Source organism: Planktothrix rubescens CCAP 1459/22 (assembly GCA_904830895.1).
Lineage (GTDB): Bacteria > Cyanobacteriota > Cyanobacteriia > Cyanobacteriales > Microcoleaceae > Planktothrix > Planktothrix agardhii.
Genome location: LR882958.1, coordinates 2,183,772 through 2,414,457 on the forward strand (window position 1 = coordinate 2,183,772; position 230,686 = coordinate 2,414,457).

At 39.7% G+C, this 230,686-nt stretch carries 215 protein-coding genes and 11 pseudogenes (2 of these 226 only partly in view); 122 read left to right on the forward strand and 104 right to left on the reverse strand.

What is annotated here, in order from left to right; all coding sequences use genetic code 11:
• The 3 genes from argZ to NMG86_RS10260 all read right to left on the reverse strand — a co-directional run.
• Positions 1-79: the beginning of a bifunctional arginine dihydrolase/ornithine cyclodeaminase gene (gene argZ / locus NMG86_RS10250; protein WP_026797576.1), read on the reverse strand. 2,039 nt of this gene lie to the left of the window's left edge; the window shows 79 of its 2,118 coding nt (coding positions 1-79); its start codon is at positions 77-79; its stop codon lies off the left edge, out of view.
• A 345-nt stretch (positions 80-424) separates the two neighbouring features.
• A complete protein-coding gene (locus NMG86_RS10255; protein ID WP_141294293.1) occupies positions 425-679 on the reverse strand; it encodes a hypothetical protein in 255 nt (84 codons plus the stop codon).
• Positions 680-869: 190 nt separating this feature from the next.
• Positions 870-1,802 (reverse strand): EamA family transporter, encoded by a 933-nt coding sequence (locus tag NMG86_RS10260; RefSeq protein ID WP_026787041.1) that lies wholly within the window; start codon positions 1,800-1,802, stop codon positions 870-872.
• Between the two features lie 169 nt (positions 1,803-1,971).
• Between NMG86_RS10260 and NMG86_RS10265 the strand changes: the two genes are divergently transcribed.
• Positions 1,972-4,584: a tetratricopeptide repeat protein gene (locus NMG86_RS10265; protein WP_071783079.1), complete on the forward strand. Its 2,613-nt coding sequence runs from the start codon at positions 1,972-1,974 to the stop codon at positions 4,582-4,584.
• 92 nt (positions 4,585-4,676) lie between these two features.
• Here the strand turns inward: NMG86_RS10265 and NMG86_RS10270 are convergent, their stop codons facing one another.
• Positions 4,677-4,868 carry a type II toxin-antitoxin system HicB family antitoxin gene (locus NMG86_RS10270; protein ID WP_043938721.1) on the reverse strand — a complete coding sequence of 64 codons (192 nt, stop codon included), beginning with the start codon at positions 4,866-4,868 and terminating at the stop codon, positions 4,677-4,679.
• 239 nt (positions 4,869-5,107) lie between these two features.
• Between NMG86_RS10270 and gltB the strand changes: the two genes are divergently transcribed.
• The 5 genes and pseudogenes from gltB to NMG86_RS10295 form a co-directional block, all read left to right on the forward strand.
• Complete coding sequence (gene gltB / locus NMG86_RS10275; protein ID WP_026797578.1) at positions 5,108-9,703, forward strand: glutamate synthase large subunit; 4,596 nt, start codon at positions 5,108-5,110, stop codon at positions 9,701-9,703.
• Positions 9,704-9,797: 94 nt separating this feature from the next.
• The gene (locus NMG86_RS10280) at positions 9,798-11,003 is read left to right on the forward strand and encodes a Swt1 family HEPN domain-containing protein (RefSeq protein ID WP_052338688.1); all 1,206 of its coding nucleotides are present in this window, start codon (positions 9,798-9,800) and stop codon (positions 11,001-11,003) included.
• A gap of 272 nt (positions 11,004-11,275) precedes the next feature.
• The gene (locus NMG86_RS10285; protein WP_026787038.1) at positions 11,276-11,521 is read left to right on the forward strand and encodes a hypothetical protein; all 246 of its coding nucleotides are present in this window, start codon (positions 11,276-11,278) and stop codon (positions 11,519-11,521) included.
• A complete protein-coding gene (locus tag NMG86_RS10290) occupies positions 11,518-11,778 on the forward strand; it encodes a type II toxin-antitoxin system RelE family toxin (RefSeq protein ID WP_026787037.1) in 261 nt (86 codons plus the stop codon). The genes NMG86_RS10285 and NMG86_RS10290 overlap by 4 nt, the downstream gene beginning before the upstream one ends.
• 251 nt (positions 11,779-12,029) lie before the next feature.
• Positions 12,030-12,353: pseudogene (locus NMG86_RS10295) on the forward strand (helix-turn-helix domain-containing protein); the annotation flags it as partial.
• A gap of 182 nt (positions 12,354-12,535) precedes the next feature.
• Here the strand turns inward: NMG86_RS10295 and NMG86_RS10300 are convergent.
• On the reverse strand, positions 12,536-13,186 hold the full coding sequence (locus NMG86_RS10300) for a Uma2 family endonuclease (RefSeq protein WP_043937527.1): 651 nt from the start codon (positions 13,184-13,186) through the stop codon (positions 12,536-12,538).
• A 272-nt stretch (positions 13,187-13,458) separates the two neighbouring features.
• Here NMG86_RS10300 and NMG86_RS10305 point away from each other — a divergent pair, with 272 nt between their 5' ends.
• The 4 genes from NMG86_RS10305 to NMG86_RS10320 all read left to right on the forward strand — a co-directional run bounded on the left by NMG86_RS10305 (position 13,459) and on the right by NMG86_RS10320 (position 14,792).
• Positions 13,459-13,710, forward strand: a complete 252-nt coding sequence (locus NMG86_RS10305; protein ID WP_026787035.1) for a hypothetical protein — start codon at positions 13,459-13,461, stop codon at positions 13,708-13,710.
• Positions 13,710-14,102, forward strand: coding sequence for a type II toxin-antitoxin system VapC family toxin (locus tag NMG86_RS10310; protein ID WP_026787034.1), 393 nt, complete (start codon positions 13,710-13,712; stop codon positions 14,100-14,102). Before NMG86_RS10305 ends, NMG86_RS10310 begins: the two co-directional genes overlap by 1 nt.
• 170 nt (positions 14,103-14,272) lie before the next feature.
• Positions 14,273-14,551 (forward strand): BrnT family toxin, encoded by a 279-nt coding sequence (locus NMG86_RS10315; RefSeq protein WP_026797579.1) that lies wholly within the window; start codon positions 14,273-14,275, stop codon positions 14,549-14,551.
• Positions 14,514-14,792 carry a BrnA antitoxin family protein gene (locus NMG86_RS10320; protein WP_026797580.1) on the forward strand — a complete coding sequence of 93 codons (279 nt, stop codon included), beginning with the start codon at positions 14,514-14,516 and terminating at the stop codon, positions 14,790-14,792. The genes NMG86_RS10315 and NMG86_RS10320 overlap by 38 nt, the downstream gene beginning before the upstream one ends.
• Before the next feature lie 32 nt (positions 14,793-14,824).
• On the opposite strand, the gene NMG86_RS10325 is transcribed toward NMG86_RS10320, so the two are convergent.
• The 3 genes from NMG86_RS10325 to NMG86_RS10335 form a co-directional block, all read right to left on the reverse strand.
• On the reverse strand, positions 14,825-15,073 hold the full coding sequence (locus tag NMG86_RS10325) for an AbrB/MazE/SpoVT family DNA-binding domain-containing protein (protein WP_043938720.1): 249 nt from the start codon (positions 15,071-15,073) through the stop codon (positions 14,825-14,827).
• A gap of 213 nt (positions 15,074-15,286) precedes the next feature.
• The gene (locus tag NMG86_RS10330; protein ID WP_026797582.1) at positions 15,287-17,989 is read right to left on the reverse strand and encodes a WD40 repeat domain-containing protein; all 2,703 of its coding nucleotides are present in this window, start codon (positions 17,987-17,989) and stop codon (positions 15,287-15,289) included.
• 53 nt (positions 17,990-18,042) lie between these two features.
• A complete protein-coding gene (locus tag NMG86_RS10335) occupies positions 18,043-18,201 on the reverse strand; it encodes a type II toxin-antitoxin system Phd/YefM family antitoxin (protein ID WP_193372470.1) in 159 nt (52 codons plus the stop codon).
• A gap of 181 nt (positions 18,202-18,382) precedes the next feature.
• On the opposite strand from NMG86_RS10335, the gene NMG86_RS10340 reads away from it, so the two are divergent.
• From NMG86_RS10340 to NMG86_RS10350, 3 genes are read left to right on the forward strand one after another with little or no spacing between them, the layout of a single operon-like run.
• Positions 18,383-18,595 (forward strand): hypothetical protein, encoded by a 213-nt coding sequence (locus NMG86_RS10340; protein WP_026797583.1) that lies wholly within the window; start codon positions 18,383-18,385, stop codon positions 18,593-18,595.
• Positions 18,592-18,780: a type II toxin-antitoxin system HicA family toxin gene (locus NMG86_RS10345; RefSeq protein ID WP_026787027.1), complete on the forward strand. Its 189-nt coding sequence runs from the start codon at positions 18,592-18,594 to the stop codon at positions 18,778-18,780. Before NMG86_RS10340 ends, NMG86_RS10345 begins: the two co-directional genes overlap by 4 nt.
• On the forward strand, positions 18,781-19,458 hold the full coding sequence (locus tag NMG86_RS10350) for a peptidase M15 (protein WP_237747604.1): 678 nt from the start codon (positions 18,781-18,783) through the stop codon (positions 19,456-19,458).
• Here the strand turns inward: NMG86_RS10350 and NMG86_RS10355 are convergent.
• Positions 19,448-20,812, reverse strand: coding sequence for a cytochrome P450 (locus NMG86_RS10355; RefSeq protein ID WP_026787025.1), 1,365 nt, complete (start codon positions 20,810-20,812; stop codon positions 19,448-19,450). The genes NMG86_RS10350 and NMG86_RS10355 overlap by 11 nt on opposite strands.
• 245 nt (positions 20,813-21,057) lie before the next feature.
• On the opposite strand from NMG86_RS10355, the gene NMG86_RS10360 reads away from it, so the two are divergent.
• Positions 21,058-23,250: a phosphoketolase family protein gene (locus tag NMG86_RS10360; RefSeq protein ID WP_237747605.1), complete on the forward strand. Its 2,193-nt coding sequence runs from the start codon at positions 21,058-21,060 to the stop codon at positions 23,248-23,250.
• 489 nt (positions 23,251-23,739) lie between these two features.
• Complete coding sequence (locus NMG86_RS10365) at positions 23,740-24,498, forward strand: LmeA family phospholipid-binding protein (RefSeq protein WP_026797586.1); 759 nt, start codon at positions 23,740-23,742, stop codon at positions 24,496-24,498.
• A 188-nt stretch (positions 24,499-24,686) separates the two neighbouring features.
• On the opposite strand, the gene psb35 is transcribed toward NMG86_RS10365, so the two are convergent.
• Positions 24,687-24,860: a photosystem II assembly protein Psb35 gene (gene psb35, locus NMG86_RS10370; protein WP_162832327.1), complete on the reverse strand. Its 174-nt coding sequence runs from the start codon at positions 24,858-24,860 to the stop codon at positions 24,687-24,689.
• A gap of 151 nt (positions 24,861-25,011) precedes the next feature.
• Between psb35 and NMG86_RS10375 the strand changes: the two genes are divergently transcribed.
• From NMG86_RS10375 to NMG86_RS10385, 3 genes and pseudogenes are all read left to right on the forward strand, one after another.
• Positions 25,012-27,864, forward strand: a complete 2,853-nt coding sequence (locus NMG86_RS10375; protein ID WP_026797587.1) for a glycerol-3-phosphate acyltransferase — start codon at positions 25,012-25,014, stop codon at positions 27,862-27,864.
• A 219-nt stretch (positions 27,865-28,083) separates the two neighbouring features.
• Positions 28,084-28,374, forward strand: a pseudogene (locus tag NMG86_RS10380) (ApaLI family restriction endonuclease); the annotation flags it as partial.
• 24 nt (positions 28,375-28,398) lie between these two features.
• Positions 28,399-29,592, forward strand: coding sequence for a DNA-methyltransferase (locus NMG86_RS10385; protein WP_026787021.1), 1,194 nt, complete (start codon positions 28,399-28,401; stop codon positions 29,590-29,592).
• Here the strand turns inward: NMG86_RS10385 and NMG86_RS10390 are convergent.
• The gene (locus NMG86_RS10390; RefSeq protein WP_026787020.1) at positions 29,589-30,497 is read right to left on the reverse strand and encodes a hypothetical protein; all 909 of its coding nucleotides are present in this window, start codon (positions 30,495-30,497) and stop codon (positions 29,589-29,591) included. The genes NMG86_RS10385 and NMG86_RS10390 overlap by 4 nt on opposite strands.
• A gap of 368 nt (positions 30,498-30,865) precedes the next feature.
• Here NMG86_RS10390 and NMG86_RS10395 point away from each other — a divergent pair, with 368 nt between their 5' ends.
• Complete coding sequence (locus NMG86_RS10395) at positions 30,866-33,115, forward strand: protein-arginine deiminase family protein (RefSeq protein WP_026793781.1); 2,250 nt, start codon at positions 30,866-30,868, stop codon at positions 33,113-33,115.
• On the forward strand, positions 33,115-34,479 hold the full coding sequence (locus NMG86_RS10400) for a 2-succinylbenzoate--CoA ligase (RefSeq protein WP_043938718.1): 1,365 nt from the start codon (positions 33,115-33,117) through the stop codon (positions 34,477-34,479). The genes NMG86_RS10395 and NMG86_RS10400 overlap by 1 nt, the downstream gene beginning before the upstream one ends.
• On the opposite strand, the gene NMG86_RS10405 is transcribed toward NMG86_RS10400, so the two are convergent.
• On the reverse strand, positions 34,460-34,876 hold the full coding sequence (locus tag NMG86_RS10405) for a DoxX family protein (RefSeq protein ID WP_193372471.1): 417 nt from the start codon (positions 34,874-34,876) through the stop codon (positions 34,460-34,462). The genes NMG86_RS10400 and NMG86_RS10405 overlap by 20 nt on opposite strands.
• A 65-nt stretch (positions 34,877-34,941) precedes the next feature.
• A complete protein-coding gene (gene menA, locus NMG86_RS10410; RefSeq protein ID WP_026797590.1) occupies positions 34,942-35,841 on the reverse strand; it encodes a 2-carboxy-1,4-naphthoquinone phytyltransferase in 900 nt (299 codons plus the stop codon).
• 345 nt (positions 35,842-36,186) lie between these two features.
• On the opposite strand from menA, the gene NMG86_RS10415 reads away from it, so the two are divergent.
• Positions 36,187-37,668: an isochorismate synthase gene (locus tag NMG86_RS10415; protein ID WP_026797591.1), complete on the forward strand. Its 1,482-nt coding sequence runs from the start codon at positions 36,187-36,189 to the stop codon at positions 37,666-37,668.
• 105 nt (positions 37,669-37,773) lie between these two features.
• Positions 37,774-38,787: a thiamine-phosphate kinase gene (gene thiL, locus NMG86_RS10420; RefSeq protein ID WP_026787015.1), complete on the forward strand. Its 1,014-nt coding sequence runs from the start codon at positions 37,774-37,776 to the stop codon at positions 38,785-38,787.
• A 26-nt stretch (positions 38,788-38,813) separates the two neighbouring features.
• Here the strand turns inward: thiL and NMG86_RS10425 are convergent, their stop codons facing one another.
• Positions 38,814-39,833: a type I glyceraldehyde-3-phosphate dehydrogenase gene (locus tag NMG86_RS10425; protein ID WP_026787014.1), complete on the reverse strand. Its 1,020-nt coding sequence runs from the start codon at positions 39,831-39,833 to the stop codon at positions 38,814-38,816.
• Between the two features lie 185 nt (positions 39,834-40,018).
• Here NMG86_RS10425 and NMG86_RS10430 point away from each other — a divergent pair, with 185 nt between their 5' ends.
• The 4 genes from NMG86_RS10430 to NMG86_RS10445 all read left to right on the forward strand — a co-directional run bounded on the left by NMG86_RS10430 (position 40,019) and on the right by NMG86_RS10445 (position 43,735).
• Positions 40,019-41,209: a site-2 protease family protein gene (locus tag NMG86_RS10430; RefSeq protein ID WP_026793785.1), complete on the forward strand. Its 1,191-nt coding sequence runs from the start codon at positions 40,019-40,021 to the stop codon at positions 41,207-41,209.
• A gap of 25 nt (positions 41,210-41,234) precedes the next feature.
• On the forward strand, positions 41,235-42,257 hold the full coding sequence (locus tag NMG86_RS10435; protein WP_026787012.1) for an ABC transporter ATP-binding protein: 1,023 nt from the start codon (positions 41,235-41,237) through the stop codon (positions 42,255-42,257).
• A 78-nt stretch (positions 42,258-42,335) separates the two neighbouring features.
• Positions 42,336-43,211, forward strand: a complete 876-nt coding sequence (locus NMG86_RS10440; protein WP_026787011.1) for an ABC transporter permease — start codon at positions 42,336-42,338, stop codon at positions 43,209-43,211.
• 158 nt (positions 43,212-43,369) lie between these two features.
• Positions 43,370-43,735, forward strand: a complete 366-nt coding sequence (locus NMG86_RS10445) for a hypothetical protein (protein ID WP_051340064.1) — start codon at positions 43,370-43,372, stop codon at positions 43,733-43,735.
• Positions 43,736-43,852: 117 nt separating this feature from the next.
• Here NMG86_RS10445 and NMG86_RS10450 read toward each other — a convergent pair whose 3' ends face one another.
• Positions 43,853-44,440, reverse strand: a complete 588-nt coding sequence (locus NMG86_RS10450; RefSeq protein WP_026787010.1) for a phycobiliprotein lyase — start codon at positions 44,438-44,440, stop codon at positions 43,853-43,855.
• A gap of 223 nt (positions 44,441-44,663) precedes the next feature.
• On the opposite strand from NMG86_RS10450, the gene NMG86_RS10455 reads away from it, so the two are divergent.
• On the forward strand, positions 44,664-44,831 hold the full coding sequence (locus tag NMG86_RS10455) for an NblA/ycf18 family protein (protein ID WP_026787009.1): 168 nt from the start codon (positions 44,664-44,666) through the stop codon (positions 44,829-44,831).
• 44 nt (positions 44,832-44,875) lie between these two features.
• Here the strand turns inward: NMG86_RS10455 and pstB are convergent, their stop codons facing one another.
• The 4 genes from pstB to pstS form a co-directional block, all read right to left on the reverse strand.
• Positions 44,876-45,694: a phosphate ABC transporter ATP-binding protein PstB gene (gene pstB / locus NMG86_RS10460; protein WP_026787008.1), complete on the reverse strand. Its 819-nt coding sequence runs from the start codon at positions 45,692-45,694 to the stop codon at positions 44,876-44,878.
• 160 nt (positions 45,695-45,854) lie between these two features.
• On the reverse strand, positions 45,855-46,754 hold the full coding sequence (gene pstA, locus NMG86_RS10465; protein ID WP_026797592.1) for a phosphate ABC transporter permease PstA: 900 nt from the start codon (positions 46,752-46,754) through the stop codon (positions 45,855-45,857).
• A gap of 69 nt (positions 46,755-46,823) precedes the next feature.
• A complete protein-coding gene (gene pstC, locus NMG86_RS10470) occupies positions 46,824-47,780 on the reverse strand; it encodes a phosphate ABC transporter permease subunit PstC (RefSeq protein ID WP_026797593.1) in 957 nt (318 codons plus the stop codon).
• Between the two features lie 219 nt (positions 47,781-47,999).
• Positions 48,000-49,166 carry a phosphate ABC transporter substrate-binding protein PstS gene (gene pstS / locus NMG86_RS10475; RefSeq protein WP_026793789.1) on the reverse strand — a complete coding sequence of 389 codons (1,167 nt, stop codon included), beginning with the start codon at positions 49,164-49,166 and terminating at the stop codon, positions 48,000-48,002.
• A gap of 262 nt (positions 49,167-49,428) precedes the next feature.
• Between pstS and bioB the strand changes: the two genes are divergently transcribed.
• The 5 genes from bioB (at position 49,429) to NMG86_RS10500 (ending at position 56,614) form a co-directional block, all read left to right on the forward strand.
• Positions 49,429-50,547, forward strand: a complete 1,119-nt coding sequence (bioB, locus tag NMG86_RS10480; RefSeq protein WP_026793790.1) for a biotin synthase BioB — start codon at positions 49,429-49,431, stop codon at positions 50,545-50,547.
• 19 nt (positions 50,548-50,566) lie between these two features.
• Positions 50,567-51,151: a biotin transporter BioY gene (locus NMG86_RS10485; RefSeq protein ID WP_087882178.1), complete on the forward strand. Its 585-nt coding sequence runs from the start codon at positions 50,567-50,569 to the stop codon at positions 51,149-51,151.
• A gap of 80 nt (positions 51,152-51,231) precedes the next feature.
• Positions 51,232-51,702 carry a signal peptidase II gene (gene lspA / locus NMG86_RS10490; RefSeq protein ID WP_026787002.1) on the forward strand — a complete coding sequence of 157 codons (471 nt, stop codon included), beginning with the start codon at positions 51,232-51,234 and terminating at the stop codon, positions 51,700-51,702.
• A gap of 49 nt (positions 51,703-51,751) precedes the next feature.
• A complete protein-coding gene (locus NMG86_RS10495; protein ID WP_026797594.1) occupies positions 51,752-54,022 on the forward strand; it encodes a transglycosylase domain-containing protein in 2,271 nt (756 codons plus the stop codon).
• Between the two features lie 567 nt (positions 54,023-54,589).
• Positions 54,590-56,614: a serine/threonine-protein kinase gene (locus NMG86_RS10500; RefSeq protein WP_026797595.1), complete on the forward strand. Its 2,025-nt coding sequence runs from the start codon at positions 54,590-54,592 to the stop codon at positions 56,612-56,614.
• 48 nt (positions 56,615-56,662) lie between these two features.
• Here NMG86_RS10500 and NMG86_RS10505 read toward each other — a convergent pair whose 3' ends face one another.
• From NMG86_RS10505 to NMG86_RS10555, 11 genes and pseudogenes are all read right to left on the reverse strand, one after another.
• On the reverse strand, positions 56,663-56,953 hold the full coding sequence (locus NMG86_RS10505) for a nucleotidyltransferase family protein (RefSeq protein WP_026786999.1): 291 nt from the start codon (positions 56,951-56,953) through the stop codon (positions 56,663-56,665).
• A gap of 111 nt (positions 56,954-57,064) precedes the next feature.
• Positions 57,065-57,436: a DUF5615 family PIN-like protein gene (locus NMG86_RS10510; protein ID WP_026786998.1), complete on the reverse strand. Its 372-nt coding sequence runs from the start codon at positions 57,434-57,436 to the stop codon at positions 57,065-57,067.
• On the reverse strand, positions 57,411-57,764 hold the full coding sequence (locus NMG86_RS10515; protein ID WP_026786997.1) for a DUF433 domain-containing protein: 354 nt from the start codon (positions 57,762-57,764) through the stop codon (positions 57,411-57,413). Before NMG86_RS10515 ends, NMG86_RS10510 begins: the two co-directional genes overlap by 26 nt.
• Before the next feature lie 123 nt (positions 57,765-57,887).
• The gene (locus tag NMG86_RS10520; protein ID WP_026797596.1) at positions 57,888-58,205 is read right to left on the reverse strand and encodes a DUF433 domain-containing protein; all 318 of its coding nucleotides are present in this window, start codon (positions 58,203-58,205) and stop codon (positions 57,888-57,890) included.
• Positions 58,206-58,367: 162 nt separating this feature from the next.
• Complete coding sequence (locus NMG86_RS10525; RefSeq protein WP_420884304.1) at positions 58,368-58,943, reverse strand: DNA-directed RNA polymerase subunit alpha C-terminal domain-containing protein; 576 nt, start codon at positions 58,941-58,943, stop codon at positions 58,368-58,370.
• Positions 58,917-59,852, reverse strand: a pseudogene (locus tag NMG86_RS10530) (DNA-directed RNA polymerase subunit alpha); the annotation flags it as partial. The gene NMG86_RS10525 and the pseudogene NMG86_RS10530, both read right to left, overlap by 27 nt.
• A 2,358-nt stretch (positions 59,853-62,210) precedes the next feature.
• Positions 62,211-63,485, reverse strand: a pseudogene (locus tag NMG86_RS10535) (WD40 repeat domain-containing protein); the annotation flags it as partial.
• 165 nt (positions 63,486-63,650) lie between these two features.
• Positions 63,651-63,959: a TMEM165/GDT1 family protein gene (locus NMG86_RS10540; protein ID WP_026786994.1), complete on the reverse strand. Its 309-nt coding sequence runs from the start codon at positions 63,957-63,959 to the stop codon at positions 63,651-63,653.
• A 19-nt stretch (positions 63,960-63,978) separates the two neighbouring features.
• Positions 63,979-64,347: a TMEM165/GDT1 family protein gene (locus NMG86_RS10545; RefSeq protein WP_173400992.1), complete on the reverse strand. Its 369-nt coding sequence runs from the start codon at positions 64,345-64,347 to the stop codon at positions 63,979-63,981.
• A 248-nt stretch (positions 64,348-64,595) separates the two neighbouring features.
• Complete coding sequence (locus tag NMG86_RS10550) at positions 64,596-64,952, reverse strand: YkgJ family cysteine cluster protein (RefSeq protein ID WP_026786992.1); 357 nt, start codon at positions 64,950-64,952, stop codon at positions 64,596-64,598.
• 21 nt (positions 64,953-64,973) lie between these two features.
• Positions 64,974-66,140 (reverse strand): Ycf66 family protein, encoded by a 1,167-nt coding sequence (locus NMG86_RS10555; protein ID WP_052338690.1) that lies wholly within the window; start codon positions 66,138-66,140, stop codon positions 64,974-64,976.
• A 244-nt stretch (positions 66,141-66,384) separates the two neighbouring features.
• Between NMG86_RS10555 and NMG86_RS10560 the strand changes: the two genes are divergently transcribed.
• A complete protein-coding gene (locus tag NMG86_RS10560; protein ID WP_155806209.1) occupies positions 66,385-66,540 on the forward strand; it encodes a QAALIT motif small membrane protein in 156 nt (51 codons plus the stop codon).
• Between the two features lie 266 nt (positions 66,541-66,806).
• A complete protein-coding gene (locus tag NMG86_RS10565) occupies positions 66,807-67,970 on the forward strand; it encodes an RNA-guided endonuclease InsQ/TnpB family protein (RefSeq protein WP_423808556.1) in 1,164 nt (387 codons plus the stop codon).
• A 242-nt stretch (positions 67,971-68,212) separates the two neighbouring features.
• Here the strand turns inward: NMG86_RS10565 and NMG86_RS10570 are convergent, their stop codons facing one another.
• The 3 genes from NMG86_RS10570 to rfaE2 form a co-directional block, all read right to left on the reverse strand.
• Positions 68,213-69,256, reverse strand: a complete 1,044-nt coding sequence (locus NMG86_RS10570; RefSeq protein WP_043937094.1) for an AI-2E family transporter — start codon at positions 69,254-69,256, stop codon at positions 68,213-68,215.
• Between the two features lie 46 nt (positions 69,257-69,302).
• Positions 69,303-70,055 carry a GUN4 domain-containing protein gene (locus NMG86_RS10575; RefSeq protein ID WP_026786991.1) on the reverse strand — a complete coding sequence of 251 codons (753 nt, stop codon included), beginning with the start codon at positions 70,053-70,055 and terminating at the stop codon, positions 69,303-69,305.
• A gap of 75 nt (positions 70,056-70,130) precedes the next feature.
• Positions 70,131-70,619 carry a D-glycero-beta-D-manno-heptose 1-phosphate adenylyltransferase gene (gene rfaE2, locus NMG86_RS10580; RefSeq protein ID WP_026793800.1) on the reverse strand — a complete coding sequence of 163 codons (489 nt, stop codon included), beginning with the start codon at positions 70,617-70,619 and terminating at the stop codon, positions 70,131-70,133.
• A 184-nt stretch (positions 70,620-70,803) separates the two neighbouring features.
• On the opposite strand from rfaE2, the gene hpsJ-B reads away from it, so the two are divergent.
• The 4 genes from hpsJ-B (at position 70,804) to NMG86_RS10600 (ending at position 77,039) form a co-directional block, all read left to right on the forward strand.
• Positions 70,804-71,637, forward strand: a complete 834-nt coding sequence (gene hpsJ-B / locus NMG86_RS10585; protein ID WP_026793801.1) for a hormogonium polysaccharide biosynthesis protein HpsJ — start codon at positions 70,804-70,806, stop codon at positions 71,635-71,637.
• A 240-nt stretch (positions 71,638-71,877) separates the two neighbouring features.
• Positions 71,878-72,774 (forward strand): glycosyltransferase family 2 protein, encoded by an 897-nt coding sequence (locus NMG86_RS10590; RefSeq protein ID WP_026797598.1) that lies wholly within the window; start codon positions 71,878-71,880, stop codon positions 72,772-72,774.
• Positions 72,775-72,984: 210 nt separating this feature from the next.
• Entirely contained in the window at positions 72,985-76,152 is a 3,168-nt protein-coding gene (locus tag NMG86_RS10595) for a DEAD/DEAH box helicase (RefSeq protein ID WP_026797599.1), read from the forward strand.
• A gap of 47 nt (positions 76,153-76,199) precedes the next feature.
• Positions 76,200-77,039 (forward strand): SWIM zinc finger family protein, encoded by an 840-nt coding sequence (locus NMG86_RS10600; RefSeq protein WP_026786986.1) that lies wholly within the window; start codon positions 76,200-76,202, stop codon positions 77,037-77,039.
• Positions 77,040-77,081: 42 nt separating this feature from the next.
• Here the strand turns inward: NMG86_RS10600 and NMG86_RS10605 are convergent, their stop codons facing one another.
• The 4 genes and pseudogenes from NMG86_RS10605 to NMG86_RS10620 all read right to left on the reverse strand — a co-directional run bounded on the left by NMG86_RS10605 (position 77,082) and on the right by NMG86_RS10620 (position 80,200).
• Positions 77,082-77,438, reverse strand: coding sequence for a Bpu10I family restriction endonuclease (locus tag NMG86_RS10605; protein WP_337587931.1), 357 nt, complete (start codon positions 77,436-77,438; stop codon positions 77,082-77,084).
• A 65-nt stretch (positions 77,439-77,503) separates the two neighbouring features.
• A pseudogene (locus NMG86_RS10610) lies at positions 77,504-79,429 on the reverse strand (Tn3 family transposase); the annotation flags it as partial.
• Positions 79,395-79,658: a DUF4158 domain-containing protein gene (locus tag NMG86_RS10615; protein ID WP_026786745.1), complete on the reverse strand. Its 264-nt coding sequence runs from the start codon at positions 79,656-79,658 to the stop codon at positions 79,395-79,397. The gene NMG86_RS10615 and the pseudogene NMG86_RS10610, both read right to left, overlap by 35 nt.
• 59 nt (positions 79,659-79,717) lie before the next feature.
• Complete coding sequence (locus NMG86_RS10620; RefSeq protein WP_026786746.1) at positions 79,718-80,200, reverse strand: helix-turn-helix domain-containing protein; 483 nt, start codon at positions 80,198-80,200, stop codon at positions 79,718-79,720.
• Positions 80,201-80,283: 83 nt separating this feature from the next.
• Between NMG86_RS10620 and NMG86_RS10625 the strand changes: the two genes are divergently transcribed.
• The gene (locus NMG86_RS10625) at positions 80,284-81,189 is read left to right on the forward strand and encodes a tyrosine-type recombinase/integrase (protein ID WP_026786747.1); all 906 of its coding nucleotides are present in this window, start codon (positions 80,284-80,286) and stop codon (positions 81,187-81,189) included.
• Positions 81,190-81,347: 158 nt separating this feature from the next.
• Here NMG86_RS10625 and NMG86_RS10630 read toward each other — a convergent pair whose 3' ends face one another.
• The 4 genes from NMG86_RS10630 to psbD all read right to left on the reverse strand — a co-directional run bounded on the left by NMG86_RS10630 (position 81,348) and on the right by psbD (position 85,033).
• Positions 81,348-81,845 carry a Bpu10I family restriction endonuclease gene (locus NMG86_RS10630; protein WP_081694472.1) on the reverse strand — a complete coding sequence of 166 codons (498 nt, stop codon included), beginning with the start codon at positions 81,843-81,845 and terminating at the stop codon, positions 81,348-81,350.
• Positions 81,803-82,474, reverse strand: a complete 672-nt coding sequence (locus NMG86_RS10635) for a DNA cytosine methyltransferase (protein ID WP_081692317.1) — start codon at positions 82,472-82,474, stop codon at positions 81,803-81,805. The genes NMG86_RS10630 and NMG86_RS10635 overlap by 43 nt, the downstream gene beginning before the upstream one ends.
• 134 nt (positions 82,475-82,608) lie before the next feature.
• Positions 82,609-83,991 (reverse strand): photosystem II reaction center protein CP43, encoded by a 1,383-nt coding sequence (gene psbC, locus NMG86_RS10640; RefSeq protein ID WP_026786983.1) that lies wholly within the window; start codon positions 83,989-83,991, stop codon positions 82,609-82,611.
• Positions 83,975-85,033, reverse strand: coding sequence for a photosystem II D2 protein (photosystem q(a) protein) (gene psbD / locus NMG86_RS10645; protein ID WP_026786982.1), 1,059 nt, complete (start codon positions 85,031-85,033; stop codon positions 83,975-83,977). The genes psbC and psbD overlap by 17 nt, the downstream gene beginning before the upstream one ends.
• A 344-nt stretch (positions 85,034-85,377) precedes the next feature.
• Between psbD and NMG86_RS10650 the strand changes: the two genes are divergently transcribed.
• The 4 genes from NMG86_RS10650 to NMG86_RS10665 all read left to right on the forward strand — a co-directional run bounded on the left by NMG86_RS10650 (position 85,378) and on the right by NMG86_RS10665 (position 89,395).
• A complete protein-coding gene (locus NMG86_RS10650) occupies positions 85,378-85,944 on the forward strand; it encodes a photosystem I assembly protein Ycf4 (protein ID WP_026786981.1) in 567 nt (188 codons plus the stop codon).
• A 32-nt stretch (positions 85,945-85,976) separates the two neighbouring features.
• Positions 85,977-86,735 carry a peptidylprolyl isomerase gene (locus tag NMG86_RS10655; RefSeq protein WP_026793805.1) on the forward strand — a complete coding sequence of 253 codons (759 nt, stop codon included), beginning with the start codon at positions 85,977-85,979 and terminating at the stop codon, positions 86,733-86,735.
• Positions 86,736-86,885: 150 nt separating this feature from the next.
• Positions 86,886-88,175 (forward strand): beta-ketoacyl-ACP synthase, encoded by a 1,290-nt coding sequence (locus NMG86_RS10660; protein ID WP_026797600.1) that lies wholly within the window; start codon positions 86,886-86,888, stop codon positions 88,173-88,175.
• 86 nt (positions 88,176-88,261) lie between these two features.
• Positions 88,262-89,395: a DNA cytosine methyltransferase gene (locus NMG86_RS10665; RefSeq protein ID WP_026798678.1), complete on the forward strand. Its 1,134-nt coding sequence runs from the start codon at positions 88,262-88,264 to the stop codon at positions 89,393-89,395.
• Here the strand turns inward: NMG86_RS10665 and NMG86_RS10670 are convergent.
• Positions 89,384-89,851 (reverse strand): DUF29 domain-containing protein, encoded by a 468-nt coding sequence (locus tag NMG86_RS10670; RefSeq protein WP_026797602.1) that lies wholly within the window; start codon positions 89,849-89,851, stop codon positions 89,384-89,386. The two genes, NMG86_RS10665 and NMG86_RS10670, sit on opposite strands and share 12 nt — an antisense overlap.
• A 154-nt stretch (positions 89,852-90,005) precedes the next feature.
• Positions 90,006-90,527, reverse strand: coding sequence for a DUF4149 domain-containing protein (locus NMG86_RS10675; protein WP_026786976.1), 522 nt, complete (start codon positions 90,525-90,527; stop codon positions 90,006-90,008).
• A gap of 435 nt (positions 90,528-90,962) precedes the next feature.
• Here NMG86_RS10675 and queC point away from each other — a divergent pair, with 435 nt between their 5' ends.
• Positions 90,963-91,649, forward strand: coding sequence for a 7-cyano-7-deazaguanine synthase QueC (gene queC, locus NMG86_RS10680; protein ID WP_026786975.1), 687 nt, complete (start codon positions 90,963-90,965; stop codon positions 91,647-91,649).
• Positions 91,650-91,828: 179 nt separating this feature from the next.
• On the opposite strand, the gene NMG86_RS10685 is transcribed toward queC, so the two are convergent.
• Both NMG86_RS10685 and NMG86_RS10690 read right to left on the reverse strand, forming a co-directional pair.
• Positions 91,829-92,761 carry an isoaspartyl peptidase/L-asparaginase gene (locus NMG86_RS10685; RefSeq protein ID WP_026786974.1) on the reverse strand — a complete coding sequence of 311 codons (933 nt, stop codon included), beginning with the start codon at positions 92,759-92,761 and terminating at the stop codon, positions 91,829-91,831.
• 26 nt (positions 92,762-92,787) lie between these two features.
• The gene (locus tag NMG86_RS10690; protein WP_071782553.1) at positions 92,788-92,934 is read right to left on the reverse strand and encodes a DUF2256 domain-containing protein; all 147 of its coding nucleotides are present in this window, start codon (positions 92,932-92,934) and stop codon (positions 92,788-92,790) included.
• 47 nt (positions 92,935-92,981) lie between these two features.
• Here NMG86_RS10690 and NMG86_RS10695 point away from each other — a divergent pair, with 47 nt between their 5' ends.
• The gene (locus tag NMG86_RS10695) at positions 92,982-93,746 is read left to right on the forward strand and encodes an RNA methyltransferase (protein WP_026786973.1); all 765 of its coding nucleotides are present in this window, start codon (positions 92,982-92,984) and stop codon (positions 93,744-93,746) included.
• 56 nt (positions 93,747-93,802) lie between these two features.
• A complete protein-coding gene (locus NMG86_RS10700) occupies positions 93,803-95,290 on the forward strand; it encodes a serine hydrolase (protein ID WP_081694473.1) in 1,488 nt (495 codons plus the stop codon).
• A gap of 236 nt (positions 95,291-95,526) precedes the next feature.
• On the opposite strand, the gene NMG86_RS10705 is transcribed toward NMG86_RS10700, so the two are convergent.
• Genes NMG86_RS10705 through NMG86_RS10715 form a run of 3 tightly spaced genes read right to left on the reverse strand, consistent with a single transcriptional unit; the run spans position 95,527 to position 98,041 of the window.
• On the reverse strand, positions 95,527-96,102 hold the full coding sequence (locus NMG86_RS10705; RefSeq protein ID WP_026797603.1) for a Uma2 family endonuclease: 576 nt from the start codon (positions 96,100-96,102) through the stop codon (positions 95,527-95,529).
• A gap of 51 nt (positions 96,103-96,153) precedes the next feature.
• Positions 96,154-96,702, reverse strand: a complete 549-nt coding sequence (locus NMG86_RS10710; RefSeq protein ID WP_026797604.1) for a hypothetical protein — start codon at positions 96,700-96,702, stop codon at positions 96,154-96,156.
• Positions 96,662-98,041 carry a helix-turn-helix domain-containing protein gene (locus NMG86_RS10715; RefSeq protein WP_026797605.1) on the reverse strand — a complete coding sequence of 460 codons (1,380 nt, stop codon included), beginning with the start codon at positions 98,039-98,041 and terminating at the stop codon, positions 96,662-96,664. The genes NMG86_RS10710 and NMG86_RS10715 overlap by 41 nt, the downstream gene beginning before the upstream one ends.
• A gap of 309 nt (positions 98,042-98,350) precedes the next feature.
• On the opposite strand from NMG86_RS10715, the gene NMG86_RS10720 reads away from it, so the two are divergent.
• The 4 genes from NMG86_RS10720 to NMG86_RS10735 all read left to right on the forward strand — a co-directional run bounded on the left by NMG86_RS10720 (position 98,351) and on the right by NMG86_RS10735 (position 103,470).
• Positions 98,351-98,797 (forward strand): hypothetical protein, encoded by a 447-nt coding sequence (locus tag NMG86_RS10720; RefSeq protein ID WP_026797606.1) that lies wholly within the window; start codon positions 98,351-98,353, stop codon positions 98,795-98,797.
• A 154-nt stretch (positions 98,798-98,951) separates the two neighbouring features.
• Complete coding sequence (locus NMG86_RS10725) at positions 98,952-101,168, forward strand: hypothetical protein (RefSeq protein ID WP_026797607.1); 2,217 nt, start codon at positions 98,952-98,954, stop codon at positions 101,166-101,168.
• A 21-nt stretch (positions 101,169-101,189) separates the two neighbouring features.
• Positions 101,190-103,160 carry a hypothetical protein gene (locus tag NMG86_RS10730; protein ID WP_026797608.1) on the forward strand — a complete coding sequence of 657 codons (1,971 nt, stop codon included), beginning with the start codon at positions 101,190-101,192 and terminating at the stop codon, positions 103,158-103,160.
• Positions 103,161-103,236: 76 nt separating this feature from the next.
• Positions 103,237-103,470, forward strand: a complete 234-nt coding sequence (locus tag NMG86_RS10735) for a hypothetical protein (protein WP_026797609.1) — start codon at positions 103,237-103,239, stop codon at positions 103,468-103,470.
• 542 nt (positions 103,471-104,012) lie between these two features.
• Here NMG86_RS10735 and NMG86_RS10740 read toward each other — a convergent pair.
• Positions 104,013-104,105: pseudogene (locus NMG86_RS10740) on the reverse strand (type II toxin-antitoxin system YoeB family toxin); the annotation flags it as partial.
• A 241-nt stretch (positions 104,106-104,346) separates the two neighbouring features.
• Positions 104,347-104,496, reverse strand: a complete 150-nt coding sequence (locus NMG86_RS10745) for a hypothetical protein (protein ID WP_227366371.1) — start codon at positions 104,494-104,496, stop codon at positions 104,347-104,349.
• Positions 104,497-104,508: 12 nt separating this feature from the next.
• Here NMG86_RS10745 and NMG86_RS10750 point away from each other — a divergent pair, with 12 nt between their 5' ends.
• Positions 104,509-104,670, forward strand: a complete 162-nt coding sequence (locus tag NMG86_RS10750; RefSeq protein ID WP_158442149.1) for a hypothetical protein — start codon at positions 104,509-104,511, stop codon at positions 104,668-104,670.
• Here NMG86_RS10750 and NMG86_RS10755 read toward each other — a convergent pair whose 3' ends face one another.
• Entirely contained in the window at positions 104,671-105,003 is a 333-nt protein-coding gene (locus tag NMG86_RS10755; RefSeq protein ID WP_026786965.1) for a 2Fe-2S iron-sulfur cluster-binding protein, read from the reverse strand.
• Positions 105,004-105,202: 199 nt separating this feature from the next.
• Between NMG86_RS10755 and cimA the strand changes: the two genes are divergently transcribed.
• The 3 genes from cimA (at position 105,203) to NMG86_RS10770 (ending at position 109,502) form a co-directional block, all read left to right on the forward strand.
• Positions 105,203-106,822 (forward strand): citramalate synthase, encoded by a 1,620-nt coding sequence (gene cimA, locus NMG86_RS10760; protein WP_036831067.1) that lies wholly within the window; start codon positions 105,203-105,205, stop codon positions 106,820-106,822.
• A 148-nt stretch (positions 106,823-106,970) separates the two neighbouring features.
• Complete coding sequence (locus NMG86_RS10765) at positions 106,971-108,500, forward strand: YifB family Mg chelatase-like AAA ATPase (RefSeq protein WP_026786963.1); 1,530 nt, start codon at positions 106,971-106,973, stop codon at positions 108,498-108,500.
• Between the two features lie 174 nt (positions 108,501-108,674).
• Positions 108,675-109,502, forward strand: coding sequence for a PEP-CTERM sorting domain-containing protein (locus NMG86_RS10770; RefSeq protein ID WP_026786962.1), 828 nt, complete (start codon positions 108,675-108,677; stop codon positions 109,500-109,502).
• 63 nt (positions 109,503-109,565) lie between these two features.
• Here NMG86_RS10770 and NMG86_RS10775 read toward each other — a convergent pair whose 3' ends face one another.
• Both NMG86_RS10775 and NMG86_RS10780 read right to left on the reverse strand, forming a co-directional pair.
• Positions 109,566-110,300, reverse strand: a complete 735-nt coding sequence (locus NMG86_RS10775) for a peptidylprolyl isomerase (RefSeq protein ID WP_026797610.1) — start codon at positions 110,298-110,300, stop codon at positions 109,566-109,568.
• Between the two features lie 27 nt (positions 110,301-110,327).
• Complete coding sequence (locus NMG86_RS10780; protein WP_144018158.1) at positions 110,328-111,053, reverse strand: hypothetical protein; 726 nt, start codon at positions 111,051-111,053, stop codon at positions 110,328-110,330.
• A 473-nt stretch (positions 111,054-111,526) separates the two neighbouring features.
• Here NMG86_RS10780 and NMG86_RS10785 point away from each other — a divergent pair, with 473 nt between their 5' ends.
• The 3 genes from NMG86_RS10785 (at position 111,527) to NMG86_RS10795 (ending at position 112,606) form a co-directional block, all read left to right on the forward strand.
• Positions 111,527-111,808 carry a hypothetical protein gene (locus NMG86_RS10785; RefSeq protein ID WP_148291969.1) on the forward strand — a complete coding sequence of 94 codons (282 nt, stop codon included), beginning with the start codon at positions 111,527-111,529 and terminating at the stop codon, positions 111,806-111,808.
• A gap of 212 nt (positions 111,809-112,020) precedes the next feature.
• Positions 112,021-112,242: a hypothetical protein gene (locus NMG86_RS10790; RefSeq protein ID WP_071782551.1), complete on the forward strand. Its 222-nt coding sequence runs from the start codon at positions 112,021-112,023 to the stop codon at positions 112,240-112,242.
• A gap of 10 nt (positions 112,243-112,252) precedes the next feature.
• On the forward strand, positions 112,253-112,606 hold the full coding sequence (locus tag NMG86_RS10795; protein WP_237746664.1) for a TonB-dependent receptor: 354 nt from the start codon (positions 112,253-112,255) through the stop codon (positions 112,604-112,606).
• Positions 112,607-113,084: 478 nt separating this feature from the next.
• Here NMG86_RS10795 and NMG86_RS10800 read toward each other — a convergent pair whose 3' ends face one another.
• The 4 genes from NMG86_RS10800 to NMG86_RS10815 all read right to left on the reverse strand — a co-directional run bounded on the left by NMG86_RS10800 (position 113,085) and on the right by NMG86_RS10815 (position 120,053).
• The gene (locus NMG86_RS10800) at positions 113,085-113,474 is read right to left on the reverse strand and encodes a HetP family heterocyst commitment protein (RefSeq protein WP_026797613.1); all 390 of its coding nucleotides are present in this window, start codon (positions 113,472-113,474) and stop codon (positions 113,085-113,087) included.
• Between the two features lie 30 nt (positions 113,475-113,504).
• Entirely contained in the window at positions 113,505-115,121 is a 1,617-nt protein-coding gene (locus tag NMG86_RS10805; protein ID WP_052338692.1) for a beta-barrel domain-containing protein, read from the reverse strand.
• 587 nt (positions 115,122-115,708) lie between these two features.
• Positions 115,709-118,816 carry an ABC transporter transmembrane domain-containing protein gene (locus tag NMG86_RS10810; protein ID WP_026797615.1) on the reverse strand — a complete coding sequence of 1,036 codons (3,108 nt, stop codon included), beginning with the start codon at positions 118,814-118,816 and terminating at the stop codon, positions 115,709-115,711.
• Positions 118,817-119,348: 532 nt separating this feature from the next.
• Positions 119,349-120,053 (reverse strand): YdcF family protein, encoded by a 705-nt coding sequence (locus NMG86_RS10815; protein ID WP_026797616.1) that lies wholly within the window; start codon positions 120,051-120,053, stop codon positions 119,349-119,351.
• 16 nt (positions 120,054-120,069) lie between these two features.
• Between NMG86_RS10815 and NMG86_RS10820 the strand changes: the two genes are divergently transcribed.
• The 6 genes from NMG86_RS10820 to NMG86_RS10845 all read left to right on the forward strand — a co-directional run bounded on the left by NMG86_RS10820 (position 120,070) and on the right by NMG86_RS10845 (position 127,290).
• Positions 120,070-120,429: a hypothetical protein gene (locus NMG86_RS10820; protein ID WP_052338693.1), complete on the forward strand. Its 360-nt coding sequence runs from the start codon at positions 120,070-120,072 to the stop codon at positions 120,427-120,429.
• 85 nt (positions 120,430-120,514) lie between these two features.
• On the forward strand, positions 120,515-123,283 hold the full coding sequence (locus NMG86_RS10825; protein ID WP_026797618.1) for an efflux RND transporter permease subunit: 2,769 nt from the start codon (positions 120,515-120,517) through the stop codon (positions 123,281-123,283).
• Positions 123,284-123,311: 28 nt separating this feature from the next.
• The gene (gene hpnA, locus NMG86_RS10830) at positions 123,312-124,301 is read left to right on the forward strand and encodes a hopanoid-associated sugar epimerase (RefSeq protein ID WP_043938707.1); all 990 of its coding nucleotides are present in this window, start codon (positions 123,312-123,314) and stop codon (positions 124,299-124,301) included.
• A gap of 44 nt (positions 124,302-124,345) precedes the next feature.
• Positions 124,346-125,356 (forward strand): adenosyl-hopene transferase HpnH, encoded by a 1,011-nt coding sequence (gene hpnH, locus NMG86_RS10835; protein ID WP_026797620.1) that lies wholly within the window; start codon positions 124,346-124,348, stop codon positions 125,354-125,356.
• 122 nt (positions 125,357-125,478) lie between these two features.
• Positions 125,479-126,300: a metal ABC transporter permease gene (locus NMG86_RS10840; protein WP_026786950.1), complete on the forward strand. Its 822-nt coding sequence runs from the start codon at positions 125,479-125,481 to the stop codon at positions 126,298-126,300.
• Positions 126,301-126,369: 69 nt separating this feature from the next.
• The gene (locus NMG86_RS10845) at positions 126,370-127,290 is read left to right on the forward strand and encodes a hypothetical protein (RefSeq protein ID WP_026797621.1); all 921 of its coding nucleotides are present in this window, start codon (positions 126,370-126,372) and stop codon (positions 127,288-127,290) included.
• Between the two features lie 91 nt (positions 127,291-127,381).
• On the opposite strand, the gene NMG86_RS10850 is transcribed toward NMG86_RS10845, so the two are convergent.
• The gene (locus tag NMG86_RS10850; protein ID WP_026797622.1) at positions 127,382-130,072 is read right to left on the reverse strand and encodes a DEAD/DEAH box helicase; all 2,691 of its coding nucleotides are present in this window, start codon (positions 130,070-130,072) and stop codon (positions 127,382-127,384) included.
• A gap of 239 nt (positions 130,073-130,311) precedes the next feature.
• Here NMG86_RS10850 and NMG86_RS10855 point away from each other — a divergent pair, with 239 nt between their 5' ends.
• Together NMG86_RS10855 and NMG86_RS10860 are read left to right on the forward strand one after the other, a co-directional pair.
• On the forward strand, positions 130,312-131,445 hold the full coding sequence (locus NMG86_RS10855; RefSeq protein WP_026797623.1) for a M14 family zinc carboxypeptidase: 1,134 nt from the start codon (positions 130,312-130,314) through the stop codon (positions 131,443-131,445).
• Between the two features lie 56 nt (positions 131,446-131,501).
• On the forward strand, positions 131,502-131,981 hold the full coding sequence (locus NMG86_RS10860; RefSeq protein WP_026786946.1) for a flavin reductase family protein: 480 nt from the start codon (positions 131,502-131,504) through the stop codon (positions 131,979-131,981).
• A gap of 292 nt (positions 131,982-132,273) precedes the next feature.
• Here the strand turns inward: NMG86_RS10860 and NMG86_RS10865 are convergent, their stop codons facing one another.
• The 9 genes from NMG86_RS10865 to NMG86_RS10905 form a co-directional block, all read right to left on the reverse strand.
• Positions 132,274-134,253: a sensor histidine kinase gene (locus tag NMG86_RS10865; protein ID WP_043938705.1), complete on the reverse strand. Its 1,980-nt coding sequence runs from the start codon at positions 134,251-134,253 to the stop codon at positions 132,274-132,276.
• Positions 134,254-134,343: 90 nt separating this feature from the next.
• Positions 134,344-135,024: a response regulator transcription factor gene (locus tag NMG86_RS10870; RefSeq protein WP_026786945.1), complete on the reverse strand. Its 681-nt coding sequence runs from the start codon at positions 135,022-135,024 to the stop codon at positions 134,344-134,346.
• A 79-nt stretch (positions 135,025-135,103) separates the two neighbouring features.
• Entirely contained in the window at positions 135,104-135,796 is a 693-nt protein-coding gene (locus NMG86_RS10875; RefSeq protein WP_026797624.1) for a response regulator transcription factor, read from the reverse strand.
• Positions 135,797-136,003: 207 nt separating this feature from the next.
• Positions 136,004-137,953: a tetratricopeptide repeat protein gene (locus NMG86_RS10880; protein ID WP_026797625.1), complete on the reverse strand. Its 1,950-nt coding sequence runs from the start codon at positions 137,951-137,953 to the stop codon at positions 136,004-136,006.
• A gap of 210 nt (positions 137,954-138,163) precedes the next feature.
• Positions 138,164-138,334 (reverse strand): photosystem II assembly protein Psb34, encoded by a 171-nt coding sequence (gene psb34 / locus NMG86_RS10885; protein WP_144018157.1) that lies wholly within the window; start codon positions 138,332-138,334, stop codon positions 138,164-138,166.
• Positions 138,335-138,848: 514 nt separating this feature from the next.
• Positions 138,849-139,010 carry a ribbon-helix-helix protein, CopG family gene (locus tag NMG86_RS10890; RefSeq protein ID WP_141292963.1) on the reverse strand — a complete coding sequence of 54 codons (162 nt, stop codon included), beginning with the start codon at positions 139,008-139,010 and terminating at the stop codon, positions 138,849-138,851.
• Positions 139,011-139,393: 383 nt separating this feature from the next.
• Positions 139,394-140,221 carry a thiazole synthase gene (locus NMG86_RS10895; protein ID WP_026797626.1) on the reverse strand — a complete coding sequence of 276 codons (828 nt, stop codon included), beginning with the start codon at positions 140,219-140,221 and terminating at the stop codon, positions 139,394-139,396.
• A gap of 134 nt (positions 140,222-140,355) precedes the next feature.
• Complete coding sequence (locus NMG86_RS10900) at positions 140,356-141,231, reverse strand: sulfurtransferase (RefSeq protein WP_043938699.1); 876 nt, start codon at positions 141,229-141,231, stop codon at positions 140,356-140,358.
• 228 nt (positions 141,232-141,459) lie between these two features.
• Complete coding sequence (locus NMG86_RS10905; protein ID WP_026797627.1) at positions 141,460-142,710, reverse strand: NupC/NupG family nucleoside CNT transporter; 1,251 nt, start codon at positions 142,708-142,710, stop codon at positions 141,460-141,462.
• 162 nt (positions 142,711-142,872) lie between these two features.
• Here NMG86_RS10905 and der point away from each other — a divergent pair, with 162 nt between their 5' ends.
• Together der and NMG86_RS10915 are read left to right on the forward strand one after the other, a co-directional pair.
• Complete coding sequence (gene der, locus NMG86_RS10910; protein WP_026786940.1) at positions 142,873-144,237, forward strand: ribosome biogenesis GTPase Der; 1,365 nt, start codon at positions 142,873-142,875, stop codon at positions 144,235-144,237.
• Positions 144,238-144,478: 241 nt separating this feature from the next.
• Positions 144,479-144,979 (forward strand): KGK domain-containing protein, encoded by a 501-nt coding sequence (locus NMG86_RS10915; protein WP_026797628.1) that lies wholly within the window; start codon positions 144,479-144,481, stop codon positions 144,977-144,979.
• A gap of 98 nt (positions 144,980-145,077) precedes the next feature.
• On the opposite strand, the gene NMG86_RS10920 is transcribed toward NMG86_RS10915, so the two are convergent.
• From NMG86_RS10920 to NMG86_RS10930, 3 genes are all read right to left on the reverse strand, one after another.
• A complete protein-coding gene (locus NMG86_RS10920; RefSeq protein ID WP_026797629.1) occupies positions 145,078-145,386 on the reverse strand; it encodes a small RNA NsiR4-regulated ssr1528 family protein in 309 nt (102 codons plus the stop codon).
• A gap of 51 nt (positions 145,387-145,437) precedes the next feature.
• Positions 145,438-147,147 (reverse strand): hypothetical protein, encoded by a 1,710-nt coding sequence (locus NMG86_RS10925; RefSeq protein ID WP_026797630.1) that lies wholly within the window; start codon positions 147,145-147,147, stop codon positions 145,438-145,440.
• A 283-nt stretch (positions 147,148-147,430) separates the two neighbouring features.
• Positions 147,431-148,198, reverse strand: coding sequence for a pentapeptide repeat-containing protein (locus NMG86_RS10930; RefSeq protein WP_026786936.1), 768 nt, complete (start codon positions 148,196-148,198; stop codon positions 147,431-147,433).
• Positions 148,199-148,427: 229 nt separating this feature from the next.
• Here NMG86_RS10930 and NMG86_RS10935 point away from each other — a divergent pair, with 229 nt between their 5' ends.
• Positions 148,428-148,625 (forward strand): hypothetical protein, encoded by a 198-nt coding sequence (locus tag NMG86_RS10935; RefSeq protein WP_026786935.1) that lies wholly within the window; start codon positions 148,428-148,430, stop codon positions 148,623-148,625.
• 67 nt (positions 148,626-148,692) lie between these two features.
• On the opposite strand, the gene NMG86_RS10940 is transcribed toward NMG86_RS10935, so the two are convergent.
• Complete coding sequence (locus tag NMG86_RS10940) at positions 148,693-149,556, reverse strand: amino acid ABC transporter substrate-binding protein (RefSeq protein ID WP_026797631.1); 864 nt, start codon at positions 149,554-149,556, stop codon at positions 148,693-148,695.
• 485 nt (positions 149,557-150,041) lie between these two features.
• Between NMG86_RS10940 and yidD the strand changes: the two genes are divergently transcribed.
• The gene (gene yidD / locus NMG86_RS10945; protein WP_052338694.1) at positions 150,042-150,449 is read left to right on the forward strand and encodes a membrane protein insertion efficiency factor YidD; all 408 of its coding nucleotides are present in this window, start codon (positions 150,042-150,044) and stop codon (positions 150,447-150,449) included.
• Between the two features lie 42 nt (positions 150,450-150,491).
• On the opposite strand, the gene NMG86_RS10950 is transcribed toward yidD, so the two are convergent.
• Entirely contained in the window at positions 150,492-152,954 is a 2,463-nt protein-coding gene (locus tag NMG86_RS10950; protein ID WP_026797632.1) for a tetratricopeptide repeat protein, read from the reverse strand.
• A gap of 212 nt (positions 152,955-153,166) precedes the next feature.
• Here NMG86_RS10950 and NMG86_RS10955 point away from each other — a divergent pair, with 212 nt between their 5' ends.
• Positions 153,167-154,177: a CHAP domain-containing protein gene (locus NMG86_RS10955; protein WP_051319519.1), complete on the forward strand. Its 1,011-nt coding sequence runs from the start codon at positions 153,167-153,169 to the stop codon at positions 154,175-154,177.
• An 83-nt stretch (positions 154,178-154,260) separates the two neighbouring features.
• Here the strand turns inward: NMG86_RS10955 and NMG86_RS10960 are convergent, their stop codons facing one another.
• From NMG86_RS10960 to NMG86_RS10970, 3 genes are read right to left on the reverse strand one after another with little or no spacing between them, the layout of a single operon-like run.
• Positions 154,261-154,596, reverse strand: coding sequence for a XisI protein (locus NMG86_RS10960; protein ID WP_026786931.1), 336 nt, complete (start codon positions 154,594-154,596; stop codon positions 154,261-154,263).
• Positions 154,584-154,724, reverse strand: coding sequence for an element excision factor XisH family protein (locus tag NMG86_RS10965; protein ID WP_081696189.1), 141 nt, complete (start codon positions 154,722-154,724; stop codon positions 154,584-154,586). The genes NMG86_RS10960 and NMG86_RS10965 overlap by 13 nt, the downstream gene beginning before the upstream one ends.
• Before the next feature lie 27 nt (positions 154,725-154,751).
• Entirely contained in the window at positions 154,752-154,841 is a 90-nt protein-coding gene (locus NMG86_RS10970; protein WP_071782549.1) for an element excision factor XisH family protein, read from the reverse strand.
• A gap of 414 nt (positions 154,842-155,255) precedes the next feature.
• Here NMG86_RS10970 and NMG86_RS10975 point away from each other — a divergent pair, with 414 nt between their 5' ends.
• The 6 genes and pseudogenes from NMG86_RS10975 to NMG86_RS11000 form a co-directional block, all read left to right on the forward strand.
• Positions 155,256-156,677, forward strand: a complete 1,422-nt coding sequence (locus tag NMG86_RS10975) for a dihydrolipoyl dehydrogenase family protein (RefSeq protein ID WP_026797633.1) — start codon at positions 155,256-155,258, stop codon at positions 156,675-156,677.
• Positions 156,678-156,686: 9 nt separating this feature from the next.
• A complete protein-coding gene (locus tag NMG86_RS10980; RefSeq protein WP_026797634.1) occupies positions 156,687-157,472 on the forward strand; it encodes an endonuclease/exonuclease/phosphatase family protein in 786 nt (261 codons plus the stop codon).
• A 170-nt stretch (positions 157,473-157,642) separates the two neighbouring features.
• Positions 157,643-158,746 carry a serpin family protein gene (locus tag NMG86_RS10985; protein WP_144018156.1) on the forward strand — a complete coding sequence of 368 codons (1,104 nt, stop codon included), beginning with the start codon at positions 157,643-157,645 and terminating at the stop codon, positions 158,744-158,746.
• 316 nt (positions 158,747-159,062) lie between these two features.
• Positions 159,063-159,560, forward strand: a pseudogene (locus NMG86_RS10990) (protein kinase); the annotation flags it as partial.
• Positions 159,561-159,803: 243 nt separating this feature from the next.
• Positions 159,804-160,004, forward strand: a pseudogene (locus NMG86_RS10995) (transposase family protein); the annotation flags it as partial.
• 51 nt (positions 160,005-160,055) lie between these two features.
• Positions 160,056-160,730, forward strand: a pseudogene (locus NMG86_RS11000) (GAF domain-containing protein); the annotation flags it as partial.
• 65 nt (positions 160,731-160,795) lie between these two features.
• Here NMG86_RS11000 and glgX read toward each other — a convergent pair.
• Entirely contained in the window at positions 160,796-162,880 is a 2,085-nt protein-coding gene (gene glgX / locus NMG86_RS11005; RefSeq protein ID WP_026797637.1) for a glycogen debranching protein GlgX, read from the reverse strand.
• A gap of 169 nt (positions 162,881-163,049) precedes the next feature.
• Here glgX and NMG86_RS11010 point away from each other — a divergent pair, with 169 nt between their 5' ends.
• From NMG86_RS11010 to NMG86_RS11020, 3 genes are all read left to right on the forward strand, one after another.
• Positions 163,050-164,702 (forward strand): CHAT domain-containing protein, encoded by a 1,653-nt coding sequence (locus tag NMG86_RS11010; protein ID WP_026797638.1) that lies wholly within the window; start codon positions 163,050-163,052, stop codon positions 164,700-164,702.
• A gap of 113 nt (positions 164,703-164,815) precedes the next feature.
• Positions 164,816-166,210: a DUF1800 domain-containing protein gene (locus NMG86_RS11015; protein ID WP_026797639.1), complete on the forward strand. Its 1,395-nt coding sequence runs from the start codon at positions 164,816-164,818 to the stop codon at positions 166,208-166,210.
• 55 nt (positions 166,211-166,265) lie between these two features.
• The gene (locus NMG86_RS11020; protein WP_026786926.1) at positions 166,266-166,832 is read left to right on the forward strand and encodes a Uma2 family endonuclease; all 567 of its coding nucleotides are present in this window, start codon (positions 166,266-166,268) and stop codon (positions 166,830-166,832) included.
• A gap of 114 nt (positions 166,833-166,946) precedes the next feature.
• Here NMG86_RS11020 and NMG86_RS11025 read toward each other — a convergent pair whose 3' ends face one another.
• From NMG86_RS11025 to NMG86_RS11050, 6 genes are all read right to left on the reverse strand, one after another.
• The gene (locus NMG86_RS11025) at positions 166,947-167,954 is read right to left on the reverse strand and encodes a DNA cytosine methyltransferase (protein WP_499103704.1); all 1,008 of its coding nucleotides are present in this window, start codon (positions 167,952-167,954) and stop codon (positions 166,947-166,949) included.
• A gap of 79 nt (positions 167,955-168,033) precedes the next feature.
• Positions 168,034-168,378 carry a DUF5615 family PIN-like protein gene (locus NMG86_RS11030; RefSeq protein WP_026786924.1) on the reverse strand — a complete coding sequence of 115 codons (345 nt, stop codon included), beginning with the start codon at positions 168,376-168,378 and terminating at the stop codon, positions 168,034-168,036.
• The gene (locus NMG86_RS11035) at positions 168,375-168,668 is read right to left on the reverse strand and encodes a DUF433 domain-containing protein (protein WP_026786923.1); all 294 of its coding nucleotides are present in this window, start codon (positions 168,666-168,668) and stop codon (positions 168,375-168,377) included. Before NMG86_RS11035 ends, NMG86_RS11030 begins: the two co-directional genes overlap by 4 nt.
• A 74-nt stretch (positions 168,669-168,742) precedes the next feature.
• Entirely contained in the window at positions 168,743-169,612 is an 870-nt protein-coding gene (locus NMG86_RS11040) for a hypothetical protein (protein ID WP_052338697.1), read from the reverse strand.
• A gap of 23 nt (positions 169,613-169,635) precedes the next feature.
• Complete coding sequence (locus tag NMG86_RS11045; RefSeq protein WP_026797640.1) at positions 169,636-170,730, reverse strand: ATP-binding protein; 1,095 nt, start codon at positions 170,728-170,730, stop codon at positions 169,636-169,638.
• 115 nt (positions 170,731-170,845) lie between these two features.
• Positions 170,846-171,367 carry an FxLYD domain-containing protein gene (locus NMG86_RS11050; RefSeq protein ID WP_036831746.1) on the reverse strand — a complete coding sequence of 174 codons (522 nt, stop codon included), beginning with the start codon at positions 171,365-171,367 and terminating at the stop codon, positions 170,846-170,848.
• Between the two features lie 180 nt (positions 171,368-171,547).
• Between NMG86_RS11050 and polA the strand changes: the two genes are divergently transcribed.
• The 4 genes from polA (at position 171,548) to NMG86_RS11070 (ending at position 179,236) form a co-directional block, all read left to right on the forward strand.
• Positions 171,548-174,433 (forward strand): DNA polymerase I, encoded by a 2,886-nt coding sequence (gene polA, locus NMG86_RS11055; RefSeq protein ID WP_199918672.1) that lies wholly within the window; start codon positions 171,548-171,550, stop codon positions 174,431-174,433.
• Positions 174,434-174,562: 129 nt separating this feature from the next.
• Entirely contained in the window at positions 174,563-176,974 is a 2,412-nt protein-coding gene (locus NMG86_RS11060; RefSeq protein ID WP_026797642.1) for a GH116 family glycosyl hydrolase, read from the forward strand.
• A 32-nt stretch (positions 176,975-177,006) separates the two neighbouring features.
• Positions 177,007-178,767: an ABC transporter ATP-binding protein gene (locus NMG86_RS11065; RefSeq protein ID WP_026797643.1), complete on the forward strand. Its 1,761-nt coding sequence runs from the start codon at positions 177,007-177,009 to the stop codon at positions 178,765-178,767.
• Positions 178,768-178,837: 70 nt separating this feature from the next.
• Positions 178,838-179,236, forward strand: a complete 399-nt coding sequence (locus NMG86_RS11070; RefSeq protein ID WP_026786917.1) for a hypothetical protein — start codon at positions 178,838-178,840, stop codon at positions 179,234-179,236.
• A gap of 40 nt (positions 179,237-179,276) precedes the next feature.
• Here NMG86_RS11070 and NMG86_RS11075 read toward each other — a convergent pair whose 3' ends face one another.
• The gene (locus NMG86_RS11075) at positions 179,277-179,816 is read right to left on the reverse strand and encodes a cyclic nucleotide-binding domain-containing protein (protein WP_026786916.1); all 540 of its coding nucleotides are present in this window, start codon (positions 179,814-179,816) and stop codon (positions 179,277-179,279) included.
• Positions 179,817-179,970: 154 nt separating this feature from the next.
• Between NMG86_RS11075 and NMG86_RS11080 the strand changes: the two genes are divergently transcribed.
• Complete coding sequence (locus tag NMG86_RS11080) at positions 179,971-181,455, forward strand: BCD family MFS transporter (protein ID WP_026797644.1); 1,485 nt, start codon at positions 179,971-179,973, stop codon at positions 181,453-181,455.
• Between the two features lie 36 nt (positions 181,456-181,491).
• Here the strand turns inward: NMG86_RS11080 and NMG86_RS11085 are convergent, their stop codons facing one another.
• The 10 genes from NMG86_RS11085 to NMG86_RS11130 form a co-directional block, all read right to left on the reverse strand.
• Complete coding sequence (locus NMG86_RS11085) at positions 181,492-182,241, reverse strand: hypothetical protein (protein ID WP_043938697.1); 750 nt, start codon at positions 182,239-182,241, stop codon at positions 181,492-181,494.
• 33 nt (positions 182,242-182,274) lie between these two features.
• Positions 182,275-183,396, reverse strand: a complete 1,122-nt coding sequence (cheB, locus tag NMG86_RS11090; protein ID WP_026797645.1) for a chemotaxis-specific protein-glutamate methyltransferase CheB — start codon at positions 183,394-183,396, stop codon at positions 182,275-182,277.
• 36 nt (positions 183,397-183,432) lie between these two features.
• Positions 183,433-185,904, reverse strand: coding sequence for a hybrid sensor histidine kinase/response regulator (locus NMG86_RS11095; RefSeq protein WP_026786913.1), 2,472 nt, complete (start codon positions 185,902-185,904; stop codon positions 183,433-183,435).
• Between the two features lie 42 nt (positions 185,905-185,946).
• Positions 185,947-187,353 carry a methyl-accepting chemotaxis protein gene (locus tag NMG86_RS11100; RefSeq protein WP_026797646.1) on the reverse strand — a complete coding sequence of 469 codons (1,407 nt, stop codon included), beginning with the start codon at positions 187,351-187,353 and terminating at the stop codon, positions 185,947-185,949.
• 20 nt (positions 187,354-187,373) lie between these two features.
• Positions 187,374-188,819 carry a methyl-accepting chemotaxis protein gene (locus NMG86_RS11105; RefSeq protein ID WP_026797647.1) on the reverse strand — a complete coding sequence of 482 codons (1,446 nt, stop codon included), beginning with the start codon at positions 188,817-188,819 and terminating at the stop codon, positions 187,374-187,376.
• Between the two features lie 51 nt (positions 188,820-188,870).
• Positions 188,871-189,953 carry a chemotaxis protein CheW gene (locus NMG86_RS11110; RefSeq protein WP_026797648.1) on the reverse strand — a complete coding sequence of 361 codons (1,083 nt, stop codon included), beginning with the start codon at positions 189,951-189,953 and terminating at the stop codon, positions 188,871-188,873.
• Positions 189,954-189,988: 35 nt separating this feature from the next.
• Positions 189,989-191,554 carry a CheR family methyltransferase gene (locus tag NMG86_RS11115; RefSeq protein ID WP_026797649.1) on the reverse strand — a complete coding sequence of 522 codons (1,566 nt, stop codon included), beginning with the start codon at positions 191,552-191,554 and terminating at the stop codon, positions 189,989-189,991.
• 187 nt (positions 191,555-191,741) lie between these two features.
• Complete coding sequence (locus NMG86_RS11120) at positions 191,742-193,481, reverse strand: R3H domain-containing nucleic acid-binding protein (protein ID WP_026786908.1); 1,740 nt, start codon at positions 193,479-193,481, stop codon at positions 191,742-191,744.
• A gap of 119 nt (positions 193,482-193,600) precedes the next feature.
• The gene (gene ldpA / locus NMG86_RS11125) at positions 193,601-194,866 is read right to left on the reverse strand and encodes a circadian clock protein LdpA (RefSeq protein ID WP_026797650.1); all 1,266 of its coding nucleotides are present in this window, start codon (positions 194,864-194,866) and stop codon (positions 193,601-193,603) included.
• A gap of 140 nt (positions 194,867-195,006) precedes the next feature.
• Entirely contained in the window at positions 195,007-195,483 is a 477-nt protein-coding gene (locus NMG86_RS11130; RefSeq protein WP_026786906.1) for an NAD(P)H-quinone oxidoreductase subunit N, read from the reverse strand.
• A 616-nt stretch (positions 195,484-196,099) separates the two neighbouring features.
• Between NMG86_RS11130 and rplC the strand changes: the two genes are divergently transcribed.
• The 34 genes from rplC to NMG86_RS11300 all read left to right on the forward strand — a co-directional run bounded on the left by rplC (position 196,100) and on the right by NMG86_RS11300 (position 217,821).
• Positions 196,100-196,789, forward strand: a complete 690-nt coding sequence (gene rplC, locus NMG86_RS11135) for a 50S ribosomal protein L3 (RefSeq protein WP_026797651.1) — start codon at positions 196,100-196,102, stop codon at positions 196,787-196,789.
• A gap of 14 nt (positions 196,790-196,803) precedes the next feature.
• Entirely contained in the window at positions 196,804-197,442 is a 639-nt protein-coding gene (rplD, locus tag NMG86_RS11140; protein ID WP_026786904.1) for a 50S ribosomal protein L4, read from the forward strand.
• Positions 197,432-197,737 (forward strand): 50S ribosomal protein L23, encoded by a 306-nt coding sequence (locus NMG86_RS11145; RefSeq protein WP_026786903.1) that lies wholly within the window; start codon positions 197,432-197,434, stop codon positions 197,735-197,737. Before rplD ends, NMG86_RS11145 begins: the two co-directional genes overlap by 11 nt.
• 121 nt (positions 197,738-197,858) lie before the next feature.
• Complete coding sequence (rplB, locus tag NMG86_RS11150; protein WP_026786902.1) at positions 197,859-198,722, forward strand: 50S ribosomal protein L2; 864 nt, start codon at positions 197,859-197,861, stop codon at positions 198,720-198,722.
• An 87-nt stretch (positions 198,723-198,809) separates the two neighbouring features.
• Positions 198,810-199,088, forward strand: coding sequence for a 30S ribosomal protein S19 (rpsS, locus tag NMG86_RS11155; RefSeq protein WP_026786901.1), 279 nt, complete (start codon positions 198,810-198,812; stop codon positions 199,086-199,088).
• A 68-nt stretch (positions 199,089-199,156) separates the two neighbouring features.
• Positions 199,157-199,513 (forward strand): 50S ribosomal protein L22, encoded by a 357-nt coding sequence (gene rplV / locus NMG86_RS11160; RefSeq protein ID WP_026786900.1) that lies wholly within the window; start codon positions 199,157-199,159, stop codon positions 199,511-199,513.
• A 65-nt stretch (positions 199,514-199,578) separates the two neighbouring features.
• A complete protein-coding gene (rpsC, locus tag NMG86_RS11165; protein ID WP_026793858.1) occupies positions 199,579-200,307 on the forward strand; it encodes a 30S ribosomal protein S3 in 729 nt (242 codons plus the stop codon).
• A gap of 75 nt (positions 200,308-200,382) precedes the next feature.
• Positions 200,383-200,808, forward strand: a complete 426-nt coding sequence (rplP, locus tag NMG86_RS11170) for a 50S ribosomal protein L16 (RefSeq protein ID WP_026786898.1) — start codon at positions 200,383-200,385, stop codon at positions 200,806-200,808.
• Between the two features lie 50 nt (positions 200,809-200,858).
• Positions 200,859-201,095 carry a 50S ribosomal protein L29 gene (rpmC, locus tag NMG86_RS11175; RefSeq protein WP_026793859.1) on the forward strand — a complete coding sequence of 79 codons (237 nt, stop codon included), beginning with the start codon at positions 200,859-200,861 and terminating at the stop codon, positions 201,093-201,095.
• 158 nt (positions 201,096-201,253) lie between these two features.
• Positions 201,254-201,511 carry a 30S ribosomal protein S17 gene (gene rpsQ, locus NMG86_RS11180; RefSeq protein WP_026786896.1) on the forward strand — a complete coding sequence of 86 codons (258 nt, stop codon included), beginning with the start codon at positions 201,254-201,256 and terminating at the stop codon, positions 201,509-201,511.
• 37 nt (positions 201,512-201,548) lie between these two features.
• A complete protein-coding gene (gene rplN / locus NMG86_RS11185; protein WP_026797652.1) occupies positions 201,549-201,917 on the forward strand; it encodes a 50S ribosomal protein L14 in 369 nt (122 codons plus the stop codon).
• Complete coding sequence (gene rplX, locus NMG86_RS11190) at positions 201,917-202,270, forward strand: 50S ribosomal protein L24 (protein WP_026786894.1); 354 nt, start codon at positions 201,917-201,919, stop codon at positions 202,268-202,270. The genes rplN and rplX overlap by 1 nt, the downstream gene beginning before the upstream one ends.
• A 125-nt stretch (positions 202,271-202,395) precedes the next feature.
• Complete coding sequence (rplE, locus tag NMG86_RS11195; protein ID WP_026786893.1) at positions 202,396-202,947, forward strand: 50S ribosomal protein L5; 552 nt, start codon at positions 202,396-202,398, stop codon at positions 202,945-202,947.
• A gap of 18 nt (positions 202,948-202,965) precedes the next feature.
• On the forward strand, positions 202,966-203,367 hold the full coding sequence (gene rpsH, locus NMG86_RS11200; RefSeq protein WP_026793861.1) for a 30S ribosomal protein S8: 402 nt from the start codon (positions 202,966-202,968) through the stop codon (positions 203,365-203,367).
• A 142-nt stretch (positions 203,368-203,509) separates the two neighbouring features.
• A complete protein-coding gene (gene rplF / locus NMG86_RS11205; protein WP_026797653.1) occupies positions 203,510-204,058 on the forward strand; it encodes a 50S ribosomal protein L6 in 549 nt (182 codons plus the stop codon).
• A 3-nt stretch (positions 204,059-204,061) separates the two neighbouring features.
• Positions 204,062-204,424, forward strand: a complete 363-nt coding sequence (rplR, locus tag NMG86_RS11210; protein ID WP_026786890.1) for a 50S ribosomal protein L18 — start codon at positions 204,062-204,064, stop codon at positions 204,422-204,424.
• Between the two features lie 142 nt (positions 204,425-204,566).
• The gene (gene rpsE, locus NMG86_RS11215) at positions 204,567-205,109 is read left to right on the forward strand and encodes a 30S ribosomal protein S5 (RefSeq protein ID WP_026793862.1); all 543 of its coding nucleotides are present in this window, start codon (positions 204,567-204,569) and stop codon (positions 205,107-205,109) included.
• A 39-nt stretch (positions 205,110-205,148) separates the two neighbouring features.
• The gene (rplO, locus tag NMG86_RS11220; protein ID WP_026786888.1) at positions 205,149-205,616 is read left to right on the forward strand and encodes a 50S ribosomal protein L15; all 468 of its coding nucleotides are present in this window, start codon (positions 205,149-205,151) and stop codon (positions 205,614-205,616) included.
• A gap of 92 nt (positions 205,617-205,708) precedes the next feature.
• On the forward strand, positions 205,709-207,016 hold the full coding sequence (gene secY, locus NMG86_RS11225) for a preprotein translocase subunit SecY (RefSeq protein WP_026797654.1): 1,308 nt from the start codon (positions 205,709-205,711) through the stop codon (positions 207,014-207,016).
• Positions 207,013-207,585 (forward strand): adenylate kinase, encoded by a 573-nt coding sequence (locus NMG86_RS11230; RefSeq protein ID WP_026797655.1) that lies wholly within the window; start codon positions 207,013-207,015, stop codon positions 207,583-207,585. Before secY ends, NMG86_RS11230 begins: the two co-directional genes overlap by 4 nt.
• A gap of 225 nt (positions 207,586-207,810) precedes the next feature.
• A complete protein-coding gene (infA, locus tag NMG86_RS11235) occupies positions 207,811-208,035 on the forward strand; it encodes a translation initiation factor IF-1 (protein WP_008191178.1) in 225 nt (74 codons plus the stop codon).
• Between the two features lie 103 nt (positions 208,036-208,138).
• A complete protein-coding gene (rpmJ, locus tag NMG86_RS11240) occupies positions 208,139-208,252 on the forward strand; it encodes a 50S ribosomal protein L36 (protein WP_071782548.1) in 114 nt (37 codons plus the stop codon).
• A 315-nt stretch (positions 208,253-208,567) separates the two neighbouring features.
• Positions 208,568-208,948, forward strand: a complete 381-nt coding sequence (rpsM, locus tag NMG86_RS11245; RefSeq protein ID WP_026797656.1) for a 30S ribosomal protein S13 — start codon at positions 208,568-208,570, stop codon at positions 208,946-208,948.
• A gap of 92 nt (positions 208,949-209,040) precedes the next feature.
• Positions 209,041-209,433, forward strand: coding sequence for a 30S ribosomal protein S11 (rpsK, locus tag NMG86_RS11250; protein ID WP_026786884.1), 393 nt, complete (start codon positions 209,041-209,043; stop codon positions 209,431-209,433).
• A gap of 137 nt (positions 209,434-209,570) precedes the next feature.
• The gene (locus NMG86_RS11255) at positions 209,571-210,527 is read left to right on the forward strand and encodes a DNA-directed RNA polymerase subunit alpha (protein ID WP_026786883.1); all 957 of its coding nucleotides are present in this window, start codon (positions 209,571-209,573) and stop codon (positions 210,525-210,527) included.
• 198 nt (positions 210,528-210,725) lie between these two features.
• Entirely contained in the window at positions 210,726-211,076 is a 351-nt protein-coding gene (gene rplQ, locus NMG86_RS11260; RefSeq protein ID WP_026786882.1) for a 50S ribosomal protein L17, read from the forward strand.
• A gap of 131 nt (positions 211,077-211,207) precedes the next feature.
• Positions 211,208-212,014, forward strand: coding sequence for a tRNA pseudouridine(38-40) synthase TruA (truA, locus tag NMG86_RS11265; RefSeq protein ID WP_026786881.1), 807 nt, complete (start codon positions 211,208-211,210; stop codon positions 212,012-212,014).
• Positions 212,015-212,087: 73 nt separating this feature from the next.
• On the forward strand, positions 212,088-212,546 hold the full coding sequence (gene rplM / locus NMG86_RS11270) for a 50S ribosomal protein L13 (RefSeq protein ID WP_026786880.1): 459 nt from the start codon (positions 212,088-212,090) through the stop codon (positions 212,544-212,546).
• Positions 212,546-212,956 carry a 30S ribosomal protein S9 gene (gene rpsI, locus NMG86_RS11275; protein ID WP_026797657.1) on the forward strand — a complete coding sequence of 137 codons (411 nt, stop codon included), beginning with the start codon at positions 212,546-212,548 and terminating at the stop codon, positions 212,954-212,956. The genes rplM and rpsI overlap by 1 nt, the downstream gene beginning before the upstream one ends.
• Before the next feature lie 100 nt (positions 212,957-213,056).
• A complete protein-coding gene (gene rpmE / locus NMG86_RS11280; RefSeq protein WP_026786878.1) occupies positions 213,057-213,284 on the forward strand; it encodes a 50S ribosomal protein L31 in 228 nt (75 codons plus the stop codon).
• A 327-nt stretch (positions 213,285-213,611) separates the two neighbouring features.
• A complete protein-coding gene (gene prfA / locus NMG86_RS11285; RefSeq protein ID WP_026797658.1) occupies positions 213,612-214,721 on the forward strand; it encodes a peptide chain release factor 1 in 1,110 nt (369 codons plus the stop codon).
• Positions 214,722-214,847: 126 nt separating this feature from the next.
• Positions 214,848-215,255: a response regulator gene (locus NMG86_RS11290; RefSeq protein ID WP_026797659.1), complete on the forward strand. Its 408-nt coding sequence runs from the start codon at positions 214,848-214,850 to the stop codon at positions 215,253-215,255.
• Between the two features lie 142 nt (positions 215,256-215,397).
• The gene (locus NMG86_RS11295) at positions 215,398-217,098 is read left to right on the forward strand and encodes an ABC-F family ATP-binding cassette domain-containing protein (protein ID WP_026793868.1); all 1,701 of its coding nucleotides are present in this window, start codon (positions 215,398-215,400) and stop codon (positions 217,096-217,098) included.
• A 75-nt stretch (positions 217,099-217,173) separates the two neighbouring features.
• Positions 217,174-217,821 (forward strand): Uma2 family endonuclease, encoded by a 648-nt coding sequence (locus NMG86_RS11300; RefSeq protein ID WP_026786874.1) that lies wholly within the window; start codon positions 217,174-217,176, stop codon positions 217,819-217,821.
• A gap of 89 nt (positions 217,822-217,910) precedes the next feature.
• Here NMG86_RS11300 and dprA read toward each other — a convergent pair whose 3' ends face one another.
• A complete protein-coding gene (gene dprA / locus NMG86_RS11305) occupies positions 217,911-219,044 on the reverse strand; it encodes a DNA-processing protein DprA (protein ID WP_026786873.1) in 1,134 nt (377 codons plus the stop codon).
• 230 nt (positions 219,045-219,274) lie between these two features.
• Here dprA and NMG86_RS11310 point away from each other — a divergent pair, with 230 nt between their 5' ends.
• On the forward strand, positions 219,275-220,279 hold the full coding sequence (locus NMG86_RS11310) for a 2-hydroxyacid dehydrogenase (RefSeq protein ID WP_026793869.1): 1,005 nt from the start codon (positions 219,275-219,277) through the stop codon (positions 220,277-220,279).
• Between the two features lie 68 nt (positions 220,280-220,347).
• Here the strand turns inward: NMG86_RS11310 and NMG86_RS11315 are convergent, their stop codons facing one another.
• The 3 genes from NMG86_RS11315 to NMG86_RS11325 all read right to left on the reverse strand — a co-directional run bounded on the left by NMG86_RS11315 (position 220,348) and on the right by NMG86_RS11325 (position 222,751).
• Positions 220,348-221,238 (reverse strand): type IV pilin-like G/H family protein, encoded by an 891-nt coding sequence (locus tag NMG86_RS11315; RefSeq protein ID WP_026798676.1) that lies wholly within the window; start codon positions 221,236-221,238, stop codon positions 220,348-220,350.
• A gap of 60 nt (positions 221,239-221,298) precedes the next feature.
• Positions 221,299-221,817: a cyclic nucleotide-binding domain-containing protein gene (locus tag NMG86_RS11320; protein WP_026793870.1), complete on the reverse strand. Its 519-nt coding sequence runs from the start codon at positions 221,815-221,817 to the stop codon at positions 221,299-221,301.
• Between the two features lie 115 nt (positions 221,818-221,932).
• Positions 221,933-222,751: a tetratricopeptide repeat protein gene (locus NMG86_RS11325; protein ID WP_026786869.1), complete on the reverse strand. Its 819-nt coding sequence runs from the start codon at positions 222,749-222,751 to the stop codon at positions 221,933-221,935.
• 157 nt (positions 222,752-222,908) lie between these two features.
• On the opposite strand from NMG86_RS11325, the gene NMG86_RS11330 reads away from it, so the two are divergent.
• The 3 genes from NMG86_RS11330 (at position 222,909) to NMG86_RS11340 (ending at position 224,032) form a co-directional block, all read left to right on the forward strand.
• Positions 222,909-223,040, forward strand: coding sequence for a hypothetical protein (locus tag NMG86_RS11330; protein ID WP_267879829.1), 132 nt, complete (start codon positions 222,909-222,911; stop codon positions 223,038-223,040).
• A 304-nt stretch (positions 223,041-223,344) separates the two neighbouring features.
• Complete coding sequence (locus NMG86_RS11335) at positions 223,345-223,701, forward strand: DUF7980 family protein (protein ID WP_026786868.1); 357 nt, start codon at positions 223,345-223,347, stop codon at positions 223,699-223,701.
• Positions 223,702-223,732: 31 nt separating this feature from the next.
• Positions 223,733-224,032, forward strand: a complete 300-nt coding sequence (locus NMG86_RS11340) for a hypothetical protein (protein WP_026786867.1) — start codon at positions 223,733-223,735, stop codon at positions 224,030-224,032.
• Between the two features lie 90 nt (positions 224,033-224,122).
• On the opposite strand, the pseudogene NMG86_RS11345 reads toward NMG86_RS11340, so the two are convergent.
• The 7 genes and pseudogenes from NMG86_RS11345 to dacB form a co-directional block, all read right to left on the reverse strand.
• A pseudogene (locus NMG86_RS11345) lies at positions 224,123-224,850 on the reverse strand (transposase family protein).
• A gap of 456 nt (positions 224,851-225,306) precedes the next feature.
• Positions 225,307-226,431, reverse strand: a complete 1,125-nt coding sequence (gene wecB / locus NMG86_RS11350) for a non-hydrolyzing UDP-N-acetylglucosamine 2-epimerase (RefSeq protein WP_026786866.1) — start codon at positions 226,429-226,431, stop codon at positions 225,307-225,309.
• A 92-nt stretch (positions 226,432-226,523) separates the two neighbouring features.
• On the reverse strand, positions 226,524-228,260 hold the full coding sequence (locus NMG86_RS11355) for an ABC-ATPase domain-containing protein (protein ID WP_026797661.1): 1,737 nt from the start codon (positions 228,258-228,260) through the stop codon (positions 226,524-226,526).
• A 21-nt stretch (positions 228,261-228,281) separates the two neighbouring features.
• A complete protein-coding gene (locus tag NMG86_RS11360; RefSeq protein WP_043938693.1) occupies positions 228,282-229,358 on the reverse strand; it encodes a M28 family peptidase in 1,077 nt (358 codons plus the stop codon).
• Positions 229,355-229,900, reverse strand: a complete 546-nt coding sequence (locus NMG86_RS11365) for a hypothetical protein (RefSeq protein WP_026793883.1) — start codon at positions 229,898-229,900, stop codon at positions 229,355-229,357. The genes NMG86_RS11360 and NMG86_RS11365 overlap by 4 nt, the downstream gene beginning before the upstream one ends.
• Positions 229,901-229,921: 21 nt before the next feature.
• Positions 229,922-230,293: pseudogene (locus NMG86_RS11370) on the reverse strand (formyltetrahydrofolate deformylase); the annotation flags it as partial.
• Positions 230,294-230,441: 148 nt separating this feature from the next.
• A protein-coding gene (gene dacB, locus NMG86_RS11375) for a D-alanyl-D-alanine carboxypeptidase/D-alanyl-D-alanine endopeptidase (RefSeq protein WP_026797663.1) crosses the window boundary here: on the reverse strand, positions 230,442-230,686 show its 3' portion. 1,186 nt of this gene lie beyond the right edge of the window; the window shows 245 of its 1,431 coding nt (coding positions 1,187-1,431); its start codon lies beyond the right edge, outside the window; it ends in the stop codon at positions 230,442-230,444.

Here is a 230,686-nt window from a genome sequence, read left to right on the forward strand (position 1 = left end):
CCTCCATCCAAGGATTGATCACATAGTCCACATCATAGTGGTCTGGAGAACACATCAGAAAGCGAATTGATTCTGTCATTTTAGGTACAATAGGGTAGACGCTACGGTTTTCTACCGATAGGAGATTTGAGTCACTACAAAACCCCACTTAAGCGGTTGCTGAAGGGGGAGTTAGTTCTATAAAAAGCCAACTTTTTATTATATCACTCGAATGTGGACAAGCCTTGCGATTTAATGTCATATTTTCATAACATTGAGTCGAAGGGTGATCAAGGTATTGTTTGGTCTTCTCACTTAAAAAAGTAGCGATCGCATCAACAACTTGCTATAGTTGCAAGGCTAATTGCCAAAGTAACTGGTGTAAACAATTTTGTAGTGAGTCCTTTAGGACTCTCTAAGAAAGCCCTGAAGGGCTTACTACGGTTTAAAGTTCAAGAAATTTGGGATTAGACTCAATAGATTCTGGATTATTTTTTGGGTCTTGTTGATTATTTTTGGGGGATGAATTAGAACCTAAAGTGAATGTGATGATTAGAGCGATCGCAAGAATAATAATCAACATCCAGAGGGGATCAGAATGTTCAATATGTCGCTCTTTTCCGCAGGGTAAACAGGCCCAGTGATTGCTATTATTGCTGTTTTGAACCCATTTACAACGTAAACCATTACATTTTTTCATAATCTTTGAACCTCCTGATAAATTGCGTTTTTGTAGCGGTAGGATTTTGTGCGTTTTGGTTGATTTACCCCCCCTTCCCCCCCTTACCAATGGGGGGTGAGGAAAATTTCTGTTGAAAAAAACTGGTTGATTACGCACACTTTCCTTACTTTTTCTTGCCCCCATTACCAAGGGGGGTTTGGGGGGTCATCTATTTTTGATTTGGGGATAAGTTGTAACGAATTAGGGCGAAAATCAATAAGAAAATGGCGAACCATTGCCCGAATGTTGCGGTTTGTTGGAACATTAAAGTGGCAATTAAAAATTGACCACTGGGGGAAAGTAGGTTAAAAATACCGATGGTTGTAGTCGGAATATTCCAACGGGGGTTAACGGCCTCGGCTTGTAATAAAATCGGGATTAAAGAAACTAAACTCACCAACAATAATAAAAGCCATTGTCCGGGGTTTAGTTCAAATAGAGTTGGACTAAAGGAGGGCATAATATTTAAGCTGAACACGGCTAACGGTGCAGGTAATAACAGGGTTTCTAAGGTGACTAAGGTGGTACTATTGTTGATATGTTGAGCGGCGGATTTACGCGCAATAATTACCAGGGCAAAGCTCAAGCCAATACTGAATAGGAAAAACAGTGATAACATATCAGTAATGACTTGACTGGAGAAAAGTGCGATCGCAAACATTCCTAACGCTAACGCTTGTTTTTTGCTGCGGTTTAAGGGTTCTTTGAGGATAAAATAGGAGAGCAAAGCCGTGGCGATGGTGCAGAAAAACATTCCCGCCGATGCGACTTTTTGATAGTCCAAAATAATCGCTGGATAGAATACGGCTAAATGCAGTAAATATGCACCGCCAGAAGCCATTAAACTGTTGCGAATTTCGGGGTTACGACCCAAGTTAATCAGTTCTCCAAATTTTCCTCGTAGGCCAAAAATGATTAATAATAGGGCTAACACCGAGAGGATACGGACGCAAATCGTTAAATAGCAGGGGGAAAAGGCAACCTGTTTAATTAAAATCGGATAAAACCCCCAAAGCATAGGGGAAGCAATGGCAGAAACTAAGCCAAAGTTAATGGGAATAGTAGCCGCAGTAGGGGGGCTTTTTTGAAAGTTTGTAGCCATTTGTCGTACTTCTTTTATCAGGACGACACCAACCTATAAAGGGGTTTAATCCCCCGAAAGTTTCCCCCGTGATCGCTGAAATGCTGCTATAATCGGGGTTATAAATCGGGGAAAGCCAGAAACCCCGGGGAAAGGGCAAAATTTTTTTAGGGAAACGGGGAAAGCACCAATGAACAAAACACCAAATGGCAAAAAAAATCGTTCCTATGGAGTTGGTGTTAAATACTGGGTGAAGGGATTATTTAAAGTCTTGCTGGAGTTGGCAGAGGAATCTGAAAAGTGGCCATCAGCAAATACAGTTATTATTGAAAATTTGAAGATTGATATTTTTTGCGAGAACAAAGTTAAAGGTCGAGTCAAACGTCAAGATAAACAATCAATTACCCCAGAACAGGTCAAGGAAGCGCTGAATCATTATTTTTCAGAATTTTTAGAAATATTAGAAGATAAACGTAAGGTAAAAAAAGGTCGGGGTGCGGATGTTTGGGAATTTAAGTTAACGTTATGGTGTGAAGATTTAAACGGAAATTTAGAGTGTTTTGATCAAAGATGGGAAGCTAAATATCGAGAATGGTTTCCAGAAGATGAGGATGAGGAAAATCCCCCACCACCGCCTAATAAAATTCCTCATAATCTTGATAAATTCCCAGAATTGCGTTTATTTGGACGGGACTTTACCGAATTAGATCAATATTTACAAAACCATTCCCAAGTTGCAATAACGGCGATGGTTGTAGGAATGGGAGGAGTGGGTAAAACCCAACTGGCGATTCAATATGCTAAACAATATTTATCGAATTATCCTGGGGGAATTTGTTGGTTATCCGCCCAGGGAGAACCCAGTTTAGAGTTAGTGAATTTTGCCATAACAGAATTTAAGTTAACCATTCCCGATGATTGGGATTTACCAACTCAGTTAAAATTCTGTTATCAACGGTGGAAATCGGGGACGGCTTTATTGATTTTTGATGATGTCAACCTAGACAATTATGAGAAAAAAGTTAAACTTTGTTTACCGCCGATTATGCCACAATTTAAAGTCTTATTCATCACTCGCCAAGTTTTAAGTCAGAGTTGGCAAAAGTTAACCCTGGATGTGCTTTCACCCACAGCAGCGCAGGAATTTTTAGAAGCATTAATCACATCGGAAAAGGTGGCGAAAGAACCGGAAACCGCCGCCCGTTTGTGTGAATTTTTAGGGTATTTGCCCTTAGCCTTGGAACTGGTGGGACGCTATTTACAACGGTATTCTCAGTTAACTTTAGCCAATATCCTCAAACTATTAGAGGATAAAAAATTACAACATCGCGCTTTAGTTAAACCCAGTGACCCCGCAATGGAGTATCAACATGGAGTCGCCGCCGCCTTTGAGTTGAGTTGGGAACAATTAGAAGCAGATTTTCAACAAAAAGGCTGTTATTTAAGTTTATATGGATTAGCACCAATTGTGTTTGACGTGGAGACTATTGAAAATATTGAAGCGCAGGAAAACTGGATTATCGCCCTGAATACGTTAGTCGATTGGCATTTATTAGAACTATTGGAAAATACGGATAATCAATATCTTTTTCATCCCCTAGTTCGAGAATTTTTCCGTGATAAATTTGCCCAGTTCCCTCCAGAAGAACAACAGAAATATAAAGATAGTTTTTTAGGGGAAATGATAATAATAGCAAAAATAATAAAAGAACAACCAACCCGTAATCAAATTGAAATTGTTTCCCCCTGGATTCCCCATTTAGAAGAAGTGGCTCATCATTGGATTAGGGATTTATCCGATGATTATTTAATTACGCCTTCTACTAGATTAGGTTACTTTTATGAAGGTCAAGGGTTGTATCAGCAAGCAGAATCTTGGTATCAACAATCTCAGGAAGTGGCTCAACAGCGTTTCGGAGAAGAACACCCCGATTATGCTACCGCCCTCAACAACTTAGCTGAACTCTACAAATCCCAAGGACGGTACTCAGAAGCCGAACCCTTGTGCCAAAGAGCACTGGCTATTATAGAAACATCCCTCCCCCCCGACCATCCCCAATCGGCGACCCACCTCAACAACTTAGCTGAACTCTACTATTCCCAAGGACATTACTCAGAAGCCGAACCTTTGTATAAAAAAGCTCTGGCTATTGCACAAGCACCCCTCCACCGTGACCATCTCTATTTAGCGACTTTCCTCAACAACTTAGCTGAACTCTACAAATCCCAAGGACGGTACTCAGAAGCCGAACCCTTGTACCAAAGAGCAATGGCTATTGATGAAGCATCCCTCCCCCCCGACCATCCCGATTTAGCGAGAGACCTCAACAACTTAGCTGGACTTTACTATTCTCAAGAACGTTACTCAGAAGCCGAACCCTTGTACCAAAGAGCACTGGCTATTATAGAAACATCCCTCCCCCCCGACCATCCCGATTTAGCGACCCACCTCAACAACTTAGCTGGACTCTACGATTCCCAAGGACGTTACTCAGAAGCCGAGCCCTTGTACCAAAGAGCGCTGGCTATTATAGAAACATCCCTCCATCCCAGTTTAGCGATTCCCCTCAACAACTTAGCTGGACTCTACGAATCCCAAGGAAGGTACTCAGAAGCTGAACCTTTGTATATCCAAGGGTTGAGAATTTTGATTCAGAAATTAGGGGAAAATCATCCGAATACGCAGAGAGGTTGGAAAAATTATCGAACATTTTTAAGCCAGGTTTTAGAAGAACAGCGTACTGAGGAATTATCGGAGGAATGGAGTTTAGAAATTATTCAGAAAATGTCAAAAGACCTTTAAAATTGTCATCCTGAATGTAGCGAAGCGGAATGAAGGATCTCTGATGATTTAGTTAGAGTACAGTGAGATTCTTCGCAAGCTCAGAATGACAATCATAAGGAAACAGCCCTTAAACTTTCAATATATAATTCAATCGCTTCTGTAATATTATCAATCGCTTCTTCAAAGGAATCTCCTTGAGAATGACAACCTTTGAGAATAGGGCAAAAAGCATGATAACCTCCATCGGGTTCTTTTTGCAGAATCACTGTATAATTGTAAACCTGTTTATTATTGTTATCCATAAGTTTTTAACTTGTTAGTAATCTACCTAATTTTACCTCGGCATCATTCTATTTAGTCCAAATGTATCCCAACAAACAGAACAATTTTTTGTTTTCCCCAACCCCCCCAACTCCCCCACAACTCCCCTGAACCAATGTAAGCTGACATAATAGGTTTTTCCCTCCCTTAATGGGCCTTCGTTGCCCTCGGAGACTGTAAAGCCCTAGGTATCTACATTCATAACTCTAAATTGACTGTCATGAATACTCACAAATTCCCCGAAAAACAGGGTTTATACGATCCGCAATTTGAACACGACGCCTGCGGGGTCGGGTTTATTGTGCAGATGAAAGGCAAACAGTCCCACGATATTGTGGAACAGGGGTTAACTATTCTGCTCAACCTCGACCATCGCGGCGCCTGTGGTGCGGAAACCAATACGGGTGACGGGGCGGGGATTTTAATGCAACTCCCCCACAAGTTCCTGAAAAAAGTGGCCGCGGCGGAGAATATTACCCTCCCCGCACCTGGTCAGTATGGCGTCGGGATGATGTACGCTTCCCCCGATACCAACGCCAGGGAAAGCGGTCGCCGGATATTTGAGAAAATTGCGGCGGATGAAGGTCAACAGGTCTTAGGTTGGCGGGACGTACCGACGGATAATTCTTCCCTGGGAAATACTGCTAAAATGAGTGAACCCTTCATGCAGCAGGTGTTTATTCAACGGGGTTCGGGCTTAGTTGATGACTTAGCTTTTGAACGGAAATTGTATGTAATTCGTAAACGCGCCCATACTGAGATCCGGGTGACTCAGGTTGACACCTATCTGTATTCGTCGAGTCTCTCCTGTCGGACAATGGTATATAAAGGGATGCTGATGCCTGTACAGGTGGGTGATTATTACCCAGAACTCCATGATCCTGATATGGAAAGCGCCTTAGCGTTGGTTCACTCGCGCTTCAGTACCAATACTTTCCCCAGTTGGGAACGTTCCCACCCCTATCGTTATATTGCCCATAACGGCGAAATTAATACCCTGCGAGGCAATATTAACTGGATGACCGCCCGCCAGTCGATGTTGGAGTCGGAATTGTTTGGGGAGGATCTGAAAAAAATTCAACCCGTAATTAATATTAAAGGTAGCGATTCTACTATTTTTGATAATGCCCTAGAATTGTTAGTCTTGGCAGGGCGATCGCTTCCCCATGCGGTGATGATGATGATCCCCGAACCTTGGACGGCCCACGAGTCCATGAGTGATGAGAAAAAGGCGTTTTATGAATACCATTCCTGTTTAATGGAACCTTGGGATGGCCCCGCTTCCATTGCCTTTACCGATGGCACAATGATGGGGGCTGTCCTAGACCGTAACGGTTTACGACCCTCCCGCTATTATGTGACTAAGGATGATCTGGTAATTATGGCGTCGGAGGCCGGAGTTCTCCCTATTGAACCAGAACGAGTCGCCTATAAAGGCCGTTTGCAACCCGGGCGGATGTTCCTGGTAGATATGGAACAGGGGCGGATCATTACGGATGAGGAAATTAAGACTAAAATCGCTACGGAACAGCCTTATCGGGAATGGATCAACCAGAATATGGTAGAATTGGCTAACCTGAAAGAACCCGTAGAAACCAGCGATGGTGCGTCTACGGATGGGTTAGTTCAGCTACAAACGGCTTTCGGTTATACCTTCGAGGATCTGCGCCTATTATTAACGCCAATGGCGCGGGATGGCGTTGAGGCGGTGGGTTCGATGGGAACTGATACCCCGTTGGCGGTGTTATCCGATCGCCCGAAACTGCTTTATGATTATTTTCAACAACTATTTGCTCAGGTAACAAACCCCCCTATTGACTCCATTCGGGAAGAAATTATCACCTCAGCCGAAACTACTATCGGGTCTGAACGCAACTTATTAAAACCCGAACCGGAAAGCTGTCACCTGATCGAACTGAAAAGCCCAATTCTCAGTAATGCCGAATTGGCTAAACTTAAATTTGTGAATGAGGATGGTTTTCAAGCTGTTACCCTGCCGATTCTGTTTAACCCCAAAGATGGGGTAAAAGGGTTAGAAGCGGTCATGGAAGGGATTTTTGCCCAGGCTGACGAAGCAATTGCAGCCGGGGTGAACCTGTTAGTTTTGAGCGATCGCGGTGTTGATTCCAACAATGCCCCCATCCCGGCTTTATTAGCGGTATCCGGTTTACATCACCATCTAATTCGTCAGGGGACTCGCACCCGGGTAGGAATTATTTTAGAATCCGGTGAACCGCGAGAAGTCCATCATTATGCCCTTTTAGTCGGTTATGGCTGTGGTGCGATTAATCCCTATATGGCGTTTGAAAGTATCCACGACATGATCGAGCAAGGATTATTAGTCGGTGTGGACTATAAAACCGCTTGCAAAAATTATGTCAAAGCCGCCACAAAAGGGGTGGTTAAAGTTGCTTCAAAAATCGGTATTTCCACTTTACAAAGTTATCGTGGTGCCCAAATTTTTGAAGCCATTGGTTTAAATCAATCAGTGATTGATCGATACTTTAGTTGGACAGCTACCCGGATTGAAGGCGCTGATTTAGATATTATTGCTCAAGAAGCAATTATCCGCCATACCCACGCTTTCCCCAACCAACCCGGAGATAAAACCCATACCCTAGATGTGGGTGGTGAATATCAATGGCGTAAGGAAGGAGAAGCCCATTTATTAAGCCCGGAAGCGATTCATTCTTTACAGAAAGCAGTGCGCCTGGGAGATTATGAATTGTTCAAAAAATACGCCCAGTTAGTGAATGAGCAAAACCAAAAATATTTTACCCTGCGCGGCTTATTGGAATTTAAAGATCGTCAACCGATTCTATTAGAAGAAGTCGAACCCATTGAAGCAATTATGAAGCGCTTTAAAACCGGGGCGATGAGTTATGGCTCGATTTCTAAGGAAGCCCATGAAACCTTAGCGATCGCCATGAATCGGATTGGTGGTAAGTCTAACACAGGAGAAGGCGGCGAAGACCCAGAACGTTATACCTGGACAAACGAACAAGGGGACTCGAAAAATAGCGCTATTAAGCAAGTCGCCTCCGGTCGGTTTGGGGTCACGAGTTTATACCTTTCCCAAGCCAAGGAAATTCAAATCAAAATGGCACAAGGCGCAAAACCCGGAGAAGGGGGACAACTCCCCGGACGTAAGGTTTATCCGCCTATTGCCAAAGTTCGCCATTCTACCCCCGGCGTAGGTTTGATTTCGCCTCCTCCTCACCACGATATTTATTCTATTGAGGACTTAGCCGAATTAATCCACGATTTGAAAAATGCGAATCGGGCGGCGCGGGTTAGTGTGAAATTAGTCTCGGAAGTCGGAGTTGGAACCATTGCCGCCGGGGTTGCTAAAGCCCATGCCGATGTGGTATTAATCTCCGGTTTTGATGGGGGCACAGGGGCATCTCCCCAAACTTCAATTAAACACGCCGGACTCCCTTGGGAGTTGGGCTTGGCAGAAACCCATCAAACCCTGGTGTTGAATAATTTGCGATCGCGCATTGCTGTTGAAACCGATGGTCAGATGAAAACTGGCCGGGATGTGGTGGTGGCTGCGTTGTTAGGGGCGGAGGAATTCGGCTTTTCAACTGCCCCGTTAGTGACCTTGGGTTGTATTATGATGCGGGTGTGCCACCTGAATACCTGCCCGGTGGGTATCGCCACCCAAAACCCCCAACTGCGGGAAAGCTTTTCGGGTGATCCTGAGTATACCGTTAATTTCATGAAGTTCATCGCCCAGGAAGTCCGAGAAATCATGGCACAGTTGGGTTTCCGCACCTTAACTGAAATGGTGGGACGGACGGATATTTTGGAAGGCAAGAAAGCCGTTGACCATTGGAAAGCCAAGGGTATTGACCTCTCGAAAATCCTCTATCAACCGGAAGTTGGGGAGGATATCGGCCGTTATTGTCAAATTCCCCAGGATCACGGTTTAGATAAATCTATGGATATCACCGTGTTACTGGATCTGTGTAAACCCGCTATTGAGAATGGTGAGAAGGTTGAGGCTACCTTACCGATTAAAAATATTAACCGGGCGGTGGGAACGATTTTAGGCAATGAAATCACCAAAAACCATTGGCACGGTTTACCGGAAGATACGGTGCATCTGCATTTCCAAGGTAGTGCGGGTCAAAGTTTTGGGGCTTTTGTACCCAAGGGTGTGACCTTAGAATTGGAAGGGGATGCTAACGACTATGTAGGCAAGGGATTAAGCGGAGGCAAAATTATTATTTATCCTCCGGCGGTTTCCACTTTTATCCCTGAAGACAATATCATTATCGGCAATGTGGCATTATATGGCGCAACCCTTGGGGAAGTCTATATCCGAGGGTTAGCGGGGGAACGTTTCGGGGTGCGTAACTCCGGCGTGAATGCCGTTGTCGAGGGTGTGGGAGATCATGGTTGTGAATATATGACCGGAGGTAAGGTGGTTGTCCTGGGTGCGACCGGACGGAACTTTGCGGCGGGGATGAGTGGCGGTATTGCTTATATCTTTGATGAAACTGGCGATTTTGCCACCCGTTGCAATACGTCCATGGCGGATTTAGAAAAGTTGGAAGACCCGGAAGAAATTAATCAGGTTTACCAATTAATTGCTAAACACGCGGAGTATACCAAGAGTCAAAAAGCGTTGAAAATTTTGGCAAATTGGACGGAAATGATTCCGACTTTTGTTAAGGTGATTCCACGGGATTATAAGCGGGTTTTGGAAGCATTAAAAGAGGCTGAAAAATCCGGTTTAACGGGGGATGAAGCGTTAACGGCGGCGTTTGAAGCAAATTCCCGTGATGTGGCGCGGGTTGGCGGAAGTTAGAATGTTAGAATAATAGGGGGCGAAAGCCCCTTGTTTTTTATGGCTATTACATATATGATTTGTATCAATACCTAACTATAAGTTAATCACCCTTATGGACACCCCGTTAAAATTTGAGATTTTAGCAATAGATACAACTGAAAAATCTGAAATTCAGACAGTATCGGCCTTTCTACATGGCTTGGCATCCATTTCTTTGTTATCGAAAGGAAAACCAGAACTTGATGATCAAAATGGGCAAATAAATTTGGGAAATCTTAATGTTAAAGTCAACCAACTAAAACCTACTACAGAAGGTGATGAAGAAATCAGCTATGTAGAACTGGGTAACGCATTTTCGATAACAGTAACAGGAAGTTATGACTCGTTAGAGCCAATGCGAATAATAATTATAGAATTTCTAAAAAAACGAGAATTTGACGTCCTTTATGTTTTAGTAGATAAAGTTTCGGAGGAAATTGCATATCAGATTTATCCCCTTATTTATCAAGTCGAGAACCTTCTTCGAGCTTATCTTGTTAAATATATGACGAGACGAGAAGGTACTAAATGGTTGGATAAAATATCCAAGAACGTGAAGCACATGGATCAGAAAGTCGAAAAAAGGAAAAATAACGAGATAGTCTTTGGGAAACATATTGATAATAAGATTTACCTTTTTGACTTTGGAGATTTAGGAGAAATAATATATACACATTCATCTGGTTTCATAACTAAAGAAGATATAATTAGTAAAGTTTCCGAACTTGCTGAAACTCCTGAAGCTATCAAAAAGCTCAAGGAAGAGGTACAAAGCAACTATCAAAAATTTTTCAAAGCATCTTTTAAAGATAAGCAGTTCCAACAAAAATGGGAAGACCTTGAAAAAATTAGGCATAAAGTTGCACATAATAACTTGTTCACTCACGACGATCTTACTAAAGGTAAATCTTTATCTGAAGAATTGATTACAATTATTAATACCGCAATGGAGACTGTACCTACAGAACGAGTAGGTTTGGAGGAATTAGAAGCAAAAGAAAAAGAAAGTAATTTGGACTTAACAGATATTACAGAAGATGAATTTCTTAAAGAGCTAAGGGATCAAGAAGAATATTACTCAGGGCAGGGTGGCTTTGTGAGCATTACCAGATTTATACAAGCACATCTTGAAAGTCAAAATTATAGTGTATCATCAGCTTATAAACTGGTTAAAGAGCTAAAATCACAGGGTAAAATAGAGTTATATAAAGTGGATAATCCTTACAATCAGGATAAACAAACCACAGCAATTAGGATTGTAAGAGAACAAACTGATTGAGTATGTAGTTTATTATGGCAGGTTAACAAATATTTTAATAAACCTGCCTCTATGGATGGTTAAAAATTGATTCAATTAAGTTGAATCTCAAGAGACATCAGCTATATCCTCCTAATCGTTCTTAATATATTATAGCGCGATCGCATATCTAACAACCCAGACATCATACTTTTTCTAAAAATAGCGATCGCTCTCTACCCAACTCAGAACCGGATCGGTTATACTGTGATTATGTTTTAATCTGTACCCTAGAAATAGATAGGATAAAAATTATGATAACAACGATTCAAGTTGATATTTCCTTTGATTCCTTGATTACAGCAATTAAATCCTTAGATTTATCCCAAAAACATCAGCTTTTAGAAATTTTAGAAGATCAGATTTTTGAAGGTGAAGCCGAACTCGAAGAAGACCCCAGAATTATTGCAGAAATTGAAGATGCACGTCAAGCTTATCAAAGAGGTGATTATCAAACAATTCAAGATTATATGGCAACTCAGCTTGACAAAACAACATGAGTTATACGGTTATCATTCCTAAACCTGTTCAGAAACAGTTAGATAATTTACCCGAAGATATCCGTCAACGAATTATTGAAAAAATTTTGTCTCTTACAATAGAGCCTCGTCCAGTAGGGGTTAAAAAACTAAAAGGGTTTGATCATGAATATCGTGTCAGAGTAGGTGACTATCGAGTTCGTTATGAGGTTAATGATAAAATACTAACTGTGTTAGTTCTTCACTGTAAACATCGGAGGAATATTTATCGAGAGTAGAGTTTATTTTTTATGTAATTAATAGAACTCTTGCAAAATAATTTTATGGTATTATGGTAAGTTTTGCTCAATTTCATAAAATCCCAGAGACTAACCATTCTTCACAAACTTTTGCTAAAAACTCCATAAAATGGTAAAAATTGAAAGTGAATTAAGACAATAACTCTGCGATGAACACTCAATTTTATCTAAATTTGAAACCTCCTGAATTTAAACGGAGATTTGGTGTCAAGATTCAAACCTTTCAAGCAATGGTTAATGCCATAGAGCAGTTCAGGTTAGAACATCCTAAAGATAGGAGAGGACGTCACACCCGCCTGACTCTCCAAGAGCAAGTTTTAGTAGCCTTGGAGTATTGGCGAGAATACAGAACATATTTTCATATTGGGACAAATTGGGGAGTATCAGAATCAACTATTTGCCGAATTGTTGCTAATATTGAATCAACTTTAATCAAAACAGGAAAGTTTCGGATTCCGGGAAAGAAAGCATTAATTCAAGATTCTGGCTACCCCCAAATCGTAGTGATGGATGTCACGGAAACGGCTATTGAAAGACCGAAAAAAAAACAGAAAAACTGAATCATCTGCTTTCAGATTGAAAAATTTTACAATATAGTCCGGTATTGGCAAAGCTAAGGAATTACCCAAGTTGCTGATGTTTATTTTTGCTGTCATACATTGGCGATTTTAATGCTCAGGTCTATCTATTATAACAACTAGATATAGTCACGTGGGGAATTCATAAACCCTGTTTCTTATTGTTGGATTTCATCGGTTAGCTCGTTTACTTCTTCTGCGTTAGCCTCAAAATTAATTCGTTGGTAAATATCTCTTATCGGTATTTGAAATTCTACGGATTCTAGGGTTAATACAGAGTCTTCTGAATCATATTCTGTTAATTCCCATTTGCTCTTAGAGTTTTTAGCAAATTGCTCAATATGATAGCTATATTGGTCAATCAAAATGTATTCTCTAAAGGTAGGGATTGAGCGATAAAAGAAGAATTTATTACCGCGATCGTAGTTTTTAGTTGAATTAGATAAAACTTCAATAATTACCAGAGGATTTGTTACAACTGTTTGGTTATTTTCTTGATAGATTGGTTCTTCTTGAATTACCATGATATCGGGATAGAAGTAACGGCGATTTTGGGATATCCACAGACGCACATCATTGATAAATATCTCGTAATCTTGCTCCTTTATAGTCAAAGGAAATTTTTTGTAAAAGTTTCCTGCGAGTTTGTTGTGGTTGGTGGTTCCGCCTGTCATTGGTATGATCTCCCCATCATGGTATTCACTCTTGTCGATCGCAGTTTCTTCTAATGCCAGATATTCCTCTGGCGTGTAATAGCGTTTTTCGGTTTTGGGTTGCTTTTCGATAGCTGATTTTTCTTGGGTTTGCATGGTCATTTCCTTCTGCTCTCAAGTGATTTTATGATAACATGAAATAAGTTAGATTAAATAGAACTCTTGCAAAATAATTTTATGGTATTATGGTAGATTTTGATCAATTTCATAAAATCCTAGCCGTTATGGTCTTCGTTGTAATTTGTTGTCAGCCATTTATAATTATGAGTTGACACTCTTAGTCTGAAAGTAAAAATTTGGTATTATAGCATAGATTTTTTTTGCAAGAGGTCTAATAGCAATAAACATACTCGATCACCAACCAGATTATGACTATCATTGAACAAATCTACGCGATCGTTAAAAGCCTTCCCCAAGAGCAAGCCCGCGAAATTCTCACTTTTGCTGAATTTATTCGTGTCCAGCACCTAAATGCCAACCCATCGATCGCAATATTAGATACTTCGACTCCTTGGGCGGAACTGGTTTATTCCCTAGCTGGAACGTGGGAAAAAGACTTTCCTACTCTGGAAGATATTCGTGCTGAGTTGGGAGAAGACATCTTGCGGGAGAGTTTCTAGTGTACATATTGGATACAAATACATTAATTTACTACTTTAAAGGACAAGGAAAAGTCGCTCAAAACCTTGCTAATGTATCTCCTCAAGAAATTGGTATTTCCGCGATCGTCCTGTTTGAATTGCAAGTGGGTATTGCTAAATCTACCTCCCCTGCAAAACGTACCCAACAACTTCAGCAACTTTTGAACCGAATTAACCTTATTCCTTTTGATCGCAATTCTGCTGTTGCTGCTGCGACAATTCGCGCTCAATTGGAGCAACAAGGTACTCCCATGGGCCCGATCGATGTTTTGATTGCAGGGACAGCCGCTTCACTTCAAGCAACTCTTGTTACCCACAATGTCAAGGAGTTTTCGAGAGTTTCAGGACTTGCGATCGCGGACTGGTATTGAGGACTCAGAAACCCGGTTTCTTGGACTAGGGGGATCGCGTGGGACTCAGAAACGAGGTTTCTTACCCAAATCTTCGATAGGATGCCAAAATTATCGCAGAAACCAGATTTCTGTGAGTGCAAAATAACATATCATAAATTTAGATCCTACTTAAAGTTGATTGATTTTTCATGCAGTTTGAATGGGACGAAGCAAAGAGATCGGAAAATATTGCCAAACATCGGATTGATTTTGCAGATGTTTCTGAGATGTTCGATCGCCCTATGCTAACTGAGCTCGATCCGCGTACTGACTATGGGGAGGATCGTTGGATTGGGATCGGGTTTTTGCGAAACGGTGTCGCGGTTGTTGTCTGGACAGAAAGGCAGGATGATATAATTAGAATCATATCAGCACGAAAGGCAAACCGATATGAGCGTCAACGATTCGAGCAATATCTCTCGTACTAATTGGGCGGCGTTAGAGGCGATGAATGATGAGGATATTGATTACTCTGATATTTCACCTTTGACGGATGAATTTTTTGAGAATGCTACGCTAAGAATACCAGCCGCCCAAGCTCGTAATTTGATTCAGTTAGATGCTGAGGTAATAGCCTGGTTTCGAGAGCAAAGTGCAGAGTATAAAACTACAATTAATTCGGTGTTGCGACGCTATATTGAGAGTAGTGGTGGGAAACAAGTAGTTTAATATTTTTCTGGTAGATGGTTCGGGAATATATTTTACCAAAATTCTTCTCCTTCTGGTTTTCCCCAATAGATTTCTTGGCTGGGTTCTATTTCGCCTGCTAATAATTCATCTAGGGTATATTTGGAAATTTTCTGATATACAGGTTCTATGACTATTTTTCCATTTTCTATACGGCAAATTACTGAATCATCTGCTTTCAGATTGAAAAATTTTACAATATAGTCCGGTATTGGCAAAGCTAAGGAATTACCCAAGTTGCTGATGTTTATTTTTGCTGTCATACATTTGCGATTTTAATGCTCAGGTTTTTCTATTATAACAACTAGATATAGTCGCGCGTGGGAATCAGAAACAGGGTTTCTCAACAAATCTCTGTTTGGATGCAAAGGTGATCGCAGAAACCCGGTTTCTAGGGTCAGAAACCGGGTTTCTCAATTAATCTCTCTGTTGGGAAACAAAGGTTATTGCAGAAACCCGGTTTCTCGGAGTCTGGGTCACACCACCCGCCAAATCATAATCGTGCCGTCATCACCACCACTCACAAGGGTCTGCCCATCCGGGCTAATGGCGACGGACTTAACCTCATCAGAATGCTCAGTCAGGGTGCCAAGTTCCTGCCCCGTACTCAAATCCCAAATGGTAATCGTGTCATCACCACCACTCACGAGGGTCTGCCCATCTGGGCTGATGGCGACGGAATGAACCCACCAGTTCAAATCCACAGTGAGGGTACGAAGTTCTACGCCCGTACTCAACTGCCAAATCTTAATCGTGTTGTCATTACCGCCACCCATAAAATGCACAACAGTATCACTACTCACAAGAATCTGCCCATCGGGGCTGATGGCGAGGGAATTAATCGAGCCAGCCCCAGTCAGGGTGCGAAGTTCCTGCCCCGTACTTAACTGCCAAACCGTAATCGTGTTGTCATCACTGCCACTCACAACAGTCTGCCCATCTGGGCTGATGGCGAGGGAATTAATTAAGCAATCCCCTTTCAGGGTGCGGAGTTCCTGCCCCGTACTCAACTGCCAAATCTTAATTTTATTGATTGTATTGTAATCATTGCCCCTTACAACAGTATAAGACTTCCAATCGAAATAATCGCTCCTGACAACAGTATGACTGCTACTGACAAGAATTTGCCCATCCGGGCTGATGGCAAGGGAATTAATCAAGCCATCCCCTTCCAGGGTGCGGAGTTCCTGCCCCGTACTCAACTGCCAAATCTTAATCGTCTTGTCACTACTGCCACTCACAACAGTCTGCCCATCTGGGCTGATGACGACGGAATTAACCGAGTCAGAATGCCCAGTCAGGGTGCGAAGTTCCTGCCCCGTACTCAAATCCCAAATAGTAATCGTGTTGTCATCACTACCACTGACAAGAATTTGCCCATCCGGGCTAATGGCGACGGAATTAACCGACCCAGAATGTCCAAGGGTGTAAGCAACTGAGGCATTTTCTAGCTTGCGTTTGCGCTCAATTTCTCGTTGTCGCTGACGTTTGGCTTCTTGTTGACGTTTGTATTCCGCTTCTTGGCGCTGCATCGCCACCCGAATCATTTCCTGGTGTTGACTTTCCCCAATAGCAGCCAAACACCCATTCAGCTTTTCCAAATATTCTTTATCCCCCACCGTCAAAGCTGATGTAACAGCCTCTAATAACTCCAACAAACCCGGTTTTTGTTCTTCAATAGAAGAAACCCGATTTCTCAACATCAGCCAAACTTTTATCGAATACTTAATCTGTTTTCTAGCCCAAGATTGATCGGGTAAATGACTCAAACTCAGAGCTAAATCTAAATATAAATCGGGAATCAGATGAGGGCGATCGCATCCTGCTAATTGATAGAGATTTTGATAGCTATAAACAATCTCACCCACCAGCATTTGCTTCAAACTTTCACTCGGCACTTTTTCCAATAATCCCGGCAACAGTTCCGGCAATTTCGGATGCACATCTGCATGGGAGAAATGATAGCGATCAGCCATCAAACCGACTAAAATACAATGACAAATCCCTAAAAATTGCGCCAGTTCTCGAATATATTTATCTTCCCGCACATTGTATTTATAATCGTGCTGACCGCTTCTGCCAAACTCCCGGTCTTCTTCCTCTTCTTCTAAAATTAAAAGATTCAGTTCATCATCCCCACCCCGTCGCTTCAGATCCTCTAAACTTCTGCCTTTTTCTAACAACTTCATTCGGTACTCTCGCCACTCTTGGGCATATTTGCGGGCGATGGGATACAAAACTTCTTTCCAGGGAACCGTCAGGACTTTTTCATAATGAGGGACTTTTTCTAGCATATCCCAACCTGCTAAATAAATCCGTAGCAAATCCCCATCAACTTTAGACTCTAAAACCACAGTAGGAATTGATTTAAGGACATGATGCAAAATATCCACCGCAATCTTACCATGAGAAGATTTGCTTTCCCAATCTGCACCTTGATATCTGACAGGTCTTTCCTGACTGGTGAGGGGATAATATTTGCAAAATTCCTGCACTTGATCCGTTAAGGAAACTTCTATTTTACTAAAACCTTGGGCAGCATTGGGGAACTTTTCAAACTCTAATGCTGGAGGTGAAATAATCACTAAAAGCGGAATATTCCGATAATTTTCTTGATAGATTTTGTAAGCATCTAAAATCACTCTAGCTGGAGTTTTAAGGGGAAAAGTGTCTCGAATTTCTTTATCATCGGTGAGTTCTATCGCAGTTGACAATTGAATGCGAGATAATATTAGTTGAGTTTCCCGACGGTATTCTTCTAATCGTTGTTCATGTTGTAAGCTTCTTGCTAACTGTTCTGCTTCAAAATCTTGTCGTTTTTGCAGTCGTGAATTTTCGCAAAACTGTCGATAGTCTTCAAGTTCTCGATTAAATTTTTGTCTTACTCCTTCCAAATCGGCTTGAAATTCTTGCCCTCTGGTTTGCATAGCAAATTGAGTATCAATTTTTAACGCTTCTAAAGACGCTTGAAATGTTTGTTGACGTTCTTGTAAGGTAAATTGAGAAGCTATTCTATAACCTTCTAATTCTGCCTGAAATTCTTGGCGATTTGCTTCTAAATAAAACTGAGTTTCAATTTGATCAATTGTATTTTGTCGTTGCGCCATGGCTACCACTGTTTGCGGTGCAAAAAATCCTTGAATTGCTGTTATCATTCCTTCAGCAAAATTCCAAACCATTTTAATTCCTCCTGGGGTTTTCAGAAACCCGGTTTCTCGGTTTCCGATTTAAACTAAGATAAATTCAATATTTGCTTAACTTCATCTAAAGAAAAAGTAGGACTTTCTTGTTCTTCTTGCTGTGCTGTTCTTAACTCTTGTAAATCCTGTAAATTTTCTAATATTTTTTGAATTTTAACAAATTCTTCACTCAATTTAATCTCAAAAGACATGGGCTATATCCTCCTAATCGTTGTTAATCTAGTATAGCGCGATCACATCACATCCCTACAGACCAAGGTATTATACATCTTTTAAAAATAGCGATCGCCCCATACCAACTCAAAACCAAATCAGTTATACTGGGATTATGTTTTAATTTGTACCCTAAGAGCAATGTAAAATAGGCTAAATATGAGCAATACCTATACGGCAATTATTAAACAAGATGGGAATTGGTGGATTGGCTGGATTGAAGAAATTCCAGGAGTGAATTGTCAAGAATCTTCCCGTGATCAATTATTGGCAAGTCTTAAAACTACGTTGGAAGAGGCATTAGAATTTAATCGCCAAGATGCTATTAATGCTGCTAATGGTAATTACCAAGAAGAAAAAATAGCGGTATGAAGCGTAAAGAATTTATCCGCTATCTTCATTCTCAGGGTTGTGAGTTAATTCGAGAAGGAAGTCGTCACTCTTGGTGGTATAATCCTGTTTTAAATAAAAGAACAGCCGTTCCCAGACATACTGAAATTAGTGATATCCTGGCTCATAAAATCTGTAAAGATCTGGGTATAAAATCCTTCAAATAAATGATGGATGAAATGAATAATGCTATGAGAAAACCAGAAACTGTTAAAGCGTTAGAAGAACTCGGACGGGTACAACTTTCTAAAAGTTTTTTTATGCGGGAATTTATATACTCGGAAATTTCTCAAATAGAGGGTATTCCTAATATACCAGATGATCCAGAATTAGCGATCGCAGCCGGAAAAAACCTCTGTAAAAATGTACTAGAACCCCTGCAAGATGCTCTCGGAAAAATTAGTATTCGTTCTGCTTATCGGTCTTGTGAAGTGAATGCTAAAGGCGCAGAAAATAAGAATCAATATAATTGTGCCTCCAATGAAAGCAATTATGCCGCCCATATTTGGGATAGACGAGATAAAAATGGTTATATGGGAGCAACGGCTTGTATTATTGTCACTTCTTTTATTCCCTATTATGAACGGACTAAAGATTGGACAGCCTTGGCTTGGTGGATACATGATCAGATTAAAAGTTATGCTGAGATGGAGTTTTTCCTGAAATATGCAGCATTTAATATTAGATGGCATGAAGATCCAAATTATCCAAAATCCATCTATAGTTATGTTGAAAATCCCCATACTAAAAAAACCAGAGGATATTTAACCAATAAAAACATGGATAATTTTACAGGTTCCCATGCAGAATTTTATCAAGATTTTATTCGGGATCTTAAAAAATAATATGAAGTGGAAGTTTCTTTAGTAGTTGCATTTTAATCCCGCCTTTGGGGGCTAAAGTTACCCCTCGACGTACCGCTTTTACCGGTTGTTTTTCCAACAAATTTAACTCATAATTCAACAAAATTGTAGCTAAAACTAACTTCATTTCATATTGAGCTAAAGCCATTCCTATACATAAACGACTTCCTCCTCCGAAGGGAAGAAATTCATAGGGGGAAAACTTACGTTCTAAAAAGCGTTCCGGTTTAAATTGATCCGCTTGCGGATATAAGTCTTCCCGTCGATGGGTTAAATAAATACAGCCGACTACTGGAGTTTTTGGCGGTAATTGATAACCCATTAAATCGACAGATTCTTTATTGGTTCGAGCAAATGTTAACATTGCCACGGGATAAATTCGCAAGGTTTCCTGACAAACTGCTGTTAAATAGGGTAAGCGAAAAATATCCATTCCCTCAGCATTTTCAGGTAAACTTTTTAACTCTTGAATTAATTTTTTATGGACTTCTGGCTGGCTATGAATCCAATATAAAGCCCAGGACATTGCCGTAGCTGTGGTTTCATGCCCAGCAAATAATAAGGTTAATAATTCATCTCGTAATTCTTGATCCGTCATCGGGTTGCCTTCTTCATCCCTGGCAGCCATCATTAAATGCAGCATATCCTTACGAGATTCATCGAGGTTTTCACGACGTTCTCGAATTTCTGTATATAATAATTCATCAATTTCTTGACGTTGTTTTAAGAAATATCCCCAAGGACTCCAAGAGCCTAAATTTTGTTGTAAAATAGGAAAGAATAAAAAACTAGAACTGAAAGGAGATTTAAAAACGTCTAATATTCCTGATAACAAACGTTTTAACTGACTATATCGTTCTCCTGCATAGACCCCAAAAACCACTTTTAAAATCACATCTAAAGAAATTGCTTGCAGGGTTTCTCGGGCGGTAAAAGACTGTCCTTCGGAGCATTGACCGATGACTTTTTGGGTAATATCTGTGATTAATTCCCCATAATCTCGCATTCTTTCCCCATGAAAGGATGGCATTAATAATTTCCGTTCTCGTTTATGGCGATCGCCCTCTAACATAAAGATAGAATTATCTCCGGTTAAAGGCTGTAAAATTTTATTAAAAGCACCTGGAGCTTCAAAGATATCATCGGTTAAAATTTTCTGAATGGCTTGGGGATGACTCACGAAAACCCAAGGAGTTTTTGCCCCCAGAATATAATTACTAAAAATATCCCCATATTTTTGGGTATGGGTATCCATATAATTAAGCGGATCAGAAATCCAATATACTTTTTCTTGAAAAGCTGGACGTGGGGATGCGGGAGGAAGTTGTGTATTCATAATCAAAGTTTCAGAGTGATCAAATTAGGTTATCGTTTCTTCTATATTAACTATATACAAAAATTTTGCAACCAGGTTTAAATACTCCCCGGAGACCCCAATAGTAAACTAATTTTCTCTATATTCATTGACATCAATGATTTTAATTTATTTATCGGTTTCAAAAATAAAATCATTTTTAGGGACAAGCAATTGTAAAATAAATCTTAACTCAAAAAATTAGAATGACCGAGAAGGGATTAAATATGACAACAACAATACCAGAATTTTGTCAAGGAATTCAGTATTTTAAAGACAGTTTCCCCGAATTCGACCGCTATGGGAATACCCCAATTATTGCTGAAAATACTGTATCAATTTCCGATGCCCATGATACTAAGGCTGCCTATCAAACCTTACTCTATGCCGATGCCCTGCGTTATTTGACCTTACAAGTCACCGCCAGTAAAGCCTCTGGACACCCAGGGGGATTTGCTTCTAGTGTGGAAGCTTATGCGGCCTTGGTGATGCTGGGTCATAAAAATATTATGACAGAAGTGGGACACCATGCCCCAGGATTTTATAGTGCGGTCTTCTTGGATCGCTCCCTGGAGGATATGGGAATTGTCACCGTCCAACAATTGCGCGATCGCTTTCGCGAAAAACATGGACTACTTGGCCACCTTTCTGGCTTTATTCCCGGCCTGCTGAACCCCGCCGGGCCATTGGGACAGGGACAACATTTTGCCATGGCCGCAGCCCTGTTACACCGGAACGTCCTATTTCCCTTCACTCTCGGCGATGGGGGCATGGGGGAACCGTACCCCATGAGTAGCATGATGCACTTCCATACCGCCTATCCTGAAGTGACTAATTTCTTGCCTGTGTTGGTTTGGAATGGTTACAGTCAAGAGCATCATAGCATGGTTTCTACGAAAACTAATGCAGAAATGATTGCTTACTGGAAAGGAAATGGATTTTCAGAAGTGATTTTAGTCGATGCGAAAGATTTTGATGATCAAAATCAAGCGGGTAATTATGTTGATAGTACCGCCTTTTCTATTAATAAACGAATTGAATTTACCCAAGCAATTTTAGTGGCAATGGATAAAGCTGCAAAATCGGCTTTAGAGGGTAAACTAACGGTGTTTATTATTAAACAATTGAAAGGAGCGGGAGTTCACGCCCTGGGTGCAAAATCCCATAATCTTTATCCAGGGGATACCTTAGATAGTCCCCATATTATTAACGCTTTAAAAGAACGGGCCTTACCTGTGGCAGCTTGGGAATTAGTGCGGACAAATTTAGAGCGTTCTAGTGGTGGCCCAGCAGCCAAAACCGTTGTCACAGAGTTTGATTACCATTTAGCGGATCTGGGTGAATTACCCTTAGAAGAATATGCTGTTGGTGGTGATCCCAAGGTTTCTACAACCGCAATGGGGGCGTTAGTAGTTCATGTCGGGCAAAAAGATCCCCATTTTATTGTTACCAATGCTGATGGAAATGCGGCTTCGGGAATTAACAATATTAACCAGGGATTAAAGATTATTCACCCAACAACGGATAATATTTATTTTCAACAACCCCAAGGGCAAGTTTATGAACCCTTAAGCGAAGATGCTTGTGCCGGGTTAGCGGTGGGATTATCCTTATTAGGAGCCCGAACATTATGGTGTTCTTATGAGTCTTTTGCGATTAACGGTGTGCCAGTTTTGCAAACCGTAGCTCAAGCTATGGCTGAGTTACGACGTCCTACCCCCTCAACGGTGTGTTTATTCACCGCCGGAGCCTTAGAACAGGGTCGCAATGGTTGGACACACCAACGGCCTGAAATTGAGGCCTATTTCGCAGCTATGATGCGAAGTGGGAACGTTTTTCCGGTGTTTCCTCCCGACGCCAATAGCATTCAAGTGTGCTATAATTGGGCTTTAAATACCAAAAATAAGAGCATTATTATCACCGCCAGTAAGTCCCCCTTACCCATCCGCACCACCTTTGAGCAAACTGATCAAGGGTTAAAAGATGGGGCGGTGGTCTTACAGGAAGTTCCAGGGGATAAAACCGTGGTGTTTGCGGTGATTGGGGATATGACCTTAATTCCGGTGTTTGAAGCGGCAGCATTTTTGGAAACTGAAGGTATTGGGGTGCGAATTGTTTCTGTTATTAACCCTCGGCGTTTATATCGTTCTCACGATGTTTTATCCGAGACTTGTTCCGAACCAGATAACGATTTTGCCAGTGATGAAACCTTTGATAAATTGTTTGCTGGAGATGCGTTAATTGGGGTAACAGGTGGTTCCAGTTTGATGTTAGAACCGATTATGTTACGCAGCAATTCTAAACGGGATACTTTTGCTTGGAAACGGGGGGAAACCACTGCCAGTGCAGGGGAATTAATGGCATTTAATGGTATTACTTCCGAGGCGTTGACGAAACGAGCTATTGAGTTAATTCATTAATATTTTCCGAGCTCAATAAACCTATATTATCCTCATTCCCTGGTTCTGCTAGGGAATTTTTTATTGAAGGATAAACTGTTAAGGATTTTAACCTCATAAGTAGGTAATCATATTTCGTTGTTGCAAGGATCTCCCCGATTTCAGAAAGATTGCCACTCTGTTGAAGTTATAGCACTACGCATTACAGTTAAGACACTTATAGCAGGGAACAGGCTGCGTCGTGAGCCGTGAGCCAGTCGAACGGTCGAACGAGAACAGGGAACGCCGGATCTGGGAGGAAAAGATTTCACCGTCTAGCTTTGCTGCATCACTCTTTGTCCTAATAGGTCTGGCGACTGCTATACTTATAAGTCCAGCAAACGAGTTCACTGTTCCCTGTTCTGATCCCACCGCACCCCCACCCATCCTTATTCTGTTGATAAGCATTACTAATTGTTATAAAACTTTATAAAAAGTTATAATAGGGAAGTCAGCTAACGAGCAATAGGAATGGTACAGGCTTTGTTTGGAAGCACTTCTTTTCAGAATCAAAGTGGCGATCGCCTTGTCAGTAAGGTGGTTGGGGCTGCGATCGCAGCTTTATTCAAACGTTCTGAAAAAATTGAAGCCAACGTTCGGGCGGAACCTGTAGCCAAGCTTTTGCAGGGAAGCGTCGATGGTTTCGATTTTATCGGTAACGGGATGCTGATGTACAATGGCCTCCGCATTGCTGTCATGGAACTCTATGTGCAGGCGGTGTCCATTGATTTCAGCGCGATTTTTACAGGTCAAGTCAAGTTACGACAACCCACTCAAGCTAGTTTGCGGGTGGTATTAACCGAAGAGGACTTGACAGACTCTTTTAACACACCCTTTGTGGTAGAAAAACTCCAGCGCTTGCAATATCAGGGAGAATCCTTAACCTTTACAAAAACCCTGATGACAGTTACTCCTGAGAAAAATCTTAGAATTCAATCGGGAATTTTACTCGGAAATGCAGAAGAACCCGTCCAAGTTGATTTCACCACTCAAGTCGAGGTGGAAGATCGTCGGAAAATCCAATTTATTGACGTTCAATATAGCGGAAACCAGGAGGAAATTAACCTCAGTCAAGCCATAGTCAACCATGTTAATGATTTATTAGATCTGGACAAATTTGCCTTAGATGGAACCCAATTAAAAGTAGATAGATTGCGAATTCAAAACAATTCCCTCATCTTTTATGGGTCAGCCCAAATCAACCAATTTCCCAAGGGTAAGAAAAACTAAACCCTTGTTGATTTGCCCTTAAATTTGATTGCTGGAGGAGAATTGTTCAAGACCATTGCTTTTAGTTGAAAGTCGGGAAAAGCGAGTATTCTTCCCGACTTTCCTCTTAAAAGCAGATCAATAAGTTCCGAGGATATTGAAAAGCTCTATGTATTTTTTTGTCTTTATGGTTAAATTAATCTTAACCCTTATTTATTCTCATCTTCTTGATTCACTTCAGGAACATAATCCGGTCTTTGTTTATCTTCCCAACCTGGGGGACGCTTGGAGTTATACCAAGCAATTGATCCAATACCCACCGCCGCTACAAATCCGACAATCAGCACTGCAATCGGAATCCATAGAGTATTACTACTTGCCATAATGTTGATTTTTCCTTAATTATAATGATACCTTGACTATTATCTCATTTTTGGTTAATTAAATGTTAAAGATTCTATTGATGACATCCTACCCCAATTAACCCTAGGATCTGATGCTGAAGGTCTTACTGATTACCGGAGAATATTTCTGATGTCTTTTTGGGTGATTGTATTACTATTAGCAGGTAGCTTTAGTTTGGGGACATTACCCCTAACGGGTTGGGTTGTCCGACTCCTATCTGGCAAAAAATTATCAGAATTAGGCACAGGAAATATTAGCGTTTCCGCCGCTTTTTATCAAGGAGGAAAACAAGCGGGAATTATTGCTGTTATCCTAGAAATAGCACGAGGAATTATTCCAGTTATTACTGCTAAGATTTTATTCCCAAATGCTCCAGTTTGGCAACTGGTGAGTTTAATTTTATTAGTCGCAGGACGATATTTTGTTGCTAAAGGAGGCGGAGTTACCAATGCAACCTGGGGAATATTAGTTTATTCTCCAATTATTGCGATTAGTAGCGGAATCACCGGATTATTCATCTGGAGATTCAGTTATTTATTATTGCCAATTTCTAAATATTCCTCCCGACTTTGGGCTTCCCGTTTAGGGTGTTTAAGTGGGCCATTTTGGGTCTGGTTTTGGCATCAAACCCCTGAATCTCCTCCTTTGTCTCCTGGGGAATTGGTGGCAGTTATGGGGTTATCTATTGAATTAGTGATGATTAATTTAGCTCAAAAAGATGATTTAGGATTGTATATGAAACAACAGTTTTTTGCTTTAGAAAATAAACTAAATATTAAACAATGTGGCGAAAAAGCCACCCGATTAAGTGAATTAAAACGGGCAGGATTTAAAGTTACTTTAGGATGGATTTTGCCAGCAATTAACCGTTTAGAAGATGTAAATATTTCTTGTAAAAAAGAAATTGATCCGATTAATTTTCCCTTAATTGTCCGTTCATCTGCGGTGGGAGAAGATAGTAACTATGCTTCAGCCGCGGGACAATATCAAACCATTGGCCCTGTTTATTCCGCTTCAGAATTACACGAGGCAATTATTCAATGTCGTCAATCCTATTGGACTCCAGAAGCCATTTCCTATCGTCAAAATCAACAACTTCCTGATATGGGAATAGCCGTATTAATTCAACCCTATTTAGTCAGTGAAGTCGCCGGGGTAATATTTACTCGTAACCCCTTAGATGGCGGTTCACAAATTATTATTGAAGCCTTACCAGGAGGGGCAGAATCCGTTGTTGGCGGGCAATTTACTCCGATTCATTTAGAAATAGAAATTAATACCTCTATTGATGATTTAGAACTACCTGATATTTTACCAAAAACAGTTATTTTGGAATTAGTCAAACTCGCCCAAGAAATAGAAACCTTTTATCATGGTTTACCCCAAGATATTGAGTGGTGTTGGGATGGGGTAAAAGTCTGGATTTTGCAAACTCGTCCCATTACCAATTTACACCCCATTTGGACGCGAACCATTGCCGCAGAAGTGATTCCTGGGGTAATTCCCCCCCTAACTTGGTCAATTAATCGCCCCTTAACCTGTGGAGTTTGGGGAGAAATCTTTACCTTAGTTTTAGGGAAAAAAGTAGCAAAATTAGACTTTAATCAAACCGCTACATTATTCGGTTCTCACGCCTATTTTAACGCCACCTTATTAGGGGAAATCTTTACCTTAATGGGACTACCAGAACAGGGGTTAGAGTTTTTAGTCCGAGGACAAAAAATGGGAAAACCTCCAATTGGTAAACTCTTACCTTCCTTAGCAGGTTTATGGCGATTAATTCAACGAGAACGACATTTAGATCAGGATTTTCAAGAGGATTTAGAACAGCTATTTTTACCAATATTGCAACAATTAGAGGCGGAATTGTCCCTAGAATCCCTAACTTTAACCCAACTTTTAGAACGGTGTGAAACCATTCAAACTATATTAAAATCAGCCACTTTTTATAATATAATAGCCCCGATTGGGTTAGCAATTCGACGAACATTATTTAAAGTATCTGATAGCTGGATACCAACCCAAACCGCCCCAGAAATTGCCTCAATAGAAGCCTTACAAACGATTGCCAATAACATCAGAGAAACCTTCAAAGAACCCGAACAAATAACCCATGAATCCTTTAATCAAATTTTAGCTAAAAATCAACAATTTGAAACTTGGTTACAAACCTACGGCTATTTAAGTGAAGTCGGAACCGATATTTCTGTTCCTAATTGGTTAGAACAACCAGAGATATTAAAAGAAATGCTCTTTAAAATCGTTAAAAATCCTAACTACCGCATAGAAAATTTAACGGTTTCCAACTTAACCCGATGGGAAAGATGGCGGCAAAAACAATGTTATCAACGCACCCTAACAAAAAGCCAAATCGCTGAAATTTACGGTAAACTTTTAGCTCATTTACGATGGACAATATTAGCCATAGAATCCCAAGCAATAACCCAGGGAGTATTAGAAAATGCTGGAGATATTTTCTATTTAGAATGGGATGAAATTAAAGATTGGATAAAATCAGATATTGCCACGGATTTTGTCTCTAAAATTAGTCAACGGAGGCAAATTTTCATAGAAGATAGCGATCGCACTGTTCCGGCTATTATCTATGGTAATATATTGCCGAAACCTCGATCAAAAACCATACAAAATCCGGCTTTTTTACAAGGTATTCCTGCTAGTATTGGCTGTGTAGAAGGAACCGTTAAAATCTGCCGGAGTTTAACCAATATTATTGATCAAACTGAGAATATGATTCTCGTAGTTCCCTACACCGATGCCGGATGGTCGCCAATTCTCTTAACCGCAAAAGCGATTATTTCTGAAGTCGGCGGACAACTTTCTCACGGTGCAATTATCGCCAGGGAATATGGCATCCCGGCGGTGATGAATATTCAAGGCGCTACTACCTATTTAAAAGACGGTCAACGGGTGCGAGTTGATGGTTATCAAGGGACTGTTGAAATTTTGGAGAGTAGGGAATAGGGAATAATGAATCGAGAATCTAGTATTAAATATATTGACATGATGAACAACTTAAAGCTATAATCAAACTATTCCATCATAATGTTAATTAAATATAACTTATACTTGTCTATAAAAATATTATTTAATTTATGGCATCTATCACGAATTCAAGTTTGGAAGAAAAAATCCATAATTTAGCACAAAAATCTTCCGAAGCTCTACTAAAACAAATCAACTGAAATTAAATGGAGAGATGCAACAACAGATGGAGATCATATTACAAAAGAACATACTAGAATCAAAGCTATATCAACCGCAGGTTATAAACCTATTCGTATTATGTTTTATTACCCCAATAGGCAACAAGCTATCAGAATTCAACAAACTTTAGAGACACTTTATAAGGGTATTGGCGGTGAATATTACTATGGAGAGAGTGCATGGAACTATGTAACTGAAAGAACAGGCATAGATTTAAAAGCAATTTTACAAAGAATTGCGGATCAAAATACGGCTTCTGATGAATAATAATTGATTAATCCATTAAAAATTATGAGCAATACTTACAATATTATTCAAGGAGACTGTCTTGATATCGTCCAAGGAATGCAGCAAAATTCCGTTAATCTGATTTATTTAGACCCACCTTTTTTTACTCAGAAACAACATTCTTTAAAAACGAGAGATAGACAATTTGAATTTAGCTATGATGATTTATGGGAAAGTCATCAAGATTATGCAAAATTTCTTCATGATAGGTTAGCTGTTCTATATAACGTTTTAAGGGAAGATGGGTCAATTTTTGTACATTGTGATACCCATGCTAATTATATTATTAGAGCAATTTTAGATCATATTTTTGGTCAAGAAAATTTTAGATCAGAAATTATTTGGAGTTACAAACGATGGTCAAATTCTAAAAAGGGATTGTTACCCGCCCATCAAACCATATTCTTTTATTCTAAGACAAATCAATTTATTTTTAATCCAATTTATTGTGATTATTCAGAGTCTACGAATATTGATCAAATCTTACAAAAACGTACTAGAGATGAGCATGGTAAAGCCGTTTATGCTAGGGATGATCATGGGGAAATTATTCCTGCTGATCCCAAAAAGGGAGTGCCATTAAGTGATGTTTGGGAGATTCCCTATTTAAACCCTAAAGCTAAAGAGCGTGTGGGTTATCCCAGTCAAAAACCAATTTTACTCCTAGAACAAATCATTGAATTAGCCTCTAATCCTGGGGATATTATATTAGACCCTTTTTGTGGAAGTGGTACAACAATTATTGCGGCTAAATTATTAAATCGTTCAGCCTGGGGAATTGATATTTCCCCCGATGCTGTTCAAATTTCTAAAGATAGATTGAAAACCCCAATTAAATCCGAATCTTTGCTCCTTCAGAAAGGTCGAAAAGCCTATCTTAATGCCAATGAAGATGCACTAAATATTATTGCTAGTTTAGATATTATTCCAGTTCAAAGGAATCAAGGAATAGATGCTATTTTAAAACAGAATTATCAAGGAAAGCCCGTTCCTATTCGGGTACAGCGCCAGGGAGAAAGCTTACATAAAGCACTCGCTTTACTGAATAAAGCATCTCAAATTAAAGGGGCTGTAAAATCTATTTTAGTCAAAACATCTGATGATCTTTTTGAGCTTGAAATGACAGATATTCCCGACCATATCATGATTATAGAAGCCCCTGCTTATGCTGTTCAAAAAGGGTTTTACTTAAATTAAATTGTCGCTTCAGTTATTCCTAAAAATTGTTGTGTTTGTTCAGTTATACCAAATAGGCGATCGGCATGACAAAAGATTTCCCAAGAGCGAATTCCCATAAAACCAATCCCGACAACCGCTAAGGGTATGGCAGCGGCACCTAAAAGCGTGGCAATGGGGGGAAATATCATACAAACTGTTAACAGAATGGCGGTAATTACACCCCCCGCAATAGCCGCTTTTGCCGTGGCGGTGGCGACGTTTTTAACTAACTCTGATTTGGTAATTTTGCCTTCAACGTACAATAAAGAGTTTTCTAAAATAGAAAATACTAACTCAATAACTCCCGCAACAATCGCTCCTTTAAGAGTTGCCCCAACGATTTCGGCAACTGCTGTTTTAAAAGCGGCGTCCGCTAAAACCTTCTTCGCCGCGGCTAATTCTTTGTGGGTCATGTCCACCCCACTGCGCTTACGATTCACCATGAAATTTTCAAAAATCCCATTATTTGCTTCGCTTCCCCCGCCATTAACGTGGGCTTTGATGTGACTCCAATCTTTACCTTGACGGAAATTACGAATGGCTTCTGGCCCTTGGGCACGAATTTGGGCGGGTATAGATTCAAACACCTTGGCGGCTTCTTGAACACTTCGCATTCCCTCACGCACACCTACTGTAGCAAATTTGAATTGTAACTGTCTGGGTAGGTTTTCAAACCTGATATTATGGGCGACTTTAAAGGCTTCCTGAGTCACAACGACCCCAGCACCAACCATGGAAGCGGGGGCGGATTCTACCCATGTCGTTACCACATTGGCACTGTCTTGAACCTTGGCAGCCATTTGGTTAGCCAAATTTTGGGTATTGTCAACTGTTTCTTGAACCTTGGCAGATAGAAATTCGAGGGGATTAGGGTTAATTTCCATATTGATCCGGTTTGCCTGGTTAGTTATTTAATTGTTCTCACTATAGCAGAAGCAAAACCTTTTATAAACAGGACTTACGAAGTCACTCCAGATATAGCTTTGATGGTGCGTTACACTGCGCTAACACACCCTACTGATAGGGACTTACGCAAATTTGGGGATGTAACCCTAGATGTAGGGGTAATTCATGAATTACCCCTACTATTGATAGCGGTGATGCGTCAGTCCTGAGAATATCAGGAGGGCGAAAAGACCTCGCTCCTACCATTAATAATTTTAAAATTTGCCTCTTTAAAAAGGATTGAGGGATATCTGATCAACAGTTAGCCAATTTCAGGTACAATTAATCAGGATATCTGAGGTTAAGTATGAATTGGATGCGCTACATTGCTGTTGCTTTAATTAATGCTTTGGGTGTAGTTGTTGGAATTATCCTAGTTCCCGCCCCGTCAACTTTAGCCCAATCTTCACCAACGGATCTCAATTTGGAGTATCGGATTAATGACTCCGGGGTGCAATTTCAAGGATTTGAAGCAGGCAATAATGGCAATTTTAACACAGAAACCACAGAAGTTACACCCAAATCCTTAGAGGAATTATATCAATTACAGGATTTGATCAAAGCTGAATTGAAGAAAGTTTCTAGTCCTCCTGATATTAATAGTAATTTAGAAGTTTGGCAATATCAACTACAACTGAAACAATATGAAACTTTAGTTAAAGCTAATCGCCAAGTTGAAGCTCAAATTAAATTTGAAGAAAAAACCCTGGAAACTTGGAATCAGGTGATTAAAATAGCCACTAAAGCAGCAAATTTTGGCAAACAATCTGAAACTAATACAATAGAAGATTGGGAAACCGCACAACAATTATGGATTCAAGCGATTGATACCCTACGGAAAATTCCTAAAGAGTCTTTTCTGAGTTCTAAAGCTATTGATAAAACCGTAGAATATCAAGGTTATTTAGCGATCGCCACCTATCAACGCGCCTTAATCCAACAATCCCAACAACAACAACCAGAAAAACCTCAAACAATTTCCCCCGTTTCCGTTGCTAATCCTCAATTTCCCGGTTTTAAACTTTATGGAGATACCAACCGAGATGGTATTGTGAATGAACAAGATCAACAACGCCCGGAACAATGGTCTTTATCCCTAGGGCCGTTAATATTATTTAATAATGATGATGATGATGTTAATGGATTACCCGATTGGCGAGATAAAATAGTTAATGGGGCTGAAGATGAAAAGGATTTGGCTTTGGTTCATTTTAAAGTTAATCCAGAGTACAAAGGTTCGGAATTATTGCTCACCGTTGACGAAGCAGCACAACCCTATATTAATATTTTCCAGCAAACTTCAACCGGGTGGAAAGCTATTGATTTATCGGGTGCAACGCCTTTAGAATTTAGTTCAGATATTGTTTTAGGAGTAGAAGCAAAACAATTTGCTAATAGCAATTGGTCGGGTTTAGTTAATCTAAAAGCCATCGCTCGGAAACAAGGAATTGTGACCGCAACGGATAGCATTTCTATGGGAGTTGCTCCTTGGATTATGTCTGATAATACTGAATCGGTTTCTGAGGTTCATATTAGCGATCGCGGTGATAATCAAACTATCATTAAAGATGTAAAAACCATTGTTGAAAAAACTGGAGCAAAGGTTAAAGTCACACCTGGAGCGACTTTGTGGATGCAGGGAACTCAAGAAATCGGCTACGTTCAGTTTCCTAAACCTGAAGGATTAGAGCAATATCCGGTGGTTTTAAAAGGCAATCGGAGTGAGGAGAGTGATGATTATGCTAAATCTTTAATGAATCAAAATTTTGGCTGGTTTGAAGTGGGTAAACCTCGTCAATTAGATGCTTTTAATCAATGGGCAGATTGGTATAATAATTTAGCCGTAACTCCCGCTTTACCTGATTATCCTTTGGGAAGAATTTATTATGGCACAGCCGATAATGTTAGTTTAAATCCCGAAGTTGTTGAGTTTTTAAAAGCCCAAAAAGTTCAAGGTAATCCCGTTGCTATTGATACTTCTTGGTTAATGTTGCGTCATGTTGATGAAATTATTAATTTTATTCCTAGTGCTTCCGGTGAACCTTTAATGTTAATTGCTAGTCCAGAAGAAGGAGTTAAACTATTAAAAGAACTGGAAAAACAAGGTTATGAAGGAGCGGCAATTAATCGCGGATTAAGCACTCAAACCACCGTCAGAGCTACTTTAAATAATCAATTATTAATCCAACATAATCTGAATTTACAAAAACAGAAAATCGAACCCTTAATTAATCAACTCAAAACAGAATTTAATCTCAGAAATAACCAAATTATTAGAGTTCCGGCTTTATTTAGTTATAGTGGGTATGCTTGGTGGCCCAATTTAATTAATTCGGTTTATGTGAATGGGGAATTGTTAGTTTCTAACCCTAAAGGAGCATTAATTGATGGACGAGACTATACCCAGGAAGACTTTAAACGTCGGGTTGCGGTTGCTGGAATTAATGTTAATTTCTTAGATGATGAATATTATCAAGAATTACAGGGAAATATTTACAGTGCTACTAACACGACTCATGTAGGAAATGAGCAACCATTCTGGCAAGATATACCCTAGTGAATATAATTGATAAAATTCAAAATAGATTAGTTTTAAACAATCAAGACTCTTTAATTGATCGTTATAAAACTCATTTACAAACTATCAATCAATGGATTAAACTTAATAAAAATTATCCTAAAATTCTAATATCAGAATCCGACCCTATTTTATTTTTATCGGCTTTTATGACTGCGATAACGGCAAAATGTCCGATTTTTTTATGTAACCCTCAATGGGGACAACAGGAATGGACACAGGTTTATCAAATAGTTAAACCCAATTTATTAATATCTCAAGGTAAGATCTTAGACTATCAAAACCCCTTAAATTCTAATCATGAAAACCTCAAAAGTTTGACTATGATTCCCACGGGAGGAACATCGGGAAATATCAAGTTTACTGTTCATCATTGGGATAGTTTAATAGCTTCAGTTCAAGGAGTCAAACAATATTTTAATGTATCAGCTATTAATTCTTTTTGTACATTACCTCTTTATCATGTTAGTGGATTAATGCAGTGGATGCGATCGCTTTTAACCGATGGACAATTGATTATCACATCCTTTAAGACTGTAGAAGCAGAAGAATGGATTAATTTTAATCCCACTGACTATTTTATCTCCTTAGTTCCGACTCAATTACATCGTCTATTACAATCTCCATCCCTAACCCATTGGTTATCTCAATTTCAGATCGTATTATTGGGAGGAGCGCCACCTTGGTTAGAATTATTAGAACAGAGTCGTTTACATCAAATTCCCCTAGCTTTAACCTACGGAATGACAGAAACCGCCTCCCAAATTGTGACTTTAAAACCCTCGGATTTCTTACGGGGTAATAATAGCTGTGGACAGGTTTTACCCCATGCTGAAATTAAAATATATGATAAAAATGGAAAGGAATTAAAAACTAATCAAACAGGAATAATTAAGATTAAAGCTGATTCTTTAATGTTAGGATATTATCAAGATAATTTTAATCCAAACTTACGAATTAATACCTTTACACCCGATGATTTAGGCTATTGGGATGAACAGGGATATTTAACCTTGGTAGGGAGACAAACTAATAAAATTATTACCGGGGGAGAAAATGTATTTCCCACCGAAGTAGAAGCAGTAATTCGTGCTACGGGTTTGGTTAAAGATATTTGTGTGATTGGAAAACCCGATCAATATTGGGGTGAAATTGTTGTTGCGGTGTATGTTCCTGATTCTAAAGAGGTTTCACAAGCTCAATTAGAACAAGCAATTTTAGGAAAATTATCTAAATTTAAACACCCAAAATTATGGATTTCTGTAGAACAATTACCTCGCAATTCTCAAGGAAAAATCAATCAACAACAGATTCAAAAATGGGTTATGGATTATCAGGATTAGTAAAATCAGTACTACTCATGGTAATATGTTCATCAACACTCACTGGCCCAGCCCCAAAATAGGTAATCATCAGTAACCCGCCCATGATAGATAAATTCTTGAGAAAATCAATTTTTTCTGAGGGAACTTCCCAAAAATTATGAAAAATCACCGTGGCGGGAATTAAAAATACAATCAGAAGCCAAGCCCCCCAACGAGTTTTATAACCTAATACTAAAGATAATCCACCTAAAATTTCAACAGCAATTGTTCCAACCAATAATACCCCAGCCAAAGGTAATCCTCGTCCCGTCATCATAGTTTGAGTATCGGCAAAATTGAAGATTTTATTAATAGCTGCGTGTATAAAAATTGTTGCTAAAAATGTTCTACCGATTAAGGGAATAAACTGAATCATTATTTAACCTCTAGTTGCTTTGTTTTCTTCTGGGTGGAATTAACCCACCCTAATAATAGATTCAATTAACCTAAAATCAAACCAATTCCTAAGAATAAGCCACTCCAAAACTGTAGAGCAATAGCGATAAACTTGCAATTGCTGACTAAGTTAGGTTGATTATGGTATTGACTGACATGGCGACAAAGTTTAATCCCAGAGGGAATTGCAACAAAACTAAGTAGAGTCCAAATCGGGAATATTCCCCATAGGACAAATCCACCCGTCAGAATAAAAATACTACCACAAAACCAAGGTAAAAGTTTTGCTCCCCGTTCGGTTCCTAAACGAACAATCGGGGACTTTTTCCCCGCATTTATATCATCTTCGACTTGGTGAAAATGGGAACAAAAGAGAACTAAAGTAATCGGAATTGCCACAATAATTGATGTGGCTAAACAGACCCAAGACCAGTTTTGAGTTTGACTATAATAGGCGGCGGAAACTCCCAAGGGGCCAAAGGCAAAGAAACATAAAAACTCCCCTAAACCTTGATAACCTAATCGGAAGGGTGGCCCCTGATATAAATAACCTAGGCCACAACAGAGGAGAATTAAGCCTAAAACCGTTAGATCCCGTTGCCACCAACAAATTACTAATAAACCCAAAATTGCTAGGGCTAAACAGCTATTTCCCAGGGCTAGAACTAGGGATTTATTTGCGGTTAGATTAACTAAAGAATGATGTTTATTTTTGTCAATTCCCGTTTCTGAGTCAAAGACATCATTGAGAATATTTTCCCAAGCTAAAATTAAAATAGCTGCCGTAATAAAAGTGGTAAAAATTTTCCAATTAATCGTAGAAGTTTCAAAAACAGCAACAGCAGTTCCCACCCAAATTGGCATAATTGCCACACTATACATCGGGGGTTTAATCGCTGCTAACCATAATTTATTTTTTGAGGCTGCAATTAATTCTGTGGTCATAGAAACAGGATTTTAAACTTTGACTGGCTTATTGTCCCATAAGACTATCTGATCATGCTAGAGGACTTGAAAAAGGTTGAATCTGATACTGACAGGACTAATACCCGCAAGGAGGGTAGAGGAAAGGTGGTGTGGGTGTCCGGTGTCTGTCACAGTTGGGAAGTAGGGGAAGGAGGGAAGAATTATGAACTTTTTTTACAGACTGAGGGCAATATTTTTACAGGGTAGATTATGAATAAGGGGTAAATGACTCTGAAAGTCGTTAACATAGATTAAAATAACATGAGTTAACGATTTTTCGGTGACAGTTTTCCCTGTTTTAACCTTTTTTTGTTCATTTTTTATATGCCAGTTTTTCCTTCTGCAACCCCGTTATTGCAAGATCGCCAAGAACTGCATCGTTTTTTGTTAGAGTTTCAAAATTATGGATTACAGGACTATCAGACTAAAATTCTGAGTATTGCCCATGAAATTCAATGGATTGATCCTTTAGCAATTTTACAGCAATTTTATCATCCAAATTTAATTCATTTTTATTTTGAAAAACCTCAATTTGAGGAGTCCTTTGTGGCGGTTGATACGGCTATTAAATTCATAACGGCGGGAAAAAATAGGTTTATTGAAGCGCAAAAATTTATTCAATCTTGTTTAGATAAAACCGTTATTATTGGTTCTAAAAATAGCCATTTACCTAAGCCTTATTTTTGCTGTAGTTTTACTTTTTTTGATCAATATTTTAATCCTAATTTATCCTTAAATTGCGGACAAAATCTTGCGGTTGAACCGGAAAATGTTTATTTCCCGCCCGCTACCATATTTTTACCTAAATGGCAAGTGATTAGAAAAAAAAATCGCTGTATTTTGATTGTTAATATTGTTTTGAAGAAAAACTCTAAAATTGAAAATATTTTGAGTGATGTCTGGTATAAAAGTCAACAAATTAATGGGTTAGAAACCACCTCAATTCCTTCTGTCACCAGTAAAACCCCTAGTTTATTATTAACCCAACAAGTCGAAACTGACCCCAAACCCTATTTACAATTTAAACAGTCTGTCCATTCTGCTTTGGATTTAATTAACTCTAAATCCTTGAAAAAATTAGTTCTTTCTCAACCGATTGATGTGGTGTCTAAAACCCCATTTAATTTAATTCATTCTTTAAATAATTTAAGACTTTTGTATCCTGATTGTTATATTTTTTCCACGGGTAATGGCAAGGGTCAACAGTTTATTGGGGCGAGTCCAGAAAGATTAATTAGTCTGAAAAATAATCAATTAATTACTGATGCCTTGGCGGGTTCAGCCCCTCGCGGAAAAACACCGATAGAAGATATTAATTTAGGTCAAGAATTACTCAATAGTGAAAAAAATCTGCGGGAACATCAAGTGGTAATAGATTTTATTATCGAACGTTTATTAAGTTTGGGTTTAACCCCAGATTTAACGGATTTACCTTGTTTAAGACAACTCACAAATATTCAACACCTTTGGACACCGATTAAATGTCAAGTTTCAACCAATATTCATCTCTTGGAAATATTATCACAATTACATCCAACTCCCGCCGTTGCGGGAACTCCCAGAGATATTGCCCAACAATATATCCATAATTATGAAAGTTTTGATCGCTCTCTTTATGCAGCACCAATTGGTTGGATTGATCATCAAGGAAATGGAGAATTTGTGGTGGGGATTCGTTCGGCTTTATTAGACGGAAATCGTGCTAGACTCTATGCAGGAGCCGGAATTGTTGCGGGTTCAGAACCGGAAAAAGAAGTAGCTGAAATTCAGTTAAAGTTACAGGCTTTATTAAGAGCATTAGTGTAATTACGAATTACGAATTACGAATGGGTAATAAACTGGTAACTGATGACTAATAACTCATAACTGATAACTCATGACTGATGACTGATAACTGATGACTGATTTACGATGCTAATTAAAGATATTGGAGAACAGGGTTTACTGGAAATTGTTAAGGGTTTTTGTCCCTCGGAAATTGTGGGGGATGATGCGGCAATTTTGGCGGTTTCTGGGGATGAATCCTTAGTAATTACCACGGATATGTTAGTAGATGAAGTGCATTTTAGCGATCGCACTACATCACCTTTTGATGTGGGTTGGCGTGGCGCTGCGGTGAATTTATCCGACCTGGCGGCTATGGGTGCTTTTCCCATCGGAATTACCGTCGCATTAGGAATAACAGATAATAAAACCGTTAGCTGGGTAGAACAACTTTATCAAGGATTAACCACCTGTTTAAATCAGTATCAGACGCCGATTGTGGGTGGCGATATTTGTCGGTCGGCGGTAACTTGTATTTCTATTACTGCTTTTGGAAGGGTTAACCCAAAATTAGCAATTCGGCGTTCCGTTGCCCGTCCTGGCGATAAAATTATAGTTACTGGAGATCATGGGGACTCCAGGGCTGGATTAGAATTACTCCTACATCCCGAATTAGGAGCCGAATTAACAGCTAATCAACGTTTATCCCTAATTCAAGCCCATCAACGGCCCCAACCCCGCTTGGATATTGTCCCGAAATTGCAAAGTTTTTTAGCCTCCCATCCCCAGACAACAATTGCGGGAATGGATAGTAGCGATGGACTGGCCGATGCGATTGTCCAAATCTGTCGAGGAAGTCAAGTCGGGGCTAAAATCCAACGTCCTCAAATTCCGATATCTCAAGCCTTAAAAACCTTTGTTTCCCCGCAAAAAGCAGTTTATTGGGCTTTGTATGGGGGCGAAGACTTTCAACTGGTATTGTCTGTGGCTGCGGATATAGCTGAAATAGTTGTCCAATACCTAGGAAAAACCGCCACTATTATTGGTGAAATTACTGCTAATCCAGATATTTTATTAATAGATGATGCTGAACCCTCAACCATTGAAAAACTATCCTTGAGTCGAGGATTTCAGCACTTTTCACAGATAACAAGCAGTTAAAACCCTGCCTGGTGTCCCAATTAAATCTAGGCTTTCCAGTTGGAAGCTACCAATTCGGCTAAATCAACCACCCGTTGACTATAACCCCATTCGTTATCATACCAGGCGACCACTTTCACCATGTCGCCACCCATCACCATTGTTAAGCTGGCATCCACAATTGAAGAAGCATCATGTCCTTTATAGTCAGAAGACACCAAAGGCAGATCGCTGTATTCCAGAATCCCCTTCATTGCGCCGTCAGCAGCTTCTTTCAGAGCTAAATTCACTTCTTCAACAAAGGTTGCCTTCTCCACCTGTACCACTAAATCCACAATCGAGACATTAGGGGTAGGAACTCGAAAAGCAATCCCGTTGAGTTTTCCTTTCAGCTCAGGAATCACTAAAGAAACGGCCTTTGCAGCACCCGTAGAAGTAGGAACAATATTCACCGCCGCGGCTCTAGCCCGACGCACATCCCGGTGACTGGAATCTAAAAGACGCTGATCTCCAGTATAGCTGTGGGTTGTGGTCATTGTGCCTTTAACAATGCCGAATTTCTCATGCAGGACTTTGGCAAAAGGAGCTAAACAGTTGGTAGTACAACTGGCGTTACTCAGAATTCGGTGTTGATCATGATTGTAGTCATGGTGATTCACACCCACCACAAAAGTATCCACGCCTTCACCCTTTCCAGGAGCCGTAATCAGGACTTTTTGGGCTCCGGCGGTAATATGCTTAGAAGCGCCTTCCTCGGTAATAAATACCCCGGTGGATTCAATAATTAAATCCACACCCCATTCTTTCCAAGGCAAATTTAATGGGTTACGATCAGAAACACATTTAATGGTTTTGCCATTGACTGTAATGGAATTCTCATCGGCTTTGATATCAACGCCTTTGAGTGTGCCGAGCATGGAATCGTATTTTAGCAAATGGGCATTGGTACTGGGATCAGAAGTATCATTGATACCCACAAACTCTAAATTGCTATTTTGCCGGGTTAACCAGCAGCGTAAAACGTTACGTCCAATCCGTCCAAAACCGTTGATTGCGACCTTAATCACTTACTTTGTTCCTCCTAACAATGGCATCGCCCAAACCAGGCTAAAGTTTGACTAGATAGATGTTTCTATTGACCCCAATCATACCGTAAAGGCTGTCGCAATTTTCCAGACTATTTTTTGGCTGGGGTCGATGATCACAGGCGCGAGACCGCTAGAATAAAATAAACGGAGTCTAAAGACATCTCATGCAAGCAGGTTGGCGGATTGGATCGTTATTTGGAATTCCCTTCTTTGTTGATTCTTCTTGGTTTGTGATTGTTTTGCTGTTCACAGTCGCCAATCGCCAGAGTTATGCGGAGTGGGGGCAAACTTTATCTTGGGTTGCTGGGTTTGCTATTGCACTCTTATTGTTTGCTTCGGTATTGTTACATGAACTGGGCCATAGTTTGGTGGCTCAATCCCAGGGAATTCGAGTCAACTCGATTACTCTGTTTTTGTTTGGGGGAGTGGCTGCTATTGATAAAGAATCAAAAACCCCCGGTCAAGCGTTTCAAGTAGCGATCGCTGGCCCCTTGGTAAGTTTTAGCTTATTTTTTATTCTGAATCTTGTTACCCAACTCTTACCCAATTCCAGTTTAATTTATTCCGTGGTTGGGGAATTAGCCAGAATTAATTTAGTTTTAGGGATATTTAATTTAATTCCTGGGTTACCCCTCGATGGGGGACAGGTGCTCAAAGCAACGGTTTGGAAAATTACTGGAAATCGTTTGACCGGAGTTCGTTGGGCGGCGAAAACGGGACAGTTTTTAGGAATTTTAGCGATTTCTTTAGGCTTATCTGCGGTTTTTTTAGCCAGAAGTTATGGCGGGTTATGGATAGCTTTAATCGGTTGGTTTATTTTACAAAATGCGGCTTCCTATAATCGAATCACCGATCTACAGGAAGCTTTGGTTAATATTCAAGCGGGGGATACCATGACCAGAGAATTTCGAGTTGTGGATGCGGATTTAAGTTTACGTCAATTCGCCGATGAATATTTAATTGGAGTTGAAACGATTCCCGTTTATTTTGCATCTTCTAATGGTCGTTATCGGGGGTTAGTTTCTGTAGAATCGTTGCGCGTGATTGAGCGCAGTCAGTGGGAGAAGCAAACCTTAAATCAAATTGTTCAACCTCTGAATTCACTGATTACGGTTTCGGAAAAAGCCTCATTAGTGGAGGTAATTAATCTGATGGAAGACCAAGAATTGCGTCGAATTACAATATTATCTCCGGCGGTCGCCGTGGCCGGGATTATTGATCGCGGAGATGTGGTAAGATCAGTGGCAAACTATCTAAAAGTTCCTATTCCAGAAGCAAATATTCGGCGAATTAAGGAAGAAGGAATTTATCCTCCGGGTTTACCGTTAGCAGCTTTAGCAAAAAGTATGGTTTAACCACAAAGACACAAAGTTTAATAATATGATTCCTGCTATTGTGATCCAAAATCTGAAAAAATCCTATGGTGCTTGTCCCGCCATTAAAGATGTGTCTCTCGATGTCCAACCGGGGGAAATCTTTGGTTTACTAGGGCCCAATGGAGCCGGAAAAACCACAATTTTAAGGGCGTTGTGTACCTTAATTACTCCCGATGCTGGGCGTTTAGAGGTTTCTGGTATTTCTGTGGTTGATCAACCCAGACTTGTTCGTCAACGCCTCGGTTATGTAGCCCAGGAGGTCGCCTTAGATAAGGTCTTAACCGGGCGAGAGTTATTGCAATTACAGGCTGCTCTCTATCATATTCCTCGGCCTAATATTGCCGAACGAATTAATCAAGTTACAAATTTATTAGGATTACAAGATTGGATTGATCAAAAAACTGGAACCTATTCCGGGGGTATTCGCAAACGTTTAGATTTAGCTTTGGGTTTACTCCATCAACCGGATTTATTAGTATTAGATGAACCTACCGTGGGATTAGATATTGAAAGTCGGGTCGTGGTCTGGGATTTTCTGCGTCAATTAAGAGAAAATGGCACAACGGTTTTAATTACAAGCCACTATTTAGAGGAAGTGGATGCTTTAGCCGACCGGGTGGCAATTATTGACCAAGGATTAGTGATTGCTTTGGGTACACCTTCTGCTTTAAAAAATCAACTCGGAGGCGATCGCATTACCCTCAGAATTAGAGAATTTTCCCCGGTTGAAGAAGCAGAAACAGCCAAATCCCTATTACAATCTTTGCCTTTTGTACAGGAAATTATTATTAATCCGGCTCAAGGTAATTCTTTAAATTTAGTAGTTAAAACTCAAAGTGATGCCTTATTTACGATTCAACAGGCGTTAAAAGATGCGGGTTTACCCACCTTTGGGATTGCCCAATCTCGCCCAAGTTTAGATGATGTTTATTTAGCAGCCACGGGTCGAACCTTACTCGATGCTGAAATTGCGGCTTCTAGTAATCGAGATTTGAAAGCTGAGAAAAAGAAAAGTATGCGCTCTTAGCCAGATTTCCTAATTTTTTGTACAATCTAATCAAACAAACTGTTACCGATATCGTTAATTGTCAAAACCTTAATAATCATGAGTAGTTCAACAACCTCTGTTAAAATTTTAACCCCGAATCAAACGGCTGATCAGCAACCAAATTTAGTCGGGGAATTTATCCAAGAAACAATGGCCTTAACCCGGAGATTGTTTATTCAATTAAAACGTCGTCCTTCCACCTTAATTGCGGGGATTATTCAACCCTTAATGTGGTTAATTTTATTTGGAGCATTATTTCAAAATGCCCCCAAAGGATTGTTTGGCGGAACTCTGAATTATGCTCAGTTTTTAGCTGCGGGAATTATTGTTTTCACAGCATTTGCCGGGGCCTTAAATGCCGGATTACCAATTATGTTTGATCGAGAATTTGGCTTTCTAAATCGGTTATTGGTCGCTCCTTTAGTCTCTCGATTTTCGATTGTTTTAGCCTCGGCAATTTATATAGTTACTCTGAGTTTAATTCAAACCTCTGTTATTATTACCGCCGGAGCATTTTTAGGGGCAGGATTACCCGGAATTACCGGATTAAGTATCATTACCCTGATTGTGTTTCTATTAGTTTTGGGAGTAACAGGTTTAAGTCTAGGATTAGCTTTTGCCTTACCCGGTCATATTGAATTAATTGCGGTAATTTTTGTCACCAATTTACCGCTTTTATTTGCCAGTACCGCCCTCGCTCCTTTATCTTTTATGCCAAATTGGTTACAGGTGGTGGTTTGTCTGAATCCCCTAAGTTATGCGATTGAACCCATTCGTTATTTATACCTCAATCAAGATTGGGCATTCAATAGTGTGGTCATGGAAGCCCCCTTTGCTACGATTACTTTTGGCGGTGCGTTGTTAGTATTAATAGGGTTTGCAACCTTGGCTTTATTATCGATTCAGCCTTTATTAAAGCGTCGTTTTGCCTAAACAAACCCATCAACTTTAGAAAAACTTTATGCCTATTAATCCCCCCAACTGTTCACCAATGTTAGGGGGGAATATTTATGTTGAATTTTCAGAAAATATAGCTATAATATGGGAATCTAAGTTTTTATAGTTATTTTTGAAATCGTGAGGTTGTGATCATGCAATTTAAGCAATTAAAATCGGCTCTGGGCATCTTCTCTTGTACTTTTGTAGCTGCTGGGATGGGAGTTTTTGGGTTCAATTCAGTCAGTCTAGCTCAATCCACTTCCGCTACCCCTTTACAACAATTTCAACGTTCTGATAACCCAGACCCCCTGAGTGGTGAAAATAGTGGGAGAACAATGTTAGATATTATTCATAATTCTCGGTTAGGGAGATTTAATGTTGATTATGAAGCGGTAGGAAATAAACAACGTCAAAATATTCAAGATGCGGCGACTCAATTTCGGGAAAAACAACGCTTACTTCTCCAAGAACCTGAAGTTACTGAAACCTCAACTGACCCTGTAGAGGTTAAACCTTAAGCTGTTAAGAATTTTCTGATAAAACAGGACTTAAGCAAGCACGATATATATGGGATGCTTGCTTAATTCCCATAAAGATTAGGTGAGTTAGGGATTTGTACCCACCCAACGTAGAAATTACCAGCCAAAAGCTGAATAAAACTGACTATCCTCTGGGGTAGATTCCGATACGGTTTCAGTATCAGGATTAACCCGAATTTCCGTACAAAAGGTGGAGGTATTGAACCCACCAAACCGTTTAACCGCACTGGTTCGCATCCGAATATCCGAACCCATAAACCAGAAACGCTCAATCGCACTCATGGTTTCATATTCAGTAATTAAAATTAAAGCATCGTTCTCATCCATCTCAAATTGACCCGCAACGGGCATAATTTCCGCATAACCCCGTTCTCGCAACATTTGACCTTTACGGGGATTTTCTGGGTCAGGAACAATAGCAAATACCGTTTCTCCCTTGTGGTTTTCATCGTCCTTATCCCAGGCCATTTCCCCCGCCCAAGTAACATACGCTCCCCCGGCGGATAAACTGGGGTCAACATTGTGCATCTGACAAATTTCGATCACTCTAGGGTCGTCTGCATCTAGGCTGGTGACTTGAATATCTGAAAAGCCTTTCTCAGCTTGTCTGAAGGCTAAATGGTGGGTTGTCCGTTGCGATCGCCAGGTTCCAGCACTTTTCCGAAAAAATTCTATTGCATCCATCACAGTTAAAATCCCTTTAATCACTGATCTTTCTTGGTTTCACCCTTTATGATAAAGCGATTCTGAGTCCATTTTAAATTTCTGTAACAGAGATTAGTTTCAAATTGTGCATTATGGACAGATTGTCAAGAACTTATTACGATAGTTTACATTCAGTGTGATATAGATCAACTTAGTCAGTCCCAATCTTCGTGATTTGTACAACTCAGTTAGAGGAGTGAACATGAAAACGCCTGCAAACCTCAGTCTTGAACAACAATTCAAGTTACAAATTCTACGCGAACAAGTCAAAAACTTAAATTTAGAACAAGCCCAAGACTACCTACTCGAAGTATTACGCCAGAGTATGGTTAAAGATAATCTCCTGCGTCAATGGATAAAAAACCCATAATCAACGTAGAGACGTGCCACGGCGCGTCTCTATTCGTAATCTGATTAACCAAAGCGACCACTCACATATTGTTGAGTGGATTCTTCTTTGGGGTTTTGGAAAATACTTTGGGTGTCATCATACTCCACCAAATAGCCAAAACGTTTGCCCCCTTCAATCGCTTTAGCATTAAAAAATGCTGTCATATCGGCAACCCTTGTGGCTTGCTGCATATTGTGGGTGACAATAATAATGGTGTACTTTTGTTTGAGTTCGTGGAGTAATTCCTCTACCGATAAAGTCGAAATCGGGTCAAGGGAAGCACAAGGTTCATCCATTAATACTACATCAGGATTAATCGCGATCGCCCTAGCAATACAAAGCCGTTGTTGTTGACCTCCAGATAGGGCAAAACCACTTTGACCCAGTTTATCTTTAACCTCATCCCATAACACCGCTTGACGCAGGGATTTTTCGACAATTTCATCTAATTCGGCTTTATTTTTGGCTAATTTATTCACCCGGACTCCGTAGGCAATATTATCATAAATTGACTTAGGAAAAGGGTTAGGTTTTTGGAATACCATCCCAATGCGGCGACGAACTTCTACGGGATCAACATTAGGTGCATACAGATTTTGATTATGATAGAAAATATTACCTTTCAGTTTGAATCCTTGAACTAAATCATTGAGACGATTAAAACAGCGCAGAATTGTACTTTTCCCGCAACCTGACGGCCCAATAAAAGCCGTAACTCTGTTTTTAGGAATTTCTAAACAAACACCTCTAACGGCCTTAAAATCCCCGTAATATATATCAATATTTTCGGTTTGGATTACCGTTTCCATTTCGGTAGAATGATAGTCATGGGCATCAGACATAAAAATTAACTCCTGAAGGTATACAATATCAAAAAAATCAACATCAAAATAGAGTATTTTATTTAATTAATACTAAATTATGATGACCGCTAGATAGAGATTCAAGTTATAAAGAACTAACTCACCCAAAAACAAAAATTCACCGGGGGAAAGTTCAGACTTAAAACTGTTTTTGCCGAGTTGCAAAACGAGCAATTATGCTAGTTAATAAAACTAAAACCACAATTACCAAGGACGCAGCCCAGGCAAACTCCTGTAAAACTTGATCAAATCCTCTAGCAAATTCAAAAACCAAATAGGCTAGGGATGGGAGAGTTTGAGAAAATATTCCTCCCGGCCAGTTATTAGTATAAACAACTGTAAATAATAAGGGTGCAGTTTCTCCAGCGGCTCTGGCGACGGCTAAGGTAACTCCGGTTAAAATCGCAGGTAAGCAGGCAGGAAGCACTACTTGTAAAACCGTTTGATAATTAGAAGCACCTACCCCCACCGAAGCCCAGCGAATTTCCTGGGGAACAATTTGTAAGGCTTCATCGGTGGTGCGAATAATCGTGGGTAACATCAAAACCGAGAGGGCAATTGCCCCCGCCAGGACTGAAAACGACCCCATTTTCAACACAATTAAACTGTAAGCAAATACCCCCGCAATAATAGAAGGAACACCACTTAAAACATTAGTAGTAAATCGAATCCACCGTACAACTTGACCATTTCCCCCAAATTCAGAGAGGAAAATAGCTGCTAAAATCCCAAAGGGAACTGCAATTAAAGTGGCAATAGAAACTACTTGAATTGTTCCTAGAATCGCGCTGGCAATGCCTCCAGTGGTTTGTCCCGCCACAGGGGGCAGTTTGGTAAATAAATCTAAATTTAAACGGGCAGACCCCTTGATAAAAATATAAGACAAAACCGCCACAAGCGGGATCAAGGTAATCACAATACAAGCCGAGGCAATTCCCGTCATTAAAAATTCAAAAATATCCCGGGAACTTCTGGGATTACGAATTAAACTAAAGTTATTGCCTTCAGAATAATTCGGATCTTTTGTTAGATTTGACATACAGAAAAAATACTAAATTTTTCAAGCTGATCAGATTCTTCTAACAGGATTAATTACTCCTGATGCAGATTATTGATATTTAGCTTTAACTTGATTAACAATCCACTCCGCCGCAATATTCACCAACAGGGTGAGGGCAAATAAAACTAAGCCCGCATACATCAAAGCCGAAACCTGTAAACCCGAAGCTTCAGGGAATTGATTAGCCATCAAAGAAGCAATAGTATTCGCCGGTGCAAATATGGAAGGTCTGAGATTATTAGAGTTACCAATAATCATTGTAGCTGCCATAGTTTCTCCCATAGCCCGCCCCAGTCCTAACATAATTCCGCCCACAATTCCAGAAAAAGCGGCCGGAATTAAAACTCTAAAAATCGTCACCCACCGAGTCGCCCCTAAACCTAAAGAAGCTTGACGTAAATCAGGAGGTAAACTGGCTAAGGAATCCCTAGAAATTGCCGTAATAATTGGCAGAGTCATAATCGCTAAAATCACCCCGGCAGGAAATAATCCCGGCCCACCAGGAGGGGTACTAAATAAAGGAATCCAGCCGAAATTTTTATACATGAACATCCCAAACGGTCTTAAAAAAGGAATTAAGACAAAAATTCCCCAAAGACCATAAACTACACTGGGAATGGCGGCTAACAATTCGACCAGAAAGGTTAAGGCGGTGCGAATCGAGGGAGGAATAAAATCTTCACTGAGGAAAATTGCGGTTCCCACACCTAAAGGTACTGCAAATAATAGGGCAATTAATGAACTCATCAACGTCCCAGCAATCATGGGAAACACGCCATATTGATTAGCAACCGGGTTCCAATCACTACCGAATAAAAACCCCAATCCAAACTGTTGAATGGCGGGAATTGCTTGTTGAGCGATGGGAAAACCCAGTAATAATAAGACGACAACAATCCCCCAGGCAAAAATTTGGGTTAACCAAACAAAACCTTGATCAAGTTTTTTTTCGATCGGGGAACGAGATTGCGGAATTGCTGTTACATTCTGATTGGGTACAACCATACATTGAAAATTATACAGGATTAATGGAAATAAATAACCTTGATTATCATTTTTGAAAAGATAACAACCCCAAACTCAATAGGGCAAGGAGGCAATTTCAAGTTTAACCTCAACAGGTTTAAATACTTCAAATGCCATCCTGCCCGTCTGTTTACAACTTACAAATGTCAAGTTGAGTATTAACTAAGCCTGGTTCATCCTGTGCAGGAATTTACCCGATTACTCAACTTTAATTGTAAAGTCTGGGCTGATTTGATCCGCTTTTGCTGCTACTTTTTTGACTACCGCAGCAGGTAGGGGAATATAACCCAGTTGGGGACTGACTTTTTGACCTTCAGTGAGTCCATATTGAATCATGGCTTCAACGGATTTAGCTGTTTCTGGTTTATCGTACTTTTGATAAGCCATAATCCAAGAGTAGGTGACAATCGGATAGGATTCGGCTCCTTCAGGATTAGTAATAAAAGCGCGTAAATTTTCGGGTAATTCTACGGATTCAAGGGTTTTGGCGGCGGATTCATCGGTAGCTTTGACAAAACTGCCCGCTTTATTTTGCAAAGAGGCCGTTTTTAAGTTAGCACCTTTGGCAAAACCATATTCAACATAACCAATCGCACCAGGAGTTTGAGTGATTTGGGCCGTCACCCCTTCATTGCCCTTACCACCAATTCCTACGGGCCACTGAACGGTTTTACCCTCGCCAACACTATTTTTCCAGTCTTCACTCATTGCACTTAAATTTTTAGTGAAAACTCCGGTGGTTCCGCTACCATCGGAACGATAAATCACTTGAATCGGTAAGTCAGGGAAGGTGACACCCGGATTATCTGTGGCTAGGGCTGGATCATTCCAATTAGTAATTTTACCTAAAAAGATATCAATTAGGTTTTGTTGGGATAATTTGACTTCTGCTACATCGGGGACATTATAAGCTAAAACAATACTTCCGGCGGTCATGGGTAATAATAAAACGCCGTTGGGGACTTTAGCAATTTCTTCATCGGTCATAGCGACATCACTGGCGCCAAATTGAACTAACCCTTGTACAAAACGTTCTACCCCAGCACCACTACCCACGGATTGATAATCAATTTGTAGATTTTTGGTGCCGCTACTAATATCACTAGCCCAGCGTTGATATAAAGGAGCCGGGAATGAAGCCCCCGCACCGATTAATGCCACAGGTTGTTCTAACGCAACGAGTTGGGCTGGACTGGGGGCGGGGGTATTATTAGCCGCTCCTTCTGTCCCTGGTGTTGCATTTGGAGCCGTGCTAGTTGTAGTATTACTGCCACCGCAGGCGGCTAAACTCAAACTCAAGGCTAAGACGGAAAATCTAGCTACAAATCGACTGGAAGAACGAATAGAATTCAAAGAAAACGGCATAACTAAAAAAATCAGTATTTTGTTAGGGTCAATACGGTAAAGAATATCGTCTCCATAACAAGTTAGGGTTAAGGGAGGGTTAAGGATTGCCCCGATGCCATTGATGGTAAAATAACCCAGGAATAGGGGAAGCAGGGGGAGTAGGGGAAATCAAATATTACCCATTACCGATTACCCATTACCCATTCGTAATTCGTAATTCATAACTCCCCGCTATAACTCTTAACCGTCAACAATCATTTTAATAACTGGCAATTCTGGCATGATCAATGTAGTTCCAGCACGACCCGCTCTTAATAGTTTGTCTTCGTTGAGTGATTCCCCATTGGAAGTTCCTCAAAATTGGGAAACCCTAGAAGACCTACAAATCTGGCTAAATAAATTAGTTGAAAGAATTATATCTGGCGATCGCATTAGTCGAGAAGTTGCCTTAGTTCTAACCCAGATTGAAGATCAAGAACAAATTTTATTACTCTGTCAAGCTGCCGATCAAGTTCGTCAATCTTGCTGTGGTAATACCGTTGATCTCTGTAGTATTATTAATATTAAATCGGGGAATTGTTCAGAAAACTGCGGTTTTTGTTCTCAATCTGTTCATCATCCGGGGGAAGCCTCTCCGGTGTATGGATTAAAGTCTAGTGATGAAATTTTAGACCATGCCGCATCCGCAGAAGCCGCTGGAGCCGCCAGGTTTTGTTTAGTTTCTCAAGGACGAGGGATTAAATATAATAGTCCGAAATCCTCCGAATTTGAACAGATTTTAGCCACGGTTAAACGAATTATTCAAGAAACAAACGTTAAACCCTGTTGTGCTTTAGGGGAATTAACCTTAGAACAGGCTCAGGCTTTAGCTGAGGCGGGAGTTACTCGCTATAACCATAATTTAGAAGCCTCAAAAGCCTTTTATCCGCAAGTCGTAACTACCCATACCTGGGAAGATCGGGTACAAACCGTTAAAAACCTGAAAGCGGCGGGAATTCAAGCCTGTACCGGGGGGATTATTGGCATGGGAGAAACTTGGGAAGATCGGATAGATTTGGCCTTCTCGTTACAGGAATTAGAGGTGGAGTCTGTGCCAATTAATTTATTAAACCCACGCTCGGGAACTCCTCTATCCGAACAATCTAAACTAGATCCCTATGAAGCCTTAAAAGCGATCGCAATTTTTCGTTTAATTCTTCCAACTCAAATTCTCCGCTATGCTGGAGGACGGGAAGCGATCATGGGAGAATTGCAAGGAAAGGGGTTAAGATCGGGAATTAATGCCATGTTAATTGGTAATTATTTAACCACTTTAGGTCAAGCTCCCGAACAGGATCAGGCGATGTTAAAATCCTTGGGACTTGAAGGGGGTGAAGCTACTATTCCTAATTTTTCCTAATGGTTAATATTTCCCTATTGTGACAACGACCTCTGATTTTTTCTGGGCAATTATTGGTGTTTTATTAACGATTGGTGGTACTTTTTTAGAAGCCTTTGTCACCAGTCCCTCTTGGCTTTGGCAACAAGAAAATGTTGCAGTTCACTCTTTGGGTGTTACCTATCAAATTGGGGCAGTTTTGTTAGTGGGTTGTTTAGGAGGGAAAAATGCCGCCGCCATGTCCCAAATTGCTTATCTGGCTTTGGGATTAACTCTATTACCCATTTTTTCAGAAGGCGGAGGAATAGATTATTTAAAACAGCCTACCTTTGGATACTTATTAGGGTTTATTCCTGGGGGATGGGTCTGTGGTTTTTTAGCGTTTAAAGCGTTACCTAAATTAGAATTATTAGCCTTTAGTTGTTTATGTGGATTACTTACCGTTCACAGTGTAGGGTTAATTTATTTAAGTTTAAGTCATGTTTTTAATGGCGTTGCTACCCAAGGAATTATTCTTGGAGATGCGGTGGAAAAATATTCTATCCAACCTTTCCCCGGACAATTAGCGGTCAGTTGTGCGGTAGCTGTTTTATCTTATCTTTTAAGAGGATTACTATTTTATTGAAGTAGTTTGTTGACCGTTGATTGATATTACCCAAAACCCATTACCCATTACCCATTACCCTATTCCCTATTCCCTAATTTATGCGATTTAAGAAGAATTGGAATTTTTGGATAGTTGCTCTGGTGAGTTTAATTATGGATCACCTAACTAAATTGTGGGTGGTGCAAAATTTTGAACCAGGAGAAACTTTACCCCTTTGGCATAGTGTATTTCACCTGACCTATGTTACAAATACAGGAGCAGCCTTTAGTTTATTTAGTAATGGGGGTATCTTGTGGTTGCGTTGGTTATCTTTGTTAGTGAGTCTAGGACTAATGGCAATGGCTTGGTTTGGCCCCCGTCAGCACCGTTGGGAACAGATCGGATATGGTTTAATCCTAGGAGGTGCCCTAGGGAATGGAATTGATCGGTTTATTTCCGGTCATGTTGTAGATTTCCTAGATTTTCGCCTAATTAATTTTCCCATATTCAATTTGGCAGATATTTCGATTAATATTGGAATCTGGTTTTTAATTATTGCAACATTCACACAATTAAAACCTGAGTCCTGAAACAAGACGGTACAATAAATACATACTAATGCAAGTCTGAGTGCTGAAAATGTCCACCCCCTTGCCCCCTCAGAAACCCCAAACTCTCCTGAACACAATCACACAGGTTGTCCAGACGCTTCACGCTAAAGTTAATTTTTCCCGGCTGATCTTGAAACCTAATGCTAAAGTCCCAGAACTAATAGTACATCAAGCCGATACTAACAAAGCCGAAGTTTATCCCCTATTAGGCGATCGCTATGTTGTTGGACGTTCATCCCGAACCTGCGATATCGTAGTCCGAAACCCCCTAGTTAGCACAATTCATGTCAGTGTTGTCCGAGATCCCAAACGGATGGGATTATTTTCGGGTCGTACCGGGTTTATGATTCAGGATGAAGACTCCACAAATGGCTTATATTGGGGACGGCGACGGATTAAGGTACTTCCGTTGCGACATGGAGATAGTTTCACCTTGGGGCCACCAGAATTGGCCTCGGTTTCCCGGGTAGAATATCGAAATCCGCCTCCTTGGTATCTTCAAACCCTCCGTTATGGATTTTATGGAATCTGTGGTTTAAGCGCCGCCGTGGGCATTGTGGTACTATTTGAGTCGCAGAAATTTGAAGTTGATCCCCTACCGAAAACCGTAACCGGGCCAGTTATTATTCATGCCGCCGATGGCCGTCCCCTGCGAGAAGCTAATACCATCGCCCATTTAGAAGCAGATAAGTTATCGGATTTTGGCCCCTATTTACCCAAAGCCGTTGTCGCCTCTGAGGATGCTCGGTTTTATTGGCATTTGGGAATTGATCCCTTTGGCACATTACGCGCCCTATTAACCAATGTTAGGGATGGGGAAATTCGAGAAGGGGGAAGTACCCTTTCTCAACAGTTAGCCCGGAGTTTATATCGGGATTATGTCGGTACGGAGGATTCTGCTGGGCGTAAATTTAGGGAAGCGGTTGTGGCCCTAAAATTAGAAGCAGTTTATGGAAAAAATAAACTTCTAAAAACCTATTTGAATCGGGTTTATTTAGGAATTAATTTATATGGTTTTGAAGATGCAGCTAAATTCTATTTTAACAAATCTGCCAAGGATTTAAACCTTTCAGAAGCAGCAACATTAGTAGGAATTTTACCCGCACCCAATAGTTTTAATCCGATTCAAAATTATCAATTAGCGGTGCAGTATCGCGATCGGGTGATTAGTCGGATGTTAGAACTGGGTATGGTGAGTGAAGATGAAGCCGATCGCGCTCGTCGTTCTCGGATTGAAATTAATCCTAAAGCTCAGGAGTTTTTAGAAAGTACCATTGCTCCCTATTTTTATGATTATATTTTTGCTGAATTGCAGCAATTATTAGGGGAACAATTAGCCAGAGAAGGAAATTTTATCGTAGAAACGGCATTAACTCCTTCGATGCAAACCATTGCAGAATCTTCCCTAAAAAGTTCGATTCAGACCACAGGAGCAACTAATGGATTTTCTCAAGGAGGTCTGGTAACATTAGATTCTAATACCGGGGAAATTTTAGCAATGGCGGGGGGTGCAGATTATAAAGAAAGTCAGTTTAACCGTGTTACCCAAGCTCAACGTCAACCGGGATCAACGTTTAAATTATTTACCTATTTAGCCGCACTCGCTCAGGGTATTCCTCCGGGTCAAATCTATTCCTGTGAACCATTAAATTGGAAAGGACAAAGTTATCAAGGGTGTGAACGCAGTGGGGGTGATCTGGATATGTATAGAGGGTTAGCGTTATCAGAAAATGTGATCGCCCTGAGAATTGCTCAAGATGTTGGATTAGATCGAATTATTGACATGGCAAAACGCTTAGGAATTAAGTCAAAACTTGATCCAGTTCCAGGTTTAGTTATCGGTCAAAGTGAGGTAAATCTATTAGAAATTACGGGATCTTATAGCACCGTTGCTAATAATGGTTTACGTCATTCTCCCCATGCAATTAGACGGATTTTAGATAGTAGTGATTGTACGGATTTTAATGATATTAATACCTGTCGGGTGATTTATGCTTATGATCAACAAAATCCAACAATTCCTTCAGTTTTATCGGCTTCTGTTGCGGAAACCATGACAACTTTGTTGCAAGGAGCAGTTCGTCGGGGTACGGGTCAAAGCGCCTATATCGGGTTAGGAGAAGCGGGTAAAACCGGAACGACAAATGATAATGTTGATTTGTGGTTTATTGGTTATCTTCCTGATTCTAAATTAGCCACGGGAATTTGGTTAGGTAATGATGATAATTCTCCCACCAATGGAAGTAGTGCAAATGCGGCCCAATTATGGCGAGATTATATGAGTCAAATTGCTAGATAATTTTTTATTATTTTGAGAAATCAAGAGAAAGAGAGACGCGCCGTGGCTCGTCTCTACGGGGAATTATAACTGAAAAATTTGTGTTGGGGTTAAATTTAATTCGGGGAATATGGCCGATTCTATTCTATCATTTTCTCTAAATAAATTTACCATATATTCACCATCGATCATTTGATAAAGTAACAATAAGAAAACAGTTCGTTGTTGCGCTTCAGCGCATTCTGTTGTCGCACTTCAGCGCATTCTGTTGTCGCACTTCAGCGCATTCTGTTGTCGCACTTCAGCGCATTCTGTTGTCGCACTTCAGCGCATTCTGTTGTCGCACTTCAGCGCATTCTGTTGTTGCGCTTCAGCGCATTCTGTTGTTGCGCTTCAGCGCATTCTTTTGTCGCACTTCAGCGCATTCTTTTGTCGCACTTCAGCGCCAAGAGTAGGAGCGCTAAAGCGCAACAACGAAATTAATTTTTTATAGTATAACAATTCCTGTAAACAGGGTTTCTAAGAAAAATGGTTTCTTCAGGTTATCTTAGACTAAAATAAACTCAGGCTAGTTTGAGTTATATCATCATGAGTTATTGCTTAAATCCCCAATGTCCGCAACCCCAGAACACCCCAGAGGCTAAATTTTGCTTAACCTGTGGGGCAAAATTATTGTTGAGAGAACGGTATCGCGCTGTTAAAGTGATTGGTCATGGAGGGTTTGGTAAAACCTTTTTAGCAGTGGATGAAGATAAACCCTCCCGCCCTGCTTGTGTGATTAAACAATTTCATCCCCAAATGCAGGGAAATTCCCAAAAAGCAATTGAGTTATTTCATCGTGAAGCAGAAAGATTAGATGAGTTAGGAAAACACCCGCAAATTCCTGAATTATTAGCCCATTTTGAACAAGACAATCATCAATATTTAGTCCAAGAATTTATTAACGGGCCGAATTTAGAAGAAGAACTTTTACATCAAGGAGTATTTAATCAAGCCCAAATTTCTCAAGTCTTAGATGACTTATTACCTGTTTTACAATTTATTCATCATCATCGGGTAATTCACCGAGATATTAAACCCGCTAATATTATTCTTAGAGAGGGATCTTTATCAGCACAATTGCCATTAGTTCGTCCCGAAGTTTTGCAACAATTTCGCGGTCAATCTTCGCCTCAAAATGTTCCTGGGGTTTCTCAACCTCAAGGTCAGTTAGTATTAGTAGATTTTGGGGCGGCAAAAGTTGTTAGCGATAGTCAAGTTCCGATCATGGGAACAGTAATTGGTAGTCCCGAATATGTCGCCCCGGAACAAACCAGAGGACAGGCAATTTATAGCAGTGATATTTATAGTTTAGGGGTAACTTGTATTTATTTAATGACACAAATTTCCCCTTTTGATTTATATGATATTCATGAGGATCGGTGGATTTGGCGAGATTATTTAAAACAAAATTATGTCAGTTCGGAATTAGGAAAAATATTAGATAAAATGTTAGCAGTATTACCCAGTCAACGTTATGATTCTGCCTTAAAAGTCCTAAAAGATCTACATCCGAGTGGCATACCTCCAGCGATCGCCCGCCATTTACAAACCCCATCCCCCCCAACTCCCCCCCCACAAACCGTTAGAACTCCCATTCCATCGTCCTCCCAGACCTTACCTCCCCGCACCATCCAACAACCTACACCCCCACAACAGCAGCGTGTTCAACCGTTGCAAGCGCCCTCTTGGAAGTGTGTACATACCCTCAGTGGTCATCGCAACGCTATTACCGGGGTGGCTTTCAGTCCCGATGGCCAAACGTTAGCGAGTGGGAGTCAGGATCAGACGATTGAAATTTGGCGGCTGGACTCTGGGAAACGGTGGTATACCTTAGTTGGTCATAGTAACTGGATCACAACCATTGCTTTTAGTCCTGATAGCAAGACTTTGGCGAGTGGGAGTCGGGATCAAACTATTGAAATTTGGGATATGACCAAGGGGAAACGGTGGTATACCCTCACGGGTCATCAAGACGGGGTGGAAGGGGTAGCCTTTAGTCCCAATGGTCAATTATTAGCTAGTGGAAGTCGAGATAAAAGTATTGAAATTTGGAATATGAATAAGGGAAAACGGGGGTTTACCTTAACAGGTCATCAGGATCGAGTTTATAGTGTGGCATTTAGTTTGGATAGTCAAAAGTTGGCAAGTGGGAGTCGAGATCAAACGGTAAAAATTTGGGATTTGAACACAGCAAAGGAAGTCCAAAGTTTAACAGGTCATGGGGACTGGGTGAGAAGTGTGGCGTTTAGTTTAAATGGTCAATTATTGGCTTCGGCGTCTAAAAATGGGATGATTAAAATATGGCACAATCAACAGGAAAAATGGGTATTATTAAGAACATTAAGGGCGGATGATAAAGAAATATTTAATATTATTTTTAGTCCAGATAATCGGTTTTTAGTGAGTGGAGGCGGACAGGGAATCATTGATATTTGGGATGTACAAAAAGGGATATTATTAGAAACCATTAAAGCCCATGAAAGTGATGTTTTTACGGTGGCGTTTAGTGGGGATGGTCAATGGTTAGCAACGGGAAGTTATGACCGGACAGTGAAGTTGTGGAAACAATAAAATTGATTTTTAGAGGGGAGCTTAAAATCTATATTTCGGAATCACTTCTCATAAGGAAATTGCCTCTTTTAATACTTGTTGACGAATGCGTTTTTTTAAACCTTTTTCTGTAACAACATCAACTGGACACCCTAATAAATTTTGTAAGTCCATCAGGAGTCCACCTAAATCAAAAAGACTTCTTCCGGGTTCAAGCTCAACTAAAAAATCTACATCACTATTGGAATCTGCTTCATTTCTAGCCACAGATCCAAAAATTCGGATATTATAGGCTCCATATTGAGCCGCAATCCTTAAAATTTCTTGACGATAACTTTTCAGCAGGTCATCAAGGTTCATGAGTTTATTAGGGATTAATGAGTTAAAAACGGTATAGATTATTATATCTTAAATTCGATCCATTTTCAAATAATTAAACTTTTTTAAAGAATAGCAATAATCACCATTGATTTACAATAAATAACTATAAGGTAGATGAATAATTTGATCCTGGTATTCATCTCTAAAAGAAACCTCTGCTAGAAAAATCAGTTCCTCAATATTTGCACCTATACTTAACTTAGGGTTAAGGACAAAAATACCAGGAATATGACCCCCTACATTGATATGATCTACCAAGTGAACAGGCATAGAAGCCCGGTTATTTGTTACTAAGATAAAACCCAATTTCTCACACCAAGTTAGAATATCTGGATCTAGTGTTCCTATTTTTGGACTATTCGGATCACCAACTCTCCAAACAATTAAATCCCGATTCTGTTTAGCAAGTTGAACTTTATAGATAGGAGCAATATTTTCATCTAAAAGATATTTCAGTTCCATTACTTTTTCCTGCTTTTTTCATTTCTGCTCGAATTTGGCGTAATCGTAGCAGGGTTGGTGTTGGATTTAATTGCTGATTTTGCCATTTTTCATGACTCCACTCTAACCAGTTGGCAATATATTGATTGATGGTTTCTGTGTTGTGTAAGTAATACAAAATTGTGGCATAGACCTGTTCTAAGGTTAAAGATGGGTAGGTTTGAGCAATATCTTCAGGGGTACGGGCGCGATGGATGAAATCATAAAGAACCGTTTCGATCCCGATCCGAGTTCCTTTGATCCGAATATCATCAGGACGTAAAAAGTCAAAATAGTCTTCGAGTTGCATCGGTTTATAACCCTAGTTAGGATTAATTAATTATATCTAAAATTTGATCCATTTTCAAGTAGTTACACTGTTTTAAATAGGAGCGATCGCAAATACAATAATATTAAAACAATAATTTTAGGGTCATTTAATGAGTCCCTGGGTGCGAAGTTTTTTAACTAAAGCAGATTCACCTGCTTGTTGACGTAACGTTTCAACATTCTCAAATCGTCGCTGTATATCAGCATCTAGTTCTTCTTTATTATCCCAGTAGTAAGCTAAGGTAGAATAAATTTGACTCATGCTTAAATAGGGATGTTGAAATTTAATTTCTTCGGGACTCCAACCAAAAGACAGATGACCGGAAACTAATTCAATTACTTTCATGGTTGTTCCGGCAATGTAGGGAACGTTGTTTTCATTCAGTTCTATATACTTGTGTTGTGTCGTAGTCAAGTTCATAAAGTTTGCCTCGTTACTGAATTTAATTATAGTATATTTTCGGCAATTTCTTCTGAAGTGCGATCGCGATCAATAATTGATATTAATATAAGAATGGGCGATCGCAAATACAATAATATTAAAACAATTAAGGCGATCGCAAATACAATAATATTAAAACAATTAATTGGTGGATTTAGAGGCTCGTTCTTGAGGCAATGTAATCCCTAAGCGTTTTTGTAACGCCTCGATAACTTCTTCCGCATTTTTCTGACCAAAGTTTTTAATTTCTAATAGGTCTTCTTGAGTATAATCTCGTAAGTCTGCTACTGAGTTAATTTGAGCGCGTTTGAGACAGTTGTAAGCCCGAACTGATAACTGTAATTCTTCAATCGGGATTTGACTCATTGGATCGATATCATCATTCTGATCGCTTTTAATCGATTCCGGGGTGATATCTTCTGACTTAGAGGCTCGTTCTTGAGACAATGTAATCCCTAAGCGTTTTTGTAACGCCTCGATGACTTCTTCAGTAGACTTATGACCGAAGTTTTTAATTTCTAATAGGTCTTCTTGAGTATAATCTAGTAAGTCTCCTACTAAGTTGATTTGAGCGCGTTTAAGACAGGTGTAAGCCCGAACTGATAACTGTAATTCTTCAATCGGGATTTGACTCATTGGATCGATATCATCATTCTGATCGCTTTTAATCGATTCCAGGGTGATATCTTCTGACTTAGAGGCTCGTTCTTGAGGCAATATAATCCCTAAGCGTTTTTGTAACGCCTCGATGACTTCTTCAGCAGACTTCTGACCAAAGTTTTTAATTTTTAAGAGGTCTTCTTGAGTATAACCTCGTAAGTCTGCTACTGATTTGATTTGAGCGCGTTTGAGACAGTTATAAGCCCGAACCGATAACTGTAGTTCTTCAATCGGGATTTGACTGGTTGGATCAATATTCTGATCGCTTTTAATCGATTCCAGGGTGATATCTTGTAACGGTGTAAACAAATCTACTAAAATTGTCGCGGCGACAGCGATGGCTTCTTGGGGGGTGTAACTCCCATTTGTCCAAATTTCCATAATCAGTCGGTCTTTTTCTAAAGTTCCACCAACCCGCGCTTCCTCAACGGTATAATTGACTTTTCGCACAGGCATAAACACGGCATCAATTTGCAGAAAATCTACAGCCGTTGCATCATCATGACTGCGTTCAACCGCGCGATATCCGGTTCCCTTCTCAACTTGGAATTCCATTTCCAAGGTTGCCCCAGGAGCCAGGGTAGCGATATATTGGTTTTTGTCTACGACCTCAACTTCTGAAGGTAACTCAAAATGACCTGCCGTTACCGTTGCTGGGCCTTGAATTTCTAAGCGACCGATTTGTTTTTGGTGGGTATAGCTTTTGAGTACAACTTCTTTTAGGTTCAGCAGAATTTCCAAAACGTCTTCCCTAACCCCTTGAATCGTTGCAAACTCATGATTAACATTGGCAAACCGTGCTGATGTAATCGCCGTTCCTTCTAAGTTTGAGAGTAAAACCCGTCTAAGAGCATTACCAACTGTCCTCCCTTGACCCTGTTCTAAAGGCTCTAAAACGAACTTTCCGTACTGGCTCCGGTGTGCATCAGTGTTCGATTCAATACACTCAATCTTAAATCCTGCCACCGATGGACTTGGAGTTGGACTTGGACTTGGAGTCAGAGTCGGAGTTGGGCTTGGAGTCGGACTCGGTGTTGGAGTTGGGGTTGGGGTTGGAGTTGGTGTTGGACTTGGGGTTGGACTGGGAGTTGGAGTTGGGGTTGGACTTGGTATGGGACTTGGAGTTGGCCGTGGAGTTGGACGTGGTGTTGGGCGTGGTGTCGGACTTGACCTTCTTAAAACAGGAACAACCTGGATATTAACAGAATCACTAATTTGAGCCAAATTAATACAAAAGTTCCCCACCCAATCTAATAAACGAACACTTATTTTAATCGCCTGTTTGATCACCCAGGCTTGCAAATAGATTTCCAAATTAGATAGTTCTGAAGACGAATTTTGCTCAGAAGCGGGAGAGATATTATTAGTTGTTTCAGATTCCTCTTGAATCTCTGTTTCCGCAGAATTATACAATAATAAACTTTGAATATTATCACTCAGAGAAAATAACCGTTCTGCCCAGGAAATACTCCGAGATATTAATTTTGTATAAATGCCAAAGGCTAATATTTTTGAGCGCATCTCATAGGGAGATAATGGAGAAACTTTAGCCGTTACTTTATAGAACCCTTTATCATTATCCTTAGCTGTAAATTTTCCATTCTGATCAATTCTTCCACCTTTTGCTTCCCAGACAATATTTCCTGTTTCAAATTTATTTTCATATTGATCAAACCCAACGACATTAAAAGTTATACTTTCATTCGGTTCAAGAAAAATATTTTGAGGGGGATAAATTTTAATCCGTCTTAAAACAGGTAATATATTAACAGTTGCACTAACTTGAAGTAAGCCAACTTTAGCCGTTACAGTAACTTGCCTTTTATCGTAACCGCCCTTAAAAATTCCCTCTGGGTTAATTCGACCTCCTGCGGTACATTTCCATTCAATATTATTCACCCAAAACCAATCTCCAATCTGATCTAAACCCATGACTTGAAACGTGATAGGTTCATTGGGTTCAGCATAAATAGTCTGCGGTGAAATGATCAGATTAGTTAAAATAGAAGGAACAATAATTTTAGCCGTTGCGCTAATTGTTTTACCAGGTATTGAAGCGGTGACAGTGAATTGTCCTTTACTATTATTCCCAACGGTATAATTTCCATTGCCGTTAATTTTGCCCCCTGTAGCAGTCCAATTGACATTTTTAATTGCAATAGAATTTCCTCTTTGATCTAAACCCTCAACTGTAAATTGATAGGTTTGACCCGGACACATTTCTATCAATGATGGAGAAATAATCAAAGAGGTTAATCTTGGACGTTCAATAACTTCAACTTGGATAGATTGACTAATGGTTTCAACTTTTGCGGTAATAGTAACTGTTTTTTCAAAGTGACCCGCAACAAATATTCCATTATTAGGAAGTTGTATATTATCAGCCGTCCAAGTGACTTGTCCGATGGAAATAGGTTGATTATATTGATCAAAACCTTTAACATTAAATTGTTGAGAGTCCCCACAATATAAAGTTTTTCCTGAAGGATTAATTGTTAACGATGTTAGTTTGGGGTTTTCAGGAATTGTAATTATAATTTGACAATTAACAGAGTTAACTTGTGCTTCTATTTTAAAGTTAGAACCTGATATATTTCCGGCTGTAAATAGTCCGTTTTTAATCGTTCCCCCTGTAGCAGTCCAACGAACTTGTCCGAGGGAAAAAGGTTGATTATATTGATCAAAACCTTTAGCACTAAATTGTTGAGAGTCACCACAATATAAAGTTTGTCCTGAAGGATTAATTGTTAACGATGTTAGTTTAGGTTTTTCAAGAATTGTTATTAAAACTTGACAACTAACTGAGTTAACTTGTGCTTGAATTTTAAAGTTAGAACCTGATATATTTCCGGCGGTAAATAGTCCATTTTTAATTATTCCTCCTCTAGCTGTCCAAGTTATGTTTTCAATTTTAATCGGTTGATTATATTGATCGAAACCTTGAACATTAAATTGTTGAGAGTCACCACAATATAGACTTATTTCTGAAGGATTAATTGTTAACGATGTTAGTTTAGGTTTTTCAAGAATTGTTATTAAAACTTGACAACTAACAGAGTTAACTTGTGCTTGAATTTTAAAGTTAGAACCTGATATATTTCCGGCTTGGAATATTCCGTCTTCGACCTCTCCTCCTGTAGCAGTCCAAGTTATATTTTCAATTTTAATCGGTTTATTATATTGATCGAAACCTTGAATAGTAAACTCTTGATAGTCACCACAATATAAAGTTTTTCCTGGGGAATTAATTTTTAACGATGTTAGTTTAGGAGACTCACCTTCTAAAACATTTAAAATTTCTCCTGTTTGCAAATCCCAAAGTTTGATCCAATCTCGACTACCACTAACAAATAGTTTGCTATTAGAACTAACAGCAATAGAACTAATAAATCCAGCATGACCATTGATACGAGATTGATTAGGGTATTGATTAGGGCTTTGAATATAAATACTGCCATTATTGGTTCCTATAGAACTAATAAATCCAGAATGACCTGTAATTTTACGAGATGGATTAGGGTATTGATTAAGGTTTTGAATATAAATACTGCCATTATTGGTTCCCATGACTTGAATATTACCATTAGAAGTAATATCAAAATTAGTCATTGTTTGAAATTTTCCGGTGATAGTCTTAACACATTTTAAACTATTGACAAGTAATTGAAATGGGGATTGATTATTACTCTTTCCAAAAAAGAAACTCAAAACATCGGTTACAAAAGGAATATTAAAATTTTCATTTTTACCTTGAGTATTGGGATCTTTTTGCCAAATTTTAATAATTCCATCTCGACTACCTGTAACTAAAGATTGATTATCAGAACTAATGGCGACATTTTGAATCCAATCTGAATGTTCTTCAAGAGTTCTTAATAATTGTTTTTGGGTTAAATTCCATACTTTTATTGTTTTATCTGTACTTCCACTCACTAAAAATTTACTATCTGAACTAATTGCTAAACAAGAAATCCATCCGGTATGACCCTTAAAAGTATGAACAAGTTCTTTCTTTTCTAAATTCCAGACTTTAATGGTTTTATCTGCACTCCCACTAATTAAAGTTTGATTATCTGGGGTAATTTTAAGCACATTAACCCAACTTGTATGACCTGTAAAAGTATGCAAATTAATTTTAGTTTTTAAACTCCATAACTTAACAGTTTTGTCAATACTACTACTAACTAAATATTGACCATTGGAACTAATCGCAACGGATAAAACCCAATGGGAATGGGCGTTAATTGTATCAATTAATTTTCCTGTATCTAAATTCCAAATTCTGATGGTTTTCCAACCACCACCGACGATAATTTTATGCTCTGAACTAATTGCTACAGAGGAAATAGTATCTTGTATAATATTAGGCGATCGCAAATTAACATTTTCAGTTAAATAAGGATTATCACCATACAGCACCCAATAAGCAGATTGTTTAACCTGTTCTGAAGGGTTAGTTAATGCTTGTTGCGCTAGTAAATCCAAGCCTCCCTCAAATTTCAGACAGTCTGAAAGGGCTGTAAGTCGTTGCTGGATGTCTGGACTGGTAAATTTACCCCGAAGATTCTCAATAGCTGGCCGTTCAGAGGGTGCGGTCATGGTCTTAACTATTACAGGTTATCTATTCATTTTAAACTCATAACCAGATAAAATAACAAAGGTTTGATTAAGAAAAATAATCACACTTTGTAAAAGCCTTTGCTTCTGCTATAGTGAGAACAATTAAAGAATTAACCAGGCAAAACCGAACGAGTCGCTTATATCTCAGCACTCAAGTGACTGATCTTTAGGCTTACCGGGTATTCCCGTAAACCATAATAATCGAATTCCTAATACCGCAAAACCGATGGCGGCTGCTATTTTAACTAGACGAGTGGGTAGAATTTCTGCAAATCCTTGTCCCACTATCACACCGAGGAAACTGGCTAATAATAAGGCGGTGGCTGTACCAAAAAAGACCGCGCGGGGAGATTTGCTAGTACCACTGAGAGCGATCGCAGCCACTTGACTTTTATCTCCTAATTCTGATAGAAAAACCGTGATAAAAGTCAATCCTAATAGTTGAAAATCCATAGACTTAATTATAACTAATTTAGTGTAAAACTTCCCAAAACAATAGCACCGAAATCAATAATAAACTGCTACCCGCAGCCAGTTCTAAGGTTCTGGGCGAAATCCGAGAAGCTAACCATTGTCCGACTAAAACCCCTAAGAAACTGGTTAAAACTAATGCGCTTCCCGCCCCAGCAAAAACTATCCAAGGATTATGGGATTCTGCTGTCATTAATAAAGTCGTAAGTTGGGTTTTATCTCCAATTTCAGCTAAAAAAATAGTAATGAATGTGGAGACAAAAATTTTCCCAGTATTGGGTTTTGCTGAATCTTGCTGTTGATCTGTCTGTTTTTCGGAATTAGCGATCGCAGATAGGTTACTAGCGGGGTCTTTAAACACTGATTTCACAGATTTCACGGATTACGTTTTTTGCCTTTGTTTGACACTGATTAATACGGATTAATATGATTGCGCGGATTATCCTAAGAGCTTCGCACTAAATAAATCTTGAGCGAAGCAAGGAACGTAGTCGGTGAAATCCTCTTAATCCTCTTGAATCTGTGTTCATCATTGGTTGACGGTTGGGGTAATATTGAAACTATATCATAATCTTTTCATATTTTACCCCATCCGGCAATAAAAAACTGAGAAAGTCCCTAGGATTCATACCCGACCGCTTGATTAAAACGCTCTATTTCCGGGGAAGAATCCCCATAGACTCCTTCAATTTGTTGTTGACAACAATCAATGGCAAAATCATTTAATTCTGATGCTTCAATTCCATATAATTCTTGAAAAATATCGGATTCTACCCGACAAAATCGAGGGCGCTGATCATAAATTTTGCATTCTTTAGTTTCAGAATCAAAATTAATACACCATCCATCTTCCCCGACTAAACTCAAATATAATTGTAAGTCTTTCGGGGCTAAATATTGATCTAATTCAGGACGTTCACTGGGGTCAAGATGACAGCAAGCCCCACATTGTTTGATACAAAGCCAAGTGGTCATGATTCTGGTTTAGATTCGCGCTTATTTTTGTTCAGACGGTTCAGGTGTAACCGATGGGGACGGATTAATTTCCTCGGATTCCGTTATTTCTGAAGCTGTTTCAATTTCAGAAATTGTAATAACTTCCACAACGGTTTCTGGTTCTAAATTATTAGTTTCTGAGGATATTTCTTCTGTCACAGATTCCTGTATTTCCTCAACTATAGGATTCACCTGTTCTGTGATTATCTCCACCACTCCTTCAATCTGGGAAGTAACAATTTTTTCAAAGGGTGAAGGGGCAGGTTTTTCAACTTCTTCTACGATTTCGGGAACACTAACCGCAGTTTTTGGAGTAGAGTTCTCCTCAACAATTTTTGTTTCTAAATCCTCAAATTCAGCAAATTCATCCTTCGCCACCTTCTGATTATCTTCTACAACCGTAACGGGGGGAACAGGGGTGGGTTCCGGGGATTTCGGTTTGCTGGGGGTTTTGGGTTTTTTATTAAATAAACCCGTTAAATTACCAATAAAACTAGATAAAGTTCCAGCGAGCGCCGGGATAGATTTTTGGGTTTTAGACGTCGTTTTTGCAGTCTTGACCTTGGGAGTAACTGGGGGTTTGTCAGCTTTAACCTTGGGTGTTTTTACCGGGGTATCCGAAGTTAAGGGAGTTACTGATGGTGTTTCTTCGACTTCAGGAAGATTCTGTCCTTCGGTTATAGGGGGAAGCGGAGGTTCCTCTACAATTTCTGAGGATGGGGAAATAACTTCTGGTTCGGGTTGTTCCTGTGTTTCTACTGGGGTTTGAGCAACCACTGGGTTATTCTCAAAGACGGGTTCGGGAGTAGTAACAATATCCCGTACAGGTTCAGGAAAAATTACCGGAGACTGAACACCAATCAAACCGTTAACTCGTTTTTTCACCTTCGCCGGAATCGGGGTTTTTTCTGTGGCGGGGGTTGCTGTTCGTCGTAGGGTCAGAACTTCCCATCCAAACCAAATCAACAGGGACACACTCGCCACCTGACCTAATAGTACGGCTCCGGTAATTCGTCCCGCACAGGCCCACAGAATCAAGCCATAGAACAATCCAACTCCACTCCAGACGAAATCACTTTTCCGGTGAACTTCTGGAAAGAAGAAGGCGGCCATATAAAGGCCAAAACTTGCTAAACCCACTGCAATCGCTAGAATATATGCCAGCATTTTTCCTTCTCACTCTATCAAAAAACCTCTATTGCGTTATTTTACCGTTAACGGTTGACGGTTAGCCGTTGAGGTGTTGACGATTGGCTGGTGACGATTTGTGATTCAGATCAGAATTTGATGTGAATTTTATCACCTATCAACATTGTAGGGAATCATACGGAAAAGAAACATCGTCTTATTAATATAGATATATCTACGATAGAAGGGTGCGGCTAGAAGTTTTTTGATTGGGGAGTTGATTATGTTAGAAAAATTATTGTTGGCTGCTTTTATTACGTTGTCTCTGCATTTGCAAGTCAGTCTGAACTGGTTCGGCTATAAACCATTATTCTCAATGGGAGTAGCCTCTCAAATGCAAATGGAAAAAATTGTTTTGTCTCAAGACGTGATCAAATAAATTCGATTAACTCAGGCTATTTTGGGGAACCAATCATCCTTCTATCCCGTAGATGGAGGTTCCCTAAAAATTGATTTCTCTTTGATGAAACTTTTCTCATCAAGATTTAATTTATAATTTATCGAAAAAATGGGTTTAAAACCCCGTCGTTCCACTTAGGCTTTTTATTCAATTGTAGTGTATACTAAATAAGAAGATTTTAAGAGCAAAGAATGAAGTTAAGGTATCAGTACAGAATCTACCCAACTGACCAACAAAAGAGGCTAATGTCCCAATTGTTTGGTTGTTGTCGTGTGGTTTTTAACGATGCCTTAGCCTATTGTCAAGAACAATACCATGCAGGGAATAAAAAACCTTCTAGCGGTGAACTTTCTAAAAGACTTACAGAACTCAAAAAAACCGAGGAAAAGCAATGGTTAACAGAAGTTTCCTCGGTTCCCTTGCAGCAGTCTTTGAGAGATTTAGAACAGGCCTATTCTAACTTTTTCAAATCCTGTAAAGGGCAAAGAAAAGGTCGGAAAATTAAACCGCCTAAATTTAAGAAACGTAAGTCTAAACAGTCTGCTAAATTCACCGACAATGGTTTTAAACTCTATCCTAACTCTAGTTACATTCACCTAGCTAAAATAGGTGATATCAAAGTGATTTGGAGTAGAGAGTTACCCGCAACGCCTTCTAGTGCTACCCTAATTAAAGATAGTGCCGACAGATATTTTGCTAGTTTTGTAGTTGAGTTTAATCCCCAACAATTAGCAAAGAATGGACGCAGTGTTGGAATTGACTTAGGAATCACTGATTTTGCTACATTAAGTAATGGCGAAAAAATTAAATCACCTAAACCTTTAAAGAAACAGTTAAAGCGTTTAAGGAGATTACAGAAAAATTTGTCAAGAAAACAGAAGGGTAGTAAAAGAAGGGAAGTTGCCAGAAAGAAACTAGCTAAACTTCACGCTAAAATTTCTGATACCAGAAGCGATTTTCTTCATAAGTTGTCAACCCGGATTATTCGTGAAAACCAAACGATAGTCTTGGAAGACTTAAACGTTTCAGGGATGGTTAAAAACAGAAAATTAGCCCGTGCCATTTCTGATTTGGGTTGGCGTAGTTTTAGAACTATGTTAGAGGCTAAGTCAGTTATGTACGGGCGTGATTTTCGAGTGATTGATAGATGGACTCCGACTTCTCAATCTTGCTCTTGCTGTGGTTTTCGCGGTGGCAAAAAAGAGCTAAATGTTAGAGAGTGGATTTGTTTGAATTGCGGCACTTTTCATGATCGAGATGTTAACGCCGCAATTAATATTTTAGTCGCCGGAGGACTTTCGGAGACTCTAAACGGACGTGGAGAGAAGGTCAGACTTTCTGCAAAGAAAGCGCATCTCGGCGAAGCGTCAACCCGTCCAGGATTTCAACAATTGTCTCCTGAGCCGTGAGCCAGTCGAACGGTCGAAGGGTTGATTTGTTGAAATAGATGGAATCCCCGCCCGTTTTACGGCGGGGCGGATGTCAACCTAAATTGTTATAAGTAGTTGCACAAAATAAATTACCTAGTTGAGAGAGGGAACAGCCCCCCCAAACCCCCCGTGCACGGGGGGCTAGGGGGGGGGGAACGGGGTAGAGGATGTGTAATTAATTTTGTTTAGGTACTTAAATTACCAGTTATTTTTAAGTCCATCTAAATAGATTCAGAGGCGGGGGTCTGTAAAATAGTGATTAAGGATTTAAGAAAACTAGCTAGGGGAACTGCAATAATTAATCCGAGAAATCCGGCAATTCTAGCACCAATTAATAGAGAAAGTAAAATCAAAACGGGGTTTAATCCAGTAAATCCGCCTAATAATCGAGGCGCAATACCATTTTCTATAATTTGATCTACAATAATTGCTGTAATTAAAACTTTTACCCCTAACCAAATACTATTTAAAGCAACTAAAAAGCAGATTAAACCAATTCCTAAACTGGCTCCAAAGGGAAATAAAGCCATAACCCCAATTACCATGCCAAATAATAAGCCAAAGGGAACTTGAATAATTACAAATGCCAAGGTCATCAGTGTTCCAATGAGTGTGGCTACGGAGGCTTGGCCAATGAAATAATTCTTAAAGTTTTTCTTGAGTGCTAGGCGAATAGGAGTACGAATTCGGGCTGGAAATAGTTTGTACAAATCGTCCCAAAGCTGATCTCCATGTAATAATAGATAAAATGTCATAGCTCCGGTGATCACCACATCTAATATTCGACTAAAAACCGTAAACACTCCTCCAATAAAATCTCCGCCTAAACTCTGAACTTGACTCGATAATTTTTCTAAAAGTTGAAAGGTGACTCCTCCGATATTAACTGGAATATGACGAATCATAGCCCAAGATTCTAAGGTTTTAACTTGTTGAGTCCCTGATTCAATCCAACTAGGAAAACGTTCTATTAAAGTATCAAACTGTTGAATGATCATGGGGATGAGGGTAATCCCTAAAATCATGAAAATAATTAATGTGATTAATAAAACCCCTAAAATTGCGATTGTCCGTTTGAGTCCATAGTTTTGTAACCGTTGTACGGGATAATCTAAAAGAAATGATAATAGGGTAGCGGTGACAAAAATATTAATAATTGATTTAAAGTATTCTAAAGTTAGTAATAATAACCAACCATTTAAAACAAAAACTGGGATTGCTAATGCTATAACTAATAATCGAAGCCACGAGTTTTTAGTATTCATTAAACTATTTAATGTTAATGATTAAAAGCTGACGCATTTGATTAATTTATCTGATTGTCACTGAGGGTTGAGACTGCGACCAAGCTGGATGGGAGAGTAGGGCTTCAATGACTCTAACGCCCCGTAACTGATTAGATAGGGGAAGATGACCCTTTGGGGCGGTTAAATCCCAGGTAAATCCTTGGGGGTAGCGTGTCCAATTGCGACCCGTGCGCCAGCCAATTTTAGGCCATAATTTATCCCAATTTTTATTCACACCCAGCCAAAGTTCTCGCTGGACAGAATAGCCGAATTTACCCTCGGAATGGATACACCAAAGGCTATCAATGGTTTGTAAATCCGTAATCGGGAATCGTTCAATTTCGGAAAAATAAAGCCACTTTCTTTGTACCGCAGAACTTCCGGCTAATTCACAAAGTTTTTGTACGCTTAATTTATCCGCTTCTAAAAAGTCTTGTTGGGCGAGTAAGGTTTGTAGGGGAATATAATCAATTCCGGTATCGGATTTTAAGGGAACAATTCCCGTAGGAAAATGAAGTTTTAAAAAATGACTCACTTTTTCGGAAGTGGGAATAGCGGTATATAAAATTTGATAAACTTTACCGTTAATTAAACTAGGGGGATTAGATTGTTGTTTTAATAAAAATTCCATTAACACTTCCCAAACCGTTTCCCCACCTTGGGTTAATGTTTCTAATAGTTGGAATTGAGCCTTTGCTGAGGCACTAAAAAGCCCAGAGCGCAATTCATCCGCACTCATGGCATAGTTCTCTTGGGGGGAAGTGGTCAGGTCAGTCATGGGGCGTGGCATTAGGTAATTGGGGTTGAGCATGGCATTCTTCACCTTGACTATTGTACAAGGATCGGTCAATAGTTAACCGTTGAGAATCCTTTGAATTAGGGCGCTGGTGGAGGAGGGGACTTCAATATTAATGAAGGCAACTTGACCCCCGTATGTTTGTACAATCGGGGCTTCTGGCAAGGTTTCTAAGGTATAGTCTCCACCTTTAACATAAATATCGGGTTTCAGGGTTTGGATGAGATAATCGGCGGTGGTTTCGGAAAAAATTACTACCCCATCAATGGGCTTCAGACTAGCTAAGACTTCAGCCCGTTGTGCTTCTGGGACGATGGGGCGGGGAGGATGTCCGGGTTTTTGAGGTTTCAGGGTTTGGACAGATGAATCGCTATTTAATCCGACCACCAGTGATCGTCCTAATGCCTTAGCTGCCTGTAAATAGCGAACATGACCCGCATGAATTAAATCAAAACAACCATTGGTAAAAACCAGGGGACGCCATCGTTGAGGATTCAAGGTGATGTCTTCTTGTAATTCGGTTAAGGTGTAAAGATAAGCAGTCATTCCAGTTAATTGGGGAGGAAGAAATTTATTTAAGTCAGTCTATCCAGAGGTCTGAACCGATTAGAATTGTAACGTTTGTTGATCTTTAATCTCGAATATTTCCGAGCCAGCCCTACAAACTTAGGGTTAGGGAATATATCAACAAGCCCAAATCGAGATCATAACTTAGTTTACGGATCATTTAATGAAAGCTACTTCTAGCCGTCAATTTTCTTCTACAACCTCTCTCATCCTGAAACTGGTTGGAGTTATTTTAATTTTCTCGTCCCTCGTGGATTTTCTGGTAATTTTGATTCCGCCCAATTTTCTCAACCGAGGCTGGCAAATTAGCGTTACCAGTGATTTAGTAGATCGAGGCATTGTCCCGATGGTGGGAATGGCCTTAGTCTTTATTGCTTTTTGGATGGATGCCGCCACCGAAGGGAATATCAAGCCAGCTAAACCCTTTGCGAGTTTAAGATTTTGGATAGCATTGCTGGCGAGTTTATTCGGGTTATTGTATCTTTTACTATTTCCTTTGCATCTCAATAATACCCGTTTAGCCAGAGCCGAGGCCCTCGCAGAAATTAATCAACAAGCTACTCAAGCTCAAACTCAACTGGAAAGTCAACTCGGAAGTCCCGAATTTCAGCAGCAAATTCAACAGAAAAAAACCCAGCTTAAAGATCAATTTGCCGGGTTAGCACAAAATCCCGAAGCTCTGAATCAAGCCCTTGCCAACCCGAATCTTCCTAACGAAGTTAGACAAATCTTAGAACAGTCTAAATCGAATCCCAAGGCTGTTGAGGAGTTTTTGAATCAACAGGCGGATAATTTACCTACACAATTGTTAGGTCAAATTCGTGATCGCAAACAAGAACTGGAAAAACAAGCTAAAACTCAGTCCTTAAAATCGAGTTTGAGAACAGGAATTAGTAGTTTATTATTAGCGATTGGCTATATTACTCTAGGTTGGACAGGGCTCAAAGGTTTAGGAATTTTACGCGGTGCAAATCGTCGTAAAACACCAACCGCTTAACAGTCATCAGTCATCAGTTATCAGTTATCAGTCATCAGTTATCAGTCATCAGTCATCAGTCATCAGTCATCAGTCATCAGTTATCAGTCATCAGTTATCAGTGGAAGAAATAAAATCTTGATTTTATTGATTCTATTACCCATTACCAATTACCCATTACCAATTACCCAAAACCCATTACCCATTACCTATTCCCTATTCCCTATTCCTCCTTCCCTGTTATAACTTTAATTATCCTTCATGTTTTCAATTTATATTCTCACCGCAAACGAAGAAATTGATATTGCGGATTGTATTGAGTCTGCATTATTATCAGATGATGTGATTGTGGTGGATTCTTTGAGCCAAGATCGCACCGTTGAAATTGCCCAACAATATCCAGTTAGGGTGTTACAACATCGTTTTGAAAGTCACGGAAAACAGCGCACATGGATGTTACAGGAAATTCCGACCAAACACGATTGGGTCTACATTTTAGAAGCCGATGAACGGATGACTCCTGAATTGTTTACAGAATGTTTACAGGCGATTCAAAGTGATGATTATATTGGATATTATGTCGCCGAAAGAGTGATATTTTTGGGAAATTGGATTCGACGCAGTACCCAATATCCTCGGTATCAAATGCGTCTATTTCGCAAGGATAAAGTTTGGTTTAACGATTATGGTCATACGGAACGGGAAGTTTGTGATGGCCCGACGGGATTTATTCAAGAAACCTATCCCCATTACACCTGTAGTAAAGGGTTATCCCGTTGGATTGACAAACACAATCGTTACTCAACCGATGAAGCAGTAGAAACCATGCGACAGTTACAGACGGGAACTGTGAATTGGAAGGATTTATTATTAGGAAGTTCGGAAGTTGAACGACGACGAGCCTTAAAAGATTTATCCTTACGTTTACCGTTTAGACCTCTGATTCGCTTTGTTTATATGTACTTTTTATTGGGAGGATTTTTAGACGGTCGTTCTGGGTTTTCTTGGTGTGTTTTACAAGCCTTCTATGAATATTTGATTCTACTTAAAGTTTGGGAAGTTGAAAATTCTCCTCAACTTTATGATCTGGGTTTAGAGACTTCAAAAAAAGTCGAGTCCCAGAACGTTATCTCCAATCTGGGAACATCAGACTCTTAGTTTTTATTTCATGCTTCAGGGTGCTTTTATCGGTTGATATTTCTTTTCTATATCATCAAAAATCAAAGAATTATTATATTTTTAAATTGTTTAGTTAGGTTTCATACCCGCCGCGGGTGAAAACGCAATTTTCTATACAGAGCTACACTACGCATAGCGCATCTGCGTAAGTCCTGATAAAATATAAACAAATTAAAATAACATCCCCCTATGAAAATCCTGCACGGAACCTGGATTCCTGAAATAACAGGTGATTTCATCGAACAAGGTGCATTTCATCTTTGGGTTGAAACTTCGACCCGCAAAACAAAGCGAAACCCAGATACACTCCATCCCCAACATCTAACAGCATCAAGTTTACAAGCGTTTGTGCAAAATGAAATAGGGATTTCTGAAGATTATTCGCGTTTAATCTCGAATCGGATTTCCCTTAAATACTTTGCCCTGCCAACCCTTAATCAGCAACCGCTTCCTTCCCCTGAATTAGCAAAATACTTAGAAACTGACCTAAACTTAGAATTTGAAGAATTTGCTACATGGGAAATTACAACTTATCAATTGGTATCTAGTCGGAATACCTTTAATTCCCTCAACACAATTATCAAACTTCTTAAAGAAATCCACTTCCTCGCTCAACAAAACCCCTCAGAAATGAGCCTCGGTTCTGACCTCTTCTTTTGGTATCACTATACCCAATTATTTAAACAAATTCTTTACAAAGATCAATATATACCCGCTCTTAAATATCGTCAGCTTGCTTCTACTAAAACCGAAGGCAAACGTGCAACTCAAACTCCGTTATTTGAAATTTATTCCGGCTGGGAAATCATATCAGAACAATATCAATCCTTAATCACTCAATCTGTCAACGCGATGCCTTTAGCCTGTGTATCGGGTTCTCTGGTTTCTCAAAATCCGATTAAATTTTATAACCCAGAAACCTTACTGCGTCACTTTTCTGAATGCTTACTGCATGAAATTGTTACCCAAACTCCCTTAACAGCTAAGTTTAATCAACAAATTGCTGATACATTAGTGCATCATTCTATTCATCAAAATCCCCAGAATCCCAGAACCAGTTCAGCAGATTTGGAAGAATATAAACAATGGTTAGTTTGGAAAGAAAAACTCATCCATAGCCAAACCGCAGCCGTCTTTGACCTGTGCTTTCAACTCCAAGAAGCCACTCAGGAACAGGATAATTGGCTAATTCATTTTTCAGTTTCCTCGAAACAAGATCCCTCCTTTAAGCTATTATTAAAAGATTATTGGCAACAAACTCAAAAAAAGAAAAAAGAACTGCATAATTATGTAGGAAAAGATTTTGAGAAATACCTATTACTTAATTTAGGATATGCCGCTAGAATGTATCCTAAACTTTGGCAGGGATTAGAAACAGATCAACCAGTTGGATTAGAATTAAATCTGATTGAAGCCTTTGAATTTCTCAAAGAAAGTGCCTGGATACTAGAAGATTCAGGATATAAAGTCATCATTCCCGCTTGGTGGACACCCCAAGGTCGTCATCGCGCTAAAATTCGTTTAAAAACGTCCTCTCGTTCTTCAGGACAAGCATCAGTTAGCAAAGGATTTTTTAATTTAGATACGTTAATTCAATATCAATATTCCCTATCCATTGGCGGTGAAGTTGTTACGCCAAAAGAATGGGAACAACTCGTTAATGCTAAAACACATCTGATTCAATTTCGCGGTCAGTGGATGGAATTAGACCAACAAAAAATGCAGCAAATGTTGGAATTTTGGCAAAAACACACAGAAGAAAAACCGGAAATCAAGCTATTAGATTTCGTGAAAATGTCGGCTTCCTTAGAGGATGAATTAGAAGTTGAACATGACTCAATATTATCCGATTTGATGGGGAAATTGCAGGATAAAAGTCAACTTACAATGGTGGGTGATATTCCCCAATTGCAAGGAACGTTAAGGGATTATCAAAAGCGGGGAGTATCCTGGTTACAATACTTAGAAAACTTAGGGTTAAATGGCTGTTTAGCTGATGATATGGGTTTGGGAAAATCCGTTCAGGTTATTGCTCGATTAGTTCAAGAAAAAGAAACAGTAGACTCAACTTTAACAACGTTATTAATTGCACCGACTTCAGTGATTGGGAATTGGCAAAAAGAGATTGAAAAGTTTGCACCCCATTTGCAAACTATTATACATCATGGTAGCGGTCGCATTCAAGATTTAGAAGCCTTTAAATCGACTTGTCTTAACTGTGATGTTGTAATCACCTCTTTTACCTTAGTTCGTCAAGATGAAAAATTATTCAATCATCTTGAATGGCGACGAATTGTTGTTGATGAAGCTCAAAATATTAAAAATCCCAAAACCGCTCAAACTCGTGCAATATTAAAACTTTCGGCTCAATATCGATTAGCTTTAACCGGAACTCCAGTTGAAAATCGTCTCCTAGATTTATGGTCAATTTTTAATTTTTTGAATCCCGGATATTTGGGGAAAGAAGCTCAATTTCGTAAGTCCTTTGAAATTCCTATTCAAAAGGATAATGACCGGATGAAATCTGCAACTTTAAAGAAACTTGTAGAGCCCTTAATTTTGAGACGAGTCAAGACTGATCCGTCAATTATTAATGATTTACCCGATAAAGTTGAGCAAAAAGTGTATTGTAACTTAACCAAAGAGCAAGCCTCTCTGTATGAAGCGTTAGTGAAAGATGTGGCTGAAAAAATTAATGAGGTTGAAGGGATGAAGCGAAAAGGATTAATTTTATCGACGCTGATGAAGTTAAAACAGATTTGTAACCATCCGGCGCAGTTTTTACAGGATGGAAGTGAATTTTCGGCGGCGCGATCGCAGAAATTACAACGATTAGCAGATATGGCAGAAGAAGCTATTTCAGAAGGAGAAAGTTTATTAGTTTTTAGCCAGTTTAAAGAAGTTTGTGATGGTTTAGAACGGCATTTTAAACATCATTATCATTATAACACCTATTATATTCATGGGGGTACAAATCGCACGAAACGAGAACAAATGATTACTGAATTTCAAAATCCTGAGACCGAACCTTCTGTCTTTATTCTCTCTTTGAAAGCCGGAGGTGTGGGAATCACTTTAACAAAAGCAAATCATGTATTTCACTTTGATCGCTGGTGGAATCCGGCGGTGGAAGATCAAGCAACGGATCGAGCTTTTCGGATTGGTCAAACGAAAAATGTATTTGTTCATAAATTTGTGGCTTTGGGAACTTTAGAAGAAAAAATTGATCAGATGATAGAAGATAAGAAAAAACTTTCTTCTCAGGTTATTGGTAGTGATGAATCTTGGTTAACAGAATTAGATAATGAAGCGTTTAAACAGCTTATTCAATTGAATAAACTGGCTTTATTGGAGTAGTTGATTAGTTTTAATTTTGTAGTGTTTAAAAGGAGTAATTATCTATTATGGCTCAATTTAGTCGCACTTGGTGGGGAAAACAATTTATTGAAGCGTTAGAAGCCTTTAGTGACCCGTCACGCTTGGGTCGAGGACGTTCTTATGCAAGGAATGGTAAGATTCTTAAGTCGAAAATTGATCAGAATCGAATTACCGCAAAGGTTAAAGGTTCAATTAATCCCTACTTTGGGGTTTATAAAGAACCTCGATATAATACGACTATTGAAATTACACCAATTAGTTCTAGTGATTGGTCGAAAGCGATTCAACATTTGTCTTCAAAAGCAAGTTTTGTGTCTAAATTATTAATGAATGAAGTTCCTGATAATATTGAGGATGTGTTTTCGGATTTAGGTTTACATTTACTTCCCCAAAGCGAAAAAGACTTTAAAACAACTTGTTCTTGTCCAGATTGGTCAAATCCTTGTAAACATATTGCGGGGGTTTATTATTTAGTAGCTTCCCAATTAGATGATGATCCTTTTTTGCTTTTTCAATTGAGGGGTTTATCTAAAGATGTCCTCAAAGCGGAGTTATCTCAATCTCCTTTAGGGAAGATTTTATCTCAAGAATTGACAACCCAGGAAGTTTCTATACAACCCTCAATATCTTTCTATACGACTGTGGAAACAGAAGGCGTACCAGAGAAAATTAGTGCGCGAGAGTTTTGGTTAGGAACCCATCGACTTCCTCAAGTTGTTGAAGAAACTTCTTCTGTGAGTTTACCTGCAATTTTAATTAAAAAACAAGGAGATTTTCCGGCTTTTTGGAAAAAGGAGGATTCTTTTATTCAAGTTATGGAGGAGTTTTACCGACGAGTCAAAACTAAAAATAAGAACTTGATTTAGCTTAGGAATAAATATTAGGTATTTTGAGGCTATACAAATGTCTTATTGTGACTTTACTAGCGTTTGCATAGGAAGCGAAGCGATCGCCAGATTTCTTTCTAACAACAAATACAACAACCCAGTTTTTGTAATAGGATTCTTGATATATGTTTCTTCATATCTAAATTCTCGATCAGTATTTTTTTGTTGACGGAGTACATAAATTTGATCAACTTTATATTTACGAAGATTAACATCACTGGTTAGTTTAATCCATTCCATGAGAACCATATACAAACTATTGGGATTTCTTGCTTTTAAATCCTCTGCTGCTCTGGATGAACCTTCAAGCATGGTTTTATCCAAATAGGTTTTACATTCAATCACAACTACTGGGCGTAGAAATAGCGAAGCTGACACCAAGTGCAAAGTAGCCAGTGAAACTCCCTCAGTGTAAGGGTTTGAGCGACTGATTGATTTTTATATCAAGAAACCACTGGATCAATCAACAACCGCTCATCCAAGTCCAACCGAAAAGTTCCATAGGGGTTGATATGACTCCAGGTTAATGGAGTCAACCCTCGCCAGTCTTCCTTTTGCATCAATTTCAACCAATCTTTTTCAGACAAAATCTGTTGCATCATCAACGTATTGATATACACCAAACAGACCTGTAACAAATGCAATGACAACACCGCTGTCTCTTGGTCTTCTAATCGATTGGCCGCAATTTCGCTATTCTTGCCATAAAAAATAAAACTATTCGCACTATTCCATTGCTCCACTACATTTAGCCCTTCATTGATTTCTTGGCGCAAGGATTCATGGCGTAGATAATCACAGAGAAAAATCGTCTTCACCACCTTTCCCAACTCAGCTAAAGCTTGGTAAGTGGGATGAACAATATTAGAACGGCTAAACCGTTTTAATATTACCTCAGTCTCCGCCGTTCCTAATCTCAAAGCCGTCGCATATTTAATCATCTGGTCATACTGATTCCGAATCAAATCCCAATTAATCGGTCGGGTCAAAACAGGCTGTAAATTCGGATAAGCATTACTTTGACCCACCACCGGACGATACAATTTCTGTTTATGAATTCTTTTCAACCGAGGCAATAACTGAAAACCCAACAAATGACAAAAAGCAAAAGCCACCTCACTCTGACCGTGAGTATCAACATAATTCTTTTCCACCTTCATATCTGTACAATGGCGTAACAAACCCTCAATCATCGCCGCCACCTCAGAAGAAGAACAAGTTTTCAACTGAGAATAAATACAAACAGATTTCCGCTCAACGTGCCAATAAATCATCACTCCTCGTCCCCCATAACGAATATGCCACTCCGTCATCAAATTCTGATCCCAAGACCCAAACTTTCTAGAATCAGAAGCACAAGCAGTTGTGCCTTCACCCCAAATCGTCGGCATTCTCACTTGAAAAATTGCATTAACAACCTGAATTATGGCATTTCGTAAATTTTCCTTATGAATATAACGACGTTTGATATAGAGCAAATCGGGATAATTTTCTCCCGTTCCCCCACTACTAATTCGTTTCAAACCCGTATTCGTTCCTAATCCAAATAAACACAGTAATAACCGTCTTTGCAAAATCTTTTTATCTAAAGTTTCACGGGATGCCACACTCTGAAACTGCTCTGTAAACCCAACTCGTAAATCCGTTTCTTTGAGAATATCCAATAAACTGGTCATTGACCAACGGGAAATTAACTCCGTCTTAATTCGCTGTAAATTTAACGGTTCGGGTTGTGCTTCTAACGGAGAAACCGAAATCCATCCCTTATCTCTCGTTAAAATTTTAACTTTGGAATTTTTCGGCATCTGGTTATCGAGTTGTTCCAAAGCTGTTGTCATTTTCTGCTGTAAGCTAGTAATAAAAGCTTCTGCATCAGTTGGTTGACCTAAAGCTTGATAATAAACTTGCCGTTGTCCCTCAAAATCTTTGGGCAAATCTTCTTCTGGATTGCCATATCGTTTCGCACCCACCACCCAAATTTCCTTAGAACGCAGTTGCTCTCTTAAAGCTTGTAAAACACTAATCTCATAATTAACCCGATTAATTTTTTCAACGCCAGAATCATCAACTTCCACGACAATTTCTCGCCAACGAGTTTTCAGAACTCCATCAATTAGCACTTCATCTTCCGGGGAGTAATAATGTTGAGAACTCCCCATATATTTCTTAATTAACTCTAGGGCTTTAATCACAGGCTGGTAAAGTTCATTATTAGAGCAGAACTCCAAAGCCGTGGGGATTTGTGGCACCATCCGGCGATAATGATGTACATAGGAAGCGCGCATCACCGTGTAAACTCGTTCTCGATAAGTGGGGCCATTCGACTTAAATTCCTTAACGAGATTCTTTAAAGTTGAAGGACTCACTATAGTGATGCCATTCACTGGGTGAGACTTCGACCTGACGTGCGATGTAAGAGATGACGGATTTGGGAATTTCTTGTTTTTTAACAGGGAATTGGGCATCCTGACAAAAACACTTGAGTAAGACCGCAAACCCTAGCCGACTCGCTCCGGTTTTATTCGCCAGTAGTGTCCTTTCTGCTTCAGTTAACGTGAACTGTTCGATTAATTCTTCCGGTTCCCACTGGCGTTTCACGCAGATTTCCTCGCTTTTATTAATAGAACTCTAGTTTTACGACAAAACTGGCACGCCCGTCATGATTTATTCCCAAAACGTTTGGAATGGGATGGGCAGTAGGGAGTCCCACAGTGGGGACAAAATTTATGTTGAAATGACGTGATGGGTTCTAAACAACTGATGCAATGGCGAAGGAGTTGAGTGCCACAGAGCAGGCAATACTTGGCTCTGGGTAATGCCCAGGCGGGGTCAGGGTTTGTTCCTCCTTTCCAGCAGCCCGGACAATATTGTTTTTTCTGTACAGCTTCTATTGGCTGTCCACAGACGACGGCATCGAGGTATTCTTCTGGGATATTCAGAGCAATGGCTAAACCTTTTTTCGTTTTTTGATTAAGTCGCGTGGTTTGACCTCGCTCCAGCTTTCCCAAACTTTGGAGATGAATACCTGCGGTACTTGAGAGTTGTTGTTGACTCATCTTCAACTGGGTTCGCAGTCTTTTGATGTAGTGGTCGAGAGATTCTTGGGGTTGGGGGGGGATAGTCGGGTCAAAATTATACATAAAAAGCTGTTAACTTTTCCTGAGAATAAGGGTTTAAAACAGAAAGGCATAAGTTAATCTGTCATTTCAGGAAAGTTTAGTTTTTGACGGTAACAATAGCTCGATTGGCAACAGAGTTTTTAGAACGTCCCGGCTTGAGTCAGAGTACACGACGTTCATATCAGTTTGTTTTAATGCCCTTGTTGGTAGAGTTAGGTCGTTTACCTGTAGAAAGTATAGATCGTCAGTTGATTTCTGAGTATCTACAACGCTTAGAACATTTATCAATTACAACTCATCATCGTCATCAAGCGATTATTCAAGCTTTGTTTAATTATGGAGTGGCTATGGGTTATCTCCAAACTAATCCCATTGCTGGGTTGAATCGTCGCAAACCGAATTTTGAAAAAGGAGAACATGGTACAGATGAAATCATCCGCTATTTGACTTCTGAGCAGCTTGTGGAGCTATATCAGCTTGTTTCTAATGATGGACGTTTGCACGCCATTGTTCGGTTGTTGCATCGCACTGGAGCGAGGATTGGTGAGCTTTTAGCGATGGATTTAGAACAAGTCAATCGCACGGCTCGTAAATTTCAAGTCGTAGGTAAAGGGAATAAGCAACGATGGTGTTTTTATAGCGAGGATGCGGCGATTGTTTTGGAGCAATATATTCGTTCTGACAGGTTTGCAGGTTCTCCGGCTTTATTTACAGCACAAAATCCCTTGACTCATGAAGTTACGCGCTTATCTTATCGCCGAGTTCATAGAATTTGGTGTGATTTAGTAGCACAGAGTTCGCAATTAACAGGTGCGCGTCTTCATGACTTACGGCATACTTTTGCGACGGAACGAGTTGGTTTAATGTCACTAGAAGAGTTAAGAGCTTTGATGGGGCATGAAAAGATTCAGACGACATTAAGGTATCAAAAAGTTACATCAAGTCGAGCAGAAGAAGTTGCACAAAAAGCTTTGAAGCTTTTGACAGAAGTTGAGACTCAATCCTTTTGATTTTCTTCAATTTAAAGCTGTATCAATAACAAACTTTTTATACCAACAAGTGGCAGTAGAGACAGTAGTGACTCTACTCTGCCCCCCCTGAGTGAGTGTTGCCCAGGTACAAAACTCGACCAAGGGCTGAAATCCTTACACAGAAAGGGTTTTACTTGCTACTTTGCACTTGGTGTCAGCTTCGCTATTTCTACGCCTACTGGAATATCAAAAAGATGCGTTTCCACATTACCTGTAACTGTAACTTCTGAATAGCTTTCTGGTTCTTCTTGAACAATTGTAAGCAATTCACCAGGAGTTTCATCTTGTTCCGGTGGGGTTGCTGCTTCAAAAGATGCGTGAATTGTTGCTCCAATTACAAAATCATGATCTTTCTTCTCAATGCGTGCGTAAGGTCGCTTTAACATTTCCGAGTATTTAGGAGGAACAAAGAAAATATCTTTGAAAGTATGGGATTTTCCAATCAGAGCATTTGAGCCAAAATCTCTAACTAAATCTTTAAATAAATAGTAAAGAAACTCCTCTAATACGGTAGAGTGAAGATTAGAGCGAGAATCAAATTTTTCAGCATAATGTTGCTTGTCTAAAAAATCTTTGTAATCCGAGAGAAGTTTTACCCTTTTAGCAATAATTTCATTACAGTAAAAGCAGGAAATAACTTCTCATGGTCTAATATAGATAATTGAAAATGATTAAAATTTAATAGGCCTAAAGAATAGCGTTTAGGAGGGGCACCAATTTTTTTTCCCGTATTATTTCCAATAATAAAAACACGCTCTCTTATTTGAGGAACACCATATTCAGCCGCATTTAATAACCAAACTTCAACAAGATACCCCAATTCTTCAAAAGTATTTTTTATAATATCTATAACCTTTATTCCATCAACATTTTTCCGTGAGAGTAAGCCTTTAACATTTTCCATGACAAAAGCTTTAGGTTGCAGAAAACTAATCCATTGAGCGAAGTTAATAAATAAAGTATTTCTAGGATCTTTAGGATCTTTTTGGGCTGGCCCTGCAATGCTAAAACCCTGACACGGCGGCCCACCAATAATAATATCAGGTTTAAAAATACAAATTTCTTTAACCTGACTTTCGGTGTTAAAATCACGAATATCATACTGAATAACAGTCATATCAGGATGATTATAACGGAGTGTGTCACAAGCCCAAGTATCAATCTCCACTGATAACGGAATAGAAAAACCTGCCATTTTGAACCCTAAACCAAACCCACCTGCACCCGCAAACAAATCAACAGCAATAGGTTGTGCTAATGTCATAGACTTTTACTATTACTTGTATAATTTTTAATTTTAATAATACTTCATTAATTCCCATAAAAAACCCCACCTGACGAATCAGGCAGGGTGTTTAATTAACAATCTAAGCAGTGATTAGACATCTAGGTGAAACCCTAGTCTAAGTCAGGCATAGAAAGTACAGCTTCCGATTTCCGGTCAATGCCTTTCTCGAAGCCAGCCACCGCAGCCCGGGCGCGACCCGCGTGCCAGAGGTGACCAATCAAGAAGAAGAAACCCACGATGAAGTGGAAACCAGCCAACCAAGCCCGGGGGTTAACATAGTTAAACCCTTGAGCTTCGGTAATAATCCCACCCACGGAGTTAATCGAACCGTTAGGGGCGTGGGTCATGTACTCAGAAGCCCGACGAATTTGCCAAGGTTGGATATCGTTTTTCAGCTTGTTGAGGTCAAGACCATTAGGCCCACGCAGAGGCTCTAACCAAGGGCCACGGAAATCCCAGAAGCGCATGGTTTCACCACCAAAGATGATTTCCCCAGTCGGAGAACGCATCAGGTATTTACCCAGACCTGTCGGGCCTTGGGCCGAACCAATATTCGCACCCAGTTTTTGGTCACGGACTAAGAACACAAAGGACTGAGACTGAGAAGATTCAGCGTTTGTGGGGCCGTAGAACTCACTGGGATAAGCGGTATTATTAAACCAAACATAGGAAGCAGCGATAAAGCCCATCAAAGACAGAGCGCCTAAACTGTAAGACAGATAAGCCTCTCCAGACCAGATGAAAGCCCGACGCGCCCAGCCAAAGGGTTTGGTTAGGATGTGCCAGATACCACCGGAAATGCAGATCAGACCAATCCAGATGTGACCGCCGATGATGTCTTCCATGTTGTCAACACCGATGATCCAGCCTTCTCCCCCAAACGGAGCTTTAACTAAATAGCCAAAGATCGCGGCCGGGTTCAAAGTCGGATTGGCAATCACACGGACATCGCCACCACCAGGCGCCCAAGTGTCATAGACACCCCCAAAGAACATGGCTTTGAACACTAACAGGAAAGCCCCCAGACCCAATATAATCAGGTGATACCCGATAATATTGGTCATTTGGTTTTTGTCTTTCCAGTCATAACCAAAGAAAGAAGAATATTCTTCTAAAATTTCAGGGCCACGGACGGCATGATAAATACCGCCTAAACCCAAAACCGCAGAGGAAATTAAGTGCAGAACCCCAATCACGAAGTAGGGGAAGATATCAATCACTTCACCACCAGGGCCAACACCCCAACCGAGGGTAGCCATGTGGGGGATCAGGATCAAACCCTGTTCATACATGGGCTTTTCGGGAACGAAGTGAGCCACTTCAAACAGGGTCATCGCCCCAGCCCAGAACACGATCAAACCAGCGTGAGCAACGTGAGCGCCCAGCAACTTACCAGACAAATTAATCAAACGGGCATTACCTGACCACCAGGCGAATCCAGTGGATTCTAGGTCACGGCCGCCGACATAAGAAGTATTAGAGAGCGTTACCACGCGGTAATACCTCCTCAGGGAAAATAAAGTTTTCGTGGGGTTGATCCGCAGGAGCCATCCAAGCCCGCAGACCTTCATTTAACAGAATGTTCTTGGTATAGAACGTTTCAAATTCAGGATCTTCGGCCGCCCGTAACTCTTGGGAAACGAAATCATAGGCCCGTAGGTTCAGAGCTAAACCAACAATTCCGATAGAACTCATCCACAGACCCGTGACAGGCACGAATAACATGAAAAAGTGTAACCAACGTTTGTTAGAAAAAGCAATCCCGAAAATTTGTGACCAAAAACGGTTGGCGGTCACCATCGAATAGGTTTCTTCAGCTTGAGTCGGTTCAAAAGCCCGGAAAGTATTGGCTGTATCTCCATCTTCAAACAGAGTATTTTCCACCGTCGCTCCGTGAATAGCGCACAATAGCGCGCCACCCAAGATTCCGGCCACTCCCATCATGTGGAAGGGGTTCAGCGTCCAGTTATGGAAACCTTGCAGGAACAGAATAAACCGGAAGATTCCGGCTACCCCAAAGCTAGGGCCAAAAAACCAACTAGACTGACCCAAGGGGTACATCAGAAATACACTGACAAATACCGCAATTGGGCCAGTAAAGGCGATCGCATTATAGGGACGAATGCCGACTAAACGAGCAATTTCCAACTGACGCAGACAAAAGCCGATCAGGGCGAAAGCACCGTGCAGAGCCACAAAAGCCCATAAACCGCCCAGTTGACACCAACGGGTGAAGTCCCACTGAGCTTCCGGCCCCCAGAGGAACAGTAAGGAATGTCCTAAACTGTTAGCGGGACTACTGACGGCGGCTGTTATAAAGTTGCAGCCTTCTAAATAAGAGCTTGCTAAACCGTGGGTGTACCAGGAAGTTACAAAGGTTGTTCCGGTTAACCAGCCACCGAGGGCTAAATAAGCACAGGGGAACAATAGAACTCCTGACCAACCCACGAAGACAAAGCGATCGCGTTTGAGCCAGTCGTCGAGGACGTCAAAGACGCCTCTTTCAACCTGCGGCCTTTCGACTGCTATAGTCATTTGGTGAACGATCCTCTTGGGTTTATCAAAAACATTATCCTTTGTGAAGTACCCAGCAATCAATCGGAATCTCGATTTTTGTTTGGGCTAACCTTCTCAGTTGCTTAACCTTTTGTGGGAATACTTCCGAACGGAGTTCGGAGGAAGGTCTGACAAAGCAGTTTCTATCCCTTGCGGTATAAACTGTTCAGCAATTGGTTGGATGCTTATAGCTTACCACTTTTTCCCTCGTCTAATCGGGGGGACATTTAGCGGTAGACTCTTAAGCAAGTTAACATAACTATATATTACAGTTAACAATTTTTGCAAAGGTGTTGACTGTAAAAATTCACATTCTTACTTTCATGAGTACCGAAACAAAGACTACAACGAATCAAATTCTTTCTAAGAAAGTTACGGGCTCCCGTCGCTTCAGCAACTACTGGTGGGCCAGTGTGATCACTATTGGGGGTACGGGTTTCCTTTTATCCGGTATTTCTAGCTATTTGAAAATTAATCTTTTACCCTTCGCCGATCCGACTCAACTGATCTTTATCCCCCAAGGCATTGTCATGGGTTTATATGGAGCCGCTGCTTTATTACTGGCTTTGTATTTATGGTTAGTGATTTTCTGGGATTTAGGCGGGGGATACAATGAATTTAACCGGGATACGGGAAAAGTAAGTATTTTCCGATGGGGGTTTCCTGGGAAAAACCGCAAGGTGGAGTTCAGTAGCAACCTGAATGATATTCAATCCATTCGTGTTGATATCAAGGATGGAATTAACCCCCGTCGAGCTTTGTACCTAAAACTCAAAGACCGTCGGCAAATTCCCTTAACCCGTGTGGGCCAACCCCTACCTCTGTCTGATGTGGAAAACCAAGGGGCAGAATTAGCTAAGTTTTTACAAGTCCCCTTAGAAGGACTTTAGAACCTCCGACCGCAAAAACATTGAAACCTAAGATGAAGAAACTCAACACACAGCACTGGTTTTTACCTTTTTTGCTGATTTGTGTATTAATCGTTGGGGGCTGTGCTTCTAATACAACCTCCACCGAAATCCAGAATAACAATTCTGCTGATAGTCAATCTGCTACACCTATTTCCCAAAATCCGACTCAACCGATGACAAATTTACCTCAATTAAACGGAAAAGCTACGGTAGTAATGACGGTCAACGGATCGCCGATTACGATTGAAGTGGATGGAACTAATGCCCCGGTTACGGCTGGAAACTTTGTTGATCTGGTCAATAAAGGAGTTTATGACGGTCTAGCTTTTCACCGGGTTGTCCGTGAGCCTGATCCCTTCGTGGCTCAAGGTGGCGACCCTCAAAGTAAAGATCCTAACTTTCCCAGCGCTAGATTAGGTACTGGGGGATTTATTGATCCCGCTACTTCTAAAGAACGCATGATTCCTTTGGAAATTAAGCCCAAAGGCGCGGAACAGCCGATTTATAGTAAAACCTTAGAAAGCGCCCGGATCACCGCAGCACCCGTTTTATCCCACCGTCGCGGTGCTGTAGCTATGGCCCGTTCTCAATTTCCCGATTCGGCTTCTTCTCAGTTCTATTTTTCTTTAGCGGAATTGCCTTTTCTGGATGGGAGTTATGCGGTTTTTGGGAATGTTACCGATGGGATGAATGTTGTGGATAAGATTCAACAAGGCGATCGCATTGACTCGGCAAAAGTCACCCAAGGGTTAGAAAATCTGAAAAATTAATCAACTCTTAAAAAATGTCAACACGAATCCCCGATTTATGGCATAGAGATTAAGTCCCTGTAGGGGCGGGTTCACCGAGATTAATCGGATTTGACAGATCATCTTGATCAACCCGCCCTGACCGCTATCCTGGCTGAGTCTTAACAAAGAATGCAAGTTGTTGTTACTGGTATTGGTTTAATCTCGGCATTAGGAAATTTGGAAATAACCTGGAAACAATTGTTATCGGGTCATTCAGGAATATTACCCCATCAACCTTTTCCTGAACTTTTTACTAAACCCCTGGCTTTAATTAATAATATTCCTTCTGATCCTACGGAATTATTAGAAACTGCGATCGCCGATGCCTTAATTATGGCTAATTTAACTCCACCTTTATTAGATTGTGGTGTTGTAATTGGTTCTAGTCGGGGATATCAAGGAAAATTAGAACAATTAGCAAGATTTTACCCCCCCTACCCCCCCTTACTAATGGGGGGAAAAGATGGAGTTTCCTCTTTATGGAGGGGGGGAGAAGATGGAGTTTCTTCTTTATGGAGGGGGGGAGAAGATGGAGTTTCCCCTTTATGGCAAGGGGGAGAAGATGGCATTTTTTCCTTAGTGGAACGGGGAGAAGATGCGGGGATTAGTTTAAGCAAATTTGTAGAATATTTACCTTTTAATATTGCTTTAAATGCAGCTAAAAAAACAGGTTCTACGGGAATTATTTTATCACCCATGGCGGCTTGTGCTACGGGAATTTGGGCGATCGCTCAAGGATTTGAACTGATTAAAACCCAACAGTGTCAGCGTGTAATAGTGGGAGCAGTGGAAGCACCAATTACTCCTTTAACCTTAGCAGGATTTGAACAAATGGGAGCCTTAGCAAACACAGGTTGCTATCCATTTGATCGAGATCGAGAAGGATTTGTTTTAGGGGAAGGCGCGGCTATTTTAATTTTAGAATCAGAAGATCTAGCGCAACAGCGAAATGCTCAAATTTATGGGAAAATATTAGGATTTGGATTGACAGCAGATGCTTGTTATGGTAATAAACCTGATAGAGTTGGAAAAAGTGCGATCGCCGCGATTCAAACCTGTTTAAAAAATAGTAATTTATCGAGTCATGAAATTGATTATATTCATACCCATGGAACCGCTACAAAATTAAATGATGATCATGAAGTTCAATTAATTAAACAATTATTTCCCCAAGGTGTTTCTGTTAGTTCAACAAAAGGCGCAACCGGACACACATTAGGGGCGTCAGGAGCGTTAGGAGTAGCTTTTAGTTTAATGACATTAAAACATCAACTATTACCCCCCTGTGTGGGTTTAAAAACACCAGAATTTGATTTGGATTTTGTTACCTCTGTTCGTTCTATGGTTATCAAAAATACTTTATGTTTTAGTTTTGGATTTGGGGGACAAAATGCTATTATTGCAATTGGTAAAGCCTAATCGTTGTTGCGCTTAAGCGCAATCTTTACAAAGGCTCTCATCCCAACAACATAATAGTAATTACTCAATACTAATCAAAATAAATAATGCCATTAACTGAACGTTTATCTAAAATTAAATGGGAGCATATTCCCTCAACTCTGTCTTTATTTTCGGGATGTGGAGGGATGGATTTACCTTTGCATAAAGCTGGATTTAAAGTGGTTTGGGCGATTGATGCTAATAGAGATGCTTGTCAAACTTTTCGCCGAAATATTGGGGATGTAATTGTTAATAATCAAATTGAAAATATTAATATTGCTGAAGTTCCTGATGCGGATTTAATTACGGGCGGTTTTCCTTGTCAAGATTTTTCAATGATTTGGAAACGTCCAGGGTTAGAAGGAGAACGGGGAAATTTATATACTTATTTTCTTAAATTTGTTCAAGATAAAAAACCGAAAGCGTTTATTGCTGAAAATGTTAAAGGGTTATTAAGTGCTAATAATTATCAAGCAATTGAACGGATTATTTCTGATTTTGAGAATATTGAACCCGGATATTTAGTTAAACCCAAACTCTATAATTTTGCCGATTATGGGGTTCCTCAATTTCGAGAACGGGTATTATTAGTAGGAATTAGAAAAGATACGGGATTTAATTTTATTCATCCTCAACCGGAATATGGGTTAAATCGAAAATATCCCTATCGGACTGCATCGGACGCATTAGCAGGAGTCGAAAATATTTCCAATAATAATGAACATCAAAAAATCCAACCGAGAACTATTGAAATTTTAAAACGGATTAAACCCGGTGGCAATTTTACCGATATTCCTAAAGATAGTGAATATTATGTTAAAGGCATGATTAGTCATGTTTATCGGCGTTTACACCCTAACCAACCTTCAACTACTATTATCGCAGGAGGTGGCGGCGGAACTTGGGGATATCATTACGATGAACCCAGAGCATTAACCAATCGTGAACGCGCTAGGTTACAATCTTTTCCAGATGATTTTATCTTTGAAGGAACATTTACAGAAATTCGTCGCCAAATTGGAAATGCGGTTCCTCCTGATGGTATTGTGGCGTTAGTTGAAGCGTTAATTCCTTTATTTACAGGGAAATATCAGAGTGTTGATTTATATGAGTTAAGTGAAAATTTACAAAAATTATCAATTAAAGAACGATTGAAATTAGCGAATCAAGAAAACCGTGAATTAGTATCACTCCGGTAGATAATCAGGGTTTAAGGTGTCCTCTTGAGAAAACGGTGATTCTACAGGAAAAGTATTAATTGATAATCCCGTTTCATCCGCAGCTAATTCTCTGGCATCCTGATAACATTCTTGAAAAACTTCAAGAAAATATCGCTTTAAACTCGGACTATTTTTAAAATCATTTCGTAATCTTTTTCGATGTTCTCGAATAGTAAATAGCCAACTGTTGGTTCGTTTCTCAGATTGATACTTATATTTTAATAGGTGCATTAATAAAATTCTGAGATTACTCTCAATTGCTGATTTTTCACTTCTTCCCATAGCTTCTAATTCTTCAATTAAATTAATCATATCGACTTCAGCTAATTTTCCATGTTGTAACTGATGAATAGTATTCATTAACCACAAATGATAATCTTCTTCATATAAATCAGAAGTTTGTTGAGATTCTGTGATGGGGAGTTGGGTTGTCATGAGATATCCTAAACTCAGTTAATTTTAATTATATAATAGGGAACAGGGAACAGAAAGAATATACCCGTCTATGTTCTAACCTTAGAATTCATATATAAAAAATAGGTTGGATTTTGTTTTCTTAACCCAACCTACCTTAATTTTGATGATCAATTTAGAATGTGAGATCAAGTTTACTATGGTTGCGATAACACCAGCCTAAAATGATGCCTAAAACGGATAATTTAATCATTTCTAGGGTAAAATAACTCAAATGCAGTTGGTTCATGCCATCGGGAATTGTATTGAATCCATTAAATAGATTTAAGTTAATTCCTAATGCACTCATTTGAGGGGTAAGAATATAGGTATAAACCATGGCAATGGCAAACAGAAATAGCGATAATCCAGTGATTGTCCGTAGGCGACTACTGAATTTTTCAGGAAGGTTCATCGCTAAAGCAATTAAACCCGTTAAACCAACCGCCGCACAAACTAATTCAATCCGGTTAAAGACTGAAAAAATTAGAGTTCCCGCCGAAGTAAATCCGGTTTCTTCCATCATGCCAGAAATATACATCGTCGGCATAATTACAAAGTCAAGAATTAAACTTCCCGCCATCCATAATCCGAGAGTGGCTAACACCAGTGTCAGCCAGCGTGTGGGATGATATTCTGCTTTAGAGATAGTAGCCATAGTAATGATTACCTTGTATGAATAATAATTGCTGTCTTCACTTTTTATAATAGCGAATATTTTCACAATAGAATGTGAAGTATTTTGTATAACAAAACTTTACAAAAAAATATAAATCTTTAAGTCTTGGTTCTTAAACAGGATAAAAGCTGAGTTTTGAAATCTTTTTTTAGACAGCCTAAATTTTCCGATAAAATACGGTTTCTTAATTGTAAAAATTGTTACTTGCGGAGGGGATAGTAATATGGCATGAATTTTTGCTAAAATTAACCCAGATATAGCAATCTTAAATGATTTGCGATCAGAATATAGAACCCCACCCTAGCCCTCCCCTTACTAAGGGGAGGGTTGGGAGGGGTCGAGATAGATGGAAATATTACAACTGATTTAGGATTGCTATATAATCAACACTAAGAAAAAGGATAAATAATTAAAGTGAAAGCAGTTATTTTATTGTCCGGTGGCTTAGATTCTTCGACGGTTTTATACCAAGCAAAAGCAGATGGTTGTGAATGTTATGCGATTTCTTTTGATTATCAACAGCGACACCGTAAGGAACTCGAATCAGCGCGAAAAATTGCCGAATTTGCCGGAGTCGTCGAACATCAAGTCGTAACTTTTGATTTGAGTCTATGGGGGGGGTCTGCCTTAACCGATAATCGCCTCGATTTACCCCAGGATAGATCCCCAGAAACAATGGCTGGAAGTATTCCAATTACTTATGTTCCGGCTCGGAATACTATCTTTTTAAGTTTTGCTTTAGCCTATGCAGAAGCGATCGCCGCCCGGAAAGTTTATATTGGTGTTAATGTGTTAGATTATTCGGGTTATCCCGATTGTCGTCCCGATTATATTCAAGCCATAGAAGAAGTCTTTAGATTAGGAACAAAACAAGGTCGAGAAGGTGATCCGATTACGATTGAATCTCCACTGATTCATTTAGCAAAAACAGAAATTATCAAATTAGGAAATCGCTTAGGGGTTCCCTGGGAATTTACTTGGTCTTGTTATGCCGGAGAGGAACAAGCCTGTGGTGTTTGTGATTCCTGTCGTTTACGATTAGCTGCCTTTGCTGAACTGGAATTAATAGATCCGATTGCTTATATAGCAGGGAATGGGTAATAGGTAATGGGTAATGGGTAATGGGTAATGGGTAATGGGTAATTACGACTGATATCAAATAACGAGAAGTATTACTCCTGTTCCCTCCCCCCCTAGCCCCCCGTGCACGGGGGGTTTGGGGGGGCTGTTCCGGTGTTCCGGTGTTCCCTGCTATACTTTCTCCCTTATGGTTGGTGCAGTTAAATGTGATCTGAAAAGACCTGAGTTCCTTTATCAGCTTCTAAACTATCTCCTTTATTTTGGCCGTCGTGGAAGGCGCAAAGAATCACATCACAGGTTTTTCCCCAGGCGAGTGCCCCAGTTCGATCAATTCCAATTGCTCCAAAATCCCGTTGATGTTCGTGGGCTTCGGCGAAGGATTTTTTAAAGGCGGTCTGTAAAGACTGACCATCGGTGACTCGGATCACAATTTTAGCCGCCAAACACTCATCGAGAATATCTTCCCCAATTCCCGTACAACTAACCCCAGCTTGATCGGTGGCATAATTTCCGGCTGGAGTTGCAGAGTCACTCACCCGGCCAATGCGCTCAAATCCCTTGCCCCCGGTGGATGTCCCGGCGACTAATTGACCCTTTTGATCTAAGGCCACAACCCCGATGGTTCCGGTGCCTGCGGGTTCAGAAACCACATTCGCCATGCTGCGTCTAAAATTGTCCTTACGGTCTTCGAGCCATTCCTGCAAACGTTGGTCGGTGAGGGGATTATATAGGGGTAATTGCAGTTCCCGGGCTAATTCGGCGGCCCCATAATCGGATAAAACGTGATCGGAGGCGTCTTGTAAAACCACAGCTAAATCTATAGGATTTTTCACCCGTGAAACGTTAATCACCCCGCTAAAACGTTGGAGGCTTCCATCCATTAAGGCGGCACTCATGCGGATTTGGCCATCGGATTGCAGGACGGAACCCGTGCCCGCATTAAACCGAGGATCGTTTTCTAGGAGTTGACAGCCAAGCACTACGGCTTCTTTAGCGCTCGCTCCCCGGAGGAGTAGGGGGTAAACTTGATCAATGACTCGATAGAGGGATTTGCGTACAGCTTCTAATCCTCCTTTGCTTTGGAGAGAACTACCAGCACCGCCATGAATAATTAGTTTAGGTTGAACGGCCATGAATGTATGATGCAAATGAATAATTTTTAAGCAGAACGGCGACGACGACAACGTTCGGAACAATATTTGACTTCTTCCCAACAGTCGGCCCATTTTTTTCGCCAGGTGAAGGGGCGATCGCAAACGGGACAAGTCTTCGTCGGTAAGTCGGACTTAGATCGCTGGCGTGCCATGCTAAGTTATTGAAGTCGCTTTAATCAGGGATGATTATATCATTTCCATGTCACAGACCTTACCCTATACCCCCTTAACGCCGATTCGGATTGTGTTAGTGGAACCCGCAGGGCCTTTAAATGTGGGTTCTGTTGCCCGGGTGATGAAAAATATGGGGCTTGGGCAGTTGGTGTTAGTTAATCCTCAATGCGATCCCCTGGGGGATGAAGCGAAACGAATGGCGGTTCATGCTGGGGATATTTTAGCAGGGGCGATCACGGTTTCCTCGTTACCAGAGGCTTTAATTGGATGTCAACGGGCGATCGCCACTACCGCCAGATCCCGATCAGGTGCTTTACCTACGGATTTAGAAGATCCCAGAACGGTTTTACCTTGGTTATTAGACTGTCCCTCGGCTTTGATTTTTGGGCCAGAAGATCGGGGTTTAAATAATGATGAATTGAGTTATGCTCAACGGTTTCTGAGAATTCGGTCTAGTTCTGTTTATCCGTCTTTAAATTTAGCCCAATCGGTGGGGGTGTGTTGTTATGAATTACGATATTGTGTGTTAGAACCTCAAGAGAGGATAAAAAACTCTATAGAAATTCCCCCGGCTTCTACGGTTCCCTTGGAGGTGTTAGAGGGTTATTATCAACAGTTGGAAGCAATGTTACTCAGGATTGGATATGTCTATCCCCATACCGCCAATAGTCGGATGAAAAAGTTTCGGCGTCTGTATAATCGAGCTAATTTAACCTCTGAAGAAGTGGCGATGTTGCGCGGTATCCTGAGTCAAGTAGAATGGGCGTTATCAATGATCAGTGATCGGTAGAGACGTGCCATGGCACGTCTCTACTGAAAAGTAAAATTCTAGTCAGGTGTTTAGGTGTGGCTCAACGATCTCCTCGTCAGTCGTTATTCTCGATCTTTTCCTTTAATAAGTCTGGCTCTAAGTCCTCTGAGCCAAAATCTCGCAATGGAAAAGCGTCTCAACCGCAACCGAGGCGTCGATCTCGTCATGATCCGGTAAAAACGGCTCCCCGTCGCTCTCCGTCAACAGAACCACGACAGAATAATGATTTAGGCCGTTCGGAGTCTTTTGAGCCTCTACTTTCTCAACTGCGACAAAAACCCGTTCCGCCTAAATCTCGTAAACGCCGCCCGACCCCAGGTAAACGCCCCCCTAATGCGGCTACTGGTGCTTCTGTTTTGCCCTTTCGTAAGCCTGCTGATCCTTCTCCCCGTCGCAGACCGGAGGGGGACATGATTCCGGCTCCGACCTCTCCCCTCGCCCCTAGGGATAAATTAGTAAAACGGGTGAGAAAAAAACGTCGAGTCTCTCCGATAATTTATGTCGCCCGCTTGGTGATTTTAGGACTGGGAATTGGTGTGATTTCGGGGACGATTCTTTCGGTTTTAAATGCTTTGGGTCGTTCTAGTGCCGCCGCCGATCAAACTGTAAATTTAAGCCTGGAACAACAACAAAATTCTACGTCTTCTAATGCTTTAGTTTCATCCCTACAATTAACTCAAGAATCTTCGGATTTAAAAACAGCAATTCTGGGTTTAGCGAAGGATTTACCTAAGTTAAAACCTGGGGTGTTTTTAGTGGATTTAGATACGGGAAATTATGTGGATATTCAAGGGCAAGAAGCAGTTCCGGCTGCAAGTACCATTAAACTTCCTATTTTAGTCTCATTTTTCCAAGCGGTTGATGAGGGCAGGATACGTTTAGATGAAGTCTTAACCATGGAAGAAAAACACGTTGCTAAGGGGTCTGGAGAACTGCAAGATAAACCAGTCGGGAGTAAATTTACAGCCCTAGAAACAGCAGATTTAATGATTACAAATAGTGATAATACCGCTACAAATATGTTAATTGATCGCTTGGGTGGGATTGAATCCTTGAATCAACAGTTTGCTTCTTGGCAATTAAAACAAACTCAAATGCAAAATATTCTTCCTGATTTGGAAGGAACAAATAAAACCAGTGCTAGGGATTTAGTTAATTTAATGGCGGACATCAATCAAGGAAAGTTAGTTTCTTTGAAATCCCGCGATTTTATGTTAAGAATTATGCAGCAAACTCGCAATCGTTCTTTGTTACCTCGTGGTTTAGGAGAGGGGGCGTTTATTGCTCATAAAACGGGCAATATTGACTCGGTTTCTGGGGATGTTGGTTTAATTGATATGCCTAATGGTAAACGCTATTTACTTGGAGTTTTAGTTGAAAGAGAAGCGGATGATCCCCAAGCTAATGAACTAATTCGTCAAATTTCTTCTACTATTTATCAATATTTTGATACTGCTACTGACCCTAAACCAAATCCCGATTTGCCAACTACTCCCGATCAGGTTCAAGATAATCAACAATAACTTATTCTAGGGTGTGTTATAGCAGGGAACACCGGAACACCGGAACACCGGAACAGCCCCCCCAAACCCCCCGTGCACGGGGGGCTAGGGGGGGAGGGATCTGGGGGGAAACACTTCACCGTCTGGGTTCAAAGATCCGTCTGGTGTCCTAACTGCCTTGGCGGTTGCTATAGCGTAAGCACACACATCACCCAATAGTTTAAGGATAATTTTAATAGAATAAAAAACAATATTCTCTAAAAAAGAGATAAATTCAAACTAAACCCTGGTAATATCTCCTCACCGGATAATTCTGTGGGGAGATTTCTCAATTCTATGGGTTTTTCAATGCGATAAATTTCTACCTGTTGCTGTTTGGGATTAATTAACCAACCTAATTTAACTCCCCCATCCAAATATTCCCACATTTTCCGACGTAGGGGTTCTAATTCATCCGTTGCTGACCTTAATTCGATCACAAAATCTGGCGCAATGGGGGGGAATTTCCGGCGTTGTTCGGGGGTGAGATTTTCCCAACGTTCTTTTTTAATCCAAGCAGCATCGGGGGAACGATCTGCACCATTGGGAAGTTTAAAAATAGTTGAAGAACTAAAGGTATAACCCAATTTTGTTTGACGATTCCAGATTCCCAAATCGATCATAAGTTCAGATTCTCGATTTCCACTTTCTCCCCCGACTGGAGACATAATTGTTAATTCTCCTTGAGTATTTCTTTCAAATTTTAATTCTCGGTTATTTTGACAGAGTTGATAGAATTGTTCATCACTTAGATAAACACTATCTAGGTTTAATATCACAGGACTAATAACCATATTGTTAGTTTTAGATTGCGATCGCTATTAATTATTATACTATAGTAATATTTATCGTAACTTTTGGGTTAGATTCCAGCAGCCATTTCGATGCTCAAAAATATAAGCCCCTGGTTCTCCATAGGTGTAATCCAAATATTCTTCTCCATCCCCATTAGAATCATAGGTATACTGAGCTTTGATATAGTTAACTCGAAAGGTGGTATTACTAATGCGGATTAAGTCAATTTGCAAGCGGGTATAGGGACTATTATCTACAGTTGAAGGAACAAGTTGTACCCAACGGTAATCTCTAAGATCAATACTAAATTCATTATCTTTCTTACTTAGCAATTCTATAAGATTACTAGGATTTTCATACTCCCGCACTTCAATAGTGTCTGCGGTATAAATCAAACGGGTTTCTTTTTCTTGGTAATCTTGACCCCCCACAAAATTCTCAAAAAAGGCTTTGTATTTATCGGGTGCACAATACTCTGGTAAACTCGAAGTTATAATCCCTCTTTGCTGTTGATTTTGAGCATCAGCAGGCTGTAAGAAATTAGAGGTGATAATCAGTTTAATCGGGCTTACTAAAATAGCAATAATCGGTATACTCATCAATTAAATATTCAGGAGCTTGGCGGGAAACTTGGCTTAACTCAGTATTAATACGGTTAATACGGTGGGGAATTGCATTTGCTATTGTAACATATTCCATCACAACGGGCTGTAGGGTATACTCACCTGAACGCTTTTTAATTAAACTGCGCCGGGTTAAAGATTCTAGGGATTCTAATAGGGTTGCCCGTGAAATCGGAGGTACAATATCATCTTGTAGTTCTGCAATGGTTGTCCATTCTCGATTAATTGCCAACCAATACATGATAGTTTTTTCTACAGGTGACAACCGCTCAAATTGCCGATTTAATAAGCGATGAATTCCATTAAATACTAATATATTTTCTTGAAAAAAAGAGTTAATATTTCCTTCAAACAAACTCTGAATCGAGGCAGCAACAATTTTTAGGGCGAGGGGATTGCAACAATATAACTCACACAGGCGACGTTTTTCTGCATCGGTTCCACGGAGTTGTTTGGAGTCCATTAAGGCAAGGGAGGTTTCCCAGGAACCGTTTAAAGAGAGCGATCGCACTGCTCCGTTTAAGTCTTCTAATATGGCAACTTGTGCGGATTTTTCACGACTGGTGAGTAAAATACAACTCTGATGACAGGCTTCTCCCAGTAATTGCAATAATTCATCATAGTCTGTGAAATCTGGCTGGTAGTATCCTGCACAGTTGCCAGCTTGTAAAATCGTTTCTTGATTATCCAAAATTACCAAACAGCGATGGGTTTGCAGCCAGTACAGGAGTCGTTCGGGTTTAGATTGGAGATCTTGCTGGTTAGAAAGAAAAGGCACCAGTTCGGACAACAATGTCTCTAAGCGTGGGGCATTGCGGAGACTTCGCCAAATCACAAATTCAAATTGTTCTTGTAAGAGTTGAGCGACTTTAGCGGCTAAGGTACTTTTACCAATTCCCCCCATTCCCACCAAAGTAATGAGTCGGCAGCGATCTTGTATTATCCATTGGGTCAGGGTTTCAATCTCTTCAACTCGACCTTGAAAGCTGGAAACATCGATCGCCTCACCCCAATAAATTGACCGTTGGACTTGAGGTTGGGGAATAGCCGTCGGGGTATCAAAGTGAGTAATAATGCCGCGCAGATTGGTTTTGTTGACTTTGCGGCCCAAAGCATCACTGATAAGTTTCCAAAGTTTGGGGCCTATGTCCCGTTGGAGATAGTTGATGGAATAGCCCGATCGCTCGGCGATGCGATCATAAGTGAGGTTATTCCAAGCACCGAACAAAAGAGCAATTTCAACCTCAGTGAGCGTTCTAGCAATTTTGGGAGCGATCGCACCTTTGACAATCTCCAATGCCTGCTCAAATTCCATCTATTTTCTCGCTCTGTATAAAACTGCCTCTACCTTAAATTAAATCATACTTTCCATACTTGACAACTCCATACTTTCCTGTAAAGACAGCATCGGGGAGTTGGGATAGATTATTAACAACCAGGGGTTCCAAGGCTTGAAAGCTTAATCATCGACAACAACTCTCTATAGATAACCGCTCGGAAGACAACGGATCAAAACGTTGACAACACTGATAATCGGCTATAGTACCGTAGCTTTGCTATGCAAAACTACTCTCAATGAATCGATGTGCTAAGGACAAATCTAAAGGAAATAGGTCTAGATATTATGACAGCAAGTGTAAATGTCGGTATCGTCCTTGAAATTAATGGAGAGGATGTTGCTATTGAACCAGCAAAAGCTTTAACAGATGCCAAAAAGAATGGAGTGGAGTTTTCACTACCGCGTCGGGTGGAAGTTGGGACAGCCGCAGATCTTCACGCCTTTTTAAATACTCTGACTGATGGTGTCCCGCCCCTTCCATCAGGAGATAACTTACCGAGTCCCTTGGACTCGGCATACGAGAAAGTGATGTCGCTCAATCTTGCGGTAGAAGCGTTAACCCTCAAAGTTCCACCTTCGGTAAAAGAAGATGGCAGTGGTAAATTTGACCCACCTCTACCAACAACATTTACTCTTGGGCTATCGGCGACTTGGAGTGACAACGACAAAGTTGAGTTGATTCAAGGCAAACTAGCCATCAAAGGATTATATGTGAAGCTAGTAAAAACTTAGATTCTTGTCTTTCAAGTAGGTGGGCTGAATCAACAACAAAAATGCTGTATCTCGAAGCTTTGGCAATTTGTAGAGATTTTTATTAATTTAACTACGCCTACCTACTTGTAATCCTTGATAAATGTATAAAAAATTAGCTTAATTGTGATTATCAATGGCAACAAAAGTTGAAATTTATTTTCCTTATACTTTAAATTTTGATGTTAGCCGTCAACCTGTCACATTATATGGGGCAATTCTAGCATCAGATCAGGAACTGAGTTTTGCTCTTTCTAATAACATTGTTTTTAATCCTTACCTCTTTCCTGCTGATGAAGCCACAAAATCAATTAGAGAACCTTTTGGTATGACAGGCATTGTTCTCGAAAATTTAGGAATCGAAGGACGTATATATAAAGATCAAGGAAACAATGGTAAAGCAGCAACCGATATTACTCTAACAGCTGCTGCACGTTTTCCAAATCTTGAGAATTTCTCCTTAGCGGGAGCAATCGTTTTTCAACAGACATTACCTCGTTTGGTTTTGGTTAGTCTATCGGCGGATGAACCTTTGACGCTTACAAGATTTATAACATCTGTAATTGGTGGGGCTTGGGATTGGGCAGATGATATTACTAATGAATTTGCTTTTCAAAATGGAGAGATGTATTATCTCAAACCCCCTGATGGCTCCCTAGATAATTATACTTTTCCCTACCGAAATCCAAACGAAAAACAATACTATCCTGGGTATCATCTGGAGGCAAATTTACTAATCTTCCAGCAATATAATTTTTTGATTAGCTTAGATGTCGAAGATAAGGCAATTGTTCTACGCACAACAATCTTAGAAAAGATCGATTTTGATTTTATTACTCTGGATAACCCTAACCTTGAAATATCAACTAAATCACCAAATAAATATTTACGAATTAGTACAACACTGACGATACTAAATACGTCAATTCATTCCTCTATTTCAGCAGTATATACTAAAAAATCTTTCCTTGGTGCAGTATCAGTTAATTTAGGTTCTTTAAGTCTTCCGACAGATAGCGGAAATACTTCTCAAGATGTTCAACTCGGTATTGAATTTACTTGGACAAAAGGTTCAGGGTCAAATAGTGGTTTTAAAATCACTAGAATTGATGGTTTACCAACTACCACTCTAAATTTAATTAATAAGTACCTCAAAGTTTTCAACGAACTTCGGAGCCAAGGCTGTGAGAAAATTCTTTCAGATTGGCTTAATGGATTAACCAATACGAATTTGACTCCAGGGCTAAATGGCAGTCCCAGTAAAACTGAGGACGGCAAAATGAAGCTTCCTCTTAAGCTCACTTATAAGATTGAAGGACTTGGTCTGAGTGACAGTAGTGAGATTGATTTCGAGGCAGTATTTGCGATTCCACGAAGCCTTGATGATCTGCCTCGTGCAATGTGGCAGTCCATTGTAGATAGCTCTGGAAAAATTGCTGAAGATATTCTTGCAGATCCTGATACTTACAAAGTTGTTTCTCTCGAAATAGCAAGACGTGGAGGAGCTAAAGCATTTGCTCGTTTGATATGTCGTGCATTAGAAGAAGGACTTGAAGCTATAGCTAAGGCTCTTGCTAGTGCTGCTGCTGGAATTGTAGCCGAGACACTAGCAGATGCAGTTGCACTGGCAGGGATGCTGATGGCTGTATCTCTTTTAGGAGTAAAGACTGTCATCAGCCTCTTGGAAAAAATCTGGGACGAAATAAAAAGCTGGTTTAGCGGTGATGATTCAAAAAAAGAAAAAGCCGAAAATAAAATCCGCGAAATTCGATCTCAAGTAGAATCTACTATCAGGGAAGTAGATATTCGCATAAATGATATTAGGGAGAAAATAAAGATTAAGAGCCTGAACATTACTCTCAATGCTCAGAAACAATTTTTAGCAGTAGTCGTTTGGAATTTAGGCGATGACAAAAAACTGGAAGCTGGAGGTAAATTGTCTTGTAAATTTCGACTGCTTTCAGGTGAGACAGGAGGCACTCAAGGGCAAATATTGTCCGAAACTGAAAATCAGCTTTTCCCATTTATTAAAAATTGGGCGGAGATCCCTAACAGTTCAGAATATCGGATGAATGCCTCTGTTCAATCTATTTTAAGTGGTTTTACTTTCCTAAATACACAAACAGAAGACTCTATGACTTCCGCAATTGGTCAATTGCAAGGGATTGATAATGGTATAGCCAGAGATTTTGCTAATTACTTGCAAGGTAAATTAGATGAATTTAGGTCTTATAACACGGATGGTATACAATCTGAATGGGTTTATGCACATTCTGATATTCCCACTTATACCACTGTAGGGAAGAGCTACATTGGCATTAATACTAGAATTTCATCACCTAAACCAAATTAATTTTAAACAAAGGTAAATAATATGAACTCTGAAAGCCCCATTGCCAAACAACGTTATTATGATGAGCAACTTTTGACACCGGAAGATTTTCAACGAGAGCAGAATTTTCATATTGCTAATCGTGAATTGCAAAATCAATTACTCCTAAAATCAGGAATTTTAATGGGTTTGACTATTCAAGTAGGTCCAACGCATGGGCAGGTGCAGATTATGCCTGGTGTCGCCATTGATAACTCAGGTCGTCTCATTAATTTGACTGATAGTGCCAAATTCAATAATGCCAATGTACTACGGCAGCTTGGTCAATTTCTCCTTAATCTAAGTGATCAGCAGTATTACAATAAACACTGGCTATTAACCCTTGAGTACAACGAAGAGGAAGATCCCACCAATCTCAGCCAATGGAAAGTGATTCCGAAATTTAAGTTGACTCTCAGCACGACTGAAGTTAGTCACGATCAGGTGGCATTGGCTACTCTTAACGTCACGACAACTCAAGGTGAATCCTCAATTAATATTGAGATCGATTCAAGCATTCGTGTTAAGGCTGTCATAGCTACTGAGCACATACCTGATTTAAAGGCAGAGCAAATACCTAGTCTAAGCCCTGAGAAAATCACTGGGATATTAAAAGCAGAGCAAATTCCCAATCTACCAGCATCTAAGATTGAAGGGGATTTTAGTATTGAGCAGATACCTGATCTCAGTGCTGCAAAGATAACATCTGGACAATTCAATGCAGATCAAATACCTAGTCTGAGTCCTGAGAAAATCACTGGGATATTAAAAGCAGAGCAAATTCCCAATCTACCAGCATCTAAGATTGAAGGGGATTTTAGTATTGATATAAAATTCCACCTAGATAAACCTAATATTAATGGCGAGGAAACGGTTACGCTGACTTGGTCGAGTCAACTAGCTGACAAGATGGTTTTGGAATATATTTTTGAGAACAAAATTCAGAAGCAAGAATGGACTGCTAATCTTGACCAAGAAAAAACTTATGATTTAACACCTTATCAAACAAGTACATATACTTTAACGACTTATAAGGAAACTAATGTTCAAGATCAAAAACAATTTGTTGTACAGGTTATCCCAAATGAGTTTCAATTTTTAAAAAATCTTTATTATGGAGGCTGGGATTTATCTAATGCTTTAGAATCCTGCTTTAAACGCTATCATCTCTTGCCTCTTACTAAAGAAAGCATTGTAACACTTATAGATGCGGCTAAAAGAGCAAACTACTCAGAAGAAGGAACCCTGAATTTTCTGAAAGGATATCTAGAACTGGCTTCGCCAGTAATTACTAGCTTTTCTTACACAGGTAGTGTCTTTAGGATAACTTGGAATACTGTGCAAAATGCAGATAATTATGAATTAGAATTATTTAACAACAGCGATCAAATAATTAATAGCACAAAAGTTAATAGCACAATAAATAGCTTAGAAATTACTCCAGTACAATCTCCTGAACCTGGAATTTATAAAATCCAAGTAAGAACTATTGCTATAAGTGTTATTTTTAGTTCTTGGTCTAATCAACAGATTTGTAAAATTGAACCAACTATTTCTATAAAGGATTTTAACTGGCAAGTTACTGGTCCTGGAACAACGTCCATTAATTCAAGTAATAATAATTCGATTACCTTTAATTATAGTCTTGCAGGTGACATCGTCCATCAAGAACAAACGTGGAAATATTCTGCTACATCTTCCAAGACAGGGGTTGTTAAATTTAATTGGAAATATTCTGGATTTCATGGTTGGTATCAAGTTAAAGCAGAAATCAATGCTTTTTCCAAGGGCTTATCAGAAGAAGAACAAACACAGAAACTTTCATTTGGAGTTGGTGGCAGCATGGGTGGTGAGGGTCAATTACTCATAAAAGTCAATCAGGGATATGAATTTGGCTTTGTCATAACAGGTAGCAACTTTGATAGCGATACACGCTTGCTGGGAAATTTAACGATCACAGATCACAATAACTGATTTCTCGTTAGATTCTCTCTCTGCGGTCAAGAGCATCAGTTGGCAACCACGAAATCCAGTCTATGCAAATAGAGTAATGACGATCTCCTGGACTCCCGTTGAACAAGCAACCGAATATGATGTCATCATTCTGCGTGATGATAATGTTCAAGTCCTTCATCAAAAAGTTAACACTACTTCTCTAAAGTATACTCTCCAGAATGTAGATATTTTTCATAAGTTAACCGCCACTATCTATGCTTATGCAGAAGGCTATTTGCCCAGTCCCGAACTTAGCCAAACTTACCATTGTGGAAACTCTCTTGGTTAATAAGGAGAGTCGGATTCTAGTATAATAGAGTACAGTAAATATCAGTAGCAGTTTGTAATAAATTGGTTTAAGTAGGTAAACAAAATTAATTACACGCTAGGTTAATCTGAAGCCCTTGAAACACATAAAAAACCATAAATAGGATGTGCAAATAATTTTGTGTAGGTACTTATAAATCTCTGGGTAAAGATGTATGAAAATTACAAATTTTATTGATATTATTCAATTGAGAGCTTTAATTGAGCCCGATAAAACCCTCACGGGGTGACAAGAGAGCTAAAAGCTAGACTGAATCAACATCATAGCTCTCTGACCCCTCTGAAAAAAAGGCAGCTTATCGCATTTAGTTCTCATGAGTTGTTGAGCCAAATCCGTCCAAATTTCCATTGCAGCTATCCATAAAAGTCCATATTGTCCTATCCAAAAGTTACTATGGCGTTTAGAGACTCGCCCTAACTCTTGGAGGCGATTGATATATTTTTGTTGCCCAAGTTGTTTAATTTTTAACCCTTATAAGGCTGTTATGGTATAGGCGATTGCTATTAATATACTTCATACACTAAACGATGCTCATCCGTAATTTGTCGAGACCAATATCCTCTGAGTTCATGCTTTAGAGGTTCAGGTTTGCTAAGTCCAGTAAAGGGTTAACGCACAATATCATTAATCAAGGTGATAATCTTTCGATGAATTTTTTTGTCTTGTGTCGCCCAGTTGTTGAATTATTCAAAAGCCTCATGAGAGAAGGTTATATTTTTCATTCCATTCTTCAGGCGTAAAACTGACTAATTTGGTCTTTGTTTCAATGTTTTGAATAGAGGTAATCAAGTGGTTACGATTGGCTTGAGTAGACAGCAAATACTCTGTTTCATCTTGTTAAATAGATGGGTTAGTATTGGTCTCAAGAACATCTTGTTCAACTAAAACAATCACTTCAACAACCATTCCTTCTGCTAACTCAGAGGTTTGAATTTCTATTTTGCCATTTCTGCCAACGACCACTTGCTGTTTAATACTACTGAGCACGATCAAACCCTCATGGTACTATATCTCACATTAATTTTAGTTTACCATGATATTAACATAAAAGAATATGCTCAATTTTCCATCCAAATGCCTACTAAATTGGCATTTGAATGGAAAATTCTTAAAATTTCTGAATTTTTAGCCTACTGGGTGATCCAGAATCTGGATTTCTAATTAGGGAGTCCAGGCGGTTTGGGAACCTTGACCCCAGAAACCATCATATTTTTTAACTTTGATATCCCCCAAAACCTGAACCTGACAGGCTAAACGGCGGGTGCTACTAGAGGAATGGGGAGGAAGGGAAAGGCGGGTTTTCTCTTTCCATTGGGGTTCGGAGACTTCCCCTTCAATTTCCACGCAGCAAGTCCCACAAGTCCCAAACCCGTGACAGTTAATCACCGAAGCCTGACCATTATAGAGATCAATTCCATTTTCTAATAGGACTTTACGGAGATTAGCACCGCGATCGCAAGTGATAGTTTTCCCTTGAGCTTGAATTTGTACCATTTTTCCCTGAATAAAAGTTATGCAATGATTCTTAACCAAATTGTTACTTTTTTCAAGCCCAAAACGAGAGATTTAAAAGTAAAATAATATTGAAAAAGAAAAAATTAGCTGGAATGGATGATTATAAGCCCATAGAGGTCACAGCACCAAATCCCAACGCTAAAATATGATTAATTGTTAACTATAAATCTTAGAACCTATGACTCATCCCCTTTGGATATACGATACCACATTAAGAGACGGCGCCCAACGGGAAGGATTATCTTTATCTCTTGATGATAAATTGCGAATTGCCCGTCAATTAGATAGTTTAGGAATCCCTTTTATTGAAGGAGGATGGCCGGGGGCTAATCCTAAGGATGTGCAGTTTTTTTGGAAGTTGCAAGAACAACCCTTAGTTAATTCGGAAGTTGTGGCATTTTGTTCGACCAGAAGACCGAATAGTAATGCGGCAGAAGATGATAATTTAAAAGCAATTTTATCCGCCGGAACTCATTGGATCACATTGTTTGGAAAATCCTGGGATTTGCACGTTATCGAAGGATTGCAAACAACCCTAACAGAAAATCTGGCGATGATTGCGGATACAATTAAATTTTTTAGGAGTCAAGGAAGACGGGTAATTTATGATGCAGAACACTGGTTTGATGGCTATAAAAATAATCCTAATTATGCTTTACAAACCTTAATAACGGCGGCACAGGCGGGGGCGGAATGGTTGGTTTTTTGTGATACGAATGGAGGGACTTTACCCCATGAAGTAACTAAAATTGTTAGGGATGCAATCCAAGCTACAAAAGACTTAGAAACGCCTTTTCCTCTGCAATTTGGGATTCATAGTCATAATGATTCGGGAACGGCTATTGGTAATGCGATCGCAGCCGTATTAGAAGGGGTAAAGATGGTACAGGGAACGATTAATGGCTATGGAGAACGTTGTGGAAATGCTAATCTTTGTACTTTAATTCCCAATTTTCAATTAAAATTAGACTATAATTGTATTCAAGATGAACAGATTAAAAGACTAACAGAAGTGAGTCGGTTTGTGAGTGAAGTTGCCAATTTAGCCCCGGATGATCACGCGCCTTTTGTGGGATTATCTGCCTTTTCCCATAAGGGAGGAATTCATGTTTCTGCGGTACAAAAAAATCCCCTAACCTATGAACATATTCCCCCAGAAATTATTGGAAATCAACGGCGAATTGTGGTTTCAGATCAAGCTGGTTTAAGTAATGTTTTAGCCAAAGCTAGAACCTTTGGGATTGATTTAGATCGGAATAATCCCGCCAGTCGTAAAATTTTACAACAACTGAAGAATTTAGAAAATCAGGGTTATCAATTTGAAGCGGCAGAGGCGAGTTTTGATTTATTAATGCGAGAAGCATTAGGGACGCGCAAAACCTTTTTTACACTGAAAGGATTTCAGGTACATTGTGATAAATTCAGCGATGAAGTTTGCCATGCTTTAGCAACGGTGAAAGTTACTGTTAATGCTGAAGATATTTTAGAAGCCGCTGAGGGAAATGGCCCTGTATCAGCCTTGGACGCTGCTTTAAGAAAAGCATTAGTAAATTTTTATCCGATGATTGCTGAATTTCAACTGCGGGATTATAAAGTTAGAATTATTGATGGCGGTTCAGGAACATCGGCAAAAACTCGGGTTTTAGTTGAGTCCAGTAACGGTCAGCAACGTTGGACGACGGTGGGAGTTTCTACTAATATTATTGATGCTTCCTATCAAGCGGTTGTAGAAGGCTTAGAATATGGTTTATTACTTAAACAGCAGGAAACTCCGGTTAGTGTTGTTGCGGTAATTTAACCCTGGCTTCGTTTCAATTCGTCATTACCCATAAACCCGGTTTTTTATCAGATGTGCAGGTCACTCAGAATGAAGATTGTTTCCCAATGGTGGCGATTGGTCACGGTAACGATGCTATGATGGGTTTAAAACCTAAGAGTTAAAAATCATGTTAGCTAGGGTTTGGAGTGCCTCTATTGTTGGAATTGATGCGGTTAAAGTTGGGGTGGAAGTCGATATTTCCGGGGGACTGCCTAAAATTATGGTGTTGGGACTTCCCGATGCGGCGGTTCAGGAATCACGAGAACGGGTAAAAGCGACTTTAAAAAATGCCGGATACGCTTTCCCGATGCGAAATATTGTAATTAATTTAACTCCGGCGGATTTACGCAAAGAAGGGCCAAGTTTTGACCTTCCGATTAGTATTGGGATTTTAGCCGCATCGGAACAAATTAAAGCTGATTTATTGGGGGATTTTTTATTTTTAGGAGAGGTGAGTTTAGATGGCGGATTAAGACCCGTTGCTGGGGTACTTCCGATTGCTGTAGCAGCCCAAAAAATGGGAATTACTGGATTAGTTGTTCCTGAAGATAATGTTCAAGAAGCGGCGGTTGTTCAGGGATTATCGGTTTATGGATTTAAAAGTTTATTAGATGTTACCGATTTTTTAAATCATCCCAGTGCTTATCAACCTATTAAATTAACTGCATCGGATTTATTATCTCAAAAAACAACAATTGGCTTAGATTTAAGTGAAGTTAAGGGACAGGCTCACGCTAGACGGGCGTTAGAAATTGCGGCGACCGGAGGACATAACTTAATTTTTGTCGGGCCACCAGGGAGTGGAAAAACCATGTTAGCCCGGCGTTTACCTGGGATTTTACCCCCTTTAAGTTTTGAAGAATCTTTAGAAGTAACTCGGATTTATTCGGTGGCGGGACTATTAAAAAATCGTGGAACTTTAGTTAGCGATCGCCCTTTTAGAAGTCCCCATCATTCCGCTTCCGGCCCGGCTTTAGTTGGGGGAGGAACCTATCCGAAACCAGGGGAGATTTCTTTAGCCCATCGGGGTATTTTGTTCGCCGATGAATTGACAGAATTTAAACGGGATGTATTAGAGTTTTTAAGACAACCTTTAGAGGATGGATTTGTGACGGTTTCTCGTACTAAACAATCGGTGATTTTTCCGGCTAAATTTACTTTAGTAGCGAGTACAAATCCCTGTCCCTGTGGCTATTATGGGGATACTATTCAACCTTGTACTTGTTCGCCTCGTCAACGAGAACAATATTGGGCAAAATTATCGGGGCCATTGATGGATCGGATTGATTTACAAGTGGCAGTTAATAGATTAAAACCGGAGGAGATTTTACAACAATCTCAAGGTGAAAATTCTGCTAATATTCGACAACGAGTAATTACAGCCCGGGAACGAACTTTTCAACGATTTGCAGATGAGCCCCAGTTAAAATCCAATGCGGAAATGCAGAGTCGCCATATTCAAAAATGGTGTCAATTGGATACGGTGGGACAGAGTTTATTAGAAAATGCAATTAGGAAATTAGGGTTGTCAGCAAGGGCGAGTGATCGGATTTTAAAGGTAGGTCGAACTATTGCTGATTTATCGGGGGAAGATAATATTAAACCCGCCCATATTGCCGAGGCTATTCAATACCGAACTATTGATCGAATGCAATAAACTATAGGGATAATTTGTTGTCATTAATCTTTTTATTGTATCTTTACAAAAAAAACTAAAATCTTTACACTAACCCCTGTTAATTCCTGGATCACCAGACTATATTAAATATATAGATTATCGGTATTGATACCGTGATCAATTTTGATTTAAAACTTAACAAAATAATTTAACATGAATATTCTACCCAAATCAACTTTGAAATTCTTGATAGTAGCCACTCCTGTTGTTACTTTATTAAGTAGTATTTCTCCCGGTTTTGCAGCTACATTTGCTAATGCTGAAGCTGAAACCTTAATTTATAATTTTAGTCAAGTTCCTACCAGCATTTCCACGTTTACAGATGCTCGAACCCTAGCAGTAGCTCGGAAAGGGGCTGTATTAGCTGAAGCGAATGCTAATGCGAATTTTGATGTTAATTTTTGTTTAGAATTTGACAATTGTTTTACCCTGGCTAACAATAGTTCACAAGCGAAAACTCAAGGAGAAGGTAAAGAATATTTAGGTTTAGCTCAAAGTCAAGCAAAAGCTATTGGTTATCAATTTGAAATTGCTAAAAATCAAGAATTTTCTTTTGATTTTTTCTCGGTTTTAAATTTAGAAACCAAACAATCACAGCAACAAGAATCGGCTCAAGCAGCGAATTATATCGCTTTCTATTTGTTTGAAGATTCTACCAATAATTTATTAGACTTCTTTAGTCTAAATAGCTCGTTAAATTCTGCTAAAAAACATAATTTATCGATCCAAAATAGTCAGGGGTTTCAATCATCACCTTTGACAACAACAAACGCCGAAGAAAATCAAGCATCTGTCAATATTTTGTTATCAGGATTATATTCTCGTCAATTTAGTCAAGGTCAAAACCTAACGTTAATTACCTATCAAACCAGTTCAACAAAGGTTAAAGTACCTGAACCTTCAACTGCTTTGAGCTTATTAATTTTCGGTGCATTAGGAACAGCATTGGGCTTAAAAAAGAAATCCAGTTTATCTGATTAATTCTGTCAACTAATCAATTTCAGGGTGCATTTTATCGGGTTACAATAACTTTAAAGTAAAACTTTAAGTGTTATATAGCCGATAATTCAATTCACTAGCCAACCAATCTTTAAATAGTTTCTGAAGAATCTCTTGATAACGTTCAGGAGTCAATTCAGCTTGAATAAACTCCTCAACTAAGATTAAATGATAACCTTGGTCAGTTTTGACTGGACTTAATATTTCTCCTGGGTTTGAACCAAATACAATGGCGGCAAAATCCGCTTTTAATCCCCAACGATACAGTTTACCTTCATATCCGCATTGTTCACGACGTCGGGGGTCAATATCATATAAATGGGCGGCATGATAGAAACTAATTTCTTCTTCTTCTATTTGATAAAATAATTCCCTAGCCAAGCGTTCATAGGGAACAATAATTTGATATAATGAAACTTGCTCAAAATTCAAGCGATTTTGAATAAAGTATTTTTCAACATCTTTAGAAAATAAAGATTCTGCTAATTTTTGCGCTAAAAGACGTTCTCGAATTCCCGCTTCCCAGTCATCGGAAGTGATCATTTGGTCAGCTAACCAAGCTAAGGTATCCGCCGCCTTTTCTAAGCGTTTTTCATGACGTTGTTGGTTAGCTTGGTTTTGAATTTCTTCATCCGTTACAATAATACCTCTTTCCTCAGCAACTTGATCTATAACTTTTTGAGACAAAATTTTCTGATAGACTTCCTTGAATTCCAGGTTTTGTTTCAGGAAGCCAATAATTTCCTCATCATCAAGTGAACCCTTGGAAAGTTGCGCCATGATCATTTGTATGTAACCCCAGCTTTTTTAGCTTAATATTAGCAGGTTGTTAGAAATTACGGTGAAATCGGCTGGCGTTAATGTCGTTTGTCCATTTGCAGAAACTGTACCTAACACAATACCGAGAACTTCTGATTGACTATCACTACCAAGTTTAATTACAGTAGGATCAAGACTTCCATCAGCATTAGAATCAAAGGTTTCTAATATTAACGGTTGTGCGGTTAAGTTTTCTGACAATCCAATCTTATCACCTTCAGCAGCATTAAAGTTGGTAATTATATCTGCTAAATTGGGGTCGGTGTTGGGGAAATTGGGATTTGTGCTTAAGACAAATACATCCGCATTAATCATAGGAGTCGGTGGTGGTGGGTTGTGATTTTCCGGTTCTATGATTACTGTTGCCTCCGTCGTTGGTAATATATCCGTACCACTAATAGCTGTTGCTGTCGCTTGACTAGAAGTAGCACCAGGAATAAACACAGACTCACTACTGTTTTGAACTTCTCCCGTCGGGGAAATTGTTGTAGCCTGACTTTCTCCCCCCGCACCGATGTTATTGACAAAAGCAGTGGAACTAGAACTAGAACTACTCCCCTGAAAATTGGCATCGGGGGAGTTAATTGTGGTACTCGGAGATACTGTATTTATAAGCTCATCTAGGATGACGAGAATATCGCTGGAACTGTTGGTAATATTGCTCATTTGCCATGAAAGTAAATAAGTTGATGTGGTAAAAATCTGAAAATTCAAGAACTTTCAGATCAGGTAGTTTTACTATTTTTTTACTTAGTCAGTCAAATCAGATTGTAACTAAGTTATCAAGATCGTTGTTGCCAAAATGGCAGTTTTTTTATAGCTGAAATTATGATTATTCTTGTTAAAAAGGAAAACAACAGGATTTTTTGACTCTATATAATATTGGATTAGGCTAGTTTCTGGGTTTTCGCACCAGTCAAAATTAATCTGCCAAAATGGCAACACAGGTGGGAAAAGCCTAGCTATATTAAGAACATCAAAGGAACAAAAGGTTGTTCAGCCAAACAGAAAAAGATTCTGCCAAAATGGCAACATCTCCTTGTTAACCTTTGATAAATTGATTACAGAAAAACAAAGTTGTTACCGAAAAAAGATTCTGCCAAAATGGCAACACAGACACCATCAAGCAAGCTAAATTAGGTAACAGGAAAACAAAAAAACCACTCACTCTAAAAAGGACAAAAGCCATGATTATTTCAGATCTGAACTACTTGGAAACTGCTGAAGGAAACGTTCAAGGTGGCCTTCGATTTACTCCCTCCTATGTTTCTCAAACGGTAAACCTGAACTCGTACTTGAACTCCTCTGTTTATGCTTCTGGTAACGGCGCTTTTGCTCAAGCAGGTTCACAGGCTACAGGTTGGGGTAGTATTACTCATACACAAACTGACACTGTTACTGCGCCTGGCTCCTCCGGGTCTCATTCCAGTTCTGCTGCTGGGAGTACAGGCTTCTTCTGGTGCTACTAAATCTGCTTTTTTGAACTGATAGCAATATATTGACTTATCAAAATAAACCAACGTCGGAATCTAAAATCCTGTTTCTGGCGTTGGATTTTATCGTTAATAACTAATATATTGCCAAGGAAAGACCTAAATATTACCTCTATTATTAGAATGACAATAGTACCAGGCTTTTTCCTAAAATTTCGCGTAAATCATCAAATATATTCAGTTTAAAAATGATTCACCGTCAAGTTATTATCAAACGGATAGTCTCACCGGATGGTAAAGTTATTGGGGAGGCTAAAAGCGTAGTCTCAACATCTGGTGATGGAGAAGATGAAATTAGTCAAAGCGTTTCTGTAAACGTTTCGTCTGATAGTAGTTCTAGCAGTTACGCCCAATCTAGCTCTAGCAGCAGTTCATCAACATCTAGTTGGTCTAGTAGTTCTTCAATTTAATAAATTTAGTTTGCTTAAAACTTTTTGTGAGGTAGATATGAGCAGTTTCTTAATCATCTCTGACTTGAGTTATTTACAACCCATTACCGAAAGCAATATTGTATTAGGTGGTGGCAGCGTTTACGCTAGTACAAATACCATAACAGCAACCGGGCTTGGATATGCCCTAGCTGGTGCTGGTGCAGGTGCCATCGGTCAGACTACTTATACTAATACTCAAACTAAGACAACTGTTAAAAACTTGAGTTTCCTTAACTATAGTAAAGCTACTGCAAAAGCAACAGCCTATGCACAGACTGGAAACCAAACTGCATCATCTCAAAGTAGTGATACTTCAATTTCAATTGTAATCACCAGTCCTTAATAGAATAGTTTAGATCCTCTGAAACTATTGCTAAACTGGCTCAACCACCTTTTATAGTTGAACTAGATTTTATTAATATAGCAGTTGCCGCATCTGTTAGGACATTCTTGAAAGCTAAAAGCTGCTCACAGTAAGTATTTACCTATTGCCCATTGCCTATTCCCTATTGCCTCTTGCTATAACTAATATCTGATTTTTTAAACCCGCGCAGGCGGGTTTGGTGTGTGTAGCGACAGATTGAAATTCGTCGAATCTTAAAAAATGAAACGGTTTTATTTTTTTTGTTTGAAAAATTGTGTTATATCTTCCCTAAACCCCTCAACCGCAGGGTCAAGGGTGGGGAAGGATTATTACTATTAAATCTCCAAGAGATTAAACAGGAGAAGATGTGAAAAACGGATCGTTTTAAATTTGATTCAGAAAAAATTGAACTCAGCTAAACGGAAGATTTTAAATTGCTCTTGAAATGTGATCAGGTTTAGTTCACTTTCCAGAGACTAGGCAAGTCTTCCACAACCTCTAAATGCCGAAATCCTCCCGAAACTCCCCGACCCACTTCAGGAATAGATTCTAAATAAGTTAAGTCCCGAATTTTGCCAGCACCAGGAGGTGTAGTCTGGGTGTTAAGACTTGACTTAACAGATGTCGTATTACTTTGAGACTGAGAATTAGAATTATTATCCTTAGCCAGTCGGTTATAGGTGCGATAGGGAATATAATGCAGTGGATTATATCCAGCAAAACGCAGAATTAAAACACAAGCCCAAGAATATTTTCCTGATAAAATCGCATCTAGGATTTGTTCAAATTGTTCTTCACTCATTGCTTTAGCAACTTTCGAGTTATTGTAAGAATATTGAGCAGACATTTCTTGCACTCCTAATTAGTAAATAGTGTTCTACAAATCTATGCCATTTTTCTGCAATTGCAGAATAGGATTAAGTAGAATATCCATAATCCGGCGACGACGAATAATAATATCCGCACTAGCCGTTTGTCCAGATTTTAACTGAATTTTCTGATCCTGTTGCAAAACATAGTCTTTTTTTAACAAAATTTCTAATTTGTAAACTGGGCCAACTGCTTGATCGACTTTTGTATCGGGTGAAATTGATCGAACTGTTCCTTCAAAAACCCCATAATTTTGATAAGGATAAGCATCAAATTTGACTTTAACCGACATTCCGGTTTTCACAAATCCAGCTTTGTCATTCGGGAGACTAGCAGTTAAAATTAGGGGTGCATTTTTGGGCGTAATTTCAGCCACGGTTTGTCCGGGTTGAATTACTTCTCCAACATTAAAAACATTCAAGGCAGAAATAACTCCATCAATGGGAGAATAGAGATATCTGTCTTGAAGTTTAGCTTCAGCCGTTGTAATTAAATTTTGAGTATTTGTAATTTGCGCTTTTAATTGAGTTACTTCTAACTCGGTTTGTTGAATTTTTTGCTGGGTTTCTACCTGAATTGTTTTTGCCTCCGCTTGTTTCTGGGCTAATTCCGCATTTAATCGTTCAACTTCAACTTGAGATTGTTTTAATTCTCCTTGAGATTGGGTGATTAATCGTTGTCGATCCCGGAAGCTTTGTTCAGCTTGAAAAATCTGTTCTTGGGTACTATTTTTTTCTGATAATTGAGCTTGAACAATAGCTCGTTGTTGATCCCGAAGATTTTGTTCGGCTTGAAATAATAGGTCTTTAGAAATAGCACCACTTTCTAACAGAGGTTGTAGCCGTTCTAGTCGTTCTTTAGCCGCTAATTCTCCTTCCTGCAATTTTGCAATTAGGCTTTGAGTTTCTGCCTTTAATGGTTGTAAAGATTCAACTCGTTTTTGAGTTGCTGAGGCTTCAAAATTGAGTTGACCTAGTAACCGTTGATTCGATGTAATTTGGCTTTCAACTCGTTCAATACTGGCTTGTTGAGATTGAAGTTGAGCCGTGGCGATCGCGGCTTGGGTTTGGGCTTCTAAATGAATCCGTTCAATTAACCCTTGTTTTTGAGTTAGTTCGGCTTGAAAGGCGGTGAGTTGTTGTTGTAATCCCGCTAATTCTTGGGTGGCAATTTGTCGATCTAGTTCGGCTAAAACCTGACCTTTTTTAACAGTTTGCCCTTCTTTAATCGAAATTAGAGAAACTTTTCCCAACTCAACGGGATGGATTTTGTAAACTTCTCCTTGGGGTGCTAATTTCCCTCTAGCTTGACCGACTTCATCAACGGTTCCGAAATATCCCCATGCACCAAAGGCGATACAAAAAACAAATCCTCCTAACATTAATTGCAGGGGAAAAGACGCCGGGGGTTGATCCAGTAGGGACTGTAAGGCATTTGACCAGTCTGGTTTCGCCGTGGGAACACTAGCTGGAGGAGGAGATTTTTTGGGGATTTTTTGGGGGGGTGCAAGTTGAGGAAAGGGAACAGAACCCGCTATACCGCCATAAATATGATCGGTTAGTTTTGTCTGTTCCAGACTAAATTGCAGATCCTCTAAGTATTCCTCCTGTGAGGTTACAGACAATTGGGAGTCTGAATCATCAGTATTTTTACTGAAGTAGGAGAACAGTTTGTACGGTTTCATAGGGTTATGTAAAAACTGGCTAACTTTAATTGTTTTTTTAAAATGAGATTAGGTCAAATCGACTGTTAACAAAAAGCAGCGACTGATTACAGGTGGTTGAGACTAACAAACGCATACAAGCACCCTATAACCAGTCTCTAGGGTTTAAGTGATCTTACGTTTAGGCCAGTGTTCTTGTTTTTATCAAAATCCTCTGTATTTATACTAGGGTAACTTTTGATTTTAAACTGCCAATTTGGCACATTTGTTACAGAAATTTTTTAAAATAGCAGATCGGAGAAGATGAGCTTAGGATTTGGGGCGGTTTTATTTTTGATGATAAATCCTAAGACCTAACCCCCCAGCCCCCTTCCCGACCTCTCCCTGCCCTCTCCTACAAGGAGAGGGAAAAGGAAGAATATTTTTATTCGGAAGGGGGAGTAATTAATATTTTTAAATCTTTTTATTTTAAGATTTAATAGTAAGAATTCTTCCCCCCTCTCCTTGTAGGAGAGGGGTTGGGGGAGAAGTCACGCAATTGCCCTGGGCTATAAAGCCAGTTGTTGCTGGGCTAAATGGTAATAGAGTCCTTGAGTTGCCATTAGGTGTTCATGGTTGCCCTGTTCAACTAAAATACCTTTGTCTATAACTAAAATACAATCGGCACTTCTCACGGTTGAGAGACGATGGGCAATAATAATCGTGGTGCGATGCCGCAAGGCGGCGGCTACGCCATCTCGTTGCATTTGTTCTAAATTGCGTTGAAAACGGCTTTCACTTTCGGTATCTAAAGAACTGGTAGCCTCATCTAAAATTAGAATTCGAGGACTTCCTAATAAGGCTCTGGCGATCGCTACTCGTTGCCGTTGTCCTCCCGATAAACTTGATCCCCGTTCTCCAACTTTGGTATAATATCCTAAAGGTAAACCTTGAATAAATCCATGAACTTCTGCTAATTTTGCAGCCTCAATAACTTGATCTAAAGTATATTCATCCCGATACAGAGTAATATTTTCTAAAAGCGTTCCTGAAAATAAATAACAATCCTGGGGAACAACGCCCATTTGTGAACGTAAAGAAGGGGGAGAAACATGGCGAATTTCATGCCCATCCACATAAATATGTCCGGTTGTGGGATGGTACAAACCTTGCAGTAATTTAACTAGGGTGCTTTTCCCTGAACCACTGCGCCCAACAATAGCAATGGTTTGACCTGGAGGAAATTTAAAAGAAAGATTTTGCAAAATATTCGTTTCGGCATCTTCCTGATAACGAAAAGTCACGTTATCAAAGTGAATTTCTCCCTGGATTCTCGGTAATACAATTAACGGTTTTTGCGGGGTTTCTTCCGGTTCTTGTTCAAATACATCATTTAACCGTTCTACGGAAATTAATACTTCTTGCAATTCGTCCCATAATCCTACTAAGGCAAGAATCGGACTAATTACATAACCCTGCATCATATTAAAGGCGACAAACTGACCAATAGTTAATTGATCTTGAATTACTAAAGTTGCACCAAACCAAAGTAAGGCTGTACTTCCTATTGAATTAATTAACCCACTGACAAATTCTAAATTAATCCCTAATTTCTGAGCTTTAAACTGAACATTCATCTGTTTGGTTAATCGTTCTTCCCAACGCCAACGTAATTCCGGTTCCGCCGCTACTGCTTTTACTGTATTAATTCCGGTCAAAATTTCCACTAAAGTTGAATTTTGATCGGCAGAGGCATTAAATACTTGACGGGAAATATGTCGTAACATTGGCGTTGCTGCTAAGGTTAGAAGAATAATTAAAGGCACAATTCCTAAAATTAAAATTGTGAGTTTCCAGTTGTAATAAAGCATCAACCCTAAATACACAAACCCCGTCACAACATTCAACGCCGACAATAAAATTTGACCGACGAGAAACCGTTGAATTTTCTGATTTTCTTGAACCCGGGTAATGATATCCCCGACGCGGCGGGACTCAAAGAACTTTAAAGGAAGTTTTAGGGCGTGGTTAATAAACCCACCAATTAGAGTTAAATCCAAACGATTTGATAAGTAACTCAATAGATATTGTCGAATTGAAGATAACCCCAAACTCCACACGCCAAATAATAACAACCCCAAGGCAAATACATTCAAACTGGTGAGACTTTTATTCACCACAACCCGATCTAAAATAATCTGGGTTAATAAGGGAGTAACAATCCCAAATATCTGAATTAATAGGGATAACAAAACAATTTGTAATCCCAAAAGCCGATGGGGCCAAATTACCCCGGCAAACCGACCTAGAGAGCGTTTCTGCTCTTTGAGTTCATGGAATTGCTCCGTAGGTTCCAAAAGTAAAGCATAGCCCGTCCATCCGGTTAAAAACGCCTGACGAGAGAGGGTTTTTCTGCCCTCCGCCGGATCAGCAATCACCACTTGATGGCGACGGACTTTATAGACCACAATATAATGATCCCCCTGCCAATGGGCAATCCAAGGGTTTTTTTCGGTTTCCAAACGATTCAAACTTGCCCGGACAGGTCGGGCTTGATAGCCTAAGCGTTCTGAGGTGAGGGTGAGATTTTTTAAGGAGACTCCAGATCTTCCTACATCCGAAATATTACGCAGGCTATTAATACTTAAATATTTCCCCCAATACTGACTAATCATCGCCAAACAAGCGATCCCACAGTCGGAGGAGCTTTGTTGTTGTATAAATGGATACCGTTGCCAAAATCCTCGCCAGACTCGTTGAGGTTTGGGTTTTGGGAAGCTGAGGATTTGGGCGGTTGGGGGAACGATCACCGGGGATGGTTTAACGGTGGCGGGTTGAGGGGACACCGTTATTGTTGTCTGCTGTTTCCGCATCGGAGATTTCCCACCTTGTACAGATGTTATCTGTAAGGTTTCTGCGGGAAGTTGATACACTACTAACTCCGTTGCCGCGCTCCATTCTGGGGGGATGGGATCGGGTTCTCCCCAACTGTCGCCCACCTGGGGAACGGTATCGGTGCCTGTAATTTGTCCTTGATACAGCCAAAATCGGCTCTGTTGGGTTGGGATCGCTGACTGTAAGGGAGTTCCGGCGTTGATGTGATGTTGGGTGCAGTTGGATAAAAGTTCTTGTAGTCGGTGACTGGCTAACCGTCGCCAGTCCGTTTGGGTTTTGAAGAATAATAACCGTTGTCGGCTTTCGATGGTGGTTTTTAGATGGGTTTGTAGTTGGGTCTGGGCTGGAATTTCGACAAGAGGAATCGAAGCCACAATCACATCACTGGCTGCGATCGCTTGATAAGATAAATTTGAGTATTCCCATCCGGCTTGATCCCCGCCAAAGGTTTCACCGGGTTCAATCACTGAAACTGAAACCTCCCGATTTAGATTTTTGTCCCAGGCTAGGAGTCGGACTCGACCTTCAACGACTAAATAAACCAGGGGTTTTGGATTGGGTTCACTGTTAACTGTTTTTTTGGTAAAAATGGCTATATTATCAATAGAATCTCCTAGTTGAAACGAGTGGAGATGCCAATGTTGACTCCAAGCTGCAAGATTAATGGTATCGACTTGGATTTGTGTTAAGAGATTTTCTAAGGTGGCAATCAATAAATATTGAGAAGTCTTAGGGCTAGGTGTAAACGCCCGATCCCGTTCAGTTAAGTTAGGTTTGATCATGGTTTTGAGGGTATAAATAGTGTAGATTAGCAATCAATGAAGCAGCCCGTAGGAATACAAATTAGGCTTTTCTAGTCCCTTCAAAACCTCCTTCGCAAATGGGAATCTAGCCCCCCTTAGCAAACGGGAATCTAGCCCCCCCTTAGCAAACGGGAATCTAGCCCCCCCCTTAGCAAGGGGGGTTGGGGGGGGTTAACAGTTGTCCGGTGAGATCCCATTGATAAGGGAGACTCCTACAAACAAGAGTCAAGCACCAATTGAGTAAAAACCAAGGTCTAACAGCACCGATTGCTTTTCAGATAATTTAGAGGATTCTGATATTCAATCAAGTTGCCTATCGCCGTAATATCTGTTGGCATAATGACATATTTTAATCACGGATTTCCTGAACTTGAAGCAGATTCTAATAATCTTAATTAAATCTTTAACTCAATCTTTATATTGATGGCTGAAATTTTAGGGCTTATAATACCGATGATAGGTCAGGTTGAGGGACTTTTTTGTCAAAAGTTCATGTAAAGTTAAGCTCTAATTAGGGTTGCTTTTCCTGACAAATTGATTTAGAATCAATCCCACTTTGATATTCACAGCTAAATTTTTCTTGACACCACTTTTTCAGATTCACTTCCTCAAGTTGAGTTAGATTAGAACAGGAGGGTTGAATCACTTGACTTGCTAACGCCCATAAAAAAGTTCGGGTTACATCCATTCCTGTTTTTAGCCACAATTCCCGATTTGCAGGAACTCCGGTTTCTTTTACTGTCTCCACATCTACCCAAATTCCATGAGATCCTAACATAATTTGAGCCATCCATTTTGCCCTGGGTAAATGGGTGGGAGAGGTAATTAATTTAACATGATGAGCCTGCCATTTGCTCAGAATAGGTTGACTATAAAAAAAATTATCAAAAGTAGAATTAGCACACTTTTCTAGCCAAACTTGTTGCGTTTGTGCTTGTTCCCGTTCAAATAATTTTAAAATACAAGGATCATCTGATCCCGTTGAAATTAAAATAGGAATCTGGGGATTTTGTTTTGCTAGTTCGGCGACATACATTTCTCGTAAAATACTTCCTCCCAGTACAAAAAATGTATCCACAGGTTGTTGGGAAGCGACAGATAGCTTCTGGAATTGATGCCAAACACTACTCGACAGCGTGATTAAGATAATAATTACGCCGAGGAGTAAAAATTTTAGGCACAATTTATGTTTTAATTGTAATGGTCGCCAATTCATTTAAAACCAATCCTTTATGAATATTATCAGTCCTTTCGTCGTTGTTCGTCTATTGTATTTTATATTATTCTTGGCTTTAGGACTCTATCCGGTTTCCACCCTGGCTCAAAATAATTCTACTCAACCCAAACCTAAATATCAATATCCCCAAGAAATTGTTAATACTTATATCAGTGGTTGTAGTCAACGAAGTATTCAAGAAGGTTTAACCCAGCAACAGGCGAAAACTGTTTGTCAATGTACGATTAATCAATTTCAATCTCGGTACAGTTTTGATCAGTTTATAAAAATTTATACTCAAGCTCAAAAGACAAAAGAATCCCCTGATGAGTTTGTGGATGTTGGGATTGAATGTGCTGAAAAATTGCTCCAATAAACTTAATTTTGCAAATTAATTATTTCAGGTTTATCTTAAAGAAGATAATCATTTTTTGAATAATCATTTATTGTCAATCTTTGCTATGATTCAGTCTCCTCTCAAATCTGCTATGCGAGAACAGTTTAATATTTCTCGCGCTTGTATCGCTCATCCTCGAATTGCAATTGGGTTTTGGATTGGGGTAATTATAGCCGGAATTTTGGCATTTAGTCATCTCAAATATGCCTTATTTCCAGAGGTGACATTTCCGGTGGTAGTTGTGAGTACCACTGCACCCATTTCTACCGCAACGGACACGGAATTAAAGGTTACTTTACCGATTGAAACGGGGGTAAAATCTATTCCTGGGGTCTATGATTTCCGTTCATCGACTTATCCAGGTAGGAGTATTGTTAGTTTAGCATTTTTAGTGGGAACCAGTTTAGAATCCTCAACAAATCAAGTGGAAACAGCTTTAAAAACTATTCAATTACCTGCTGAAACTACTTATAATATAATTCCTTTAAACTTAAACGAATCAACGGCAATTACTTACGCAATTAAAAGCGAAAGCAAAACCTTAAAAGAATTAACCACAATTACTAAATCGGAAATTCTGCCTCAACTCAAATCTTTACCCGGAGTTTTAAAAGTTAATCTATTAGGAGATGGATTAAGTCGGGAGGCGAAAAAGGATATTGCCTCCTTATCCAGTTCTCAAACGTTAATTCAAGACCCGCCAACTTTAGTTAGATATAATGGGGAAAATGTCTTAGCGTTTCAGGTGGTAAAACGCAGTGATGCCAATACCTTAGAAGTGGTAAATCAAGTTGAAAATGCCATTAATATTATACAAAATAAATTAACAGATGTCAAGCTAATTTTAGCAGAAACCCAAGCCGATTATATTAGAGAAGCTACCAATTCTACAATTAATGAATTATTGTTAGCAATTGTTTTAGCCATTGCCATTGTATTTCCATTTTTAAGGAATTTTAGGGCAACTTTAATTACCGCTTTAGCTATTCCTACTTCTTTATTAGGAACCTGCATTGTGATGGCAATTGCTGGATTCAACTTAGAAACAATAACCCTATTAGCCTTAGCATTAGTAATTGGAATTGTTATAGATGATGCTATTGTTGATGTAGAGAATATTGCCAGATTAATTGATGCTGGAGAAACACCCAGAGAAGCCGCGATAAAAGGAACAGATGAAATTGGGTTAACGGTAACAGCTTCCACCTTAACAATTGTAGCAGTTTTCCTCCCCGTAGCCTTTATGGGAGATGCGTTGGGACAGTTTTTTAAACCCTTTGCATTGACAATTTCTTCGGCTGTAGTTATATCATTATTAGTCGCCAGAACTTTATCTCCAGTTTTAGCAGTTTATTGGTTAAAACCCGCAAAAAATAGACCGGAAAATTATACTCCCAAACCCAACCCAATTATCGAAAGTTATCGTCGATTATTGCAATGGTCACTCAGCCACCGAAAACGAGTTATTCTAATCGCTATTTTGAGTTTTGTTGCTGGTTTAGCCTTAATTCCTTTTGTCCCCCAAGGGTTTTTACCGCGACTCGATAGGGGAGAATTTGTAATTAATTATTCCTATCCCCTTCCTCAAATTTCTAATCTTCAACGTAGAGACGAGCCACGGCGCGTCTCCTCCGCCTCCGCGCCAGACGAGCCACAACCCGCCTCTAACTCCAATGATATATTTCAACAGCAAGGAGCGTTTGATTGGTTAACAGATTTAGCCAGAAATCCAATTCAACTCTTTCTTAGAAAAACTCGCACGACCGCCGAAAAAATAGAAACGGTGGTTTTGAATACTCCCGATGTTGAAAAAGCCTTAACAATTATTGGAATTAAAGGACAACCAAATAAAGGTAGAATTTATGTCAAACTAAAAAATGATCGTCAATTAACAACCTTAGAGGCTCAAGATCAAATTAGGTCAAATCTGCCCCAAATTAATAACGTTACTATCAGTGTGGAAGATATTCAATTTGTAGAAACAGGGGATGAAAAACCCCTACAAATTGTGTTAGTTGGAGAGGATATTCAACAATTAAATAATATAGCCAAAACCATTAAAGAAAAAGTCGCAAAATTACCGGGTTTTGTGGATGTTCGGGTAACGGGTGAAGAAAATACATCTAATACTATCAACCAAATTGAACGATTTAACGGTCAACGGGCGGCTTATATTACTGCTAATTTAAGCCAAGGTCAATTATTAGGGGATGCGACAAATCAAGTTATTGAGATTGCTCAACCTTTAATTTATAATGGAGTTACCTTAAAATTAACTGGAGATTCTGCCAGAATTGGTCAAGTTTTAAATAGCTTTCTGGTAACTCTTTTATTTTCTGTTATTTGTATGTTAGGGTTGCTATTCTTATTATTTGGTCGTTGGGTAGAACCTGCGGTAGTTGGGTTAACGCTTCCTTTGTGTTTAGTGGGAGCAATGTTAGCTTTATTAATCACTCAAAGTGATTTTGGCATTATTTCTTTAATTGGGTTGATTTTCCTGTTAGGATTATTAGATAAAAATGTGTTATTATTGATGGATTATATTAACCAATTACGTCAAAAAGGTATGGGTCGAAATCAGGCAATTATTGAGACGGGAGTTGTACGTTTAAGACCCATTGTGATGACTACCGCTTCGACGATTTTGGGAATGTTACCAATTGCGTTAGGATTAGGTGCAGGGTCAGAATTAAGACAACCGATGGCCGTTGCGATTATTGGGGGTTTAATCACTTCTACTTTATTAAGTTTAATTGTTGTTCCGGTTTTAAATACATTTTTGGAAGATGAATGGTTGAAGATTAAAAAACGATTTAAGAAACAAAGTTTATAGAAATAAACCACAAAGATACTAAGATATAATGAAAGTATTTGTAACGGGTGGAACGGGGTTTATTGGGGCGAATTTAATTAGATTATTATTGCAAAATAATTATGCAGTTCGGGTGTTAGTTCGTCCTGAGAGTAATTTAGATAACTTGAAAAATTTAGAGGTTGAAATTGTTGAAGGAAACTTAACAGATGCTAACTTATCTCAATCTTTAAAAGGTTGTCAAGTTTTATTTCATTGTGCGGCCCATTATTCCCTTTGGCAACGGGATAGATTATTATTAGAACAGTATAATATTATCGGAACTCGTAATATTTTAGCCGCCGCTAGACAAGCGGGAATTGAACGAACAATTTATACCAGTTCCGTTGCTGCTATTGGAGTAAAACCTGGAGTTGCTGTTAATGAAAATTATCAAAGTCCAGTTGAGAATTTAGTTGGATATTATAAAAAATCTAAATATTGGGCAGAACAGGAAGCCCAAAATGCGGTAAAATTAGGTCAGGATATTGTGATTGTTAATCCTAGTACACCCATTGGCCCTTGGGATATTAAACCCACGCCAACGGGGGATTTGATTTTACGATTTCTCCGCCGAAAAATGCCCGCTTATGTGAATACTGGATTGAATTTTATTGATGTTAGAGATGTCGCCCAAGGTCATTTACTGGCTTTAGAAAAAGGCAAAACCGGAGAACGTTATATTTTAGGTAATCAGAATTTAACCTTGAAACAATTCTTAGATTTATTGTCAGAAATAACCGGATTACCCGCCCCTGAAAAAACCATCCCAGTTTGGCTTCCCTTGGGCATTGCATGGGTCGATGAAATGATTTTAGCTAATTTAGGAAAAAAACCTTCTCTCCCCTTAGATGGCGTTAAAATGTCAAGACAACCGATGTATTATAATCCCTCAAAAGCGGTTCAAGAATTGGGTTTACCTCAATCTTCAATTAAGACCGCCTTGAAAGATGCCGTTAATTGGTTTATAACACAAGGGTATGTTGATGAGTTAGGGTGATTTTAGATTAACCCAATTCTAAATTTATTTAAGGTGAACAAAAAATGGCCATTCAAATTGAACAAGCAATCACCGTTGGTAAATATTTATTCATGCAACGGTTAATGGGGCGAAAAAAATTCCCCCTAGTGTTGATGTTAGAACCTTTATTTCGCTGTAATTTAGCCTGCTCTGGCTGTGGAAAAATTCAACATCCGAAAGAAATTCTCAAGCAAAATTTAAGCCCAGAAGACTGTTTTAAAGCCGTAGAAGAATGTGGCGCACCTGTGGTTTCTATCCCTGGTGGTGAACCTTTATTACATCCGCAAATTGATCAAATTGTTGAGGGTTTAGTTGCTCGCAAAAAGTTTATTTATTTGTGTACTAATGGAATTTTACTTGAAAAAAGTTTAGAAAAATTTAAACCTTCTCCCTATTTAACCTTTAGTGTGCATTTAGATGGTTTAAAAGAACATCATGACCACTGTGTAGACCGAGAAGGCGTGTTTGAAATTGCAGTAAAAGCGATTAAAGTTGCTAAATCAAAAGGATTTAGAGTCACAACTAATACAACGGTATTTGCTGGAACTAAGCCGGAAGAAATGCAGAAATTCTTTGATTTTCTGGAGACTTTGGGTTTAGATGGGATGATGATTTCTCCTGGTTATAGTTATGAATGGGCACCCGACCAAGAACATTTCCTAAAACGAGAACAAACTAAAGCCTTATTCTGTGAAATTTTATCTCCCTATCAATCAGGTAAAAAGAAATGGAATTTTAATCATAATCCTTTATTCTTAGATTTTCTCATCGGAGAAAAAGACTATGATTGTACTCCATGGGGAAGTCCGAGTTATAGTGTTTTAGGATGGCAAAAACCTTGTTATTTATTAAATGAAGGTTACTATTCCAGTTATCAAGAATTATTGGAAAAAACCGACTGGACACAATACGGAAAATCAAGCGGAAATCCCAAATGTGTAGATTGTATGGTGCACTGTGGTTATGAACCAACAGCCGCAATAGAAGCGATGAAACTTGAAAATATGGGGCGTTCGATTGGGGCGTTATTTTAGTTAACTTAGGAGGCTAGAGTCGATTAAGGAGTTACCCCCCTAACCCCATAAAAAAGGGGGGAATTTGGAGAAAATATAACTGACGATTTTACAATCTATTCCATTTTCTATAATCAAAAATAATGCTAACAGAATTAATTAAATTGTTTGAATTTGAATTTATGAGAAATGCTTTAATAGCAGGACTTTTAGTTAGTATTGCCTGTGGCATGATTGGAACATTTGTTGTTGTGAATCGGATTGTTTTTATTAGTGGCGGAATTGCCCATGCTGCTTATGGAGGCATTGGTATGGGTTACTTTTTTAAATTTAGTCCCGTATTAGGAGCAATTATATTTTCTGTCATTTCTGCCCTAGGAATGGGGTTAGTCTATCGTAAAACCCAACAACGGGCAGATACTATTATTGGGGTGATGTGGGCAATAGGAATGGCAATTGGGATTATTTTTATTGACTTAACCCCTGGTTATAAAGTTGATTTAATGAGTTATTTATTTGGCAGTATTCTCACCGTCCCCCAATCGGATTTAATTCTAATGTTAATCTTAAATATTTTAATTGGGGTGATGATTATTTTATTTTATAAAGAATTAGTAGCAATTTCTTTTGACCCAGTTTTTGCCGAAACTCGAAATTTACCAGTTGACCAACTTTATCTAATGTTAATAGTTGCCATCGCCTTAACCGTGGTGATGGTGATGAAAGTGGTAGGTTTAATTTTAGTGATTGCTTTATTAACTATTCCGGCGGCAATTTCAGGACAATTTGTTAAAGACTTAAAACAAATGATGCTATTATCCAGTATTTTAGGAATAGTTTTTACCACCCTAGGCTTAGGAATTTCCTACTTTCTTAATTTAACCTCCGGTGCAACGATTATTTTAGTCGCGGGTTGTGCTTATTTATTCAGTTTAAGCCTAAAAAATATGATTAAACCAGCCTGATTTGATTCAATTTTCCTGATTTATGTTAAAGTCCTCTGTTGAACCTTGAATCATCCTTTAAATTAACTTATGAAAACAAAAATTGCCCTCTGTTTAACTTCCCTAATTTTAGGCTTTTCCTACCCGGCAACGGCACAGAATCTTAACTGTCCGACTTCTGTTTCTGCTTGTCAAAACTCCAACTCAACAGAAACCGTGGCAATTTTAGAAGATGGTCGGTCTTATGAATATGAAGCCGGACAGGGGATTTATCGAGTTCGCTACAATTACACTGGAGAAAATTGGACTCATGCTGATGTGGCTCCCATTAGAATTAATACTAACAAACCGATTGCAATTTTACCGATGCAATATACTAGCAATGGTGTACAATCTGGAGCCAGTGTTAACGGTGTTTCCGTGGGTCGAATTTGGAATTATATTACGGTTGAAGAAATGAAACGACGGTTAGAAGCGTTAGGGTTTTATGTGTTAACTCCGACGATTTCTATGTATGGAGAAAATATAGATGGATTTCAGGCTTTAGAACATTTTATTGCTGGAGTTCATAAGGGAAATTCTTCGGTGCAAACGGTGGTTTTAACAGCCGATGCTAATGTGGCGAATGCTGCTAACCCCCGTCCTGGTGCTCAAATGTTAGTTACGGGACTCCATCAACGGGATTTATGGTGGGAATATCGCATCCAAAACCGTTTAGTTGGGTTTTATCAACAGCAGGGTTTAGTTAATATTGGGCCGAGAGTTCGTGGGGGAAAAAATAATCGTGAGGGTCATTCTTTGGCTTGGCATCCGATGATTGAAAGGGCGGCGGAATATAATCCTAAAGTGGCTATTATTGAGGTTGCTCAAGCCGCAGAAATTATTCAACGGGCGGGGTCAATTCAAGCAGGGAGACAATGGGCGACCCCTGTATTTGACGGTGTGGCTTTAGGAATGGCGGAAGAAGCCTGCGCTACAGGGGCGAAATTAGAAATATGTAAGGGGCAGTAGGGGAGCAGGGGAGCAGGGGAGCAGGGGGGGTAAACTCTTGCTATTACCCATTACCTATTACCTATTCCCTCCCTTAGTAAGATGTTAAACCCTAATCTACCGCCTCATTAATCGGGTATCGGTCTATTAACTGACGGGCGCGTAGGGCATTTTTTTTCAAAGATTCACTTAAATAAGGAACATGGGGGATTTGAGAAAGAAAATCTAAAGTTCTTCGGAACATTCGGACAATATCTCCTTCGTCTAAACTGGTATTAGAGACCAACTCCAACCAATCGGTTTCTAAAGCCCATTGCTCAATTAAACCAGTTAAATCCCGTTCTAACCAGATGGGTAAAGCAACCCGATACCGTCGTTGCTGTTTAAACAATTCCTGGCGCAGATGGCGCAACTGTCCCAGGGCGTTTTCTACCTCCTCCGATAAGTCATAGCGCGTCCAACTATCGGGACGGGAAACCTCAGTTACCAAAGCTGCACAGGCCGCTGCTAAATGGTGGGGGTCAAGTTGGTCAAAAATCCCCGACTTCAAGGCTAACCCTAACCATAATTCGTTATCTCCCCGCAGAGCGGCGGTAGCCTGTCCTAAATCCGTAGGCTTCAACTCATCTAGGGCTTGAAAGTATTGCAAAATTGAAATTAAAGCCATAAATTCATCCCAATGACGGGCTAAATCTTCTTCTAATTCCCCTCGCATTTCTTCAATCATTTCATTTAATTCTGCCCAGCGTTGCCACCGTTTTAACAGTTTATTCGGTTTGCCCCATTTATGAATAGGATGGGCGTCTAATTCTAACTCTAACCGTTCGACTTGTTTTTGTTGAGCGATGACTTCTGGGGGCGATTCAGGTATATTTAATTCGGGAATTTGTTGGGTAATGGCTACGGTTAACTCATCTCCTTTACGACATTGACCGAGTTTAAACGGAATATTAGGAATTTCCAAATAATCCACATTTAACCGTTTAGAATCGGGTTGCAAAATTACAATATCAGCCGCACTCACCACATACCAGCGATTATCCCGTCCTAAACAGAGGAAATAGGGTGCCTGTCCCGAACTGGGGGTTTTGGCGACTAATACGGCCGGAATGGGGTCAGACTCAATTTTGCGAGCCGTAGGAACATTTTTTCCCCGTAAACCTAAAGTTGTACCCAAGGGGGTAGCATCCATGTCATGGGCCATCCGGTGCATTCGGACATCTTCGGCTTGCTGTTGTAGGAATTTTAATAAACGACGTTCTTCCCGTAGACGGTCATAAACTTTTTCAAAACTGGCTAGGGTTTCTTCCAACAATGCCATATTTTGTTCGCCACTAAAGCCAAATTGGGCTTCAATTAACGATAATTCCGCCTGCATAATATCAATTTCTTCTTGAGCAGGAATTAAATTAATTGTAGACAGATATTGTCCGAAACTTCGTTCAACTAATTCCCTAGATTTTTCTAAACTATGCCGTTGTAATAAGTTCAAGACCATGCCATAACTAGGGCTGAATTGACTTACTAAGGGGTCAGCTTTAGACGTCGCTAAATAGGCTGCTTCCTTGGCTCCTTCAAAGGGAGTTTGTACCGTCACCACATAGCCTTCCGTATCCATGCCGCGCCGTCCCGCCCGTCCTGACATTTGCAGAAATTCCGAGGCTTTTAACAGGCGATGACCGTCATCGGTGCGTTTTGATAAACTAGAAATTACCGTAGTTCTAGCGGGCATATTAATCCCGGCGGCGAGGGTTTCCGTGGCAAATACCACCTTAATTAATCCCTGTTGAAATAACTCCTCTACTAACCCTTTCCAAGTCGGTAAAAGTCCGGCATGGTGGGCGGCTATTCCTTTATATAATACTTCAACTTGTTCGGGACGAATGCCTTCGGGACTCGATGCTAAAAACGCATCAATTCGCTCTTTTAATCGGGCGGTTTCGGCTTCATTAACTAAGGATAAATGACGCACTTCTCCGACGGAGCGATCGCAACCTTTCCGACTAAAGATAAAATAAATAGCAGGTAACATATCCCTTTCTTTTAGATGGGATATAGTCGCGCCTAAATTCGGAATATCATTGCGTCTACCCCGTGGAGGAAGGCCCTTTTTTTCTTTGAGGCGAGGATTAATTCTTTTCAGGGAATCATCTAATAGGGGAAAGAAGCCTTTAATATTACAAAAATGATATTGTAAGGGTACCGGCCGAAAGGTAGAATAAATTAACTCCGTTGGGCCATGAACTTGAGAAATCCAGTGGGTTAATTGTTCACTATTGGCCACCGTTGCCGATAACGCCACTAATTGAATTTCCCTGGGACAATAAATAATTGATTCTTCCCAAACCGTTCCCCGTTGGCGGTCATTCATATAATGGCATTCATCCAAAACCACCGCCTCCACCGCTTCCATGGAAACTCCGGCTTCTCCAATCGGTGTACCATAGAGCATATTGCGAAAAATCTCCGTGGTCATCACCACCACCGCCGCGTCCCGGTTAACGGAAATATCCCCCGTTAATAACCCTACCTTGTCCGCCCCAAACTGTTCTCGAAAGTCCCGAAACTTTTGATTGGATAGCGCCTTTAGGGGTGTAGTATAGAAGACCCGCCGATTGCCCGCCAAGGCCCGATGGATGGCATATTCTCCTACTAAGGTTTTTCCCGAACCCGTTGGCGCACAAACCACAACGGACTTTCCATCATCCAACGCTGTAATCGCATCGTGTTGAAAGTCATCCAGGGGAAATGGAAATAGGGCGTTGAGATCCAGTTGGGGATTGTTTTCGGTAGAGTAGGACACAGGAATATAAATAATAAGACTAATTTTAACGTTAAAACCCCCATCATAGCATGGATTTTTTTCAAAAGTGTAGAGACCTGCCATTTAACTGTAAACTTATTAACTGTTAACTGATAACTGTTAACTGATAACTGTTAACTGGTACGGGCGGGTTTATTTAGATATTTGTTAATTACTTAAATCTTGATTAACCCGCCCCTACAACTGATAACTGTTAACTGATTACTGATGACTGATTTATGATTCCTAATATTTCAACTATTCCCTTGATTCAACTCGCTTCTGGCGATCAATTATTTATTCAAAGTTATCAGTTTACGGGCGAGAATCCAGGCAAAAAAGTTTATTTACAATCTAATTTACACGGGGCTGAAATTAGTGGAAATGCTGTTATTCAGGATTTAATTAATTTTTTAATCACTTTAGACAAGACTCAATTAACTGGAGAAATTTTATTAGTTCCTGTTTGTAATCCTTTGGGGGTGAATCAGCGATCGCATTATTTTTCCTCCGGTCGATATAATCTTTATGATGGCAAAGACTGGAATAGAATTTTTTGGGATTATGAAAAAACCGGAGCAGATATTAGCCAATTTGCCCAAGATAATCAGGATTTAGAACAAGATGAAATTCAAGCAAAATATCGTCAAACTATTTTAAATCAATTTTATCAACTGGCTAAACTCATTAGAAGTTACCCCGGAGTTTCCTACAATAATTATTATCGCTATCAACTCCAAAACCTAGCCCTAGATGCTGACTATCTGATTGATTTACACAGTTCAACTAATAACGCCCTCGACTATTTATATTGTTTTCACAGTCGAGAAGCAAGTGCTAATGCCTTTCTATTAGATACAGGAATATTAATGAATGATTATGATGGGGATGCCTTTGATGAAGCCTTTATGAAGCCCTGGTTAGCCTTAGAAAACGAATTAGCTAAACTAGGAAAAAATATTAGATTTGAGATAGAATCTTGGACATTAGAACTGGGTTCCGGGTTAGAAATGAATCCCGAATCTGTGCAGAAAGGAATTAGGGGAATCAAAAATTATCTAGCAACCAAAGGACTTTTATCAATAAAAGATTTCCCCTTAGCTTCCAACCCCAATCATCAGATTCATCTTACCCCTAAAGATAAAATTCAACGCTATTATTCCCCCGCCGGAGGCATGATTAAATTTTATGTTAAACTGGGAGAAACTATTTATAAAAATCAGAAACTCTATACTATTTTGAGTTTCAATAAAATTGGGGAATTACCCCAAATTCGGGAGATTTTCGCCGAAGGAGACGGACTCATTTTCGATATCACCAAAAATCATTCCGTAAATCAATGGGATTATGTTTTAGGGGTGATGCCGTCTTAACTTCTAGTTTTTTGCTAAACTAATTGCGTAAAATCACTCAATACTTAATTCAAACCGTGTTAGACGAAGCCGCTAAAAAAACAATTCTGCGTAAAATTCCCCACGCCCTCTATATTTGTGGAGTCAAAGAGGGAGAGGAAGTCAATGGTTTTACCGCCAGTTGGGTGACACAAGCCTCCTTTGAACCGCCCTTAGTGGTCAACTGTGTTAAAAATGATTCTAAATCCCATGCCATGATTAAAACCAGTGGTGTGTTCGCCCTCAGTTTCCTGGCTGAAGGTCAAAAAGACATCGCCCAGAAATTCTTTAAACCCCAACATCGAGTGGGAAACAAATTTGAAGACATCGAATTTTATCTAGGAGAAACCGGTTGTCCGATTATTTCCGCCGCCCTGGGTTATGTAGAATGTCAAGTGGTGGGTTGTGTTGAACACGGCGACCATACGGTATTCGTCGGGGAAGTCATCGCCGCAGGTGTTCATCAAGAAGCCGAAATTCTTAACCTCGCCAGCACGGGATGGAATTATGGCGGATAGGTAGGGGAACACTGCGATTAATGTTTTTAACTCTTTCAGGACTTACGCAATTACGCTAAGTACCTAAACAAAATTAATTACACATCTTCTGCCCAGATCCGGCGTTCCCTCCCCCCCCTAGCCCCCCGTGTACGGGGGTTTGGGGGGCTGTTCCCTCTCTCAACTAGGTAATTTATTTTGTGCAACTACTTATATATAGCGCATAGAAAATCGGGCGATTTTCGTTGATTTGGCTCAGAAAATCGCCCGACATCAGGATTAAATTAGTCTCAAATTCATGAGTTTTAAAATCCTATTCTGCTATCACGGGATGGGAAGAAATAGAGCTTTGAGTTGAAGGTGATTTTGTATTAGTATCAGATAGGGGAATACTAATCATCACAGTGGTTCCGAGATCTAAACCTGGACTATCTAGGGTAATAAAACCCCCCATCATTTGCATTAAACGGCGAGAAATAGCTAAACCCAATCCAATTCCCCCGAATTCCCTTGTGGTTGAACCATCAGCCATGGCAAAGGGTTCAAAGATTTTTTGCTGATGTCCTAACGCCACACCAATTCCGGTATCGGTAATGGTGACTACAACTTGATATCGCACGGTCGTAGATTTTGAGGCGGTATTATTTTGCATCTCAATCAGAGAATTGGTAGCCAATTCAATCCGGGTAGAAATGGTGATTCCTCCCGATTTAGTAAATTTGACAGAATTATTGAGAATATTAATAAAAACTTGCTTTAACTTATCAGGATCAGCCTGAACAATAATCGGTTGATCGGGGGTGGGTAAATCGAGGGTTAAGTTTTTGTGTTGAATATCCAACATTTGCAAATTCACCGCATCTTTGACAATTTGCATTAAATCCGTGGGTTCAAGCATCACAGATAATTTGCCTTCTTCAATTAAAGCAATATCTAAAATATCATCAACTAAATTTAATAGATGTTGGCTGGAATCCGAGGCAATTTTCAGATATTCTTCCTCCTCTGTTTTGGTATCACAGTAACCATCTTGAATCAGACTGATTGAATTAATAATTCCATTTAAAGGGGTTCTTAATTCGTGGGAAATAACTCGTAAAAATTCATTTTTTAATTGATTAGCAACTTGGGCTTCTTTGGACGCATATTCTAGGGCTTGTGCTCTCGCTCTAAGACTTGCTACCATTGTATTTAGAGCTTCAGCCAACTGATTAAACTCTGTTATTCTTAGATTGTCAGGAACATCACCCGGACTATCTAAATTTTTAGCTCTGAGTGCATAATCTCTCAATTTTTCTAAAGGAATTGCTAAATCCCTAGAAACATACACCGCAGCAATAATACTGGCAATAACTAAAGATAAAACCAAGGAGATTAACAACGATTTAATATCTTTTAATCCCGATAGAGCTTGCTGTAAATCAACAACCGCTAAAATCACCCATTGCTTATCGTTTTCCGAGGTAATCGGGCTAGGAATTGAATCATATCCCGCTAGAAGTTCATTCCCCGATTGATCAAAATAAAATAAGTGAATAAAAGAATTTTTTTTACTCTCTAACGCATTAGATAATAAATTTTTGAGTCTATTAGCATCGGCTTGATCTTGAATATTTTGTCCCAATTTATTCAAACTTGGATGACTAATAATTGTTCCTCCTTGATCAATAATAACGGTAAATCCCGTTAAAGATTTAGGAGGTTCTTTCGATTCTAAATATAAAGTTGATTGCAGACTTAACAAATATTTTAACTGATTTTTATTGTTTTGATTGACATAAATCGGGGAGTTGAATACTAATTTAATTTGATTTCGCCATTCTGAATTTTTTTGATCGAGACTGGGAACTAAATAATTAATATAAATCTCAGGATTTTGCTGTTTTTGGGACGACCAAAAGTTTTTAGGAATAGAATATATAGGCTTTTTCCCGCAGGTCGTAGCAATCAGTTTTTGCGTTTGTAGATCAGTCAATTGGAGACAACTAACCAAGGGAGAAAACTGCTCCTGAAGTTGAGAAAGCAGCACAGAATACTGTTGAGGTTTTTCGGGTTGTAAAACAATATTATTGGTGGCAATCGTCAAACCAGACTTGTTAAAATCAATCCATTCATTAATGGTTTGTGCTTTTTTACTCGCACTTTCTGTTAAATTTAATCGGGCTGTTTCGAGTAAACCAGAACGGGCTTTTCTATAGGTAACATATTCTCCCACGAGCAACACAGGAAGACTAAGCAGTAAAATCTGCGAGAGTAAAATCTGGCGAAATGACGATTGACCCGACTTAGGCATAGTAGAACATGGGACAGAAGACAGAACGTAGACAGCAGTTAGACCAGAGTAGACAATAAACCATAAACATTATACTAATAATCCCCTCTATTAATTGAAACGATAGCCAATACTTCTAACCGTTTGAATAAAAGAAGGATTTTTAGGGTCAGGTTCAATTTTTTTTCTAATTTGACCAATATGAACATCAATAACCCGCCCCCCTTCACTACTATCGTCTTGATAACCCCAAACTTTTTCTAAAAGTTCTGTGCGTTTCCAAGCCCGACCCGGTTTACTGGCTAAACAATAAAGTAGATCAAACTCCAACGCACTTAAAATTACTAATTCTCCTTTGAGATAGACTTCTCGCCGATTCGGGTCAATAATTAAATCCCGATAGGCTAAATTTTTGTGTTCTAAATTAGACATAGATATGCGGCGTTTTAAAATAGCCTTAATCCGCAGACTTAACTCCTCCAAATCAAAGGGTTTAGTTACAAAGTCATCGGCTCCTTCTTTTAACCCGAGTTTTGGATCTTGTTCACTGGTGAGCATCAGGATCAGAACATGAGTTTGATTTTGCATTTCTCGACATAATATTAAACCCGTTGTATCCGGCAAATTCAGATCTAAAATGACTAAATCGGGGTTGAACTGTTCAAATACTTTCAACGCCGTCTTGCCATCAGCGGCCACTTCTATTTGGTAATCCTGTTGGCTTAAATAACGACTAATTAAATTTCGGATTGCCGGATCATCATCAACAACAAGAATCTTTGCTGAATTCATAACTAAAAAGCCCGTGAGAATTTAACGATTGATAATCGGGCATGAATGGTTAAGAATATAGGACAATTATCCATTACAATTAACGTTCACCCGTGCGCCGATCAAACATATATCCCACACCCCGAATTGTTTTTATAAAGGAAGGTTGCTCCACATCCAGTTCGATTTTTTTGCGAATCTGACCAATATGAACATCAACAACCCGCTGCTCGTTTTCATACTCATAACCCCACACTTCCTGCAATAATTCTGGCCGTCGCCAGGCTCGACCAGGTTTGCGGGCCAAACAGTAGAGCAGGTCAAATTCTAATGCACTCAGGGCGATTAATTCACCACTAATATAAACCTCTCGACGATTTGGATCAATGATTAAATCCCCATAAATTAAATTTTTGGGTTGTGTATCTACTTGATTTCGTTGACGCTTTAAAATTGCTTTGATTCTAAGGTTTAATTCTTCTAAATCAAAGGGTTTGGTCACAAAGTCATCGGCTCCCTCCTTTAACCCAAGTTTGGGATCTTTTTCGCTGGTTAGCATTAGGATAAATACACTGGTTCGACTTTGCATTTCCCTACACAATGCTAAACCGGTTGTATCCGGCAAATTTAGATCCAATACCACTAAGTCAGGATTGAACTGTTCAAACCTTTCCAATGCGGAATGGCCGTCACTCGCTATTTCAACTTGATAGTCCTGTTGGCTAAGATAACGACTTATGAGGTTCCGTATTGCTGGATCATCATCAACTACGAGAATTTTTACAGATGCCATAACCACGCATATTAAGCAGAAGGTTGAGCCAGAATATTAAATAGACATCTCAATGTTAATGGAAAACTTGAACCTACACCCAATAAAATATCGATTTAGTAAAAACCGTAATAATCCCCAGATTATGTCTCAGTTTCCGGGAGCGAGTTGAATGGACTGCTCTTGATTGGGAAGGAATACCATTTTTAGCCAAACAAATGGAGAACTTTAGACCCAAATTTTTGGTAATATTTCAGACAATAGATGAGCAGGAATCTGAGATAAAGCCTGATTTTGTCCTTCTAATCCAGACTCATTGTAGAAGGCGCGAATAGTTCGCAGCAAGTAACCCAAAGTTGTTTGATGATGTTCGGTGGTTTTTGATTGGGAAACAGAACTCTCCATAAACTCTTGTCCTTCTGGTTGATTAAGATCATTAATAATCGCTTGAATGTGATGTTTGAGTGCGGCTTTTAAAAAAGAAATTTTGGTGTTTTTTTCGAGATGTAAATGAGAATCGGTTGCCAGTTGGTAGTGGGTTAGTCCCAGATTATTATGGGTTGCTAAGGGATCAAAATTGAGTTGGGCCCGACTGAGATCCGCCGTAATGGAGAGGGCTTTTTGATAGGCTGCAATGGCTCTTTTTAAAAATTTAGCCCGAATTTCCGATTTTTGATAGTGGTTTGCCAAATGCCAATAGACGATACCCAAATTATTATAGGTGGCTGCACAGGCAATTGGGGCTGAGGCGGTCGTCCGATAGCTCAAGGCTTGATGATAGGCGTGAGTGGCTTGTAATAGCAATTTAGCCGAGGGTTGATGTTGACTCAATGTCCAGTAGGCTGTGCCTAAATTGGTTTGTAGCAGGGCATAATTGAGGGGATCGTGTTGCGGGGTATAAAATTCCATTGCTTCGGTATAGGCAGCAATGGCAGCTTTCAGGTGAGGAATGGGTTGGGTTTTTTGGGCCAGTTTCCAATAGATCGTTCCCAAATTATTTTGAATTGTTGCATAATCTTGAATCTGGGAACCCTTGATTTCAGAAAGGTTCAAATTCAAATAACATAAGGCTTCTGTATAAGCAATAATTGACTGTTCTAAATTTTTACTCCCATCTTGCCAAGTCGCTAAATCTGCATAAGTCGCTCCTAAGTTTTTTTGGATTTGTATATATAAATTTGGTTGAATTTCAGGATCAACTTTCATTAAAGCGTTTTGATAAAAAATAATACTTTTTTCTAAATAACACATCACATCCAGAGATTTTGGATTCTCTTGAACCCTTTGGCGAAATTCCATCCAATATAATGTTCCTAAGTCATTAAAAACATTAATAGAATCATCAAGATCGTCGGAAGCAATAGAACTTTTATTCAATTCTGGAATAATTTCTAAAACTTTTTCGTATGCTTGAATAGCCTGGGTATAGTTGAGTTCTGAATTGTCCCCAGCTAAAATGCGATCGCGGTATATATTCCCTAATTTACGATAGGCTGGAGATAAGCAGGAAAGGGCAGAATGTTGCTCAAATTGTTGAATCTGATCGAGAAGTTCCTGCAACGGATCAGATATTTGACCCCGTTCAACAGGTTCGGAAGTTTCCCCAAAATCTAAGGAAATGGTCTCCGACTCCAAGTTACTCGGAGTGGGATCACTGATCCATTCAAATACTCCGGTTCGTCGCTCCCAAAACTCTGGTACTGACTGTTGAATACAAGATAACCAAGGGGAAGAAATCCACAACAGCAAACTAAATTCAAATTGGTCGAGATGGTTTTCTAAAGTGCGTAAATATCTTAAAAATGACCATTGTACCGCCGGAGGTTGACGGGTTAAATGTTCTACCCCTAAAATTTGAAATCCGATAATATCTGGATGACTCTCATTAGATTTATTTTGAGCATACCATTGGATAATTGCCTGAAATGGATTCGGATCACTTAAATCAAGTTTTACACTAATCAAATCTGAAGAAATGGGAGATTGGGGTATAATATTCTCCTGATGTTTGGATAAAAAATCTGTTCGTAACTGTAGCGCCAAATGATTTCGCAGATTTAAGTTATCACAAACTCCAAGAAAAACTTGACGGCGAAGTTGCAAAGCCAGCGCCTGTTGTAAACGATCGTAGATTCGCTGATGAGTTTGGGAAACTAAAACAGAACAATTATTGGTCATCGCCATTATCAACCCTTAAACCATCACCTAGGACATCTAATTATCTTCTTCCATCTGGCGGTTCAGGTTCAGGAGAGAGGCGGGTTTTTAAGGGTTATTCCTATTCTTTGTGTCTCTATATCTTTGTGGTTTGCTTCAAATCCGGGGGGCATTTTACGATTAGCAAACGTAAAAATACCCAAAACCCGCCCGGACTGAATGATTAATATCTCAGGATACAGTGAAGGCAAGGAATAATAAAACCCCTACCAAGGCAATCCCAGCAAGACCACCGATAATATAATTCCGTTTTTGTGAATTGGTAGGGGGTTCGGCTGTATAAACTTTAGGTTCCACTGCGAAGTTATTCAGACGTCCACCTTGTTCATTGATATAGGGCATGATGAAAAATCCTTATGTTACTATCTGGGATCAAGATTGACACTCCCGGTGCCTGAAGGCGTGGGGATTCTTGGTTCAGCGAAACCACTTAATCAAAGTACCTTGCAGTGCTTTAACCAGAGGTGGGATTCTCCCCAAGCGTAAATTTGGGTATGCCCTACCCTATTCGCCTGAATGCGAGTTCTTTTTTTAATTGAAACAAATTAGTTTCAAAAACTGCTTGTCTAGCTCCCACGAATCTTTTACCCACTGCTGGGGAGAGGCTAAAACTGTGCAGTAGAACCCTATAGATTCACTTGTCAAGGGCTCTCCTGAGCGCAGTCGAAGGGTTCAGTGTTTTACCGTTAGGCAACTAGGTTTTTATACAGGTTATTTACCTTTCCTGTTATCGTTATGGTAACACTATTGGATATTCTTGACAACTCAATAAAAAGCCTAAGTAGAACTTAGGGGTTTTAAACCCATTTTTCTGATAACAAAAATTTACAACAACCTCGCACAAAGCCCACGCACTTCAGTCGTGGGATGTAGTGCGACCCCCTTTAGGGGGTGTGAGGGTTTTAATGTAATCCCTAAGAACTTCAGCCATTGATAATCCTTCTGATTCAGCATGACTTTTGAGACGTTCATATTCTTTCTCGTTAACATTAAACTGAATTTTCTTTTCCCTTGACATACTCTATTTAAGACTCTATTATCAGAGTATAGCAAGGATGTTCCTCGCTTATCTGGTCAGATGTTCTGACCTCCTTAAAAACAAGTTGTCAATGGCGAGAAAAAGGCAACCACTGTGATTATCCCTGTTGACTACAGAAAGCTCCGAAAAATCTTGGCAGAGCCAAAGACTGTAATAGTCGTAGCCGTCAATTGGGACGAGGTACTTGGCATTCCTCAGAGTCTCGTACTCTCCTCTAATATTGCTGTGAAGCAATTCTGGAAACAGTAGGGGGCAACTCCATGAATACCGAGCAATCGGGGCTAGACAGGAGAATCCCACGCGGTTCACCCGTGGGAGTGTCAAACTCCATGGAAAAACTTAATAATTTGAAGACTGACAGTTTAACGGGCGATTGTCCCAGTTAGGGGTGAGGACGCTTGGGCGTAGCTTTTGACCGGAATTCGCCCAGCCAGATAAGCCAGACGTCCGGCTTCCGTGGCCATTCCCATAGCTCTGGCCATGGCGGTGGAATTTTGGGCCAGGGCGATCGCCGAATTAATTAATAACGCATCCGCCCCCATTTCCATCGCTAAGGCTGCTTCACTGGGCGCACCAATACCAGCATCCACAACCACTGGAACCCTGGCATTATCAATAATAATGGCAATATTGGCAGCGTTTCTAATTCCCTGTCCTGAACCGATGGGAGAACCCAAAGGCATCACCGTGACACAGCCAACATCCTCTAAACGTTTCGCCAGCAGCGGATCGGCATTAATATAGGGTAAAACGGCAAAACCTTCTTTGACTAGCTGTTCCGCCGCTTCTAACGTGCCAATCGGGTCAGGAAGTAAATATTTACTATCAGGAATTACTTCTAATTTGACAAAATTATTGTCTTCCTGTCCTAATAATTTTGCCATTTCCCGTCCTAATCTAGCCACCCGAATTGCTTCTTCTGCGGTTTGACATCCGGCGGTATTTGGTAACATCCAAATTTTACTCCAATCAATAGCTTCGGCTAACCCTTCATGTCCTGGGGCTTGGGTTTGGACTCGTCTAACGGCCACGGTAACAATTTCGCACCCACTGGCGGTAATACTATCCTGCATTTCTTGGAGGTTACGATATTTCCCCGTCCCGGTCATTAACCGAGATTTAAAGGTTTTTCCCGCAATAATTAAGGAAGTATCAAGGAAAGATGAGTTAGTTTTTTCTATGGTTTGCATAATGGGTAATGGGTAATGGGTAATGGGTAATGGGTAATGGGTAATGAGGATCAAGGATTTAGGAGGATTTCACGGATTTCACAGATTTTAATCTGTGTTAATCTGCGTAATCATCTTAAATCCGTGTTCTAATTTTAATCTGTGTTAATCTGCGTAATCATCTTAAATCCGTGATCTGATTTTTGTGCTTCTGTTAAATAGGAACACCAATCACTCCAACTTCCCCCATATAATTTAGCTTGATCAATTCCTGCTAATTCTAAGGAAAATAAATTCACACAGGCAGTAACTCCTGAACCACAATAAACGATTATTTCTTCTGAGTCTTTAATATTCTGCCAGCGTTGGGATTGTTCGTTTATTTTAACAAAACCCGTGGTTTCTGTCACCTCTTGCCAAGGATAATTTACCGCCCCCGGAATACATCCAGCAATTGGATCAATGGGTTCGGTTTTTCCCAAATAGCGTTCGGGTTCCCTGGAGTCAATCAGCACCACTCCGGGTGAGTCTTTTCGAGCTTTTACAGTTTCAATATCAACTAACATTTCTGACTGGATTTCTGGCTTAAATATTCCTAATTTTGGATTAGGAATATTAGAACTAATGGGATAGTCTAAATTTTTCCATTGACTAAACCCTCCATCTAATAAAACAACTTGATTATGCCCAAAATAACGCAATAACCACCACAACCGAGAAGCAAAAGCTAACCGAGAATCATCATAAGCAACGACTAAGGTTTGTTGAGAAGTTATACCAATTTCTGATAACTTTGCTGATAGTTTTTCTGGGTTAGGTAAGGGGTGACGTCCGCCGTGTTTTTGAATCGGACTTGATAAATCTTGGTCTAAATCTAAATAAAATGCTCCTGGAAGATGACCTTCTTGATATTGTTGTTGTCCTAATTTGGGATTGGCCAAGGAAAACCGACAGTCTACAATCACAATATTATCATCTTCGAGATGTTCTGCTAACCATTTTGGAGAAACGATCAATTGAGATGCAGTCATAGTAATTTCAAGAATCAGTAACCATAACAATTATTATAATATCTTTTTATAAAGAGAAACAAAAGTAGACAAATAATTCATAAGTCTAGCAACAGCAAATAATCTTTTTATGTTTTATTAATATTGTAGTTTTGAATCGACTCAATTAATGTAAAATAATGTTGCAAGTTTTTGGTTTTGCTTTACAAAAATTAATCATTTTTTGACGAGGATGGGGGCTGTTTTTTATTATAATAATATACCAGCAATACAAGCGGTCATAAAACAGGCAATAGAACCCGCGATCATCGCTCTAATTCCTAATCGAGCAACATCGGCTTGTCGTTCGGGAGCGATCGCAGAAATTCCCCCAATTTGTATGGCAATCGAACCAATATTAGAAAACCCACAGAGGGCATAAGTAGAAATAATTATAGCCCGTTCAGAAATTGTAGAAAGGGTATTTTCTCCCCCCTTGCCTTGAGCAATTTGTTGAGAATTTTCGATCAATTGTTTTAAATCTAAATAGGCAATAAATTCATTTAGAACTGTTTTTTTACCCAATAAAACTCCCACCTGTAAACAATCTGCGATTGGAATTCCCATTAACCAAGCCACCGGAGCAAATAAATAACCCAAAATTCCTTCTAAAGATAAAGAAGGCATCCCCCAAAAACTTCCCAACCATTGTAAAACCCCATTAATTAAGGCTAATAATCCTAAAAAAGCAATTAACATTGCCGCCACATTTAAAGCTAATTTCATCCCGTCACTGGCGCCAGTTGCCGCCGCATCAATCCCATTAGCAGAAGTGGGTTGAACTTCTATTTTAACTTTTCCTTTAGTTAAAGAGATTTCCGTTTCAGGATAGAATATTTTAGAAATTGCTAAAGCAGCAGGAGCCGACATCACAGAAGCCGCCAGAATATGTTCGGCGGGAATCCCAAAGGAAATATAAGCGGCCATCACCCCTCCGGCAATGGTGGCAAATCCCCCAGTCATCACCGCATGAAGTTCTGAATTTGTTAAGGTATGAATATAGGGTTTAATTAATAACGGAGCCTCCGTTTGTCCGATAAAAATATTCGCCGAACAGGATAAAGTTTCTGAACCTGATGTTTTCAAAGTTCGCATCATTACCCAAGCCACAGCTTCTACAATTTTTTGTAAAATTTTATAATGATATAAAATAGAAATAAAAGAGGAAAAGAAAATAATTGTTGGTAAAACTTTAAAAGCAATAAAATGGTCTTGAAAATCTTCTCCAAAAACAAATTTAGCCCCCTGATCAGAAAAGTTAAGAAAGTGACTGACCGCATTTCCTAAAAACTCAAATAAAGCAAAACCAGCCTGAGTTTTGAGGATGAGTACGGCTAAAATAAACTGTAATCCAATCCCCCATAAAACCGGATGCCAACGCACCGCTTGACGATTCACAGAGCAGAGATAGGAAATTCCTACAAAAACAAATAATCCCAAAAGTGAAATTCCACGTTCCATAATTGTTTGATTTAATGTAGATTTTCAATGTACAATCAGAATGCTGTGCAAAAAGCGTCAGAATCCAAAATCAACCCTTTGCCAATTACTGTTAGCCCCAGCACACTGTAGGAGAAAAGCAATTATACCCCTACCGTTAATTACGTCTTACCAAACAGATTTATGTCTTTACCTATTGTTGCTATTATTGGCCGTCCCAATGTCGGAAAATCAACTCTAGCCAATCGTTTGGCGGGAAATCCCGAAGCGATTGTGCATGATCAGCCCGGTATTACCCGCGATCGCACCTATCGCCCCGCCTTTTGGCAGGATCGAGAATTTCAAGTCGTCGATACGGGCGGTTTAGTCTTTGATGATGATACAGAATTTTTGCCCATGATTCGAGAACAAGCAATGATCGCTTTAACCGAAGCCACCGCCGCGATTTTTGTGGTAGATGGTCAGGTGGGTTTGACGGGTGGGGATGAAGCGATCGCAAGTTGGTTACGAGAACAATCAATACCGATTTTATTAGCAGTAAATAAATGTGAATCTCCCACCACTGGAATTGTTCAAGCCGCCGATTTTTGGGAATTGGGACTAGGGGAACCCTATCCGGTTTCTGGGATTCATGGATCGGGAACCGGGGAATTATTAGATGATTTGATTAAACATTTACCCCCGATTGATGAAATCGAAACTGAAAAAGAAATTAAAGTAGCAATTATTGGTCGTCCGAATGTTGGAAAATCAAGTTTATTGAATTCCTTTTTAGGGGAAAATCGCGCCATTGTTAGTCCGATTTCGGGGACAACCAGAGATGCAATTGATACAGTAATTGAACGGGATGGAAAAACCTATCGCTTAATTGATACCGCCGGAATTCGACGCAAGAAAAATGTGGAATATGGGGCGGAATTTTTTGGGATTAATCGAGCTTTTAAAGCTATTAATCGGGCGGATGTGGTGTTACTTGTGATTGATGCGATTGATCAAGTTACGGATCAAGATCAAAAATTAGCAGATCGAATTATTGAAGAAGGTCGATCCTGTGTAATTGTGGTGAATAAATGGGATGCGATCGAGAAAGATACCTATACTATTTTAGACTATGAAAAAGAAGTCCGAGCCAAACTCTATTTTATGGATTGGGCGGAATTAATTTTTATCAGTGCTAAAACGGGTCAACGGGTTGAAAAAATTCTGAATTTAGTTGATACTGCCGCCGAAGGTCACGAACGACGAGTATCAACGGCCGTAATTAATGAAGTGATTGAAGAAGCGATTAGTTGGCATTCTCCCCCCGTCACTCGCCAAGGGAAACAGGGGAAAATCTACTATGGAACCCAAGTCAGTAGTAAACCTCCGACGCTGGTTTTATTTGTTAATGATCCTAAACGATTTAATGACAATTACCGTCGTTATATTGATGGTCAATTCCGTAAACAATTGGGCTTTAAAGGCACACCGATTAAGTTAATTTGGCGAGGAAAATCTGCCAGAGAAATTGAACGAAATCCGGCTAACCGAGCCACCCGGGTTAAATAAGAAAGCAGGGGAGGCGGGGAGCGTTTGAAGTTGTTATGGAGAGTTTAAGACCATGGCAAAAGGCAGTCGATTCCCGCGCTTTACGAATTACGAATTATGAATTACGAATTTAGGATTGCTATATTTCCCTAGGTATTTCTTAAATTCTCCTATAATATACCCAAGAATGATTCTATTTTGATTAATAGGTTTTGAGGATAGGGGCGATTTATGTCTACATTTGCTTTTGAGGTTAAGCCCAATGACTGATAATTTTTATCCTTTAACTTGTGATGACGATCTTTTATTGATTGATAAAGATACTTTTACTGTTGCTAGGTTTAAAGAATTTGCGATGTATTCTTTGAATCAAAAAATTTACGATGACCCCAATCATTATCCGAAAGAACAAAGGTTAAAACTTTTATTTAATATTCTTAATAATTATAATTATATAATTGATGATAAAGTAAGACTACCATTAACAGAAAGCTCTTGGAGTAATGTTAGTGGGTCTATTGAATGTAAATTATTAAGTTTAACTTCTGGTAAAGGTTGGATTAGTGGCAAATTAATTATAAAAAGCACTGTTAACTTTTTTCCTGAAGACTATAAAAACTTTACTTATGATCCCAAATCTCCATCTTACCCAAAATCGGAAATTGATATAGAATTACAATTCTATCCCGACGAAACTGAACCATTAGAAACCTCTGATGCTGCATTGGATGAATTGAGACAACAACTACAAATTTATAAATAATAAAGTTCGTTGTTACGATGCGTCGCCCATGCGCTAAAGCGCAACAACAAGCGCAACAACGAATGGCCTATCGTATAAATATTAGATGACTCAATTATTTAGGATTTACCGCCATAATAGAATAGAATTTCCTTCTCTTTTAAGCCTTGAAATCCCGCATCAATTAATAATTGATTCAGTTCAGTTTCAGGAATATGTTTAGCACCAATCCGAACAATTCGAGACCGCATGGTATTACTAACACCACTGCGTTGACGTCCGGCTTCTAAACCCATAACTTTATGGTAAAGATCTAACTTAACCGGAGGAATTGCTGTACCATCAAAGTCAATTCCTTTCGCGATCGCCACATCAATTGCATCCGCACCCGTTGTTGATTCCGTTGATATATTAGCTTCTGAAGTCATGGGAAATTATCCAATTTAATCTTTAAACAATTCTATTTTACCGTTAAAGGTTTAACGATACATTCTAGTTTCCAAATCCTTAATAATTCGTTGTTTATCCGGTTGTCCTTTCAAGAGTTTCAGCAGTCCTAACCCCTGATGAATCGGTTTATTACTAGCGGGTTCAGCAAAGCCGCTTACCCCGTCTATTTCACCCATAATTGTCCGATAAAATGCCGCACCGAATAGATGATCCATTGGTTTTTCCCCCTCTCCAAAGGAACCCACCGCCATCCAATTATTGCCGATCGCTGTGGAGGGATTTCTGGTTTCAGAAACCGTCGGAATCCCTAATTTAATTTTATCAGAAATTGACTTTTGTGCTACTTCTGCGATCGCCACCCTAGCGGTCATTTCTATTAAAGGAATCGCCCCTTTAATAATTACATTTCCTGATAATAAACCCAAGCCGCCCCGAGAAACAGAATTATAGGATTTTTCCGCTAATCGATCTATTTTGACCTCCGCAATATCAATCCGTTGAATATCAATTCTGGGATAATCTTGATGCTTTTCTAAGATAGATTGCATCGTTGTTTGAATAGTTTTAAATGCTTCTAAATATTCATCATCATCAAACTCATTGTTTAAAGCTAAATTCGGTTGACGGATGAGTTGATAAATCACTTTTCCCTGGGCTGGAATCTCTGCATTGATCATCCATTCATCTAAACTAATTAAGGTTAAAGCATCGAGAATATTTTTCCCTTCTCGTAGTTGAATATAGGTTTTTGCATAGCGCTTTTTATCGGATTCGGATAACTGGGATTGATTATAAATAGTATTAATAATCAGAATATCTAAGGTTAAAACTCTGGCGGTAATACTTCCGCGCAAATAGTATTTTTTTAAGTTGGATTTTAAGGAGGAATTGAGAATAATCGTATCAATTTTTGTTAACGCATCTAAATCGGGAACCGCTTCCCCTGAACGGATATATTGATAGGTTCCTTTTAACTGATTTTTTTCTTCTAACTCTAAATCTGATGTTTCTAAGGCTTTTTCTAAGCAATGTTCTAAGGTCAAACAACGGGAATGATGGCTGGCAATAATATAACGTTGACCGATATCAGAATACAGTTTAGAGGTTAGCACCAAATAATCTAATAAATCTAAGGCAGTAAAATCTTGGGTTGCTTGTCCATTATTGAGACGATTATAGGCTTCTAAACATCTAGTCTTAGTTTGTTCATAGAGAGAGAATTGATTAATTAAACGATTGATTTGTCGATCTATATTCAATTCTGAGTTATAAAAACTATGCAGGACTAAAAAGGCATCATTTCCCCTAATTCCACAGCCTTTTAGTCGTAAATTTGCTCCTTCTGTGCGGTGGGGCGGAATTCTCACGGTATAGGTTTTACCGTTTTTTAAGGTAACGGTTTGACTTCCCCCTTGATCGGCTGTTTGATAGGCTATAAAAATATGATACAGTTCATCTAAACTGCAATCAGTTCCGTGGGGATTGGATAAAGGTTCTTCTAATTCTGAACCCAAATAATCTATCCAATCTTGACCTTTTTTCCAAGTAGATTCTACGGAATGGGTGGCTGTATCCCGAATCGTTTTTCCGGCTTCGGTGGCTTTATGGGTAATGGCTTCTCCCGCATGGGATACGGAATTTTTAGCGGCTTCGGTGGCTTTTTCCGTTAAAGATTGACTGGCTTTGGCTGCTTTTTGACTAATCGAATTCCATAAGGATTTACTTTTGCGATCGCCCATTGATTTATTCTCCCCTGAACTCCCCTAAAGCCATGATATAGCAATCCTAAATAGGTTGTAACATTTTAATGCTGATATGAAACGGCCAGAAGTATTACCCCAGATCCCTCCCCCCCTAGCCCCCCGTGCACGGGGGGTTTGGGGGGGCTGTTCTCTATTCCCTTTTGATCAGGGATTTTAAACACAACTCAAATAGGATTGCTATATAATAGTTGGCATTAAATTATTTTAGCTCAAATCAACTCCTATTTTTAAACGAGTTTTGCTCCTAGGATTTTTTGGATTAAAACAGCAACTTTAATAATATCGGGGCCGCCGATTCTAACATTCCGACAAATCCGCCCCGAGGTTTATTTTCTTCTGGATTTAATTTATATTCCAAGGCTTCAACTAACTGGAGGGAAACTTTTTCGCCCTCTGGGGAATTTAAAGTTTTATACAGTTGTTCGGCTTGTTTTGCATCAGCCATAGCCCCCGTTAAATTCCCTAAATCAGCCAGCGCCATACTGCGAGCAAAATAGGCTGCGGCTAACTTGTCATCTAATCTCAATGCTTGATTATAAAAATCAATAGCATTAACATAATGTCCCGCTTTAGCTTCACTCACTCCCAGACGGTAAAAGTCCTCCGCATCGCCCACACTCGCCGGAAGTCCGATAACACCAACTAACTGAGCATTATTAATACTTTTGGCATCTAAAATCGCATTACTGAGGTAGGAACTTCTTAAATCCGTACCGTTGAGGTTAGCCCCCGCCAGGTTCGCCCCGGTTAAGTTAGCCCCGAATAAACTTGCCCCAGCTAGGTTTGCCCCCCGCAGGTCTGCTCCCGTCAGGTTAGCTCGACTAAGGTTCGCTCCCACCAGATTAGCACCATTGAGGTTAGCACCGACTAAATTCGCCAGTACCAAACCCGCACCACTGAGGTCGCAATTTTGACATTGTTTAGTTGAAAGAAGTTGTTGAGTCTGCTGTAAATTTTCGGCTTGGGCTGGGGTTAGGGGACTGAATACTGCTAACAGAGCAACACCAGCGATAATTTTTTGTTTCATGATAGACTAATCAGAAGATTGTTATCGCTATGATAGAATATTATTGGGGTAATTGCTACCGTTATCAAGCAGACTTTCGATTTTATCTCTATTTATATTAAGTTGATCAAAATCACGATTAAAAAGTGACTTTAATCACATTCATTTCAGGGGTTCTGTCACTGGTAAAATTATCCTTTCAATCAATAATATTAGAAGACAGAACCCGTTTTTGTTTTAGGTGCTTCCCATGTTAATAACTGAACCCTCTGTTAGTGTTGAAAGATTAGTCAATCAAATTTTTTGCTCTCGAAAAATCACCCGCAATGACCAAAGATTATTGATGTCATTGCTACTTTCCAAAGACTCATTAAGTGTAGAGGAACATTCCTATATTGATCAAGTTTTTGAACGCTTAAGACGGGGGCTAATTCATGTTGTTGATTAAATATCATAAATTACTCTTAAACCCAGAACTAAAACCACAGGAATTAACAGCCTGTGGTTCTATTTTTTTAAGATTTTGTGCTAGTTTGAAACCGTTGATAAGGAAAACGCCCGGTTTTGGGATCAAACCATTTATTCCAGAGTTGGGTATTTTCTTCGCTGGTAATAGTTTGATTAACTAAAGTTCCCCATTGAGAACTATTTTTAGGTAAAATACAACCATAATTTTCAAAGGTTAGGGGTTGTGAGGGGACTAAAGCAAAGGCTTTAAAGTCTAGTCCTTGTTGCCACAATTCGCCTAATAATAGAATCCCATCACTAGCAACCAAATCAATTTCCTCCGCTTTTAAGCGACGAATTCCATCCGCACGACTTCCAATAACTTGCCATTTCGCTTCAGGATAAATGGGACGGAATTGATCATCTGTCGTTGTTCCCAATAGGAATCCCACTGTAATATTACTTTCCCTGACTGTTTTTAATTTGGTTTCGGAAGTGAGAGTCGGGTTTAAACGTTCTGCATCCGCTTCTCTTGCTAAAAGTTGAATACCACTGGTAAAATAGGGAGTAGAAAAATCTACCTTTTGTTCTCGTTCTGGAGTAATACTGGTAGCTTCACAGACAATATCTAATTTACCTGTTTCTACCTGATTAAATCTATTTTTCAGGTCAACGGTTTTTAATTCTAATTTAATCGGTTTATTCAGTTGTTTTTCTAGGCGCTGTTGAATAAGTTTAATTAAATCAACGGAATACCCTTGTAAAGTGTCATTTTTGTCTGTATAACCAAAGGGAACCGCATCCGTCCTCACCCCGGCCGTCAGTACCCCTGTCCGGCTGACTTTTTCTAACACAGTTTCCGCCCAAACCGAGAGGGGAAAACTAATGGTGAAAAGAAGACTCAAAAGAGAAACAGCAAGTTTTTTGTCCATTTGCATTAGATTCTTAACCAGATTAAAACCTCCTGTCATCCTATAACATTAATTGGGAACTAAAGGCAAGGGAAAAAAAAATATATTTACTAGAAACCAGTTATAGGATTTTGGTGATTAATAAGTACCTAAACAAAATTAATTACACATCCTCCACCCTGTTCCCTCCCCCCCAAACCCCCCGTGCACGGGGGGTTTGGGGGGGCTGTTCCCTCTCTCAACTAGGTAATTTATTTTGTGTAACTACTTAGCATTTAAGTTTACAAAATTTTTGGGGTTTTATTCTCTTTTTTAGAGGGTATGACGCTTGTGAGTTATGAAGGGTCAGTGGAAAATCGGTGAATTTCATAGCAAAAGCATCTATAATTTGGGCTAATGGTCAGTTAATCGGAACATCCAGTACAGAATAAAATTCTTAATCAATTGATCTTGATCATGGGTCTATCACATCCTTGATTTATTTCTACTTAAAAGGCAATATTGTCATGAAAAGTTCAGTTACCGATTTATTAGGAAACACTTTAGAAATTGCTGTGAATCAAACTGCGATCGCAGCAATTACAGGATATCAAAAATATATTTCTCCCCGTAAAGGATTCTCCTGTGCATATCGAGTTTTACACAAGACTGATTCTTGCTCTCAATATATTAAAAAATTGATTACAAAATATGGTATAATTGATGCAATTCCCTTAGCGAATCAACGCTTCAAATCTTGTAAAAATTCTTCTCTTATTCTCCATAGTGAAACCCAGAAAAAACAGCGTCCGTGTCAAAACTTAATCAGTCAGAAGTGTCAATGCAAACCTGAAGATATTTTACAAGGAATTTGTGATGTTTCATTTTGCTTTATCACGGACTGTGGTGACGGGTCAAATTGTAGTTGCTTTTAAGGTTGAATCACAGACTATGCTGCTAGAATAACCTGCTTTTTCTCAAATGATTGACTTTATCACCCTCTCAACTTGTCGAGGTGCTTCAATTTCTGTAAATAGTTGAATAGCATTATCAAAATTAGGTTTGCTGTTTTCCCTATCTCCCATCAGTTGATAGGTTAAAGCCTGTTGATAATAAGCTTCCGCTAGATCACATTTAGCACCAATATATTCTAAAATTTCTATAGATTCTTGATGATGGGTGAGTGCGTTTGCAAATTCGCCTTGTATTCGATAAAGTTCTCCTAGACCTGTTATGGCTTTGGCTTTTACTTGAGTAAAGTTAGTTTTTTCAGCAAATGATATTGCTTGATTATACATTTGAAATGACTTTAGAGTTTCACCTATATTCTTATATATTATTCCGAAGCATAGCAATTTGTAACCTTGGCTCCAAATAGTCACTTTAGCTTCTTTTAAAGGTTTACTTTTATTAAGATAAGATAGTGTTGTTTCAGTGTTACCCCAATATGAATTTATTAAAGCAAGGTAAACATAACTGCATAATTGAATATGATAAAAGTGATCTTGATAAAGTTGATTCTCTTGTGTTATTAAGATTATTTTTTTGTTAGAGAGTGTGAAAATCGTTTCTTCAAATAAAAGATAAGATTGTCCTAAATCCCCTATATCTAAATAGCACAATCCTTGATTAAATAAGGATACAACGGATAATCTATACAATTGATATAAATAAAAATCTAGTTCTGGACTTTGTTCAGAATCAATATATATTGTTTGTATTTTTTCTGCTATTGATTTAGATTCCTTATGATGATTTATTGCTTGGTATATATAGCCTCTTAGCCCTTCTATATAACCTAATATATTATATAATTTAGCTTTAACATAACTATTATCTAGCTTGTCTTTAACTTTATTAATTAATGAAGCAGTTTGTTGTAATAAGCCAAATCTAGAAAATGATCTACCTAGTGATTCACCTTTTTCCCATTTATTATCCCTTTCTTTTTCTATTATAGAACCTGCTTGCTCAAAGTCATTAATCTCTACATACTGATGGTAAGCCTCAAACGCTTTCAGTGCATCTTGTACAGTTTCAACCGTCTTAACACTATCCGTCCAAAACTCCGCAGCTTTAATATTAGCTGTTTCCCAATCTTCACTTTTTCTTAAACGTGCGATCGCTTCTTCCCTAACCATTGGATGTAAAAAAAATTCACCCTTGTTAACTTCTACTAAAGAACGATTTTTTAACGACTCAATCACCCTGCGCTGTTCACCTTCTGGAACATCCCATAATAAACACAATAACCCATTATCAGGAACAGTGGGAACATCTTGATAACGATAACACCCCAACCGACACAATAATTTAAACGCATTAATATCAAGTTCTTGCAAACGGTTAAATTGAGAATTTACTAAATTTTTTAAATCAGGTTTAGCTAAAATTTCAGCTTTATTAAAATTCCAATAAGCTTGAATATCTCCTTGATATTGAGGATCTTCTTGAACTGCACCGCAAAGAATCCGCATCGCCTTAGCATTTCCCCCATAGGCTTTGTGCATTTCAGTTAAAATAGAATCATGATTATTAATCTGATAATATTCAAAATATTGTTTCCAGGCACAATAGTCTAACTCAGGTAAACGATAGGTTTCAACCGTAATATCCCCTTCACACAAACGTTCACGACTGGTAATTAAAGTTACTGACTGCACCATCGGATCTGTTAACATCCTCAATAGTTCAATATAACTTCGATGGGGTTCAATAAATCTAAACTCAGAATCCAGTGCAGGTTCTAAGTTATCAATTAATATCCCAATTTTTTGATTTTGTAACAGTCGTTTTAGCCGTCCCAAGGACACCATAAAATCCCGTCCAGGTTCCTCCTCAAAATCCTTTCTTAGCCATTCCTCAACAATACTTTCAACAGGCGAGATGGTTTCCCTTTCCTTCGCCATCGTCAAATATAAGATTTTATCAAAATTTTGATTCTTCAGAAATTCTGTAGCCAGAGTTGTTTTACCAATTCCTGCTGCGGCTTGAATTAAAATAATTTTTGCACCTTGATTGATTTTGGTTTTAAGGTGAGCGATCGCATTTTCCCGACCAATAAAATTAATATTTTCGTTAACAATATTTTCGGCAATTGCGATCGCACTGTTACTCTCAATAGAATTAGGTGCAGAGGGTATAGGTGTGGAGGGAGAGGCGATCGCAACTTTATTATAGTAACGCTCTACAACCGCTTGTACATTATCCCGATTTACCTTTTCTGCACATAGGTTTGACAACCTTCGCCAAAGCTTGTATGCAGCCGTCTTAACACTTTCACCTGCAAACCCTTCGCTATTTCCAGTTTCGTCATAACTTTTGCCATCTTTACCCTTCCACGCTTCTTTCAAGATAGTAGTTTCAAGGGTACTCAAGGTTTTGAGCTTCTTGGCCATTAGTTGTGAACTGATAAAGTCCAACGCTGAAGTGATGTCCATAGATGTATCCACTGGTAAGTCGCAGCCTCTAAATAATAACTATAGATGACTTTGACTTACTTTGGTTAACTATGGGTAACTTTATTACCTGATTTAAAGTTAAAAAATGATTTTTAATTACTCACTTTAATCTACTGACGCTTCAAGAGAAAATCTTTAATCTAGTGTTCAGAACAACAGTTAATCAACTCATCTTTCAAGGAGACAAAATCATGCCTAGTCCTTCAGACTTTGGAATCAATCTTAGTTCTATCAACTATCAAGCAGCAGGCAATAAGATTGTTGCTGGTAACAATGATCCTACTTTTTGGTGTACGGAATTTGCTTATGGTCGTGCCATTGAAAAAGGGCTATTTCAAAACAATCAAGGCTTAGGTGCAAAATGGTTTGGAAATGCTGGTCAGTGGGATGATAATTTAGGAGGATGGACTCGTCAACCATCAGCTAATAGTTTTGTTGTTTGGGACCCCTGGCAAGGGGGATCATATGATGTCGGTCATGTAGGTTTTGTAGAACGAGTTAACGCTGATGGCTCATTCACTATGTCGGAAGCAAACTTTGCCGGACAATATTTCAACTCGCGCACTGTTTCCCCTGGTACAACTGCATTTAACAGTGCGAAATTTGTACCTATAACTGGTGGAACAACGCCAACTCCGGGGGGAACTCCCACATCTGGTAACGATAATATTACTGGTGGTGCGGGTAACGACAATATCAATAGTTTAGCTGGAAATGACACCGTATCAGGAGCCGCAGGAAATGACACCCTTAATGGGAATAGTGGCAATGATCAACTATTTGGTAATGATGGGAATGATTCATTAATGGGTTGGACAGGAAACGATACCGTAACGGGTGGTAATGGCAACGATGTCTTGGATGCCTTTTATTACAGTGGTCTTAGTGGTAATGGAGAAATTGATTACTTAAGGGGAGATGCAGGTGTAGATACCTTTGTTATTGGTGATTCTTACGGCAAAGGTTACTTAGGAAATAGTTATGCTGTTATTGAGGATTTTAACTGGCGGGATGACTATATCAAAATCCAAGGTAGTTTAAGTCAATATGCCCTTAAGCCTGGTAATCTTTACGGCTTCTCTGCAAATGATACCGCTATTGTTTTAAGCAGTAATAATAGTGAAGTATTAGCGATCGCTCGTAATGTATCCACAGCTAATAGCACAATTCGCTATTCTTCATCCGATTTTCTCTCCGCTTAATTCAATATAATTTCCGTAGGGGCGGGTTCGCCAATATCTCGAATACCTGCAAGAAATTTCACTGAACCCTCCCCTTTTTATTATTAATTAACAGCAAACTCCGTGTGAGGACGAATATTAGGGGGATGAAACCCTAAAACAATTTGAGTTTTAGGAATTCCTGCCTTAACTAACTCATTGGCAATTCCATCCTCTAATCCATCTCGATGTATCCAAATTTTATCGCCAATCACCTCGATATGAACCAAACACCCATGAACCTGTACATCATCTTCCCATCCCAAAGTAATCAATAAAAAATTGTTCCTATCTTCACTCACAATCAAACGACATTGTAAATCCCCATAAGCATAGGGAATTTCTGTATATTCTTTAAGTTTTTCTTGAATAATTTCTCGATATTGAACTAAACTATCCATTGAACAATTTCCTCCTTTTGACTTTCAAAAATTAATAAATTAACTCGATATTTGTTAATCACTAACTGTCCAATTGGCTCAGAAAAAATCGCCTGATAGGTTGTTTTACGAACAGCCAGATACAACAAACAATCCGGTTTTAGTTAACCCCAAATCTACAAAAAGTTCTCTGACTCTGTAATCGTCCAGCCATCTTTAACCAAGGCATTTTTTACTGGATCATGATAAAAGTCTTTAGCTGGCATCTATCCTTACTCCTAAATACTAAAAACTTTAGTCAATTTTAACTAACTAAAGTTTTAAATTCACTCAGCTTTCAACCTATTTTAATAGGTTTTAGCTTTGAGCCTGAATTTTAATTCAAGGCTGTTGATTAATGATCCAATGATTCAAGATATCCTAGATGATGCGATCGCTGTACTAACACACGCTACAATTAACGATTGTAACCGCAGTTAGGATAGGGTTAATTGTTGCGATCATAACGAATTTAGAGGGAATGATCGGATTATATCACCCACTTTTTCGGAATTATCCTTAACCGCAGAACAGGTATTAACTGTTTAGTATTCCGAGAAATTGGGTTTCTGCCTTAACCTTTGCTGCATAATAGAAGGATAGCTGAAGAAATCCGGTTTCTACAATTTAAAGGTAAAATCATGGCCGTTGAATATGATTTAGTGGTGATTGGAGGTGGTTCTGGGGGGTTAGTTGTTGCTAGTGCCGCTGCCCAATTAAAGGCAAAAGTTGCCTTAATAGAACGCGATCGCTTAGGGGGGGATTGTTTATGGTTTGGCTGTGTTCCTAGTAAGTCTTTAATTCATGCTTCCCGGGTAGCTTATGAAGTAAAAAACGCGGCTAAATTTGGGATTTATACTGATAATTATAACATTAATTTTGCCAAAGCTGCAAGTCATGTTCAACAGGTTATTTCTACTATTCAACCCCATGATTCTCCCGAACGGTTTGAATCTTTAGGAGTTGAGGTTATTTTTGGAGATGGTCAGTTTTTAGATAACAAAACCTTCAGTATTAATGGGCGTAAACTAACCGCTAGAGCTTTTGTAATTTCCACGGGTTCCCGGGCGGCTATTCCTAATATTCCAGGGTTAAATCAAGCGGGTTTTCTTACTAATGAACAGATATTTTCTATACAAAATTGTCCTGAATCCTTAGCAATTTTTGGAGGGGGGCCGATTGGTTGTGAACTGGGACAAGCCTTTTCACGGTTAGGGTCAAAGGTGACAATTTTATCGAGTCGAAATCAGATTTTGCCGAAAGAAGATCCTGAAGCTGCAAAGGTAGTTCAAGATCAATTATTATCGGAAAATATTGTAATTTTAAATAATACTAAAGCGGAAAGAGTTGAAATAGAAAATGGCAAAAAGAAAATTATTGCGGGGAATAATATTATTTTAGCCGATGAAATTTTAGTTTCAGTTGGACGAGTTCCTAATGTTGAATCCTTGAATTTGGAAGCGGCGGGTGTTACTATTAATCAATCGGGGATTAAAGTTAATCATAAACTCCAAACAACTAACCCGTATATTTACGCTTGCGGTGATGTGATTGGGGGGTATCAATTTACTCATGTTGCGGGTTATGAAGCCGTTGTGGTGTTAACCAATGCCCTATTTTTTCCGATTAGTAAAGTTAACTATCGGGTGATACCTTGGGCGACTTTTACCGATCCTGAATTAGCCAGAGTTGGGTTAACAGAAGCACAAGCAAAGGAACAGTATGGAGATGATATTTGTGTTTTGAAACAACCTTTTGCGGGAGTTGATCGCGCCATTGCTGAAGCAAAAACCCTAGGATTTGCTAAAATTATTACTCGGAGTAATGGTGAAATTTTAGGGGCTCATTTAGTGGGTGCATCCGCCGGAGAGTTAATTCATGAAATTGTTTTAGCAATGTCCCATCGTTTGAAGGTTTCTGCTTTAACTGGGATTCATATTTATCTGACTTTATCGGAAGTTAATAGTAAGGCGGCGTTATTGTTACAAAAACAACAATATGCAGCTAATACTTGGCAACAAAAGCTTTTAGAACGGTTTTTTAATTGGAGGCGATCGCTTTAATCATAACCCATGAAAATTATAACTTTAAATCTTCGTTATGACAAGCCAGATCAAGGTAACAATGATTGGAAGTTTCGTCGTCATGCTATTGCTAAATTAATAGAAAAGTATAACCCTGATATTCTTGGAACTCAAGAAGGAAAAGCCCATCAAATCTTAGATTTACACAGATTATTACCTCAATATCAAAGTATTGGGACGGATCAAATTGGTAATGGAACTGGAGAACATTGTGCTATTTTTTATCAAACTAAAAGGTTTCAATGTATTGAATCAAAAGATTTTTGGTTAAGTGATACTCCTAAATTAGTCGGAAGTATAAGTTCAGAGTGGGGAAATGCTACCCCTAAACTGGTAAGTTGGGGAGTGTTTATTTCCTGGGAAACCCAACAACAAATCACCGTTTTTAATACCCATTTAGATTATTATAGTCAACAAGCTCGAAAATTGAGTATTCCTTTAATTATAGAACATTTGAATCAAGTTAACCCTGAACATTCCTTATTAATATTAACCGGAGATTTTAACACCGAACCCAAGAGCGAAGAACGTCAAGCTTTATTAAAACCCCTTGCTAATGAAATTCAATTACTAGATAGTTTATCCGATATTCCCTTAGAATCTCAACAGACCTTTCATAATTTTACAGGTGAAGCGATCGCCGCCGTTGATACGATTTATTATGATCATCGGATGGCTTTAAAATCTGTTACCATTGATATTAATCAAATCGAAGATATTTGGCCGTCGGATCATTTTCCAGTCATTGCAGAATTTCAGAAACTAGATTTCTGAGTTGAACAAGGAAACCTCGAACAGAAATTAATATGTTAAAATTTTTAGGATATCTAGTATTGTTGAGAATTCCCAATCTAGTTTGATCCAGTTTGATCAAAAATCCAGTATTTCAGCCAAGCCGTTATGCTAAAATAACTAAAGAACCCGTTTATCATAGAGTTAAACAAATGGCAAACAAAAACAATGACTTTGCACTAAATTTTTATCAAACTCTGCAAGCGACTGAAGGAAACCTTTTCTTTTCTCCCTACAGTATTTCTACTGCATTTGCGATGACCTATGCAGGTGCTCGTGGACAGACAGAACAACAAATTGCCCAAGTCTTTCGCTTTTCTACAGGAGAACAGTTTCATGCGACCTTTTCTGAGCAATTAAAGGTAGGACAACAGAGTGATGATGTTTTGCTCCTGAGTGCCAATTCTTTATATCCTCAAATCAAATATCCTTTCCTTGAAAGTTTTTTAACACTATTAGACAAATATTATCAGGTCAAAATTACACCTGTTGATTATTATAATGATTTACAGACTGCACGCAATACCATTAATCAATGGGTTGCTGAACAAACCCAAAATAAAATCAATGAATTGATTCCTTCAGATGCTTTAACTGACCTAACACGATTGGTACTGGTTAATGCTATTTATTTTAATGGAAACTGGGCGATTCCATTTGATAAGAATTCAACGAAAACAGAACCATTTTGGGTAACACCTAGTCGTCAGATTCAAGTACCCATGATGCAGCAAAATAAAAGAGTTGGCTATACTGAAACTGAAGAAGTTCAAGTGCTTGAGTTGCCCTATGTCGGGGATAATTTCTCAATGATTATTCTGTTACCCATAGAAAGAAATGGATTGACGGAACTCGAAAAGAATTTGACTGTTGAAAATCTTTCTAATTGGATAGAGTCGGTTGATCAACAAAACGTTGAAGTTTCTTTACCACGCTTTAAGGTAAATTTTCAATCAGAACTCAGTAACACCTTAGCTCAGATGGGGGTTACAGATGCGTTTAATCAGGATAAAGCTAATTTTTCTGGAATGGATGGTCAAGAAAACTGGTTGTATATTGAAAAAGTGTTTCATCAAGCTTTTATTGATGTCAACGAAGAAGGGAGTGAAGCAACAGCAGCAACAGGAGTTTTGGGGGGAGTAAGAAGTCCGCCGCCATCGTTTGAGGCTAATCACCCATTTATTTTTTTAATCCGTGAAAATCACACCGGGAATATTTTGTTTTTGGGTCGATTAGTTAATCCAGAAACTAAGTGATTCAGTATTTTAGAATTCAGAACTTACGCAGCTATGCTACATATATATAGCCCATCAAAAATCTGGCGATTTACAGCAGTTTAACTCAGGGTATCGCCAGATCAAAGAGTAAATTAGTGGGAATTAATTGATTGATTTAAAAGCTAAATAAATTTCAGCATATCTGCATAGCCAGACTAACTCATCATTTGTCTGTTCAAAAATTGGGCAAATTTTGGGTGATTCCCTAATGATCGTGATAAAATTCTAATCAAGCTACCAAAAAATTAAGTAAACAGCAATCAATTATGAAAAAATTAATCACAAAACTTTATAAATTACACATTTAACTAACCTCACATTTTATTCAGGAAGTCGCACTTTAGTCTATCGGGCTATCCGTAAGAGTGACCAATTATCTGTGATAATTAAACATCTGAAAAATGATTATCCCACCTTTGGCGAATTAGTACAGTTTTGCAATCAATACACGATTACTAAACATCTCAAATCCCCTCTAATCATCGAAACTTATAGCCTAGAAGTCTACCAAAATGGCTATCTGTTAGTTATGGAAGATTTTGGAGGGATATCTCTGCAAGAATGGATGGTTAAAGGGAAAAATATCCTCTCTTTAAGCGATTTTTTACAGATAGCAATTACCCTTTGTAATACCTTAAATATACTCTATCGAGAGTTGACTATCGAACTGACTTTTATTCTTTAGGTGTAACTTTCTACAAATTACTCACAAAAAAAATTACCTTTTCAATCCAATGACTCTATGGAGTTAGTCCATTGTCATATTGCTAAATTACCGCCAGAAACTCAGGAGGTTTTGAAACTAGCAGCTTGTATTGGAGCGCAATTTGATTTGTCAACTTTAGCAATAGTTTCAGAAACTTCTAAATCTCTGATTGTGCGGATTTGGCAACAGCCTATTTACACGGTATTAATGCCTTTAATCGAAGGTTATCAAGCAGGTTTGATATCGGGAGATTTAGAGTTCGCGGCTTACTGTATTTATAACCGATGTCAACTTGCTTATGCGACCGGAAGTGAACTACAACATCAATACGGTGAAAAACCGATGGGGTGGAAAGCATCTGGGAATAGAATTAAGCGTGGTCTTTATCGGACATCTGATGGTTTTGTTGTTAATGCTGACTTAAATGGTGCAGCTAATATTTTAAAAAAAGTATCGGGAAGATTAGGTTTGTCGCTTAATCAACTCAGTAGACGATATGCGGCAGTCGTAGCGAGAATTAGATTAAACTAATCCTGTCCGCAGAATCTCAGTGTCTTCAGACCTGAGAGTGTCAATACTCTCCTAAAAATGGTGATTACAAATGCCGGAGCGAGTAAGTGTGTGTTGCTTTTTAAACAAGATAGTTCGTTAAAATTAGTTGCCTTGGTAGAGGAGGGAAAATCACCGCAACTCTTACCCTCAATTCCCCTAGAATCTAGTTTAGATTTAGCGATTATTTTAGTTAATACCGTTGAGCGAACTAGGGAACCTTTGGTATTAGCTAATGCGGCGATCAATTACCGATTTATTGCTGATTCTTATATTCACAAACATCAGCCTAAAAGTATCCTTTGTAGCCCGATTTTGAATCAAGGAAATTTGATCGGAGTTTTATATTTAGAAAATAATTTGACGATCGGAGCATTTACCAGCGATCGGGTTGAACTCCTAAATTTAATCTGTACTCAGGTGGCAATTTCTTTGGAAAATGCCCGACTGTATAAGCAAGAACAGCAAAAATCTCAAGATTTGGAGGATGCAATAAATAATCTAAAAAACGCTCATTTACAACTCTATCGAGAAACTTTCCCCAATCCGGGGGAGAAAATTCAACACCATGCGGAAAAAATTGACTTAGATTATAGTTTAGAAGACTTGCCAAATATACTAAATTCAATGGTAATGGCTTGCGATCGCCCGTCAAATTGTGGTAGAAAAACACAGAGGAGAAATTCAAGTCAATTCCATCCTTGGTGAAGGAACTGATTTTACAATCATTTTATCGGCTAGAGGTAATTCATGAATTACTCCTAGATCTCAGGTTACATCCCCTGTTCCATGTTCCCTACCATAGCAACTAAAACCACAGCAGAACGGGGGCTGAGATGATAATATTTTCCTATAATTGGTCGGGCAACATTCAAGCGACTAATATCATTAGGAACCGCTAAGGCCGTATCTACTAAACGATGCCAACGTTCTCCTTTAGAGAGGGGAGGTAATTGAAAGTTTAAGGGTTCCCAATAGGAATTTAACATAATGTGGAGATGTTCGCCTTTTTGGGGATGATATAAACTAAAAGAAATAGTGCGAGAACTGTCATGTAAGTCAGGTTTTCCTATTTTGACTCCATGCCAAATCACATAGGGCAAATCACCCTCTATATTCATTTCTAAAATATCATCTAATTGAAAGAGATGGAGTTCTTTTTTAAAGCGGATTAAACTTTTCACAAACCGCAAGACATCAGGATGTTTCCCGACATCACTCCAGTCAAACCACCCCAAAGGATTATCCTGACAGTAGGCGTTATTATTTCCAAATTGTGTCCGACAAACCTCATCCCCCATTAACATCATCGGAGTCCCTTGAGACAATAATAAAATCACCCACAGATTTTTAATTTGTTGCAGGCGTAAGGCTTGAATATAGAGGTCATCCGTCGGCCCTTCAATGCCACAATTCCAACTAAAATTATATTCAGAACCGTCTCGGTTTTCCTCTCCATTAGCCTCATTATTTTTTTCATTATAACAAACTAAATCATGCAGGGTAAAACCATCATGACAGGTAACAAAATTAATACTACAATGTACTTCTCGATCGGGATGGGGATAAATATCAGGACTCCCCATAATTCGATAGGCTAATTTTTCAATTTGTCCTTCATCTCCCTTGACAAAACGACGGACATCATCCCTAAATTGTCCGTTCCATTCCGCAAAACGATCGCCCGCTAAAGAACCCACTTGATATAATCCGCCAGCATCCCAAGCTTCAACAATTAATTTTGCCCCGGCTAATACGGGGTCAGATTTAATAATCCATAAAATCGGGGCATCTTCAATCGGATTTCCTTCTTTATCCCTGGATAAAATTGAAGCCAAATCAAAGCGAAATCCATCGACGTGCATTTCTGAAACCCAATATCTCAGACTATCAATAATTAACTGTCCTGAGATTTCATGATTGGCTTTAATGGTATTTCCGCAGCCACTATAATTACTATAATACGCCGGATTATCTTTTTCTAAAATATAATACATACTGTTATCAAGTCCCCGAAAAGATAAGGTCGGGCCTTCTTCATTCCCTTCGGCGGTATGGTTATAAACCACATCTAAAATCACTTCAATTCCAGCTTTATGAAAAGCCTTGACCATATCTCGAAACTCATTAATCGGGCCAGAAGCATCTTGATTAGAACTATATTCCCGATGGGGAGCAAAAAATGAGATGGTACTATATCCCCAATAATTACTGCGAGGGGGAACTGCATCCTGTTCATCAAATTGATGAATCGGGAGTAATTCAACAGCCGTAATTCCTAAATCTTTCAAATAGGGAATTTTCTCAATTAATCCCGCGTAGGTTCCCCGTTTTTCAGTAGCAACTCCCGAATTAGGATTGCGCGTAAAACCGCCAACGTGCAGTTCATAAATAATTGTTTGGGCGTAGGGTAATTCTAAAGGTTTATCTCCTTCCCAGTCATAACCTCGCTTATCAATCACCACTCCTTTTAATGCTTGGCTACAATTATCCCCTGGAATAGAAGCGGCAGCCCGACTATAATTTTCAGTATTAACAATGGCTTTTGCATAGGGATCTAATAATACTTTCTGAGGATCAAAACGATAGCCTAATTCCGGTTCATATAAGCCATAAACTCGATAGCCATAAATTTGTCCGGTTTGAATTCCAGGCACAAAAATATGCCAATAATAAAAGGTTTTATTATGTTTAGGATCAAAACGAATCACCCTGGTCGGTTCATGGGCATCGGGGGTATCAAATAAAAGTAATTCTATAGCGGTACAATTTTTAGAAAAAATACAAAAATTCACCCCATTAGCATAAACTGTGGCTCCCAAGGGGTAGCTTTGACCAGATAAAATATCAAGATGCACGCTTTTAACTCCTTGCAAGTTTTCTCGATTATTAGTTGCTGTATTCAAATGTTGTTTTCTAGGCAATGTTTAACCCAGATTATCATTAATTGTGATCAAGAACTGATCGCTGGTGCTAAAAACGCGATAAACTAGCAGAAAATCCCAATAAAACTGTGTGTTCAGTTGAATGTCCCCTTCAGAAACTCCTTGCTTAAGTATTGCGATCGCTCGGATGAATACCTCCGTTGCCCATCATTTTGCAATTTGGGTGGTACAATCTCCCGATTGGAATGGATATGTTCACCATGATAGTAGCTGGCCCGAACCCCTTTCCCAAACTTGGCAAGCGTGGTTAGAACTATTTTCGCCCCATAGTATTCCTAATGGTTTGTGTTCTCCTCCTCCTGGCAATTTGTCCTTAACTGCTGCTGCCAATTCGGGGCGACAACTTAGTTATACCACCCGTTTAATGCAGCAATTTGGGATTAATCTCTGGCAGTGGTTATTTCAGGGATCAATTCAAGCTAGTTTACACCGCAGTCAAGGGATTGCCATTGGCCAGGATCAACCCCTACGCATTCGCTTAGACCTGAGAGATCCTGATTTAATCCCTATTCCTTGGGAAACGATGCAACCCCAAGGCGGTCAACCGGCGATTTCCCTTAGTCAAAATCTGTGGTTTAGTCGTACCACCTTTGATGTTAACCCCCTGCCTCAGCGTTTGGTGGCTCAAGGGTTGAATATTTTGTTGGTTTTGGGGGAAAGTCAAACCCCTGGGTTATCCCATAATTCGGAATTATCGAAATTGGCCTTAGAAAAAGAAGCGATCGCCCTGGGTAAAGCCTTTGAACAATGTGGCATGGATACCCAGGGAAATCGAGTCGAGAGCGGGGTTTACTGTGGCGTTAAAACCCTGATTGAACCCACTGTTGAAGAACTGATTGCAGAATTAGAAACCGACCGTTATAACGTTTTATTTTATGGGGGACATGGAGTACCAGCCCCCGATGGTGGGTTATTATTTCTGCGTCCCGATACGACCGTTAATGGGACGGAACTGGCCCAGGTCTTAGTCCGATGTGGGATTATTCTAGCGGTGTTTAACGCCTGTTGGAGTGCTCACCCGGCTGTAGAAACGGTGTCAACCCCATCTAATTCACTGTTTCAAGCAATTCCTAGCAGTAGTTTAGCTAAGGTATTTATCCATCATGGGGTTCCGGCGGTGTTGGGTATGCGGGACTCCATTACCGACGGCGAGGCGTTAACCTTTATTCAGGCCTTTGCTAGAGCTTTAGGGGAACGTCTTCCCGTGGATCAGGCGGTGGCCATCGCCCGTCAGCAGTTATTAGCCCTATATAAGTTTAATCAACCCGCTTGGACGTTACCGATATTATATATGCACCCGGAATTTGACGGGGTGTTAGTCCAGCCCTTAGAACGGATTAGGACGGAAATGCCCAGTAGTTCGGTGACGGGGTTTGGGGATGTTCTTAGGGCGTGGTTACGACTCTATAACCCCGGGAGTAATACCCCGGCCCAGGTTTTGCCGATTGATACCGGATTAATGCGGGTGGGTCGCGGAGAAGGGAATGATGTGATTATTTCTGAACAGTGGGTTTCTTCTAAACACGCCGAAATTTTTTGTCGTCATAGTTCCGATGGCAAAACCCAACCTAATTATTTTTTAAGGGATTTTTCTCGCTATGGAACTCTGGTTTTTCATACTCAAGAATGGCAACGCATCCACCATCAAGAAATTCCGTTAATATCGGGAATGCAGTTAAAATTTGGCAGTTCTCAGGGGCAATTGTTAGAATTTGTAATTGAGGGGGAATTATGAATTACGAATTATGAATTACGAATTACGACTGATATCAAATAACGAGAAGTATTACTCCTGTTCCCTATTCCCTATTCCCTATTCCCTGTTCCCTGTTCCCTGTTCCCTGATTTATGACAGAACCTAAAATTTTTCATCTAATTAATCGTTTAAGTTTTGGTGTCACCCCAGGACAAATTCAACAGGTGCAACAGATGGGAATTGATGCTTATATTAAGACTCAACTGCAACCGCAAACGATTTCCTATCCCGCCGATTTAACTGAAAAACTTAATCCTTTAAATACATTAGTTTGGCAACCTGGTGAAGTTATTCTAGCAGAAAAACAAACCATAGAACAAGCCAAAACCCTCGGTTTAGATAGCAAATCCATGATTAAAATTAAGCAAAGTTTTAATCAAAAAATTATCCAGCAAGCCAAACGAGGACGTTTATTAAGAGCCTTTGCCAGTCCTCGTCAATTAGAAGAAATAATGGTGGATTTTTGGTATAACCATTTTAATGTATTTTTTGGTAAAGGTGATTTAACTCGACAGTTTTTTAGTTCCTATGAACAACACGCTATCCGACCCCATGCTTTAGGAAACTTTAGACAATTATTAGGGGCAACTGCCAAACATCCCGCCATGTTAGTCTATTTAGATAATTGGCAAAATACTGCACCAGGAAGTCCGGGGGCAAAGGGCTCATTTAAAGGGTTAAATGAAAATTATGCGCGAGAATTATTAGAATTACATACTTTAGGAGTTAATGGGGGTTATAGCCAAAAAGATATTATTGAATTAGCCAAAATTCTAACCGGATGGGGACTATTCAAACCGATTGAAATAACCTCAACTAAATCGGGATTTTATTTTGACGAAAGCCGCCATAATTTTAGTGATAAATTATTTTTAGGAAATTCAATTAAAGGTAGTGGTATTAATGAAGGAGAAGAAGCTCTTAATATTCTAGCAAGACATCCTTCCACAGCCCAACATATTAGTTATCAATTAGCTCAAAATTTTGTTAGTGATACTCCTCCCGATTCCCTCGTCAAAAAACTAGCTAAAACCTTCTTAGATAGCGATGGAAATATTGCAACTGTTCTCCAAACCCTATTTGCAAGTACCGAATTTTGGCAACCTAATATTTATCAAACTAAATTTAAAACTCCCTATAGATATCTAGTTTCAGTCATGCGAATTATCGGTACAGTTACCAATTTTGAACCCTTAGATGGTATCCTGAATCAGTTAGGAATGCCCCTCTATGGTTGTCCGTCTCCCGATGGGTACAAAAATATTCAATCCGCTTGGTTAAATCCCGATGCAATGGTTCGTCGTAGTAGTTTATCTGTTCCCTTATCTAACGGATTACTTCACGATGGAAAACCCATTGATGCTAATTTTTTAGCCTCGACATTAGAAAATAATTTCTCCCATCAAACTCGCTCCGTTTTAGAAAAAAATTCCCCGAATTTAAGAGGAGCATTAATTTTAGGAAGTCCAGAATTTATGATGTATTGAAAATATCCCATTTTATGCTATAATTAAAAAGATTAAACCCAAAACGGGGGTCATGATGAATCAAACCCTAGAACAAGTAATCTGGACAATTCAGGATGTCGAGGGACTACCGGAAAATGAATGGATACGTTATGAAATTCTCAATGGAGAACTATTTATGACTCGCTCTCCCCATCGTCGCCATCAACAGGCTTGTGTTAAGATTTCTACTCAACTGGATACTTGGTCAGAGTCAAGTAAGTTAGGAGTCACAATTTTTGCTCCGGGTTTAATCTTTTCTGATACTGATAGTGTTATTCCTGATGTGGTTTGGGTGAGTCATGAAAGACTCGAACAAATTGAAGATGAAGCCGGACATTTAACCGGAGCGCCGGAATTAGTGATTGAGGTTTTATCCCCTGGAAAACAAAACGAACGTCGAGACAAACAAGCTAAATTAAAACTCTATTCTATTACCGGAGTTCAGGAATATTGGATTGTTAATTATTTTACCAAACAAGTTGAAATTTATCGCCGGGAACAAGCACAATTAGTTAAGGTCGCCACCCTATTAGAAATGGATGAAATCACATCACCGTTATTACCTGGATTTAGTGCAATTGTTCGGTTATTTTTTCCTTAAACCGATAATTAAAAGCCTGGGAACGTACAGCTTGAAAATCTGGTATAGAATTGGTTTTTTCTAAGTTATCTTTGAGTTGATCTAACTTTAAAATAGCCTCTCCCACTGACGCCGCTAATAACGGGGGGACTGCATTACCAATTTGTCGCCATTGTTGGGATGATGTTCCATAAAAAATATAATGGGGGGAAAAGATTGGATAGAGGCGGCTTCTCTGGGCGTCAAATAACGATCTTCTGTGGGATGATAATAAGTGGTTTTATTTGTGTTAATTGTCCCTGAATGGGAATACCGATCTAAACGCTTTAATTTCGTTTCTCGAAATCGTTCTTCTCGAATTGTTTTCCAATCTATATCATACCATAATGAAGCAGGAAGATAGGCTAACTGATCTCGTTCATAACGAATTCCTTTACCTTCTGGGATATAATGAATTCTTTTTATTTCTAATTCATTTTTAATTTCAGCCGTTTTCAAATCATGGTTAAAGGTTTTACCTTCAAACTCTAATAAGTTGTTAAACGCCCATTCCACCGTGCGGGGTAAGGGTAAAAGATCAGGATCTTTTTCCGAGTCTTTAAATCGTTTTTCTGGATAAATATTACCAACTCCGAAACGATTTCCTAATAAAATAGTCCGTCGTCTGGCTTGGGGAACACCATAATGATGGGCGGATAATACCTTGACATCGACAGTATAACCTAATTGGTTAAAACTATTAATAATTAATGTTAATGTGCTTTCATTCTTTTTTGCTAATAACCCGGTAACGTTTTCCAGAATAATAAAGTTAGGTTTAAAGGTTTCTACCATTCGCAAAAACTCAAAAAATAGAAAATTTCGATGATCTTTTTGATTATTTGTCCCAATAGTTGAAAACCCCTGACAAGGAGGGCCACCGCAAATTAAATCTACGGTTTGATTTCCAATAATATCTTGAATGGATTCGGTTGTAATTTCGCGTAAATCTCCTAAAATTGTTTGAGAATGGGGATGATTAGCTTGAAAGGTTTCTAAGGAATATCGATCAAAATCTATTCCTAATAAACAGTTAAATCCTGCCATTTCTAACCCACAGGACATTCCGCCTGCGCCGGAGAATAAATCAATAAAGTTTTTCATTTATTTGGGTTGAGTTAATACACTGACAGGATTAATTATAATGTTTTTTATGTCTTAAAAATAGGATATTAAAGCCAATTTAAACATATAAAAGTTGATTTATAATTTCATCAGCCGTTAGAGTATCTAATAAAATAGCAACCCGTTGAGCGATTTCATGAGGACTTTTTTGAGGGACAATAATAATTCCTGAATGGTTTTGTTTTTTAGCAATATATTCTAAATGCAATCGTTCAAAATCAACTCGGTTATGAGTCAGTAAACATCGATCAACTTTTGCTGTATAAATTAACTGATCTTGATCGGATTTTCCTAACATTCCTTGTTCTAGTGATGTTGTCACATTAAAACCTCTACTACGGAGTAAAGTTGCAACTAGAACAGAAACATCTTCATCTGTATATAGTGTTGCAAATAATTTCATGGTTTTTTCATAGCAGCTTTAACAGCAGGATGAACTAATTCTTCAGGAATGCGATTTTGTTCAATATAATGATTAATTTCCTCTTGATTATCTAAATAGAAACTCAAGGCATCAAAGACCTGTGCTAATGTTAAATGTGGTAAATGTATCGGGATTTCTTCAGGAGATATTCCTAAACGCCATAACCCAACAATAGCTCGCACTGAAGTTCGAGTTCCTAAAATGATAGGTTCACCTTGAAGGATTTCATGGTTACGACTTACATAACGAGAAATGGATTGTACAGTCATATCAACTCATACAATAAAGAATTTATAATCCCTCCATAGTATCACATTCTAACATCAAAATCCCAGGAATATAATTACAATGCAGGAACATCAATATTAAGTTTAAAGTTGGCTTCTTTTGAGCCAGAAACTTCTATAGAATAATCTCCACTAATGGGTAATTCTCCTTGCCAAGTTTTGCTATTTTTAATAGTACCAATATTTTTACCATTAGGATCTAAAATATTAATATCAACTGTTCCTTCCTTTACATCAACGGACATCTTTTGTCCGGCGGCACATTCTAATTTATATTGTCGTTTTTCTGTGGGTTTAATCATACCTGTAACCGTTGTTCCCGTTGCTCCTGGGTCAAATTTAACCCTTTCGGTGGCGTTATTAGCTTGAGGAGAAATAGAAGGAGTTGGAGTTGGGGTTGGGGTAGGAGTTGGGGAAGTGGTGGGAGAATTAGCAAAAGGAGGTAGGGGTTGTAAGGGTTGTGTTCCTGTCGCACCATGAGATCCTAAACTCATTTTTAGATCAAAAGTTGTAGCTCCTTTTAAAGCTGTTAAAACAATTGTATATTGACCTGTTTGGGGTAAATATTTAGTTTTAATTAGTTGTCTATCGGGTGCATAAACCCAAATACATAAGTTATCTTCCGTCCGATAATTTAACTGTTGACCCGCTTTAGCAGAAAATTGATAAGCTAAATAACTTCCTTGGCGAATTTGGCCAGATTCTTTGGTATTAATAGCAGTTAAATTGATTAACTTAATATTAGGCGGAGCTATATTTCCTGAAGGTTGTTCAGAACATTGTTGAATTTTATCCGATGAACTAGAGTTAACAATATTCATCGTCGTCGAAAGTTGTCGCCAATGTTCCGATAGGATTTCACAACCTGTTAATAAAAACAATAATAAAAATAAACTTGTTTTTTTCATAAAAATATCACTATTCATTAAATTTTATCCTGAATTTTAATTTAACTTAACCGTTGTTTAATCCATAAACCAAATAAAGGTAAAGCTAATTGATAGCCTAATTCTGAACCATAAATTAAGCCTTTATGTTGTAAACCAATAATCGCCCCTTGTAAACTGCCGCCTCGGGATAAATGATGTTTAGTAATATATTCTCGACTTTGGGGTTTATCTGTAGGATCTAGGGCTAAAGACTCTAATAATTGGGCTTGAGAAGACGGAAGTAATACTAACAAAGACTCAAATACCGTTGAAAAATCTGCTAATAATTCCTGTAAGGTTTCTTCAATTTCCCGATTTCTAATTAGACCATTTGTGCTTTTAACTTTACACAAGCGACGCACTAAAGCCGAAGCATCTCCGATATGTCCTTGCACCGCTTCTAAAAAGTATTGTAATGCTTGCGATCGCGGATCAAAAGTCAAATTTTCCCGATGTAAAACCCCGTGCGCCCAAGCCGCAACCACATCATTAGATAAGGGCGTTAACTGCACAATATCTAAATTTTGGTGAAACTCCTCTTGATTACTTGTTTCAGCTAAAGTAGCAACTAAAACATAACTTACAGAACTTTGCTGTTGAATTTCTTGACGCAATAACTTTTCCCAATCTCCCTGTCGATCCCAAGAGCGAATATGGGGAAACCCTTGCAAAATCAATACCACTTGCCGCTCAACAAATTCTGCTAACTGTTGGGGAAAATGAATTAATAATTTATAGGCTTGCCAAACTTCTTCTGGTTTCGCAATTAACCGCAAGCTTTTTGCCATATTTCCTTGCCAGGAAAAAAATTGAGCCGCCTCTGTATTTGTCCACTGTTGCAAACACTCAATGGCTTGGGGACTTTTCACCGCCTGGGATATCCCCTCACATAACAGTTGCGTCAAGCGTTGGCCATCGGTTGCCCGAATACAGTCCACTTCAATAATTTTTGCCCCAACTTCCGTCGCCGCCCTTCTGACCAGGGTTCGACGGCCACTGCCCGGCACTCCGGCAATTAACAAATCTCGATCACGGGCTAATGCTTGGGTGATCTGTTGAAATTGGCTTTGCCGTCCAAAGGTTTCTAAGGGGGCTGCTAACTCTGCTATATCCATTGGTGTCTATTGAACAAGCTAATTGCTGATATTACCATTTTTGGGATGATTCCCCGATCAAAATGTAAATTAAGATCAATTTCCCACTCTAAAGAAGGGAAATTCAAATATTTTTTTATAAAGGATAAACCGCTTGAGGATTCAATTGTCTACGACACATTTCTCGCCGTTCTAAATTATCGGCATAGCATTGGTTAATGGTTATTTTTTTCTGACCCATAGCAACAATACTTTCAATTAAAATAACTTCCGATGGATTCTTGACGACTCGACCGAATATCCCGGTTTCTCCCGGTTTTAGTTCCGTGGGATTAACCGTTGCTTCCCCGGCTTCTATTTCAACTAATTGATCATTTTGTTGTTGATATTCTCGATAAATAACTTTTAGTGATCGCATCGGTGTTGAACTATTATTTTTAACTTTTCCTTCAATCGAATAACGAATTACTGGGTTCTCTCCAAATCTCACTAATTTAACATCACTGACAGTCAATTCTGAGTTTTGAGATAGGATTACAGACGGAGAATGTTGGGATGAATCTGACGGAGAAATAGGAGGATTTGAAATCGTTTTTAAGGCAGGTGTAAGCCCTGCAATCATCACAAATACTAAAACCAAAGGCAAATCAAGTGGCATAATTAAATCTCCTGAATCAGAGTATTATTCTAATCAATAGGGTAAAGGTCGAATCTTCCCAAGGATTCACCGAGGAAAGTCAAGGTGAAGAAATTCTTACCCTGAAATATTACAATATTGGCACAGATTAACATATACAGGGTTTAAAATAGGAATTGTATTGCAGTTGGTATTAAAACAGTGTTGGAATATCCCCTATTGCTTTTAGTTGATGGTCATTCGTTGGCGTTTCGCTCCTATTATGCCTTTGGCAAAAGTCGCCAAGGGGGTTTACGCACGTCAACAGGTATTCCCACCAGTGTTTGTTTTGGATTTTTTAAGTCCTTATTGGATGTGATGGCGAGTCATAAACCTGATTATTTAGCGATCGCATTTGACTTAAAACAGCCCACTTTTCGCCATGAGGCTGATGAAAATTATAAAGCAGATCGGACAGAAACCCCTCAAGATTTTATTGAGGATGTGGAGAATTTAAAACTATTATTACAAGCCTTTGATCTTAGCATTATTACCGCCCCAGGTTATGAAGCTGATGATATTTTAGGGACGTTATCTCATAGGGGAAGTCAGGAGAATTATCGGGTTAAAATTCTATCGGGAGATCAGGATTTATTTCAGTTAATTAATCTGGAAAAAAATATTACTGTTTTACATTTAGAACCGGGTAAAGGAAGCAACCCTACGGAATTTTTAGCCGAACAGGTTTATCAGAAATTACAGATTTATCCAAATCAAGTAATTGATTATAAGGCATTATGTGGGGATAAATCCGATAATATTCCTGGGGTAAAAGGCATTGGGAAAACTACGGCGGTTAAATTATTAGGAGAATATGGGTCTTTAGAAAATATCTATGCCAATATCGAGGAAATTAAAGGAGCCACTCGCAAGAAATTAGAAGAAGGTAAGCCGGATGCTGATCATTCTCAAATATTAGCGCGAATTATTCAAGATGTGCCATTAGAAGTTGGTTTAGAAGATTTAAAATTACAAGGTTTTGATCCAGCTAAAATTCAACCGATTTTAGAACATTTACAATTGCAAACCTTTTTAGATAAAGTTAATCAAATTCAAAAGCAATTTAAAGGAAATATTCAACCAAAAACATCAGAAACTTCAGTTAATACCGAGGAAGATACCAGTTTTTTTACCAAAGAAGAAACCGAAATTTATCAACAACAAAAAACAGCAAATAATCCCGCATCTAAGATTAAATTGCGTTTAATTCAAACATCGGAAGACCTAAAACAGTTAGTTGCTATTTTACAAAATCATACTGATACTAATTATCCCGTTGCTTGGGATACGGAAACCACCTCTTTAGAACCGAGAGAAGCGGAATTAGTTGGAATAGGTTGTTGTTGGGGAATAGCGCCAACAGAGGTGGCTTATATTCCTTTAAATCATACCCAAGGAACGAATTTAGATAAAGTGGAAACCTTAAATATTTTACGTCCAATTTTAGAAAGCGATCGCTATCCTAAAACCTTTCAAAATGCTAAATATGATCGATTAATTTTTAGAGTTCATGGGATAGAATTAAAGGGCGTTGTCTTTGATCCGATGTTAGCAAACTATGTATTAGATCCTGAAGATACTCATAATTTAATTGATTTAACCCGCAAATATTTGGGTTCAGAATTAACAGCACCGAGTTATAATGAATTAGTACCAAAAGGAAAAACTATTGCAGATATTAATATTGCTCAAGTCGCCGAATATTGCGGAATGCAGGTTTATGTTACCTTTCAATTAGTCGATAAAATTAAAGCACAATTCATAGATAAACCCCAATTAATAAAACTCCTAACGGAAGTTGAACAGCCCTTAGAACCTGTTTTAGCTGATATGGAATATGGGGGTGTGCATCTGGATATTGACTATTTACAGACCTTAGCAGAACAATTAGATAAACAGTTAGAAATTACTGAAATTCAAGCTTATGAAGTGGCGGGAGAAAAATTTAATTTAGCTTCTCCCAAACAACTCAGTAAACTCTTGTTTGAAACCTTAGAATTAAGTACAAAAAAAACCCGACAAATCAAAACCGGATATTCAACGGATGTGAATGTTTTAGAAAAATTACAAGGAGATCATCCCATTATTGATATCATATTAGAACATCGAACCTTAGCCAAACTCAAGTCAACTTATGTCGATGCTTTACCCACATTAGTAGATGCTAACCAACGCATTCATACCAGTTTTAACCAAACTATTACCGCCACGGGACGGTTATCTTCTTCTGATCCTAATTTGCAAAATATTCCGATTAAAACCGAATTTTCGAGTAAAATTAGAAAAGCATTTATTACCGAACCAAACTGGTTATTAGTTTCAGCCGACTATTCTCAAATTGAATTGAGAATTTTAGCTCATTTAAGTCAAGAACCGATTTTATTAGAAGCATATCAAAATAATCAAGATGTCCATACTGTTACCGCTAAGTTATTGTTTGAAAAAGCAACCGTAACTCCAGAAGAAAGACGGTTAGGAAAAACGATTAATTTTGGCGTAATTTATGGAATGGGGGCGCAAAGGTTCGCCCGGGAAGCCAAAGTTAGTAGTGCAGAAGGTAAGATATTTATTGAACGATTTAATCAACGTTATTCTCAAGTTTTTGCCTATTTAGAAAGGGTGAAAAAACAAGCAATTTCTCAAGGATATGTCGAAACAATATTAGGACGAAGACGCTATTTTGATTTCCAAGGAGATAGTCTACAAACCTTAAAAGGAGTTGATATTAATGAAATTGATTTAACCCAATTGAAGAAAAAAATGGGTCAAAATGATTCCCAACTATTAAGAGCCGCTGCTAACGCCCCCATACAGGGTTCTAGTGCTGATATTATCAAAATGGCAATGGTACAAGTACATCAACTTTTAAGCCAATATCAATCTCAATTAGTGTTACAAGTTCATGATGAATTAGTCTTTGAAATTCCCGAAATAGAATGGCAAGAAATTCAACCTAAAATTAAGACAATTATGGAACAAGTGCTGCCTTTAAGTGTTCCTTTAGTTGTGGATATTCACGCCGGACAAAATTGGAAGGAAGCCAAATAATTAAATAATTATCCAATAACTGAGGGCTAAAGCCCAACAACGTAATTTTTAAACCATCCCCATCGGGAATTTAGTTTATAATAAAACGTTGAAAGTTCACTCAATTTAACAGCATTATCCATTAACAGCATGACCAATTCCAGCCCTATTAACAATATTCCTGAGTCTACTTGGAGTCGCCCCATTGGTTTAGGGTGGGAAAAACCCTATACCGTCCGCTACGCAAGTAATTTAGATGATGGCCCTTGGCACGGAATGCCTTTAGGGGGGTTGGGTGCGGGTTGCATTGGACGCTCCTCCAGGGGAGATTTTAACCTTTGGCATTTGGACGGGGGAGAACATATTTTTCAGACACTTCCGGCTTGTCAATTTAGCATTTATGAAGAAATAAACGGTCAGAAAAAAGCCTATGCTTTATCAACAGAATCCCCGGAAGATGGTAGTTTATCGGAATGGAATTGGTATTCAAATCAACCAGAAAATGGAACCTATCATGCCCTATATCCTCGCAGTTGGTTTGTTTATGAAAATGTCTTTTCCGCCCAATTAACTTGTGAACAATTTTCTCCAGTTTGGGCAAAAAACTATCAAGAAAGTAGTTATCCGATCGCAATTTTTGAATGGACTGCCCATAACCCAACAGATGAACCAATTACATTAAGTATATTATTAACTTGGGAAAATACAATTGGCTGGTTTACTAATAGTTTAGCCAGTCCAGAAGTGAAAGTTAGAGACGATGGAAGTCCAGTTTATGAATATCAACCTAATTGGGGAAAAAGTGCCGGAAGTATTAATAGATTAGTCGAAGACTTTCATCGTATTGGCTGTTTAATGACCCGCCCTAGTGTCAATGAAGATGTGCAGGAAGGAGACGGACAAATTGCGATCGCAACTATTACAAATCCGGCGGTTGAAGTATATTATCAAACCCGTTGGAACCCAATAGGAAATGGGGAAGATATTTGGCAATGTTTCTCAGAAGATGGTACACTTTTAGACCAAGAAAGTGATCAACCCGCCAAGGTCGGTGAACGAATTGCGGTGGCTTTGGCGGTTAAATTTACGATTAGACCAGGGAAAACCAGAAAGATTCCCTTTTATTTAGCTTGGGATTTACCAATTACTGAATTCGCATCGGGAATTAATTATTATCGTCGTTATACTGACTTTTTTGGTCGTAATGGTCATAATGCTTGGTCAATGATTCGCACTGCAATGAAACATTCTGACACCTGGCGAGAACATATTCAAGCATGGCAAAACCCAATTTTACAGCGTCAAGATTTACCGAGTTGGTTTAAAATGGCACTGTTTAATGAGTTATATTTACTCACCGATGGGGGAGCAATTTGGAGTGCTGCGGATGAACGTGATCCTATCGGTCAATTTGGGGTTTTAGAATGTTTAGATTATCGCTGGTATGAAAGTTTAGATGTGCGGTTATATGGATCATTTTCTCTATTAATGTTATGGCCGGAGTTAGAAAAATCCATATTAATTGCCTATTCTCGCGCAGTTTCTCAAGGAGATAATACTCCCCGAATAATTGGTTATAATCAGGCTTCAGCTATTAGAAAAGCCGTGGGTGCAACCCCCCATGATTTAGGCGCACCGAATGAACATCCCTGGGAGAAAACTAACTATACCAGTTATCAAGATTGTAATTTATGGAAGGATTTACCCTGTGATTTTGTCCTGCAAGTTTACCGAGATTTTCTATTGACAGGTGCAACGGATTATGAGTTTTTAAAAGATTGTTGGTCAGCGATGGTTGAAACCATCAATTATCTGAAAACTTTTGATCTTGATCAAGATTCTATTCCTGAGAATAGTGGCGCACCGGATCAAACTTTTGATGATTGGAAATTACAGGGAATTAGTGCCTATTGTGGAGGCTTATGGTTAGCCGCGTTAGAAGCGATGATTGCCATGGGAACACTGTTAGAAAAAGAAACCGTTACACCCCATCCTAATACGGTAATTCCCCTGTATCAAACATGGTTAGAAACCGCTAAACCTCTATATCAAAAAACCCTTTGGAATGGTCAATATTATCGTTTAGATAGTGGTAGCGGTTCCGATGTAGTAATGACGGATCAATTATGTGGTCAATTCTATGCTAAACTATTAGAATTGCCGGATATTGTTCCCCTAGATTGTACAATTTCGGCTTTAAAAACCGTTTATGATTCCTGTTTTAAAAAGTTTCATAATGGACAATTTGGAGCCGCCAATGGTGTCAGACCCAATGGAGAAGCAGTTAACCCGAAAGATACTCACCCCTTAGAAGTTTGGACAGGAATTAATTTTGGTTTAGCCGCCTTTTTCTTGCAAATGGGTATGAAAGCCGAAGCCTTAGAATTAACCGAAGTTGTGGTTAAACAAATCTATGAAAATGGCTTACAATTTCGCACACCAGAAGCAATTACCGCCGCCGGAACTTTCCGCGCTAGTCACTATTTAAGGGCGATGGCAATTTGGGCAATTTATTATCAATATAACAATCCTAAAAACCGTAACCTTAATACCAAAATATGATAAGTTAAAAAAAGTATTTTGGCGATCGCAACTTGAAACAAAAACAACCCTCTAGTTACAAAAAATTAATTCCCTATATTCGTACCCAAGGACAAACTATTACTAAAGCCTTGGTTTGTACGGTTGCATTTACCGTATTTTGGCCGTTATTAGCCTGGTTAGCCGGACAAATGGCGGGTTATATTGGTCGGGGAGATGTGAACGCTATTGCTCAATTAGCGGGGGTGGCGGCGGTTGTTTTCCTTGTCCGAGGAACGGTACAATACGGTCAAGATACCTTGATGGCAAAAGCTGCTTTAACGATTGTTTTAGAATTAAGAAAACAGGTATATCGTCATTTACAACGGCTGAATATTGGGTATTTTGAAACTGCCAAAACTGGAGATCTCGCCTATCGTCTTACGGAAGATATTGATAGAATTGGGGAAGTAATTAATAAATTTTTCCATCAATTTATTCCCTGTATCCTGCAATTAATTGTAGTTTTGGGATATATGATTTATCTTAACTGGCAATTAACTTTAGCTACTTTAATTATAGCCCCATTTATGGCGGTATTAATTGGTTGGTTTGGCGAAAAATTATTAACTTTTACTCGCCATAGTCAAAACCGAGTTTCTAATTTAGCCTCTTTATTAACAGAAGTCTTTAGTGGTATTCGCTTAGTCCAGGCATTTGCCGCCGAGGAGTATGAAATTAATCGCTTTAGTTTAGAAGCCGAACAAAACCGCAAAGCAAAATATTTAGCTGAACAAATTAAGGCTTTACAATTTGTGGTTGTTGGCTTTTTAGAAGCTATGAGTGTGATTTTATTATTCTTTTTGGGGGGATGGCAAATTTCCCAGGGGAATTTAACTGGGGGTGGATTTATTAGTTATGTAGCGGCGGTGGCATTATTAATCGATCCCATATCATTAACTACCAGTAATTATAGTGATTTTAAACAGGGTCAGGCTTCGTGCGATCGCATTTTTGAACTGTTAGATGTACAACCAACGGTTGTGGAAAAACCCCATGCTTTTATTCTACCCCATGTCACCGGAAAAGTTGAATATGCTAACGTTAGTTTTACCTATCCTAAAACCGATTTTTCCCAAAGCCAGGAAGATAATAAACCCGTTTTAGAAAATTTGAACCTATTAGTTAAATCTGGGGAAATGGTGGCCTTAGTGGGGCCGTCAGGGGCCGGAAAAACCACCTTAGTTACCCTGTTACCCCGATTTTATGACCGTCAATCAGGAACGATTAAAATTGATGATATTGATATTCAGGATGTCACCTTAAAAAGCCTACGGCGACAAATTGGAATTGTCCCCCAAGATATTACTTTATTCTCAGGAACTATCGCTCAAAATATTGCCTTTGGTCAATCCTATTATGAATTAAAAGATGTAGAAATTGCGGCAAAAATTGCTAATGCCCATGCCTTTATTATGCAGTTTCCTAATGGATATCAAACCCTAGTTGGGGAACGTGGCGTTAATTTATCGGGGGGACAACGACAAAGAATTGCGATCGCCAGGGCCGTATTATTAGACCCTAGAATTTTAATTTTAGATGAAGCCACATCCGCCTTAGATTCCGAGTCAGAAGCCCTAGTTCAAGAAGCCTTAGAACGATTAATGCAGGATCGAACGGTGTTTATTATTGCCCACCGTTTAGCCACAGTCAGACGGGCAACTAGGATTTTAGTATTAGAACAGGGTAAAATTGTGGAATCAGGAACCCATCAAGAACTCTTAGAAAAAGGCGATCGCTATGCTCAATTTTATGCTCAACAATTTAATACCTAAAAATAGCCAAATTTAAAATTGTCCTAATTAAAAAACACAGTTATTTTTAGTTAAAAAAAGGGAGATAGTAATGGAATTAAACCCGTCACCGGATGATGCAAATTTTAAGCGTCAAGTCCAAAAAATGCACCAAATTACCGTTTACAGCCGATGGGTGGTAATTGGACTTTTGTGGGTAATAGTTGCACCATTGAGTTTGTGGGGATTGCGGGAAGAAATTGCCCTTTTGCAAAACTATTTTACTTGGTCTGCGGTTCGCTATGGTTTAGCTTATAACCGTTTTGCAGCCGTTGGTTTAGGGTTGTGTCTCGGTACAACAACAGCCACATTAGTTTGGCATAGTCGTAACATTTTATTCGGGGTTTCTCCCGCCTATCAAAAACGTTTAGAACAGCAGATTTTTAAAATATTGAAACAGGGGCCCAGTCATCCGCTTTGGAAGTGGATTATGGTGACAGAGAATCACTAATCGCCTCTGTATCAAATTAAATTAGTAATTTCTATTCCCTTTATTTCAAACTTTGAACTAACCAGTTAAACTTCGCTTGAGCCAAGGCTAGAAATTCCTGTGTTTGTGAACTTAATTCATCGGGTTCTGGTTCATATTCCATCAGATCTTCGTAACCCAAACGCCGAATTGTTCCTCGCATCCGACTAGCTAAACACAGGGATAAACCTTGATAAAATCGGGCAGCAAATTTAGCATCACTGTGTATTTTACTATTAAGTTCAAATCGAGAAATTGCTAAAACCTGAGTCGTTTCTATGGCTTTAACCGTTGCCAAAGGAGGCCGACTATCAATAAAAGAAATTTCTCCCACCACTTCCCCCTTTGTAATTTGGGCTAATTCTCGATCTTCATTTGTACCGATCACCACACTTAATAATCCACTTAATACAAAATATAACGCATTAATTGGGCGGCTTTCATAAATTAGCCTTTCTCCGGGGGGGATTGTTTCTACCTTTGCTTTATGGACAACCCAGTGTAGATCATCATTGCTTAATCCACCGATAAGAAACAGTGCTTTTTCTGTTTTATGAGTCATTTTTTAATGATATTTTTAGTAACTTTTATGGAGTAAATACAACCCGTTTTTTCTGAGCAAATTCTATTATAATCTTAGATTAGAGTTTTGTCTAAACTTTAATCGGAATTGTCAAAGATTAGTTTTCCCCTTTTGTTGTACCAATTCACATTCCATGAAAAATAGTGATTCCTCGGATAAATTGCCATCGACCGATCCCCCGAATGGGCAACCCTTACCCTCGATTAACATATTAACCATGTTTCGGTTAGGTCTGTTTCAAATGGGGTTAGGGATTATGTCTTTGTTGACCCTGGGGGTGATTAATCGGATTATGATTGATGAGTTAAAAGTTCCAGCATTGGTAGCGGCGGGAGCGATCGCTATGCACCAATTTGTTTCCCCGGCTAGGGTATGGTTTGGTCAGATGTCCGATGCTAAACCGTTATGGGGATATCATCGCAGTAGCTATGTTTGGATTGGGTTAATTTTATTTACCAGTATGGCATTTGTAGCCCTACAAATAGTTTGGCCATTAGGTGCTAGTATTCAAAGCAATGGATTCAATGGAATTGCCTATTTGTGGGCGGGTTTATTAGCATTAATTTTTGCTGGATATGGTTTAGCTTTAAGTGCAAGTTCCACCCCCTTTACGGCCCTATTATTTGATATTTCCGATGAAAATAATCGTTCTAAATTAGTCAGTATTGTTTGGTCAATGCTGATGGTGGGAATTGTAATTGGAGCAATTATTAGTTCTAAAATTCTCCATCGTCCCGAACTCTGTGGTGCAGATCTTTTAGTTGATAATCCCATCGCCACATCAACAACTACAAATTTACCCCAATTACAAGCCTCTGTTAATCTGTTATTTATTATTATCCCATTAATAGTAATCGGTTTATCTTTTCTGGCAACAATTGGTATTGAACGCAAATTTTCTCGCTACAAATTGCGCTCAAAAATGGTTGAAAGGGAAGATCAAATTACCTTTGGTCGCGCCATTAAAGTTCTCACCGCCAGCCGACAAACAGGATTATTTTTTAGCTTTTTATTGGTGATGACTATTAGTTTATTTATGCAGGATGCTGTATTAGAACCTTATGGCGGTGAAGTGTTTGGAATGTGTGTCTCTGAAACCACCAAATTAAATGCGTTTTTTGGCATCGGAACTTTAATCGGAATTGCTACAACCGGATTTTTAATTATTCCCCGGATCGGTAAAAAAAATACCGTCAAAATCGGCTGTATTGGAGTCGCAATTTGTTTATTATTCTTTATAATAGCAGGTTTTTATGCTAATGCTGGATTATTGAAAGGAGCGTTATTATTGTTTGGTTTAAATTCGGGGATTTTGACAGCAGGAGCGATTAATTTAATGTTAGATTTAACCTTAGCTGAAACTGCCGGAACCTTTATTGGAGCCTGGGGTTTAGCACAAGCCATGGCGCGGGGATTAGCCACGGTTTTAGGGGGGGCAATTTTAGATTTAGGACGGGCAATTTTTCAGGTTCCTTTCCTCGCTTATGGTTCGGTTTTTGCCGTACAAGCTGTTGGCATGATTCTAGCAATTGTATTATTAAATCGTGTAAATATTCGAGAATTTAACGAAACAGCCAGACAAGCGATCGCCAATGTTTTAGAACAAGAACTAGATTAATTGTAGAGACGTGCCATGGCACGTCTCTACTGATTATCACCATAATCCTCGCACGGGTTTCTCCCCTCCTACGGGGCGACAATTACCATAGAGAACTTTACAAACATCGTTAATTTTATCTTGATGGAGCAGGGGAGTTTTAAACCCTTGGAATAATGGCCCTGTAATGATCATCTCATATTCTTGTTTCGTCATTTTTTCAATAGAAATTTGAGACAAGGTTAAATCAGGGGTTAAACTGGAAACTTTTTGTCCGGCTTCAATTGTGAGCGGGTTAGGATTATTTAGATCATTTTTTGATAATAATTTAATTTTACCTTCTAAAACCTGAATTGTCCCGGTTGTAACATTGGTTTGGTTATTTTTATCAACATTTAACACATAAGTTGTACCTTGAACTCCCGTGGCAAATCCTAAGATACAACCATTAGCAGGGCCAGAAGCAATGAAAACCCCTGCTTGGATTTCCGCACATTGACCAACCGTAATCTTAGAATTTTCTGCCATTCTGCCATTAGCACCTGTGTTAAAATCAATTTGAGCGCGAGCTTGTTCGGTTCTAATTTCCTGTCCTAATGTCGCTTTTTCCGTGACTTCAGCCACTTGATTTTCAATAAATACTTGATTATTATTACCAATAATATCAGTCAAAGTAGCAAGATTAATTTGTGCCAAAGCCGGAAAATTAACTAAAGACAGTCCCCCAATTAAACCCAAAACTTTGCTTAGGTTTAAAAGTCTATCCTGACAATTAACTTCCGGTTTTAAATTTAACTTAAACTTCATTTTAATAGTCCTTTATTCAAAAATACATTAATCTTAGATTAACCCCTTCACCCGATTAAGAATAAAAGGAGCAATATCATTAACCGATAGAATATGTTGGGCAGCCCCTAAAGCGATCGCTTCTGCGGGCATTCCAAAGACTACACAACTATCATGATTTTGGGCAATCGTTAACCCACCCTGATCGAAAATAGCCTTCATTCCATCAGCCCCATCCCGGCCCATTCCGGTTAACAAAACCCCCGCAGCACTGGCTCCATAACAGTCAGCAACAGACTTTAAAGTAGCTGTCACCGCCGGACGATGACCCGCCAGTGGGGGTGCATTTGAATAGGAAAAACGACCCGTATGGCTAAATTCTAAATGGTATCCGTCTGGGGCAAAATAAACCGAGCCCGCCTGGGGAAGTTCACCGACCATGGCGATTTTAATAGATAAATTGCATTCCCCATTTAACCAACTGACTAACCCGGGCAAAAATCCTTCGCTAATATGCTGAACACAAACAATAGGAACGGGAAAATTACTGGGAAATTGTGTCAAAATTGTATGTAAAGCTTGGGGGCCACCCGTAGAAGCACCAATCCCCAGAATTTTAATTGTTTGAGAAGATGCACCGAAAAATCTTGAGGGTTCACCTACAACTTTGGAATGGGGTGAGGATAAAAGAGTTTTACTGATCAGTGGAGGTGAGGTGATCGATAAATGGTTATTACTAACGTTGGGTTGGGATTTACGATGTTTAGTAAAAACTTTGACGCCCGCAAGCACTTTAATTTTTTGAATTAATTCCCGTCCGATCAATTCATAATCCGAGGCTAAACCCGTTGTCGGTTTAGGAAACACATCAACAGCCCCAGCATTTAACAGTTGAAAAACATTTTGAGTATCATTGGATTGAACCGAAGCACTGATCACCAAAATCGGACGGGGATAAATTGCCATGACTTCTTGGATAAATTCCAGTCCGTTCATTTGGGGCATATGAAAATCCGTACAAATCACATCCGGTTGGACAGTGGGCACCAATATCAATGCTTCCTTACCGGTTCGAGCCGTTCCTACAACAATTATCTCGGTCGATGTTGATAAAATTCGTTTGAGAATAATCAAAGCAACAGCCGAATCTTCAACTAGGACAACTCGAATTGGCATTTTACAGTTAGTCACTGATTAGATAGATATTCCTAATCATACTAATCTTTTTAGAGTTTCGATCAAAACTTCTTGATTGAAAGACGCTTTAGTAATATAGGCATTTGCCCCAACTTCTGCACCTTTGCGTTTATCTTCATCGGAAGCTAGAGAAGTCACCAGAATAATCGGTAGTTCACTATAGTCCCGATTTTGTCGAATTTTAGTGACTAAACTTAACCCATCCAAATTAGGCATCTGGATATCAGAAACCACCGCATCAAAGGAACGAGTGCCGAGTTTATTAAACCCATCTAATCCATCCACCGCCGTCACAACTTCATAACCCGCGGCTTCTAAAATTCGTTTTTCTTGAGTCCGAGTGGTGATTGAATCTTCTACTAATAAAATCACCGGTTTAACAGAGGAATTATCCTGAACCTTTAAAGCAGATCGGACGATGGGGGAACTGATCACACCCGCTTGTTTACGAATGGATTTAATTAAGTCTTGAGGACTTAAAATAATACAGACTTCCCCCGTTCCTAAAATCGTGGCTCCCGCCACATTTCTGACCCGTTTTAATAGTTGGCTTTGGGGTTTTAAGACCACATCCTGCTCATCAACTAAAGCATCAACAAACAATCCTAATTTTTCTTCTCCCACTTTTAGAATAATGCAGGGTGAAGCCACATCCATTGTGGGAGAACTGGGATTTTTTTGGATCAAGGATGGGGAAAGGGAAAAACGAGATTTGGACTCTTGAGAAATTGTAGATTCCGGTTCAAACTGAGAAGAAGTCCACCGAATTTCCAATAAATCAGCTAGTTGAGCTACGGAAATCGGTTGGTCTTCAAAAACAATCGTTTCTCGGCCTTCAATCGCAAAAATTTCATTAACTTGAACCAGCTTTGTCATTTGGACAAATTCGACGGGAATGGCATAGGAAATCCCCTGAACCGATACAATTAAAACATGGGCTGTTGCTAAGGTAGTTCCCAATTGAATCCGAAATACACTACCCTTTCTTGGGGAAGATTCGACTTGAATAATGCCTTTTAAACGTTCTACATTGGTTCGTACCACATCCATTCCCACACCCCGTCCCGATACTTCGGTGACGACTGTTCGGGTGGTAAAACCAGGAGCAAAAATTAAACTATGAATTTGTTGTGGAGTCATTCCCAATAATTCTTCCGGTTGACAAATTCCCCGTTTTAAAGCAGTTTGTTTGATTTTTTCGATATCTAATCCCCGACCATCATCACAAACTTCTAACACAACATGGGTCGCTGTTTGATATCCGCGTAACTCAATTTTTGCGATCGCCGGCTTACCTGATTTTCGCCGTTCTTCTGGAGTTTCAATCCCATGATCAATGGCATTTCTTAAAATGTGCATCAAAGGATCTTTCATTTCTTCTAAAATCCGTTTATCCGCACGGGTTTCTCCACCAGAAATCACTAATTCAATTTCTTTTCTCTGCTGCCGCGCTAAATCCCGTACCATGCGAGGAAACAAATTAAAAATAGTTGATAGGGGTAATAAACGTAAGGTTCTGATCCCATCTTCAAGTTCATCACTAATAATATCTAAACGGGCAATATCTTCAGAAAAAGTATTTCTAAGTTGATTAATTAAAGATCCCAACTGTTCTAAACGTTCCGTACTACGATGATAATAATTTTGCAGTTGCCCGATTGTTCCCTTTTCAGAACTATAACGATTGAGGTTATTTTCTAAGTCATGAACCACAAACCGATTCACAAAAGCATCTCGACTCCATTCCTCCCATAAACTCACCAGGTCTTCAATTTCATTTAACCGATGGGCAATCCGAATTTTTGTTACCGTTAATTCTCCCGTTTGAGTCATTAACCCATCTAAATTACGGGTGGGGACTCGAATGGTTTCAATTTTATAAGTAGAGTCGCGACTGATGGTGACCGGAGGGGGAGCATTCATCGGTTCAGCCACCGTCGTCACTGGAATAGGCATCTCATCCGGCGGGGACACCGGAACTGAGTCAATCACCGGTTCCTCGATTGCTTGGGGTTCTTCTGGAGGTTCAACTCCCTCCGGTTCATCCTGTTCACTGTTCCCCGTTCCCTGTTCCCTGTTAATGGCTGAAATTGCATCCGTCGGTGTTTCGGGTTTAGCCCCCATCAGATAGGCTAAACTATGAAAAGCATTAATCTCACAGGGTTCTCCGGTAACCGCAGCATAAACTAACTGACGAATCGCATCAATCCCATAGGAAATTCGATCCACTAAATCGGCCGTGAGGGTGGTTTCCTGACGTTTCAACCCCCCTAATAAATGTTCAATTTGATGGGATAAGGTGGCAACATCTTTGACCCCTAACATTCCCGCATCCCCTTTCAGGCTATGGGCTTCTCGCAATAATTCTTCTATTTTTGCTGCATCATTGGGATTTTTTTCCAGATATAATAATCCTTCATCTAAATTCTGTAAATGTTCTTCACTGGAGGTTTTAAAAACTTCCCGTAGTTCGTCATCTTCAATCATCATAATTTTTTCATCCTGTGACTGTAATTCAATTTTGAACGATTAAACCAGAGTTTGCAGATTTTTGGCGGTTTCATTTAACCTTTGAACTCCCTGTTTGGTTTGGTTGATGCTGGTTGCCATTTCTGTGGAAACAAAATTTAAGTTATTCATGGCATCAACAACTTGTTCAACCGCAATAGATTGTTGTTGGGTATTTAGGGAAATTTGCTGCAAATTAATAGCGACATCATTAATTGCATGAACAATATCTTCAACGGATTTCGAGCCCTCCTCTGTCACCCTAATAGTTAAATTAGTCGCCGTTTGAATATCCGTAACAATTGAACTAATTTTTTCGGCTGATTTACGACTTTGATCTGCTAGTTTACGAATTTCAGATGCCACCACCCCAAATCCCTTCCCACTGTCTCCGGCTCTAGCAGCTTCTACAGAAGCATTTAAGGCTAACATATTTGTTTGACTTGCCAAATCCGTGACCACATTTGTAATACTATAAATTTTTCCTAAATGTTCACTTAAACGCATAATTTGCTGTTGTAATTGTTCCATTTTTATTTTCAAACTGAAACTATTACCCGTTTCAACAGATGATTTTTGATAACCACCCGCTAAGAGTAAAACTTGATTAGCTCCGGTGGCGGCTGTTGATGCTTGTTCGGCAGATTGGCGACTTGATGCACCCAATTCATCCATACTAGCTGTAGTTTCATTCACTGAACTTGCTTGCTGAACAGTGACTCGTTCTTGAGATTCCATAATATTAACTAATTCTTGGGAGGCTTGCAAAATTTGGGATGCTTCTTGATTAATTCGCTTGAAGATGAGAGTAATGAGGCTAATTCCCAATAAAATTGAACAAAATATAGTTGCTCCTGTTCCGATCCAAACCGTATTAATCAGGTGATCTAAAGCATCATTTTGCCGTTGATGGTACGCCTCTACTTGTTGAGTTTCCAAGGCGATAAATTTTTGAGTTTTCTCTAAAACCGTTGTTGATAATTCCGTACCTTTTCCTTGCTTCCAAATCTCTAGGGCTTGGTCAACTTTATTATCATTAATTAATTTGAATAATGCCGAATAGTATTGTTCTAATTCGTCTACCGATGCAGTTAAACTATCTAAATCTTTAATCAATTCACTATTGGGAATCAGTGTTTTAACGTCTATAAATGCTTGTTGATAAAGAGATTCAGCAGTTTTATACAAATTATATGACTGAGGATTTTTAACTAAAATATATCCCTGGGCAGCAATCGTTAAGTCTTTCGTGGCTAAAGCCAAGTTATTAATAGCTTGCATGGCATCACCGGCTGTTTGGACTTCTATGGTTGTTTTACGAACTTTTTCAACATTGGAAGATACAATTCCAGCTACTAATACAGAAAGCAAAATTGGAATTAAATAACTGGCAATAATCCAGTACCTTAAACCATTGAATTTTAACATATTTTGGTGCTATTGTTATATTAAACAATTGAGTTCAAATTTAACGCAACTTCATTCAATTTTTCCATTCCTATTTTAGCTTGATTTAATCCATTAGCGGTTTCTCCAACCCCCTGACTTAAAACATTCATCGCCTCTAAAACCTGTCCAATGGCGATCGCTTGTTGCTTAACATTAAGGGAAATTTGCTGATTATTCAATACTACATTATTCACCGCTTCCGCAACCACAGCAAAAGTATCTGCGGTTTCCCGGGTGAGTTCTGCATTAGATATAACAGTTTTTGTCCCTTCTTCCGTTGCCATTACCGTTGAATTAATTGCAGTTAAAATATCAGCAACCAGGGTATTAATTCTGAAGGCAGATTTTTTACTTTCATCCGCTAATTTTCTGATTTCCGTGGCGACAACTGCAAATCCTTTGCCATGTTCTCCGGCTCGAACTGCTTCTACAGCAGCATTCAGGGCTAACATATTGGTTTGATTCGCTAAATCACTAACTAACTCAGAAATATTCCCAATTTGGTTTGTTTGTTCACTTAAACGAATAATTTGTTGAGCAATCGCTTCAACTTTTTGTTGAAGATTTTCCATCCCTGCTAAGGTACTATTGACCGCTTGTTTTCCCCCTTCTGTTAATCCTAAAACCTGTCTAGCTTGATATGTAGCTGACTCGGCTTGTTCCGCCGTTGACCCAGAGGAAGCACTCAATTCATCCATAGTTATTGTAGTTTCATGAACAGAACTCGCTTGTTGATTTGCTGTTCGTTCTTGTTCTGCAAGGGTAGCAGCAATTTCGGTGGAAGAAGTGGCGATAACTTGTGTGGCTTGATGAATGGTTCCACCAATATTAACCGCAATTAATAGGGCAATAATAATCACCGTCACCAAAATTAGCAAGGCTCCAAACACGAGCGTTGTTAATAATCCGTTCAATGATTCTTTTGCTTTAGTTGTTTCCTGAGTTAAAAGACTAGCTTCTGTTGTCGAAAATTCATCGCTAATTCGATCAAAATCGATCACATATTGAGTTGCAGTGCGAGCTTTTTCAATGGCTTCAGATAATTTTCCTCGATTTGCTAGGATAAAAGCTTGTTGTGCCATTTGATCATATTCATTCACTAAGTTATCAAGTTTTTGTAACCGTTGTTTTTGCTCTGGACGATAAACCAAGGATTCCAATGTTTTAGCCGTTTCCCGATAAAGGGCTAAACCGGAATTATATTCCGTTAAAAAATCTTGATTTTTTAGAGCTAAATATCCCCTTAAACTCCGAACCATCCCTTGAGCGCCTCGTTCCATAACATTGACTTTTAAAATTACCTCTTGAACCCTTTCTGCCTCTTTGAAAGTATTAGATACTTGATTAATATTGCTATAAACCAATGCGGTTAATCCCATAAATAAAAACACGGGTATGCTATATCCTAAGAGTAACCTCTCTCTTAATTTGAAATTGTTAAACATATAATTTTTGATGGTTGATTATAAAATTCATGAAATCTATCTTACCTGGGATTAAACCTCTTGATCAACAAATAATTCTCCTTGAGTCATAATTTTTGCCACATTCAGAATGCTCATCATTTTGTCTTGATAAAAAGCTGTCCCCTGTAAGTATTCATCCTGTTTGAGATGAACCGCCGTAGGAATAGTTTTAATCTCGGATTCTTTTAAGTATATTACATCAAAAATTCCTTCTACTATAATTCCAGCCACAATATCATTAATTTTAACAATCATAGCCTTGGATAATACCTGAGAGGTTTGTAAAGGTAAATTCACTAAACCTCGAATATTCACTAAAGTTAATATTTCCCCGCGTAAATTCATATTTCCAACAATATGGGGAGGAGTACAAGGAATCGGTGTAATATTATGAATGTCTGTAAATTCTCGGATAATTTCTAGGTTAACCCCAAAATATTCTCCATTTAAACTGATCACAGCTAAAGCAACTAACCCAGTAAAATCTTGGTTATCAATGGAACATCTTAAATTTTTAGCTCGTTCTTGAAAAATTATGCGTTCTTCTGGGGTTGCATCGGGAGAGAAAATATAATTTTGTACTTTCTGGTAGGTGTGTTGTTTGGAGGACTCTCCTTGGAGATGGGGTTGATGATTTTCGAGATTTATTCTCTCTAAATTAAAATCTGGGAGAGAGTGACTAATATATTGAATCAGGGTTTCTGGATTTAAAATCATGACCAAATGTTCATCAACTTGAGCCACACCTTGAAGATAATAGGAAGGGTGAACCTGATTAAATTCCTGTTGAAATTTATAAGCTAATTCAGTTTTAATGGCATCGCTAGTAATCATTTTCACTTCAGAAACTTGAGTGACAATAATTCCTAATCTAATGTTATTAAATCTTAAAATAATTACGCTATCTGATACAGTATAATTCGGCTCAGGATACCCTAATCGAATAGTTAAATCAATAATGGGAAGTAACTCTCCCCGCAGATTAATTAAACCCACTAAATCAGCAGGGGCGGCGGGAATTGGTGTTAATTCGGGCAGGAAAAAAATTTCTTCAACTACAGAAGCCATAATTGCATAACACATCGACTTCAGTGTAAAAATTAAATAAGCCATAATTCAGTTATCAGTAAACAGTAAACGGCCAATAGTCAACAGTCAATAGCTAAATGTTTATTTTCTAAAAAAACAATTAAATCTTGAGCCGTAACTCCTTCTAAATGTTCAATCCCCATGGTCGGAGGTAAGGATTTGAGGAGAGCTAAAGCGTTACCATACATTTTAGCTGATCGGGTATGATCTCCTTCCCGTTCATAAATCGATGCGAGTTCCAGATAGGCTGGAATGGAGGAGGGAAGCAGATAAATAATTCTTTTGGATAATAACTTTGCTCCAACTAAATCCTCCTGTTCTTGAGCGATATGCAAGAGTAAATAATAAGGTAATATAGATAAAGAATCTATTTCAATCGCTTTTTTACAGTAAGATATAGCTTGTTCATATTGTCCTAGATTTGCCCATGCTTGTGCCAATAAATAATAAGCATCAAATTTAGTTTCGGATTTTAGGTGGCGATTTTCATTTCTTTCTTTTTTTTCTGTGATGGTCAAATCCAGATTTTTTACATAATAGTTATAAGTTTGAAGAAATTGTTCAGTTTTTTGAATGGCGGCTGAATACTGTTTATTTTTAAAATATCTTTTTGCTTCTTCTAGGCTTTTTTGAGATAACTTTAAATTTTCAGCTTGATGATTCTCAACCTGGTTGGTTTTAGGGTATGGCTCCTGATATTTCCGAGAAGAATATAATAGATTATTCCAACGATTATCTATATCAATAATTGATTTAGTGTTAATAGTCAAGGGTTCTTTCCATAAATCAATAGGTCGTTGATAAATCATGGATTCAGGATGAATTTTTGCTTGAAATTTTCCAATATTTTCTATACCTTGTAATTCAGCATGACCTGTAATTAAATAACCTCTTGGTTTTAAAACATTAAAAAACTTATAAATTACTTGATTAATATAGTCTTTTTCAAAATAAACAAAAACATTCCGACAAATAATTAAATCCACATCTTGAATCGGGTTATAATTAGGATGACAATAGGAATCTTTAACTAAATTCAAATTAAAAAATTTAACAGAATTCTGAGTCAACGAATTGATTTTCCAATCTTCTCCTTGTCGCATAAAGTATCTATTTCTCAGTTCTAAGTCAACCATACGGAAAGACCAAGCGGTGTATAAGCCTTGATTGGCTTTTTTTAAGGCTTCCTCATTCACATCAGTTCCTAGAATCTGAAGATTCCAACTTCCCCAGTCTGGGATTAACTGTTGAAGTAAAATAGACAGGGTATAGGGTTCTTCCCCCGTCGAACAACCCGCACTCCAAAGAGTTAAACTTTTGGTGTCTTGCCGCGATGCAATTAAATCTGGTAAAACTACAGTTCGTAAGAGATTAATTTGACCTTGATCTCTAAAAAAATAACTTTCAATGGTTGTAATTAAAGGAATTAATTGTTTCCATTCCTCTCGACTTTGGGAACTATCGGTACTTAATAAATCTAAATAAAATTGAGGATGAGGCAGTTTTAAAGATTTAACTCTGATCTTTATTTTTTCAGCCAGTACACCGTAGTCCTGCAAACGAATAAATAACCCGGTTTGACTTGTAATCAGCTTAATAAAAAGTTCGATTAGTGCTGGTTCCATATAATAATCAGTTATCAGTTAACAGTCATCAGTTATCAGTTTAAGAGTTAATCAAAATCAGTCATCGGTTAACAGTCATCAGTTATCCGTTCAAGAGTTATCAGTTATTAACTAATAACTGCCAACTAATAACTGCCAACTAATAACTGTTAACTGATGACTGATGACTGATGACTGATGACTGAGTTTAGGCGGGATAAATTCTTAAACGACGGTTTGGTTCTTCCCCAAAACTATTGGATTTCAGACGATAATGTTCTACTAATTCATGCTGCATTTTTCTGACTTGGGAAGACCGAGGCAGTAATTCCACAGGTTGTCCTTTAGGAATCACAATTTGTTCCACCGCTAAACGGGCCTCTTCCAAGGCTTCGATTTCATCAGAAGAACCACTGGCCACAAACAAATTCAAATCCGCAATTTCTGGGGTACTGGGATCTTCCATTTGTAACAGACGTCGTAGGGCACGGGCAATTTGAGGGTTGTTCGGTGATTTTATCGTATGAATCGGAACTTGACGAGTTTTAGCAACATGGCGGATTTTGGATTGATTTCTAATATGCGATCGCAACGCCAACACCACATCCGCACTATCAATATCCTTAGTCAAAATCACCGGTAAAGACAACATTTGGATCACCTGTTCAATTTGATGACGAGGAACCCCATAGGGATAAATACTTAACGGTGAACCTTCCCCTAGTTTATGAATTAAGGTAAATTCCTCATCGGGAACACCAGGGATAACCCCAGAAAAAGACTGTTCTAGTAGTTGTTCAAAATATTGAGATTCTGACGCCGTATTTTCCACAGGTAAAGGCATCATTTTCCCTGAACCTCGCAACCCCCGAACAACAGGCATTGTAGCCGCAGGTTCCCGGGATTTCATCGTTGAGCGTCCAGGACTGGTAATGGGGTTAACGGGAGTATATCGTTCTTCAAAAACTTCAACTTCACCCGCATCATTCATAGTTCTGATTTGCAAAATCGGCTGCATTCCGCGTAACAGATGATCAATCGTAGTCGCTACAGATTCATGTACAACCCACCGTTGCTGTTCCAACATTTCCACCGCCACATCAAAGGTCGGAGGGGCTTTACGCTCCAATACCGTCTTTTGAGAACCCCGACGTCGAGCTTCCTCATCCCCTAAAGTCACCGCTTGAATTCCCCCAATCAAATCGGCAAGGGTGGGGTTTTTCATCAAGTTTTCAATCCGATTACCGTGGGCTGTACCAATCAACTGTACCCCCCGTTCGGCAATGGTTCGCGCCGCTAAAGCCTCCAGTTCTGTGCCAATTTCATCAATCACGATCACCTCTGGCATATGGTTCTCCACCGCCTCAATCATGACTTGATGTTGCAGTTCAGGACGAGCCACCTGCATCCGACGCGCCCGCCCAATGGCAGGATGGGGGATATCTCCATCCCCAGCAATTTCGTTAGAGGTATCAATAATGACTACTCGTTTTTCCAGTTCATCCGCTAACACACGGGTAATTTCTCGCAATGCCGTGGTTTTTCCCACTCCTGGACGACCCAGCAAAAGGAGCGATTGACCCGTTTCCACCAAATCTCGAATCATGCCAATCTTACCAAAGATGGCTCGACCCACCCGACAGGTTAAACCAATCACCTTTCCCGTCCGGTTGCGAATTGCGCTAATTCGATGTAAAGTTTGCTCAATCCCAGCCCGGTTATCCCCGCTAAATTCCCCAATCTGCACAATACAATGTTCCAGATCGTCCAAGGAGACAGGGATAGTCGAGAGATATTCGGCTTTGGACGGAAAACGAGCCTCTGGAAGACGCCCCAAATCCATCACAATCTCAATCAGACTATCTCGTTGGGGATGCTGTTGCAAATTCTGCCGAATCTCATCAGGAACAATGGAGAGTAATTTGTTCAGGTCGTCTGTAATTTGCATACTCTTATCATTTATCAGTAAATAGCTATCAGTTATCAATGATGAATCAGTTATGATTTCAGCAGTCATTTATGAATTTTTTATCAGCAAAACTTTTTATTTTATTCACCGATAACTGATTAATGATCGCCGATAACTGATTTAATCTGGGAGACAAGGGTTGAGGCTTTACCGACCACTTGCCAGAGCAACTCCGGGTTAGCTTCCAGTACAGATAGGCTAGGGCGCGTCTCGACGGAAGAAAGCGTCTTCTTCTGACTCAAAGGTTGAGATCCTTCAATGAAGGTTTCCTGCCGTTGAAAACTATCCCTTTGAGGTTCGGTCGTGGATCGGGATTCCAACTGTTCCAACAGGGGTGACAACAGAACACGGGCATAGCTACCATATCCAACACCCGCCACCCGATGACCATAATTAACTGACCTTAACTGTTTTCCACCGATGGTCTGAGTTTGTTGATCAGGATTTGGAAAAACGGGGTTAAGCACAGGATCATCTATAACTGTTGACTGTAAAAGCCCAAGGGATTTGAGCTTGGCTACAGTATAATCGTTTGTGCCACCCGCAAGCTGTACATATCCAGGTAAATTTGCCGCCAAAATTTTTTGGCACAGTTTCACACTTGCCAAGGTTGTCCCCGCCCCAATATCCCCACTCATCGGTCGGCCATCGGTTTGCCAAATTAAGGGACAATTCAGGGGTAGGATCATTTCAGATAAGGTTTTCAGATAGTTGACTACCCCCTCCCCATCCGGGCAGCTAATTGCCACCAGTTTGAGTTTTTCCAAATAGGGTTGGATACTATTCCAGAGTCGTTGAAAGTCTTTCTCTCGTCCCACTTGGGTATGAATTTCTAAGGCATCTATCCCAGTTTGTAATACCAGAGGAGCAATCTCATCCGGGCGAAAAACATAAGACCGAGCATCAATCAAATCCACTGGACAGATTGGAATACAGCGTCCGCAGCCATAGCATAGTTCATCTATGACACCAGATTTTAGGGGGGAAAATGCGATCGCTCCCGTAGGACAAACCGTTTCACAGGGTCGCCAACAACTTTCAGGACAAACGGTCGCCTCAAACTGCGCCTTCCGAAAATGCGGATCTTCACCATCATTCAAGCTCACCATTAACCACGGACGATAGCGATAGCCAAATCCCAGGGTTTGGGCCTGTTCACCGAGAAATTCAGCCCGGTTTAAGGCTTCCTGAGCCACTGTAATCACCGCCGGGTCAGCCGCCACATCAATACAGTCCGCCCCGGCTAAGGTGTAGGCTAAGGTTAAATTTCGGATCGCAGGCAAATGTTGATAACTGGCTCCGCAAATGAGTTTGAACCAGTTACCTTGTTGTAAAGCTGTTAAAGGAGAATCATAATTGTTCACACTTTCTATGGTGACACAAGAATCAGCGTTTTAGAATCATCTTTTAATTGATTAATCAGATGGTTTTTGTTAAAAAAATTAAGTTGGGTAAATACCCAACTCATTCGGCTTAAAATCAACCTCAAAATTAATAACAGTGTTCAAGCCGCAACATTTACATCCTTGAGCGGTGTCCATTGGACGACTCGCGCTCCACCCATTTCCACCACCAATTTGACCCGAGGTTCTTGTTGGGGTAGCTGAGTCAGAAACGTTATCTCTTGACTCGACAAAATATGACCTTCAATAATCCACAGCACTAAACCTTTCGATTTGGGTGGAAGTTGCTCTAACTGGGTATTTAAAATCGGAGGAACATAATAAACATCCCCAACAGCCGCTTCATTCCCACTGCTTTTTTTACCTAAATGAGCAGGACGAACCCCATGCACCCCGGTTAAATAAGCCGATAAATCTCCTAAACCCCGTGCAGATAGGTTATAGGTTGTATATCCATTCGCCCGCAACCGACGACGATACCGTCCTTCAAACCCCCCTTCCAGGGGAACATACATTCCTAATGCCTTGTATGTTTCCAAATCTCTAATCAGCTTGCTTCCTGTTGTAATCAGTGCCATAACTTGGTGATTAACCTCTTAACTGCATCTTGCTGAATCTCTGCTTGAGATATTTTGACACAATTTTGATCAGAATCCCAATGGGTTATTGACAGATTGTTAAAATTACCCTACAATTAAAAATTGTCGCTAATCGGTCAAATACTGTTAGCTTCTAAAATACCAAATTTCAGAGGCTGTGAGGACATCGCGTTAACGGTGTTCACCCCAAAGAAGTCAGGAGTTAGGAGTAGAGCAGTTAAGCCGAATCCGCAAGGAAACAGCAACCGACTGACCTTAAACTCTAAACAAATTCGGCGCGAGCCAAGAGATCTGCAAAGGGTTTGAGATACATCAGCAAAGGATACTGAGTAGCTTGCTGCTCAAGTCCGGGCGACATAAGTGCATTATTGAGGGCAATCCTCGATTTGCAAACAGCTTAGAACTTGTTAATAGCCTGAAACTGTTCTAAATTCCCCAGGGTTTATCCTGCTTAAACGGTAGGAGATGATTTTGGCGTGTTTAAACATCTACAAGCCATTTTAGCAAATGTCTTGTTCATCTGTTGCAAGCGGATTCTTCCTTAAAGTCGATCCGAATCTTATTTGTAATGCTTAGAAAAGAGAGGCTAGTTTAAGTGTCTGTAGGTATCCTCGGCACAAAGGTCGGTATGACCCAAATCTTTGAAGCGGAAAGCGGGAAAGCTATTCCTGTCACCGTCATTCAAGCTGGGCCTTGCATCGTGACCCAGATTAAAACCAAACAAACCGACGGCTACACAGCTATCCAACTAGGATACGGTGAAGTTCCTGATAACAAACGCAAGCTTAATACAAAAAAAACTCCCGACAAAGAGGTCAATAAGTATCTCAGCAATGCGGAACAAGGACATTTAGCCAAATCCGGCGGCACCTGTGTACGTCACCTGAAAGAATATCGGGTCAGCGAACCCGAATCTTTTCAATTGGGCCAACAACTCAAAGCTGACATTTTCACCCAGGGACAACTGGTGGATGTCAGTGGAACCAGTATGGGTCGTGGCTTCTCCGGTTATCAAAAACGGCATAACTTCAAACGAGGCCCCATGGCCCACGGTTCCAAAAACCATCGTCAACCCGGTTCGATCGGCCCTGGAACCACTCCTGGCCGTGTTTACCCTGGAAAACGCATGGCCGGACATTATGGAGCCAGCCAAGTGACCACACGCAAATTAATCGTTGTGCGTATCGATCCTGAACGTAACCTCCTGTTAGTCAAAGGAGCGGTTCCTGGCAAGCCCGGTGGTTTGTTAAGCATCGCCCCAGCTAATATCGTCGGTGGTAAGTAGTCAAGGAGATAACTATGGTTGATTGTGTAGTCCGAAATTGGCAGGGTGAAAGCGTTGGACAAGCAACCCTTGATCTGAAAGTCGCATCCCCCGAAAATGCCAGTCATATTGTTCATAGAGCCGTAGTCCGGCAACTAGCCAATGCTCGTCAAGGCACAGCTTGCACCAAAACCCGGGCGGAAGTTCGGGGGGGCGGTCGCAAACCTTGGCGTCAAAAAGGCACAGGTCGCGCTAGAGCCGGTTCTATTCGTTCTCCCCTATGGCGAGGGGGCGGGGTGATCTTTGGGCCAAAACCCAGAGACTATTCCCAGAAAATGAATCGCAAAGAAAGACAGTTAGCCCTACGCACCGCCTTTCAAAGCCGGGCTGAGGATTTAATTGTGGTAGAAGACTTTGCAGATCAGTTTTCTCAGCCGAAAACCAAAGATCTAGTATCGGCGATGACCCGTTGGGGAATTGAACCCGATTCAAAAGTCCTCTTGGTACTGTCAGAGAAACAACCGAATATTTATCTGTCCGGTCGCAATATTCCTAGATTGAGAATGTGCTTGTCCGATAGCTTAAACGTTTATGACGTCCTAGCTGCTGACAGAATTGTAACAACTGCTGCTGCCCTAGCCAAAATTCAGGAGGTTTACGGAGATGCAACATGATCCCGGCGATCTGATTGATTTGGTGAAGCGTCCGATTGTAACGGAAAAAGCCACAAGGTTAATGGAAATTAATCAGTTCACCTTTGATGTTGATCGGCACGCAACTAAGCCGATGATCAAACAAGCAATTGAACTGTTATTCCCCGTTAAAGTCAAAGCTGTTAATACCCATATTCCGCCTCGTAAACGTCGTCGGGTCGGTAAATTTGTGGGATTTAAAACAGGCTACAAACGGGCAATTATTACCCTAGAGGATGGGGAGCCTTTGCGGAAAGTCTTGTTCCCAGGGGTGTAGAGTCAGTTGTTGGTAATCAGTAAACAGTAAATATTGTAAGAATTAAACATTAAATCTTGCATTTTTTCTTGACTGATAACTGATAACTGATAACTGATTACTGATTAGTAAGGATTACATAATGGGAATTCGTTCATACCGACCCTATACTCCCGGTACTCGCCAACATACTGTTTCTGACTTTGCAGAAATTACCCGTTCTGAACCGGAACGTTCTTTAACAACTTCCAAACACCGGGATAAAGGAAGAAACAACCGAGGCGTGATTACCTGCCGTCATCGGGGTGGCGGACACAAAAAGCTGTATCGAATTGTTGATTTTCGTCGCGATAAGCACGAGATCCTCGCCAAAGTCGCTGAGATTGAGTACGATCCCAACCGTAATGCTCGGATTGCCCTGGTGTATTACACCGATGGGGAAAAGCGTTATATCCTGCATCCGTTAGGACTCAAAGTCGGAACCATGATTGTTTCTGGCCCAGAAGCTCCGATCGAAGTCGGGAATGCTCTGCCCCTGTATAAAATTCCGTTAGGGACAGATGTGCATAACGTCGAATTGATTCCCGGTAAAGGGGGACAAATCGTGCGGGCGGCTGGTACTACGGCTCAAGTTCTAGCGAAAGAAGGGGACTATGTAACCCTGAAGTTACCTTCAGGCGAACAACGCAAAATCCCAGCTAAATCCTACGCCACCATTGGACAGGTGGGTAATATTGATGCTCGCAACATCAGTATCGGGAAAGCCGGTCGTAAGCGTTGGAAAGGTCGTCGTCCTGAAGTTCGCGGTAGTGTGATGAACCCTGTGGATCACCCCCATGGTGGTGGTGAAGGACGCGCTCCTATCGGTCGTTCTGGCCCTGTTACTCCTTGGGGTAAACCCACCCTAGGCGCGAAGACTCGGAACAAGAAAAAACGCAGTACCGCTTTGATTGTTCGTCGTCGTCGGAAGTCCTCGAAACGGGGTAAAGGTGGACGGCAAACTTAATCGGCTTGTCGGTTGGCCGTTGACGACTTATTAGGTCAACAGTCAACACTTCACGCCATTGAAACCTTAACGGTTAATAAATTAACTATGTCTCGTTCACTTAAAAAAGGCCCTTTTGTGGCTGATCATCTCCTGAGCAAAGTTGAAAAACTCAATGCCAAAGGAGAAAAACAGGTAATTAAAACCTGGTCAAGAGCATCAACGATTATTCCTCAAATGGTGGGTCATACGATCGCCGTCCACAACGGCAGACAACACGTTCCCGTGTTTCTGACGGAGCAAATGGTAGGTCATAAATTAGGAGAATTTGCTCCAACTCGTACCTTCCGAGGTCACGCTAAAAGTGACAAAAAAGCCCGCCGTTAAAGGTTAACAGTCGATATTTTTCACTGGTAACTGATGATGCGGATACATAATGACTGACATGATGAACTATGGCTATAGATACTAGCGCCGAGGTGAAGGCGATCGCTCGTTACATTCGGATGTCACCTCATAAAGTAAGACGAGTCTTGGATCAAATCCGGGGAAGATCCTACCGAGAAGCTTTGATTATTTTGGAATTCATGCCCTATCGGTCTTGTGAGCCAATTCTCAAAGTTTTACGCTCTGCGGTTGCTAACGCAGAACACAATTCTGGTTTAGATCCAGCCAGTTTAGTGATTTCCCAGGCCTACGCGGATCAAGGGCCAACCATTAAACGGTTTAGACCTCGCGCCCAGGGTCGTGCCTACCAAATTAGAAAGCCGACTTGTCATATTGTGGTTGCCGTAGCTCCAGCCACGGAGTAGGTACCCCCAATCAGCGATTGGCGCGAGTAGGACATTCTAACTCTTTTCTAAAAAAGAATTGAAACATGGGACAAAAAATTAATCCTATTGGGTTCCGGTTAGGAATTACCCAAGAACATAGATCTCGTTGGTTTGCGGATTCTAAACAGTATCCTGAACTGTTACAAGAAGACCATACGATTCGGGGGTATGTTCGCAAGGAGTTGAATAATGCCGGAATTTCTAAAGTCCGAATTGAACGCAAAGCCGATCAAGTTGACTTAGAAATTCATACCGCTAGACCGGGTGTTGTCGTAGGTCGTGGGGGTGCAGGAATTGAAACCCTGCGTCTGGGTCTCCAGAAAAAACTCGGCAATAATCGCCAAATTCGGATCAACGTGGTGGAAGTTGCCAAAGTTGATGCGGACGCCACCTTAATTGCTGAGTATATCGCCCAACAACTAGAAAAACGAGTTTCCTTCCGTCGTGTAGTTCGTCAAGCGATTACCCGGGCGCAAAAAGCCGGAATTGAAGGCATCAAAATTCAAGTCAGTGGTCGGTTAAATGGGGCAGAAATTGCTCGGACTGAATGGACTCGGGAAGGGAGAGTACCTTTGCATACCCTCCGCGCTGATATTGACTACGCCTACTGCACGGCGCTGACAATCTACGGCATTCTCGGTGTTAAAGTTTGGGTCTTTAAGGGCGAAATTATCCCAGGACAAGAGGAATTAGCGAATTCTCCGACCAGTCAACCCCGTCGGAATCGTCAACCTCGTCGTCAAAAATATGACGACCGTTCTAACGAAGGATAAAAAGATTGTTGTCTGTTATCTATTTACTGATAACTGATAATGCGGATAGGTGAATACTGATTATCGGATTCGATCATGTTAAGTCCCAGAAGAACAAAATTCCGCAAACAACAGCGTGGTCGCATGAGAGGTCAAGCGACCCGGGGTAATGATCTAAATTTCGGTGATTTCGCACTGCAAGCTTTAGAACCCTGTTGGATTACCTCTCGCCAAATCGAAGCAGCCCGTCGAGCCATGACTCGCTATATTCGTCGGGGTGGAAAGATTTGGATTCGGATTTTCCCCGATAAGCCCGTAACCATGAGAGCCGCTGAAACCCGGATGGGTTCTGGTAAAGGTGCTCCTGAGTATTGGGTGGCTGTGGTTAAACCCGGTCGAGTATTATTTGAAATTGCCGGAGTTACCGAAGAAATTGCCCGGGAAGCGATGCGGTTAGCGGCGTTTAAATTGCCGATTAAAACCAAATTTATTGCCCGTCCCGTTGACGAAGAAGCTCAATAAAAGTGCTGTTAACCGTTAACGGTTAACTGTCAATCCCACAGGACTTTGTTATGTCTTTTCCAAAAATCGAAGAAGCCCGACAGTTAAATGATGAAGAACTGTCTCAGCAAATCTTGGAGATCAAAAAACAATTGGCTAACCTCCGGTTACTTAAAGCCACCGGGCGTTTAGAAAAACCCCACGAGTTTAAGCACACGCGCCATCGTTTAGCCCAATTAAAGACGGTGGAACGGGAACGCCAAATCAGTAATCAGTCATCAGTTACCAGTGATCAGTTGTCAGTTTAAGAGTTATCAGTTTAAGAGTTAATCAACTGTTGGCTTATTGACTAATAACTGATTCCTAATAACAGTTAACTAATAACTGCCAACTAATCACTGTTAACTGATGATGACTGATGACTGATGACTGATAACTAATAACTGATTTTGGAGAGATTTGCACTATGGCAGTAAAAGAAAGAGTTGGCTTGGTCGTTAGTAACAAAATGGATAAAACAGTGGTTGTAACGGTAGAAAACCGTTCTCCCCATCCTAAATACGGCAAAATTGTCGTTAAAACTAAACGATATAAAGCCCACGACGAAAACAACCAATGTCAAGAAGGAGATCGGGTTCGCATTTCCGAAACTCGCCCTTTAAGCAAAACAAAACGCTGGAATGTGGTCGAAATTCTAGGCGGTAATGACAAAACCAATCTGTAGGGATTTGGTTATTACTTGAGAACGAAAAAATAAGATCATGATTCAAGTCCAAACAATTCTCAATGTTGCTGACAATAGCGGTGCGCGGAAACTCATGTGTATTCGCGTTTTAAGAGGGGGTAACTGTCGCTATGGCGGAATCGGCGATGTGATCATTGCGGTGGTCAAGGATGCGATTCCCAATATGGCGGTGAAAAGATCCGATGTAGTTCGGGCTGTAATCGTCCGTACTCGTCATAGTTTACGTCGAGATAGTGGCATGAGCATTCGGTTTGATGACAATGCGGCTGTGATTATCAACGCAGACGGTAATCCCAGAGGCACTCGTGTATTTGGCCCTGTGGCTCGGGAACTACGGGATAAGAATTTCACGAAAATTGTTTCCCTTGCACCGGAGGTTCTGTAATGTCCAAAAAAACCACATCTAATAAACCCAAACGCTATAAAATGCACGTTAAAAAAGGCGATACCGTGCAGGTAATTACGGGTAGCGATAAAGGGAAAGTTGGAGAGATTCTTCGGGTTCTTCCCAAAGCCAGTAAAGTCGTTGTTAAGGATGTCAACGTCAGAACCAAGCACGTTAAACCTCGTCAAGAGGGAGAATCCGGTCAGATTACGACTTTTGAAGCCCCAGTTCACAGTTCTAATGTGATGCTGTATTCCACCAAAGAAAACGTTGCCAGTCGGGTGTGTTACACCTTTACCGAAGACGGACGTAAGGTGAGAATGCTGAAAAAAACGGGTGAAATTATTGATTAAAGAGGGAACAGGGAACAGGGAACAGGGAACAGGGAATTACCCAAAACCCAAAACCCATTACCCATTCGTAATTCCAATTGTCAACCATCCTGACAAAGCCCAGGATTTATAAAGAGCAACTCACTATGGTAGCTAAACTCAAGACTGTCTACTTGGACAAAATCGTCCCCAAAATGATGGAGCAGTTCCAATATGAGAACATCCATCAGGTTCCTAAGATTATTAAAGTCACAATCAACCGGGGTTTAGGTGAAGCGTCTCAAAATGCTAAAGCGTTAGAGTCCTCCCTGAATGAATTGGCTGTGATTACCGGACAAAAACCCGTGGTCACAAGAGCCACAAAAGCCATTGCTGGATTCAAAGTTCGCAAAGGAATGCCCGTTGGTGTGATGGTGACCCTGCGTTCAGAACGGATGTATGCTTTCTTAGATCGACTGATCAACTTATCCCTACCTCGGATTCGTGACTTTCGGGGTGTGAGTGGAAAAAGTTTTGATGGTCGAGGTAACTACAGTTTGGGTGTCCGAGAACAACTGATCTTTCCTGAAATCAGCTATGACAGTATTGATCAAATTCGAGGCTTAGATATTTCAATTGTCACCACGGCAAAAACCGATGAAGAAGGGCGAGCCCTGCTCAAAGAAATGGGAATGCCTTTTCGGGAAAGCGGTGTGTAGTAAAGTAACGAGGAAACTATGGCGGCAAACGATACTATTGCGGATATGTTGACGCGCATTCGCAATTCTTGCATGGCGCGGCATCAAACTACACAAATTCCTTCTACAAGAATGACTCGTAGTATAGCCCAAGTTCTCAAACAAGAGGGCTTTATTGCAGACTTTGAGGAAACAGGCGAAGGCATTAAAAAATACTTGGTGGTCTCTCTCAAGTACAACTCTAAAACCAAAGCTCCAACCATTCAGAAATTACAGCGAGTTAGCCGACCGGGTTTGCGAGTCTATCGCAACCGTAAAGAACTCCCTCGCGTCTTAGGTGGCATTGGCGTAGCAATTATTTCTACGTCTTCTGGTGTCATGACTGACCGAGAAGCCCGACGTCAAGGTGTCGGCGGTGAAGTGCTTTGCTACATTTGGTAAAAAGTTCGTTTATCGCTTGTCAGACTTCGGGTTTACGGGTTTCAAAGCTTTATGTTTTGTCTCTGTGTCTCGGTGAACAGTCAAGCAAGCGCGATTAGAACTAATCCAACCCTTTTCTATTCGAGAATTGAAATAAATAACTATGTCTAGAATTGGTAAACGTCCAATTTCTGTACCTAAGCAGGTCACCCTAACCATTAATGGTCAACAGGTTATAGTTAAAGGCCCCAAGGGTGAACTCTCCCGTGTGCTTCCCCCGGAAGTTGTGGTGGAACAGGACGGAGAAACCGTTAACGTCAAACGGGCTTCCGAATCTCGTACCGCTCGTCAACGTCATGGTCTCTGTCGAACCCTTGTTTTTAATATGGTTGAAGGGGTTTCTAATGGCTTTGAACGTCGTTTGGAAATCCAAGGGGTCGGTTATCGAGCCGCAGTCCAAGGTACAAACCTGGTGTTAAACGTCGGTTATAGCAAACCCGTGGAAATGATTCCCCCAGAAGGTATTCGCGTTGCTGTTGAAAACAACACTAACGTGATTATTAGCGGGATTGACAAAGAAATTGTCGGTAATATGGCCGCCAAGGTTCGTGCCGTGCGTCCCCCGGAACCCTATAAAGGCAAAGGCATTCGTTATCAAGGCGAAGTGGTCAGACGTAAAGCTGGTAAAACTGGTAAGGGTGGGAAAAAATAAACTATGAAATTAACTCGTCAAGAATCCCGGGATCGTCGTCATCGGAGAGTTCGAGTCAAGGTCTTTGGAACCTCTGAACGGCCTAGATTAGCAGTGTTTCGCTCCAATCATCACATTTATGTGCAGGTGATTGATGATACAAAACATCAAACATTAGTTGCAGCCTCTACCGTGGAACCTGATTTCAAATCCGCAGATTCATCCGGGGCAACCTGTGATGCCTCTGTCAAAATCGGTCAATTAATTGCTGAACGGGCTGTGGCTAAAGGCATCAAAAAAGTGGTATTTGATCGGGGTGGATATATCTATCACGGTCGCGTTAAAGCCCTAGCTGACGCAGCCCGAGAAGCTGGATTAGACTTCTAATAGTAAGCAGTAAACAGTAAACAGTCAATCAAATAAAATAGAAGTTATTGTTAATCAACCATGAATAACGGCAACGACCTAACTGATTACTGATTACTGATGACTGATCACTGAAATTAACGTTGTTCAGGATATTAAAACTATGGCAGAGCAGCAGCAACAGCGGCGCAACAACAAAAAAGGTAGCCGCACCAAAGAAAAAGAAGTCGAGTGGCAAGAACGGGTTGTACAAATCCGTCGTGTCACTAAGGTGGTAAAAGGCGGTAAAAAACTCAGCTTTCGGGCTGTAGTCATCGTCGGGAATGAAAAAGGTCAAGTCGGTGTCGGTGTCGGTAAAGCTGCCGATGTAATTGGAGCCGTTAAAAAAGGCGTTGCCGACGGTCGCAAAAACGTGGTCGAGGTTCCTTTAACCAAATCCAATTCTATTCCCCATCCCATCAACGGGGCAGGGGGAGGCGCTCAGGTGATGATGCGTCCTGCATCTCCTGGGACGGGGGTAATTGCTGGCGGAGCCGTCCGTACCGTTTTAGAACTGGCTGGTGTTCGGAATATCTTGGCTAAACAACTGGGTTCTAGTAATCCTCTGAATAATGCCAGAGCCACCATTGACGCTTTGCAATCATTACGCACCCTCGCGGATGTAGCTAAAGAGCGGGGAGTTCCCATTGAGCATCTTTACGCCTAATTCCGTTGTCCATCTGAAACTGTTCAAGTATAAGCAATCATGAGACTCAACGATGCTATACCCAAACCAGGCTCTCGCAAACGCGGACGTCGCCTAGGTCGTGGGATCTCTGCTGGTCAAGGTGCAAGCTGTGGTAAAGGGATGCGGGGACAAAATTCCCGTTCTGGTCACAGCACCCGCCCTGGTTTTGAAGGCGGTCAAAACCCTCTGTATCGACGCCTCCCCAAACTCAAGGGATTTCCTCAAGTTAATCGAAAACATTACACTACGATTAATGTAGGTGAATTGTCATCCCTATCGGCGAATACAGAAGTCACCCTAGCTTCCCTGCTAGAAGCGGGACTCCTAACCGCGAGTCGTGGCCCTCTGAAAATTTTAGGGAACGGAGAACTGAATGTTGCCCTTCGGATAGATGCGGCTGCATTTACTCAAGGTGCCCGTACCAAAATTGAAGCCGCCGGTGGGACTTGTCAGTTATCAGTCAACAGTAAACAGTTATCGGTCTAATAGTTAATAGCCAACAACTATTAATTATTAACTCTTAACTCTTAACTGATGACTGATAACTGATTACTGATAACTGATTGAGGTAGTCCTTCATGGTCGTTAGTCGAGACAAAGCGCCAACTGCACAGGAAACTTTCTTGCAGATGGCCCAAGCTGCTGGTCTAAGAGGTCGAATCCTAATCACCATTGGTTTACTGCTCCTGGTGCGTGTGGGTGTATTCCTACCGATTCCCGGTATTGATACGGCTAGTTTCAGAGCAGCTATTCAAAATAACCCGGTGATTGGATTCCTCGATTTATTTTCTGGGGGTGGACTTTCGGCTCTGGGAATTTTTGCCCTGGGGATTTTGCCCTATATTAATGCCTCCATCATCATGCAATTGATGACGACGGCTTTGCCCAGTCTGGAAGACTTACAGAAAAATGAGGGAGAAGCCGGACGCCGGAAGATTTCCCAAATTACTCGCTATGTGGCTTTAGGGTGGGCTGTGTTACAAAGTGTGGGGATCTCCATTTGGATTAATCCCTTTGCCAATAACCCTGGCCCCCTATTCCAAGTTCAAGTGGTTCTAGCCCTTGTAGCCGGATCAATGTTTGTGATGTGGCTCTCGGAACTCATTACTGAACGCGGGATTGGTAACGGTGCTTCTTTACTGATTTTTTTGGGTATCGTAGCAGTTTTACCAACTTCTTTGGGTCAGACCCTAGAATTAGCCCAAAGTGGAGATCAAGCGATTGTCGGTCGGGTGATTCTTCTGTTAATTATTTTCCTGGCGATGATCGTTGGGATTGTTTTTGTTCAGGAGGGAACTCGTCGAATTCCGATTGTTTCCGCCCGTCGGCAAGTTGGCCGAAAATTGTACCGAGAAAAAACGAGCTATTTGCCTCTGCGATTAAATCAAGGGGGTGTGATGCCGATTATTTTTGCCTCGGCGGTTTTAGTTTTGCCTGCTTCCATCTCTCAATTTACTAACAATCCGATTCTGGTTCAAATAGCAACGGCTCTAACTCCTAGTGGGTCAACTCCCTGGCTGTATGCGGCTTTCTATTTGGTACTGATTGTGTTCTTTAGCTATTTCTACGCTTCATTAATTATGAATCCTGTGGATATGGCACAGAACCTGAAGAAAATGGGGGCTAGTGTTCCGGGGATTCGTCCGGGTCGCACAACCAGTGAGTATATTGAGCGAGTTTTAAATCGATTGACGTTTTTGGGAGCGATCTTTTTAGGTTTAGTTGCCATTATCCCCACTATCGTTGAGAGCGCCACAAGGGTTCCTACTTTTCGGGGCTTTGGTGCGACATCTCTCTTGATTTTGGTGGGTGTAGCCATTGATACGGCGAAACAGGTGCAAACCTATGTGATTTCTCAACGATATGAAGGGATGGTGAAACGATAGTGCGTTTGATTTTTCTCGGCCCTCCAGGGGCAGGCAAAGGGACTCAAGCGGCTGTCATAGCTGCAAGCTTTGGGGTTCCTCATATCTCGACGGGTGAGATTTTACGCACCCATGTCGGTGAAGAAACTGATCTGGGTCAAAAAGCTAAGGACTATATGGCTCAAGGCGAATTAGTCCCAGATCAACTGATTTTAGATATGGTAAAACATCGTCTTGAGGAGTCCGATGCTCAGAACGGTTGGATTTTGGATGGGTTTCCTCGGAATATTTCTCAAGCTGATTTTATCGCCGACCTTGTACTCAAGGGAGACAGCGAAGCTAAAAATAGCGAGGGAGAACTCAAGGTGATTAACCTTGATGTTCCTGATGAGATTCTGGTACAGCGATTGTTGGCCAGAGGGCGTCAGGATGATAACGAGGGAATTATTCGTCACCGTTTACAAGTGTATCGGGAACAAACGGCTCCCTTAATTGATTATTACGGTCAGCGAAATCAACTCGATTCTATCAATGGGAACCGTTCCATGGATGAGATTACTCAAGAGTTGAAACAGGTTGTTTCTGCTTAGTAAAAATTCTGGGTCGGTCAAGTTGGAACCCCTTTACGGCTTTACCCGGGGTTTTAATGGAAATTAAGGCTAAGAGATTGACAAAAAACAGAGATTGAGCTCCAATTTTTGATAAAATATGTTAAGAAATACGTTTAAACTCGGATTTCTGAATGTCATCGGATGAGCAAATCTCGGCCATTTGTTGATCGGCGGGATGGATTGTTGAATTGAGGGAAAAACAACTTGGCTAAACAGGATCTGATTGAAATGGAAGGGACAGTCACTGAATCCCTTCCAAATGCTATGTTTCGCGTAGACCTAGATAATGGATTTAATGTCTTAGCCCACATATCGGGAAAAATCCGAAGGAACTACATTAAAATTTTACCTGGAGATCGAGTCAAAGTGGAATTAACCCCCTATGACTTGACAAAAGGCAGAATCACCTATCGTCTACGCAAAAAATAGATGGAAATCTTACCCTTTATCCCAAAGGTTAAGGGTTAGACTAGATAAAAATCAGCTTTCAGTGATATAATAATAAATTTGTTGTAGCGTCGCTCTAATTGGCATGAAAGTTCGAGCATCAGTCCGCAAAATTTGTGAAAAGTGTCGTGTTATCCGCCGTCGCGGACGGGTAATGGTGATTTGTTCTAATCCCAAGCATAAGCAGCGCCAAGGTTAACACCCTAGGTCGTCCATTAAGGACGGATTATGAGTCTTGCTGAAACACCGAAAAACAGACTAGACCTATTAGAATTCTGTGATTCAAGCCCTTACTTGGACAAGCCTCAACCATTGTGAAGTCTTAAAGAGTAGCTACAATCCTATTTTTTCCCGGATCAAAGGAAAGAATGTGCAGTTGAAATCAGTACAGTAGCTTCAACCTGCGTGCGTAGCCCCGGGCCATTCAGCAAATTGGGAATCCATTAATTGCCTATCATTTTACTGCATGATTTAGGCATTGTCGTTAGTTACATTTTAAAGGGAGACGTTCATTGTGGCACGGATAGCCGGAGTAGACCTTCCACGAGATAAGCGTGTTGAAATCGGTCTGACTTACATTTTTGGAATTGGACTTTCGCGGTCTCAACAAATTCTTAAAGATACGGGTGTTAATCCTGATACCCGGATTAAGGATCTAAATGATGCTGATATTGCAGCCCTACGGGCGGCCATCCAACTGTATCAGGTAGAGGGAGATCTGCGACGGATGGAGGCGATGAACATCAAGCGCCTCATGGATATTGGCACCTATCGGGGCCGTCGTCATCGTTTAGGTCTGCCTGTGCGGGGTCAACGCACCCGGACGAACGCTAGAACCCGTCGGGGTGTTCGCCGTACCGTTGCTGGTAAGAAAAAAGCGGCAGCTAAGAAATAGTTAAGCTAGGCGTTTCAACTTACAAGAACTGCTGGTTAAACCCGAGCAGGTTTCCTCAACTCACCGCAAAGAAAATCGTAAACGAGATTACTATGGCGCGACAAACGAAAAAAACAGGGCCTAAAAAGCAAAAACGTAACGTCCCGAATGGGTTAGCCTACATTCAATCCACCTTCAACAACACGATTGTAACGATTACTGATCCGAATGGGGAAGTCATTTCTTGGGCTTCTGCGGGGTCTACGGGGTTTAAAGGGGCAAAAAAAGGGACTCCTTTTGCTGCTCAAACCGCCGCGGAAAACGCTGGACGCCGAGCCAATGATCAAGGAATGCGTCAGGTTGAAGTGATGGTTAGTGGGCCGGGTGCAGGTAGAGAAACCGCAATTAGAGCCTTGCAAGGGGCTGGTTTAGAAATTACCTTGATTCGAGATATTACTCCGATTCCCCATAATGGTTGCCGTCCTCCCAAACGACGTCGCGTTTGACGACAGCTTTCACTTTTCGTTACGAACGTCAAGGTTAGCGTCTTTATTTAGGAAGAATGGATACTCAAGTTTAGTTTCATTCTTTGCCTTATACTGTCAATTCATTTTGGGGTTCAATGGAGAAGGGAGGTCCATCGGTGGCGCAGTTTAAGATTGAGTGTATTGAATCGAACACTGATACAGACCGGAGTCAGTACGGTAAATTTGTCTTAGAACCGTTAGAACGGGGCCAAGGGACAACGGTTGGTAATGCTCTAAGACGGGTTTTACTATCGAACTTAGAAGGAACGGCGATTACATCGGCACGGTTTGCCAATGTTAATCATGAGTTTGCAACAATTCAAGGGGTTCGGGAAGATGTTTTAGAGATTTTGCTGAACCTGAAAGAAGTTGTACTCAAGAGCTATACCCACCAAAAACAAATCGGTCGCTTAGAAGTTCAAGGCCCAGCGACGGTAACGGCGGGTCATTTTAAGTTGCCTTCAGAAGTTGAGGTTGTAGACAAAAACCAATATATCGCTACCCTATCCCCAGGATCAACCTTGGAAATGGAAATCCAAGTTGATAAGGGTACTGGGTATCACGCCGTTGAGCGTAATCGGGACGAGGCACTGGCTGTAGATTTTCTCCAAATTGATGCTGTGTTCATGCCTGTACGGAAAGTGAATTACACCGTCGAGGATGCACGGGTGGGTGGAACTGTAGAAAAAGACCGCCTGATCATGGAGATTTGGACAAATGGGAGTTTAACCCCCCAAGAAGCCATCAGCCAATCCGCGACCAAACTGGTGGACTTGTTCACTCCGTTGAAAGACATCACCCTGGAATCAATCAAAAGTGACCAGAATGATGATGTTGATCCGACCAGTCAAATCCCGATTGAAGAACTACAGTTATCAGTTCGGGCTTATAACTGTCTCAAACGCGCTCAAATCAACTCGGTCGCAGACTTACGGGATTATACTCAAGAAGACCTATTAGAAATTAAAAACTTCGGTCAGAAGTCTGCGGAGGAGGTAATCGAGGCGTTACAAAAACGCTTAGGGATTACACTGCCTCAAGAAAGGGCATCTAAATCAGTAGTTAGTAGTTAGTCATCAGTCATCAGTTTAGAGACGCGCCATGGCACGTCTCTACTGGTCATCAGTCATCAGGTAAGAATTTAAAGATAGTTCATTAACTCTTAATTCTTACGCTGATAACTGTTTACTATTAACTCTTGCACTGATCACTGTTTACTAATAACTGATCACTGATTAAACCACTCCATCATTTTCTATCTGAAGGTAATTATGCGTCATCGTTGTCGTGTTCCCCAATTGGGCAAACCTGCTGATCAGCGAAAAGCATTGCTGCGATCGCTGGCTACAGAACTGATTCGCCATGGCCGAATCACAACCACTAAAGTTAGAGCCAAAGCGGTACAATCAGAAGCAGAAAAAATGATTACCCTAGCTAAAGACGGCTCCTTAGCGGCCCGTCGCCAAGCCATGGGGTATATCTATGACAAACAACTGGTTCATTCGTTATTTGATGCGGCTCCATCACGGTATGGCTCTCGCAATGGGGGTTACACCCGGATTATCAGAACTGTGAGCCGTCGAGGAGATAATGCAGAAATGGCTATTATTGAATTGGTGTAATCAGTTAACAGTAAACGGTTATCAGTGTGAGAGTTAATAGTTAATAAGCTATCTTTGAATCCTTGCTGGATAACTAATAACTGATAACTGATAAATAATAACTGGTGACTGATAACTGATAACTGATTTGTGTGATAGATCAACAGCGTATTGCCTTAGTGATTCAGTATCAGGGGACTCACTTTCAAGGTTGGCAGCGACAACCCAATCAACGGACAGTGCAGCAGGAAATTGAAACCGCGATCGCAACGGTAACTCAAGCTCCGGTTACACTCCACGCGGCAGGTCGCACCGATACTGGAGTTCACGCATCGGCACAGGTGGCTCATTTTAATGCCCCCAGCTATATTCCTGACTATCGTTGGGCGACAATTCTCAATAATCGTTTATCGGAGGATGTGTTGATTCGGGCATCTGCCTCCGTTCCTAGCTCCTGGCACGCTAGGTTTTCGGCAAAATGGCGTCGATATCGGTACACCCTCTATACAGATGCTCGACCCAACCTATTTGTCCGTCCTTTCAGTTGGCATTACTATCATCATCCTTTAGATGAACAGTTAATCCAAGCCGCCCTGGAACAGTTAGTGGGATATAACCACTTATCGGCGTTTCAAAGGAGTGGAACCTCTCGCCCCCATGCTTGGGTAGACGTGCAGTTCGTCAGTTGTCAACGCCAAAATCCCTTCATCCATATCGAAGTACAAGCCAGTGGATTTCTATACGGAATGATGAGGTTGTTAGTCGGGTTACTGGTACAGGTGGGAAATGGGGAACGATCCCTAGAGGAATTTCGAGATATCTGGACTCAAGAACGCCGAGAACTTGTTAAATATGCAGCGCCCGCCCAAGGACTTTGCTTATTGCGAGTCGGTTATCCAGAGTTTCCCTTTGAGCCTGATATTTGGTTTGACACCTTTCCTAAACTTGTCGTTGGTTGATGGTAAACCGAGTAAGGTTTAACCCCTCCAAAGCCAACACTCCATTTATTCTTAAATTTAAGGACAATCAAGAATGAGCACAAAAACCTTCCTGCCTTCGGAAGCTTCCCTAGAACCCAAATGGTATGTAATCGATGCTGCTGACCAACGTTTGGGTCGTTTAGCCACCGAAGTTGCCCGAATTATTCGGGGCAAAAATAAACCCATTTACACCCCTCATATCGACACGGGGGACTTTGTAATTATTGTCAATGCGGAAAAAATTGAAGTCACGGGTAAAAAACGCAGTCAAAAACTGTATCGTCGTCACTCCGGTAGACCCGGTGGGATGAAAATTGAAACCTTTGAAAAATTGCAAGCCCGTATTCCAGAAAGAATTATTGAGCAGGCGATTAAGGGGATGTTACCCAAAAATGCTTTAGGACGTAACCTGTTTACTAAACTCAAAGTCTATGCGGGGCCTGATCATCCCCATGAAGCTCAAAAACCTGAAACCTTAATCATCAATACTATTCCAACAGGAGGTAATTAATGCAAGCAACTGATACTGGTCGTGCCGTTTACTGGGGAACTGGCCGTCGTAAATCTTCTGTAGCCCGGGTTCGACTGGTTCCGGGTACGGGTAAATTAACCATTAATGGTAAAGATGGGGATTTGTACCTGCAATACAACCAGGGCTATTTAGTCGCGGCTAAGTCTCCCTTAGAAACCCTGGGCTTAGAAAATGACTATGATATTTTGGTCAATGCCAGTGGTGGCGGTTTAACTGGTCAAGCGGAGTCTATCCGTTTGGGTGTGGCCCGTGCTTTGTGTGAACTCAACCCCGATAACCGCAAACCCCTAAAAACCGAAGGGTACTTAACCCGTGACCCCCGGGCTACGGAGCGGAAAAAATATGGTTTACGCAAAGCGCGTAAGGCTCCTCAATACTCCAAACGTTAAAAACCCCATGGGTTTACTTACCGTTTCGGTGTCTCCCGGGGGAATGATCCGGTGTTAAAATTGTTAGTTGACAACTCGTAAAATTTAGAACGTCAAAACCATGCCTAAACCTGGTATTCACCCTGAATGGTATCCAGAGGCCGAAGTCTATTGTAACGGTGAATTAGTCACTACCGTTGGTTCTACACAGCCTCGACTTAATGTTGATGTGTGGTCAGGAAATCATCCTTTCTACACCGGAAATCAAAAAATTCTGGACACAGAAGGACGAGTTGAGCGCTTTCTGCGGAAATACGGGATGATCGACGATAAGCAGTCGGAAAAATAGCAAGGTTGTCGTTTGTCTGTGGTTAGTTGTATGTAGTGTTTATAGCAGGGAACACCGGAACACCGGAACACCGGAACACCGGAACACCGGGGGAAAACACTTTACCGTCTGGGTTCCAAGATCTGTCTGGTGTCTTAACTGCCTTGGCGGTTGCTATATAACAGACAACTGACCGTTTTAAATCCAGGGCTAATAGGGTTGATTTCATCTCGAATTCACCCCGTGCCTATGCCCTGAATCAGATTTAGGGAATCTAAATCTTGAATTTCTGAGTAGGGACGTGCCATTAGCGCGTCTTTACCGAACCGACAAAGGACAACTGAGATTATGGCTGATGCTTATCTTGTCGATAAACTCAAATCGATTGAACAAACCTTTAATGAGTTAACCCTCCGTTTAGCTGACCCTGATGTAGCTACTGACCCGGATGAATTTCAACGGGTGGCAATGGCTCGCTCCTCAATGGAAGAAATTGTTTTAGCTTATCAGGACTGGAAAACGGCTCAAGAAGAACTGCTTGGCTCTCGTCAAGTCATGAAAGAAGCCGGGGATGACCTGGAAATGCGGGAAATGGCTGCTTTAGAAGTGGCGGAGTTGGAAACTAAAATTAGTCGTCTTGAAATTCTTCTGAAAGTCCTGTTACTGCCCCGTGATCCTAATGATGATAAAAATATCATGTTGGAAATTCGGGCGGGAACCGGAGGGGAAGAAGCCAGTATTTGGGCGGGGGATTTAGTCCGAATGTATACCCGATATGCCGAAAGTCAGGGCTGGCGGGTAAGTATGGTCAGTGAGTCCGTCGCCGATATGGGGGGCTTTAAGGAGGCTATTTTAGAAATTCAAGGGAATAGCGTTTACAGCAAACTCAAATTTGAGGCGGGAGTTCATCGGGTTCAGCGTGTTCCGGTAACGGAGGCGGGTGGTCGGGTTCATACTTCTACGGCAACGGTGGCAATTATGCCCGAGGTCGATGAAGTGGAAATCGCTATTGACCCCAAGGATATTGAGATGACCACGGCTCGTTCCGGGGGTGCTGGTGGCCAAAATGTTAACAAGGTGGAAACGGCTGTTGACCTGTTCCATAAACCTTCGGGGATTCGGATTTTCTGTACCGAAGAACGGAGTCAGCTAAAAAACCGAGAACGGGCGATGCAGATTTTACGGGCCAAGTTGTACGAAGCAAAACTGCGGGAACAACAGGAAGCCGTAACTTCTATGCGACGTTCCCAGGTGGGAACCGGGTCACGTTCTGAAAAAATTCGGACTTATAACTATAAAGATAGTCGAGTTACGGATCACCGCTTAGGTGAAAACTTCACTCTAGCTACGATTTTAGAAGGAAGTTTGGAAAGTGTACTCAGTGCCTGTATTGTTAAGGATCAAGAGGAAAGATTGGCTGAATTAGCAAATTCCACATCTAGTCCAGTTTCAGTGTAATTCAAGAGGTTTTGGCTTTGATGAGTGTGATCACTGATTCGCCCATTAGGTTAGCCCTGGATGCGGAAAGTGCGAGAACTCTTTGGAGTCTCGCCTTTTTTATAAATAAGTTTTAGAGATAAAAGTATGCCTGAAAGCAAACTGAAACTCATGGTGGTTGATGATGAGCCAGATAATCTCGATCTGCTCTATCGGACATTCCGACGAGAATTTCAGGTATTTAGAGCCGATAGTCCTTCGAAGGCGATGAATATTCTCGATCAGGAAGGAGAAATGGCGGTAATCATTTCCGACCAAAGTATGCCCGAAATGACTGGGATTGAGTTTTTCACCAGAGTTACCCAGCTTTTCCCTGATACCATTAGAATTCTGCTCACGGGTTATTCTGAAGATGCTTTGGATTTAGATTCTGGAAACATGGCATCAACTAATATCTTTAAGTGTATTACCAAACCCTGGGATCCTGAAGCTTTTAAAGCTATTATTCAAAAGGCGGTAGAAACCTATAAAGCAGCAAAGCAGAACACGGATTAAACGGATTTCACGGATTTCACAGATTAGGTTCCTTGCTGCGCTCAATTAAATATTAAGAGCGAAGCAAGAAGCGTAATCCGTGTAATCATCTTAATCCGTTTAATCCGTGTTCTTTCTTTTATTATAGTTAAGGAGATTCTCAATGTTACGACTTGAACATATTAGTAAAATTTATTCTACAGGTTTAGTTCTTAAGGATGTGAATTGGGAAGTTAAGCCGGGCGATCGCGTTGGTTTAGTCGGGGTAAATGGGGCGGGAAAATCAACGCAATTAAAAATTATTGCGGGAGAAATGGAACCAACTTCTGGGGAAATTATTCGTCCGGCTAGTTTGAAAATTGCCTATTTAACCCAAGAATTTGAAGTTAACCCAACCCATACTGTGCGGGAGGAATTTTGGACGGTATTTAAAGCCGCTAATCAAATTCAAGAATCCTTGACTGAGGTACAACATGAAATGCAAACTGCTAGTCCAGAGGAGTTAGATCAATTAATTAAAAAATTAGATCGTTTACATCGAGATTTTGAAGCGATTGGGGGATATACCTTAGAGTCTCAAATTGAGAAAATATTACCGGAAATGGGGTTTGAGTCGGAAGATGGCGATCGCTTAGTTAGTGCCTTTAGTGGCGGTTGGCAAATGCGTATGAGTTTAGGAAAGATTTTACTCCAAGAACCGGATTTATTATTATTAGATGAACCGACTAACCATTTAGATTTAGAAACCATTGAATGGTTAGAAGTTTATCTCAAAGGGTTAACAACTCCGATGGTAATTGTTTCCCATGACCGAGAATTTTTAGATCGTCTCTGTACCCAAATTGTGGAAACAGAACAGGGGGTTTCTAAAACCTATTTAGGGAATTATTCCGCTTATTTACAACAAAAAGAAGATGCCGAATTAGCTCAATTAAGTGCCTATGATCGCCAGCAAAAAGAGTTAGAAAAACAACAGGCTTTTGTGGAACGATTTCGGGCTAGTGCCACCCGCAGTACCCAAGCCAAAAGTCGGGAAAAACAACTGGATAAAATAGAACGAATTGAAGCCCCCAGTTCTTCTTCTGCGACCCTGAAATTTCGATTTCCGGCTTCGGTGAGAAGTGGTCGAGAAGTTGTCAATATTCAAGATTTAACCCACTTTTATGATAACAAAGTATTGTTTTTAGGTACGGATTTATTAGTGGAAAGGGGCGATCGCATTGCCTTTTTAGGGCCGAATGGTTGCGGAAAATCAACCCTACTGCGATTAATTATGGGTTTAGAAGAAGCAACAGAGGGCAAGGTTGGTTTAGGAGAACATAACGTTATTCCAGGGTATTTTGAACAAAATCAAGCGGAAGCCTTAGATTTAGAAAAAACCGTTATGGATACTATCCACGATGAAGTTCCCGAATGGAAAAATGAAGAAGTTCGGACTTTATTGGGACGGTTTTTATTTAGTGGAGATACGGTTTTAAAACAGGTTAATGCGTTAAGTGGAGGGGAAAAAGCTCGTTTAGCCTTAGCAAAATTATTACTCCAACCGGTGAACTGTTTAATTTTAGATGAACCTACAAACCATTTAGATATTCCCGCCAAAGAAATGTTAGAGGAAGCAATTCAACATTACGATGGAACGGTTTTAATTGTTTCCCATGATCGGTATTTTATTTCTAAAGTTGCCAATAAAATTGTCGAAATTCGTGACGGAGAGTTTCGGGTTTATTTAGGGGATTATCATTATTATCTGGATAAACTAGCGGAGGAGAAAGAACAAGCACAGTTAGCAAAATTAGAAGCGGAGAAAGCAGCTAAAAAAGCAGCTAAAGATGCTAAGAAAAAAGCCAATGCTAAACAAAAATAATATCCTAACCTGAGAAGTGGGATAGGTTTTGAGGATTAATATTAAGGAAACAGCGAATTAACACAAGGCAAAAACATGAGTGTAACTTTTCCTATTCAAGCGATTAAACTCACTCCGGGCAGCCAGATTACTATTTCTAACCTGTCCTGGCAAGATTTTGAACAAATTCTGATCGACTTAGGAGAAAAACGCAACAGCCGCGTTACCTACTACCGAGGAACCCTAGAAATTATGTCCCCTTTGGCACTGCATGAACGTCCCCATCGGATTATCGCCGATATCCTTAAAACGATTTTAGATATTCAAGGGCGCGACTGGGAGGATTTTGGTTCAACGACCCTCAAACGTCCACCGATTGGCGGAATAGAACCCGATACTTGCTTTTATATCGAAAATGCCCAACGGGTGCAAGGTTGTACCAACTTAGATTTAAAACAGTATCCACCCCCAGACTTAGCAATAGAAGCGGATGTTACCTCTAAAACGACTTTAGATGTCTACGAAGCCATCGGGGTTCCTGAAGTTTGGATTTATCGAAATCAACAGTTAAAAATTTACTTACTTTCTGATCAAGGTTACACTGAAACTGTTAATAGTCCTACCTTTCCTGAGTTATCCCTAACGGAACTTATTCCACAATTGGTGCAAAAAGCGATTGATGCTGGAACTAGCAAAATGTTACGAGAATTAAGAACCGAAACAGTCATCAGTCATAAGTTGTAAAAAATCAGTTGTAAAAAAACAGAAATAAATTGTGTCCTAACCGCCTTGAATGTTGCTATATTTTCTAATCTTACTGTTCCCTATATAGATTACGCTAATTTTCTATATCGCATTCCAGGCAATTGTTCCACTAATTCTAATAATTCTAATTGTAATAATGCTGCGGATACGTTGCCAGCGTCTAAATTCAGATTAACAATAATTTGATCAAAAGCCATCGGTTCCGATGAAAGTGCTTGTAATACTTTAGATAATTCGGGGTCTAAATCCGGTATAGATTTTGGGGGTTGAACCGGAATTTCAAATAAAGATAATTGTTGAGGTTCATCTAAAGGTGGTATTGCTCCTAATTGTTCGAGTAATTCGTCTAAATTAACCGGAATTAGACTCGCCCCACCATTAATTAATTTCAAACACCCCTGAGAATTTTGATCATCCAAACGACCGGGTAAAACATAAACATCTCGACAAAATTCATTGGCAACATGAGCCGTAATTAATGCCCCGGATTTTTGGGGAGCTTCCATCACAAAAACTGCTCGACTTAACCCGGCAATAATCCGATTTCGTTGGGGAAAATGACGGGGATTGGGTTTAGTTCCCGATGGATATTCACTAACTAATAATCCTTGATTAATCACCGCTTCACAAAGTTGACGATTTTCTTTAGGATAGGCAATATCTACCCCAGTTCCTAACGCTGCAATAGTTCGTCCTCCGACCTCCAAACAACTGCGGTGAGCTTGGGTATCAATTCCCGCCGCCATCCCCGAAACAATCGTAAATCCTCGACGGGTTAAGGTCATACTAATTTGACGAGTCCAGCGACAACCGTATTCCGTGGGAGTGCGGGTTCCAACAATAGCAACCGTAGGAGTAATCCCCTGATTTTCATTGGTTTCAACCTTTCCCCGATAATATAAAACCGGAGGAAAGGTGGGAATTTCTAATAATAATCGGGGATATTCGGCATCGGCAGGAGTCCAAAAATAGGGGTTTTTAGCAGTATGTTGTTCTAAGAATTCTTGGGGGTTAATTTGCGATCGCTGTTGGACAATTTTCTCAGCCGTTTGCTGGCCAAAACCTTCAACTGACCTTAACTCATTTGTCGTTGCTTGCCAAGCAATTTCTAATCGTTGAAAATGCTGTTTTAGACGCTGAATTGAGATAGAACCTACCCCATTAATTTGTGACCATGCTAACCAGTATATCCGTTCTTCCACAAAAAATAGACTCCTATATTCTTGAACATTAACTATAATCTGTATAACTTGAAAATTTATCTTGAATAAAACTTTATAAATTATATTTTAAAACACCCTATCCTCGATCAATAGATTGATTCCCTTACCTAATAATGTTACAAGATATTTAGCCCGATACAGAAGCAATGATATTTCTGAAAATTCTTCTGTTATCCTATCAAAGTGTTGTAACGTTTAACAATCTACCCATGAAAGTTGCTGTTTTTAGTACCAAGTCCTACGATCGCAGATTTCTTGAGCTAGAGAATACCATCTCTAAAGCGAATCATGAGTTAGTTTTCTTTGATGCTCGTTTGCAACCCCAAACCGCATCACTAGCGGCTGGATTTCCTGCGGTCTGTGTTTTTGTGAATGATGATTTAGGAACAGAAACCCTGGAAATCTTAGCATCTCAAGGGACAAAGTTAATTGCCCTTCGTTGTACAGGATTTAATAATGTTAATCTCAAAACTGCGGCTGAGTTAGGGATTAAAGTGGTACGAGTCACGGAGTATTCCCCCTATGCTGTTGCTGAACACGCCGTGGGATTAATTCTGATGCTCAATCGCAAATTATATCGGGCCTATAATCGGGTTCGGGATGATAATTTTGCATTAGATGGATTGTTAGGGTTTGACCTCCATAATCGCACCGTCGGGGTGGTGGGTACGGGAAAAATTGGGCAGATTTTTGCCCAAATCATGGCGGGATTTGGCTGTCATCTTTTGGGATATGATGTTTATCCTAATCCCAATTTTGAGAAACTAGAAAATGCTGAATATGTTTCTTTAGAAGAACTCTGGAAACGTTCAGATGTTATTTCTCTCCACTGTCCTTTGTTTCCTGAAACTCACCATCTGATTAATCAGGAAACTATTGCCAAAATGAAATCAGGGGTAATGTTAATTAATACCAGTCGGGGAAAATTGGTGGATACAAAAGCAGTGATTGAAGGGATTAAATCAGAGAAAATTGGTTATGTCGGTATTGATGTTTATGAAGAAGAAGACAAACTTTTCTTTGAGGATCTTTCTACGACAATTATTCAAGATGATACTTTTCAATTACTGCAATCTTTTCCTAACGTTGTGATTACTGCCCATCAAGGCTTTTTTACTGAAAATGCTTTAGATGATATTGCCCGGACAACGATTGCTAATTTTTCTGATTTTGAGCAGGGAAATCCTTTGACGAATCAAGTCACTGCGTCTTAAAGTTCTATTAATCTATACGGTGATAGAAAGTAAGGGTAATTCATGAATTGCCCTTATAAAAATAACTCCTAATTTACTATCGAATATCCCGCAGGACAATTGATCGCTTGAGTGCTGAATAATACGGGTTGAGCAGAAACTTTTTGGGTCGGTTGATCACTCTCACAAATAATTGATTTCGTGTTGATACTATTAATAGGTGAAGGTTCAAGATAAACCATTCCAATATAACTTTTTAATCCGTCTCGTTTCGCCACCGCGACAGATTGAACCATATTTTTTTCATCAATAACTCTAATATTATAGCGATAATTTCGAGTTTCTTCGGGAAGACCTTTAATAAATTCCTCTAAATTATTCCCAAAAACATTATACTTAGTATAACTGGCTTGATTACCTCGATTCATAATGTCAATATATTGTTGTGCTTCTAATTGGGTATCTCGATCAGCTTGTTCTTTTAATTCCGATGCTGTTGGCATTTTAATAGTAACTGAAGTGCCAATTCTAGGGTCTTCAGATGTTTTTTTAAACAGCAAAGGTTGAGATTTAAACGTTGTAATCGCAGGTTGTTCATCCCCACTAATATTTAAGTCTAACTGAAGTTGTCCATCTTCTTGTAATTCAAAAATTGCAGTTCCAACAATTTTTCCTTGAGGATCACGAAACAGCATAAATCCGGGTTTAAAAGTCGGATCAATCGTGTATTGTAATTGTATGGCTTCTATGGGTGTTACAAATATATAAATCTTGCCATCCTCAGTAAAAATAATACCGGAGTAAAGATTTGTGGGAACTTGCCATTTTCCTACTAATTGTTTAGCCACCGGATTTTCAGGTTGAGCCGATGAGATGACAGGAGTAATGGCAGAATTTATCACTAAATTTGCTACACTAAAACCGACTAAATTTAAGACTACCGACAAAAAAATTAAACCTTTTTTTTGACCTAAAATCATTAGCTTTTATCCTTATTTTAAGATAATAAATATTGGAATTTACATAAAATATCGAGTTCCTTATCCACTTAAACGCTGCATAATCCAATCTAAACGATGATCTTGCTCAGTTTGAATACCATTTTGAGGTAGTTTATTAGCTAATGAATTAGTGTTTTCATCACAGCCAAGATTGTTCACTGTTGCCCGTAAACGAGAGGATAAAAACTTAGTAATAGCACGATAAAATCTCAAAGAAAATAAAACATCTTCTTCTAATTTTTGAGACAACAGAGGTCGAGAAATAGATAATACATAACATTCTGCCGCCGCCTGTACCGTAGCCGAGGGTAAACGTCCATCAACAAAAGACATTTCTCCTAATACCTCACCCTCACCGATTTTTCCGACAATTTGATTCCCCAATGCAGCCACAGAAACATTTAGGGTTCCACTCAATACAATATATAGAGCATCCAGGGGTTGATTTTCTTCGATCAGAATAGCACCAGCTTGAATGGTTTCTCGTTTACCTTCTGTCACCATCCAGTCTATATCTCGATCATTTAATTCCCCTAAAATCAGTGAAGCATTGGTCATAATGTATTAGTTTTTAGAGAAAATAATTAATGGAAAAGCCGTTAAATTGTCGATTCCATTTTAAATGATAATAAAAGGTTATATTCCCTATTCCCTATTCCCTATTCCCTTCTCTCTAATATAATTCTAGCATTAATTTTTTCCGATATTCCTGGGTTAAAGGATGTTCGTCTCCGAGTAAATTGAAAATAGTTAACATCGCTTTTTTTGCGGCATCTTCTTTGAATTTACGATGGGTTGCCACAATCTCTAAAAACAAAGATAAAGCCTCGGAATATACCTGATCTAAAGTCAATTGACAGGCTTTAGCATAATTCTGTTCTAATTCGCTATCTCCAGAGGCGGTAGCATCTTTTTTAAATTGAATTAATTGTTTCAACGCCTGAGCTTTCAGAAAAAATTCTCGCTGATCTTCTGGAATTGTATTTAACAGTTTTTCAGCATTTTCAAATTGGTTTAACACAATTAAAAAATTACCCGCTTCTAACACCACCTCCGGTCGATCTGGATAGACAGAAAATAGCTGATCAAGTAATTGTTTAGCTTGGGGAAATTTTCGATCAGTAATTGCATTTTTTAACGCTTCTAAACTCCGTTCAAAATCAGATTTTAAATTCATTTGACTCAGGGTTTGCCGAATTTTGATTTCCGTTAAAGCACCAACAAAACCTGGACGCACTTCTCCTTGATCAACAATTCTGACATCGGGTACACCTTCGACTTGATATTCACTTGCTAATTCAGGATTTTGATCAATATCAATTTTTGCTAAAATAAAATCGTATTCTTTCACCAACTTTTCTAAGATTGGTTTTAAAATTTGGCAAGGGCCACACCAAGTGGCATAAAAGTCTATCAATACAGGTTTTTCATAGGAAACCTTGATGATCTCTTGCTCAAAGTTAGATTGATTAACATCGATCGCATATCCCATCTGACAAATCCTCCGATTGACTGCGTTTCCTATTTTATCCTAAATGTTCCGAGTTATGACTTATAATTTATGAAAAAATTGATTCCCACTCTCAACGGTTGAAACTATTATGAACAGATTATTTTATGGTTGAAAATGGCATTATATCAAACGGAAATTGTCAATCAAGATTGTAAAAATTAAGGAAAATATAAGTTATAAAAGTTTAGCAGGCGATCGCCTTACCCTCACCTATCAGAAAAATGGGGCGGTTGGGGACACCCTAATTAATGAAAAAAACGAGTCTTAGAAAATTGGCCTGTTTTAGAAACTCCTGAGATGCAAAAAAGCTCTATAGTGGCCAAATGGAGATCAAGGTTCCTCAACAACCCCCATGGGGACTGCGAGGGACTTTAATCGGGCTAACTTGGGGGTCTTGAAGGTAATTTAATTCTAAATGTATTGAAATTCAGGCATGATTCATGTACAATCTTGACAGAAATTGATTTCAAACCCCAAATCATGGCCAGAAAATTTGGTTTCTGGCTTTTGCAGAGTATTTTTGATAAAACTTGAGATCAACTGGGTTGAAACTGTAAACAATAGAGGTATTTATGTCTAAAAAAATGATTGGCGGAATCTTAGTTTTTCTAGGTTTTATGATGTCTCCGTTGTGCTGGTGGAATGATTTAATTTTTAACTTACCTATTGCTTATGGGTTTGGATATGTTTTTAGCAAATTGTCTCAAGACTTATTTTTTCCTAGTTCTATTTTAGGATATTGGCTCTCTAATTTAGTGGGAATTTTACTCATGCAATATGGAGCCATGAATGTCGTTGAATCTTCGACTCCTGAACGAAATATCAAGAAAGATTTAGCAATAGGTGTATTTTCATCAACCGCTTTTACTCTGGTTATGGTAGCATTAGTTCAGTCTAATGTGATTGACCTTTCACTGTTACCTCATTAGATTGTAAATCTGTGCATTTTAAGGAAAGATTATGTCTAATTTGAACCCAAATAAACTGTCATTTTGGGACTGCAATTCTGTTCAACAGTGGTTTATCCTGCATTGGCGGTTTTTAATATTAGGCATTTCTTTACCTTTACTTTTGTTTGGAATTCTAGCTTTAAAAGTCGGTGAAAATGCCAGTGGTTTTTCCTGGGATCTGTCGATTTTATCTGCAATTCATTCCACCTGGCAACCAGAAATTGAACCCTTAGTTATCATTTTAACTTCTCTTGGTATATTCCCTAGAATTGGGTTACTAGACCTCTTGCAAAAAAAATCTATGCTATAATAAAAAATTTTCACTTTCAGACTAAGAGTGTCAACTCATAATTAGACCTCTTGCAAAAAAAATCTATGCTATAATAAAAAATTTTCACTTTCAGACTAAGAGTGTCAACTCATAATTATAAATGGCTGACAACAAATTACAACGAAGACCATAACGGCGACGACGATTTCGATAACGACTCGATAAGATCCTGAAAATTTTGAGGCTCCGATTAACGTGTTCAATCACAATTCGTTGATGAGCCAAAGCTTGATTATAGTCTTTTTCTAAGACCGAAAGATTGCCATTTTTGGGTTTCTTTTTGGGTACATAGCTATTCAAGTGATAATCCTTAATCCCTTGATAGCCACTATCTTGTAAACTATCAGTTTGGGGGTGAAAATGAATTTTGCTTTTTTTGAATAAGCTGAAATCGTGGCAATGTCCTTGTCCAAAATCTGTACAAATAATCTGTTTAGTTTCTTGATCAATTACTAACTGAATTTTGAGCGTGTGATGTTTTTTCTTTCCTGAGTAACATTTTTTCTGTTTTTCATTAAAGTTGATTCAATATTAGCAACAATTCGGCAAATAGTTGATTCTGATACTCCCCAATTTGTCCCAATATGAAAATATGTTCTGTATTCTCGCCAATACTCCAAGGCTACTAAAACTTGCTCTTGGAGAGTCAGGCAGGTGTGACGTCCTCTCCTATCTTTAGGATGTTCTAACCTGAACTGCTCTATGGCATTAACCATTGCTTGAAAGGTTTGAATCTTGACACCAAATCTCCGTTTAAATTCAGGAGGTTTCAAATTTAGATAAAATTGAGTGTTCATCGCAGAGTTATTGTCTTAATTCACTTTCAATTTTTACCATTTTATGGAGTTTTTAGCAAAAGTTTGTGAAGAATGGTTAGTCTCTGGGATTTTATGAAATTGAGCAAAACTCACCATAATACCATAAAATTATTTTGCAAGAGTTCTAATTAAAACCAGGGGTTTGTATTGCCGTCGAACCTGGAGAAATTCACGAAATTAGTAATACAGGAAATACAGATTTAATTTTAACCTATTTCGGTTTACGCTCCTAACCCGTAGTAAGCCCTTCAGGGCTTTCTTCCCACTTTAACAGTACCTCGGCAATCGTAGTAAGCCCTTCAGGGCTTTCTTCCCACTTTAACAGTACCTCGGCAATAAATCGCAACAACGGTTTAGGATGCGATGAATCGCAACAACTAGGATGCGATGAATCGCAACAACTAGGATGCGATGAATCGCAACAACGGTGTTGGTTTAATTGTTGATAGGATTAAAATAATTTTTGATAATATTAATAATCCGTTCGGAAGCGTGACCATCTCCAAAGGGATTAATCGCATTTGCCATGTTTTGATAGGCAATTTCACTGTTTAATAATAGACTCGCTTCTGTAAAAATATCCTGTGCTTCTATTCCGACTAATTTAGCGGTTCCCGCTTCCACAGCTTCAGGACGTTCTGTAGTTGTTCTTAATACTAATACCGGTTTTCCTAAACTGGGTGCTTCCTCTTGTAATCCCCCGGAATCCGTTAATACAAAATAACAGCGATCAATCGCCGCCACTAATTCGGTATAATCTAAAGGTTCGGTGAGAAATATTCGGGGATGATTACCTAATTTTTCGGTTAAAGGTTCCCTAACCGTTGGATTTTTATGTAAAGGTAATAATAGGGCCGTATCAGGAAATTCATTCAGAATTTTTAGGAATCCTTCCGCGATTCCTTCTAAGGGTTTTCCCCAATTTTCCCGCCGATGAACTGTGGCTAAAATTAACCGATAGTCCCTATTTTCTAATTCAGGAATATGGAATTGAGGTTGTTGTTTAGCAACGGATAATAAAGCATCAATAACTGTATTTCCAGTGTGATGAATTTCTCCTAAAACTCCAGAATTTTTCAGGTTTTGAACTCCTTGAGTCGTGGGGGCAAAATGTAATTGGGTTAACTGAGAAATTAACCGCCGATTAGCTTCTTCAGGATAGGGATTAAACACATCATTGGTGCGTAATCCGGCTTCAACATGACCAACGGGAATTTTTTGATAAAAAGCGGCTAAACTTGCAGCAAAAGCCGTGGTTGTATCTCCTTGAACTAATACTAAATGGGGATTTAATTGTTTGAATAAATCTTCTAATCCCCGTAAACTTTTACAGGTAATATCCGTTAAGGTTTGCCGCGCTTGCATGATGTCTAAATCTTGGTCTGCGGTTAAATTGAATAACGTCATCACCTGGGCCACCATTTCTCGATGTTGACCAGTTAAAACCACCTGGGTATCAAATCCAGACGTTTGTTTTAACTGTTGAATTACAGGGGCTAATTTAATCGCTTCTGGGCGAGTCCCAAAAACCACAGTAACTCGGAGAGGAATAGGGAACATAATCATTAATAATTGTCAATAAAAAGTTAAATGAATTAGAGAATTTATCAAGGTTTAACTATCCATTTTCCCTTTATTAAGGGAGGATCACTTTAAGATTGTTTGACTTCTAAGGTTCTAATTCTGTTGATAGCCGCAGCTAATTCAAATCGTCTGAATATTGCTAAATCTCCTTGGGGAAATGGGGCAATAATATCTAATCCTTTGGTAGCAATATCATTCATAATTTGATCTAAAATTTGAGGTAGGGTTTTCTCTCCATTAATATACTGTTGTTTAGCATAAACCATTGCTGCCGCGATCGCGCGTAATTGATCTTGAGAAACCAATTGTTCCACCGCAGAAACATCAATATCTTCGGTTCCAAATAACACCTCATCCACATCCCTAACCTTCACCCGCACATCCCAACGTCCCCGACTGGGGTCTAAACTTTCAGAAAGAGGAATTCGCGGACGAATAACACCAAAGTTTTCACCCCCTTCTAAGGTGCGACCCGTACTATATTGATGGGCAATTTCTTTGGCTTTTGCCGTTAATTCTAAGGCTTGAAAATTCTCCATTCCGATTACTTGATCTGCGACATCAAAATAATCCCCACTGCCTCCCATGACTAAAATAGTAGACACAGAATAATCATGATAAAGTTGGCGAACTTTATCAATAAAAGGAGTAATAGGTTCTTGATCTTTAGAAATTAATGCTTGCATTCGGCGATCGCGAATCATAAAATTAGTGGCGGCGGTATCTTCATCTACTAATAATACAGCCGGAATTGAAGGAGGATTTTCAGCTAAAACCAATGCCTCTAATGCCTCCATAATATTAGCAGATTGGGAGGTACTTCCACTAGCATTTTCCGTGGAGAATTGCGTTGTCGAACGACCTTGAGGTAATTGATTAATAAATGCAGAAATATCCACTCCTGCCACACTGCGACCATCCTCTGCCCTAATTTTTACCGCCGATGGATTGGTAATTACAAATTCCCGACCATCCCCAGGAATATGATTATAAACCCCTAATTCAATTGCTTTTAATAAGGTTGATTTCCCATGATAACCGCCACCGACAATTAAACTGATTCCTTGAGAAATTCCCATGCCTTTAATTAATCCTTGGTTGGGACAATTAAACTCCACTTCTAAGGATTTTGGGGATTGAAAATTAATCACATTTTCTGTCAAAGGACGACTATCAACCCCACTTTTACGGGGTAAAATTGCACCATTGGCGACAAAGGCAACTAACGCTTTTTCGGCTAATTGTTCCCGTAAATAATCCGCATCTTCTGCCGTTTCAATATGACGTTTAATAGCCTGTTTATCTAAATTTTGATATCTTAAAGATCGGTCTACCAGGCTGGGAATATCATCACAAATCATCATCGTGGCTTGACGACCTAAAATATTGCGTCCCCGGGCAGGAAGTCCGACAAAAAAACGCATTTCTACCCCTTTTTCTGAAGTAGAAGCGGCCGTCCGTTCTAATATTTCTTGACCCATTTTTGTCACCGCAATCATGCCACTTTTGCCCGTTCCCCGATGGCTACTAATCTCGATTGCATTTTGATCAAATTCCCGAATTAGATAGTCTCGCAGGGCAATTTCACGGCTGTGAGTGCGGTATAATTCAGCAGGAAATCCGGCAATTGTTGGGGGAATTTGAACACGGAATTTACTCGGTGCAGCAAAGGGATCGCCTTGAACATAATCAATAATTAGGGTGAAATTGGGAAATTCATAAGTCCCTACAATATCTTTATAAGCTTTATAACCTCGATTATCCAGATCAAATAATAGCTGTCGTAGGTTTTCTTGAGTCTTCATATTAGATCATAAATAATTGATTTAATTAAGGGAATGGGGAATATTAAAGGGGGTCTGACTATTTAGAAGTTCAGCAACTACATTATAAATGATTGTGGCTGATCCTTCAAAAAAGTTGGGATCTAAATTAGCCATTGTATCACTAGGTTGATGATAATGGGGCGATCGCAAATTCGCCGTATCGGTGATTAAAACCGCCGGAATACCTTGATACCAAAAGGGAGCATGATCACTGCGTAAAACATCCGGTGTGAGCAAACCTTTTAAGGGAATAGGTACAGCTACAAGGGGCGGAAATTGAACGGAATTAGAGGTTGATATTTTAATGGATTGACCGACCCTTTGAAACACTTTTAATAGGGATAAATTTTGAATTTCTCCCACTACGGTTAAAAATTCTCCTCGGTCTGGAAATTCAACTCCAGCAGCTTCTAAAAGGGGAGTTATAGCAATTCCTGAAGGATAGGTTTGACAGCCGGGTAAATGACAGGCATAACCTACCATATCTAATATAATTGCCGCTTGTAAATTTGTCAAATTTTGGGTTTTTTCCGTAAAGGCAAAACTTCCTAAAAGCCCGACTTCTTCTTGATCAAAAAAGACAATCTTTAAGCCCCGAAGTGTGTTTTTTTGAGCCAATAAACGGGCGATTTCTAAAATTACCGCTACCCCACTGGCGTTATCATTAGCACCCGGAGAATTGGGAACAGTATCATAATGGGCAGCGAGTAAGATTACTCCGGCTTTTGGATCGGTTCCTGGGTGTTCCGCTACAATATTAACACCTTGATCAAAGGATTGTAAACTGGGAGCAAAGTTGAATAATTCCAATTGTTTGATCAAATAATTTCGCACCCTTTCTCGATCAGAATCTTGAAATCTTTCTCCTACTAACACTTTAATATGACTCCATAGTTGAGGCGGATCAATTGTATCTAGTTGAGGAGATATCAAGGCAGGAGAAGGTGTAATTTGAGTTTGAGAATGGGAGGAAATTGACTCTATTTTATCATCGGGCAATCCAGCATAACATCCGACAATAATTCCGATGGCAATTCCCATCCACAAAAAAATCTTAATCCACGGTTTTACCTTCATTCCAAATTGAAATTAATCGGTTTACTGGTTAGCTTAAATTGCTTCTCCTCTATTTTAACATAGGGAATATTTATGGTTTCTAATTCCAATAATTGAGGATGTTTAGGCAGCCAGTTTTCAGAAATAGGTTGAAAATTTTCTGCGTTTTTACATAATAAAAAAATTTCTTCTTCTAAACTATTAGCCAATTGATTAATACGATCACAATTTTTTTTAAGTTCAATCCAATTTTTTTGAGCCTGAAAGCGATTAATTTGAGCCTGTTTAACGGCGAGTTTAGCCCTAACTTGTCTTAATTTAATCCGAGTGGCTTGAATTTCTTGATCGAGTTGTTGTAAATTCAATGACCAACGCTGGGCTTCGTCTTGGGTTTGTTGTTGTAAGGTGGCTAAGGATTCAGGGGAAGAATCCGAGGAAAATAAAACAGTAACATGAAAGTTAGAACGCTTACTTCTTAACCTATTATATTCAGCTTTGACCGCATTAATTTGATCTTTAATCGCGTCCCATTCTGTTTGTAAATTTTCTAAAGTTTGGCTCATTTGATCATTTCCTTTGAGTATTTAAGCAAAAATAACGGTTCGATTTCCATAGACTAACACGCGATTTTGGATGTGTAAACGAACCGCCCTAGCTAAAACTAATCGTTCTAAATCCTTGCCTTTTCTGATTAAATCTGCTACGGTGTCCCGATGACTAACCCGCACGACATCCTGTTCAATAATTGGCCCTTAGTCTAAATCTGCGGTTACATAATGGGCGGTTGCACCGATAATTTTAACCCCGCGTTCGTGCGCTCTTTGATAGGGATTGGCCCCGGCAAAAGCGGGGAGAAATGAATGATGAATATTGATGATTTGGGAGAAGTTTTCGACAATTTTGGGAGTTAAAATCTGCATATATTTAGGGAGAACTACTAAATCAATACCTTTTTGGTCGGGACAAGAAACTAATAAGGTTGCTGTAGGTAGGTTCATTATCAACTCTTATTGATTATATTTAATCAATATTATACCAAACGTTGTTGCGCTTAAGCGCATCTTGATTGAAATAAAATAATAAGATGCGCTTAAGCGCAACAACTTAGGGACATGATTTTAATTGTGTTAATAGTAATACTATTTCATCAACTGCTTGTCTGAGTTCTTGAGGAGATAAGTTGCTTTGATTAATGGTAATACTAAAAACTAATGGTTGATAATTTGGGGATGAAATATACCCCGCTAAGGATGTAACTCCGGTTAAAGTTCCAGTTTTAGCTTGTATAATTCCTGTAGCAGAATTGTCTTTAAACCGTGCTTTTAAAGTTCCACTAACTCCCCCTATCG

Coding starts and splice junctions, on each gene's coding strand:
- NMG86_RS10920 (WP_026797629.1), bottom strand. CDS start 145,386: ATGACTTCAGAAGCTAATATATCAACGGAATCAACAACGGGTGCGGAT.
- NMG86_RS11095 (WP_026786913.1), bottom strand. CDS start 185,904: ATGATTGAAGATGACGAACTACGGGAAGTTTTTAAAACCTCCAGTGAA.
- NMG86_RS11040 (WP_052338697.1), bottom strand. CDS start 169,612: ATGAATAGTGATATTTTTATGAAAAAAACAAGTTTATTTTTATTATTG.
- rplF (WP_026797653.1), top strand. CDS start 203,510: ATGTCTAGAATTGGTAAACGTCCAATTTCTGTACCTAAGCAGGTCACC.
- NMG86_RS11290 (WP_026797659.1), top strand. CDS start 214,848: ATGCCTGAAAGCAAACTGAAACTCATGGTGGTTGATGATGAGCCAGAT.
- NMG86_RS10565 (WP_423808556.1), top strand. CDS start 66,807: ATGTCCCAATTGTTTGGTTGTTGTCGTGTGGTTTTTAACGATGCCTTA.
- NMG86_RS10705 (WP_026797603.1), bottom strand. CDS start 96,102: ATGGTTATTAGTCCTGTGATATTAAACCTAGATAGTGTTTATCTAAGT.
- NMG86_RS10715 (WP_026797605.1), bottom strand. CDS start 98,041: ATGGAATTTGAGCAGGCATTGGAGATTGTCAAAGGTGCGATCGCTCCC.
- NMG86_RS10365 (WP_026797586.1), top strand. CDS start 23,740: ATGGTACAGGCTTTGTTTGGAAGCACTTCTTTTCAGAATCAAAGTGGC.
- psb34 (WP_144018157.1), bottom strand. CDS start 138,334: ATGCCCTATATCAATGAACAAGGTGGACGTCTGAATAACTTCGCAGTG.
- NMG86_RS10900 (WP_043938699.1), bottom strand. CDS start 141,231: ATGACTGCATCTCAATTGATCGTTTCTCCAAAATGGTTAGCAGAACAT.
- pstB (WP_026787008.1), bottom strand. CDS start 45,694: ATGTCTGATGCCCATGACTATCATTCTACCGAAATGGAAACGGTAATC.
- NMG86_RS10450 (WP_026787010.1), bottom strand. CDS start 44,440: ATGGATGCAATAGAATTTTTTCGGAAAAGTGCTGGAACCTGGCGATCG.
- NMG86_RS10260 (WP_026787041.1), bottom strand. CDS start 1,802: ATGGCTACAAACTTTCAAAAAAGCCCCCCTACTGCGGCTACTATTCCC.
- NMG86_RS10500 (WP_026797595.1), top strand. CDS start 54,590: ATGAGTTATTGCTTAAATCCCCAATGTCCGCAACCCCAGAACACCCCA.
- yidD (WP_052338694.1), top strand. CDS start 150,042: ATGAAAAGTTCAGTTACCGATTTATTAGGAAACACTTTAGAAATTGCT.
- NMG86_RS11050 (WP_036831746.1), bottom strand. CDS start 171,367: ATGCCACTTGATTTGCCTTTGGTTTTAGTATTTGTGATGATTGCAGGG.
- NMG86_RS11300 (WP_026786874.1), top strand. CDS start 217,174: ATGAGTGTAACTTTTCCTATTCAAGCGATTAAACTCACTCCGGGCAGC.
- der (WP_026786940.1), top strand. CDS start 142,873: ATGTCTTTACCTATTGTTGCTATTATTGGCCGTCCCAATGTCGGAAAA.
- rplM (WP_026786880.1), top strand. CDS start 212,088: ATGAGCACAAAAACCTTCCTGCCTTCGGAAGCTTCCCTAGAACCCAAA.
- NMG86_RS10975 (WP_026797633.1), top strand. CDS start 155,256: ATGGCCGTTGAATATGATTTAGTGGTGATTGGAGGTGGTTCTGGGGGG.
- NMG86_RS10670 (WP_026797602.1), bottom strand. CDS start 89,851: ATGACAACCCAACTCCCCATCACAGAATCTCAACAAACTTCTGATTTA.
- rpsK (WP_026786884.1), top strand. CDS start 209,041: ATGGCGCGACAAACGAAAAAAACAGGGCCTAAAAAGCAAAAACGTAAC.
- NMG86_RS10950 (WP_026797632.1), bottom strand. CDS start 152,954: ATGGACATCACTTCAGCGTTGGACTTTATCAGTTCACAACTAATGGCC.
- NMG86_RS10555 (WP_052338690.1), bottom strand. CDS start 66,140: ATGCTGGCATATATTCTAGCGATTGCAGTGGGTTTAGCAAGTTTTGGC.
- NMG86_RS10960 (WP_026786931.1), bottom strand. CDS start 154,596: ATGGATAGTTTAGTTCAATATCGAGAAATTATTCAAGAAAAACTTAAA.
- rplP (WP_026786898.1), top strand. CDS start 200,383: ATGTTAAGTCCCAGAAGAACAAAATTCCGCAAACAACAGCGTGGTCGC.
- rplN (WP_026797652.1), top strand. CDS start 201,549: ATGATTCAAGTCCAAACAATTCTCAATGTTGCTGACAATAGCGGTGCG.
- psbD (WP_026786982.1), bottom strand. CDS start 85,033: ATGACTATAGCAGTCGAAAGGCCGCAGGTTGAAAGAGGCGTCTTTGAC.
- NMG86_RS10495 (WP_026797594.1), top strand. CDS start 51,752: ATGTCCACCCCCTTGCCCCCTCAGAAACCCCAAACTCTCCTGAACACA.
- cimA (WP_036831067.1), top strand. CDS start 105,203: ATGACTCATCCCCTTTGGATATACGATACCACATTAAGAGACGGCGCC.
- NMG86_RS10390 (WP_026787020.1), bottom strand. CDS start 30,497: ATGGAAATTAACCCTAATCCCCTCGAATTTCTATCTGCCAAGGTTCAA.
- NMG86_RS10890 (WP_141292963.1), bottom strand. CDS start 139,010: ATGTCAAGGGAAAAGAAAATTCAGTTTAATGTTAACGAGAAAGAATAT.
- cheB (WP_026797645.1), bottom strand. CDS start 183,396: ATGCCAATTCGAGTTGTCCTAGTTGAAGATTCGGCTGTTGCTTTGATT.
- rpmE (WP_026786878.1), top strand. CDS start 213,057: ATGCCTAAACCTGGTATTCACCCTGAATGGTATCCAGAGGCCGAAGTC.
- NMG86_RS10755 (WP_026786965.1), bottom strand. CDS start 105,003: ATGGTACAAATTCAAGCTCAAGGGAAAACTATCACTTGCGATCGCGGT.
- NMG86_RS10730 (WP_026797608.1), top strand. CDS start 101,190: ATGAACTCTGAAAGCCCCATTGCCAAACAACGTTATTATGATGAGCAA.
- prfA (WP_026797658.1), top strand. CDS start 213,612: ATGGCTGATGCTTATCTTGTCGATAAACTCAAATCGATTGAACAAACC.
- NMG86_RS10405 (WP_193372471.1), bottom strand. CDS start 34,876: ATGATTCAGTTTATTCCCTTAATCGGTAGAACATTTTTAGCAACAATT.
- NMG86_RS11100 (WP_026797646.1), bottom strand. CDS start 187,353: ATGTTAAAATTCAATGGTTTAAGGTACTGGATTATTGCCAGTTATTTA.
- NMG86_RS10620 (WP_026786746.1), bottom strand. CDS start 80,200: ATGTATAATTTTGACCCGACTATCCCCCCCCAACCCCAAGAATCTCTC.
- NMG86_RS11085 (WP_043938697.1), bottom strand. CDS start 182,241: ATGAAGTTTAAGTTAAATTTAAAACCGGAAGTTAATTGTCAGGATAGA.
- NMG86_RS10750 (WP_158442149.1), top strand. CDS start 104,509: ATGGTACTATATCTCACATTAATTTTAGTTTACCATGATATTAACATA.
- NMG86_RS10355 (WP_026787025.1), bottom strand. CDS start 20,812: ATGAATACACAACTTCCTCCCGCATCCCCACGTCCAGCTTTTCAAGAA.
- NMG86_RS10520 (WP_026797596.1), bottom strand. CDS start 58,205: ATGAACTTGACTACGACACAACACAAGTATATAGAACTGAATGAAAAC.
- NMG86_RS10810 (WP_026797615.1), bottom strand. CDS start 118,816: ATGATCAAACCTAACTTAACTGAACGGGATCGGGCGTTTACACCTAGC.
- NMG86_RS10940 (WP_026797631.1), bottom strand. CDS start 149,556: ATGGACAAAAAACTTGCTGTTTCTCTTTTGAGTCTTCTTTTCACCATT.
- rplQ (WP_026786882.1), top strand. CDS start 210,726: ATGCGTCATCGTTGTCGTGTTCCCCAATTGGGCAAACCTGCTGATCAG.
- NMG86_RS11010 (WP_026797638.1), top strand. CDS start 163,050: ATGTCCCCTTCAGAAACTCCTTGCTTAAGTATTGCGATCGCTCGGATG.
- NMG86_RS11045 (WP_026797640.1), bottom strand. CDS start 170,730: ATGGATATAGCAGAGTTAGCAGCCCCCTTAGAAACCTTTGGACGGCAA.
- NMG86_RS11020 (WP_026786926.1), top strand. CDS start 166,266: ATGAATCAAACCCTAGAACAAGTAATCTGGACAATTCAGGATGTCGAG.
- NMG86_RS11320 (WP_026793870.1), bottom strand. CDS start 221,817: ATGACCAATGCTTCACTGATTTTAGGGGAATTAAATGATCGAGATATA.
- secY (WP_026797654.1), top strand. CDS start 205,709: ATGGTCGTTAGTCGAGACAAAGCGCCAACTGCACAGGAAACTTTCTTG.
- rpsH (WP_026793861.1), top strand. CDS start 202,966: ATGGCGGCAAACGATACTATTGCGGATATGTTGACGCGCATTCGCAAT.
- rplO (WP_026786888.1), top strand. CDS start 205,149: ATGAGACTCAACGATGCTATACCCAAACCAGGCTCTCGCAAACGCGGA.
- bioB (WP_026793790.1), top strand. CDS start 49,429: ATGATCAATGTAGTTCCAGCACGACCCGCTCTTAATAGTTTGTCTTCG.
- NMG86_RS10510 (WP_026786998.1), bottom strand. CDS start 57,436: ATGGAACTGAAATATCTTTTAGATGAAAATATTGCTCCTATCTATAAA.
- NMG86_RS11360 (WP_043938693.1), bottom strand. CDS start 229,358: ATGAAGGTAAAACCGTGGATTAAGATTTTTTTGTGGATGGGAATTGCC.
- NMG86_RS11120 (WP_026786908.1), bottom strand. CDS start 193,481: ATGCAAATTACAGACGACCTGAACAAATTACTCTCCATTGTTCCTGAT.
- NMG86_RS10865 (WP_043938705.1), bottom strand. CDS start 134,253: ATGCCTAAGTCGGGTCAATCGTCATTTCGCCAGATTTTACTCTCGCAG.
- pstC (WP_026797593.1), bottom strand. CDS start 47,780: ATGGTTGTACCCAATCAGAATGTAACAGCAATTCCGCAATCTCGTTCC.
- NMG86_RS10560 (WP_155806209.1), top strand. CDS start 66,385: ATGTTAGAAAAATTATTGTTGGCTGCTTTTATTACGTTGTCTCTGCAT.
- NMG86_RS10815 (WP_026797616.1), bottom strand. CDS start 120,053: ATGAATTGGCGACCATTACAATTAAAACATAAATTGTGCCTAAAATTT.
- rplR (WP_026786890.1), top strand. CDS start 204,062: ATGAAATTAACTCGTCAAGAATCCCGGGATCGTCGTCATCGGAGAGTT.
- NMG86_RS10325 (WP_043938720.1), bottom strand. CDS start 15,073: ATGACAGCAAAAATAAACATCAGCAACTTGGGTAATTCCTTAGCTTTG.
- NMG86_RS11025 (WP_499103704.1), bottom strand. CDS start 167,954: ATGAAAAACTTTATTGATTTATTCTCCGGCGCAGGCGGAATGTCCTGT.
- NMG86_RS10315 (WP_026797579.1), top strand. CDS start 14,273: ATGCAGTTTGAATGGGACGAAGCAAAGAGATCGGAAAATATTGCCAAA.
- NMG86_RS10570 (WP_043937094.1), bottom strand. CDS start 69,256: ATGAATACTAAAAACTCGTGGCTTCGATTATTAGTTATAGCATTAGCA.
- hpsJ-B (WP_026793801.1), top strand. CDS start 70,804: ATGAAAGCTACTTCTAGCCGTCAATTTTCTTCTACAACCTCTCTCATC.
- NMG86_RS10675 (WP_026786976.1), bottom strand. CDS start 90,527: ATGGCTACTATCTCTAAAGCAGAATATCATCCCACACGCTGGCTGACA.
- NMG86_RS10660 (WP_026797600.1), top strand. CDS start 86,886: ATGCAAGTTGTTGTTACTGGTATTGGTTTAATCTCGGCATTAGGAAAT.
- NMG86_RS10875 (WP_026797624.1), bottom strand. CDS start 135,796: ATGGCATCTGTAAAAATTCTCGTAGTTGATGATGATCCAGCAATACGG.
- NMG86_RS10505 (WP_026786999.1), bottom strand. CDS start 56,953: ATGAACCTTGATGACCTGCTGAAAAGTTATCGTCAAGAAATTTTAAGG.
- hpnH (WP_026797620.1), top strand. CDS start 124,346: ATGGCCATTCAAATTGAACAAGCAATCACCGTTGGTAAATATTTATTC.
- NMG86_RS11365 (WP_026793883.1), bottom strand. CDS start 229,900: ATGAGCCAAACTTTAGAAAATTTACAAACAGAATGGGACGCGATTAAA.
- NMG86_RS10305 (WP_026787035.1), top strand. CDS start 13,459: ATGACTATCATTGAACAAATCTACGCGATCGTTAAAAGCCTTCCCCAA.
- NMG86_RS10385 (WP_026787021.1), top strand. CDS start 28,399: ATGAGCAATACTTACAATATTATTCAAGGAGACTGTCTTGATATCGTC.
- NMG86_RS10360 (WP_237747605.1), top strand. CDS start 21,058: ATGACAACAACAATACCAGAATTTTGTCAAGGAATTCAGTATTTTAAA.
- NMG86_RS11035 (WP_026786923.1), bottom strand. CDS start 168,668: ATGACTGTACAATCCATTTCTCGTTATGTAAGTCGTAACCATGAAATC.
- NMG86_RS10600 (WP_026786986.1), top strand. CDS start 76,200: ATGGCTCAATTTAGTCGCACTTGGTGGGGAAAACAATTTATTGAAGCG.
- NMG86_RS11335 (WP_026786868.1), top strand. CDS start 223,345: ATGTCTAAAAAAATGATTGGCGGAATCTTAGTTTTTCTAGGTTTTATG.
- NMG86_RS10445 (WP_051340064.1), top strand. CDS start 43,370: ATGCAATTTAAGCAATTAAAATCGGCTCTGGGCATCTTCTCTTGTACT.
- NMG86_RS10800 (WP_026797613.1), bottom strand. CDS start 113,474: ATGTCTGCTCAATATTCTTACAATAACTCGAAAGTTGCTAAAGCAATG.
- NMG86_RS10455 (WP_026787009.1), top strand. CDS start 44,664: ATGAAAACGCCTGCAAACCTCAGTCTTGAACAACAATTCAAGTTACAA.
- NMG86_RS10775 (WP_026797610.1), bottom strand. CDS start 110,300: ATGGCGCAACTTTCCAAGGGTTCACTTGATGATGAGGAAATTATTGGC.
- NMG86_RS11325 (WP_026786869.1), bottom strand. CDS start 222,751: ATGGGATATGCGATCGATGTTAATCAATCTAACTTTGAGCAAGAGATC.
- NMG86_RS10515 (WP_026786997.1), bottom strand. CDS start 57,764: ATGCAACTCGAAGACTATTTTGACTTTTTACGTCCTGATGATATTCGG.
- NMG86_RS11115 (WP_026797649.1), bottom strand. CDS start 191,554: ATGGAACCAGCACTAATCGAACTTTTTATTAAGCTGATTACAAGTCAA.
- NMG86_RS10540 (WP_026786994.1), bottom strand. CDS start 63,959: ATGGATTTTCAACTATTAGGATTGACTTTTATCACGGTTTTTCTATCA.
- NMG86_RS10970 (WP_071782549.1), bottom strand. CDS start 154,841: ATGCCAGCTAAAGACTTTTATCATGATCCAGTAAAAAATGCCTTGGTT.
- rplE (WP_026786893.1), top strand. CDS start 202,396: ATGGTAGCTAAACTCAAGACTGTCTACTTGGACAAAATCGTCCCCAAA.
- rfaE2 (WP_026793800.1), bottom strand. CDS start 70,619: ATGACTGCTTATCTTTACACCTTAACCGAATTACAAGAAGACATCACC.
- NMG86_RS10280 (WP_052338688.1), top strand. CDS start 9,798: ATGGACACCCCGTTAAAATTTGAGATTTTAGCAATAGATACAACTGAA.
- rplD (WP_026786904.1), top strand. CDS start 196,804: ATGGTTGATTGTGTAGTCCGAAATTGGCAGGGTGAAAGCGTTGGACAA.
- NMG86_RS10770 (WP_026786962.1), top strand. CDS start 108,675: ATGAATATTCTACCCAAATCAACTTTGAAATTCTTGATAGTAGCCACT.
- NMG86_RS10855 (WP_026797623.1), top strand. CDS start 130,312: ATGATTCCTAATATTTCAACTATTCCCTTGATTCAACTCGCTTCTGGC.
- NMG86_RS10320 (WP_026797580.1), top strand. CDS start 14,514: ATGAGCGTCAACGATTCGAGCAATATCTCTCGTACTAATTGGGCGGCG.
- NMG86_RS10905 (WP_026797627.1), bottom strand. CDS start 142,710: ATGGAACGTGGAATTTCACTTTTGGGATTATTTGTTTTTGTAGGAATT.
- NMG86_RS11340 (WP_026786867.1), top strand. CDS start 223,733: ATGTCTAATTTGAACCCAAATAAACTGTCATTTTGGGACTGCAATTCT.
- NMG86_RS11310 (WP_026793869.1), top strand. CDS start 219,275: ATGAAAGTTGCTGTTTTTAGTACCAAGTCCTACGATCGCAGATTTCTT.
- NMG86_RS10955 (WP_051319519.1), top strand. CDS start 153,167: ATGCCTAGTCCTTCAGACTTTGGAATCAATCTTAGTTCTATCAACTAT.
- NMG86_RS10430 (WP_026793785.1), top strand. CDS start 40,019: ATGCAAGCAGGTTGGCGGATTGGATCGTTATTTGGAATTCCCTTCTTT.
- NMG86_RS11355 (WP_026797661.1), bottom strand. CDS start 228,260: ATGAAGACTCAAGAAAACCTACGACAGCTATTATTTGATCTGGATAAT.
- NMG86_RS10285 (WP_026787038.1), top strand. CDS start 11,276: ATGATAACAACGATTCAAGTTGATATTTCCTTTGATTCCTTGATTACA.
- NMG86_RS10765 (WP_026786963.1), top strand. CDS start 106,971: ATGTTAGCTAGGGTTTGGAGTGCCTCTATTGTTGGAATTGATGCGGTT.
- NMG86_RS10870 (WP_026786945.1), bottom strand. CDS start 135,024: ATGAATTCAGCAAAGATTCTTGTTGTTGATGATGATCCGGCAATCCGA.
- NMG86_RS10290 (WP_026787037.1), top strand. CDS start 11,518: ATGAGTTATACGGTTATCATTCCTAAACCTGTTCAGAAACAGTTAGAT.
- NMG86_RS10330 (WP_026797582.1), bottom strand. CDS start 17,989: ATGGTTTGGAATTTTGCTGAAGGAATGATAACAGCAATTCAAGGATTT.
- NMG86_RS10550 (WP_026786992.1), bottom strand. CDS start 64,952: ATGACCACTTGGCTTTGTATCAAACAATGTGGGGCTTGCTGTCATCTT.
- NMG86_RS11075 (WP_026786916.1), bottom strand. CDS start 179,816: ATGACTCATAAAACAGAAAAAGCACTGTTTCTTATCGGTGGATTAAGC.
- rpmC (WP_026793859.1), top strand. CDS start 200,859: ATGTCTTTTCCAAAAATCGAAGAAGCCCGACAGTTAAATGATGAAGAA.
- pstA (WP_026797592.1), bottom strand. CDS start 46,754: ATGTCAAATCTAACAAAAGATCCGAATTATTCTGAAGGCAATAACTTT.
- rplB (WP_026786902.1), top strand. CDS start 197,859: ATGGGAATTCGTTCATACCGACCCTATACTCCCGGTACTCGCCAACAT.
- NMG86_RS11315 (WP_026798676.1), bottom strand. CDS start 221,238: ATGATTTTAGGTCAAAAAAAAGGTTTAATTTTTTTGTCGGTAGTCTTA.
- NMG86_RS10820 (WP_052338693.1), top strand. CDS start 120,070: ATGAATATTATCAGTCCTTTCGTCGTTGTTCGTCTATTGTATTTTATA.
- rpsC (WP_026793858.1), top strand. CDS start 199,579: ATGGGACAAAAAATTAATCCTATTGGGTTCCGGTTAGGAATTACCCAA.
- lspA (WP_026787002.1), top strand. CDS start 51,232: ATGCGATTTAAGAAGAATTGGAATTTTTGGATAGTTGCTCTGGTGAGT.
- NMG86_RS10255 (WP_141294293.1), bottom strand. CDS start 679: ATGAAAAAATGTAATGGTTTACGTTGTAAATGGGTTCAAAACAGCAAT.
- rplX (WP_026786894.1), top strand. CDS start 201,917: ATGTCCAAAAAAACCACATCTAATAAACCCAAACGCTATAAAATGCAC.
- NMG86_RS10590 (WP_026797598.1), top strand. CDS start 71,878: ATGTTTTCAATTTATATTCTCACCGCAAACGAAGAAATTGATATTGCG.
- NMG86_RS10790 (WP_071782551.1), top strand. CDS start 112,021: ATGATTCACCGTCAAGTTATTATCAAACGGATAGTCTCACCGGATGGT.
- NMG86_RS10350 (WP_237747604.1), top strand. CDS start 18,781: ATGATGGATGAAATGAATAATGCTATGAGAAAACCAGAAACTGTTAAA.
- NMG86_RS11145 (WP_026786903.1), top strand. CDS start 197,432: ATGCAACATGATCCCGGCGATCTGATTGATTTGGTGAAGCGTCCGATT.
- NMG86_RS11070 (WP_026786917.1), top strand. CDS start 178,838: ATGGAATTAAACCCGTCACCGGATGATGCAAATTTTAAGCGTCAAGTC.
- NMG86_RS10300 (WP_043937527.1), bottom strand. CDS start 13,186: ATGCAAACCCAAGAAAAATCAGCTATCGAAAAGCAACCCAAAACCGAA.
- NMG86_RS11080 (WP_026797644.1), top strand. CDS start 179,971: ATGAAAAATAGTGATTCCTCGGATAAATTGCCATCGACCGATCCCCCG.
- NMG86_RS10635 (WP_081692317.1), bottom strand. CDS start 82,474: ATGACATTAGCACAACCTATTGCTGTTGATTTGTTTGCGGGTGCAGGT.
- NMG86_RS10655 (WP_026793805.1), top strand. CDS start 85,977: ATGAAGAAACTCAACACACAGCACTGGTTTTTACCTTTTTTGCTGATT.
- rpsQ (WP_026786896.1), top strand. CDS start 201,254: ATGGCAGTAAAAGAAAGAGTTGGCTTGGTCGTTAGTAACAAAATGGAT.
- NMG86_RS10895 (WP_026797626.1), bottom strand. CDS start 140,221: ATGCAAACCATAGAAAAAACTAACTCATCTTTCCTTGATACTTCCTTA.
- NMG86_RS10650 (WP_026786981.1), top strand. CDS start 85,378: ATGAGTACCGAAACAAAGACTACAACGAATCAAATTCTTTCTAAGAAA.
- NMG86_RS10685 (WP_026786974.1), bottom strand. CDS start 92,761: ATGGCCGTTCAACCTAAACTAATTATTCATGGCGGTGCTGGTAGTTCT.
- NMG86_RS11015 (WP_026797639.1), top strand. CDS start 164,816: ATGACAGAACCTAAAATTTTTCATCTAATTAATCGTTTAAGTTTTGGT.
- NMG86_RS10375 (WP_026797587.1), top strand. CDS start 25,012: ATGTCTTTTTGGGTGATTGTATTACTATTAGCAGGTAGCTTTAGTTTG.
- wecB (WP_026786866.1), bottom strand. CDS start 226,431: ATGTTCCCTATTCCTCTCCGAGTTACTGTGGTTTTTGGGACTCGCCCA.
- thiL (WP_026787015.1), top strand. CDS start 37,774: ATGCTAATTAAAGATATTGGAGAACAGGGTTTACTGGAAATTGTTAAG.
- NMG86_RS10935 (WP_026786935.1), top strand. CDS start 148,428: ATGTTAATAACTGAACCCTCTGTTAGTGTTGAAAGATTAGTCAATCAA.
- NMG86_RS10270 (WP_043938721.1), bottom strand. CDS start 4,868: ATGGATAACAATAATAAACAGGTTTACAATTATACAGTGATTCTGCAA.
- NMG86_RS11060 (WP_026797642.1), top strand. CDS start 174,563: ATGACCAATTCCAGCCCTATTAACAATATTCCTGAGTCTACTTGGAGT.
- pstS (WP_026793789.1), bottom strand. CDS start 49,166: ATGCCGTTTTCTTTGAATTCTATTCGTTCTTCCAGTCGATTTGTAGCT.
- NMG86_RS10595 (WP_026797599.1), top strand. CDS start 72,985: ATGAAAATCCTGCACGGAACCTGGATTCCTGAAATAACAGGTGATTTC.
- NMG86_RS11105 (WP_026797647.1), bottom strand. CDS start 188,819: ATGTTTAACAATTTCAAATTAAGAGAGAGGTTACTCTTAGGATATAGC.
- NMG86_RS11030 (WP_026786924.1), bottom strand. CDS start 168,378: ATGAAATTATTTGCAACACTATATACAGATGAAGATGTTTCTGTTCTA.
- NMG86_RS10440 (WP_026787011.1), top strand. CDS start 42,336: ATGAGTAGTTCAACAACCTCTGTTAAAATTTTAACCCCGAATCAAACG.
- rpsI (WP_026797657.1), top strand. CDS start 212,546: ATGCAAGCAACTGATACTGGTCGTGCCGTTTACTGGGGAACTGGCCGT.
- NMG86_RS10415 (WP_026797591.1), top strand. CDS start 36,187: ATGCCAGTTTTTCCTTCTGCAACCCCGTTATTGCAAGATCGCCAAGAA.
- NMG86_RS10980 (WP_026797634.1), top strand. CDS start 156,687: ATGAAAATTATAACTTTAAATCTTCGTTATGACAAGCCAGATCAAGGT.
- rpsE (WP_026793862.1), top strand. CDS start 204,567: ATGGCAGAGCAGCAGCAACAGCGGCGCAACAACAAAAAAGGTAGCCGC.
- NMG86_RS10785 (WP_148291969.1), top strand. CDS start 111,527: ATGATTATTTCAGATCTGAACTACTTGGAAACTGCTGAAGGAAACGTT.
- NMG86_RS10725 (WP_026797607.1), top strand. CDS start 98,952: ATGGCAACAAAAGTTGAAATTTATTTTCCTTATACTTTAAATTTTGAT.
- NMG86_RS11295 (WP_026793868.1), top strand. CDS start 215,398: ATGTTACGACTTGAACATATTAGTAAAATTTATTCTACAGGTTTAGTT.
- NMG86_RS10710 (WP_026797604.1), bottom strand. CDS start 96,702: ATGAGTATACCGATTATTGCTATTTTAGTAAGCCCGATTAAACTGATT.
- NMG86_RS10840 (WP_026786950.1), top strand. CDS start 125,479: ATGCTAACAGAATTAATTAAATTGTTTGAATTTGAATTTATGAGAAAT.
- NMG86_RS10435 (WP_026787012.1), top strand. CDS start 41,235: ATGATTCCTGCTATTGTGATCCAAAATCTGAAAAAATCCTATGGTGCT.
- NMG86_RS10665 (WP_026798678.1), top strand. CDS start 88,262: ATGCCATTAACTGAACGTTTATCTAAAATTAAATGGGAGCATATTCCC.
- NMG86_RS10340 (WP_026797583.1), top strand. CDS start 18,383: ATGAGCAATACCTATACGGCAATTATTAAACAAGATGGGAATTGGTGG.
- NMG86_RS10720 (WP_026797606.1), top strand. CDS start 98,351: ATGACAGCAAGTGTAAATGTCGGTATCGTCCTTGAAATTAATGGAGAG.
- NMG86_RS10735 (WP_026797609.1), top strand. CDS start 103,237: ATGACGATCTCCTGGACTCCCGTTGAACAAGCAACCGAATATGATGTC.
- NMG86_RS10985 (WP_144018156.1), top strand. CDS start 157,643: ATGGCAAACAAAAACAATGACTTTGCACTAAATTTTTATCAAACTCTG.
- NMG86_RS10915 (WP_026797628.1), top strand. CDS start 144,479: ATGACTGATAATTTTTATCCTTTAACTTGTGATGACGATCTTTTATTG.
- NMG86_RS10880 (WP_026797625.1), bottom strand. CDS start 137,953: ATGACCAATAATTGTTCTGTTTTAGTTTCCCAAACTCATCAGCGAATC.
- rpmJ (WP_071782548.1), top strand. CDS start 208,139: ATGAAAGTTCGAGCATCAGTCCGCAAAATTTGTGAAAAGTGTCGTGTT.
- NMG86_RS10575 (WP_026786991.1), bottom strand. CDS start 70,055: ATGACTGACCTGACCACTTCCCCCCAAGAGAACTATGCCATGAGTGCG.
- NMG86_RS10695 (WP_026786973.1), top strand. CDS start 92,982: ATGTCACAGACCTTACCCTATACCCCCTTAACGCCGATTCGGATTGTG.
- NMG86_RS11130 (WP_026786906.1), bottom strand. CDS start 195,483: ATGGCACTGATTACAACAGGAAGCAAGCTGATTAGAGATTTGGAAACA.
- NMG86_RS11110 (WP_026797648.1), bottom strand. CDS start 189,953: ATGGCTTATTTAATTTTTACACTGAAGTCGATGTGTTATGCAATTATG.
- NMG86_RS10265 (WP_071783079.1), top strand. CDS start 1,972: ATGAACAAAACACCAAATGGCAAAAAAAATCGTTCCTATGGAGTTGGT.
- NMG86_RS10335 (WP_193372470.1), bottom strand. CDS start 18,201: ATGTCTTTTGAGATTAAATTGAGTGAAGAATTTGTTAAAATTCAAAAA.
- hpnA (WP_043938707.1), top strand. CDS start 123,312: ATGAAAGTATTTGTAACGGGTGGAACGGGGTTTATTGGGGCGAATTTA.
- NMG86_RS10845 (WP_026797621.1), top strand. CDS start 126,370: ATGAAAACAAAAATTGCCCTCTGTTTAACTTCCCTAATTTTAGGCTTT.
- NMG86_RS10930 (WP_026786936.1), bottom strand. CDS start 148,198: ATGAAACAAAAAATTATCGCTGGTGTTGCTCTGTTAGCAGTATTCAGT.
- NMG86_RS10690 (WP_071782553.1), bottom strand. CDS start 92,934: ATGGCACGCCAGCGATCTAAGTCCGACTTACCGACGAAGACTTGTCCC.
- menA (WP_026797590.1), bottom strand. CDS start 35,841: ATGACCACAGAATTAATTGCAGCCTCAAAAAATAAATTATGGTTAGCA.
- NMG86_RS10345 (WP_026787027.1), top strand. CDS start 18,592: ATGAAGCGTAAAGAATTTATCCGCTATCTTCATTCTCAGGGTTGTGAG.
- rpsS (WP_026786901.1), top strand. CDS start 198,810: ATGTCTCGTTCACTTAAAAAAGGCCCTTTTGTGGCTGATCATCTCCTG.
- rplV (WP_026786900.1), top strand. CDS start 199,157: ATGGCTATAGATACTAGCGCCGAGGTGAAGGCGATCGCTCGTTACATT.
- gltB (WP_026797578.1), top strand. CDS start 5,108: ATGAATACTCACAAATTCCCCGAAAAACAGGGTTTATACGATCCGCAA.
- NMG86_RS10395 (WP_026793781.1), top strand. CDS start 30,866: ATGAATTGGATGCGCTACATTGCTGTTGCTTTAATTAATGCTTTGGGT.
- NMG86_RS10925 (WP_026797630.1), bottom strand. CDS start 147,147: ATGGGCGATCGCAAAAGTAAATCCTTATGGAATTCGATTAGTCAAAAA.
- NMG86_RS10825 (WP_026797618.1), top strand. CDS start 120,515: ATGATTCAGTCTCCTCTCAAATCTGCTATGCGAGAACAGTTTAATATT.
- psb35 (WP_162832327.1), bottom strand. CDS start 24,860: ATGGCAAGTAGTAATACTCTATGGATTCCGATTGCAGTGCTGATTGTC.